This is a genomic window from Noviherbaspirillum cavernae (assembly GCF_003590875.1).
In the GTDB taxonomy this organism is placed as follows: Bacteria; Pseudomonadota; Gammaproteobacteria; order Burkholderiales; family Burkholderiaceae_D; genus Noviherbaspirillum; species Noviherbaspirillum cavernae.
In genome coordinates, this window is record NZ_QYUN01000002.1 from 1 (window position 1) to 230,686 (window position 230,686).

Sequence of the window (230,686 nt, forward strand, 5' to 3'; positions counted from 1 at the left end):
GAATGAATTGTTGCGATTTTGATGTAAAAAACGCTAAAAACATCGAAATTATTTTCATTAAATCATTGTATTCTTCGCAGGCTGGAAATTTTGCGAATGCAATATTGCTGTTTGACAAGCGGTTTTTCTGATTGTTTCGGCAACTTCTGCGAATTCGCCATGATTTTCAGTAAGCGGCGTTCATTGTCAAAAGCGATGCATCGTTAACACATTGCATCACCATGTGTTTCCTGACAATGAAGCCGTCAACGGCAAGGCAATGTTCCGCATCGCCTTGCCGAACAACAATCAATTTGTCTGGCTCTACCTTTGGGATAGTTAATGAAAAAATCAGTTCTCGCACTGGCCGTACTGGGTGCAATCTCGACCGGCGCATTCGCGCAAACGAACGTTAGCGTGTACGGTCTGCTGGATGTGGGCATCGTGCAGGAGCGCGGCGGCGCAGCCGGTTCCGTCACCAAGCTGACCAGCGGCGTTGGCGCCGGTTCGCGCCTCGGTTTCAAGGGCACGGAAGATCTGGGCGGCGGCTTGTCCGCGCTGTTCGTGCTGGAAAACGGTTACCAGGCTGACACTGGCGCCTTGGGCCAGGGCGGTCTGATGTTCGGTCGTCAAGCATTCGTGGGCCTGGGCAGCACCAACTTCGGTACCGTCACCCTGGGTCGTCAGTACACTCCGCAATACCTGACCGTTGCCTTCGTTGATCCGTTCGGCACCGGTTTCGCCGGCAATGCCAACAACATCCTGCCGCAAACCGGCAACGCCACCAGCCGCATGGACAACTCGGTCAAGTACGTGTCGCCGAACTTCAGCGGCTTCACCGGCGAAGTCGCCTACGGCTTCGGCGAAGTGGCAGGCTCCACTTCCACCGCGCGCCAATACGGCCTGGCTGTCGGCTACGCCAATGGTCCGCTGGCTGTTCGCCTCGGCTACCACAACCTCAACAATGGCACCGCCGCCGCTCCGGCTATCGGCACCGAGAACGCCAAGAACACGCTGTTGGGCGCAACGTACGACTTCAAGGTTGCCAAGGCTCACCTCGCTTACGGCGTTGACAAGGGTCTGAACAGCTCCAAGTACCGCAATGCGGTGAACCCGTTCACCGGCCTGGCACAGTCCGGCTCGACCGACAGCACCGACGTGCTGGTTGGCGTGACCGTTCCGTTCGGCGCACACAAGGTTCTGGCTTCCTACATTCACAAGAATGACAAGACTGCCAACAACATGGACGCGAATCAGTACGCACTGGGCTACATCTACTCCTTGTCCAAGCGCACCGAGCTGTACACCACGTACGCGAAGATCTCGAACAAGAACGGCGCAGGCTACACCGTTGGCGGCGCGATCGAGGCAGGTTCGGGCGACCAGGCATTCAACGCCGGCATCCGTCACGCATTCTGATCAGAGGCGTGTAACTGCTTTGCAGCAAGAAAAAAGGCACCTTCGGGTGCCTTTTTTCTGTGCTTCGCATGGCGCACCGCGCGGCAAATCAGGGACGGAAATGCTGATCGCTGCGACAACGCCCAAAATGAAAAGCGCGGTCAGGTTGCCCTGCCGCGCTCCGTTTTATTGTCTCCTCCATCCCCCATTATTCACGGGAGACGAGCATCGCCGGGTTCAAGCCGCCAGACGCTTTTCCAGCTGGGCCTTGGTCGATTCCAGCTCTTTCGGCAAGTGATATTTCAGCTTGTCGAACAGTTCCGCATGCAGCTTCAGTTCCGCTTCCCATGAAGCCTTGTCGATCGAGGTGATCCTGTCGAATTGCTGCTGCGTGAATTCGATGCCGTCCCACTTGAGGTCTTCGTAGCGCGGGGTGACGCCGAAGATGTTTTCCGTGCCGCCGGCATTGTTCTCGATGCGGTCCAGCATCCACTTCAGCACGCGCATGTTGTCGCCGAAGCCGGGCCAGACGAACTTGCCGTTCTCGTCGGTGCGGAACCAGTTCACGCAGTAGATCTTCGGCATCTCAGCTGGCGAGGCGGCAACCTTCTTGCCGATGTCGAGCCAGTGCTGGAAGTAGTCGCTCATGTTGTAGCCCATGAACGGCAGCATCGCGAACGGGTCGCGGCGCACCACGCCTTGCTGGCCGGCTGCTGCGGCGGTCGTTTCCGAACCCATGGTCGCTGCCATGTACACGCCTTCCACCCAGTTGCGCGCTTCGGTGACGAGCGGCACGGTGGTCGAGCGGCGGCCGCCGAAGATGAAGGCCGAGATCGGCACGCCGGCCGGATCGTCCCATGCCGGGTCGATGACCGGATTCTGCGTCGCGGCGACGGTGAAGCGGGCGTTCGGATGCGCTGCCTTGCGGCCGGTTTCCTTGGCGATTTCCGGCGTCCAGTCCTTGCCTTGCCAGTCGATCAGGTGCGCCGGCGCTTCCTTGGTCAGGCCTTCCCACCACACGTCGCCGTCGTCGGTCAGCGCGACGTTGGTGAAGATGGTGTTCGCGCCCAGCGAAGCCATGCAGTTGGAGTTGGTCACGGTGTTGGTACCCGGCGCCACGCCGAAGTAGCCGGCTTCCGGGTTGATCGCGTACAGGCGGCCATCGGCACCCGGCTTGATCCAGGCGATGTCGTCGCCGATGGTGGTGACTTTCCAGCCGTTGAATGCCTTCGGCGGAATCAGCATCGCGAAGTTGGTCTTGCCGCAGGCGGACGGGAAAGCGGCGGCGACGTAATGCTTCTTGCCCTCGGGCGATTCGACGCCGAGGATCAGCATGTGTTCGGCCAGCCAGCCCTGGTCGCGGCCCATGGTGGACGCGATGCGCAGCGCGAAGCATTTCTTGCCGAGCAAGGCGTTGCCGCCGTAGCCGGAACCGAAGGACCAGATTTCGCGGGTTCCGGGTAATGCACGATGTACTTGGTCGAGTTGCACGGCCACGCGACATCCTTCTGGCCCGCAGCCAGCGGTGCGCCGACGGTGTGCACGCAGGGCACGAATTCGCCGTCGGTGCCGAGCACGTCATACACGGCCTTGCCCATGCGGGTCATGATGCGCATGTTGACCGCGACGTAAGGCGAGTCGGACAGTTCGACGCCGATGTGGGCGATCGGCGAACCGAGCGGGCCCATCGAGAACGGCACCACGTACATGGTGCGGCCCTTCATGCAGCCGTCGAACAGGCCGTTCAGGGTGACGCGCATTTCTGCCGGGGCGATCCAGTTGTTGGTCGGGCCGGCATCTTCCTGCTTCGCGGAGCAGATGAAGGTGCGGTCTTCGACGCGTGCCACGTCGGACGGATCGGAGCATGCGAGGTAGCTGTTCGGGCGCTTGGCGTCGTTCAGCCGCTTCATGGTGCCGGCGGCGACCATTTCCGCGCACAAGCGGTCATATTCTTCCTGCGAGCCGTCGCACCAGTAGATGCTGTCGGGCTTGGTCAGGGTGGCGATTTCCGCGACCCAATTGATGAGTTTTTGTTGCTTGACGTACGATGGGGCGTTAACGGCGGTAATGCCACCCATGACTGGTTGATTCACGATAAAACCTCCAATGCCTAAATAAAAACCGGGTGTAGCGGCACGGCAGGATCGTCGTTTGGGATTTCCAAGGCTGGTTCGGATCGGGCGATAACGCACGATCTGCAGCGGAACGGCGGTCTGTCGGATAATGAGGCACGCAAGATTGGTGCCTCGGCCATCAGCACTTGGCCCCCGCAGGGATGGCGCGGAAGCCGGCTGGTAAAAAGCTACGGAACCCGTAATTTTACACCTGAGCACCACTTTCACCTAATGTTGCCTAGTTTTTAGGCAGCCTTGGTTATGTAAGGAACAATACTCCCATGAAGATTGCCATTCTTGACGACTATCAAGACAGCGTGCGCCAGTTGGATTGCTTCAGCTTGCTCGAGGGACATGAGGTGAAGGTGTTTACCAGCAGCACGCGCGGCATCGGTCAACTTGCGATTCGGTTGGGCGGCTTCGATGCGCTGGTGCTGATCCGCGAGCGAACCGCCATTTCGCGGCAATTGCTGGATAAATTGCCGAACTTGAAGCTGATTTCGCAAACCGGCAAGGTGAGCGGTCACATCGACGTGGATGCTGCAACCGCGCGCGGCGTGGCAATTGCGGAAGGCGTCGGCGACCCGACCGCGCCCGCCGAATTGACTTGGGCGCTGATCATGGCGGCGTCGCGCCGGATACCGCAATATGCCGCCAACCTGCGCGAAAGTCTGTGGCAAGCCTCGTCCATGGCGCCGGAACGCAATCTGCTGGGCAGCGTCTTGAAAGGCAGAACACTTGGCATCTGGGGCTACGGCAAGATCGGCCGCCTGGTGGCCGGCTACGGCAAGGCGTTCGGAATGGATGTGCTGATCTGGGGGCGCGATGCCAGTCGCGCGCAGGCAGTCCACGACGGTTACCGGGCGGCACACTCAAAAGACGACTTTTTCGCCGAATCCGATGTCATTTCCATGCATCTTCGTCTGAACGATGAAGCGCGCGGCATCGTGGGCGTACCCGATCTGGTGCGGATGAAGCCGACCGCGCTGTTCGTCAACACCAGCCGCGCCGAACTGGTGGCCGACGGCGCGCTGCTGACAGCCTTGCGCCAAGGCCGTCCCGGCCAGGCGGCGCTTGACGTGTTCGAGACCGAGCCCTTGCCGGTGGATTCGCCTTTGCTGCGCATGGAGAATGTGCTGGCGACGCCGCATCTGGGTTACGTGGAAAGGAACAGTTATGAATTGTATTTTCGCGCCGCCTTCCAGAATATCGTCGATTTTGCGAACGGCACGCCGAAAAACATCTTGAATTTGGCAGCTCTGCGCCTGTAACCCCGAATCGACGCATAAAACCTGAAACTCACAAGAGATATCCCATATTTTGTGGATTGACATTATTGCAATGCAGTCTATACAGTGCGCGGCGCGCCGGCACTAGGATTGTCGAATGATCATGTCCGATGAAGCCTGTTTCCCATGGACGCTTTTCCTTCAGGACTGTGCCCGGAATGCCGGCGGCTTTATCCACATACAAAATGAATACTCAAGGGAGTCTCATGCAACAACAAAAACAGCATCTGGTGCGTCATGCCTTGATCGTGGCTGCAATCACGGCTCTGACCGCCTGTGGCGGAGGCGGTGGTTCGGCCGACAGCGGTACTCCGGCCACGAAAGCGCCGGTTGTCACGCTCGTGAGGGGCACTGCCGCATCCGGTGCGCCATTTGCAGGTGCCACAGTGACGCTAACCGATGTCAATGGCACGCAAAAGACGACGACCGCCGGTGCTGATGGCGGCTACTCAATCGATGTCAAGGGCATGACGGCCCCCTTCGTCGTGACCGCAACCGGGACGACGGGCGGAATTACTGCAACTTATGTCGCGGTGCTGGCCGACACCGTCAGCGATGGCGAAACAAAGACGGTCAACGTCACGCCGTTGACAACAGCGATTGCCGCATTGCTTTCGGATGCCAACAATCCGCTGGACATGACGGATCTCGCAAAGCTGAAGGCGAAAGCGACGCCCGCCGAAGTCAAGAAGGTGGTGGACGCGCTCAAGAGCGTGCTGGCGAACGTCGTCACGGCAAGCGGTGCCGATGCCGCTACCTTCGATCCCGTCAAGAGCGCATTCAAGGCGGATAGAACCGGCCTTGACGCCGTGCTGGATACGATCAAGGTCGCGATCACAAGCGATGGCGTGGTGCTGGTGAATGCATTTGCGCCGATTGCCGAAAACCAGGCGGATCCGACTGCGGCACCGGCTCCATCGGTTGTTTTGACCAGAGGCAATGTCGCCACTCCGCCCGGCGCCCTCGTGGCGCCCACGATTGCGCCGTCGACGGTGGTGATCAACAGGTTGCAGGAGCAGCTGAATGCATGCTTTGCGTTGGCGGCGGACAATCGCGTTACCAAAACCGGCCCCATCGTGACGGATCTGAAGGGGGCGTGCGAGGTTGTCGACGGCTTTGACCGGGCTCTTTACAAATACAACGGCTATACCTTGTTCCAATGGTATGGAGGGCTGCTGTCGGATCCGGCAATGGATGGTGCCATATTCGGCGCTCCGGAAATCCTCACGCTGGTGAAAACTGCGGCAGGTGCAGAGCAAGCCATCATCCGTCTGCCATACAAGCGTGCTGACGGCAGCACCGGCCATGTGATGGACATGGCGCAGAAGATCAGTCCGGCAACGGCAACAGACAGCGGCTGGAGAATCATCGGCAATCAGCTCGATTACGATGTCGCCGTGGAAGCGCGTTTCAGCCGCGGCAACAATCCTGCCAACAATGGCAAGATCGCCTATCAGAGCGGATTGCGGCTGCAATTCAATGCCATAGGGCTGGCGTTCGATGTCCACCAGGTCAAGGTCACGGGACCGGGCCTGCCGGCAGCCGGTGTGGTGCTGGCCAGATCCTCATCGTGCGGTACCGCCAACTACTTTGCGGTGGCCAACAAGACCGGCGACCTCAGTGTCACAGCCACGTCAAATGTGTCCACATCATTTGCACTCAGCGGGGCATTTGCCGATGGCTCGTCATATACGTGGTCGTCCTCGAGTCCCAACTTCGCTTCGGCACCGGTGACGGATTTCTCCGCATTCAAACCGTTCGGACGTTACAAGTTCGAGGTGTATCGTTCGGCGAGCGACAAGAAAGCCGAGTTTTATACGCGCAGCATTGCCGCGCCGATCGCCGCAAGTTATGGACCCTCCCTGCATTGGCCGGAGCTGGGTGACAGCGCCAAGGCATATCTTGATCCTGCCAATGCAAAGGCTGCGGTATTGGTGTCGGCCACCATCGACTGGAGCCGTGGCGCATTGGCACCGCATGTGGACAATGTGCTGATGACGGGCAGGTCGTCAGCCGCACTGATCAATGTGACGACAAGCGCCTTCAAGCAATCCGCCACGTCGGCAACGATCAATGCAAACATCGTCGGCACGTCCACCGGCGCGTCATGCGCAAGTGCATTCGTGCCAGCGTTGAGCACAGCAGGAAATTATCGCGAAATAGCCTTGCGCGGCCTCAACGCTTCCGGCATACGCCAGTACGCCAGTTGGTCGAGGACGAACAACTAAGTCGAACGATTGACTGGTTACATGAAAAAGCCCCGCGGTTCCGACCGTGGGGCTTTTTCTTTCGCCGGATCGCTTTTCAATATGTCTTGTACGGCAAAAACTTCCCTGACAACACCACATTCACCCGATCCCCTTTCGGGTCCGGCGAGCGCGTGATATCCATCGAAAAATCGATCGCGCTCATGATGCCATCGCCGAATTCCTCGTGGATCAGTTCCTTGATCGTCGTGCCGTAGACGCTGACGATTTCGTACCAGCGGTAGATCAGCGGATCGGTCGGCACGGCGCCGGGCAGCGAGCCCTTGTACGGCACGATCTGCAGCCAGGCGGCTTCCTCGTCCGTGAGGTCGAACAGGCCTTGCGCCACTTCCGCCTGCGCCTTGCTGAAGGTCATCTGGCCGAGGCAGGCCGCGGTCGTCCATTCCTTGCTGTGGCCCAGCTTGTCGGCAATGGCGCTCCATTTCAGGCCTTTTCTCACCTTGGCGTCGAGGATTTTCGCGGTGACGGTTGGGCGGTCCATGTATTTTCTCCTTGTCGTGTGCGTGGATGAGTGCATGCGGTGAAGTCGCAACGTTTTGTGCTTGAGCAAGAGACATGCCGCCGCACATTGGCGCATCAGGCGGTCTTCGTTCGACCGGATCGCACCAATTGCAAACGCATGTGCACATGGATGGTGGCGTCGTGCGGCGCGGGCGTTGGTTTCGCACAAGCGTTGTGCGCGGTCGAAGCGGGCCGGCATGCGCATTTGCCGCGCCTGCCCGGTTAGCAAGCCTGCCAACCTTTGGTTACACTGAGTGACTATTCTTCGGGAGTCGTCATGCAAGTCCGGCTGTGGTCTCTGACCCTGGGCAATTTTGCGATCGGCACCGGCGCGATGATCGTGCCCGGCATGCTCAATGAACTCAGCGCCGATCTTGCAGTCACGCCGGCGCAGATCGGCATGCTGATTTCCGCGTTCGCGGCGACCGTGTGCCTCGGCGGACCGTTCCTGGCGAGCTGGACCAGTGCCATCGAGCGCCGCAGGCTGCTGGCCGGAGCGCTCGTTTTGTATGCGCTCATGCATCTGCTGGCCGCGTTCGCCCCCGGCTACGGCAGCCTGCTCGCGGTGCGCATGGTGACCGCCGTGGGCGCTGCCTTGTTCACCGCGCAGGCGGCGGCCACGGTCGGCCTGATGGTGCCGCCCGAGGCGCGTGGCAAGGCGATCGGGATGGTCTTCCTCGGCTGGTCGATTGCGGCAGTGGTCGGCACGCCGATCGGCGCGTATCTCGGCGCGCACATCGGCTGGCGTCCGACGCTGGGGCTGGTCGGACTGGTGTCGGCGCTGTTCGCGGCGGCGGTGTGGAGGCAGATTCCGGCCGGACTGTTCGTCGCGCCGATCGATCGCGCGGCCTGGAAAGCCGTGTTCGCCGATACGCCCCTGCTGCTGGCGGTGTCGGTCACCGCGCTCCAGGCGATCGGCCTGTTCATCGTCTTTTCCTACATGGCGCTGGTGCTGAAGGACTTCATCGGCGCCACGCCGACCGCCATCAGCCTGCTGTTCCTGTGCTTCGGCATCACCGGCGTCATCGGCAATGTCATCGCGGCGCGCGTGATGGATCGCGTCGGCCCGGTGCGGGTCGGCATGGTCGCGATGGGCTGCATGCTGGCGGCGCTCGCGGCGTGGCCGCTGGCCAGGGGCTCGCTGCCGATGACGATCGTGCTGACCCTGATCTGGGGCCTGGGATGCTTCGCGATCAATGGTTCGCAGCAGGTGCGGCTGATCATGATGGCACCGCAACTCGCGGCGGCCTCGGTCGCGCTGAATTCGTCCGCCATCTACATGGGGCAGGCGCTGGGCGCACTCCTCGGCGGCGTGATCGTGACGTCGCTGGGCACGGTTGCATTGTCGTATTTCGGTACCGTGCCGATGGCGCTGGCGATGGCCGTGTCTCTGTACGCGGCGAACATGTCGGAGCGGCGCGCGACGCTGGCGGCATCATGCGAGTCCTGAGCGTCGATGTCGCGTCGTCGGCGTCTTGTTGATCGTGCAATCGGGCGCATTGCAGCGCGACCGGCATTCCCAGGCTCAGCGCGCGATGTCGGAAGGGGTGCCAGCGGGAATTGTTCTGAAACTTGATTGGACCAGTGCATGTCCGCCGGTCCACAGGCGGGCCCAGCCCGGCGGCCAAGGCAGCGGCGGTCCCGCGTAGGCCGGCACGCCGCGCCGCACGGCGATCACCGGCAGGCTGTCGGGCACCGGGCCGTCGCGATAGTCCCAGCCGAGGGTAAAGGCGTAATTCGGCAACAGCGCTTCGCATACGGCGTCAAACCATGCGGTGTGATCCTCGTCACGGCGCAACGCCTGCGCCAGGCCGTGCGGGTCGAATTGCGCCAGCGCCTTCACCAGTTCCGGCGCGGTCGCGCCCGGCGCGTCCCCCCACCCCATGATCGGATTGAAGTTGTAATCTGCGCCCGAGCCGTACCAGCCTTCGCGCCATGCCCGATCCAGCCAGTTGCGCTGGCCGGTAAACAGGTGCCAGCGCCAGTGCAAGCCGGACGGCTTCGGCCAGCTGTACAGATAGAGGCGCTGGTAGCCGGCGCGGTGCAGCTCGCGCACCATCGCCATCAGTCGTGCATGCGGCATGCGGTCGGGCGGATCGCGGCGGAAGCGGATCGGCTCGCCATCGGCATGCTGTAATTCGTCGTGGGAAAGATTCAGGTCGAGCGTGCGCACCTCGTCGCCAAAGCGCGCCGACACCCAGCCGGTCAGAAGATTGACGGACGTGACGACGCCATAACCGCGATGGCGATGCAGAATGACGGTGCCGGGTGCGACGGGTTTCATGTGTCAAGAATACGCGTAATCAAATCAACGAAGTTGTGCGGCCGTGCATGCGCGATACGGAATATCCGTCATGCGATTGTGCCGCCTGCTTTCGGCGCATGAACTTGCGCATTCGCATTGCAAGTCCGGATGATGCAACGCAGGAAATTTTTCCGGACAGACATGAGACTGGCAGGAATGGGATGAGTTCAAGCGTAGCGGGATTTTTCTGCCGCTTGGCAAGAAGATGAAAGCGTTGCCGGAAGGCCGACTTCTGTCGCGGAAGCCTCCACCCATTCCCGTCCAACCCCACCTGCCAAGCGGCTCCGAAGCTTTTCCCATCCGGGAGGCCGGTCCTGTCGTCAGCGTCATTCAATCACAAGTCCGTGGCATGCACCAACGGCATTGCGGCCCTGCTGCGCAGCATCAACCTCTCCGCATTCAGACGCAAAAAACGCATGCGACACAACAACATGCTGATGCGCGGAATATTTTTGTGGACGTGAACCGGATGGCAGTGTGAAACTGCTTCGTACCGTTCAAGTTTGTCATCATGTTTGTCGCTAACAACGATGTCATCCGGTTTTAATTTGCCATAAGGAAAAGCCCATGTTGCTGCCGTTACGCCGCCGCTCCCTGCCCCTCATGCTGTTGGCATCGATTCTGGTTTCCGCGTGCGGAGGCGGTGGTGGAGACAGCGCCGCGCCCGCTTCGCGAGCAGTGACGACAATCGCGATCCAGGAACCTGGTGCGCCGACAGTCACTGGCAATACCGCGCTCGACGGCATCAACTGGTTCAATTTCCGGCGGCAGCAATTGGGACTGTCGACACTGACACGCAGCAATACGCTCGATGCAAGCGCGCAAGGCCATTCCAACTATCAGGCGATCAACGGCGTCATCAGTCACGTTCAAACGATGGGCATGCCCGGCTTCACCGGAGCCAGCCTGGCCAATCGGCTTGCCGCGGCCGGTTACAACTTCACGCAGGGCAGCCATGCCTATGGTGAAGTGATTTCCAGCACCTCCTCGACTTCCGGCGTATATGCCGCCGAAGGCTTGATCACCGCGATCTACCATCGCTTCGTGATCCTGGAGCCGATGTTCAAGGAGATTGGCGCAGGCACGGCAGTCTCGGCAGGCGGCTACACGTATTTCACGACCAACTTTGGCGCGAACGGCTTGGAAACCGGGCTGGGCAAAGGAAACATTGTCACGTATCCGTTCAAAGACCAGCTGCGCGTACCGAGGAATTTCTTCAGCGACGACGAGCTGCCCGATCCGGTGCCCGGCAAGAATGAAGTCGGCTTCCCGATCAGTATCCACGCCGACATCCTCGCGACCGTGACGGTGCAGAGCTTCACCGTGCAGCCGCGCGGCGGAGCGAGCCTGCCGGTGCAGCTGCTGGCCCGCGCAAACGATGCGAAGACCCCGACTTCGGTAGCCGCGATCGTTCCGCTTGATCCGCTCACAGCTGGGACCACCTACGACGTGCAGTTCGCCGGCACGGTCAATGGCGTCAATGTGACGCGTTCCTGGTCATTCACCACGCAGTGACGCCTTGAGTTTGATGCGAAATCGACAAATTTACATGTGACTTTTGCATTTAAAAGATGCAAAACTGCGGTTTCTGCATATAAAAGAACGATTTTCCAGTCCTGATTTTTCCTTGTGGAAAACGACGAATTGGCTATGCTTAGGGGGCCGGTCATCATTGCCGGCCCGCCACATTGGAAGCAAGCCATGACCATCAACAAGAACAAACTGCACGCCGCCCTTTGCATGCTCGCCTCTGCCGCAGTCAGCATCGCAATGATCTATTGGGTACTCAACGCACTCCTCTGACCGCCCGACTCGGTGCTGTCGTGCGGCCCGGATATTTACCCACATTTGCTGTGGTCAATTCTGTGGACAACCCGGAATAACATGGCTTATGTGCATGATTCAAAAGGGAAAATTGTTCCTGATTAAAATCAATGCAGCAAGACGTTCGCACACTGCCAATGCGGCGTAATATGCATTTGGCATCCGCCGTACCGCGGTGGCGGAAGGATGCGAAATGAACGCAAAAACCCGTTTCATCCAGGCCGGCCTTGCGCTGCTCGTCGCCATGCCGGTACCGCATGCAGCGGCACAATCCGACATCTCCAGCTTCGCCTTCGTGCAGGAGGACGGCTCCTTGCGCATCAGCGGTTATCGCATCATGCTCTACGGCATCTACATCCCGCCCACCGAGCGTACCTGTTATACCTTTGTCAGGCCGATCCCCTGCGGAACGCGCGCATCACTGGCGCTCGACTTCAAGATATCCGGCTACTTCGTCCACTGTGTCAAGCGGGCCGAATACCCCGACGGCAGCCTCGTCGCCAGCTGCAGGGCCGGCAACGAAGACTTGAGCGAATGGATGCTGCAGCATGGCTGGGCGCTTGCGCTGCCCGATGCGCCATTTCAATACGGAGCGATGGAAAGCGTTGCGCGTGCAAGAGGCATCGGCGTCTGGGGTGTGCCGATCGATGCGATCGGGCCGCGGCGTTAACGCACCTTGTGCGCCTTCGTTCGAATGGCGAAAAAAGGAAACCCGCTCGTGGCGGGTTTGTAAAATAGCCTGATGTTGGCTGGGGATATCGATCTGCGCGAACTTTGCTTTGCGGTACCGGCGATGGGGCCGCAAACGGTCTGTCTCGCGAGTGGAATTTTCAGACAGGCAGAAACTTCTTCAACCGATCGATCGGCTAGGTGATCTCCGTGGATTCTACCAGTGCCGCATTGAATGTAAATATTTTGCAACACGAAATGACGGGATTTTTCCGGTTTCGGCCAAAAAAAAGCCCGCAGACCTTGCGGTTGCGGGCTAAATCCAATTCAAGAAGAGTTGGAGGAGACAGGAGAGACTATATCGCGCCGCAGCAAATCAGTCTGCTTTATTGTGGTGATAACAGATATGTACATGCGTTATAACTGTGACCATCAATAAAAAGAGCCCGCCAACATGCGCTGGCGGGCTCCCGGTCTCCTTCATCCTGAGGTGGATTTTTTTTAGTGCGAGCGCATATTACACCGCAATGAAATGAATTTCGCTGTCAGACAAATAACTTTTCTGCGCATTATTTGCCGATGCAGAAGCGGCTGAAAATCACGCCCAGCAAGTCGTCGGACGTGAATTCGCCCGTGATGCTGTTCAGGGCTTCCTGTGTCAGCCGCAATTCCTCCGCCAGCAGGTCCAGTGCCTGATCGTTGATCTGGCTCTCTTTCGATGCATGTTCGGCCGCGACTTCGAGGTGCGTACGTGCCGCCTTCAGTGCCAGCAAGTGCCGCTCGCGTGCCAGAAAACGCGATTCGCCCGTTTGCTGCCAGCCGGCTACCCGCAGCAGTTCAGTGCGCAGCAAATCCATGCCGATCCGGTCGGTGGCCGACAGATACACATGGGTCGCATCCGGCATGCGGTCGATCGCCGGCTTGTGTCCTGACAAGTCGATCTTGTTCCAGACCCGCATGACGGGCACGTTTGCCGGCAGGCGCTCGACGATTTCCTCGTCGGCGCGGGTCGGGCCGCGCGTGGCGTCGAGCAGGTGCAGGATCACGTCGGCCTTGCGTACCTCGCCCCAGGTGCGCTCGATGCCGATGCGCTCGACCTCGTCGCCGCCGTCGCGGATGCCGGCGGTGTCGATGATATTGAGCGGCACGCCTTCCATCTGGATCGTTTCGCTCACCTTGTCGCGCGTGGTGCCGGCGATCGGCGTGACGATGGCGACGTCAGCACCGGCCAGCGCATTGAGCAGGGACGACTTGCCGACGTTCGGCTGCCCGGCGAGCACGATGTTGAGCCCGTCGCGCAGCAGTGCGCCCTGCGCCGCCTCATTGAAAACCGCGTCGAGATTCTGGCGGATGCGTTCCAGTTGGCCGCGCGCATCGGATTTTTCGAGGAAGTCGATTTCCTCTTCCGGGAAATCCAGCGTCGCTTCCACCAGCATGCGCAGATGCACGACCTTGCCGACGAGTTCGTGGATGGTGTTTGAAAACACGCCGGACAAGGATTGCGACGCGGATTTCGCCGCCGCTTCGGTCGATGCCTCGATCAGGTCGGCCACCGCCTCGGCTTGCGCCAGATCGAGCTTGTCGTTGAGGAAGGCGCGGTGCGTGAATTCGCCCGGCTGCGCCACGCGCAGTGCGATCTCCTGTCCGGCCTCGATGCAGCGTGCCAGCAGCATTTGCATCACGACCGGTCCGCCATGCCCTTGCAGTTCCAGCACGTCTTCGCCGGTATAGGAGTGCGGCGCCTTGAAGTAGATGGCAATGCCTTGATCGATCACGCTGCCGTCGGCATTCTTGAAGGGAAGGTAGGTGGCGTGGCGTGCCTGCAAATGTGTGGTACCGCAGACTGCCTGCATGACGGAAGAAATGTCTTTGCCGGAAATGCGGACAACGCCGATGCCGCCGCGTCCGGGCGCGGTCGCAATGGCGGCGATGGGGGAGGAGTCGTAGTTCATGAAAACAATTTTAGCTTTGGTTGCACTTTTTTGATGCAATAAAAAAGCCCGTGAAACAGCATCACGGGCTTCTTTTGCAGACAGTTGATCAAGAGCATCCTGATCAACTGACTGTCACGGTCATTTTGACGATTGAGCGCCTTCGATCTTGCGCGTGATTACCCACTGCTGAGCAATCGACAGGATGTTGTTCACCACCCAGTACAGCACGAGGCCGGCCGGGAAGAAGAAAAACATCACCGAGAACACGATCGGCATGAACATCATCACCTTGGCCTGAATCGGATCGGGCGGTGTCGGATTCAGCTTGGTCTGGATGAACATCGTCACGGCCATCACGATCGGCAGGATGTAGAACGGGTCGGGCGATGCCAGATCCTGGATCCAGCCGAGCCACGGTGCATTGCGCATCTCGACGCTGGCCAGCAGCACCCAGTACAACGCGATGAATACCGGGATCTGCACCACGATCGGCAGGCAGCCGCCGAGCGGATTGATCTTCTCTGTCTTGTACAGCTCCATCATCGCCTGATTCATCTTGGCAGGATCGGACTTGAAGCGCTCGCGGATCGATTGCATCTTCGGCGTGACGGTTTTCATCTTCGCCATGCTGCGGTAGCTGGCTGCCGACAGCGGGAAGAAGGCGAGCTTGATCAGGATCGTCAGCACGATGATGGTCCAGCCCCAGTTGCCAAGCACCTTGTGGATCTGATCCATCAGCCAGAAAATCGGCTTGGCGACGATGGTGAGCCAGCCGTAATCCTTGACCAGGTCAAAGCCGGGGGCGACCTTTTCGAGGATTGCCGATTCCTGCGGGCCGGAATACAGGCGGGATTCCATGACGCTGGTCGCACCCGGCGCAATGGCACCCAAGGGCAGAATGTTGCCGACGGCATACAGGTTGGTATCGACCTTCTTCGTGTAGATTTCGCGCACCACTTTTTCCGGTGGCACGAAAGCCGACACGAAATAGTGCTGCACCAGCGCGATCCAGCCGTTGTCGGCCTTGGTGGCGTGGGTGGCCTTGCCTTTTTCGATGTCTTCGAAGGTCAGCTTCTGGAACTTGTCGGCGTCGGTATATATCACCGGGCCGGTAAAGGTGCTGTAGAAATACGATTCACCGGCCGGCTTGTTGCCGTCACGAACCAGTTGCAGATACAGCGATGGATTGATCGGCGCGCCGCTGCTGTTGACGACTTCATGCTTGACGCCGATGGTGTAATCGCCGCGTTTGAAGGTGTAGGTCTTGACCAGCTTGACGCCGCCCTGCTCGGATTCGAGCACCAGCTGCAGCTCGTTTGCGCCATCGAGCGCGCGCGGGCCCGGTTTGGCGACGAAGGCCGATTTGTGATTCGGGAAGGCGCCGCCGATCAGGCCGGTCTGGCCGAGATAGGTGCGCTCTGGGCTGGAGTCGAACAGCACCATGTTCTTCGTCGGCTCGACCGAATCCTTGTGCTTCAGCAGTTCCAGCCGCTTCAGTTCGCCGCCCACGGTGTCGATATCCGCCTTGACGATGTCGGTGGTGATGGTGATTCGTTCGCTTGGCGCAACCGTCGTGCCGCCGGGGACTGTTGAGGGAGCAGTGCTTCCTGCGGTCGATGCCTGCGGCAGATCCGATTTCGCGCCGCCCGGCGTGGTGCCGGCGGCCGGCTTGGCCGGCTGCGTTGCGGTCGGGAAGAACATCGACTGCTTGCCGTTATAGCGCATCCAGTTGTCCCACAAGAGCAGCAACGATAGTGAGAACACAACCCACAGGACGGTACGTCGGATATCCATATGTATATTTTCAAGAAAGAATAGTCGGGAATTCAGGTGTGGCGCCGCTCGGCGGCGCGACCAATGCGGGATGCCTTGTCAGGTACCGGATCGAGCCCGCCCGGATGCCACGGATGGCACTTGCACAGCCGCCTCGTCGCCAGCGCGCCGCCTTTCAGCGCGCCGTGGTCGCGGATGGCTTGCGTTGCGTAGTCGGAGCAGCTCGGGTAAAAGCGGCAATTCTGACCGAGAAAAGGACTGATGCCCAGCTGATACCCGCGCAACAGCAGCAACAGCAGCGTTTTCATCCCTTGTCCTCCGCCTTCGAGCGCGATAGTAGCAGCTGTGCGAGTTCCGTGCGCAACTCCGCCTTCAGTCGCGCCGACGTTGCCGGCCCGGTCTTCGAGTTCACCGGCCTGGACAGGCGCACGATGCAGTCGAGTGCAGGCAGTGCTGCCTGCCGGAACAGCTCGCGCGTGATGCGCTTGATCGTGTTGCGGGTAACGGCGCGCGGCGCGAAGCGCTTGGCTGCAACGATGCCAAGGCGGGCGTGATTCAGTTGGTTGCTGCGGGTGTAAAGCACAAAGTGTGCAGTCCGGAATGCGGGCCGCAAACGAAAAACGGATGAAAATTCATCCGTTTTAACGATACGCCGATCGCGTGAGTAATCTCCGGTCACGCCAGCAGCTTGAGCAGTGCAAGGTCCGGCTTATACAGCCAGACGCTTGCGACCCTTGGCGCGGCGTGCATTCAGCACGGCACGGCCGCTGCGGGTTGCCATGCGAACGCGAAAGCCATGAGTGCGCTTGCGGCGAACGACGGAAGGTTGGTAGGTACGTTTCATTGTTGGTCTCGCTAGTCAGCAATAGGGAATTGGATGATCACGTCAGCCATCGGGTTTCATGCCCTCGGCACAAAACACAGCAAGCGACAGGCAGTGAACCCGCAATTAAACATCACTTTCTGCTTGTGTGTCAATCACTTAGCACGTCCGTGGCCGATTCGGCAAGGGCTTTCGTGATTCGGAAACAGCTCCGCGCCTGTGGATAACTTTGCCCATCAAAGGTAGAATAGCCGGATCATGTGGCGCGTCCCTGCCGTCCCGTTGTGTTTCAAAACTTGCCGCTTTGCATGTCATTTTCCATGCGACGGCGTGCCGGACGGTGTCTTGAACGCCGAGGCGAAGCCGACGCAAGGGCATGACGATCCATTTCGCCCACATCCTTTTCACTAGATAATTCATGGAAAATTTTTGGCAGACTTGCTCCGCGATGCTGGAGCAGGAGCTTACGCCGCAACAATTTAGCGCATGGATTAAACCGCTGGCACCGCTCGATTTCGAAGATGGAAGGCTGCGCATTGCCGCGCCCAATCGTTTCAAGCTGGACTGGGTGAAGACCCAGTTTGCCAGCCGCATCACCACGCTGGCGACCGAATACTGGGAAGCGCCGATCGAGGTGCAATTCGTGCTCGACCCGCGCTTGAATGGCGCGAAGCGGCCGGTCACGGTTTCGATGGCCGTGGCCGACGGCAATGGTTCAGGCGGTCAACCGGATGTGCTCGAGCGGATCGAGACGCCGGTTGCGGACAATTCGCGCCGCGAGCAAAGCCGCATCAATACTGCGCTGACCTTCGAAAGTTTTGTTACCGGCAAGGCCAACCAGCTGGCGCGCGCTGCCGCCATCCAGGTCGCCACCAACCCCGGTGTTTCCTACAATCCGCTATTCCTGTATGGCGGTGTGGGGCTGGGAAAAACGCACTTGATCCATGCCATTGGCAACCAGGTGCTGGCGGATAATCCCAACGTGCGGATCCGTTACATCCACGCTGAACAATATGTTCGCGACGTAGTGACCGCTTACCAGCGCAAGGGTTTTGACGACTTCAAGCGCTACTACCATTCGCTGGATCTGCTGCTGATTGATGATATTCAGTTCTTTGCCGGCAAGAGCCGCACGCAGGAAGAATTCTTCTATGCGTTCGAAGCTTTGATTGCCGCCAAGAAACAAATCATCATCACGAGCGACACTTACCCGAAGGAAATCACGGGCATGGACGACCGCCTGATTTCCCGTTTCGACTCCGGCTTGACCGTTGCCGTCGAGCCGCCGGAACTGGAAATGCGGGTGGCCATTCTGCTGAAAAAGGCCGCCCAGGAGGGTGCGGTTCTATCGGACGACGTCGCATTTTTCGTCGCCAAGCATCTGCGCTCGAACGTGCGCGAACTGGAAGGCGCCTTGCGCAAGATCCTTGCCTATTCCCGGTTTCATGGCAAGGACATCACGATTGATGTTGTCAAGGATGCATTGAAAGATTTGCTTTCGGTACAAAATAGACAGATATCGGTGGAAAATATCCAGAAGACGGTCGCGGATTTTTTCAACATCAAGGTGGCGGACATGTACTCGAAAAAGCGTCCGGCCAATATTGCGCGTCCGCGTCAGATCGCGATGTATCTTGCCAAGGAATTGACGCAAAAGAGCTTGCCGGAAATCGGCGACCTGTTCGGCGGGCGCGACCACACGACCGTGCTGCATGCGGTGCGCAAGATCGCGGCCGACCGCAGCAAGAACCCGGAAGTGAACCATGAGTTGCATGTCCTCGAACAGACCTTGAAAGGGTGATGCCCGTGCCTGCCAGTCTGTGGATAACTTCCTGGCAGGAATACGCGAAAAGAGGCAATTGCAGGATGTAATTTGTTTTTTTGAGACAAGGGCTTTCTGTCAAAATAGAAGCCGATTTTGGCATTTGCATAACACGCAGCAATCAGGTTTTTTGGCTTCACCAGAGCATCCGTTTCAACTATCACTACAAGGATAAAAGCATGCAATTGGTTAAAACCCAACGAGACACGCTTCTCCGGCCACTGCAGATCGTGAGCGGTATTGTCGAGCGTCGGCACACCTTGCCGATTCTGGCCAATATCCTCATTCGCAAGGAAGGCGAAAAAGTGTCGTTCCTGTCGACCGACATCGAAGTGCAGATCACGACCAACGCCGAAGTCGGCAGCGGCGGCGAAGTGGCGGCGACCACGGTGGCCGCGCGCAAGCTGCTCGATATCCTGCGCGCACTGCCCGATACCGGCGACGTTTCGCTGTCGCTGGTCAACAAGCGGATGACGGTCCAGTCCGGCAAATCGCGTTTTGCCTTGCAGACGCTGGCCGCGGAAGAATTCCCGACCGTCGCGCAGGCCGAGCATTTCAACGCCAGGGTCACGCTGCCGCAAAAGACGCTGAAGCACCTGTTCAACATGGTGCATTTCGCGATGGCGCAGCAGGATATCCGTTACTACCTGAACGGTCTGCTGCTGGTGGTCGATGGCAAGAACGTGATCGCGGTGGCGACCGACGGTCATCGCCTCGCATTCTGTCAGGTGGAAACCGATCAGGATTTCCCGCGCCAGGAAGTGATCATTCCGCGCAAGACGATTCTGGAATTGCAGCGCCTGCTGGAGGAAAACGATCAGCCGGTGCAACTCGAGATCGCCAACAATCAGGTCAAGCTGAGCTTCGCCGATATCGAACTGATTTCGAAGCTGGTCGAAGGCAAGTTCCCCGACTACACACGCGTGATTCCGAAGGGTTACAAGAACGGTTTCACGATTGACCGCCTGCAGTTGCTGCATTCGCTGCAGCGCGCAGCGATCATGACTAGCGACAAGTTCAAGGGTGTGCGTTGGATCATCAGCCCCGGCAGCCTGAAGATCAGCTCCACCAATGCCGATCAGGAAGAAGCAGTCGAGGAACTCGAAGTCGATTATGGCGGCGACAGCGTCGATATCGGCTTCAACGTCACCTACCTGCTCGACGTGTTGAACAACCTCAAGGGCGACAACATCAACATCGCGCTGGGCGACGCCAATTCGTCGGCGTTGATCACGGTGCCCGACAACGCCGACTTCAAGTACGTCGTGATGCCGATGCGCATTTGACGCGTTTTACTGAGGCAGCAACACAAATTGACAAGGGGGCGGCGGGAATAGACGCGCGCCCCTTTGCCACATTTTAGAAATATTGATTCTTTAGCAGTACCGTTCTTTCAGAAGGCAGCCATGTCCGCGATCCCTCAAGAAAACACCACTTCCGCACAGCAAAGCCAGTACGGCGCATCCTCGATCCAGATCCTCGAAGGGCTGGAAGCGGTGCGCAAGCGGCCCGGCATGTACATCGGTGACACCTCGGACGGGACGGGCCTGCATCACCTTGTATTCGAAGTGCTGGACAACTCGATCGACGAGGCGCTGGCCGGCTATTGCAGCGAGATCCATGTCACGATTCATGCGGACAATTCGATCTCGATCACCGACAACGGCCGCGGCATCCCGACCGGCATCAAATGGGACGACAAGCACGAGCCCAAGCGCAGCGCGGCCGAAATCGTGATGACCGAGCTGCATGCCGGCGGCAAGTTCGACCAGAACTCGTACAAGGTTTCCGGCGGCCTGCACGGCGTCGGCGTGTCCTGCGTCAATGCGCTCTCGAAGCTGCTGAAGCTCACCATTCGTCGCGATGGCAAGGTGCACGCGATGGAATTCGCCAAGGGCGTGGTGCAGAACCGCGAACTCGAAACGCAGGATGGCGTTGCTGTCTCGCCGATCAAGGTCAGCGGCGAGACCGACAAGCGCGGCACCGAAGTGCATTTCTGGGCCGACGAGGAAATCTTCACGCATGTCGAATTCCACTACGACATCCTCGCCAAGCGTATCCGCGAACTGTCCTTCTTGAACAACGGCGTGCACATCAAGCTCACCGACCAGCGCACTGGGAAGGAAGAGGATTTCGCGTTCGAAGGCGGCACCCGCGGCTTCGTCGAGTACATCAACAAGGCCAAGAGCGTGCTGCACCCGACCATCTTCCAGGCCACCGGCGAAAAGATGTCCGAGCACGGGACCAATATCAGCGTCGACGTCTCGATGCAGTGGAATGACGCCTTCAACGAGCAGGTGCTGTGCTTCACCAACAACATCCCGCAGCGCGACGGCGGCGCGCACCTGACCGGCCTGCGCGCGGCGATGACGCGTGTCATTAACAAGTACATCGAGGAAAACGATTTCGCGAAAAAGGCCAAGGTCGAAATTTCCGGCGATGACATGCGCGAAGGCCTGACCTGCGTGCTGTCGGTGAAGGTGCCCGAGCCGAAGTTCAGCTCGCAGACCAAGGACAAGCTGGTGTCCTCCGAAGTGCGCGGCCCGGTCGAAGACATTGTCGCCAAGACGCTGACCGACTATCTGATGGAAAAGCCGAACGACGCCAAGATCATCTGCGGCAAGATCGTCGAAGCCGCCCGCGCCCGCGAAGCCGCGCGCAAGGCACGCGAACTGACGCGCCGCAAAGGCATCATGGACGGCCTCGGTCTGTCCGCCAAGCTGGCCGACTGCCAGGAAAAAGATCCGGCGCTGTGCGAACTCTACATCGTCGAGGGTGACTCCGCGGGCGGCTCCGCCAAGCAGGGCCGCGACCGCAAGTTCCAGGCAATCCTGCCGCTGCGCGGCAAGGTCCTGAACGTCGAAAAGGCGCGCTTCGAAAAGATGCTGTCCAGCGAACAGATCACCACCCTGATCGCCACGCTCGGCACCTCCATCGGCCCGGACGAATTCAACGTCGAAAAACTGCGCTATCACCGCATCATCATCATGACCGATGCGGACGTCGACGGCGCCCACATCCGCACGCTGCTGCTGACGCTGCTGTATCGCCAGATGCCGCAACTGGTCGAGCGCGGCCACGTCTACATCGCGCAGCCGCCGCTGTACAAGGTCAAGCACGGCAGGGATGAGCGCTACCTGAAGGATAATGTCGAAGAGGCGCAATACATGATGCAGGTTGCGCTGCACGACGCCGCACTGGTCCCGGCAGAGGGCGCAGCACCGATCACCGACGATGCGCTGGCTGAGTTGGTGCGTCAGTACAACACCGCCAACGCCATCATCATGCGCCTGGCACGTGCGATGGACGAAGCCGCACTGTCGGCCATCATGACCGGCGTCACGCTCAACCTCGACACGGTCGCCGACGCCGAGACATCCGCTGCCGCCCTGACCAGGGCGATCAACGAGCCAGGCGTCGAAATCATCGTCAAGTCCGACGAACTGTCCGACAAGCACATGCTGCGCGTCCAGCGCCACCATTTCGGCAACCTGAAGGTCAGCGTGATGGATGCCGACTTCGTCGCCAGCCCCGACTACCAGATTCTTGCCAACGCCGCCGCCACCTTCAAGGGCCTGATCGGAGCAGGTGCGCTGGTGCGTCGCGGTCAGGGGGAGAAAGCCAAGGAAATCGCCATCCGCGACTTCCACGAAGCGATGAACTGGTTGCGCGACGAAGCCGAACGCGGCGTCTCCAAGCAGCGCTACAAAGGTCTGGGCGAAATGAACCCCGCACAGTTGTGGGAAACCACGATGGACCCGACCGTGCGGCGTTTGCTGAGAGTGCAGATCGAAGACGCGATCGCAGCGGACCAGATCTTCAGCACGCTGATGGGCGACGATGTGGAGCCGCGCCGGGCGTTCATTGAATTGAATGCGCTGCAGGCGGGGAATATTGACGTGTGATTCATGTCCTACAGTGGTTGTGACAAATATGAGCTCCTATGGGAGCTCATATTTTTTGGGCCGAATCTTGCTCTTGTGCAAAAATCAATATGTATAGGGAATCCGGTTTTCTATGCGTACACGTATAAATATGTATAGGAAAGAGTCGTTTCCTATACATATACATCCCGGAGTTCGGAGGGGCAATGACCAAAATATTTCCGCTTGACCAATTAAGCACCGAGCGTTTTGAAACCCCGGCCATTCTCAAAAAGCTTGCAACCGCCAGTCGAAAACTGGCTGAACTGAAAGGTGTGGCCGCCTCGATTCCCAACCAAGGCATTCTTATTACAGAGAAGTCAGTAATTTAGGTGACAGCATTGCGATCGCGTTCCCTTCCCTTCAAGGGGAGGGTTAGGGGTGACGCAGGGATTTCGAGGAGCATGCTCCTCGCCTGCGGAACAGCAGAGGCTTGCAAGCCTCTGTGCGCCCTGCAAGGGGGGATGGGTTAAATCCGCAGCGTAAAACCCATCCCCATCTCCGCCTTCCCCTTCCCCTTGAAGGGGAAGGAGTTGAAGCAATGCAGCCGTCGTCCAGATTCCCGACTGCTGAGTAATACCCTCGGCCTCCAAGAAGCGAAGGATAGGGCAGCACAAAAAACCAGCGCGTCATGTGCACGCTCTTGGGAATCGCTGGGCAAGGCCACTATCGCACCGATCCAAAAATCAGAAAATTGTTTCAATGACACAGACATCAAATAATCTCGCATCCGAATCCTGGGCCATCGCCGACTTGCTGCGCGGCGACTTCAGGCAAAGTCAATACGGCCGCATCATCTTGCCGTTCTGCCTGTTGCGCCGACTCGAATGCGTACTTGCACCCACCAAGGAAAAAGTGCTCGTCGAGTACGAAAAAATCCAGGGCATGAACCTGCCGGAAGAGGCGCAAGAAAAAATGCTGTTGCGCCCAACTGGCGATCTGAAGTTTTTCAACACCTCGAAAATGGATCTCGCCAAGCTGGGCGAAGTCGGCATCAAGGCCAATCTCGAAAGCTACATCCAAAGCTTCTCCAAAGACGCTCGCGAGATTTTCGAATATTTCAACTTCGCCGAATTCATCGGTCAGCTCAACGACGCCAACCTGCTCTACAAGGTCGTGCAAAAGGTTCGCACCATCGACCTCAGCCCCAAGGCCGTCTCCAACCACGACATGGGCCTGGTCTTTGAAGAACTGATACGGCGCTTTGCCGAAAGCTCGAATGACACGGCCGGTGAACATTTCACCCCGCGTGACATCGTGCGCCTGACTACGGCACTCGTGTTCATGGAAGACGACGAGGCGCTCACCAGGCCCGGCATCGTCCGCACCATCTACGACCCGACCGCAGGTACCGGCGGCTTCCTCTCATCCGGCATGGAATATGTGCACGAGCTGAACCCGCGGGCGAAGATGGTCGCCTTCGGCCAGGAGCTCAACCCCGAAAGCTACGCCATCTGCAAGGCAGACATGCTGATCAAGGGGCAGGAAGTCGGCAATATCAAGCTCGGCAACACGCTGTCCAACGATCAGCTTCATGGCATCAAGTTCAGCTACATGCTCTCCAATCCACCCTTCGGCGTGGACTGGAAAAAGATCGAGCAGGACATCGTCGCCGAGCACATGCAAAAGGGCTACGACGGCCGCTTCGGCCCCGGCCTGCCGCGTGTGTCCGACGGCTCGCTGTTATTCCTCCTGCATCTCATCAGCAAGATGCACGACGCTTCCGCTGGAGGTGCACGCATCGGCATCATCCTGAACGGCTCACCCCTGTTCACCGGCGGTGCCGGCTCCGGCGAATCCGAAATCCGCCGCTACATCCTCGAAGCCGACCTGCTCGAAGCCATCGTCGCGCTGCCGACCGACATGTTCTACAACACCGGCATCGCCACCTATGTCTGGATCCTCTCCAACAAGAAAGCCGCCGAGCGCAAAGGCAAGGTACAACTCATCAACGGCAGCAACCTGTGCGGCAAGATGCGCAAGTCCCTGGGCAGCAAGCGCAACGTCATGGACGACGACGACATCGCCACCATCACCCGTTGCTTCGGCAACTACGAGGTCGTGGATGCACGTGCACTCGACAAACCGGCAGAACAGAAAGGCAATCGCGGCAGGCAATCCGTCACCTCGAAAACCGAAGCCCCGAAAACCTTCGCCAGCAAAATCTTCCAGACCCACGAATTCGGCTACCGCCGTATCACCATCGAGCGCCCGCTGCGCATGTCCTGGCAGTTCAGCGACGAACGCCTCGCTGCCTTGCGCTTCGAGCCCGGCGCAGTGAACGCCGCGATGCAATGGGCCTATGCGTGGTTCGGCGTCGAAGACAGCGCCAACAGTGGTCATACATGGAGCGATGACCTCGCCTGCCCGTATTACGGCGACCTGCACGCGCATGAAGACACGATCCGCCGCTACGTCAAAATCCACTTCCCCGACCTGAAGGAAAAGCAGATCAAGGACTTGCTCGACCGCGACACCTGGCTCGCGCAAAAGCGGCTCTTGCTCAAGGCCCGGCAGTTGCAACAGGCCATAGGCAGCGCGCAGCACGACGACATGAATACTTTCGACGACGTGCTCGCCGACGCCTGCAAGGCGCAAGAGATAACGCTCGATGCGAAAGAGAAAAAGCAGCTCACCGACGCCGTGAGCTGGAAAAATCCCGAGGCCGAAAAAGTCATCAAGAAAATTCACAAGGGCAAGGCCGATCCCCTCTACGGCTTGTTCGCCGTCGGTAGGAAGGTGATCGAATACAAGGCCGACAGCGACCTGCGCGACTTTGAAAACGTCGCGCTCGACCCGTCAAAGACGGTCAATGAAGTGAATGAAGCCTACTTCATCAAGGAGGTCCTGCCGCATGTGCCCGATGCGTGGATCGACGGCAGCAAGAAGGATGAGAAGGATCAGCAGATCGGTATCGTCGGATATGAGATTCCGTTCAACCGGCATTTTTATCAGTACCAGCCGCCGAGGGAGTTGGCCGAGATCGATGCGGATCTGGATGCGGTGAGTGCGGAGATCATGAAGCTGCTGCAAGAGGTGCATTCATGATGAATCGAAAATATCGACCTTATGAAGAATACAAAGATTTGGGCGTTGAATGGTTGAACCGTATTCCGAAACATTGGAATTTGAAGAAGCTGAAATTTCAGGCTTCGGTTTTCCCAAGTAACGTCGACAAGAAATCAAAAGAAGGAGAAATTCCGGTAAGGCTTTGTAACTACACGGACGTCTACTACAGCGAACGGATTACGAGCTCAATTGAGTTCATGAGCGCTACTGCGACACCGGAGCAAATAGAAAAATTTTCGCTGAAGGCTGGGGATACTTTAATTACCAAAGACTCCGAAGATCCAAACGATATTGCGATTCCCTCATATGTGCCAGAAGATATCGAGGGGGTTATTTGTGGCTACCATTTAGCAATCGTCAGGCCCCATATTGAAGGAAATGGACGCTATATTAAACGCGTCTTTGAAAGTGATTATGCAAAAGCATATTTCTCTACAAGAGCAAATGGATTGACCCGTTACGGGTTAGGAACCTACGCATTATCGAACGTTTTTTATCCCAGCCCTCCGGTGGACGAGGCGCAGTCAATCACCAACTTCCTCGACCACGAAACCGCCAAGATCGATACCCTGATCGAGAAACAGCAACAACTCATCAAACTGCTAAAAGAAAAACGTCAGGCAGTGATTAGTCATACCGTGACCAAAGGTTTGAATCGCGATGTGCCAATGCGCAACTCAGGCGTTGAGTGGCTTGGCGAAATGCCGGAGCATTGGAAGGTTTCACGAATCAAAAATGCGGCGTCGAAAATTGTAGATGGACCTCACTTTTCGCCATCATATGTTGACGACGGTTACATGTTCATATCGGCGAGAAATATTAAAGTTGATGGATGGTCATTGTCAGACGCCAAATTTATTTGCGAGAGAGATTTCTTAGAATTTAATAAGAGAATTCGACCTGAGAAGGGGGACGTGTTACTTACAAAAGGCGGAACAACTGGAATAGCCCGCGCTGTCGATCTTGATTTTCCTTTTCAGGTTTGGGTGCATGTAGCTGTTCTCAAAACGATTCGAACAAAAGTTACTCCCTTTTTCGTGGCTTATGCTTTAAATGGGACAGCATGCTATGAGCAATCACAGTTATCTACGTATGGCGCCACGAACAACGACTTAGGCTTGAGCCGAATTGCAAATATTGTTTTCGCGATGCCGCCACTCGAAGAACAAAAAGAGATTCATGAATATCTAGACGATGAGTGCAAGAAATTTGACGCCTTAATTGCAAAATGCCTTGAAAGCATTAATCTGATGCAAGAACGCCGCACTGCCCTCATCTCCGCCGCCGTCACCGGCAAGATCGACGTCCGCGACTGGCAAGCGCCCTCCCACACCACCCACAAGAAGATCGCCGCATGACGACCTTATCCAGCCACGGCAAAGTCAACGAACTCGTCTTTCAAAACGACATGATCCGGCAGCTGGTCGCCAATGGCTGGTTGCTCGGCTCTCCTGAAAAATACAACCGCGCGCTGGCCTTGTATGAAGAGGATGTGCTGGGCTTCGTGAAAGACACGCAGGATGAGCAATGGCAAAAGTTCTGCGCGCTGTATCCGAACCAGCCTGAACAGAAATTTCTTGAGCGCGTCGCGACGCAATTGAACAAGGCTGATCCGAATGCGGCGGACAAGGAGTTGCGTACTTTCGGCACGCTGGGCGTCTTGCGTCACGAATTGCGCGACCGTGGCACGCGCTTTTCCCTGTGCCAGTTCAAGCCTGAGCATGATTTGAACCCGGACACGCTGGCGCGCTACAAGCAGAACCGACTGCGCGTGGTGCCGGAGCTGGTGTACAGCCCTTGGGTGAAGGGGGGTGATGAGGCGGTGCGCGCGAAGGCGTGGCGCATCGATCTGGTCTTGTTCGTCAATGGCTTGCCGGTGGCGACGCTGGAGCTGAAGTCGGAATTCAAGCAGGCGGTGCATAACGCAATCAAGCAGTACAAAACCACGCGGCTGCCGATCGATCCGGTGACGAAGAAGCCGGAGCCTTTGTTGACCTTCAAACGCGGGGCGCTGGTGCATTTCGCGGTCAGCCAGTACGAGGTCCATATGGCGACGCGGCTGGAGGGAGAGGAGACGTTTTTCCTGCCGTTCAACAAGGGGACGAAGGATGGCGGCGCCGGCAACGATGTGCCGGAAGACGTGACGAAGTACGCGACGGAGTATCTGTGGAACGAGGTGCTGCTGCCCGATAACCTGCTCAACATTCTTGCGCGTTTCGTGCACTTGCAGATCGAGGAGAAGGAGGATTGGGAGGGGCGCAAATACAAGAAGGAAAGCTTGATCTTTCCGCGCTATCACCAGTGGGACGTGGTCAACAGGCTGCTCGATGCGGCACGCAGCGAAGGGCCGGGCCAGAAATATCTGATCCAGCATAGCGCCGGCTCGGGCAAGTCGAATTCGATCGCGTGGGTCGCGCATCAGTTGTCCTCGCTGTACGACGCCAATGGCAACAAGCAATTTCATTCCGTCATCGTGGTCACCGACAGAACGGTGCTGGATGCGCAGTTGCAGGACACGATTTTCCAGTTCGAGCATGCCGATGGCGTGGTCGGGCGGATCAACCGGCAGGAAGGCGACGGCTCGAAGGCGGAGAAGCTGGCGGCGGCGCTGGAGCAGTCGCAGCCGATCATCATCGTCACGATCCAGACCTTTCCGCATGTGCTGAAGGCGATCGAGAACAGCGTCAGCCTGAAAGAGCGCAACTACGCGGTGATCGCCGACGAGGCGCATTCCTCGCAGACCGGAACGACGGCGCGCCAGCTGAAGGAAGTGCTGATGGTCGAAGGCGTTGAGAACTCGGATGAAGACGAAGTGACGACCGAGGATATTCTCGATGCGACCGTCGCCTCGCGCCGTGGATCGAAGAACGTGAGTTATCTGGCCTTCACCGCCACGCCGAAGGCCAGGACGCTGGAGCTGTTCGGCCGTTTGCCGAATCCTGCCGAGCCGTCGTCCAAGACCAACAAGCCTGCCGCCTATCATGTGTACAGCATGCGTCAGGCGATTGAGGAAGGTTTCATCCTCGATGTGTTGAAGAACTACACCAACTACAAGGTTGCCTACAACCTGGCGATGAAGATTCAGGCGGGCGATCAGGAGGTGGAGAGCAAGAGAGCCCATGTCAAGCTCAACCAGTGGGTGCGCCTGCACGACTACAACATCAGCCAGAAGGTGCAGGTGATCGTCGAGCATTTCAAGAACAATGTCATGGGGCTGCTCGGCGGACAGGCCAAGGCGATGGTGGTCACCAGCTCGCGCAAGGAGGCGGTGCGCTACAAGCTCGGCTTCGACAAGTACATCGCGCAAGCCGGTTACCAGAAAATCCACGCGATGGTGGCGTTCTCGGGCGAGGTGGAATTCATTGACAAAGACCCGAATGTCGATGCGCTGCTCGGGCAGAAATTCACCGAGTCGAACATGAACCCGAACCTCAAGGGCCGCGACATGCGCAAGGCCTTTGATACGGACGACTATCGGGTCATGATCGTCGCCAACAAGTTCCAGACCGGCTTCGATCAGCCCAAGCTGTGCGCGATGTATGTGGACAAGAAGCTGGCCGGCGTCGAGTGCGTGCAAACGCTGTCACGCCTGAACCGGACGTATCCCGGCAAGCGGGAAACCGGGACGTATGTGCTCGACTTCTTCAATGAGCCGCAGGACATTCTGGATGCCTTTCAGCCGTATTACCAGACGGCGGAACTGGCGGATGTATCCGATCCCGATCTGGTGTTCGATCTGTTCGGCAAGCTGCGCGCCTCCGGCATCTTCACCTGGCCGGAGGTCGAGCAATTCTGCAATGCGTTTTTCGTGAAGAGCAAAAGCAATGCGGCGCTTGCCAACATTTGCAAGCCCGCGGTCGAGCGTTGGCAGAAGCGGTACAAGTCGGCGGTCGAGGCTTACAAACAAGCCAAGGAAATCGTCGAACGCGCCAAGAAGTCGAAGGATGCCGTGCTGATTGTCAACGCTGAAAACAGCTTCAAGGAGTGCAAGCGGGAAAGAGATGGACTCGAAATCTTCAAGAAGGATCTCGGTACTTTCGTGCGCTTTTATGAATTCATGTCGCAGATTGTCGATTACGACGACAAGAACCTGGAGAAGCTGAGTCTGTATGCGCGCAACCTGCGTCCGATGTTGCGCGAGACAGTGGCCGATGACGATGAGATTGATTTGAATGCCGTCGAGTTAAGTCGTTACCGGCTTTCCAAAATCCGCCAGCAGGATTTGACGCTGCGGCAGGACACCGATGAATACAAGCTGGAGCCGACCGACGCTGCCGGTACGGCGAAGGCGAAAGACAAGAAGGTCGAATTCTTGTCGCAGATCGTGCATCGTCTGAATGAGTTATTCATTACCGATCAGTTGAGCGATAACGACATGGTCAATTACGCGTATACGATTCGCGATAAGGTCAAAGAGAACTCAACCGTCATGCAGCAACTGGAAAACAACCCTGCCGAGCAAGCGATGTTGGGAGGTTTTTCCAAGGCGGTGGATGATGCCATCCTCGACAGCAGCGACGCGCATCGCAATCAGATGATGCAATTGCTATCCGATCCAAAAAAGGTGGCAGGGTTTGCGAAGATCGTGTTTGATTTACTCATGTCCGCGCATTGAGCGCAGTTGAATCCATCAATCCACAAAACACCATGGCTGAAGTCACTAGAAAACGTACCGGCGAATTGCTCCGCAAACTCTTTGCGATCTTGTTGGATTCTCCAGAGGGATTGCAAGCGGGATTGGCGTTAAAGAAACTTGCCGATTCCGTCACGCTATCGCCGTATGAGGCCGGGATTTATGAATCCACGGGAGATCGTCGTTTCGAGAAAATCGTGCGCTTCGCGACCGTGGACTGCGTCAAGGCGGGATGGATGCTCAAGCATAAGGGAACGTGGACCGTTACACCGGCCGGCATCGATGCCTACGACGGTATCGCCGACCCGGAGGCGTTCTACAGGACGGCGGTCAAACTCTACGGCGAATGGAAAGCCAGCCAAAAAGGACAGCAGCCGATGGCGGCGTTGACTCAGCAGGAGCTGATCGAAGAGGATGCCGACGAAAAGGCGAGCAGCATCACGTTTGAGCAAGCCGAGGAACAGTCGTGGTCGGAAATCGAACAGTATCTGCTCGCCATGAATCCTTACGATTTCCAGGACTTGGTCGCCGACTTGTTGCGGGCGATGGGATATCACGTGTCATGGGTTTCTCCGCCGGGAAAAGATGGGGGCGTGGATATTCTTGCCTATAACGACCCTCTCGGAACCAAGCCGCCTCGCATCAAGGTGCAGATCAAACGCGTCGGCCAGCGCGTGGCGATCGATACCCTGCGCGCATTCTCGTCCTTGATCGGTAACGACGACGTTGGCTTGTTCGTTTCGACAGGCGGTTTTACCAAAGACGCCAATGAGTTCGCTCGCATGCAGGAAACGCGAAAGATTACCTTGATCGATCTGGAAAAGCTGGTCGAGTTTTGGGTGCAGTACTACGACAAACTGGATGACAGCGCACGGCGGCGTTTGCCGTTGACCCCGATCTATTTTTTGACGCCAGCGGCGTAAGACTTGCGAACAAATGCCTGAAGTTCGAATTTGACATGCATTCCACCGAACTTCCTTCACTGCGCCCTCTGCTCGGCGGGGTTGTAGCAGGCTTCGATTCCGGCACGAGCCTCCGAACATACTGCGTTCGATGTGGCGGACGCTGCTCCTTGTCTTTCATCCCGATGCAAAATCGACTTGATCTCTCGGGGGCCAGAGATACCTGCCGGGCCAGTTAGGATGACAACAGTACGTTCGCCAAACTCTATCGAAATCGCGCATCGCTGACAAAGGAATTGTGCACGCGCTCATGCCCGAAAGTGGACGTCGGACCATGGCCCGGCACAAATGCGACATCATCGCCCAATGGCCACAACCTTTCCCGGATCGAGTGGATCAACGTGGCAAAGTCCCCACGCGGGAAGTCGGTGCGTCCGATCGATCCCTGGAACAGGACATCGCCGACAAAAGCCAGGCGCACACCGACATGAAAAAACACCACGTGTCCGGGCGTGTGGCCCGGGCAGTGAAGCACTTGCAATGTCTGCTTGCCGAAACTCACCGTATCGCCGTCTTCCAGCCAGCGGTCCGGCTCGAATGCGTCAGCTGGCGGAAAGCCGGTGCGCCGTGTCGCCTCCGGTAATTGATCGATCCAGAACTTGTCTTCGCGCTGCGGCCCTTCGATCGGCACGCCGAATTCCTTGCGCACTTCGTCGGCCGCCGCACAGTGATCGAGATGGCCATGCGTGAGGAAGACTTTTTCCAGCGATACGCCCAACTGCTCCAGCGCCGCGCGCAGTCGCGGCACGTCGCCGCCGGGATCGACCAGCGCCGCCCGTCCGGTTTCCTCGCAGACGAGGATGCTGCAGTTCTGCTGATATGGCGTGACGGGGAGAATGGCGCATTTCATGGGGTGACCGCAGTGGAATCGTGAAGCCGGCATCATACCAAGGCGTGTGCGAGTGTTCAGGGCGCCGCAGTCCTGGCTGAAAGCCCGTGGCGAAACGCCGGCGGCGTGCCGTGCGCCAGATATTGGAACGTGTCGATTTGCAGGAAAACCCTGCATGGAGAGTGTCACGCACCCGGGCACAACATCGTGGCGGCCTCATTGAGCATGAGGCAGACGACGGCGGCATTCCTGTGAATGTGTCGGCAAGCCGTTCGTAATCGCGCGCCTGACGGCGCAAGCGCGCGGCCCGGGCAACTGCGCTCGACCACCCGCGTCGGGGCCGCATCCCGATTCCGTGGCATTTCGTCCGACGTCGCTGAAGCGATATTTGACAGTTATCGCGCCAAGGCAATATCGTTCCCGAGAGTTGTTATCAAAACAATAAAATACCCGTCGCAGAACAATCCTTCCTTTTCATCCCCCAATATCAACGTCAACATGAAAACGACTCGACCCCGCGCATTACGTCCTTTGCTCGCCGCATTGCTGTTGAGTGGCGTCCTCCAGCCATGCATGCCGGCGTACTCCACCGAGTCGGCGACTGTCAGCCCCGACCTGATCGCTCCGCCATTGCTGCTGGCACAAACCTATTCCGACAAACACGATCTCGCGCATTACCTGGTCAGCGAAAAGCTGGACGGCGTTCGCGCTTACTGGGATGGAAGGAATCTGCGGTTCCGCAGCGGCAGGTTGATCCATGCGCCCGCCTGGTTCACCGCACAGTTTCCCGCACATGCGCTGGACGGGGAACTATGGATGGGACGTCAGCGCTTCGAGCGGCTGTCCGCCGCAGTACGCAGGCAGGAGCCGATGGATGCAGAGTGGCAGGCCATCAGCTATCAGCTCTATGAACTGCCCGATGGCGAAGGCAGTTTCAGCGAGCGCATCGCCGCCCTGCAAGCGAGTGTCGCGCAGGTCGGCGTGCCATGGTTGCGCGTCCTGGCGCAGACGCGGGTGAGCGACCAGGCGGCGTTGAAAATGAAACTGGCGAAAGTCGTACGCGAAGGCGGCGAAGGCTTGATGCTGCATCGGGCCGACGCGCCATGGCAGACCGGGCGTTCAGACGTTTTGCTGAAACTGAAGCCGCATCAGGACGCGGAAGCGGTGATCGTGGCGCATGAGGCGGGGAAGGGGAAATATCAAGGCATGCTCGGCGCCCTCATCGTGATGACCCCGGACGGCCGGCGCTTTCGTCTGGGTAGCGGGTTGAGCGACACATTGCGCCGCTCGCCGCCCGCAATCGGCAGTACCGTCACCTACCGCTATCGTGACTTCACCTCGACAGGCTTGCCGAGATTCGCCAGTTTCTTGCGAGTACGGGAAAGCGAGTAAACGAAACAAGCCGAATAAACGAAACAAGCGTTGTTGCGCAGGGCAATCCGCATTCAGCATTCACGGCAACATCGCGGCCAATTGACAATCAAGCGGCAAACCACGGCTACCGGATGACACTTCCCGCATCCGTAACGCATTGAGCAATATCAAACGCGTGGCGATGGCGGAACCTATGCTGGATATGCGGCTGCTGTACGTGGAAGCTTCTGCTTGTCATTTCGCCTCAGCATTTGTGAAATGACGGAATCTTTCGGCAGCGAGGATCACAGGGCAGTCTGCGTTTCGCAGCAATCACGATCGTGTGTACTTGTTGCTGACAGCGCAATTGCAATCAGTAAAGAAGGAGAGCGAACATGTCACTACGCATCAACGATATGGCCCCCGATTTCAACGCCGAGACGACCGAGGGACCCATCAGTTTTCACCAGTGGATCGGCAATGGCTGGGCGATCCTGTTCTCCCACCCCAAGGACTTCACGCCGGTCTGCACGACGGAACTGGGCTACATGGCCAGGATCGCGCCCGAATTCGCGAAGCGGAATTGCAAGCTGATCGGCTTGAGCGTCGACCCCGTCGAGAGCCATGCGAAATGGGCCAAGGACATCGAGGAAACGCAGGGCCATGCGCCCAACTATCCGATCATCGGCGACCGCGATCTTGCGGTGTCCAAGCTGTACAACATGCTCCCCGCGGACGAACCGGGGACTTCCGAAGGCCGCACACCCGCCACCAACGCGACGGTGCGGTCCGTGTTCGTCGTCGGTCCCGACAAGAAGATCAAGCTGATGCTCACCTATCCGATGAGCACCGGCCGCAATTTCGATGAAATCCTGCGCGTGCTCGATTCGATGCAACTGACGATGGAAAACAAGGTGGCGACACCGGTGAACTGGAAACCCGGCGAGGACGTGATCATCCTCGCGTCGGTCAGCGACGACGAGGCGAAGACTTTGTTCCCCGAGGGCTGGACCACGGTCAAGCCGTATCTACGTACGGTCAAGCAGCCGGCGAAGGCCGGGCAGGCATCGCGTGGCTGAACGCATGCATGTCTGAGCTGACGCCGCCTCGGGCGGAGCGATGTTGGCAGGGCGGGTTCATCCCTGGATGGCGCTGGCCGCCTTGCTGTTGCGCTTGCCTTTGGGGGCTGGTTCACGGGCGGCGGGAACAGTTCGTGCATATTGGGATGGCAAGAGTCTGCGCTTTCGTAGAGGCAGGTTGATTCATGCCCTTGCATGGTTTACTGCACCATTGCCCGCGCATGCACTGGATGGGGAATTGTGGATGGGCCGCCGGAGTTTCGAACGCTTGTCCGCCGCGTACGCAGGCAGGAACCGCTGGATGCGGAGTGGAAGAACATCAGCTATCAAGTCTATGAACGGCCCGGTGGCGAGGGCAGTTTCAGCGAGCGCATCGCTGTTCTGCAGACGAGCCTCGCGCAGGCTGGCGTTCCGTGGCTGCAAGTGCTGGCGCAGACGCGCGTGGCCGACAAGGCGGCGTTGCGGGTGATGCTGGCGCAAGTGGTGCGCGAGGGAGGCGAAGGCCTGATGCTGCACCGGGCGGATGCGGTTTGGCAGACAGGGAGGTCGGACGTGTTGCTGAAGCTGAAGCCGCAGCAGGATGCGGAAGCGGTGATGGTGGCGCACGAGGCGGGGAAGGGGAAGTGCCGCGGCATGCTGGGTGCGATCGTGGTGATGATGCCGGATGGCCGACGCTTTCGCCTCGGTAGTGGCTTGAACGATGCCGTGCGTCTTGCGTCGCCAGCCATTGGCAGCACCGTCACCTACCGTTATCGCGACCTGTAGTGGTCAAGTATTTTCAGACACCCCGATAGGTAAAATTGCGGCCATTTTCTGTTCATAAGCGGCGGGTGGCAGATAACCCAAGGTTGAATGCAAACGGGTGCAGTTGTAAAAGCTGACGATGTAATCGGCGATGTCGCGTTGGGCCTCGCCATGATTGGCATAATCGCGCTGCCATACCCGTTCCATTTTCAAGTTCAGGAAGAAGCGCTCCATCACGGCATTGTCCCAACAATTGCCCTTGCGGCTCATGCTGCAGACGATGCCGTGCTGCTCAAGCAGCGCCTGGTACCCCAGACTTGCATACTGGCTTCCCCGGTCTGAATGCAGCAGCAATCCGCGCGGCGGCTGGCGTTGTTGCAGTGCCATGCATAACGCCGACGCGACCAGTTCGGCCGGCATGGTCGGTGCCATCGCCCAGCCCACCACTTTGCGCGAGAACAGATCCATCACGGCGGCCAGATACAGCCAGCCTTGCCGGGTGCGCACATAGGTAATGTCCGACACCCAGGCGCGATTCGGCGCGGCCACGTCGAATTGGCGATCCAGCACATTGTCCGCCACCGGCAACGCGTGCCTGCTGTCGGTGGTGTGGATGAACTTGCGCTTCCACACAGGGCGTACTGCGGCCTCCCGCATCAAGCGCCGCACGCGGTAGCGGCCAATGATCACGCCTTGCGCTTGCAACGCGCGACACAGGCGACGGCTGCCGTAAGACTTGCCGCTGGCAACAAAGGCCGCCTTGAGCTGAACGCTGGCGACGACGTCGGCCTTGCGCTCGCCACGCCGCCGATGTTGATAGTAACCGGCACGGCTGACCGCCAATACCCGGCATGCCTGCTGGACAGGAACGGCCTTCTGTTGCAACTGATGAATCAGGCGATAAGTCATTTCAGTTCGCGCGCAAAGAAGGCCGAGGCTTTTTTTAATAGGTCGTTATCCGCGCGTAATTGACGGTTCTCGGCTTCCAACTGGCGGATGCGTTGCTGCTCCGCCGTCAGCGGCTTGCCGATACCCGGCTGGCCTTCCAACTCGGCTTCATGCTGCTTGATCCAGCGTCGTACGACTGAGTCCACCAGGTCCATGCTCTGGCAAACATGGACAATGCTCAAACCCTGGTCTTTTACCATCCGCACCACTTCCAGCTTGAAGTTCGCGTCGAAGTCCCGGCGCTCCCTGCGTTTCTTGTTCATATAACTCCCTCGATAGGTGAATGATCCACCTATCGAGGTGTCTGTGTAAATTAGACCACTACAACCTGACCGCGACCGGCTTGCCGAGATTCGCCAGCTTCCTGCGGGTGCGGGAAAGCGAGTAAATGGAACAAGCGTTGCCGCGCATCGGCAATCGCTCGCAAGCACAAACATTCGCGCTCCATATCGCTGCTGACTGTGCCGGCAGCCGGATGCACGAAGAGTTGCGCCCGTATAGGGAGACAAGAGCGGTTTTGTGAGCGCGTTCCCAATGGGCGTGCCCGGCTCGTTCATCAGGTCCGGCATGATGGCGGCGATCCTCGACGCGTCTGGAGAGCGCATGCGAAAATGCCCGTTGTTGATCGGCTCAGGCTTTCAAGAGCGCATCGCTTTCCCGCAGCGCAACCCATCCTCGCAATGACCGCACAAGACCTCATCAAGAAATTTCATACTGCCGCCCCTGATGAAAAAATCCTAGTCACGCTGTTGGCCTTGCACGGCGAGGCGCTGGGCAAGACGCGCTTGCTCGAATGTTTGCGCAGGCTCGGTGTCCGGGACGGCAGCGGCAAGATTCATGCGGCCGGCTCGCTGGCCGAAACGATGGCGCAGTTGCGACGCAAGGGTTTTATCAGTGACGAACACGGCAGCGGTTTCGTCTGCGCTGCGGAATTGAACATGCCGGCGCTGCGGGAAGCGCTCGATGAGGATTCATTCGAACGGCTGTGCGCGGCCGTCGAGGCATGCTGCCCTCTTGGCATGTCATACAGCGGCTTCCCCTATTTGCGGTCTTATCGCCAGGGTCTGGCACGCTTGCGCATGGCGCTGCTGCGCGGGCAGCCGCCGGAGGAGGTGCATCCCTGGCTGGCTGCATGCATGCAGTTTCGCGATTACGGACAAGTGCATCCGTTCGTCGAGCTGTGCGGCAGGCCGTTCGAGCCGGACCTGTTCGCGCGTCTGCATCCGCTGCTGCAGGAAAATGTCATGGCGCATCTGCTGTCGCATGCGCTGGCCGAGCCGGAAACCGCGCCGCCGCTGCGGGACTGGGCGCGGCAATATCTGGCGCGCGGCGGGCACGATGCCAGCCTGCTGCGATTCGCGCTGGCGGAGCACTGGCTGGTGTGCGGCCGGCTGGAGGAGGCATGGGCGCTGGTCAAGGATGACGACACCGCCGGAGCGCAATTCGTGCGTGCTGCGATCCTGCTGCTGCGCGGCGATCATGGCAGCGCGGTGCCGGCCTTCGAGGCGGCGCTGAAAACACTGCGCAAGGAGCAGGGCAAGCGCAATATCGTCATGGACGGCCCGTGCGGCTATCTGTATGCGCTGGCGATGATGCGCTCGGGGGAACCGAAATACAGGAAGCAAGCCGAAACCTGTCTCGAGCTGGCGCTGCGCACCGGCTATCGGCCCGACATGCAGGTGTACCTGAAGCTGAGCCTGCTGCACCAGGTGCAGGGCGGCACGAGCAAGGCGGAAGCGGCGCTGGAGCTGGAACGCTCGACCGGGCCGCAGATGCTGCCGCAATTGTTCCAGGCCTTGCTGTGCTATTGGCTGGGGCTGCCGGAGGCCGGAAACAGACAGGCCGCATTGGCCGAATTGCTCCAGCGCGCCGAGGCCGCGGGCTTTCATTTCATCGCGGCACAGGCCGGCGAATTGCTGGCGCGGCTGGGCGAGGCGCGCCATGGCGGGCAGGCTGCCGCGCTGCGCCGCCAATACGGACTTGACGACCTGTGCGACTGGTTCGAGCGGCAGGAGGCGTGGCAACGGCAGTTGTCGGCGCTGATCGGCTTGCATCAAACCGCAGCCGTGCCGAAATCGGACGCGCAGGCGCGGCTGGTGTGGCTGGTTGCGTATGAGCCGCGTCATCAGATGGCGAGGGTCGAGCCGCGCGAGCAGAAGCGTGATGCGAAAGGCAACTGGAGCAAGGGTCGGGCGGTGGCGCTGGCGCGCCTGCGCGAGGGGAGCGATCAATTGGGCTACCTCACGCCGCAGGATGCGCGCGTGACAGCCGCCATTGGCCTTAATTCTTCCTACAACTACTACGGTGGTTCGCGCTACGAACTCGATGACATGAAGGCGCTGGCGGCGCTGGCCGGCCATCCGCTGGTGTTCTGGCGCGATGCACCCGAGGTGCGCGTCGAAGTGCTGCGTGGCGAGCCGGAGCTGCTCATCAAGGAAAGCGCCGGCAAGGTTCGTCTCAGCCTGCAGCCGGCGATCGATCCGGAAGGCCGCGACGTACTGATCAGCAAGGAAACGCCGACGCGCCTGCGCATCCTCAAGATCGGCGACGAGCACCGGCGTATCGCGGCCATTCTGGGCGGCGGCCTGAGCGTGCCGGCGCAGGCGAAGGAGCGGGTGCTGCAGGCAGTCAGTGCGGTGTCCTCGCTGATCACGGTGCAGTCCGATATCGGCGGCGGCGCGACCGATGTCGAGCAGGTCGATGCGGACGGCCGTCTGCATGTGCATCTGCTGCCCTGGGAAGCGGGCTTGAAGATGCAAATCCTGGTCAAGCCCTTCGCCGATGGCGGCCCCTGCTATGCGCCCGGCCAGGGCACCGAAAGCGTGATCGCCGAAGTGAACGGCAAGCGCCTGCAGGCGCGCCGCGATCTGGCCGCCGAACGCAAGGCGGCAAAGGCGTTGAAGACCGCCTGCGCGGCACTGGAGACGGCCGAGGAATCGCACGGCGAATGGCGGCTGGCCGAGCCGCAACCCAGCCTGGAACTGCTGCTGCAGTTGCAGGCATGCGCCGACGGTGTAGTGATCGCCTGGCCCGAAGGCGAAAAATTCCGCGTCGGCGCGCAGCTTGATTCACGCCAGATGCGGCTGGCAGTCAAGAGCGAGCGCGACTGGTTTGCCGTCAGCGGGCAATTGCAGGTCGACGACGATACCGTGCTCGACCTGCGCCAGTTGCTGGAACTGGTCAGCCAGAGTCCGGGGCGCTTCGTCGCGCTCGACGGCAACCGCTTTCTCGCACTCACCGAAGAATTCCACCGCCGCCTGTCGGAGCTGGCGGCTTTCGGCGAGATGCACAGGCAAGGCGTGCGCGTGCATCCACTGGCCGCGTTCGCGCTGGAAGAACTGGCCGATGACGCCGGCAGTGTCAAGGCCGACAAGGAATGGAAGCGGCATCTGGCGCGCCTGGCCGAACTCGACACGCTGGAGCCGCAAGTGCCCGGCACGCTGCAAGCCGAGCTGCGCGATTACCAGCTCATGGGCTTCCGCTGGCTGGCGCGTCTGGCGCACTGGGGTGTGGGCGCCTGCCTGGCCGACGACATGGGGCTGGGCAAGACCGTGCAGGCACTGGCGCTGATCCTGTCGCGCGCACCGCAGGGGCCGACGCTGGTGGTCGCGCCGACCTCGGTGTGCATGAACTGGCAGAGCGAAGCCGCGCGCTTTGCGCCGACGCTCAACGTCATCCTGTTCGGCAGCGGCGACCGCAACCGCACCCTGGCCGAATTGCAGCCGCTCGATCTCGTCATCGTCAGCTACGGCCTGTTGCAGCAGGAGGCCGAACTGTTTGCCGGCGTGCACTGGCGCACCATCGTGCTCGACGAAGCGCAGGCGATCAAGAATGCGCTGACCAAGCGCAGCCAGGCCGTGATGGCACTCTCGGCCGACTTCCGCATGGCCGCCACCGGCACGCCGCTGGAAAACCATCTGGGCGAATTGTGGAACCTGTTCCGTTTCATCAATCCCGGCCTGCTCGGCTCGCAGGAGCAGTTCAACCAGCGTTTCGCCACACCCATCGAACGCGAGCAGGACGCTGTCGCACGCGCCCGACTGCGCCGCCTGATCCAGCCCTTCATCCTGCGCCGCACCAAGACCCAGGTGCTGGCCGAACTGCCCTCGCGTACCGAGATCGTGCGCGAAGTCGATCTCTCGAAAGACGAAGCCGTGCTGTACGAGGCGCTGCGCCGCAGCGCACTGGAGAAACTGGCCGCAGACGACGCGCCGGCCGGACAGAAGTCGCTGCAAATCCTCGCCGAAATCATGAAGCTGCGCCGCGCCTGCTGCAACCCGCAACTGGTCGCGCCGGAACTCGGCATCGCCAGCAGCAAGCTGGCCGCCTTCGGTGAATTGCTCGACGAACTGCTGGAGAACCGCCACAAGGCGCTGGTGTTCAGTCAGTTTGTCGATCACCTCAGCCTGATCCGTGCCGAACTCGACCAACGCGGGCTGCGCTACCAGTATCTCGATGGCGCCACGACCATGCGGGAGCGAAAGAAGCGCGTCGACGCCTTCCAGTCCGGCGACGGCGACGTGTTCCTGATCAGCCTGAAAGCCGGCGGCACCGGCTTGAACCTCACCGCCGCCGACTACGTGATCCACATGGACCCATGGTGGAACCCGGCGGTCGAAGACCAGGCCTCCGACCGCGCCCACCGCATGGGCCAGCAGCGGCCGGTCACAATCTACCGACTGGTCGCGCGGCACACCATCGAGGAGCGCATCGTCGATCTGCACAGGCACAAGCGCGATCTGGCCGACAGTCTGCTGGAAGGCAGCGATGTGGCAGGCAAGATGTCGGCGCAGGAGATGCTGGGCATGCTGCAGCATGGATTGGGGTAGTGCAAATGGCAATGTCGCTGCCTTGTCCGTTGCGATGGTCAACCGCAACAAAGCATCGCCGCGTTCAGGCAAGCACAGCACGGCAAGCCTTGCGATCGCCGGCGACATCCTGAGCAACCCGAGCCTGTCGGACCATGATTGGATGCGGGATGGCAGAACGAAGGTCCGCATTCGCAGGCAGATTGCGCGTTTTCAGAGACAATACGGGTTGTCTCGGGGCGCTGTTTTTGATGACGGCGCCTTGTTCAAAAAAACAGGATGGACAGGATCAGACATGATTTTGGTAACGGGTGGTGCCGGATTCATCGGCTCGAACTTCATTCTTGACTGGTTTTCGCAAAGTGATGAACCGGTCATCAACTTTGACAAGCTGACCTATGCCGGCAATCTGAACAATCTTTCGGCGCTGGGGCAGGACTTGCGCCATGTGTTTGTGCAGGGGGATATTTGCGACACGGCGCATGTGGCATCGCTTCTCGCCACGCATGCGCCGCGCGCGATTGTTCATTTCGCGGCGGAGAGTCATGTCGATCGCTCCATCCATGGCCCCGCCGATTTCATTGCAACCAATGTCAACGGCACCTTCAGTCTGCTGGAGGCGGCGCGTGCCTACTGGTCGGGCCTGCGCGATGCCGACCGTGCGGCATTTCGTTTTCTGCATGTGTCGACCGATGAAGTGTATGGCTCGCTTGGACCGGATGACGCGCCATTCCGCGAAACCACGCCCTATGCGCCGAACAGTCCGTATTCCGCATCCAAGGCGGCATCGGACCATTTGGTGCGCGCCTATCACCACACCTATGGATTGCCCGTACTGACGACCAATTGTTCCAACAATTATGGCCCGTATCACTTTCCCGAAAAGCTGATTCCGTTGATCATTGCCAATGCCCTGGACGGCAAGCCCCTGCCGATTTACGGCGATGGCCAGAACATGCGCGACTGGCTGTATGTCAGTGATCATTGCGCGGCGATCCGTCGCGTGCTCGTCGATGGCCGCCCTGGCGAAACCTATAATATCGGCGGCTGGAATGAAAAGACCAACCTCGACGTCGTTCAAACCCTGTGCGACATCTTGAATGCGCTCGCGCCCAGGGCCGACGCCGCAAACTATCGCAACCAGATCACCTTCGTGCAAGACCGCCCCGGCCATGATCGGCGCTATGCAATCGATGCGCGCAAGATCGAGCAGGAACTGGGATGGAGGCCTGCGGAAACGTTCGAAAGCGGAATACGAAAAACGGTCCGATGGTATCTGGACAATCAGGACTGGGTGCGCGACGTGCAGTCGGGCGCATACTTGAAATGGGTTGAAAAGAATTATGGCAACCGTCAACACAACGAAAGAAAAGCATGACAGCCGCACGTAAAGGCATCATTCTGGCCGGCGGCTCCGGCACCCGGCTCTATCCCGTCACGATGTCCATATCTAAGCAATTGCTCCCGGTATATGACAAGCCGATGATCTACTACCCGCTCACCACGCTGATGCTGGCGGGGATACGCGAGATCCTCATCATTTCCACACCGCAGGATACGCCGCGCTTTGCGGAGTTGCTTGGGGATGGCAGCCAGTGGGGACTCGATCTCCGCTATGCGGTTCAGCCATCACCGGACGGCTTGGCGCAGGCATTCCTTATCGGCCGTGAATTCATCAATGGCATGCCGTCAGCCTTGATTCTCGGGGATAACATTTTTTATGGCGGCAACTTCGAACAGACTCTGGTGCGCGCATCCGCAAACGACAAGGGTGCGACCGTGTTTGCCTATCATGTTCAGGACCCCCAGCGTTTTGGCGTGATCGAGTTTGACAAGACGCGTCAAGTACTGTCGCTGGAAGAAAAGCCTGCCATTCCAAAATCCAATTACGCTGTCACCGGTCTGTATTTCTACGACTCCAATGCATGTGACATTGCCGCACAAGTCAAGCCATCCACACGCGGCGAACTTGAAATTACAGACATCAATCGCGACTATCTGCGTCGCGAGGAATTGCATGTCGAGTTGATGGGCCGGGGAATGGCATGGCTTGATACCGGCACGCATGAATCATTGCTCGAGGCGGGATCGTTTATCGCGACGATTGAAAAGCGCCAAGGACTCAAGATTGCCTGCCCGGAGGAAATTGCGTATCGAAAAGGCTATATCGATGCGGTCCAGGTTGAAAAACTTGCGCAACCATTGAAGAAAAACGAGTATGGACAATACCTGTTGAGAGTGGTGTCCGAACACGTGTTCCGGTCATGAAGATTATTGAAACGGCATTGCCCGAAGTGCTGCTGATCGAACCCGAGATTCATGTCGATGGGCGTGGCCAGTGTTGGGAGAGTTTCAACGAACGGCGTTTTTTTTCAGCCACCGGATTGCGCCCGGGGTTTGTGGAAGACAACCACACCCGTTCCACGAGAGGCGCCCTCCATGGCCTGCATTACCAGATACGTCAACCGCAAGCGAAGCTGGTCAGGGTGGTGTTCGGTGAAGTCTTCGACGTCGCGGTCGATCTGCGCAAATCCTCGCCCAATTTCGGACGCTGGACCGGCGCGGTTCTTTCCGCCGAAAATCGCTTGCAGATGTGGATTCCTGAAGGATTCGCGCACGGCTTCCTGGTCAAGAGCGGGACGGCGGAATTCCTGTACAAGGTGACCGATTTCCATGCGCCGCAACATGAGCGTGCGATACGCTGGGACGATCCGGCCATTGCCGTCGACTGGCCGCTCGACGCCGCTCCCATTCTTTCGGCGAAAGATCGGATTGCAAAGACTCTGGCCGATGCGGAGGTTTTCGCATGAAGATTTTTTTGCTCGGCAAAACGGGACGGCTTTGCTCAAGCAATTCTGGAAAATTCCAATCTGGTAAGCGAAACGACCCTACTTCCCATTGCATCGAGCGACTATCCTGCAGCGGCCAGACGTCCCGTCAATTCGGATTGAACAGTGAGCGTTTCATGCGCACCTTCTGCGATTTGCCCGGATGGGAGGATTCCCTGCTGCGCCTGAACATGCGCAGCATCGCCCTGCAATGAATTTTGCTATTGGCGGGCCCCGTTGAATCTGTGCATTCCATGCATCGTGGTTCACGTGTCTGTCATGAAAAATGCGAGGCCACGCGCTATTCGATGGCACAATTCGGTTTTGCCGCGATATCGGCGTGCAGTGAATGAAAAAATGTCATGAATAACGTGAGTGCCACGATTGCATCCACCAATGTAATTGAACAGCAGCGACAATCCGGCTTGCGATGGATTGCCCTCGCGGTTCCGGTCGTGGCGTCGTTTGCCGCGCTGGTCTGGATCCTGGCGCGGATGCGCCACGGGTTCGACTTCACCGACGAGAGCTTTTATCTCATCTGGATATCCAGTCCGTGGTCGTTCGATATCTCCGCAACGCAGTTCGGGTTTGTCTATCATCCTTTGTATCGCCTGGTTGGCGGCGACATTGCGCTGCTCCGGCAAGCGAATGCCTTGATCACCTGTGCGCTTGCGTGGGGCTTGCTCGTCGTTTTCTTCCGCACAGCGGCAAGACAGCTCTCCCTTGCGGAAGGGATGGCAATATCCGCGGCACTTTCCCTGAGCAGTCTGCTGTCTCTCGTCACTTGGCTGCCCACCCCCAGCTATAACAGTCTCGCGCTTCAAGCGCTGCTCGTTGCGGCGATCGGTATTCTGCTGACGGGTCGGGAATCCGTTCGCGCCAGTGTGATCGGGTATGTGCTGATTGGTGTCGCTGGCTGGCTGACCTTCATGGCCAAACCGACATCCGCAGCCATGTTGGGTGTCGTTGTGCCGTGTTACCTGCTGTTGGCGCGCAAGCTCAACTTCCGGCGCTTGCTGATATCCGTGGCGACTGCGGTTGTTCTGTGGTGCAGTTCCGCAGCCCTCATCGATGGGTCGCTGCATGGATTCATCGCCCGCTTAACCAATGCCATCGAACTGTACAAAATGGTCGGTGCGGGGCACACCGCTTCGCAGATTTTCCGGCTGGGGGAATTCGCTCTCACCGAAAACGAAAAAGTTCTTCTGAAAACCGGCATTGTCATTGTCTTCCTGCCTTCCTTCCTGCTGTTGCTGCGCAACGAAAAAGCCCGGCTGATCGGCGCGGCAATGGCATTGATGTCGTTCCTCGCCAGTATCGGAATGGTCTTTGGCATGTTTGAAGATATGGCAGACATCATCCCGCCCTCCTCGTTCCAAGGGTTGCTCATAGCTTCAGTCCCTTTTGGCGTGGTCTTGATCTCGCTGGTGAAATTGCCGAAGGAGTCATTTGTTAAAATGACACAAGGCAACTTTTCCCTCGGACTATGCTTTCTGCTGCTTCCCTACGTGTACGCGTTCGGGAGCAACAACAATTACTGGTACGCGAGTGCAGGAGCGGGATTGTTCTGGATATTGGCGGGGGTGGTGCGGCTGGCGCCGGCACTTCCTCGGCAGGCGGCCGCGCGAATCCTGCTTTCGATCGCGGCTGGCGCGCAATTGATCACGCTGCTGCTCGTGAATGCAGGCATGGAGCATCCGTATCGCCAGCCGCAAGCGCTGCGCCTGAGTCAGGAACTGGTACGGATGGGAGTGCAGGAATCGCCATTGTTGCTGTCGCCAATCGCCGCGCAATATGTCCGCCAACTCAAGCACACTGCGCAAGAGTCGGGGTTCGTGCGTGGAGAACCGGTCATTGATTTGACCGGCCACGCGCCGGGCGCAGTATTTGCGCTTGGCGGCCGGGCTATCGGGCAACCGTGGCTGGTCGGTGGGTACAAGGGAAGTGAAGGATTTGTCAAGGCTTCCCTTGATCGGGCCTCATGTGACGATATTGCCAAGGCATGGATTCTGATAGAGCCCGCAGGAAGTCGTGCATTGTCGCCCTTGCTGATGGAGCGATACGGGATTCATGTTGCGCAGAATTACAGGGCGGTCGGAAGTTTTGTTTCGCCCGAGCCTGTTCCTGCCGTACTTGCCAGACCGGACCTCAAGCAGTACCTGTTGAAACCGGTGCATTCACCTGAGCGTGCCAGAATCGCATGCGAACAAATGCGAGTCCGGCCATCGTAAGCACAAGCCGGGCGGCACATTGAACACGGAACAGATAATTTCATGAACAACACCGGCAACCTGCGGCAGATTGCCCTGAAGGCGCGCAAGAGGCTTCTGGATATGCATTACCGCGCCAAGGCGGGGCATCTGGGCGGCAACCTTTCGTGCCTTGACGCCTTGATCACCCTTCACCATGCAGTGATGCAGCCCGACGATCGTTTCGTGCTCTCAAAAGGACATGCGGCCGGTGCGCTGTATGTAACACTTTGGAGCCAAGGCAAGTTGCGTGATGAGGCACTGGATAGTTTTTGTCTGGACAACACGACGCTGCCCGGGCATCCATCCGGTCCCGGCATACCCGGCCTGATGTTTTCGACAGGGAGTCTCGGGCACGGCCCCTCGCTGTCCGCCGGGCTCGCAATGGCTGCGCGCCACAAGGGCGATGGGCGGCGGATTTATTGTCTGTGCTCGGATGGTGAATGGCAGGAAGGAGCATGCTGGGAAGCCTTGATCTTTGCCGCACACCAACGCCTCGATAACCTGACTATCCTCATTGATCAGAATGGCTTGCAAGGTTTCGGGACAACCTTGGAGGTGATCTCATGCAACGATCTCGCGCCGCGCCTGGCCGCATTCGGAGCGACGGTGAAGATGGCAGACGGTCATGATCACTCCTCCATTCTCGAGGCAGTTTCCGCAGGTGAAAAAGACAAGCCCCTGATCGTGATTCTGGACACAGTCAAAGGCCGCGGCCTGCATTACGAAAACCGGCTTGAGTCGCATTATCTGCCTCTGAGCGAGGATGCTTATACCGAGGCGTGCGCCAAAATAAACGCAGAATTATTATCATGAGAAATGCTTTTGCCTCTGCGGTCATCGAACGATGTGCTGATCCAGACCATTTTTTCCTTACGGGTGATCTGGGCTTCATGGCCCTTGAAAACGTCAGGGCCGCGCTCGGGCCGCGCTTTGTCAATGCCGGAGTTGCCGAACAAAACATGATCGGTGTCGCTGCGGGCTTGGCGCGCGAGGGCTTCAAGGTATTTGCCTATAGCATCGCGCCTTTTTGCTACGCGCGGCCATTCGAGCAGATACGCAATGACATATGCTTGGGGCGATTGCCGGTTTGTCTGGTCGGTAACGGCGGAGGCTATGCCTATGGTTATATGGGGCCGACCCATCATGCACTGGAGGATTGCGCCGCCATGACCGCGCTCGGTGTTCGCGTGCTGGCACCGGCCTTCGATGACGATATCCCCGCCATGCTGGCCTCGTTCGAAGGTCCGACCTATCTGCGTCTCGGCTATGACTGCCGTCCGCAAGGCGCCGCCCTTGATGCATATGCGCCATGGCGGCTCGTCCTGCCGGGGCAAAACGGCATTCTCGCCGCCTTGGGGCCCTTGGCCGGCGTGGCTTGGCGTGCGCTCGGCCAGCTAGATCCTTCTGTGCGGCCTGCTGTATGGGCCGTGACGGAGCTGCCGCTTCCCTCCATTCCGGACGAGGTGCTGTCGGCGATTGACGAAGACTTGCCCGTCATCGTCATCGAAGAGCATCTTGCCGCGGGCGGGCTCGGCATGCAGTTGGCGCATGCGCTCGCGCTGCGGGGAAAATCGATGCGCCGATTTGTGCATCATCATGCCATTGGATATCCCAGAGAACGCTTTGGGTCGCAGGCGTTCCACCGCTCGTTGAGCGGTTTGGATGAGCAAGCCATTCTTGCTCTGATCAACGACAAGGTGATTGGCTGATTATGCTTGCCGCAAAAATACGCGCCCTGTCCGGCCCCATTCTGGTGATCGGAGCCAGCGGATTTGTAGGAGCCAATCTGCTTCGCGCCTTGATACGCGAACGTGATGATGTGGTAGGAACGATATTCTCCGGGGATTCCTGGCGGCTGCAGGATATCCCGGCGGCGAATCTCGCCTTCCTCAACCTTCAGGACCGGAGCAGCGTGCGCAGCGTGCTGAACAGGCTTGCTCCGAAAACGATTTTTGATTGCTCGTCGTTTGGTGCGTATTCCTTTGAACAGGACTTCGAGCGCATTCATTCGACCAATTACCTGAGTTTCATCCACTTGCTGGAGTTTGTATCGGGGCTAGACTTGCACGCGTATGTGCATGCAGGAAGCTCATCCGAATATGGCATGAATGCCTCAGCCCCCGGCGAGGATGCGCCGCTTGTTCCGAATAGCCACTACGCGGTCAGCAAGGCGGCCGCGAGCCATGCGATTTCCTATTACGGGAAAGTACGCGGCCTGCCGGTGGTGAATCTCCGTCTGTATTCGGTCTACGGGCCTTACGAGGACACCTCGCGGCTGGTGCCGGTGGTTTGCGAACATGCGATTCGCGGACAGCTTCCGCCATTTGTGCGGCCCGAGGTTTCACGCGATTTTGTTTATTCCGACGATGTCGTTGAAGCCTTTATCGATGCGGCGTCGAGAATGCGGCCGGAAATCGCCGGCGAGTCGTTCAATATCGGCAGCGGCGTCCAGACGACACTGCAGTCATTTGCGGAATTGGCGCAACGCATATTTCATGTTGATGCACCGCTTCAATTCGACCCTGGCGTCGGGCGTCCCTGGGATGTCGACGCGTGGTACGCGCAACCGGAAAAAGCGGCTCGCCTGCTGGGCTGGCAAGCCCGCACCTCGCTGGAAGAGGGGTTGATCAAGTCCCGCGATTGGTGGGGGGATTATCTGCGGCACGCAGATTTTGCGAGTCTGACCAAGAAGGGGCAGGCGCGCAAGGACAAGAATTCGATCTCCGCCATCGTCGCCTGTTACAAGGATGCGGAGGCGATTCCCATCATGCACGAGAGATTGGTGGCGGTGTTCACCAGACTCGGTGTGGACTATGAAATCATTTTTGTGAACGACAACTCGCCTGACAATTCCGCGGAAGTCATACGAGACATCTCCGCCACGAATCCGCATGTCATCGGCATTTCCCACTCCCGCAATTTCGGCTCGCAGGCAGCGTTCCGCAGCGGCATGGAGTTGTCGAGCAAGGAGGCGTGTGTCCTGCTGGATGGGGATTTGCAGGACCCGCCGGAATTGATCGAGGAATTTTTCCAGCAATGGCGCTCGGGTGCGGATGTGGTGTACGGACGGCGCGTCAAGCGCGAAATGCCGGTATGGCTCGAGGCATGCTACCGCGCGTTTTATCGCATATTTGCGGCAATGAGCGAAGTGTCCATCCCGAGAGATGCAGGCGATTTTTCCCTGCTGGACCGCTCGGTGGTGCATTGGATACTGCAATGCCAGGAGCGCGACGCGTTTCTCCGCGGGCTGCGTGCCTATGTCGGCTTCAATCAGGTCGGTGTTGATTACGTTCGCCCGGAGCGCATGTTCGGTGTCAGCACGAACAACTGGTTGAAAAACATTGGCTGGGCGAAGAAAGCCATATTCTCCTTCTCGCGCATGCCCCTGCACTTGCTGACCGCGTTTGGCGGACTGGCCTTTGCCGGAACTTCGCTATTGGCGATCATGAGCATCGTTATTCGTTTTGCATCGCCTGAATCCGTGCCGAAGGGCATCACTTTTCTCTCGCTGCTGGTCATGTTCTTCGGTTCCATCACCGTTCTCGGCCTGGGGTTGCTCGGCGAATACATTGGAAAGATTCTGGAGGAAACCAAGGCAAGACCTGCTTTCATCAGAAAGAACATCATTTTGCATGGTCAGGTGAAATCCGCCGAAATTCAATCGAAGGGCAGCGGAGGCGCGCTTGTTTAATCAGCATCATCTCGAAAGAGCGTGTCCGGCCTGCGGTGCGACCGCGAGTTCGAAATTTGCGGACGAACGGCTGGATCCCGGCAAGATGAACGACTTCACGTATGCATCGCGCAAGCAACCGGAATTCATGTGTCTGCGACTTGTGCGATGCGCACAGTGCGATCTGGTATATGCGCCATCGCCACCGGACACCTCTTTTCTCACCAGCGCTTATGCTGATGCCGCCTACGATTCGGCAGAGGAGGCGAAATGCGCGGCGGCAAGCTATGCAAAGGCATTGGAGCCATATGTGGAACATTTGCGCAGCCGCACTGCCGCCGTCGATGTCGGGGCCGGGAACGGCGCGTTGCTTGGCTGGCTGCGCCAGCTCGGTTTTGCGCAAGTGGTGGGCATCGAGCCATCCAGAGCTGCAATCGATGCGGCGTCGGACGATGTGCGCGGACTGTTGCGCGAAGGCATGTTTTCCCCAGAAATGTTGAAGGATGTCACACCTTCGCTGATTTGCTCTTTCATGACGCTGGAGCATCTGGCCGACCCGGGCGTATTCGTGAAAACCGCGTTCGAGCTGCTGGAGCCGGGCGGCATGATTGCCGTTGTCGTCCACAATTGGCAAGGCGTGTTGAACCGGAGTCTGGGGCTGCGTTCCCCCATCATCGATGTCGAGCATCTGCAGCTATACAATCCGAAGTCGGTGATCGCCCTATTGAAGGGAGCCGGTTTCGAGGCGGTTGATGTATGCCCCATCAGCAACTCATACCCGATGCGCTATTGGCTGCGCTTGACGCCGTTGCCGGGCACGATGAAAGCCGCGATGGGACGTCTTCTTGAAAGATCCGCTCTCGCCGATTTGAAAATCCCCCTAAGGGTTGGAAACATTCTGGCCGTAGGAACAAAACCATCCATGGAGTCTGCATGAATGCACCGTTAAAGACCGTCAAGAGCAATGTCAGCCGTTTTGACGAAGATGTGCGCCGTACCGGGTCTTATGCGTATACGGCGGAGAAGCTGTCTTCGCGTTACGCGAATGATCGCATTAGTGAAAGCATTGCCGCTGTTTACCCCTTCGCATCCAAACGTGTCCTTGATCTCGGTTGCGGCGACGGCACCTATACGATGGAATTCCCGGCATTGGGCGTGCGCGAAATACTGGGGATTGATCCGGCCAAAGTCGCGGTCGAGTCGGCGAACAGGAAGGCAGCTGAAGCGGGTCTCGACAGCCAGGTCCGATTCAAGGTCGGCAATATTTACGAGCCCGAGACGCTGTTGGAAGATGGCCGGTTCGATTGCGTCGTGCTGCGCGGTGTGCTCCATCATTTGCCCGATCCTGCCAAGGCGATACAGTGCGCCGCATCGTTGGCCGACACGATCATCATCCTGGAGCCGAATGGCTGCAATCCTGTGCTGAAACTGCTCGAGCGCTTCTCACGTTACCACGTGGAGCACGAAGAGCAATCCTTTTTGCCGGGAACAATCAGCTCATGGCTGGGCGCTGCCAAATTCCGTGTCCAGACCATGCATCATCTGAACCTGGTGCCAATGTTCTGCCCGGATTGGATGGCGCGACTGTGCAAAAGCGTCGAACCCGTGGTGGAAAAAGTACCTCTCCTGCGCCAAATCGCTTGCGGTCAATGCATCATCCTCGCGACGAAAGCGTGATGCGTGGTGATGTGAATCCTGGTGACAAGAGAGGGGCGCAGATTTCGGTCGCGTTCGCCTGGGTCATGGTTGCAGGTATGGTGGTGTCAACCACCTTGGCGCAAATCCTCTTCAAGAGCGCGGCCAATCATTCGCTGCACCTGACAGGTCAGATCGGCAAGTGGATGCTGAATCCGTGGGTCTGGATGGCGCTGCTGGCAAATGCGTTTTCCCTTGTCTTCTGGATGCTGGCGCTGAAGCGATTGCCGCTCTCCGTGGCCTATCCCTGGACGGCGCTGGTGTACTTGCTGACACCCATCGCGAGCGCCCTAGTTTTCCGCGATTCGCTCAGTGTCGGGTACGTCGGTGGCATGTTATGCATTCTCGCCGGGATATTCTTCACCACTTATTCCGTAAAACGAGCCGCATGACATTTCTGGAATTCTCCCTTTGCGTGATCGCCGTGCTTGGCAGCAGTGCGTCGCAATTGTGCCTGAAGGCCGCCTCGCACAGACTTCCCGCGCCACGCGCTTTATGGACGCTCGGAACAGGAGCAGCATTGATGCTGTTTTCCATCTTCGTGGCGATGCTGGTGCTCCGAACCCTGCAACTGTCGCAGCTGGTCCCGTTCGCGGCCGGTGCATACGTGCTCGTGCCCGCAGGAGGAAGGATATTCTTCGGCGAGGACATCCCTCATTACTTCTGGATCGGCGTTGGTCTGATCATGACGGGAATCATCCTGACCTTGTTCTGACTCTGGCAATCGGGATTGCAAATTTAAAAATAACATTGCATTGAAAGCGCAGCAAATCCAACATTCTCGAGGGGGTTTCTTTCAAAACCAAATAAATCCCTCTCAAATTCATGGTGACCAATAGCAAGCAATGTAAAATAAATGCCTTTCTTTCGCGCATTTTCATTACAAAAATGAATGAACTTCAAGCTGGCCATCTCACACGGCTTATATCCAAGCTCAATCAAAAAAACGCGGTCATCGGCATTGTCGGCTTGGGGTATGTCGGCCTGCCGTTGATGCTGCGGTATGTCGATGTCGGATTCCGGGTGCTTGGAATTGACATCGATTCGGATAAGGTCAGCCGCCTGAATGCCGGTCAAAGTTACATCGAGCATATTTCGGCTGACTCTATTGCGGCTGCCAAGTCGAAAGGTTTTGAAGCTACCACCGATTTTGCGCGCGCCGCCGAGGCCGACGCGCTGATTATCTGCGTCCCCACGCCTTTGAATGCCTATCGCGAGCCGGATCTGAGCTTTGTGCTCAACACAACCGATGCGTTGGTGCCGCATATGCGTGCCGGACAAATCATGTCGCTGGAAAGCACCACATATCCAGGCACCACCGATGAGGAACTCAAGCCGCGCCTGGAGTCCCGCGGATTCAGGGTTGGCGAGGATGTGTTTCTCGTGTTCTCGCCGGAGCGCGAGGATCCGGGCAATCCGAACTTCGAAACGCGCACCATTCCGAAAGTGTGCGGCGGCACCACCTCAGCCTGCCAGGAGGCGGGCATTGCGCTCTACAGCCCGGCAATCGACAAGGTCGTTCCGGTAAGTTCGACGCGCGCAGCCGAATTGACCAAGCTGCTCGAGAACATTCACCGCGCCGTCAATATCGGCCTGGTCAATGAGATGAAGATTATTGCCGACAGAATGGATATCGATATTCATGAAGTCATTCGCGCAGCGGCCACCAAACCATTCGGCTTCACGCCGTATTATCCCGGTCCGGGATTGGGCGGCCACTGCATTCCCATTGACCCGTTCTACCTCACATGGAAAGCGCGCGAGTACGGCTTGCATACACGCTTCATCGAACTGGCCGGCGAGATCAATAGCGACATGCCGCATTGGGTCATCAGCAAGGTTGCCGATGCGTTGAACGAGCGTGCGCGTTCCATCAAGGGCAGCAAGGTCCTGGTGCTGGGCATTGCCTATAAAAAGGACGTTGATGACATGCGCGAGTCGCCATCGGTCGAATTGATGGAAATTCTTCGTGACAAGGGTGCCGAGATCGCCTATTCCGATCCGCACGTTCCCGTATTCCCGAAGATGCGCGAGCATCATTTTGATCTCAAGAGCGTACCGCTCACTGCTGAATCGCTTGCGTCGTATGACGTTGTGCTCTTGGCGACAAACCACAAGGCATTCGATTACGAGTTGATTCAGCGGCACGCGAAGTTGATCGTTGATACGCGCGGCGTATATCTCAATCACCTGCCAAACGTCGTCAAAGCTTAAATACGGAAAGATTCATTCATGCGTCAATATCCTCCTCCTGTGACAGACCGCAAAATACGATTCGCCTTGGTTGGCTGCGGACGTATTGCGAAGAACCATTTCGCCGCGATTCGGCAGCACGATAGCCGTTCGGAACTGGTCGGTATATGCGACATCGATCCGAAAGCGTTGGCCGAAGCCGCAGCCAGCACTGGCGCTACTCCATACAATAGTCTGAGCGAAATGCTCGAAAAGTGTGAGGCCGATGCGTTCATCCTGACGACGCCTTCCGGATTGCACCCGGAACAGGCCATACAGATTGCTGAACGAGGTCGTCATGTCATCACGGAAAAGCCGATGGCAACGCGCTGGGAAGACGGCAAGCGCATGGTCGCCGCATGCGACGCGGCTGGCGTGCGCTTGTTCGTGGTGAAACAGAATCGCCGGAATGCAACACTTCAACTGTTGAAGAGAGCCGTAGAGAAGAAGCGTTTCGGCCGCATCTACATGGTCAACCTGAATGTCTTCTGGACGCGTCCGCAGGAGTACTACGACAGCGCCAAGTGGCGCGGTACGTGGGAATACGACGGCGGTGCGTTCATGAATCAGGCCAGCCATTACGTGGATCTGGTTGACTGGCTGATCGGCCCGGTCGAAAGCCTGCAGGCATATACGGCTACGCTCGAGCGCGACATTGAAGTGGAAGATACCGGCGTAATCAGCCTGCGTTGGCGTAATGGCGCACTCGGTTCGATGAACGTGACCATGCTTGCGTATCCGAAGAACCTGGAAGGCAGCATCACGATCCTCGGCGAAAAGGGGACCGTTCGCATCGGCGGCGTGGCGGTGAATGATGTGCAGCATTGGGAATTTGCCGAGCCGGATCCGGACGACGAAAAGATCAAGGATGCCAGCTATCAAACGACTTCCGTTTACGGCTTTGGCCACCCGCTGTATTACGACAACGTCATCAAGGTGCTGCGCGGTGAAGCGGAGCCGGAAACGGATGGGCGCGAGGGCTTGAAGTCTCTCGAAGTGCTTATTGCGACATATTTGTCGGCGCGTGACGGCAAGCGTGTCGCCCTGCCTTTGGATTATTGATATGAGCGCTGTGATTCACTCCACCGCAATTGTCGATGACGGTGCGCAAATCGGAGACGATACCCGCGTATGGCATTGGGCGCATGTATGTGGCGGCGCACGTATTGGCAAAGGCTGCTCGCTCGGGCAGAACGTTTTCGTCGGCAACGACGTGGTCATTGGCGACAACGTCAAGATTCAGAACAACGTCTCGGTGTATGACGCCGTGCGTCTCGAAGACGACGTGTTTTGCGGTCCGAGCATGGTGTTTACCAACGTTTACAACCCGCGTTCGGCCATCACTCGCAAGAACGAGTATCGCCAGACAGTGGTGCGGCGGGGCGCGACTCTCGGCGCAAATTGCACAATCGTCTGCGGTGTCACGATTGGAGAACATGCATTTGTCGGCGCCGGCGCCGTTGTGAACCGTGATGTACCTGCCTACGCCCTGATGATGGGGGTGCCCGCGCGCCGGCAAGGCTGGATGTGCAAGTGTGGTGTTCAGATCAAGGACAAGGGCGACGTGCGTTGCAATTGCGGCGCAAGCTACCGAATCAACGAATCAACCTGTGTGCCTTTATGACAAACAAGATCAATTTCATCGACCTCAAGGCACAGTATGCCGCGTTGAAACAATCCATCGACACGCGCATCCAGCGCGTACTCGACCACGGCCAGTACATCATGGGGCCGGAAGTGCGCGAGTTGGAAGAGAAACTGGAGGCGTACACCGGTGCGAAGCATTGCATCACCGTTGCCTCCGGTACCGAGGCGCTGCTCATTTCACTGATGGCACTGGGTATCAAACCTGGCGATGAGGTCATCACGACGCCGTTCACCTTCGTTGCGACGGCAGAAGTCATTGTGCTTCTTGGCGCAACGCCGGTATTTGTCGATATACAGCCGGATACGTGCAACATCGATCCTGCCTTGATAGAGGCGGCGATTACGCCCCGGACCAAGGCCATCATGCCGGTCTCGCTGTACGGCCAGGTCGCCGACATGGACGAAATCAACGCCATTGCCGCACGCCACGGCAACATTCCTGTTATTGAAGATGCGGCCCAGAGCTTCGGTGCCGCGTACAAAGGGCGGCGCAGCTGCAACGTGTCGACCATTGGTTGCACAAGCTTCTTCCCGAGCAAGCCACTCGGGTGCTATGGCGACGGAGGTGCCATTTTTACGAATGATGATGTGTTGGCGCGGGCAATGCGTGAAATCCGTGTGCATGGCCAGGAGCGGCGTTATTTCCACACTCGTATTGGTGTCGGCGGCCGGATGGATACCTTGCAATGTGCGGTGGTGCTGGCAAAGCTGGAGCGCTTTGACTGGGAAATCGAACGTCGCGTTGAATTGGGAAAAGTTTACGCAGACCTGATCAAGGATGCACAAATACCGGTTGAACTCTTGTCGACAAGGGAGGACAGGAGTTGCGTATGGGCGCAGTACACGGTCTTTACCGAACAGCGGGATGCATTTCAAGAGCATCTGCAATCCTGCGGGATTCCGACGGCGGTTCACTACCCGGTCACGCTCAACCGGCAGCCAGCCTATCAGCAGGTGTGCGTCCCCGGTTCCACGCCATTGAGCGAAGCCGCGGCGAAAAAGGTGATCAGCCTGCCGATGAGTCCGGATCTCTCCGCAGATGACCAGCGGAGAATCGTTTTGGTCATGGCCGAATTCAAGTTTTAAGGGTCTGTTACATGTATCGCGGTAAAAAAATAAGCGTTGTCGTCCCGGCGTACAACGAAGAAACGCAGATCGGACGCGTCATCGAAACGATGCCTGATTTGGTAGACATGATTGTCATCGTCAACGATTGCAGCAAAGACCGGACGTCGGAGGTCATCCGCAATCATCCAGGCTATCTGGCCGGCAGGGTCACGTTGCTGGAGCATGCGGTCAATCAGGGCGTTGGCGGGGCGATTGCAACGGGCTACAAGTGGTCCAGGGACAATGCCTACGACGTTGCTGTTGTCATGGCAGGCGACGGCCAGATGGACCCGGACGATCTTCCGGCGATACTGGATCCCGTTGTCGATGATGAAGCTGACTACACCAAGGGAAACCGTCTGGTGACCGGCGAGGCCTTCAAGAAAATCCCCAAGATTCGCTTCTTCGGGAATTCAGCCCTGTCTCTTTTCACCAAGATTGTGTCCGGCTATTGGCATGTCGCGGATTCGCAAACCGGCTATACCGCCATCAACGCCGAAGCACTACAGGCAATCGACTGGGATGCCATGTACAAGCGTTATGGACAGCCCAACGACTTGCTCGTGAAGCTGAACGTGGCGGGTATGAGGGTGGTCGATGTGCCTATCGAGCCAGTCTACAACGTCGGAGAAAAATCGGGCATCAAGGTGCGCAAGGTGGTTTTCACCATCGGCTCCCTGCTGGTGCGGCTTTTTTTCTGGCGACTCAAAGAAAAGTACATCATCCGGAATTTTCACCCGCTCGTCTTCTTCTACGCCTTCGGATTCTTTGGCGTGGGGCTCAGCGCGCTGCTGTTCATACGCTTGATCGCCTTGTGGATTGCTCAAGGAGCGGTTCCAGAGATCACGTTCCTCAGCTGGCTGTTCTCGTTTTCGCTGGGCTTTAATTCCCTGTTTTTTGCGATGTGGTTCGATTACGAGGAAAACAAGCACCTTAACCCACCATTGCGAAGTCGCGACGTAAAACGCATCCTGAACAAGCCGCATAGTCAATGATCGGGGCGATGATCTCGCGGGCGGTACAAAGTCTGCGGCACCAAAAATTATCGCAAGACATTGCCTACAGTCTGGGAAGTTTCTTTGTCCTGGCGGTGAGTGGAATCGTGATAAATATCGCGATTACCGCATTGCGGGACGCCGCTGCGCTGGGAGTGTTCAACCTCAGCTATGCGGTTTATATCGTTGCATCGCAATTTGCGGTGTTTGGATTGCACTACTCTGTATTGCGTTACTCCGCATATCACGAAGCGTCAGAGCAAGAGCGCGGAACGCTTCTTTGTACCGCGAGTCTGGCCGCGCTCTTGCTTGGAGTGCTTGCTGCGCTGATTGTCCACTCGGCCGAGCCGTTGTTTGCACGCGCGTTTGGCAGCGAAGTGACTGCGCGTGCAGTCAGCAATGCGGCTTGGGGGCTTGCACTCTTTCCGTTGAATAAAGTGCTGCTCGCGTACCTGAATGGCCTTCGACGTATGAAGGCCTATTCCGTCCTGCAAGGAGTGCGCTATTTCGTCGTCATGCTGCTGGTCGCAATCATTGCAGCCTCCGCACGCCCGATAGAAGATGCTGCATTCTGTTTTCTGATTGCTGAAGTCATAACCGCAGTCTTGGCAATCGGCTATCTGATTTCCAGAAGGTTGATTCGACGTCCTCGAGTTACCGTTGAATGGATGCGCAGACATTTCAGTTTCGGTGCAAGAGGCCTGATGGCCGGCATGTTCTCCGAAATCAATTCCCGAATCGATGTTTTGATGATCGGTTTCTTCCTGACGGATCGGGCGGTCGGCATTTACAGTTTTGCCGCCATGCTGGTTGATGGCCTCTATCAGGTACTTGCGATAGTCCGCATCAATTTCAACCCGATGCTCGTCAGTGCCATACGCGACAAGCAATGGGATCAGGCGAGGCATTTACGTGTCCTGGCGCAAAAAATTGTCTTGCCAGTCGCGTTATTCCTGGCTCTGGGCCTTGTTTTGGCGTACTACGCAGTCACCGCCTGGGTGATGCCGGAAAAGGGCATGCTCGAAGGCTTGCCATCATTGGTGATTTTGCTTGCGGGATTGGTATTAGTCTCGCACCTGGTCCCTTTCGACAACTTGATGATGGTGTCGGGCCATCCGGGCTACCAGACTACGCAACAGTTGTGCACCGTCGGTGCGAACATATTGATTGCTGCGATTCTGTTGCCGGTGCTGGGTATCGAGGGGGCTGCGATCGGGACGGCTGTGAGTTACGTGACGGGAATCGCCACGCTCGTATTCTTTGCAAACCGGGTTATCGGTTGGCAGCTGCTGCGAAACGTATTCAGATATTAGAACTTGTGACAATCAGCAAGTTGCTCGAGGAGTAGGACATATGTGCGGAATTTTTGGTGTGCTGGCGGGAAAAGGTGCCGCGATTGGCGGCGACGCGCTTCAGGCAATTCTTGGGCAGCTATATGAGCTGTCCGAAAGCCGTGGCAAGGAGTCGGCGGGAATACATGCGTACCTGCCCCAGCGCAGACATGCATGGACCCTCAAGGGAGATGTTCCCGCGACGGACCTGATAAAGACTTCTCAATATCAGACTGTTATTCGTGCTGTCCTGTCCGAGGCGTTCCCGGCCGGGCAGCAGCATGTTGAGACTCCGGTGGCAATGCTGGCGCATTCACGTCTGGTGACGAATGGTGCGGCTGAAAGATACGAGAACAATCAGCCTGTTCGATCCGGCGGCGTGACTATGATTCACAACGGCATTGTGGTGAACGTGGACGATCTCTGGCGGGGCAATCCGCATTTACTTCAGAGTGCTGAAGTTGATACCGAAGTGATCGCGGCGATCGTCAACGATGCGTTGTCGCAGGGGGGGGATGCAGTTCAGGCAACTTGCATCGCATATCGCAAGTTAAAGGGGGCTGCATCCATCGCGTGGGTGCATGACGCATTTTCGCAGGTGGTGCTTGCTACAAATACTGGTGATCTTTACTTTTTTCACGATGAGTCCCGGAGCCTAATTGTCTTTGCCTCCGAGCGTTACATTCTCGAGCAAGCGATGCAGAGATGCGTCGTTTCAAGTGAGCCATACACAATCGCATGGCTTGGGGCGGGAAATGGAATGGTATTCGACCTGACAGGTGGGAAAGTACAGCGATTTGATCTGGGTGGCACGCATGTGCCACGAACGTCAATTTGCGAGCAATCTGAACTCGCAACTCATCATCAAGACAGTGCCGTCACAGGCAACGCTGCAGTAGTGGTGGCCGTGTCGGATGCAGATGAGTCATTGCTGCGCTATGACGAAGCCGCGATTCGGTCGATTCGCCGTTGCACTTGTTGCGTGTTACCCGAAACATTCCCTTTCATTGAGTTCGACCAAAAAGGCGTATGTAATTATTGCCGTAGCTATAAAACCAAATATAAAGGGGTTGATCCAACCGCAGTCAAGCGGCAGTTCATTGAATCGATCCAAAAATATAAGGCGAAAGGTGGTACACCGGATGTGCTTGTGCCATTCAGTGGTGGGCGGGATAGTTGCTACGGGCTGCATTTGATACAGCGTGAGTTCGGCCTCAATCCGATAACGTTCACATACGACTGGGGCATGGTTACGGATCTGGCCCGTCGAAATATTGCGCGAATTTGCGGTCAGCTTGGAGTGCAGAACATTCTCGTGTCGGCAGACATAAAAACAAAACGCGAAAATATCCGCAAAAATGTTTCGGCATGGTTAAGGCAGCCTGATTTGGGCATGGTGCCACTCTTCATGGCCGGAGACAAACAGTTCTTCAAGATCGTTAATCAGCTCAAACGCCAGACCGGTATTCGTCTGAATCTATGGTCTGGCAACCCGCTTGAAAATACGGATTTTAAATCGGGTTTTTGTGGGGTTAAGCCTGATTTTGGAAAGGACCGCCTTGATTTCCTTTCTCTGGATCGAAAAATTCGCCTTGCTGGCTATTATGGGATCCGATTCCTGGCGAATCCTAGTTACATCAATTCATCGTTGCTGGACACTGCGAACGCATTTTCCTCATATTACCTAGAACCACGAGAGGATCTGTTCTTGCTGTTTAATCATCTGGTCTGGGACGAGAATGAGGTCAATGAAACGCTTATTAATACTTACAATTTCGAATTGGCCGCGGACACTCCAAGTACGTGGCGAATTGGAGATGGCACCGCCCCTTTTTATAATTATATTTATATGACTGCGCGGGGATTCACTGAATTTGATACTTTCCGGAGCAATCAAATTCGGGAGGGCATGATGAAGCGGGATGAGGCGCTCGAATTCGTTCTGAAGGAAAACTATCCACGAGTCGAATCGCTGCGTTGGTACCTCAGCACAATTGGCCTCGACTTCAACGCCACCATCAAGGCGATTAACGCGTTGGATACCTTGGGGCTGCACTCATGAGGGATTTCACCCTTGCGGCGTATATGCGTGTGATACGAGCATTGCAAGATAAGGGGTTGCCGATTTTTGGTATCCAGCGATGGCTCACAGCGAATCCTTCCAACGGAGCCCTCATTCGCCATGACGTTGATAGGAGGCCGCTAAACGCGCTTCGCATGGCAGAAGCGGAGGCCCGGGCCGGGATACAAACGACCTACTACTTTCGCGTAGTAGGCAGCGCATTTGATACCAAAATCATGCGTGAAGTATCCCAATTGGGGCATGAAGTTGGCTATCACTATGAAGATTTGGCGCTTGTGCGGGGGAACATGCAGGCGGCGCTGGCTTCATTCAAGAAGCATCTGGCTATGCTACGGGAAATAGTTCCAATCCAAACTGCCGCAATGCATGGAAGCCCGCTTTCTCGTCATAACAATCTCGAGATTTGGGGAAGTGCTGCTATTGAAGAGTATCAGCTGATCGGTGAAGCATTTTTGTCTGTGAACTACCAGAACGTTTATTACTTTACAGACACTGGCAGAAGTTGGGGGGCAACCTCAACCAATCTACGCGATCGTCCTGTAGGCATACTAACTCCAGAGTTTGCAATACATGATTCCCGTGAATTGTGTGCATTTATCATGGGAAATCCGATCGAGAAGCTGGCAATTTCCGCTCATCCAGAACGTTGGGATAGCTCCCTTGCAGGATGGGCGGGGCAGGCATTGAAGGATGGTGCTGTCAATGCAGTGAAAAGGGTCATCGCCAATGCACGAAGGTAGTATTTACCACACCACGGAGTGGTTTGATTTTGTAGAAAGGGCCTTGGGATGGCGAATCCACTTCGCAGTGGATCTGCACGAAGGCAATCCCCGGTACCTTCCATTTGTTACCAAGCTGCAGCTGGGAAGGAGAAAGCACATTTGTTTGCCATTGTCGCACCATGTTGGTTTCATGGATGCGATCTCTCATGTCCCGAAGCCGGAAATCGTGCCACTGAAGTCGTTGAGCAATATTGAAATTCACGATGCTGTAGAAATTTCGGAAGTCGAGAAATACTGCGATTACCGTAGCTCTGTTCTCGATATGCGGCCGTTTCCTGATGAAACTGCCCTATTTTCAAGACTCAACAAAAATAGCATTCAGCGAAAGATTATCAAGGCGCAAAAGGAGGGAGTGGTAGTTGTCGACGAGAGCAGGAATCCTGGTGCATTCAAGATTTTCAGAGATATGCAGACGGATACCCGCATCCGACAGCATTCGCTAATGTACCCTCCAAAATTCTTCGAGATTCTCTATGAGACTTTCAAAGCCACGGGATGGGTCAAGCTATATCTTTCATACAAAGATGGCATTCCACTGGCGGGCATCATTTTTTTTCATTTTGGGAATGTGGCTACCTATGCCTACGGAGCATCGCACAACATAAGGGAAATTTCATCCTTGGGTGCCAATCAAGTCGCTATGTGGACCGCCATTGTCGAGGCACACAGAGCGGGTCTGCATTATGTTGATTTTGGAGTTTCTCCGAAGGGAAATGAGGATTTGCTTGCTTACAAGGCAAAATGGGGGGCGAATGAAACCGACATGTTTTATTCCCGGAAAGGTCAAGGCCTAAGAATTTCGCGAGAGGGACGACTCAAAAAACACATGTTGACTTTAGTGTGCTCTTTACCGAGACCCCTCTATGTTTGGGTTTCTTCAAAGATAATGAAAATGTTGTTATGAGTATATATAGGAGAGTCTTGGTTGCGGCCATTAGAGCGATGGCTGCTCGCTGCTTTATTCCGAAATTGCGCCATTTTCTCTATCGAAGGTCGGGGTTGCCCATCGGCGATAGGACGTTTGTCAATATGGGTCTTACTGTGGTGGATGATTATAAAAATTTGGTGACAATTGGAAGTCGCGTCGCAGTGGCGCCAAACGTCACTCTTATAGCCTCTTCTGATCCGAACAATTCGTGGCTGGCGAGAATCGAGCGCCTGTCAAAATGTCAGGCCATAAAGTTAGAGGATGATTGCTGGATTGGTGCTGGCGCCATAATCATGCCGGGCGTTGTCGTTGGTGAGAAGGCTATCGTAGCGGCTGGAGCGGTCGTTACAAAAAGTATCGGTCCCGGTGAGATTCATGCCGGCGTTCCGGCAAGGAGAATCGGCGATATCAAGGATTACATCGCATGATTATTGAGTCAGTAGCGCCGTTACTTCAATTTATTGCATTTGTACTTGCATCAACATTTACTGGAGCAGTCCTATCCCGTTGCATTCCTTGGTCAAATTCCTCCCTAAACGCAGGTGTTCATCGTGCAGTCGGATTCGCGCTTGGGCCATTTGTACTGGGATTGGGAGCCGTCGCTGTCCTTCAATTTCTTCCCGGTTTTTCCCATGCCTTTCATCTTTGCGCCTTGGTCGTTTGGACGCTTGGAATTGGCGTATTCGCATATTTTTTTCGTCTTCCCGCGGACCACTCAGCTGCAACGCGAGCCCCGATAACTTTCGGGGAAAGAATCCTAGGCACTTTACTGGCATGTTGGGTCTTGGCATTGTTGGTGAACACTCTATTTTTGCCACTGAATCAGAACGATGCTTTGGAGTACGCGACCGTTGGTCGGTTGCTATTTGAAACGAAAAGTCTTGCCAGTTATCCGGCGATCCATCCAGAGCAAATAGCATCTGGTTTCTATGCCCCTTGGACACATCCACCACTCTACGTGGCGTTGATCTATGTTGCTGAAGCTATCCAAGGGCATGCGAACGAGCCAGGCTTGATGCGCCTTATTGCACCATGGTTCGCGATAGCCTCTACATGGCTTATTTTCGCGTCAGGGAACGTCATTAATCGATTGTGCGGATTTTTGGCGGCATTGATTTTTATTTCTACCCCGCTATTTTTTTTAGGCGCTGACTCTGCTGCAATTGATGCTTTGCCCGTGCTCGGCTTTGCATTGTTGATGGTAGTTATTGTGGGCGTTGATGCCCCGCCGCGAATCAGTGGCGCGATTGCCGGGTTGGCACTCGGCTTGGCTCTATGGACGCACGCACAGGCAGTATTGTTTGTTCCGCTTGGCGTCGCCGCGATTAGCCTTCGTTACGGGTATACAAATTTGCGCTCCATTCTCGTCGCGTCCACGACGATGTTAATTGTCGGATTGATGATCGGCGGCGCACCATATATCCACAATTTCTTGTTGTTCGGCTCCCCTATTAGCGACAACCCGGCCGTTTTCACCATGCCAAAACTGGAGTGGACAGAGTACTTTGCCTTTTCTCGCGGTCTGGACAACTGGATGGCCGTCATTCAATACGGCATTTTCAAGGGGTGGTTCGCGCTCGAAGCCTATGGTTGGTCATTTTGGCTCATGTCGCTTGGATTGATTGCAGTCGCTCGCTGTGTTGATATTCGCATGGTTCGTCAGGCCATCCAAGGAGGGACAGATGGTCTTGAGAAGCCGTTGGCCCAACTGTGCCTTTGTGCTGGCGTGGTTCTTGTTTATCTATTCGGGCTCGTCATTTCGGTCGCTCTTGGCGTGGATCTCATGATCAAGAACGAGCGTTATATGCTCGTCATCTTGCCGCTGGTATCGATCTTGGGTGGCTTTGGCTGCTACCGTTTATTTAGGAAAGCGGCTCTCATAATTGTCAACACCGAGCAGCTAGCTTGGAAACGGGATTTGTTATTTGTTGGGGCCATTCTCATTAGTTGGGCGTGTGTTCTCCAACTTGGCTTGCTGGGTTGGCATTATCGCTGGCGCTATATTCCTGATTCAAATGAAATAGTTCAAACCGGCTCCGTCACCACGATGACGCATGATCGCGAGACCGGCTCGACGAGATTTCAGCAGATTCTTGATAGTTTCTTAAATATTCGCGTGATGCACTGGGTCGCGTTGGAAGTCCCCCGCGAGGCCGTGATCTTGTCCTTGCGGCCTGCCGATATGTATTACTCGCATCGCCGGATGGTGAGCTATCTTGATCCGCGCATGCTTGCCGTTTATCGGGAAGATGATCCCGTCAAAGCTGCATCCCTGCTTCGAGGTTTGGGAATTCAATATATCCACGTGCCAGATTATGGCCTTCCAGTCCTGTATAACACAGTGCTTGATCAAATTGTCGCCGATCCCAAGCTGACAAGACTTGCTTATTCTGCCGGTGGCACACAGCTTTACAAGTTGGAGGACAGTGGGCAGCGCTTTGTGGAGCTGCGAAATTTCACAACAGATGAAAATGTTTGGACACAGTGGCCGCAAACTCAGTGGGGAGGCTACCGAGTGTTTGGCGCTATAGGGGTTGTGCCGGTGGAGGTCGCCAGCCACGAAGTGTCTGTTACGAACTGGCGTATTCCATTTTTTCATCGAGACTTTTCGACCATGATGGCCACCGGGTTCGGAACCCCGTTCGCCCATGCGAAGAATGGCACGCTGCTTCCTGTTGTTGGGGGGGGGGAGTACAGGATTGGGCTTGATTTGCAGGGTAGGGGTTATATCCGAATATGGGTGGCTCAGTTTGGATCCAGAGGAAACCTGCTGCGGGACTTTGACCGGCAAAGCGCGGATAGATTAGGCGAAGTCGTGTTGGGGGCTGATAACCAGCTAAAGAAATTTCGTCGTCGACTGTTGGTGCTGCCGGAAGCCAAATATATAAGGATTGGGGTTGAGCGTCTTGGTCATTCAGAGCTAACGATCAAGAATTCAGAACTAAGCATACTCAAGCCTGCCGGGGCCGATCACTCGAATTACTCGTTATTTGAGAGAGGCGTGTCCGCCAGTGACCGCTAGGGGCGAGCACGCGCTGTATATTCAGCAATTGATACAAAAAGATGAATGCTGTAGCGGCGCGACAAAATATGCTACGTAGAATGCAAACTGTCCTTCGCCGCCCATTTTTTGTCCTTATCGGGGGAGCTGGTCTAGCTCAATTAATAACCTTCTTGAGCGCGCCACTTCTGACGCGATTATATGCTCCAGAAGCATTTGGCTTGCTATCGTTGTTCGGAACCTCGCTCGCCGTACTGGGCTCCATTGCCGGGTGGCGTTATGAACAGGCCGTGATCGGCGAGGCCGTCGACAAGTTTGCGGATGACCTTGTCGTACTGGCAGGCTTGCTTGCGCTGTCATTGGCGCTGCTGTTGCCATTCATCCGGCCGGTGATCCTGCCTTGGCTTCATGCGCCTTCCTACATATCCGAAGCGGTCACATGGCTCGCGCCCGCCTTGGTCGCCTATGTGATGGGCCAGGCCTTGACGAACTGGCTGGTCCGAAAAGGCGGATTTCGCATTACGTCCGCGAGCAAGATCATTCAGGCATCGACTGTTCTGGCGGTATCCCTCTGCGCGACAGGGTCGATTCAAGGATTGACTGTTGCCAGCATGGGCGGTTACGCGGCCGCATGCGTGGTGTTGTTGATCGGGGCGCACCGCATGGGATGGTTGCGCGACACGGTTCGGCCCAAAGACCTGCTTCATGTTATCCGACGTCATGTCAAATTTCCGCTTGCGGGAGCTTTGCCTGCATTGTTCGACAGCCTGTCCATGCTGCTGCCGGTGTACTGGGTCGCCATCTATTTCAGCGCAAACGACACGGGTCAGTTCGGCCTCAGCCGTCAGGTGCTGGCAGCGCCGTTGGGAATGATCTCTGTCGTGGTTTCCCAGTTGCTGATGAAGCGGTTCGCCGATGCAAAATTCGCCAATGCCAGCATGCTTCCCTACCTGAAAAAGACATGTCTGGTAATGTTCGGGCCCATATTGGTACTGGGACTGATTGTTTCCTTTGCAGCATCGGATATATTTGCGTGGCTGTTCGGGAATGGGTGGCGCAACGCCGGCGCAATCTCGCAGTGGATGGTCTGGGCCTATATTGCACCGATGCTGGTATCGCCATTGAGCGGCATTATGCTGGTGTTACGAAGGGTCGGCTCCAATGGCGCATGGCAGATTCTGCACTGCGCCGGGCTGTTATCCATCATGTCGCTGATGACGTTCTCGAGCATTGAGCAATTTATCCGCATGCTTGTGTTTTTTGAAATATTCTCTTACGCCATTTATGCTGCATTGATTGCATATGCTTTACACGATTACGAAAAAGCCAGGCGAGTCAACGTCAACTAGGAGCGCATCTTCTCGCGCGGATGGAGTCTATTGCGCAATCTATGGCGGGGTAATGCTATGGCTTCTGCTTGGCTTGTTGAGGGCGCCCACAATGAAGAGCATTGCCGGATATCTACTCTATGTGGCGGTCTTTTCCCTGTCGGCATACCTGTTGTGGCGGATGGCGCCGCTGGGTGGGCGGCGTGTGGCGCTGCGGTCCAGTCGATCATTGGACGCGATCAAGTATGTCCTTGTCGCCTGCGCGATCGCTTTTCCCTTCTTTCACTGGTTTCAGCTTGGCGGGATGCCGCTATGGCAGGCATTTCAAGCGCAGGACCATATAGAGGCGGTGCTGGTCCGTCAGCGCATCTTCTCGGGCGCTGAGGCAATCTGGCGATATGGTGCCAGTCTGAACATCCTTGCCATGCTGCCGCTGCTTGTCCTGCTAGGCCTGGTGAAGAAAAGCCGCTGGTTCTGGCCCATGGCTTTATATGCGCTTGTCTATGCGGCATCCCTCATGCAGAAGAGCCATGTGATCGTGGTGCTGCTTCCGGCGACGATCTATGCAATCGGTATCAGGAATTTCCGACTAGCAGCCAAGCTATGCCTTGTCTCGGGCGCTGCGGTCGTCACGCTGATACTCGGAGCGAATCCGCACCTGCGCGCGACGCTGGACGGAATCATGCCAGTGGCTGTTGCCGCTACGGTGCCCGCCGCTGCGGATACGCATCGTCCGGGTGAAAAATGGGTCGCCTATGGCAGCCGTTTGCAGTCCGGCGTTCCCGGGCGGTTTTCTTCAAACAGCGCGTTTTACCTGGATGGCACAAACACCATTTTCCTCCGCCCGTCAGACGACCGCTGGACGTTCGGGCGCGAAGATTTTCAACTGGAGTTCTGGGTTTTTCCCTTGAGTCATCCGGCTCCCGGCAACTCCGCCACACTCTTCTGGAACGGCCCGGTACACGATGACTACAGCGGCGCGACGCGCATTTTCCATGGCACGCATCCAACTGGCGTGCCGTATGTCGCCTTCGCCACCTACGACCGCTCGGGAACGTTTTCCACATCGTTCGGCGCGAAACCTGAAGTGCAATTGAAAGTAAACCAATGGAACCATGTCGCCTTTGCCAGAAAAGGCCGTACCTTGTACATCGGCGTCAATGGCGTGATGGACTGGAGCACGGACCGGATCGCGGACTTGACGTTGCAGCAGAAAGCGAGACGGATCGTGCAGTTCGGTGGCCAGTTCGGCAAGGAGTACCGGGTACTGTCGGATCCGCTTTTCAAGGGCTATCTTGATGAGATCGTACTTGCCAAAGGAGTGGTCAAGTACACGGACAATTACGCTGTGCCCGACCATCCGGCTTCCGCCAAATCTGTCGCGTTTGATGATGTTACCGGGTTCGAAGCTGTTTCCAGGATGTTGAATCGAGAGCCTGCCTTGTTGAAAAATCTGATCCCATCTTGGGCTAACAGTCTCTTGCATAGGGTATTGTTTGTTCCGGGCGAGGTGGTCGGACAATGGTTTGCGGTGATTCCCGATGAGATTCCCTTCGCGCAGGGATGCGGCTACCGCCCGCTGGCGGCGTTGCTCGGTTGTCCGCATGTCAATTTTTCGGAAGCGGTGTATACGCTCTATAACCCGTATCTTGTGGAGCAGGGAGTCGAGGGCACCATGAATGCCGCGAGTTTCATGGAGGATTACGCAAATTTCGGCATGCCGGGCCTTGTACTTGGCGGGATGCTGCTTGCAGTCCTGCTCTACGGCCTGGGAGTGCTGTTTGCCGGACGTCGCCGCGTTGGCGTTGCGCTCAACATCGTGCCGCTTATGTACCTGTCCTCCGGCGCATTGCTAACTCTTTTGTTGTCCGGTGGCTGGTTGGCTACACTCTGTCTGTATGCGGTTTTTTACGACGACTTTGATAATCGGTTGGAAGGCGATGTATGTGTGGCGTAGCAGGATATATTGATAAAAAAGAGAATGTCGTCCAGCAGTCGTTGATCAGTGCGATGACGGAGGTGATCTCTCATCGAGGACCGGACGCCTTTGGACACTATCTGGGCCGGAACTTTGCGCTGGGGCATCGTCGTCTGGCGATCGTCGATTTGAGCGAAGACGGACGGCAGCCGATGCAATATCCGGCGACTGGCTGCGTCATTACTTACAACGGCGAAATTTACAACTATCTGGAATTGCGCGCCGAACTGGAGTCGGCCGGATATCAATTTCATACGAAGACCGATACTGAGGTTATTCTCGCCGCCTATGCAGCATGGGGCGAGGCATGCGTGCAGCGCTTCAACGGCATGTGGTCTTTTGCCATCTACGATCCGCATAAAGAGATTCTTTTCTGCTCGCGGGATCGCTTTGGCGTCAAGCCGTTCTACTATCTCGACGATGCCGGCCGGTTCGCCTTCGGCTCGGAGATCAGGCAGTTGCTGCCACTCGCCGGAGCGCAGGCAAACGAGCAGGTCGTACTCGATTTTTTGCTCACCAGCTTCGCGGACCATGCCGACGAAACCTTTTTCAAAGGGATACACAAGCTGCCTGCCGGGCACAATCTTATCTATGACCTGAACAGTCATGTGTTCCGCATTGAACGGTTCTATCGCATCACGCAGCAGCCGCAATGGACCTCGAAGGGCGTCGAGCAGGCTGCCGGCGACTATGTCGGCCTGCTCGATGATGCCGTCAAGGTGCGCCTGCGCGCGGACGTGCCGGTCGGCACTTGTCTGAGCGGAGGACTCGACAGTTCGAGCGTGGCGACGCTGGCCGCAAAGAGGTATGCACCGCTGGCCGGGAAGCCCTTTATCGGCATCACCGCGATCGGTGAATCGCCCCGGACGGACGAGTCAGCTTTTGCTCAGGAGGTGGCAAAGGAGGGGGGCATGAAGTGGGTCCCCTTGCGTCCCACATACGATGACTTCGTGCGCACCCTGCCGGATGTCGTGGCGGCACAGGAAGAGCCGTATGCGGGTCCTTCGGTCAATATGCAATGGTTCGTGATGCGCACCGCGCGGGAGCAAGGCATCACGGTGCTGCTTGATGGTCAGGGCGGCGACGAGACCTTGCTTGGGTACGAAAAATATTACGCGGCCCACATCGCCACTGTCTGGCGGGAAAAGGGCGTCTTCAGTGCCGTGCGAGCGGTCCTGGATGCACGACGCAACAACGCGAAGATGGGCTTTCTGAACACGGCAAAGTATCTGATCGCAGGCCTTTCCGCGCCCGCCCGTTATCGCTTCTATCGATACCAGCATCGCTACCTCAAAGCGCTGCCGCCGCTGCCAAGCCAATTGTCGGCCTATTCGCGCGCATGCCTTGATGAATTCGCATTGCAGGAGCTGGAGATCTCGAAAACCAATCTGCCGATCCTGCTGCGCTATGAAGACAAGAACTCCATGGCGCACAGCATCGAGACGCGTCTGCCGTTTCTCGACTATCGCGCGCTGGAAGCAGCGCTGTCGATTCCGGCAGGGTTCAAGATCAAGGACGGATGGACCAAGTGGGTGCTGCGAAAAGGCATGGCGGACAAGATGCCGGCGTCGATTGTATGGCGCAAGAACAAGCTGGGGTTCGAAGCGCCCGAAGATCTCTGGCTTGGAAAGCACCGTTCGCAAATGAAAAGCACGGTTCTCGCATCACCGCTTTTGAACAAGCTGTGTGACATCGCCACCCTGGGGGCAATGTACGAGAAGCTCGATCTGCGCACGCAATGGAGGCTCTACAGCACGGCGTTGTGGGAAGAGAAATTCGGTGTCCGCTCATGACACGGGTTTGTCACATGACATCCGTGCACCCGTGGGACGATGTGCGGATTTTTCACAAGGAGTGCCGTTCGCTGGCCAGGGCCGGCTTCGATGTGCATCTCGTGGCTTGCGCACCCAGGACGATTTGCGTAGACGGCGTGAACGTGCATGCCGTTCCCAAGGCGCAGGGCGGCAGGCTGCATCGCATGCTCGCGACCGCCTGGCGCGTCTATCAGACGGCCAGGGCGCTGAATGCGGATGTGTACCATTTCCACGATCCAGAATTGATCCCGTACGGCTTGCTGCTGAAATGGCAGGGCAGGAAAGTTGTGTACGACGTGCATGAGGATGTGCCGCGCGACATACTGTCCAAGCACTGGATCACTCCGCGCCTGCGGCGTCGCCTTTCGCAGGCGTTCGAATGGGTGGAAGACTTTGCGGCGAAGCGCTTCGCCTCGGTCGTTGCCGCCACTCCCTTCATTGCGCAGAGATTTGCGCGAGTCAATCCGTCCAGTGTCGACGTGAACAATTATCCGGCCGAGTTTGCCGAGCTGGCCCGACAGGGGTGCGCCGACAAAGCCGGTAGCCGGAACCTTTGCTACATCGGCGGTATCGGCACCATTCGCGGCGCATTTGAAATGGTCAGGGCGCTTGAATTCGTCGATGCCAGGCTCATCATGGCGGGGCCTTTTCAGAGCACGGCGATCGAGGAAGAATTGCGGTCGCTGCCGGGCTGGAAGAAAGTCGACTATCGGGGAGTGGTTGATCGGGAAGGAGTGGCGCGCATCCTGGCAGAGTCGCGCATCGGCCTGGTGTTGCTGCACCCGGTCATCAACTATCTGGATTCGTTGCCGGTAAAGATGTTCGAGTACATGGCGGCCGGGCTGCCCGTCGTGGCGTCCGATTTTCCTTACTGGAGGAGCCTGCTTGCCGATGCCGGTGCCGGTGTATGCGTCGATCCGCTTGATCCGCGCGCCATTGCGCGCTGTATTGAGACTCTTCTGGAACGCCCGGACGAGGCGGTGCGCATGGGTGATGCGGGTCGCCGTGCCGTGTCGGATCGGTACAGATGGGACCATGAATCGGACAAGCTGATTGCCCTGTACGGACATCTCGCGGCGCGTTGAGCGGCGTGATGCACTGACCTCCCTGACGCCGCCCTCATGAAGTTTCTTCGTTTTCAATACAGGATGCATTTCCCATGCATCCGTCCGCATACGGATCAGCAATGAAATTCTTGATCGTTGCCCAGGATGCCGGCTCCAGCCAGCACGGCATGGTCTACCGGCCTTTCTATCTCGCCCGTCATCTGATGAAGCTGGGGCATGAGGTGACCATTGTGGCGGCCACCTATTCGCATTTGCGGCAGGCGAACCCCGAGCATGCCGGTGAAACCGTGGTGGATGGCGTGCCGTACCGCTGGCTGCCGGGACTGCAGTATTCCAACAATGCCGTCCGGGCGGTCAACATGCTCTGGTTCGCGTTTCAGCTGCGGCAGCAGGCGCGCGCCCTGGCTGCGCAGTACGAACCGGATGTGGTGATTCTTTCCTCGCCTTATCCGTTTCACATCTACGGGTGCAAGCGCATCGCGCAGTACGCGAATGCGAAACTGATTTTCGAGGTGCGCGACCTGTGGCCCTTGACCCTCGTCGAAGTCGGCGGAGTATCGCCTCGCCACCCCTTCATTCGCTGGATGGGGCGCGCCGAATCCGACGCGTACCGAATGGCGGACCGTGTCGTCTCGCTGTTGCCTGCGGCGGATGTCTACATGCGCGAGCATGGCATGGCTGCGGAAAAGTTCGCTTACATTCCGAACGGAATCGATCCTGACGAATGGTCGCAGAGTCGCGCGCCTGTTCCCGCCGAACTCGACGACGCGATCCGCGTCGCGAGGAGCGAAGGAAGGTTCATCATCGGCTATCTCGGCGCGCATGGCGTCGCCAATGCATTGCCCATGCTGATCGAGGCGCTGGGTCAGGCCCGGGACCTGCCGATTGCGCTCATCATGGTCGGACAAGGCCCGTGCAAGGAAAGCTTGCGCATGCAAGCGGCAAGACTCGGCTTGTCCAATGTCCATTTCTTCAATCCGGTGTCCAAACGTGCCGTTCCTGCCGTGCTGGCGAAACTGGATGCCGGATACCTGGGCTGGAATCCGCACCCCTTGTACCGCTTCGGGATCAGTGCCAACAAGCTGATGGACTACCTCATGGCCGGTGTCCCTATATTGCATGCGAACGCCTCGGCGAACGATCCGGTTGCCGAGTGCGGTGCGGGCATTTCGACGCGGCCGGACGATCCGGCCGCGCTGGCGCAAGCCATGCGACGGCTGTTGGCGCTCTCCGACAGCGAACGCAGGGAAATGGGGCAGCGCGGCAGGGAATTCGCCTTGCGCGAACATAGTTATCCGGTGCTGGCAAAACGCTACCTGGCGCTGCTGGAGCCCGTCGAAGAAAACGGCGCGGTTGAGCGCGCCATCGCCCATGATTGATGCTGTCCGGCGTATCCTGCCGTCTTCCGCCATCTCTTTGAGGATCTGAAAGCCGTGTTGCTTGCCTTGTTACTGTGTACCGGTTTCGTGCTGTCGGCCGGATTGACGGCGGCCTTGCGGCGCTACGCGCTGGCCCGGCATCTGATCGACGTGCCGAACGCGCGCAGCTCGCACACGCGACCTACGCCAAGAGGCGGCGGGGTGGCGATTGTGTTGACCTTCCTGCTGGCCCTTCCGCTACTCGCATGGATGGGGGCGCTGTCCGTGCCGGAAATGCTGGCGCTTGGCGGCGCGGGGTTGCTCGTCGCAGCGGTCGGGTTTCTTGACGATCACGGGCACATCGATGCGCGTTGGCGCTTGCTGGCGCATTTCGCGGCGGCGGCGTGGGGGCTCGCATGGATCGGGGGCTTGCCGGTTCTGTCCGTGTTCGGCACGGCATTGGATTGGGGCATGTTCTCTCAGTTGCTGGCAGCGGTGTACCTCGTGTGGCTGCTCAATTTGTACAATTTCATGGATGGCATCGACGGCCTTGCCGGAGTGGAGGCGGTGTCGGTTTGCCTGGGCGGCGCCTTGCTGTATTGGCTCGCCGCGCCGGCAGGAGCGACTTGCGCGTTGCCGTTGATGCTGCTCGCGGCGGTGGCGGGATTTCTGTGCTGGAACTTTCCGCCTGCAAAAATATTCATGGGCGATGCAGGCAGCGGTTTCCTCGGCATCACGCTGGGACTGTTGTCCATTCAAGCCGCCCGCACCGTGCCTGAATTCTTCTGGGCGTGGATCATCTTGCTGGGCGTCTTCGTCGTCGATGCCACGGTCACGTTATTGCGCCGTGTCGTGCGTGGCCAGAAATTCTATGAAGCTCACCGCAGCCATGCCTACCAGTACGTATCGCGACGCTTCGGGGCGCATCGCAGCGTGACGCTTGCCGTGGGCGCCATCAATCTGTTCTGGCTGTTGCCCATCGCCCTCGCGGTCGGGCTCGGTTATCTCGATGGCATTGCAGGAGTGACGCTTGCTTATGCCCCTTTGGTGTGGCTGGCGATTCACTTCAAGGCTGGGGCGGCGGAGCTTCAGGAGGTCTGATCTCCGCGCCGGAACTGCATCAAAAATGCTCGCAAGACATCCGCCTTGCTGCGCTTTTTCCTTGTTTCGCCTCGATTTCGTCACTTTTCCTTCGCAACGAATTTGCGAATCAGAGCTCTAGCGCACCTGCTCGATCCGTTTTTTGATGTCTTCCGGTATCTGCTTCAGCGACGCCGCAAAGTTCGATGCCAGATGCGCGGGTCTGGTCGTGCCGATGATGGCGCAACTGACGTGCGGATTGGCCAACACATATTGAAGCGCGAGGTCGTGACAGCTTGCGCCCTCGACGTCGGCGAGGAAGTTGTACTTGCGCCCCTCCAGGAATTTTCCGCGATGATTCTTCAGCGCCCGCAGGAAGTACCAGATATCGGCAAGCTTGCGGATCTTGAATATCTCGTTTGAGTACATCGTTTGCGCAAGAGGTGATTTCACCATGACGCCCATGCCCGCCCGCGCGCAACGATCAATCAGATCCTGCTCGGGATTGCGCTTGATGACGTTGTATTCGATCATCACAAAATCGAAGACCCCGCTCGCCAGAGCGACCTCCGCGCCGGGAATGTTGGTGGAAACACCCAGCAGCCGCGTGTCGCCTTTTTGTTTCGCATCCAGCAGGAACCGGATGATCTCGTCGTCCAGCTTGCGGGGCATGTCGTGCAACTGCAGCATGTCGACGTGGTCGACGCGCAGTTTCTTCAGGCTCTCTTGCAAGCTTCTTGTCAGCGCCGGCGTGCTGTAATCCTTGATGTGGCGGCCATTCACATAATGCGTGCCGCATTTCGTGCCGATGAAAACATTGGACGCTCTTCCTGCCAGCATCTTCCCCAGCCGCGTTTCGGCGTTTGCGCCGCTGTAGTTCGGGCCGGTGTCAAAGAAGTTGACGCCGCTGTCGAGCGCAATGTCCACCAGGTTCTTCGCGATGCGCTCGTCGAACATCTCCATGCCCCAGAATCCGCCTGCGCCAAACCCCAGCTCGGATATCTGGACATCGCTGGATCCGATTCGTCTTCTCTTCAACGTAACGTGCTCGTTCACTAAAATTCGCCTCTCGGTGATTGTTCTATTGTTCGTATTCCGCCTGAAGGTCGTTGGCGGATGCCGTCTGCGGACTCAATGCAGCATCGAGGAGCGGACGGGGAATGGTGTGTGCGCCGCTTCGGGAGAGGTTGCTGACTCTGCATCCATTTCCCTCGCCGCGATTGTCTGGGGCGAATATTCCCTGACAATTGCGCGCATGGCGGCCTTGATCGTATCGTTGTCGTTGGTGCGGCATGCGTCCATCAGGTTCTCTATCAAGCCCTCCAGCACTTCGGGACGGAGGGAGTACTCTGTCGTACACATGATGCGAGGGTGTTCGCTGCGCGCGGCTTCGCTTCCGATCAGCAATTCCTCATACAGTTTTTCACCGGGCCTCAATCCGACGTAGCGAAGTTCGATGTCGCCATTCGGCATTTCATCGCTCTTCTCCTTCAGTCCCATCATGTCGATCATGGTGCGCGCCAGCTCGACGATCTTGATCGGCTCACCCATGTCAAGCACGAACACATCGCCGCCTTTTGCCATTGCGCCCGCCTGTATGACCAGTTGCGCCGCTTCCGGAATCAGCATGAAATACCGCACCACGTCAGGATGGGTAATCGTGATGGGGCCGCCGTCTTCGATCTGCTTTTGGAAAAGCGGTACAACCGAACCGGACGAACCGAGGACATTGCCGAAGCGAACCATGCAGAAACGGGTCTTTGATGCGGGCTTGGCGGCGGCCTGAAAGATCAATTCGGCAATGCGCTTGCTGGCGCCCATGATATTGGTCGGGCGCACTGCCTTGTCGGTGGAGATGAGAACGCAGGTGCTCACCTGGAATTTTTCCGCGGCCGCCACCACAACTTGGGCGCCGATCACATTGTTGCGGATTCCTTCGGCCATGTTGGCCTCGACCAGAGGCACATGCTTGTAGGCTGCGGCATGGTAGACGGTGTCGATTTTCCCTTCGCGCATGACGCGCTCCACCAGCTGTGCGTCGCACACCGATCCCAGATGCGAATGGATCGACATGGCCGGGAAGCGGGCCTGCAGTTCCTGCCTCACCGCGTACAGCGCATACTCCGAGTGATCAAACAGATGCAGATGCAAGGGGTGTTGCGCCATGATCTGGCGACACAATTCGCTGCCGATCGAGCCGCCGGCTCCGGTCACCAATACATTCCGCTCCTGCACGCAGCGGGCGAACAAGTCGATCCGGGGTGGCACGGGCGCGCGACCGAGCAAATCCTCGATCTTGATTTCACGGATCGAGCGAGTGGAAATCTTTTCATCGGCCAGTTCGATCACGCTATGCATCGTCTTGATCTCAAGCCCGGCTTCATGCACGGCATGCATGACCTCGCGGCGGCGCTCGGGTGTTGCGGCGGGGATCGCCAGCACGACCAGGTTGATGCCCAGCTGCTGGCCGATCTCGGCGAGGCGGCTGCTGTGGAATACCTTCAGGCCTGCGACATTCTGGTTTCGCAGCGAGAGCTTGTCGTCAAAAAAGCAGATCGCGCGATACTTGTCGCCCACCCGCATTGCCTGCGCAAGCTGGGCGCCCGCTTCACCGGCACCGTAAATCGCAACCAGGTTCTTTTGCTGCCGTCGTCCGCCTGCATTGTTCCGCAGGAAGCTGCGTATCGTCAGGCGGGACACCACCACGTACGAGAACGCGATGAACCAGTAGATCATGAGCGCGCTGCGCGGCAGTCTCTGGTCATTGAGAAAAAACGAGATGGTGTATGCGCCGACCACCGCCAGGCCAAGTCCGATGCCGGTGGTCCTCAACAGGCTTTGATCGATAAACCGGATGACCGCACGATATAGGCCGGACATGGCGAAGACCAGAATCGTGATTAACGCGACAAACACATATGCCGCATTTCCGTATCGCGTGGTGGAATCAAAGTCGCCAAGGCGAAGCATCATGGCGATCAGGAAACACAGCGGGAGCGCAACAAGATCGGCGGTCAGCATTATTGCGATCTTGGACCAGCGATTCATTGAGACCAGCTTGTTGCTGATCCAGATTGCAAAGGATGGGTTTATTGAGGACATGCCAGGATTCTTGTTATGAGGGTTCCATGCTCGCCTCATGCAATTCTTCCAAGGGTGCCTGCATGGGCAACCGTCGAACAGAGGGAGGCGAGGCCTCCGAATTGACGAAGAAATATCCGGCGAGTATAGCGTAGATCATGAGGCAGGAAACAGCCATGAGCGCAAGGGCAGGCATGCCATTGCGGGCTGTGCTTCTCTGTTGCAATCATGATGAAATTTCCGAGCTTGCCATCAAGCATGGTGATTTGCTTTTGCTTGTTTATACGGTGTGCTTCTGGTGCTGTCTGGCGATCTTGAGCACCGCATTCCGAATGGCTCCCAGCACGGTGGCTGCATTGAACGGTTTGACAATGAATCCATGCGCCCCGAGTTGCACGGCATTCTGCACAATGACCGGATCCATCTTGCCGGATACGAGAAATACCAGCGCTTTGGGCAATGCGTTGCGAATCGTCTCCAGCATGTTCAATCCGATCTGCCTTTCCTCGCCGATGTCGATGCAAACGAGCTGCGGCCGCAGCTTGATCATGCTGGCGACGCCGGCGGAGCTGGTATTGGCGTCACCGATGACGTCGTGGCCGCCGTTCGTCAGGACGCTCACCAACAGATTGCGCGAGATTGCGTTGGCGTCGATAACGACTATTTTTAACATCGAATGCGATCCTTGAATCGTGTTTCCAACCGTCAGGTTTCATGCCGGGTGGTTGCCTGTTGAGCAAGAGCAATCAGAAGAGCAAACAGGCTTGTTAATGCGAAAGAATCATGCCTTGCCCTCTTGCTTTTCGGCGGCAATCTTACCAAACTGAATATGGCAATTGCATGAGTCCCTGCTGCTGCACGGCCAACCGGGAATTGCGTCATCGCCGGCAATCAAAAGAGCGGGAGCAAGCGGTACGGCACGCAGGATATTTGCGAAAAGTTCTTGTCTTGATGTGGAGAGGAGGGGCACATGTACCGCAAAATTCTCGTGGCCTACAACGGCACACCGGAGAGCCGTCTCGCGTTGAACGAATGCATCCGGCTTGCGCCCGGTTCTTCCGCCGACATTCATTTGCTGGCCGTGATCATTCCGCCGCCCATCATGCTGGCTGGGGACTTCGTTGCGGCGGCGATTCCGAGTCCGGAAGAGGAGCGCGCGGAGCGGCAGGCGATGGAGCAGGTGCTGGCATCGGGTCGCGCGCTGCTGGCCGAGGCCGGCTTGAGCGTTGTGACGCATCTGGAAATCGGCGAACCGGCCGACGTCATCGCCGATATCGTGAACAAGCTCGGGACCGAATTGGTGATCGTCGGGCATTCGCGCCACAAGCCGTTCGCGCTGCGCTGGTGGCGCGGTTCGATGGATGCGATCCTGGTCGAGAAGATCCGTTGCAGCGTGCTGGTGGCGGCGGATCCCAATCGTTCCTGAGCTTGACTCGTGCATGGATGCCGCGAGAGGGCGCATCTGCGCTTATAGAAAGCGGTCAAGCAGCTTGCGGCTGCCTTTGTCCATCGCCTGCAGGTCGCGGATCAGGTATTGCACACCGTGGCTGTCGGCGATGATCAGCGTGGAATGCGCGACTCGCCGGATATCCTCCTCACCCTTGAGCACGAACGTCGTCGGGCCGCGATCGGTTTCGATTTCCCACGTGCTTGGCACGGCGAAGGTCGAGACATGGCGCAGACGGCGGATTTCCGGCAGGAATTCGCGGCTGGCGAGTTCTTCTTCCAGCAGGGTGCGAATGTCGGCGGACAGGTCGCCCATCCGCTCGATCCACGCGAGTTCATGGCCATCCACATCGACCAGCGAGATGCCCTGATCCGGCGAGGCGATCGGAAACGCCCGCACCGGGACCACGCCTTCATGCACCTGCGTATCGTCGGGCGAGGAAAACACCAGTCTGCCGAAGGCGTTGCGTGTCAACTGGAAGGGCTTCATGCGATGCTTTCTCTCATGTCCATCTGTTCGGCGGCGTCCTTCTCCGCCTGCCGCTGCTGCGCCTGATACAGGCGGTAGTAGGCGCCTTCGCGCGCCAGCAATTCCTCATGCGGGCCGACTTCGACGATCTGCCCCTTGTCCAGCACGACCAGGCGGTCGGCCATGCGCAGCGTGGACAGGCGGTGCGCGATGGCGATCGTGGTGCGGCCGCGCACGAGGTTGTCGAGCGCCTTCTGGATTTCCTTCTCGGTGGTGGTGTCGACCGACGACGTCGCCTCGTCGAGGATCAGGATGTGCGGATCGATCAGCAGCGCGCGCGCGATCGAGATGCGCTGGCGTTCGCCGCCGGAGAGCGTCTGGCCGCGTTCACCGACCAGCGAATCGTAGCCGTGCGGCAGGCGCAGGATGAATTCGTGCGCATGCGCGGCGCGGGCGGCGGCGATGATTTCCTCGCGCGTTGCGCCCGGCTTGCCGTAGGCGATGTTCTCGGCGATCGTGCCGAAGAACAGGAAGGGCTCCTGCAGCACGAGGCCGATATTGCGCCGGTATTCCGCCACCGGCAGCGAGCGGATATCGACGCCGTCGACCAGGATCGCGCCTTCGGACACGTCGTAGAAGCGGCAGATCAGGTTGACCAGCGTGCTCTTGCCGGAGCCGCTGTGACCGACCAGACCGATCATCTCGCCGGGGCGGATGTCGAGATCGACGCCGCGCAGCACGGCGCGATTGCCGTAGCGGAAGCCGATGTCCTTGATGTGGATGCGTCCCTGCACCTTGGGCAGGTGCGTCGGGTTGGTCGATTCCGGCACGCTGGAGACGTGGTCGAGGATGTCGAAGATGCGCTTGGCGCCGGCCGCCGCTTTCTGCGTGACGGAGACGATGCGGCTCATCGAATCCAGCCGTGTGTAGAAGCGCCCGATGTAGGCGAGGAAGGCGGTCAGCACGCCGACCGTGATGAGTCCTTGCGAAACCTGCCAGATGCCGAGCGCCCACACGACCAGCAAGCCGAGCTCGGTGAGGAAGGTGACGGTCGGCGAGAACAGCGACCAGACCTTGTTGACGCGGTCGTTGATCACCAGGTTGTGCCTGTTGGCTTCGCGGAAGCGCGCCGCTTCGCGCTTCTCCTGCGCGAAGGCCTTGACCACGCGGATGCCGGGGATGGTGTCGGCCAGCACGTTGGTCACTTCCGACCAGACGCGGTCGATCTTTTCGAAACCATGGCGCAGGCGGTCGCGCACCACGTGGATCATCCACGCGATGAAGGGCAGCGGCAGCAGCGTCACCAGCGCCAGCCACGGATTGATGGAGACCAGGATGATCGCGGTCATGGTGATCATCAAGACGTCGGTGGCGAAGTCGAGCAGGTGCAGCGACAGGAACACGCAGATGCGGTCGGTCTCGGAGCCGACACGCGTCATCAGGTCGCCGGTGCGCCGGCCGCCGAAGTATTCCAGCGACAGTCGCAGCAGGTGCTCGTAGGTGGTGGTGCGCAGATCCGCGCCGATGCGTTCGCTGACCAGCGCGAGGATATAGGTACGGGCCCAGCCGAGGATCCATGCCACCAGCGCCGAACCGAACAGGCCGCCGAGATACAGCGTGACGAGGCTGACATCGATCTGCTTGCCGTTCTGGTACGGGATCAGCACATTGTCCATCAGCGGCATGGTCAGGTAGGGCGGCACCAGGGTCGCCGCCGTGGAGGCGAGCGTCAGGAGGAAGCCGGCCAGCAGCTGGCCCTTGTACGGTTTGGCGAAGCGCCACAGACGGAACAGCGTCCAGGTGGAGGGCGGCGTGTGGATTTCGCGCGCGCAGATCGGGCATTCTTCCTGCCCCTCCGGCAGTGGTGCCTTGCAGCTCGGGCAGATCGCTTCATCGGGAATCTGCACCGCACGGCCCGACACCAGCGCGTCGCGCTGCTGCTCGAAATGGTCGATCAGGCGCAGGGCTTCCGGGTTGTGGCCGAGCGTGTAGCGCCATGCGGCCAGGCGGGCCTTGTCGTCATGCAATTCCAGCGTGCCCACGCCCGCATGGTCGTGATGCGTCAGCGCGAGATGCTGCGTGTACGGCCATTGCTGCCACTCGTCATCATTTGCCATTTTGGCAAGCATTCTGCGGTCGGTAACGATCACGATGCCGTGCGTGAAGCGCAGGCTCGCATCGAGATCCAGCTCGAGCGCCGCGACCACGCTTTCGCCGGCTTGCAGGCGCGCCTGCAAATCATGCTGCCAGGCCGAGGGGGCGGCAAGCCCGCCTGGCGGCACTGGTGAAGGGACAGTTTTCATTGGAGAGGGGAATCCGGGATGGCAAACCGTCAACGGACGTGTTTGCAAAATATAAACAATGCGTTGCTTTCGCGCGAATCAATGGGCGCCAAGTATACAGAGGCGTGCGAACCTTGTTTCCAGGTGTTACATTTCTGCACGAAAATTTTCCTGAATCAGTAAACTAACGGACGTTCAGAACCGTTATTCATTGGCCATATCAAAGAATTTATACAACAACCGGGCCTTCATCCTCTGTCTTGCAAATTAAATGACGAACAAAACCATTGAGATCATCAATGTGCTGACTCCGCGCGGCCCGAACATCTGGACTTATCGTCCGGTGATCGAGGCGTGGGTCGATATCGGCGATCTCGAAGATGCACCTTCGAACACCATACCCGGATTTTACGAACGCCTGACAGCGATGCTGCCGGGCCTTGTCGAGCATCATTGCGGCGTCGGCGAGCGCGGCGGCTTCCTGCAGCGCCTGCGCGAAGGCACGTGGGCGGCGCACATCATGGAACACGTGATGATCGAATTGCAAAACCTTGCCGGCGTGCAGACCGGCTTCGGCAAGGCGCGTTCGACTTCCAGGCGCGGCGTGTACAAGCTGGTGGTGCGCGCCAGATACGAGGAACTCAGCCGTGCCGCGCTCACCACCTCGCGCGACCTCGTGATGGCCGCGATCGACAAGCGCGCATTCGACGTTGACGCCGCCGTGCGGCAATTGCGCGAAATCGCCGAATCGGTTGCGCTCGGTCCGAGCACCGCCTGCATCATCGACGCCGCGACCGAACGGCGCATTCCATCGCTGCGGCTCAACGACGGCAACCTCGTGCAGCTCGGTTACGGCGCGCGCCAGCGCCGCATCTGGACGGCCGAGACCGACCAGACCAGCGCCATCGCGGAGAGCATTTCCAGCGACAAGGACCTGACCAAGAGCCTGTTGCAGTCGTGCGGCGTGCCGGTGCCGGAAGGCCGTCTGGTCGACAGCGCGGCGGACGCCTGGGACGCGGCCGAAGACATCGGCATCCCTGTCGTCGTCAAGCCGTCCGACGGCAACCACGGCCGCGGCGTCTCCACCGACCTCAAGACGCGCGCCGAGATCGAAGCCGCCTACGCGCTGGCGGACGCGGAGGGCAGCGAGGTCATCGTCGAGCGCTTCATTGCCGGCAACGAGCATCGACTGCTTGTTGTGGGCGGCAAGATGGTGGCCGCCGCACGCGGGGAATCTGCCTACATCACCGGCGATGGTAAATCGACCATCGCCGAACTCATCAATATCCAGCTCAACAGCGATCCGCGTCGCGGCGCAGGCGAGGAGTTTCCGCTGAATCTGCTGCTGATCGACGAAGCCGATGACCCTGGCGTGATCCTGCTCGAGCTCTCGCGCCAGGGTTACACGACCGAATCGGTGCCGCCGGAAGGCAAGCGCGTGCTGGTGCAGCGTCATGGCAACGTCGCCTTCGACGTCACCGATCTGGTTCATCCGAGCGTGGCCGCGGCGGCGTCGCTGGCGGCGCGCATCGTCGGCCTCGACATCGCCGGCGTCGATCTGGTCGCCGAGGACATCTCGAAACCGCTGGATGCGCAGGGCGGCGCGATCGTCGAAGTCAATGCCGGTCCGGGTCTGTTGATGCATCTGAAGCCGGCGGACGGTCCGGCGCGCCCGGTCGGACGCGCGATCGTCGATCATCTGTTCGCGGGGCAGGACAGCGGCCGCATCCCGATCGTCGGCGTCACCGGCAGCCACGGCATGACCATGGTGACGCGCCTGGTGGCGCAGTTGCTGCACCTGCACGGCGCCTACGTTGGTCTGGCCAACGGCGACGGCCTGTATTTGCGGCAGCGCCAGGTGGTTGCCGCCGACAGCGCGAACTGGGCATCGGCGCATCGCGTGCTGATGAACCGCGCGGTGCAGGCTGCCGTGTTCGAGAACGGCTATCGCGCGATCCTGACGGAAGGGCTCGCCTACGATCGCTGCCAGGTCGGCGTGGTGACCGGCATCGACCCGCAGGGCAGCCTGCCCGATCTGTACATCGATGATGCGGAACAGATGGAAAAGGTGGCGCGCACCCAGGTCGATATCGTGCTGCCCGAGGGCACGGCGGTATTGAATGCCGCCGATGCGCGCGTGGCATCGCTGGCGCCGCTGTGCGACGGCGAGGTCATTTTCTACAGCGTGTCGCCGGACGCGGCCGCGCTGGCGCAGCACCGGGTCGAAGGCGGGCGCGCGGTATTCGTGCGCGAGGGCCACATCGTGCTGGCGACCGGCGCGCAGGAAGTGCCGCTTGCCGCACTCGATGTGCCTGGCGCGATCGCGGATGCGGACAGGCGTGCCCGCATCACCGAGAACATCCTCGCGGCGGTAGGCGCCGGCTGGGCGCTGGGTATCGCCACCGACCTGATTCAGGCCGGCATCGAGACCTTCGAGCATGCCGACGTCAACGCCGCATGAGCCTGCATTGATGGATGATTGATGGATGATTGATGACGGCCTGCCGGACGCCGGCGGGCCAATGCAACAAGCGCTGCCGCACAAACGATCGTAGAACGACATGGCAGTGCAACCAAGGAACAGTTTGATGGAAATCTCGCGTATCCGCGCCTTGCGCGGTCCCAATCTCTGGAGTCGGCATACGTCGATCGAAGCTGTGGTGTCGTGCTCGGAAGCGGCGCGCGACATGGCATTGATACCCGATTTCGAGGTGCGGCTGCGTGCGCGTTTCCCGGAAATCGAATTCCTGGATACGGCCACGGACAACCACCCGTTTTCGCTGGCGCACGTGCTCGGCGCGGCCGCGCTGTGCCTGCAGGCGCGGGCCGGATGCCCGGTCACGTTCAACCGCGTGGTCGAGACGGTCGAACGCCGCACCTATCAGGTCGTGGTCGAATACACCGAGGAAGCGGTCGGCCGGCTGGCCTTCGAACTGGCCGAGCAGCTGTGCCGCAGCGCACTCGACGACACGCCGTTCGAGCTCGCGCAGGCGCTGGCACGCCTGCAGGAACTCGACGAGGACATCCGGCTCGGCCCCAGCACCGGCGCGATCGTGCAGGCGGCGGTGGTGCGCGGCATTCCCTACCGCCGGCTGACCGAAGGCAGCATGGTGCAGTTCGGCTGGGGCAGCCGCCAGCGCCGCATCCAGGCCGCCGAGACCAGCCACACCAGCGCGATTGCCGAATCGATCGCGCAGGACAAGGAACTGACCAAGACGCTGCTGCACGCGGCCGGCGTGCCGGTGCCGCAGGGCCGCTCGGTGTCCGACGCGGAAGACGCATGGAAGGCCGCCTGTGAAATCGGCGGGCCGGTCGTGGTCAAGCCGCGCGACGGCAACCAGGGCAAGGGCGTCGCCGTCAACATCAGGAGCCGCGAGGAAGTGCTGGCTGCCTTTGCCGTCGCCTATGCGATCAGCGAGGATGTGATTGTCGAGCGCTACCTCAGCGGCCATGATTTCCGCCTGCTGGTGGTGGGCGACCAGCTCGTCGCTGCCGCGCGCCGCGCGCCGCCGCAAGTCATCGGCGACGGCGTGCACAGCATCGGCCAGCTGATCGAGCAGGTCAACCGCGATCCGCGCCGCGGCGACGGACACGCCACTTCGCTGACCAAGATCCGGCTGGACGACATCGCGCGCGCGGTGCTGGCGAAACAGGGCTATGCACTGGACAGCGTTCCGCCCAAGGGCGCGCTGGTCGTGCTGCGGAACAACGCCAACCTCAGCACCGGCGGCACCGCCACCGACGTCACCGAAGACGTGCACCCGGAGCTGGCGGCGCGCGCCGTGGAGGCGGCGCAGATGGTCGGGCTCGACATCTGCGGCGTCGATGTGGTCTGCGAAACCGTCATCAAGCCGCTGGAGGAGCAGGGCGGCGGCATCGTCGAGGTGAACGCCGCGCCGGGCCTGCGCATGCACTTGCAGCCCTCGTTCGGCAAGGGGCGTCCGGTGGGCGAGGCGATCGTCTCGACCATGTTCGCCGACGGCGACGACGGCCGCATCCCGGTGGTGGCCGTGGCCGGCACCAACGGCAAGACCACTACCGTGCGCCTCATCGCGCACCTCCTGTCGAAGGACGATCATTGCGTGGGCATGACCGGCACCGACGGCGTGTACATCGGCGGCCAGCGCATCGATACCGGCGACTGCAGCGGCCCGCGCAGCGCGCGCAACGTGCTGATGCATCCTGACGTCGATGCCGCGGTGTTCGAAACCGCGCGCGGCGGCGTGCTGCGCGAAGGTCTCGGATTCGACCGCTGCAATGTTGCCGTCGTCACCAACATCGGCATGGGCGACCATCTCGGCCTGAACTTCATCAGCACCGTCGAGGACCTTGCGGTGGTCAAGCGCGTGATCGTGCAGAACGTCGCGCCGGACGGCATGGCGGTGCTCAACGCCACCGACCCGATGGTCGCGAACATGGCGGCCGCATGTCCGGGCGCGGTCACCTTCTTCGCGCGCGACAGCCATCACCCGGTGATCGCGACCCATCGCGCGCAGGGCCGCCGCGTCGTGTACGTGGAGGACGATGCGATCGTCGCGGCGCAGGGCCGGGACACCTACCGCATCGAGCTCGCGGACATTCCCCTCACGCGCAAGGGCGCGATCGGCTTCCAGGTCGACAACGCGATGGCTGCGATCGGGGCGGCGTGGGCGCTGGGCATCGACTGGCAGACCATCCGTGCCGGCGTGAACAGCTTCGTCAGCGATGCGCAGAGCGCGCCCGGCAGGTTCAACCTGTTCTCCTATCGCGGCGCGACGCTGATCGCCGATTACGGCCACAACCCCGACGCCATCGATGCGCTGGTGAAGGCGATCGACAGCATGCCGGCCAGACGCCGCTCGGTCGTGATCAGCGGCGCGGGTGACCGGCGCGACGTCGACATCCGCCGCCAGACCGAAATCCTCGGCGATGCGTTCGACGAAGTGGTGCTGTACGAAGACCAGTGCCAGCGCGGGCGTGCCGACGGTGAGGTGGTCACGCTGCTGCGCCAGGGGCTGGCGAACGCCAGGCGCGCCTCCTCGATCAAGGAAATCCGGGGCGAGTTCAAGGCGATCGACACCGCGCTTGCAGGGCTGAAGGAAGGCGACCTGTGCCTGATCCTGATCGACCAGGTGGAAGAGGCGCTGGCGTATATCGGCAAGCTGGCGGTGCCGCAGGCAGCCTGAGCCGCGTGACCGCCTGATTTTCCTGCCGTTTCCTGTTTTCCGAGGGGCAGCGTCGCATCGGCGCTGCCCCTCGGCGTTTCATTGCAGCAGCCGGAACCCGCGCACCGGCAGCATCTGCAATTGCGAGTCGAGGGCCCTCCCGGTATCGAGATCGATCCACGCCTGCGGCGCGACACCATCGATCCGCACCTTCTTGATGACGTGGCCCTCGCCGCCGTCGACCAGCAGCTTGCCGTAAGCCAGCTCATACGATTCGCCTTCAATCGGCTCGAACGGCCGGTCGACGATCCACGCGGCGGCGTGGTGCATCTCCCGTTCCGGATGCATGTCCGGATTCTCGATCCCCAGTTCGGCGAGGATGCCGTGCAGCGTTGCCATGATCTGCCTGCCCTTTCCGTCATTCCGCGCGCCTTGCTCCAAGGCCGCGTTGCCTCTCAAGCTTGGAGCGCCGCCCGGCACCGCCGGTTCACCCGCATGCTGCAAAGGCACATGGCGCCGCGTTGACAAGGCCATGGGCGCTCACTATATTGGTATGGTTTGGATTTAACTTAAACCAATTAAACCCAATTGTGGCAGGCGGCGATGAGCCGGTGCCCGCGCCGATTTCCTCACGCTGAAAAGATGACCATGAAAACATTGACGCTTCAACGCTGCATCGTTCTGGCCGGCATCATGCTCGGCGGGCTGCCCGTCGCCGTACACGCCGACGACGCATGGCCGTCGCGCACCATCGCCATGGTTGTGCCCTTTCCGCCCGGTGGCGTGGCCGACACGGTGGCGCGTCCGGTGGCGCAGGCGATGTCGCGCGAGCTGAGGCAGACCGTGATCGTGGAGAACAAGGCGGGCGCGGGCGGCGCAATCGGCATGGCGCAAGTCGCCAAGGCCGCGCCGGACGGCTATACCGTGCTGATGTCGCTTTCGTCGCTGACGACCATTCCGGAAGCGGACAAGATACTGGGCCGCCAGTCGATGTTCCAGCTGTCGCAGCTGAAGCCGATCGCGCGCTTCACCGCCGACCCCACCGTGCTCGTCGTGCGCGCCGACAGTCCGTGGCAAACGGTGAAGGACTTCGTCGCTGCCGCGCGCAGCAAGCCCGGCGCATACAGTTACAGTTCGTCCGGCAACTACGGCACCATGCACGTGCCGATGGAGATGCTCAAGGCCAGCGCCAACATCCGCGTGCTGCACGTCCCCTACACCGGCGCGGGCCCGGCCGTGATGGGGCTGTTGAGCGGACAGGTCGATGCGATCTCGACCGGCCCGGCCAGCGTGGTGCAGCACATCAAGGCCGGCAAGCTGCGCGCGCTGGCGCATTGGGGCAATGCGCCGCTGGCATCGCTGCCGAACGTGCCGAGCCTGAAGGAGGCCGGCTATCCGGTCGAGTACGCGCAATGGTCCGGCCTGTTCGTGCCGGCCGCCACGCCCGAGCCGATCGTCGCCAGGCTGCGCGAAGTCGCGCGCAAGGTGGCGGACGACCCTGCGGTGCGCAACACGATCGGCACCGCCGGCAGCCCGATCCTGTATATGGATACGCCGGAATTCCAGGCCTACGTTGCCGACGACGCGAAGAAGATGAAGGACGTGGTGCAGAAGATCGGGAAGGTGGAATAGGCGGCCGCCAGTCGATGCGGGGTGCCGGCCGGGAGCGGCGGTTTGCGCCGCTCGCCGAACCATCTGGATGTCAACAGGCCCTAATACCCGAACAGATTGCGCCGCACATTCAGCAAGTGCGCCTGCATCGCCTGCCTCGCCGTCTCCGCATCGCGGCTCTTCAGCGCAGCGAGCAGCGCGCGGTGCTCGACCTGATAGGCGCTCCTGCGCTCGGGCGTGACGCTCTTTTTCTTCAGCACGCCCCACTCGCCGCATTCGCGCACCTTGTTGATCAGGTCGAACACGCTGATCACGAAGTTGTTGTGCGTCGCATTCGCAAGGCGCTGGTGAAACGCGCCATCCCAGTATTCGAACTGTTCCAGCGTCGCGGCCTGCTCCCCCTGCCGGCAGCATTCCTCCATGTCGGCGAAGTCGGCCGCGGTGCCGTTGCGCACGACCAGATCGATCAGCACGGGTTCGAACATCAGCCGCGCCTCCATCAGTTCTGCCGGGCTGACGTTGAGCGTCGCGCCGGGGTGCTGCGCCGGCAGCCTGTCCATGAAGTCGTGCGTGACGAAGGTGCCGCTGCCGACCGCCTGCTCGATCACGCCCATCTCCTTCAACTGGCTCAACGCGCGCCGCACGGTCGACCTGCCGATGCCGTGGGATTCGCTCAACTGGCGCTCCGCCGGCAGCCGCTCGCCCGCGCCCCACTGGCCGCTGCGCAGGTTGGCAAGCAGCGTTTCCTTCAGCATGAAAACCGGGTCGGATGAGGTGGGCATGGGGACGTGGCGCGCGCGGAAAAAGACAGGCGTAGTGTAATTGATTGGTGGGAATTGGTTCAATGATTGCATGAGCGCGGCCCAATTCGAGGCAGGCCGTGCGGCGTTGACAGGCGAAAATGCACATGCTATTTTCGGTCCGTATTGGTATATTTATTGACCAATTTGAACCAATTGCCTTGTCAGGAGAAACGGATGCGCTTTGGCACCTTGAACATCGATGGTCACGCGACAGTCGTCGCGATTTCCGAAGATGGATTGCAATACCGTGAAGCACAGGAATTGCTGCCCGGCTTCGCCGGTGACATGAGCGACTTCATCGCCCGCATGCCCGTCCCGCCGACGGAGGCGGCGCAAGCCGGCGCATGGCAAGCCATCGCCGGCAAGCAGTTGCTGGCCCCCATTCCTGTCCCGCGCCGAAACATCTTCTGCGTCGGCAAGAACTATCACGAACACGCGAAGGAATTCAGCCAGTCGGGCTTCGATACTTCCGCGACAAAGGGCGAAGTCGCGCCGTCCGCCCCGGTCGTTTTCACCAAGGCACCGTCCACCGTCATCGCTGACAGGCAGCCGGTGCAATCCTTTCCCGATATCACGACGCAACTCGACTACGAAGCTGAACTGGCGGTGGTGATCGGCAAGCCGGGGCGCGGCATCAGCAAGGCCGACGCGCTCAGGCACGTGTGGGGCTACACCATCGTCAACGATGTCACCGCCCGCGACCTGCAGCAAAGGCATCGGCAATGGTTTCTCGGCAAGTCGATGGATACCTTCTGCCCGATGGGGCCGTGGATCGTCACCGCCGACGGCATCGATTCCGCCACGCTCGGCGTGCGCTGCTGGATCAACGACGAATTGCGGCAGGATGCCAACACGCGCGACCTGATTTTCGACATTCCGACCATCATCGAAACCATTTCCGCCGGCATCAGCTTGCAGCCGGGTGACGTCATCGCCACCGGCACCCCGGCCGGGGTCGGCCTCGGTTTCAATCCGCCGAAATTCCTCAAGTCCGGTGACGTGATGACAATCAGCATCGACCGGATCGGCACGCTCACCAACCGCGTGGAATAAGACGGCACTTCATCTTGCCGGTGAGTGCGCGGCTCACCGGTGTTTCCTTTCGACCGGCAACGCTCCCGACCCGATGCCAGGCGTAACGGACGACACCACGTGCGTTCCATCTTGTGCGTCCCCTCTTTAACTTCTATTTTTACGAAGTATTTATTCCAGTTTCTTCGCTTTTTCAATTTACGGCGATGGCGTATGCTGTCGCAACCGTGAGAGGGCTGTTGCATAACCCCTTTCGCACGGATAACGAATCCAGGAGAAAACATGAAGAAATTTTTGGTTGCGATGATGATGACCGTGAGCGCGCTGTCGCTCGTGGTGACCGAGGCCCAGGCCAAGCGCGTGGGCGGCGGCGGGTCGTTCGGCAAGCAATCGCAAAACGTCAGCCGTCAGGGCGCTGCCCCGATGCAGCAGAATCGCGCCGCGCCGGCGCAGCAATCGGCCGCGCCCGCAGCGGCACCGGCCGCCGCGAAACCGGCCAGCCCGTGGAAGAGCATGCTGGGCGGCGTGCTCGGCGGCGCGTTGCTGGGCCTCGGCCTCGGCGCATTGCTGTCCCACTTCGGTCTGGGCGGCGCAATGGCCAGCATGATCAGCACGATCCTGATGGTTGCGCTGTTCGCGATCGCGGCGATGTTCATCTACCGCATGGTGATGCGCCGCAAGGCGGGCAATGGCGCAGTCGGTGCAGGCCAGGGTGGCTTCCAGCCGGCCTATGCCGGTGCCGCCGCATCGCCGATGGCGCGTTCGACGCCGGAAATCGGTTCGCGCATCGAGCCGCTGCAACCTGCACAACCCGCCGCCCTGCAGGCAGCATCGTCCGGCAGCAGCGCGCTGGGCTATGAAGCCGCGAATGCACCGTGGGGTATCCCGGCCGACTTCGACACCGCAGGTTTCCTGCGCCATGCGAAGACCTACTTCATCCGCCTGCAGGCAGCGTGGGACAAGGCCGACATCAACGATTTGCGCGAGTTCACCTCGCCGGAAATGTATGCCGAGCTGAAGCTGCAGTTGCAGGAACGCGGTGCCTCCGCCAACCACACCGACGTCGTCTCGCTCGAGGCGGAACTGATGGGCGTGGAAACCGTCGGCGGCGACTACCTCGCCAGCGTCAGGTTCAACGGCATGATCCGCGAATCGGAGAATGCGCCGGCAGAACCGTTCGCCGAGGCGTGGAACCTGACCAAGCCGGTGGCCGGCCAGGGTGGCTGGGTACTGGCAGGTATTCAGCAACTGTCCTGAACTGATGCGGCCGGCATGGCCGCATCGCCCTCGCGCGCATGACGCGAGGTGCGATTGAAGAATCCAGAGTAGCAACCAGGCGATCTCCCAATCGATCGTCTTTCCAACCGCTCGCGGCGACGCGAGCGGTTTTTTTTATTGGCGTGGCGGCGATGCGAGGTATCGCATTCGGCATCGCATTTTCCGGCATCCATGCAGCCGTGCATTTTCGTCAAGTGTCCGTGCTACGATCCGAGGCCCGGTCGGCGGTTTGCGGCCGCCGACTCACTCGATCACGAACACCCATATCCACGCACGGGGACATCGATGCCAACCGCCATCGCATCCGTACTACGAAAGTCGAGCAGCTTTGCGGTCCTGCTCATGTTCTGCGCCTCGGCGTCATGTCAGGACGCTGCCGATCCGTCGCAGACGCTCGACCGGATTTTCAAGTCGTACGCACGGGATACCGCTCCCTACTTTCCATTTTCTGCGAGCGACAACGGCGACCACCGATACGATGGCGTGTTTGCCAACGATCTCGGCGATGAATATCGGACCGGTCTCAAGCGCCTGTGCAGCGATTACCTCAGGGAGCTTGGCACCATCGACAAGGCGGCACTGCCGCGCCAGGCGCAGTTAAGCCACACGATGTTCGAACGGCGGCTCGTCAATTGCATCGACAGCTTCGCCGGCAACTGGCATTGGATGCCGATCAACCAGGCATCCGGCTGGCACGCGAACTTTCCGGTGATGGGCGCGGGCAATGGCAGTCACCCGTTCAAGACGGTTCGCAACTACGAGGATTTTCTCAAGCGCATCGATGGCTTCGTCGTGTGGATCGACACCGCGATCGCGAACATGCGGATCGGCATGGCGCAGGAGGTGATCCAGCCGCGCGACCTGATGCTGAAGGTGTTGCCGCAGCTTGAGGCGCACATCGTGGATATGCCGGCGAAAAGCATGTTTTACACGCCGCTGACGAAATTTCCCTCCGATTTCGATGAAGAGACGAGGAGGGCGCTGACCGCCAGGTACATCGCTGCGATCGAAACGAAAATCGTGCCGGCCTACCGCAGGCTGCACGCCTTCATGCGCGACGAATACATTCCGGCTTGCCGCACGACTTCCGGCCTCGTTGATCTGCCGGGCGGCAGCGACATGTATCGTCGCGCCGTCAGGATCGCCACCACGACAGACATGACGCCGGAGCAGATCCATGCGCTGGGGCTGGCTGAAGTCGATCGCGTCCACGCGGAAATCGTGAAACTGAAGGCGGAGATCGATGCCGCGCATGATGTGCCGCTGACGCGGCATGGCGATGCGGACAGCCTGCTCGACGCGTACCGCGAATTCAGGTCAACGGTGGAAAAGGAATTGCCGAAGTTGTTCGGCCGTCTTCCGAAAACGGATTTCGAGATTCGCGCGATCGAGGCATTTCGCGAAAAATCGATGTCCTCGAGTTACCTCTTCCCGCCGATCAACGGTTCGCGACCGGGTGTGTTTTACCTCAACACGGCATCGATGAAAGCGGCAGGCGCGCATGGCACGGTGCAGCGCAGCCTGTTTCTGCACGAAGCGGTTCCCGGCCATCACCTGCAGGTGGCTTTGCAGCGAGAGAGCACGGAGTTGCCGCTGTTCCGGCGTACCGCCTGGTACGCTGCGTTCGGCGAGGGATGGGCCTTGTATGCGGAGAGCCTGGGCGATGACATGGGTCTGTATCGGAACCGGCGCGACAGGCTCGCCATGCGACGCGATGAACTGTATCGCGCCGCGCGGCTGGTGGTCGATGTCGGCCTGCACGAAAAAGGCTGGACCCGGCAGCAGGCGATCGACTACATGCGCGAGCGAGGCGGGATGGCTGCGGCAGCGGCCGAGCGCGAGGTCGAACGCTACATGGCGTGGCCGGGCCAGGCATTGAGCTACAAGATCGGGCAGTTGAAGATACTGGCGATCCGGCAGAAGGTCGAAGCCGCGCTCGGCGGCAGTTTCGACTTGCGCGCCTTCCATGATGAACTGCTGCGCGACGGCGCGATGCCGCTTGATATTCTCGACGCGAAAATGGAGCGCTGGCTGGCCGCGCAACAGGCCAGATAGGCTCCGTGCATTACACGCGTATCGCGCTGCGCGGTTGCGATGTGCCTACCGCGCCAGTCCGAACATCATCGCCGCAAACGATTCCAGCACGAACAGCGGCGTGATGCGCCACAGGCGTCGCGGCTGCGACAGGGGGATGATGCCGCGCAGGATGACGCCGTAATCGAGCGACTCCTCGTGCGGGAAGTAATTCTTCTGGATCGAGACGATCTGCCGGAAGCCTTTCCTGAAGTAGTAACGCAATTGCGGATCGAGCGGTTCCTTGCCGTGGAATTTTCGTTTCGCATGGGCGTACTGCCACACCGAGAGCTCGGGGCTCAGCGTGCGTGCCTTTCTGAAACCGGGAATGGGCGAACCGAGATAAATGTCTTTCCAGCCCGCCTTCAGTGCGCGCGGGTAGAAGAAGCGGAATATTTCCGCCACGGCATTCGCGTCGTTGCTGCTCAGGCTGATGCCGAACAGCGAGCGATGGCGCGTCGCATCGGAGAACGGCGCTGCCATGTTCGCGCTGTCTTGCCACTGCGTCGGCGCGGTGAACACGGCGGGATCGATCGGGCGCAGAAACAGCGACGCCAGCGCCGCTCCGCTGTGTGGACAGAACGCGCCGATGCACAGCGTCGGGTACGTGCGTATGCGCTGCAGAAGGGATCCGCGGTCGGCTGCCTGATGCGGCTCCCATTTCGACTGTTCCAGCGCCAGCAGGGCGGGCACGTCTTCCGGTGTCAGATGGCGTGTCAGCAGCTTGCGCATCGTCATGCCCTCCGCAGCTTGCCGGCGGTGTCGGGCGCACCGGTGACTTCATCGATCAGGCCGGTCAGATAACCTTGCGTGACGACCGCGTTGCGGCGGTACTCGTCGTTCTCTATCAGCGCCTCATGCAATTGCGCGAGACGGAAGAACGGCACGGATGGAAAGAGGTGATGTTCCGCATGAAAGTTCACACCGTTCTGGCAGATCAGGATGCGTTCCAGCCATCCGGCGCGCACGGTCCGCGAGCCCGCGAAGCCGGCGGCTGGCATGCCGAAATGCTCGCCGACATCGCGGATGTAGAGAATCGCCATCAGAAAGGTGGCCAGCGGCACGATCCAGTACAGCAGCAGTGTCCACCACAGGCCGAACCAGCTCGCCAGGCCTGCAAGCGCGAGCGCGAACACCAACCGCGCGATGCGCGTGGCGCGCGGCAGATCGAGCGCCATGCCGGCATCGAGCGTGTATCCCTTCAGATCGTCCAGCGTATGGACGCCGACGCAATGCTTGAGCATCTCGAGGAAGAACCGGGTTCTCGATTTCGGGAATCGGTAGCGCTCCTTGCGCAGCGACGACATCCAGTTCGGGTCCTGTTCGGTCGACACATGGCGATGATGCGGCATGTGGTTGCGGCGAAAGCCGTGGATCGTGATGAAGAAGGGGAAGGCGGTCAACACATCGCCGATCAAGTCGTTCAGCCATGCCAGCCTGCGGCTGAACTGGTAGTGCGAGAACTCGTGCATCAGGGCCAGCAAGGCATGCTGGCGCGTGGCGATCAGCAGCATGCAGGCGAGCGTGATTGCGATATTCGAAAAATGGCAGGCTGCGGCGATCAGCAGCACGATGCATGTCCATTCGAAGAGCGTCTGCAGCAGCAGGCGCGCGGGCACGGGTTCGGCCAATTGCTTCAACAGATCGCGTTCCAGGGAGATGCGCGCATGCGCATGCCGCGTCGGTGATGGGTTGGGATGCATACGGAAATTCCTTCGTCCGGACAAGAAAGCGGTTTTGAAAATTATTGTTTTTGCAATGGACGCGGATGCTACACAGCATTTGTTTCATTACGATGAAATGTGCGGCCTGGCGCGCGAGCCCGCCCGGGCCGATGTCATCAAGCTGAAACAATTCATTGGTAGCCTTGCGCCACGAGTTGCGGCAGCAATCATCATCAACAGGGAGCATGGCAATGGAGCGCTTGCATCATTGCGGCTTTTGACGTGCATGCCGTTATGGGGATGAACGGAATCCAATCATTCGAAGGCGGCAGCAATGGCAATCAAGAGCGTCGTTGGTTCGGCAGTCGGTAGCATCAATTCGACGACAGAAGACGCGGCAACGCAGAAAAAAGCCGGAGAAGAACAAGCCGGAGAAGAACAAGCCGGCGAAGTACAAACCGGCGAAGTACAAACCGGATATACCACCGCATCGGACGGAAGCCGGATTCCACCTCCTCCGAACAACTCGCTGCGCGATAAACTGGTGCAGCTGATCAAGCCCTCGAAGGTGATCAATCCGCCCGCCATTCGGTTCGAGGGCGACTGGCGAACTGCGGCACAGGAGATTTGCACGCACTGGATTGACAGCCAGGCGGCACATGCGCCGGACAAGGTTTCCATCCTCGCTCTGTCCCGGATGAAGGCGCTGGAATACGAGCGCAAGCATCTCGCGGAGATTCGGCCGGAGGACCGGCTCTTGCCGGGCGTCGAGAAAAAGGATTACCACAGGGAGGTCGTCCGCGCCTTTCTCGATGCGGTGGGCGAGCAGAAACCCGATGACGTGCTGAACAGCTTCAAGCTGGCCGGCACCGGCGGGCTGCACAGGCATCAGGCGACCGTCCTGACCACCGTCGGCAATGCGGTGGGCGCGGCGACGATATTGACTCCCGACCCCATTGCCAAATCCATCCTTGCGGGTATCCGGGCGGCATTGGGTCTCGCGACTTCGCATCAGATAATCGCGTCCGGCGAACGCCGCATGCGCAACGCGCAAACCGAGGAACTGATGCCGCTCGGCCGGGCCGATGCCGCGCCCAGCGCGAAGACCGCGCCCGATTTGCTGCAGGCATCCGGCGCTGTGCTGACCGAGTTATGGGACGCGAAGAAGACCCTGACGAAAATCGAAACCGCCCGCAACGCCTTGCAGGCCGCTACTGCCGCGCGTGCCGCCCATCCCGCCGATCCGGCCCTCGCGGCGGCTGTCGGGGAAGCCAGAGGCAGGCTCGATATCGCGTTTGCCAGGGCCTGTTATCAAATCGATGTGAAATCAGCCTACAAGGCGGCTTCCGAGAGCGCTAAGGTCGAATACATCGGCAACAAGCGCTATTTCATCAGCAGCTTCGCGTCCACCGGCCTGACCACGGGAGCCGGATTGTTTGCGATCCTGACACCGATTGTGGGCGCTGCGGCGACCGGCGGCGTCAGTGCGGCTGCGGCTGCGATTGCGGCCGCAATCTACGTGGGCTACCACCTCAGCAGCGGCGCGAGCAAGGACGGCGAAGAAAAGGCGAAGCGTGCGATCGTGGCGCTGGCAAAGTCCGCCGATGTGTTCAGCGAGGACAGCGTGAAATATCACAAGGACCGTGCTGACGCGTACAGGACGTATCTGCAGGAAAAGAAGGCAATCCCTCTCGGACTTCTGCCGCAGCAAAGAGCGCATCGCAAGGCGGAGGCAAAGGAGAGGCTGCAGGCGCGTCTGCGGGCCATCGCGGAAGCCGATGCCGGTGGCGGTGGCGCCGTACCGACCGCTCGGCAGAACTGGGAAGACTACCGCAACCATCATCGGGAAGCGGAATTGAGCGAAACCGATGCCGATCGACATGCACTTGCTGCACGGTTCGAGAATGCACACAAGGCGGATTTTGCGTCCAAAACCATTGCGGATGCCTGGAAGGATCCGATGCGCATGCGGATGGAGACGGGGCGTCGTCTGCTGGCGGGAAAGGTCGCGCAGGCGCACAAGCGCCTCATCCGGCTGCACCGGAAGTCCCTGAAATCGTTCGGCGGCTTGTCCGTGAACCTCGCGAAAACAGAAGAGGCGAAAGCGACCATCACGGCGGAGCTGCGGCAAGGCCTGCTGGACCTGTTGAATCTGGAGCTGGCGGCACGCCGCACGAAGCAGCTTGCGGACGGAGGCGATGCCGGTGGGGCGGATCTGCGCACGCGTGCACAGGACGCCATCGCCGCGATCCAGGACGAGGATTTTCAACAGTTGTTTTGCGGCGATGCCAAGGCCCAGGTCGAGGCCGGCAAGAAGGCCAAAAAACTGACTGCGGGAGAGCTGGAACGCTACTACTGGCCCAATCTCGGCAATGCGGTGTTCCCCATCGCATTGAATACTGCGCTGATGGGGGCCGACACGGGAATCCATGCGCAAAAGGCTCAGGGCACTTATCACGGCCCGCAGTTTGCCGACTACAAGTTTGCGATGGTACAAAACACCGGTGCGCCGGTGGGTGCGCACCAGAATGCCGGCTCTCGCGCCAAGTACCAAGGGGTCGACATGAAGGCGCTGCTCGACATCACGACGAGTGAAGGCCCGGCCGTCGCGTTGCGTGTCCGGCTGGCCGAGCATGACCCGAACCATTTCACGATGGATGCCGTTGACATGGATGCCGTGATGGCCCGTCTGCTGCAAATGGATGCCGTGCCGGATTCGATCGTGCTGACCGCTCCCGCCCCGGCAGTCGGCACGTCGGCCAGCGCAAACAAGGTCGATCTCAAGATCGATCTCGACAAGACGGCGGCATTTCATCGCGTGCGTTACAAGAATGCTCCGGTGCAAACAAGGGTCCGGTTCAATGCGGAGCGGCTGGCAACAGGTGCGAGGCAAATGCTGATGACGCTTGGCGGATTGCCGATGCAGCAGGTCGCGCGGAGTCGCTTGAAGACGACGCGTGACACGCTCAACCGGATGCAGACGCTGCATCCCGAATTGCGCGGTGAACTGCGCGATGAACCACGTCCTCACGGCGAACCGGAGATTGCACATCCGCCGGCGACGACAGCAGCCACTCTCGCGGCAACCATCACTGTCGATTCAAACCTCGCATCGGCTCCCGAGCCCCGCCCGGAGATTGTGTTCCATGAAGAATCGTGGACATTGAGCGATGCAAGCGAAGAACCGCTCTTTGCCGGCATGTTTACGCAGGCCGAACTGACGGACATGTGGGCCGCCATTCTGGGCGATGATCTTGTGCTTGCTCCATTTTCGGTGACGCATCGAACGGCGGCGTCTGAAACATGATCAGGAGCCGTACATCGGCATTCTTTGCCGAACGGCAATTCGAAAGATGGATGCGCAAGGGCAATCCTTGCCATGCCGAGGATTGATTTTCGGCACCTGCGCCCCCATCATGATGAGGTCTCAGGTCAACCATCATCAAACCTCCGCCATGCCCGATCAAAAACAATTCAACGTCCCCGGCATCGCGTCCTATCTCCTCGCCGCCGCGGCACTGATCATCGTCCTGCATTTCGGACTGCTGGCGGCGCTGTTCTCGGGCTTGCTGGTGTATGCGCTGGTGCACATGCTCACTCCTGTAATGGGCGGCAACATCAGCGATCATCGCGCCCGGATGATCGCGGTCGCGATCATCGGCTCGCTGGTCATCGCGCTGCTGTCAGTCTCGGTATGGGGCGCGGTGGTTTTCTTTCAGAGCGATGCCGGCAGTCTGCAGGGGTTGATGCGCAAGCTGGCCGATATCATCGAGGAGTCGCGCGACCAGATGCCGCCATGGATGATGGAGCATGTGCCGGAGCGGGCCGATGCGATCGGGGAAATGATTACCGCGTGGCTACGCGCGCATGCGGTGCATGCGCAGGCCATCGGCCAGATGGCGGGGCGCACGATCGCCCACCTGCTGGTGGGGATGGTGATCGGCGCGATGGCGGCGCTGCACGATGCGGCCAATGCGCCCAACTACCGGCCGCTGGCGGCGGCCCTGCATGCGCGTCTGGTCAATCTGCACGATGCGTTCCGCCGCATCGTGTTCGCGCAGGTGCGCATCGCCGGCATCAATGCGATTTTCACCGGCATCTACCTGGTGGTCGTGCTGCCCCTTGCGGGCGTGCATCTGCCGCTGACCAAGAGCATGATCGCGGTCACCTTCTTCGCCGGCCTGCTGCCGGTCATCGGCAACCTGATCTCGAACAGCGTGATCGTGATCGTCGGCCTGTCCCACTCGCTCGGGATCGCGATGGCGTCGCTCGTGTTCCTGATCGTGATCCACAAGCTCGAGTATTTCCTGAACGCGAAAATCATCGGCACCCGCATCAACGCGCATGCGTGGGAATTGCTGGCGGCGATGCTGGCGATGGAAGCGGTCTTCGGCCTGCCGGGCATCATTGCCGCGCCGGTGTTCTATGCGTATGCGAAACAGGAGTTGAGCGACCGCGGGCTGGTGTAGCGGGTCGGGCGGCATCCCGGGGTGATGGTCATTCCATTGCCGGGAGGCGTGATGGTGATTCCGGGAGTGGCGGAGATTCCTCGCAGGCGTTCGGAATGACAGGGTAAACCGAATCGATGACAGGACAGGGTGCCGGCGCATGCGCCGGTTTCTCACCCGCCGGCCAGCGACTGCACCGCCACCCGCGCTGCCGCCAGATCCCATGCCGCATGGCCCACCGTTTTCAGCACCGGCGCGACGCCGCTCTGAGGCATGCCGTGCGCGACGACGCTCGACAGGTCGCGCACCTTGTCCCACGCGATCTTCGCCTGAATCAGGTCGCCCGCTTCATGCTGCGCGCCGGCGATGTGATCGACCACGATCTGCCGCGCATGCAGCAGTTCGGGCGGAAACTCCACCATGTCGGGCTTGAACGCGCCGACGCCGACGGCGAGCGTGGTCGCCGGCAGCTGCGCCGGAATCACCGGCGACTTCGCGGTCGTCAGCGCGACCACCACATCGGCGCTCGCGCATTCGCGCGCCAGGTCGGCGCTTGCAACCGGCCGCACCTTCAGTGCCGGATGGCGCTTCGACAACGCATCGCAAAACGGCTGTGCCTTCGCGGCGTCGCGGCTGGCAATGCGGAGGTCGGTGATGCCGAAGAATTCCGCCAGCGCATCCGCGTGCGCGGCGGCCTGCACGCCGGTGCCGATCAGGATCGCCGATGCGGGCGCGGCCGGCGCGAGTTGTTGAATGCCGAGCAGCGTCACTGCCGCCGTGCGTCTGGCGGTGACGGTGGGGCCGTCGAGCAGCGCGCGCCGCCGTCCGGTCGCGGTGTCGAACACGACCACTTCGCCCTGGATGACGGGCAGGCTGTGTTGCGCATTGTTGTTGTGCACCGTGATGAGCTTGGTCACGCCGATATCCGCGCCGAGCGCGGGCATGCACAGCAGCACGCTGGCGGCGTCGATCGTGACCACCATGCGATCCGGCGCATGGATCTCGCCGCTGGCCAATTGCCGCGCCGCTTCGGCGACCGCCGGCACGAGTTTGGCGTAGGGCAGGGCTTGCGCGGTCTGGGTCGGATTCAGGATTTGCATGGGGTGCTCGCAGAGTGGTCAGTTGCCTGGGTGAGGGGGAGAATCGTGCACGCGCTCTTTCAAGAAACGGGATGGCAGCGGGGCTGGTGTCCTGGCGTCAAACCCATCCCCATCCCGCCCTTCCCCTTGAAGGAGAGTGCGTTGCGCGCTTGGCGTGTCCATTTTATGTGCAATCGGAAAATTGCGGTTCTCCATCATGGAGCCTGCGATGTGCCCGCAAGATGACATCGCCTTGAATGCTCGCGCACCAAGGCGAACTCGCGACAGAATCGAGGCCGACCTGCGATCCACTCTACCCGGCCTTCTTGACCCAGGCGCTGCACCAGCCCTTGGCTGCCACGCCCTTGCCGCCGAAGATCGTGCATGGCGCGATCGTGCCGGCTTCCTGCGCGGTCTGGTAGAACTGGCAGTTGCTGCAGGTCTGGGTGTTGTCGTGCTTCGGGAATTTCTTCTTGTCGACCGTGGTGGTCTCGTCCGTGTAGGCGAGGCTGACGGCCTGGGCGTCTTTCGGATCGATCTTCTGCAATGCGCCGAAGGCATGCAATGGAATGCCCGCGGCGGAGGCGGCGGTAACGGCCGAGATGGTCAGCAATATGACGCGACGCTTGTGCATGTGGTGCTCCTTTGTGCGAATGCGCGCCCTGTCAGGCGATTGTTATTGCGTGCCTCCCTTTTTGGAACCGGCGGCGCCGCCTTTCTGCGTGCCTGACGCCGACCCCGGGGCGGGCTGCGCGGCGTAATACGCCGCCAGCGCCGCGATGTCGCTGTCGGACAGGCGCTTGGCGATGATGTTCATCTGCTGGCTGGGGTCGGTGCTGCGCGTGCCGTTTTTCCAGGCGGTCAGCGAGGCGACGAGGTAGCCATGGTGCTGGCCCGCGAGATACGGATAGCCGGGCGGCTCGCCCGTGCCGCCGGGGCCGTGGCAGTTGACGCAGCCTTGCACGCCGATCTTGTCGTCGCCCACCGTGGCCAGCTGCTGCCCGCGCTTCGGCACTGGCGCCGGCGCGGGCGTGGATGGCGGCTGCAAGCCCGCGTAATACGCCGCGACCGCGTTGATCTGCTGCTCGTCGAGCGCCTTGGCGATCGGCGCCATCACGGCATTGTCGCGGCGGCCGTCGGCATAGCTCTTGATCTGTCGCGCGAGATAGGTCTGCGACTGCCCCGCGATGCGCGGGAAGTTGGCGGCCGCGTTGCCTTCGCCCTGCGCGCCGTGGCAGCTTGCGCAGGCCGCCACGCCGTTCGGCGCGCCGCTGTTGGCGATCTGCATGCCGGCATTGCCACCGGCGGGTGCGGCCGGGGGCGGCGTCTGCGCCCAGAGCGCCGGTGCGCACAGAACGGCGATGGCGGGAATAAGAGCGTCTAACAAAATGAAGCGAAGCGATTCTGAGTAGACGCGTCGCCGCAGACAGTACGACTGTACGGCAAGGCGGCGCAACGCCCTCAGAATCATTTTGTTAGACGCTCTAAGGGTTCTCATACGCTGCCTCATGTGCGCACCAGCGGGCCGGGGGATTTCAGATACTGCTTCACGATCGCGTCCGTCGCCCAGTACGCGAGCGCACCGAGGGTGCCGGTCGGGTTGTAGGAAGCATTCTGCGGAAAGTTCGAAGCGCCGATCACGAACACGTTGTGCACGTCCCAGCATTGCAGGTAGCGGTTCACGACGCTGGTGTTCGGGTCGGTACCCATCACGGTGCCGCCGGTGTTGTGCGTGGTCTGGTATTGCGTGACGGTATAGGGGCCCTTGCGGCCCGCGCCCGCGACCTGCTGGCCGCCCATGGCCTTGCCGATTTCCAGCGCCTTTTGCGTGATGAAGGCCGACATCTTCAGATCGTTTTCCGGGAAGTCGAAGGTCATGCGCAAGAGCGGCTTGCCCCATGCATCCTTGTAGGTCGGATCGAGATCGAGATAGTTGCTCTTCGTCGCCACCGAGCTGCCGTGGACGTTCAGCACCGAGGTATGGTTGTAGTGCCGCACCACGGCCTTCTTCCATTCGGCACCCCATGCGGGCGTGCCGGGCGGGGTCGGATGGAATTCGATCGGCCTGCCGTGCGACATCACCTCGCCGACATACGCGCCGCCGACGAAACCGTGCGGTCCGTGATCGAAGTTGTCGCTGACGAAGTCGGCGATCACCGTGCCGTTCGCGCCGGAGCGCATGAAGGGATTGATGTTGATCTTGCTGTCGAAGAAGATCTGCACTGAACTCATGGTCTGGTAGGCGTAATTGCGGCCGACCACGCCTTGCCCGGTCTGCGGATCGTAGGGCTTGCCGATGCCGGACAGCAGCAGCAGGCGCACATTGTTGAGCGCGAATGCGCCGACGATGACCAGCCGCGCCGGCTGCACGAATTCGTGCCCGCTCCCGTCTGCGTAGGTCACGCCGGTGGCCTGCTTGCGGCTGCTGTCGAGATTGATGCGCAATACCTGCGCCTGCGAGCGCAGCGTGAAGTTCTTGTCGCGCAACAGGACCGGCAGCAGCACGGTCTGCGGCGACGACTTGGCGTAATGCTCGCAGCCATAGCGTTCGCAGAAGCCGCAGAACATGCAGGTGTTCAGCGTCAGACCTTCCGGATTCGTGTACGGCTGGCTCAGGTTGGCCGAGGGCTGCGGGTAAGGGTGATAGCCGAGGCCGGCCGCCGCCTTGCGGAACAGTGCCGAGCCGTAAGGCTCCTTCATCGGCGGCGTCGGATACTCGCGCGCGCGCGGATCCTCGAAGGGATTGCCGCCGTCGATCTTCTGACCTTTCAGGTTGCCGGCCTTGCCGCTGATGCCGAGCAGGTACTCGAAGCGGTCGAAATACGGTTCCAGTTCCGCCGCCGTCACGCCCCAATCCTGGATTGTCACTTCGTCGGCAAGGAAGTTCTTGCCGTAGCGTTCGACCGTGTGCGAACGCATCTTGAAATCCGATTCCTGGAAGCGGTAGGTTTGACCGTTCCAGTGCACTGCTGCGCCGCCCAGTCCCGTACCTGGAAGAAAGCTTTCCCAGCGCCGGATCGGCAATGCGACCTGCCGACTGTTGTTGCGAAAGGTGACGGCTTCGCGCGTATTGTCCTGCATCATCGCCTTGCGCACCGAGTAGCGCAGTTCGTCATGAATCTGCGGTCCCTGAAAATCCGGCACCGTGAAGCGCGGCTCGCCGCGTTCCAGTCCCACCACCCGCAAGCCCGCACGCGTCAGTTCGCGACCCAGCATGGCACCGACCAGGCCCACGCCCACCAGCACCGCATCCACTTCCGGCAGTCGGGTTGCCATGGCTACTTCCCTCCTTTCGGCGCGCCCGGCTTTTGCGCGGGCGGCATGCTGCGATGCATATGGATCACGCCGCGATTGTCCTGCCCCATGCTCATCGGCGCGCGCGTGAACGCGATGCCGTGCTGATCCACCAGCTCATAGTAGGACGCATAGGCGCCGGGGAAGCCGATCATTTTCCACGCCGCCATATCCTTGTTGCCGCCATAGACGGGATCGCTGAAAAACCCTTCGACCGTCAGCGCCAGCAAGGATTCAAAGAAAACCCGGGACGGCACGCCGTTCAAATCCAGCGTTCCTGTCTGCAAGGATTTCAGATAGGCGTCCTGTTCTTCGGCGGCAAGCCTGGCAAGCGCCGGGACGCCGCGCTTGCCGAGGTCGGTGCGGATGCCGCGCAATGCATTGCGGAACAGTTCTGCTGGCGTGAAAGGCAATTGATAGCCCTGCGTCACTTCGCCCTCGCGCCACGGACCGTTGCGGTACAGGCGCTCGCCCGCGCCCCATGCGCCGCCGAGTTGCTTGTCGATATAGTTCGGCACACCCGCCGCCAGCGCGCCGGGACCGTTCTCGTCGGCAGGGATCAGACGCTCGACGGCCGTCTCGATGAAATTCGCTTCATCCGGTTTGAAAAAAATATACGGTGGCGGGCGCGTTGCCTGTGCCTGCGCTGCGCCGGTCTTGAGGGCATGCGCTTCCGCCGCAGTCGCGGCCAGGGCCGCGCCGGCGGCCTTGAAAAACGAACGTCGTGAAATCTTGTCCATGCTGAACTCCGGTGAAGGCCGGCATCGGTGAATGACAAGAGAAGCAAGTTGCATTCCGCGTTGGCCGTACTGTGCATCCGGCATGTTCCAGGCGGCGGAAAGGGAGGCGTTTCTGCTTACATCATGCTCCAGCGCAAGGGATTGCCGTCGCGGTCGGTGATCCTGGTCAGCTCGGTATAGATGCGCGCGATGTCCTTGCCGGCATGGTGCGTCGGCGCATTGCGGGCCATGCGCGGGTTGCGGCCATCAAGCTGGTCTGTGTGGCATGGAGTTGCGTTTTTGCACGATACGTCGGGAATGTGACAGCCGTATTTCTTTGCAACAGGTGTTGCATGCCCACTGCCGAGCGGATTAGCCGCGGGGCGGCAAATATTTTTGCATCGCCACAGAGACAGCCTGAAACTTTTTGCATGCCGGCACATCGCAGGTTTACCGGAACACGAATGATGCAAACATCTTCCCTCGACCTCACCGGAGAAACCGAATGGCGAATCTCAGCAGAAGCATAGGCAAAAAGCCGAAGAAACACGCCGCACCACTTCCTTCATCGCCCGGGCGTGACTCACGTTCAGTGACGCCGAAGGATGTGACTGCGGATGAGGCGACCGCGCAAGATGTGATGGAACGTAATCTGAGTTCGGCAGATGCCGATCAGCGCATGGAAGACTTGCTGGACGATTCGGTCGAGGCAACTTTCCCCGCCAGCGATCCGATCGCGATCACCTTGCCGCACCGGAAACGGCCGGCGAAGGGACCGCTGAAGCCGCAGAAGTATTAGTTGATCATGCAGATGATCATGCGCGCTGCCTGAGAACCTGCGCCGGCCGTCGCGCCGGCTGCGCGAGTGCGAACCGGGCGCAGGGAGAAAGGATCATGCCTGACGTTCGCGGATAACGCCGCGCAACAAGGCATCCGCGTCGCGGATCATCTTTTCGGTGGTGTCCCAGCCGACGCAACCGTCGGTCACCGAGCAGCCGTACTTCAGCTGCGACAGGTCGTCGGGAATGGCCTGCTTGCCGGCCACGAGGTTCGACTCGATCATCACGCCCACCAGCGACTTGTTGCCGAGCCGGACCTGGTTCACCACATCGGCCATCACCAGCGGCTGCAATTCCGGATTCTTGAAACTGTTTGCGTGCGAGCAATCGACCACGATATTGGCCGGCAGCTTCGCCTTCGCCAGCGCCTGTTCCGCCATCGCCACCGACACCGTGTCGTAGTTCGGGCGGCCGTCGCCACCGCGCAGCACCACATGGCCATAGGGATTGCCGCTGGTGCGCACGATCGCGACGCGGCCCTGGCCGTTGATGCCGAGGAAGGAATGTGGATGCGAGGCCGACAGGATCGCATTGACCGCGATGCCGATATCGCCGTCGGTGCCGTTCTTGAAGCCCACCGGTGTCGATAGGCCCGACGACATTTCGCGATGCGTCTGCGACTCGGTGGTGCGCGCGCCGATCGCGGTCCACGCGATCAGGTCGCCGAGGTATTGCGGCGAAATCGGATCGAGCGCCTCGGTCGCCGTCGGCAAGCCGAGTTCGCTCACGTCGAGCAGGAACTTGCGCGCATTCTCCATGCCGCGATCGACGTGGAAGGAGTCATCCATGTCGGGGTCGTTGATGTAGCCCTTCCAGCCGGTCGTGGTGCGCGGCTTCTCGAAATAGACGCGCATCACCAACAGCAGCGTGTCCTGCACTTCATCCTGCAGCGCCTTCAGCCGGCGCGCATAGTCGAGCCCCGCGACCGGATCGTGGATCGAGCAGGGCCCGACCACTGCGAACAGGCGCGGATCCTTGCGATCCAGAATGTTGCGCAGCGCCTCGCGCCCGCGCATGACAGCAGCGCCCGCCTGGTCCGACAAGGGCAGGCGCGCATGCAGCTCCTCCGGCGTCGGCATGGAGTCGAAGGAGGTTACGTTGACGTTTTCGATGTTGAAGGTGGTCATGGTCGGTTGTGTCGGAAGAATCGGAAGAGTCGGGGAGGAAAGCTGCCTGCGCGAAGGCGGACAAAGCCGACAGTGTAGCGTTTACGCCGTTACGGCCATGCCCCGCCCCTGCAAAACGCAGCGCAGGAGCGGTTCGACGACGCATTCATCGGCATGCGATCAGATTGTTTTTTGATCGCACATGCCCTCATCGCTTTGCCATGACGCAAGTGCTGATGCCCCCGTTCTCACCGAAGCTCACGGATACCGGCAGGAAGTATTCGATCACTTGCGCATTCGTCTTTGCATGCATCGAGATGCGCGCGGTCGTGAAACACCCGCCGCCCGCCAGCGCCATCGGCAGCATGAGCTGATCCGCAAGATATTCGCCGACGGCCGCATGCGAGGCGATGTAGTGCCGTGCCTGCTGCAGCGCATGGCGCGCGACCGCTTCCGCGCGCACCGACTTTTCGCCGAATCCGCTGAACACCTCGATCACATGCTCGTAGTCGAGCGTGATCAGCAAGGCATTGCCCGGCCCCTGCTCTCCAGGAAGCGTGCGTACCAGCAACTGCGACGCATCCCAGCCCATGCCGGTGCCGACGCATTCGAGTTCGCGCCTGGCGACGCCGGGCGGCACGCCGGCGATGAAGCACTCGGCATATGCCGCCTTGCGCTCGCCGCGCGACATCAGTTCGAGCGGACGCAATTGCGCGCATGGCTGCACGTGCGCCACGACCTCGCCGCCGCCGGCCGGATAGAAGCCGAAGCGCTCCAGCCGGATGTCGAGCGTCGCGCCCATCTTCGTCAGTGCGCGGCAATAGGCGCGTTGCAGAAACTGGGCGGGCGGGGCCAGCGGATTGTGCGTGCCGCCGCTGACATGCACCGTCGCCGGCGTATCCGCGAACAGCAGGGCCGGCAACAGCGTTTGCAGCACCAGCGTGCAGCTCCCCGCGGTGCCGATCGCGAATCGGTACGCGCCGCCCCTGATGGCCTTCGGCGCGAAGCTCAATGCCCGCGAGCCGACCGCTGCACCGGCAACTTCGGCATCGCAGACCTGCGCCGCAGCCTGCACGGCAACCAGATGCTGCCGCATCAAGCCGGGTTTGGCGCGGTTGGCGCGAATGTTGCGGATGCAAAACGGCTGGCCGGTGATCATCGACAGCGTCAAGGCCGTGCGCAGGATCTGGCCGCCGCCTTCTCCCATCGATCCATCCAGTTCAATCATCATCTTCTTCTTGTTCTTTCCTGTTGCAATCAAATCGCCGGCCGCGCATGGCAGGCTAGCCCATGCATGGCCGGTGGCAGGTATTTCACGGGTGGCGGATGCGCAGCATCAGCCTCGCAGCATCAGCCTTTCACGCACACCACCTGCTTCAGGGTATGCACGACTTCTACCAGATCGCGTTGCGCCTCCATCACTGCATCGATGTCCTTGTATGCCATCGGGATCTCGTCGATCACATCGGCATCCTTGCGGCATTCCACGCCTGCGGTCGCCCTGACCTGGTCATCGACCGTGAAGCGGCGTTTCGCCTCGGTGCGGCTCATCGCGCGCCCGGCGCCGTGGCTGCAGCTGTGGAAGCTTTCCGGGTTGCCCTTGCCGCGCACGATGTAGCTGCTGGTCCCCATCGAACCCGGAATGATGCCGAGCTCGCCGGCGCGCGCCGACACCGCGCCCTTGCGCGTCACCAGCACATCCTTGCCGAAGTGGCGTTCCTTCTGCACGTAGTTGTGATGGCAATTCACCGCTTCCACATGCGTCTCGAACGGTTTCGTGATCACCGTGCGCACCGAGGCGATCAGGTTCTGCATCATCACTTCACGGTTCATGCGCGCAAACCTTTGCGCCCAGCCCACCGCCTCGACGTAGTCGTCGTAATGCCTTGTGCCTTCCGGCAGGTAGGCGAGGTCCTGGTCCGGCAGGTTGATGAAGTGCGTGCGCATGTCCTGCTTCGCCAGCTCGATGAAATGCGTGCCGATCGCATTGCCGACGCCGCGCGAACCCGAGTGCAGCATGAACCACACGAAGCCCTGTTCATCCAGGCAGATTTCGATGAAGTGGTTGCCGGACCCGAGCGTTCCCAGATGCTTGTAGTTGTTGGTGTTCCTCAGCTTCGGCGTCTTGTTGCAAATGGCATCGAATTCATCCTTCAATTGCGTCCAGGCAGCATTGACCGGCTGCGGCGGCCTATCCCAGGAACCCTTGTCGCGCCCCTTGAAGCCGCGCGTCTTGGGCGACATGCCATGCGGCACCGCTTTTTCGATCGCGCTGCGCAGCGGTCCCAGGTTGTCCGGCAGGTCCTTGGCCGTCAAGGTGGTTTTCGCTGCCATCATGCCGCAACCGATGTCCACGCCGACCGCCGCCGGAATGATCGCGCCGAGCGTCGGGATCACGCTGCCAATCGTCGAACCCTTGCCCAGATGCACATCCGGCATGGCCGCAACATGCTTGTAGATGAACGGCATCCGCGCGATATTGGCCAGCTGGCGCTTCGCTTCCTCTTCCACCGGCACACCCCTGGTCCACATCTTGACCGGACGGCCGCCTTCGATAGTCAGCACATCGTATGTTTCGTGTTTCATGATCTTCTCTTCTTCAATGTACCGGGGCGATGACAAGTGGCGATGAAATCCTTGCTGAGCTATTGGCTTGCGCCAACCCGGATTCGAACCGGGGACGGCCGAAGCGGACTTCGGTGCTCTACCATGTAATTCCATCTGCATTCATCAAAAAAATCGGCGACAAGAGTGGTGAAACGGTGTGCGGTTTCCCGCACGGCGCTCTTCCGCTTGAGCTACGGCGACGTTGATTTGCCACCGGCGGGATTCGAACCCGCAACCTCCTCATTACAAGTGATGTAGTTCCACCGGCATTCGCCAAAACTGTTCAAGCGGCGCGACAACATTGAAAGAAACACTGCTCTACCCGCTGAGCTACGGATGCCTTTGCACCCGCCCGGATTCGAACCGGGGACACATGTAGTTCTTTCCGCATTCGCGCGCACAACTCAATCCATCCCGACAAGGGTGGACAGGACATTCTGCCAGACCTGTTCGGCATGGCAGGCCGGCATCGAACCGGCTTTTTCCGATGTAGTCCTGCCCGCATTCGGGGTAACCATTACTTGAGCGACGGCGTGACAAGAACTTGATGTGACGAAACATTGGAAAGATGTAATCACACCAGCATTCGCACCGCGCTCAAAACCTGTTCTTCCTATCCGGATCACCCAACCCATGACCTCCTCCTATATTCCAATCGCCCCGATCTCGCCGACCCAGTGTGCAGGGCTCAATTGCCCAGCCGCGAAGGCCGCAACGATGTTGAATACGTCGTCCGAGAAACCGCCGATGTTCAACACATCCATGCGTTCAGCCGCCTGCGTCGTTCCGTAAGGCGCGATGTCGATGCACACCAGCTTTGCATCGGGATTGCGCTGCTTGAACGTCTCCCATTCGCGCATCGTTGCCGTCGCGCCATGGCGGGTCGCGTCCACCCATGACGCGTTGTCGGAGACGAACACGATCAGGTCGGCTTGCACCTTGTTCTTGTTCAACAGTGCCAGCGGTGCGCTGCAATTCGTGCCTCCGCCGCCGATCGCCGCCAGCTTCTGCGCATTGGTCATCACCGTATCGCGCGGATTCAGGTCAATGTTCACCACATCGTTCTCGAACGGCAGAACCGAGGTTCCCGCGTTCTTGCGCAGCATGGCGGCGGCCACTAGTGCGGCGACATCGATGCAACGCACGGCCGTCGATGCCGAAGCGCGGTAGCCGGTCACCGGCGAACTCATCGATCCCGACACGTCCGGACACACGACGACCTTGCCCGCGATCTGCGGCACGTTGGCCAGCGCGATTTCCAGCGCATCCTGCAATGCCTCGCGAATCGCCGGAGGCACTTCCTGCGTCGCCGAGCAGTACGCCGCCATCAGCTGGTACGGGAATACCCTGGCCTTCGCGATCGCCTCGGCATCGCGCAGCTTTGCGGCAATCGCTTCGGTCATGCCGGGCAGCTGGAATACGCCGCGCCGCGCAAACGTGTTCAGGTTCATGCGCACCATCTGCCATCCGCCTTGCAAGGCGATCTGCGCCCATGCGGCGTCGGACAATTCCAGTGCGGTCAGCATCTGGAACGGCACGTCCGGCAGCGGCTGCGCGCGATCCCGCTTGTACGCTTCAAACGCTTTCACATTCGGCGGCAGGGCATCGGCGTTGTGCGGCTTGCCGATCAGCCAGGCGAAGAAGGCTTCACGCCAGGCCTCGGTCGGCTTGGGGTGCACCATCTTCACGACATCCGCCAGCGATGGCGTGTTACCGACCGCGGCCGACAGCAATGCCTTTTCCGAGGCAGTGTTCAGCCATGCCTGCACCAGTTTCTTCGGACGCGTGCCGAGTGATTTGCGACCGACCGCGCCGGAGCGGATGATCTGCACGAAGTTGCGCAGCATCTTGCCGTTGTCGATCACGCGATCGAACACGGGCGTCAATTCGGCGGCACCTTTTGCGGCCAGCACGGCAGTCAGCAGCGCCGGCATGTCCTTCATGTAGCCGCGTTCGCGGCAGTAGATCGCGGTCTGCGCGATGAAGCGCGTATCGACCTCCTTGCTCAATTCCAGCACGGTGTCCAGTTGCGCTTCGGCGCTCGCGTAGAAGGTCGCGTTCAGGCAGCCGGTCGCTGCGTATTGCGCCAGCAGCTGTTGCGGCGGCAGTCGGTATGCCGGCGCCTGCTCGAAGTTGATCGCGTTCGCGTTCGGCAACAGTTTGCCCTTCTGGCTCCGGAACAAGTTGGCGTTTGCCATTTTCATTTCCCTCTTCTCGTTGGTTGTACCCTTCCTATTGCAACGGGTGTGCCAGATGATGTACAGAGGCGAAAATTGAATGACAAGTATTTGATTTACAAGGGAATATTTTTCATTCGAGATGTGAGGCGCGAAAAGACGAGCGTCCCCTGATTTCGTGATAAATTATCTAAAAAGATAAATATTTATACGAAATGAAAAGCAAACGCATCGTGGTCATCGGTTTCGTCGGCACGCAACTCGACGGCGGCAAGGGCGGCGGGCGCTGGGAGAAGTGGCGGCCGACGGTCGCGCTGACCCAGCATGAAGACCTCGTGATCGACCGTCTCGAGCTGCTCTACAGCGGCCGTCACGGCGATTTGGCGGAACTCGTCGGACGCGATATCGCCTCGGTGTCGCCGGAAACGCAGGTCACGCCGCATCAATTGCAGATTGCCGATCCGTGGGATTTCGAGGACGTGTACGGCAACCTGTTCGACTTCGCCAGGCACTATCCCTTCGATCCGGATAACGAGGAATACTGGATCCACATCACGACCGGAACGCACGTGGTCCAGATCTGCATGTTCCTGATGACGGAGGCGCGCTACTTTCCCGGCCGCCTGCTGCAAACCTCGCCGCCGCGCCGGCAGACGATCGGCGATGCCGGCAGCTACGCGCTGATCGATCTCGACCTGTCGAAGTACGACCAGATCGCGCAGCGCTTTTCGCGCGAGCAGCAGGAAGGCGTCGCCTTTCTCAAGTCGGGCATCGCGACACGCAATGCGCGCTTCAACGAGATGATCGACGAGATCGAGCGCGTGGCGATCAAGTCGAAGGCGCCGATGCTGTTGATGGGGCCGACCGGCGCGGGCAAGTCCTTCCTTGCCCGCCGGACATACGAGCTCAAGAAGGCGCGGCATCAGCTCGACGGCAGATTCGTGGAAATCAATTGCGCCACCCTGCATGGCGACGGTGCCGCCTCGACCTTGTTCGGCCATATCAAGGGTGCATTCACCGGCGCGGCATCCGACCGTCCCGGCCTGCTGCGTACCGCGCACAAGGGCGTGCTGTTCCTGGATGAGATCGGCGAACTCGGCCTCGACGAACAGGCAATGCTGCTCAAAGCCATCGAGGAAAAGCGCTTCCTGCCGGTCGGCGGCGACCATGAAGTACAGAGCGACTTCCAGCTCATTGCTGGCACCAACCGCGACCTGTCGCGGGAAGTCGTGGCGGGCCGCTTCCGCGAAGACCTGTACGCGCGGATCAACCTGTGGACCTACGAACTGCCCGGCCTGATCGACCGCCCCGAGGACATCGAGCCGAACATCGATTATCTGCTTGCGCAGTTCGGAGCCGAGCATGGCCAGATGGTGCGCTTCAACAAGGAAGCCCGCGCGCGCTACATGCAATTCGCCATGTCGCCGGCGGCGCGCTGGGTCGGCAACTTCCGTGATCTGTCCGCCTCGATGCTGAGGATGGCAACGCTGGCAGAAGCGGGCCGGATTACCGACGCGATCGTGCAGGATGAAACGACGCGCCTGCAGCGGCTGTGGCGGCCCTACGCGGGCGGAAACATCGACCAGGGCGATGTGGATCTGGATGCCGTGCTGGGGCGGGAACGGGTGGCGCAGCTCGACCTGTTCGATGCCATGCAATTGAAGGCGGTGATCGGCGTGTGCCGCCAATCGAAGTCGCTGTCGGACGCCGGCCGCAAGCTGTTTTCCGTATCGCGCAGCGTCAAGGAAAAGCCGAACGATGCGGACCGCCTCAAGAAGTTTCTGGCGCGCTTCGAACTGACATGGGATGGCTTGCAGCAAACCGGCTGATTCAATAGCGAGGCTTGCCAATTACACTTCAACAATTTCTTGAATCCTCACGATGATTCCATCAAACGTACGCGAAGACATCCTGCGCAGTGCCCAGGATAGCGATCCATGAAGCGCGCATTGTTTCTTTGTACGCATAACCGGCTGCGGAGTCCGACCGCCGAACACGTTTTCGCAACGTGGCCTGAGGTCGAAACCGATTCGGCGGGATTGGGCGCGGACGCAGCGGTTCCGCTGTCGCCGGAACAGATTGCATGGGCCAACATCATTTTCGTCATGGAAAAGACGCATCGGACAAGACTGTCGACGAAGTTCAGGCGCTACCTGAATGGGAAGCGCGTAATCTGTCTCGATATCCCGGATGAGTATGACTACATGCAGCTAGATCTCATGGCGCTGCTGGAGTCCAGGGCCGGCCGCTTCCTGAAATGACGTCAGGCCCGTTGGTTCAGGATTTGCGGACGACGACGCGGCAGTCTTGATCGGCTTGCCTTGCCGGATTGAAAAAAGGAAATCGAACAAGCGGCCAAGGGCGCGGTCCAATGGTCATGATGATGCAAGGCATCGACATGATTGCGCGCTTCATGCCACTCATCCGGATGTTCGCCGGCATGGTTTTCATGCTTCAGGCAGTTGCATGCGCGCATGCGCACTCCGAGAAAAAGAATGCGCCGGAAAGCAGGGGCGAGCAGGTGCAGAAGGAAAAGCCGGCAACGGACAAGCCTGTCGCTCCGAGACGCGCGGTTCCACAGAATATCGAACGCTCTGCAATGCCGCCTGCGCCGCCGATCAGGATTCCCTCTCCACCCCCGCCGCCGTCCGTGCAGCAGCCGGTCACTCCCGCGCCGCCATCGCCGGTGACGACCTGTGATGCCGGCGGCTGCTGGAGTCCCGGCGGCACGCGTTATCAGGGCGGTGCCGGTGGCACCTATCTGGACAACAGCGGCAGGCTTTGCCAGCGCAATGGCGTGTGGATGCAGTGCTTCTGATTGTTGCGGATACATCCCGTGCGTGCGCCCGTACAGGCGCACGAGGCCGAGCAGGCCGTTGAGGTTCGGCGTCGGCACACCCGTCAGGATGCCGCTGCGCGTCATGCCGCGCGGCGGTGCGGCAAGGCAGGGGTGTTTGTCCTGATCGTCGAACGAATGGAACGCGATGCCGCTGTATGGTTTCAAAGGGGAGCGGCATGCATGATGCTCATGCGTCGCAGCGGCGCAGGTCCACGCGTATTCCTCAGGAGAAAAACATGCATTCGACATTTCACGCATCCGACAGCGGGCAAGCCATCGTGCAGAATGCCACCACGGTCGGGGTGGAACAACTGGTCGTCACGCTGCATCCCGGCAACGACTCTTGTGTCGAAGTGCAGATCAAGGAAGAGGTCTCCGGCGACATCGTTGCCAGCGCCATCTCGATCAATCAGTCCGGCCTGCAGCAGCTTGTGCGCTGGCTGCGCGAGCAGGGCGCGGTCGATTGACGCGGCTGGCGCCAGGATGCACCGATGTGCCGCGGATAATGCCGCTACAATCCCGTGCGGCGCGCCTGCATCGGGCGCGGCGACATTCACGGGAGTCCTTTCATGCAGTGGCTTTTTCTCTCCATCGCGATCGTGTCCGAAGTCATCGCCACCTCGGCCTTGAAGGCATCCGAAGGCTTCAGCCGGCTCCTGCCCTCGCTGGTGGTCGTTACCGGTTATGCGATCGCATTCTATTTCCTCTCGCTGACGCTGCGCACCGTGCCGGTCGGCGTGGCGTACGCAATCTGGTCCGGCGCGGGCGTGGCGCTGATCACGCTGATCGCCTGGATCTTTCTCGGACAGTCGCTCGATGCGCCGGCGCTGATCGGATTGGCGCTGATCGTCGCGGGTGTCGTCGTGCTCAACGTGTTTTCCAAATCGGTCGCGCACTGAACGCGAAGCCGGCGCGAAATTACCCACATTTGCTGTGGTCAATTCTGTGGATAAGGGTGGATAACATTGCCTATCTCCATGATCCGCAAGGATATTTTCTGCTTGATGAAAATCAAGGCAAATCCCGCATTGCGTTCTCCGCTTCGTGAAATGCAGGCGTGCGCAGGAAGGCGTTTGCGCTGTGACAGGGGCGGCGGCTTGTTGAATTGATCAGCCGCAACAAACGCCATCGCCGGCGGCGCTATACCTGTCATGACCACATGGACAGGAGTGCGCGATGAGCATGGAAATACGGCTTCCCGACTTCAATGCACTGATGGCATTGCATCAGCAGGATCCCGCCGCGTTCGAGGAGTTCCGCCGGCATTTGCTGCGCGATGCGCTCGACGGCGCGCCGCCGGTGCATCACGCCGCGCTCGAGCAATTGCTGGCCCGCATCGAAGCCGCGCGCGACAATGCGGCGACGCCGATGGAGGCGGTGCTGGCCGCCTCGCGCATGATGCAGGACTCGATGGGCGAGCTGCTCACGACATGGGAGCAGGCGCGTCATGCGGTGGCGGGCCTGCAGGCCGCGACGATTCTGCAGCGTCTGCGGCAATAGCAATACCGATACCGTTAATCCGGCCGTCGCGCGTAATCCCACGCTATCCCGCGCGGCGCATCCGCCAGCCGGGACTCTCCCTGCAGCCAGCGCCGCGTGACGGATCATCGGATGTCCCATGCCAGAGCAAATCACCAGGTACCCCGACGTCACGCTGCAGGTGCTGAAGGGCGCGGGCGCGCAATGCGGCGTCGGCGCGCCGCAGAAAATCCTCACGCAATGTCCGAAGGAGCGCTTCTGCTCGCTGCCGTCGGGCGAGCTGTGCATTTACGGCATCGAGCAGATTCCGCAAATGACGCAGATACGATCGCATGAACTCGCGCAAGTGCTTGCGCCTGCGCCGTCCGGCGCGATGAGCGACGGCCTCGCGCTCGCTGCCGCCTTTCTCGCGGGAGGCGCAACCGGCTGGCTGTGGCACAAGTTGCGCAGCGCCCGCCACCAACATCCCAGGAGATGAGAATGACGCCGGAATCGATTCAGGCCATGCTCGCGCCGCTGTTCCCCGGTCTGATGGGCGTGCAATTGACTGAAGTCGCGCCGGAACGCGTGGCCGCCACGCTGACGGTGCGCCCCGATCTGTGTACCGTCGGCGCGATCCTCCATGGCGGCGCGATCATGGCGTTCGCCGACACGCTCGGCGCGGTCGGCACCTTCCTCAACCTAGTGTCCTGAGTTGGAAATTCGCTGCATAAAAGATGACGAGAATCACACCGATACTGCGTCAAAAATGCTCGCAAGGCCTCGGCCTTGCTGTGCTTTTTTCCTTGTCTCGTCGCGATTTCATCACTTTTATTTGCAACGAATTTCCAACTCAGGACACTCGCGCCCGGCAAGCGCACCACGACCGTCGAATCGAGCACGAAGTTCATCGCCGCCGCGCCGTCCGGGGCCACCGTCACCGGCGTCTGCACGGCCTTCCATCGCGGCAGGACCACCATGGTGTGGCAGACCGAAATCAGGACCGCGGACGACAGGCTGTGCGCGGTGGTGACGCAGACGCAGCTGGTACTGGGGTGATCCTCACGGCTGCCCGGGGCTGCCGGGTTGCGCCGCCGATCCGCGCTCGGCAATGTCCTGCATCGCCGTCACGTCGGTGCGCAGCCGCGGCAGGCAATCGGGATATGCGCGCTGAATGAAATCGACCAGGCTTTCCCGCATCCGGCAGCGCAGGTCCCACGCCTTGCTGGAATCCGGCGCGCTGACCAGCACGCGCAACTGCATGGCGCGCTCGCTGGTATCGACCACCTGCACCTGGCACAGGCGGCCATCCCATTCGGGTGCCGTGCGGCACACGCGCAGGGCTTCGTCGCGCAGCGGGTCGAGCGGCAGGCGGTAGTCGACCCAGATGAAGGCCGAGCCCAGCAGGCTGGACGAGCTCCGGGTCCAGTTCTGGAACGGATTCTCGATGAACCACTGCAAGGGCACGATCAGCCGCCGCTGATCCCAGATGCGGATCACGACGTAGGTGCCGGTGATTTCCTCGATCCAGCCCCATTCGTTTTGCACGATCACCACGTCTTCGAGCCGGATCGGTTGCGTCAGCGCGAGTTGCATGCCGGCCAGCAAGTTGCCGAGGATGGGCTTGGCCGCGAAGCCGACCACCAGCCCCGCGAACCCCGCCGATGCCAGCAGGCTGGTGCCGAACTGGCGCAGGAAGGGCAGCGTCATCATGGCCGAACCGACGCCGATCACCACGATCAGCACCATCAACGAGCGGCCCAGTACCCTGGTCTGCGTCTGCACGCGGCGCGCCTGCAGGTTGTCCGGCGAATCGGCCGGATACATTTCGATGATGGTGTGCTCGATCGCCTGTACGCATTGCAGCGCGAGCCAGGTCAGCGCGGCGATCAGGCAGAGGCTGTTGATGTGGCGCACGAGATCGATCAGCGGCAATTCACTCGACGCGCTGCGCAAAATGACCTGTGTTGCCATGAAGAACACCATCGCCGCGCCGGCGCGGTTGCCGTACCGAACCAGCCGGCGCGACAGCTTGAATGGTGCGGCCAGCCGTTCGAGGATGCGGGTGCCGATCGCATGGATGACGATGGTCGCCAGCAGCGCCAGCAGGATCAGCGCGATGGTGGCGACCCACGGCACGCGGCCGATGATCACGATCCACGGCATGGCCGCGTAGAGCAGCGTCTGCGACCAGTCGATCGTGAAATCGTTCATCCCTTGTCAGCCCCGGTGAGCGCGGCGTGCGGCAGGAGGTTTGCACAGACGCGTGCCGATCACCTTATCGGTTTTGCGGGCGCGGCATATTGATGCGTTTCCGAAAAGATGCGAGTTTTTCCGGGGAGGACGCGGTGGCGTGCGGCAAGAATGTTTTCGGCGCGCCAACGGCGCGCGCCTGCCGCATCTTGCTCATGCGTCGGACATCAAGGCAGTCACCGCCGTGCGGATTTCCGTGCAGTGAAGAGGGCGGGCTGCGTTGCGTTTCCCGCAAGCCTGCACAAGGCCTCGGCCATCGCCGCCCGCCGTTGCGACTTTGTCCACCATGGTAGAAATGCGGTAGTCCCTCCTTCACCGCCAAAGCCGCGGCCCGCCTTTATATAATGCGAATCTCTTCCGGAGCGCGAACGCGATGCCGCGCGCTGCCGCTTCCGGCACATCAATCGCAGCGCCTGCGCGCCTGCATCGACGGAGACACCGCATCATGGATCAGCAATACAAGGACGGACTGGCCGTGCGCAAGCAGGTCATGGGCGAGGAGTTTGTCGACAAGGCATTTGCCAACGCGAACGAATTCACCCTGCCGCTGCAGGATTTCATCACGCGCAACGCGTGGGGCACGGTGTGGTGCCGCGACGGACTGGAGCTGAAGACGCGCAGCCTGATCACGCTGGCCATGCTGACCGCGCTCGGCCGCTCGCAGGAATTGAAGGGCCATCTGCGCGGCGCGGTGAACAACGGCGCGAGCCGGGAGGAAATCCGCGAAGTGCTGCTGCACGCCGCCGTTTATTGCGGCGCGCCGCTGGCGGTCGATGCGTTTCGCGTCGCGCAGGAAGTATTTGCGGAACCGGCAGCAGATAAATAGTTCCAACCCTGCTGCACCAATCGCATCAACAGGAATTCGCACATGTTTGAACAACCGATCGTCATGATCGACTTCGAGACCACGGGTCTAAGCCCTGCCAGCGGCGACCGCATCACCGAGGTGGCGGCGCTGCGCATCGCGGACGGCAGGATCGTCGAGCGCTTCGTGTCGCTGGTCAATTGCGGCGTCAGGATTCCGTCCTTCATCACGCAGCTGACCGGCATCACGCAGGACATGGTCGACCGCGCGCCGCCGGCTTCCGCCGTGGTGCCGGAACTGCTGCAGTTCATCGGCACCGATGCGCTGTCCGCCCACAATGCCAGCTTCGACGAGAAGTTCCTGTGGGCCGAGAGTCTGCACATGGGGCTGTATCCGCGCCACGCGCGCACGATCTGTTCGCTGAAGCTGGCGCGCCGGCTGTTTCCGGGATTGCCCGGCTACAAGCTCGCGATGCTGGCGTCCGCTCTCGGCATCCGCTTCCAGGGTTCGGCGCACCGCGCCGAGGCGGACGCGGAAGTCAGCGCGCATCTGTTGCTGCATGTCGGCGCGCATTTGCAAAAGACCTGCGGCGTGGCGCGCATTGCGCCGGAGTTGCTGGAGAAGATCAACCGCATCAGCGCCGCCAGGGTGCCGGACTTTCTGGCCCGGGAATTCGCCGGCGCATGAAGCCTGCGGGCCGCAGTGCGCGCAAGGCTTACTGCGGCAGCGGATACAGCTGATAGATCGCGCCGGCGAAATCGTCGGAAATAAGGATGCGGCCCCTGGCGTCGGCGATCACGTCCACCGGGCGGCCCCAGAAGCGGCGCTCCTGCGGGTCGGTCACGAAGCCGCTGACCAGGTCCATTTCCGCGCCGGCGCTGCCTGCGCTGTCGAACGGGAAATACGTCACCTTGTAGCCGGCGACGAGGCTGGTGCAGTTCCAGCAGCCGTGCTGTGCGACCGCAGCGCCGTTGCGGTACGCCGCCGGCACGCTGCTGTTCTGCAGGAAACTGAAGCCGAGCGGCGCGGCATGCGCGCGAATGCCCCTGGACGGCCTGTCCGCCGTTGCGCAGTTCATGTGCATGCCGTTGTAGTTGAACTGCACGTCGCTGATCATGTCGAGGTTGGCCATCGCGGCGTTCGGCGCGGGATTGCAGAAGGGCCAGCCGTAGTTGCCGCCGTCGCGCACCAGCGTGAACTTGTCCGGCGGATTGTCGTCGACATACTTCGGCATCACGCGGCCCAGGTCGCTCTCGCCGTCGCCGTCGAAATCGCTCTCGAAAGGGTAGGCGATGTCATCGCGGCTGTTGACCGTCACCCACAGCGTGTTGGTGCCCGGAATGAAATCGAGGCCTTCCGCATTGCGCAGGCCGCGCGCGAACAGGCGCGGGGCCGTGCCGTCCGCGTTGTATTGATAGATCGCGCCGCGCACCGGATCGCTGGTCGTGTCTTCGGGGCAGGCGTTGCAGCTTGAGGCGATGGAGACATAGAGCTTGTTGTCCGCGCCGAGCGCAAGGTTCTTCAGCTCATGGCCGTAATTGCCGCCCAGTTCGGGCGTGGAGGAATCGGGCAGATTGTCGACCACCGTTTCGCGCACGCTGCTGCGGGTGTCGCCCGCGATGTAGACGGAACGCGTGACACGGTTCGACTCGGCAATGTAGAGATAGGTCGTGTCGCCGATCTGGCGCAGCGCCATGTCATGCGGCCGGCGCAGGTCGGTGGCGAAATCGAATTTTTCCGGCACGTCGTTTGCGCGTTCGCGCAGCAGCACGACCTTGCCTTCATCGGGCACCGACACCAGCACATCGCCGTTCGGCGCGAGCGCCATGAAGCGCGCATTGGCAACGCGCGCCCACAGCCGGATGCCGAAGCCGGGCGGCACCAGCAAGGATCGCTCGCTGTCGAAGGGCGCCTCGGCCAGCGCCGACGGCACTTCCAGCGTGCGCTTCACCGATGCGGCCGCAGCCGCCGCCGCTGGTGCGACCGGTGCCGCCGGTGCGGAAGCGGTCGTGCCGGACGAAGCCGGCGCGGGGTCTCCGCCGCCGCCCCCGCCGCTGCATGCCGCCAGCAGCAGCGACACGCTCAATGTCAAGGTGCCATTCCGATTCTGTCGATTCTGTTTCATGATGCCGCCAGACACACGGGAATGGATGCTTGTCGGCAGCAAGCCGCGCTGCACCTTCGTCCCGGACTGAAATCAGATGCGGCTGGCGATGATCAGTTCCGTGTTTTCCTAGATGTCCGGTCGGCAACGCGGGCGGAAGTGGATTACAGCTTGGCGCAGGGATCGGGCCGGGCATGCGGTGTGATGGCGATCATGTCGTCGTACATGCCCGCCGGTTCCGCCTTGAGCTCTTCCACATAACCGATGCTGCGCACGCCGCCGCGCTGTTGCGGCGGCAGCCATTGCGGCACGCCGACGTCGCGCCGCACGTGACCGTTTCCGGCCAGCAGGATGACGCCGCGTGCGGCATGCTGCTCGACCGCCTTCGCCATCCAGACGTCGCGCGCGGCCTGCGCACGCACCAGGCCGTCGGCCATCGAGGCCGGCAGCTTGTTGCAATGGCCATCCATCACGGCTTGCTTCTGTTTCTGGAACATGTCGGCGGGCAACTGGCGATCGAGGGCGAAGCGGGAAATGGTGTCGCGGTCCAGCGCAGCGGCAAAGCCCTCGCGCATCACCTTGCCGGCGTCGGCGCGCGACAGGTTGGCCGCGACCAGCGGCAGGCGATATTGGAGCGCCAGTTCGATCACCGGCGTGTAGAGCGGCCAGTCCCAGCGCGCATTGGCCGGCGCGGCGGCGGCGATGACGCATGCCGCATCGGTGCAGCGCGCCATGGCGCGATCGAGATCGGCCTGCCGTTCGCGGTCGAACTGTTCCATCGCGATCGCCGGACGCCAGCCGGCTTCGACTTTCGCCCGCATGAATTCAAGGCGGCGGCGATGGCCGTCGGGGTTGTCGTGCACTTCGCCCAGCAAAAAGATCGCCGGGCTCGATGATTCGGACAGCGCCGGCGACAAGGGAGAGGATGTGGTGCAGGCGCTCGTCAGCGCGAGCGAGGCGAGGAGCGAGGCAAAAAGCGGACCGCGTGGGAAATGTTTCATGAATCAGGCTTTCAATCGTTCGGAAGAAGGGAATCGGGGCAGGGGAATCAGGACAGCGTGAATCGCACCGGGAATTCGACCCAGTCCGCCAGCTGCCGTTCACCCTGGCGCGCAGGGATGAAGCGCCATTGCCGCACGGCGCTCATGGCCGCTTCGTCGAACAGGCGCAGGCCGCTGCTTTTTGCCAGCTTGATTTCGCCGGGACGGCCATCGACCTCGACCCACACCCGTATCCATACGGTGCCGGTCCGGCCCTGCTCGCGCAGCAATGGCGGATACTGCGGCGGCGGATTGTAGGCGTAATCGGGACGACCGCTTTGCACCGGCGCGGGCGGCGCTTCGGCGCGCGGCGCGGCCGCTTCGCTCGTGCCTGCCACAGCAGCGCTCCGCTCGTTCGACGGTGCAGCGGCCGGTGCGGTTGCCGCGGGTGCGGCTGCGGCTGCGACTGCGGCCGTTGCCGGTTCGGCGATGGCGGCAGGCGCTTCCGGTGACGGCATCGGTTTCGCCGCTGGTTTCGTTGCCGCTTTCGCTGTCGCCACCGTCGCTGGTGCATGCGGCTTGCGGGCGGCGGCGCGGCGCGGCGGCGCGACAGGAGCCGGAGGAGCCGGCGCGACCTCCGGCGCGGCAGGAGCCTGTGCCGGTTCGTTCGTGCGCGACGACACAGGCGCGGGCGGCACGATGAGCATCACCTGCATCACCTGCGAGGTCGGCTGCTGATCGGGTTCGGATGGATTCGACAGCCATGCCAGCAGTGGCGCATGCAGCATGGAGCACAGCATCGCTGCGCTTATCCAGTCGGACGCCTTCGCCTTCATGCATGCAACGCGCTGCGGGCAGACGCGCGCGGGGTGCGGCGGCCGGGCGTCACGATCAGCTCGCCGTGTTCATTGGTCGCGCTGTTTAGGCATATGCCATACAGCGCCTCGAGTGCCGGCAGCGCGAGCGCGTTGGCGCGCAGATCGCCGGTCAGCGCGCCGTCCTTGATCAGCAGCAGTCGGTCGAATCCGAGCAGGGCGTGGTTGATGTCATGCAGGATCGCGATCACGGCATGACCGCGCTGCGTCGCGTAGTCATCCATGCTCTCCAGCAGCTCGAACTGCAGGCCGGGATCGAGCGCGGCCAGCGGTTCGTCCACCAGCACCAGCCCGCCTTCGGCATCCCACAGCTGGGCGAACACGCGCGCCAGCTGCACGCGCGCCTGCTCGCCGCCGGACAGCGTGTCGAAGCGCCGCGCCAGCAGATGGCCGGCGTGCGCCATCTGCGCCGCCTGCGCGACGATCTCGGCGCCATGGCGGTCATGCGTGCGCGCCACGCGCCCGAGTCCGATCACCAGTTCGGACAGCAGGCCGAAGGCCACGTTGTTCGACTGCGGCAGCACGGCGCGGCGGCGGCTCAGTTGCGCCAGCGGCCACTGCTGCAGCGGCTTGCCGTCGAGCACCATGCGGCCCCGGGCGCAATCGAGTTCGCGCGTCATCAGCTTCAGCAGCGTCGATTTGCCGGCGCCGCTCGGCCCCAGGATCGCGATCCGTTCGCCGGGCGCGACGCGGATGTCGAAGGGGCCGAAGGATTTGTCGCCCAGCCTTGCGGTCGCGGCTTCGAGCTGCAGCAGATCGCCGGCATCGTGGAGTGTCATGGACATGGGATCACCCGATACGGCTGCGCGCACTGCGCAGCAAAAACAGGAAGAAGGGCGCGCCGAGCAGGGCGGTGAAAATCCCGACCGGGATCTCCGCCGGGATCGCGATGGTGCGCGCCACCGTGTCGGCGACCAGCAGCAGCAGGCCGCCGACCAGACCGGCCAGCGGCAATACCTGCCGCTGATCCGCGCCCAGCCACGTGCGCACCATGTGCGGCGCGATCAGGCCGACGAATCCGATCAGTCCGCTCCACGCCACCGCAAAGCCGGTCAGGAGCGCGACCAGCAGGACCACCTGTCCGCGCAGGCGCCCGACGTTGATGCCGACGTGCTGCGCCGCCGCCTCGCCGAGCGCGAGCGCATTCATCGCCATCAGCATGCGCCGCACCTGCCACAGCGCGGCGGCGAGAATGGAGCCCAGCACCGCCACCTGCAGCCAGCCCGCGCCGGCCAGCGAGCCGAGCGTCCAGAACGACAGGCTGCGCAATTGCTCGTCGCTCGCCAGATAGGTGCACAGACCGACCACCGCCATGGAGAGCGAATTGAGCGCGACGCCGGTCAGCAGCAGGCCCGCGATCGAACCCGGCGTGATCCAGCGCGCCACGCGGTCGAGCGCCATGCAGACCAGGAATGCGCCGCCCAGCGCCGCGATCGGCAGCAGCCACATGCGCAGCGCCGGCGGCAGGGGCAGGGCCATCCCGGAAAACACCACGATGGTGAGCGCCGCGGCGCAGGTCGCGCCGCTGGAGACGCCGAGCAGGCCGGGGTCGGCCAGCGGGTTGCGGAACAGACCCTGCGTCAGCGCGCCCGATATGCCCAGCGCCGCGCCCACCAGGATCGCGAACAGCGCGCGCGGCAGGCGGATGTTCCACAATACGTAGCCGCCGCCCGAGAGCTCGCCGGAATGGAACCCGGCCAGCCAGTCCTGCGCCGACACCGGCACCGCGCCGCACAGCACCGACACCACAGCGGCAATGAGCAGCAGCGCCAGCAGCAGCGGCGCGGGGCGCAGTCCGGGGATGCCGTGCCGGCGCGCGAGGGAGGCGGACATCGGGTTCATGCCGTCATCGCCCTGGTCAATGCGGCATCGAGTGCCGTGACGGCGGCAGGCAGGCGCGGCCCGAAGCCGAGCAGGTACATCGCATCGAGTCCGATCACGCGCTTGTTGCGTCCGGCAGGCGTCTGCGCAATGCCGGGCAGCGCCAGCACGCTGGCCGTTCCACCCTGCGCCTTCAATCCCTGGTCCGTCAGCAGCACCACGTCAGGCTGGGCGCCGATCACCGCCTCCGGCGTCAGCGGCTTGTAGCCGGTGATGCCGCCGATGGCGTTCACCGCGCCGGCATAGCGCAGCACCGCGTCCGCGCTCGTGTCCTGTCCGGCCACCATGATCTGGCCGGGCGCATGCGCCAGCACGAACAGGACCTTCACCGGCTTGCCGCGCCGCGCGTCGATCTGCTTGCGCACGCGCGCCCATTCCTGCCGCAGGTCCGCCGCGTACTGCTCGGCCTGCGCCTTGCGGCCGGTCAGTTCGCCGACGCGCAGCACGCGCTCGATCAGACCTTCGAAACGGTGATTGGCGGGCAGCACCGTGACCGGCACGCCGGCGGCGGTGATCTGCCGGAGCACGGCTGGCGGGCCGGCATCCTCGGTGGCGATCACCTGGGTCGGCGCAAGGGCGAGCACGCCCTCGGCCGACAGCGCGCGCGAATAACCGACGTTGGGCAGTTTCGAGGCGGACTCGGGATAGATCGAGGTCGTATCGACCCCGACCAGGTCGCCCTGGGCCTGCAAGGCATAGATGATCTCGGTCAGCGCGCCGCCGACCGACACGATGCGGTTCTGCCCGTTGCGGCCGGCGGCGATGCCGCTCGACCAGCCGCCGAGCGAGCCGGCCAGCGCCAGCATCGACAGCTGGCACAGACGCGTGCGGCGCTGCGCATTGAAACTCAGGCGGCGCATGATTCCGACTCCTCCTGCAGGCGGTCGATCAGGGCGCGCCATTCGCACAGCTCCGGCTTGCCCGGCTTGCGCTCGCCGAAGAACATGGCGATCGTTTCGCCATGCGCATCGAACAGTTCCAGCGAGGTGACGACGCCGTCAACGGTCGGCTTCTTGACCACCCATGCGCCGGCGATGTGGTCTTCGCGCAGATGCAGGTTGAAGCCCGGGTCCAGCACGTTCAGCCACGGACCCATGGTCGCGATCTTCTTCACCGGACCGGAGTGGATCTGGATCATGCCGGGATTGCCGACGAAGACCATGATCGATACCCCCTCGCGCGAGGCGGCGTCGAGCAGGCGCGTGGCGCTGCCGGCGTCGATCTTCTGCACGAACTCGGGCGCGGCCAGCCGCAATGCCTGGGTGCGCGTGAGGGCGAAGCGGCGCAGCAGGCCGAAGAATTCATGCGTGTCGCGCAGCGAGGCCCAGCCTTCGCGGAACGCGGCGACGTCGATTTCGCTGTCCGGCTTTTCCGCTGCCGCGGCAGGCGCGGTGCCGACGGTGATGCCGGCCTGCTGATCATCGCTGCGAAAGCGCGCCGTCAGCACCTCGTAAGCAGTGAGGTCGCTCTGCGGACGCAGGAAGATCTTGTGGATCGCGGTGCCGGCGACGTCGAAGAACTGCAGGCTGCGCTGCGTGCCGTCATTCGTGGTTTCGCTGACCGCAAAGCCGTGCGCCCATTGCTGGTAGAACACGCGCAGGTCGATCTCGCCGCCCAGCACGAGGCCGACATGGCCGTTGTGGCTGGCCTTGCGATACACGCCGGTTTTCTCGTGCACGCAGGAGGGATTGCGCGTCAGGGCCATCACCTCGCCGAGCGGTTCGAGCGACTCGATGATGTCGGACCAGGCAGACGTCAGGCGCGCGGCGCGCAGGGTGGTTTCGCTGCCGTCCGCGCCGGCGTGGGCGGCGATCAGCTCGCCTTCCGAGATTCCCAGCTTGTCGGCGATGTCGCGGTGACGGGCCTTTTCCTTGCGCATCTGGGTGAATGAGGCACGGATCGATTGAATGTTGTCGGACATGGTGTGCTCCTGGTTGAAGGTTCGAAGGTACTTGACGCACTCAACTCCCATCCCGACCTTCCCCGGCAGGGGCGGGGCGGGATGGGGGCCGCATGCATCGATCTGCGCTGCTGTAGGTGATGTGCGGATCGCTCCTTAGAAGTCGTAACGGATCGAGGCTTGCAGGTTGCGGCCGGGTGCGGTGTAGGCGTCCACGACGTTGCTGTTGGCAGCCAGTCCGCGTACGTCGGACCAGCGCCAGTAGGTTTCGTCGAACAGGTTGTTCAGGTTGGCGACGACCGTCAGGTTGGCCATCGGCTTCCACGTGACGCCGACGTCGACCGTGGTCCAGGACGGCGACGTGAATTGCGCGGTCGGCGCGCCGGTGGGTCCGGGCACCGTGCCGACGTTGCTTGCCGACTTGGCGGCGCTGTGCGTCAGGTTGACGCGCGCGCCCCAGGTGCCGGCGTCGTAGCGCACGCCCAGCACGGCCTTGAGCGGCGATATGGTGTCCAGCGGCGTCTTCACGCCGTTGGTCTCGCTGTCGCCCTTGGCGTAGGCGATGCCGGCGGTGCCGACCCAGCGCGAATTGAACTGCCACTCGGCGCGCGCCTCTGCGCCGCGGATGCGCGCATTGGCGAGGTTGACGTACTGGAAGACCGTCGGGTTGGCCGGGGTGCCCGCGCCGCCTACCGCCTGCTGGCTGATGAAGTCGTCATAGCTGTTGTCGAAGATCGCCACCGAGGTGCGCAGCGCGTTGAACTTGCTGCGCACGCCGAGCTCGATGCTGTCGGCGCGTTCGGCCTTCAGGTTCGGATTGCCGATGCTGGTGTAGCCGGACGCCAGGTTGGTGAAGCCGTTGTTGACCTGATCCGGTGTCGGTGCGCGAAAGCCCTTGGCCCATTGCGCATACGGCGCGAACTGCGGCGCGGCACGCCACACCACGCCTAGGCGCGGCGTCACGGCATTGTCGGTCAGGGTGGTGGTCGCGCCGCCGGTGAAGCCGTCGGTGCTCGGCTTCAGCTTGTAGTAGTCGAAGCGCAGGCCGGGGATCACGCTGACCGCGCCCGCCTCGATCTCGTCCTGCACGAATGCGCCGGCCAGCGTGTAGTCGGTGTCGGGGAAGGGCTTGGTCGGGAAGGTTTCGCCGAACGGCGGCACGGTGCCGTCGCGCACGCCTTCCACCTTCGACTTGTTCCAGTCGAAGCCGTAGGAGATGCGTTGATTGATGGAGCTGGTGGCGCCGACGAGATTGCTTTCGAACAGCGATGACAGGCCGACCAGGCCCTGCTTGTAGGTGTTGTCGCGCGTGCGGTCGGCGGCGGTGAGGCGGTCCTCGATCGACAGCTGCTCGACCTTGGCGTCCTGCCAGTACAGGCGCGTTTCCGCGCGTTGCATCCACGGCGCATTCAGGTCCGTGTAGCGGTGTTCGAGCGAGACGCGGTCGCGCGTGATGCGGTCGTGCGTGTCGAGATCGATCGCGCTGGTCGACGTGAGCGGCGGCACCGCGCGCGCGGAATACACCTCGGTGTCCTGCTTGCGGTTCTGCGATTCCAGCGTCAGGCCGAACTGGTTCGTGGCGTTCAGGGTATAGAGCGCCTTCGCCAGCACGTAGCGGCTGTTGTAGTCGGCCGGATTGGGCTCGGTGCGGCTGGAGTTCGGCGCATCGTTCGTTCCCTTGTTGTCGACCTCGTGGCCCTTGCGGTAGGTCGCCTGCAGCATGCCCTGCCATGCGTCCGATCTGCCGGCCACGCCCACCGTGTTGTTCCACGAGCGGTCCACGCTGGCGTAGCCGGTGCGCACGAAACCGCCGACGGAACGGCCGGCCTTGAGCAGGTCGGCGGGGTCGAGCGTGCGGAAACTGACCGCGCCTGCCAGACCGTCGCTGCCGAACTGGGTCGAGGCCGGGCCGCGCAGGATTTCGGCGGTGCGGATGCCGTCCACGTCGAGGTAGTCGGCGCGGCCGGTCGCGAACGACGCAAACGAAAAGCCGTTCGGCACGCGCACGCCGTCCACCAGCATCAGAACCTGGTTGCCTTCCAGCCCGCGGATGTTGATGCCCTCGCTGCCGGCGCGGCCGGTGGCGGCACCGGCAGCGGTGAAGCGGGCCGGCGCGGTGCGCACCTCGACGCCGAGTTCGTCGCTGAACAGGCTCTTGAGATCGCGCGCACCTTCCTGTTCGGCGTCTTCCGACGTCGTGACGGTCACGGTATTGGGCACATTGTCGACGCGCCGTTCGGTACGGGTCGCGCTGACGGTCACTTCGCCCAGGCGGGCGGGTGCGGATTCAGGGGAGGAGGTTGGCTCGCCGGCGGCGATGGCCGGGGCCGAAGCCCATGCCATACCGACAGCCAGCGCGAGCGTGGATTTGCGCAGCACGGTGTTTCCTTGTGAAGTTGGACACTGGCTGGCAACGAGCTGGCGAATGTTTGTTGATGGTTTTAGCGACTCATTTCGTCAGGATGAGTTTTCCCTGTGAAGTCTCCCGCAATCGATAGACCATGCCGTTGTGCGCGATTTCCACCTCCCGCGCGCCGCCCAGCAGGGCTGCGCTGGAGAAGCGGCGGGTTCCATCCGCGGTTTTGACCGGGGCGGGGACTTCGCCGGTGCGGGAAATGACAGGTTCGGATTTGGGGTCGAGGTTCATGTTTCGAAATGTAAACGATAATGATTCGCATTTCAAGTGCATTGTATAGCACTTTTACCCGTCCTCATGATTTGAATTGCAAACGAAGGAGATAACAGGTTTTTCGGGATCTTTTTCGGAATGGCAGCGAACGTCGCGTATTTCCATTCATTTTCTCGGCAACGACGCTCACAGCCAGTACGAAAACAGACGCGCGCCCCATTCGCGCAGCCGGTCCAGCCATCCCCGCTGCTTCCATTGCAGCGCCGTGATTTCGGTCGACTCCCGCAGGTCGCGCTCGAACAGGGCTTCCATCCTTTCCGCGAAATCCGCGCTGAGGACCACGGCATTCAACTCGTCGTTGTGCAGGAAGCTGCGCATGTCCAGATTGGTGGAGCCGATGGTGGACCACACGCCGTCGATCACCGCGGTCTTCGCGTGCAGCAACGCGGTATTGCGCTCGTATACCCGGATGCCGGCTTCCAGCAGTTCGTCGTAATACGAACGGCTCGCATACAGGATCAGCGCGTGATCGGTAAAGCTCGGAAAGATGAGCTTCACCTCGACGCCGCGTCTGGCCGCATCCTTCATCGCATCGACGATCTGGCGGTCGGGAACGAAGTAGGCGGTGGTCAGATACACGCTCTTGTCCGCGTTGGCGAAGGCGGACACGTAGGTCTTGTAGATCGTGTAGTCGGCCTTTTCTGCGACGCTGCCGAGCGCGCGCACCAGCGCCTTGCCCTCGGCTTTCAGCGGTGGAAAATACTGCGCGCCGGACAGTGCGTGGCCGCTCTTGCGCTGCCAGGTTTCCAGAAACATCTTCTGGAATTCCGCCACCGCCGGCCCCTCGATCCGCATGTGCGTGTCGCGCCATGCCGCGTCGCCGGCGTCCGGGGGCGCAGATGGCACGGTCGGCGGCGGCCGGCGCGAGAGCAGCGCGCTTTTGCCGTAGACGCCGCTGATGTTGACGCCGCCGGTAAAGGCGACGCGCCCGTCGACCACCAGCAGCTTGCGATGGTCGCGCTGATTGATGTCCCACTTGCCTTTTGCCTTCGATGGATCGACGGGATTGAATTCGAGCACCGCGATGCCGCCCGCGCGCAAGCGATCGAAGAATTCGCGCGGCGTGCCGAGCGTGCCCACGCCATCGTGGATCAGGTTGACCTGCACCCCGGCGGCGCGCTTCTTGATCAGCAAATCAGAGAGGGCGCGGCCGACTTCATCGTCCTCGATGATGTAGGTTTCGAGATTGATGTGATCGCGTGCGCGGCCTATCGCATCGCGCATCGCCCGTATCGTGAGCGGCCCGTCGTCGAGCAGGGTCACCTTGTTGCCCGCGACCAGCGGCGTACCGCTGATCGCTTCCTCGGCGGCGACGTGCCGGTCGAGAATGTCGGTGGCACCGGCCTGCGCTGCCATGTCCTGGAGCAGTGACTGCTTCCTTGCATCGGACAGTTCGCCGCGCGTCGTGATGATGCGCAGCTGTTGCGGTTGCGCAAGCGACGCATTGCGCAAGTAGCTGACGTCCGGCAACGCGGCGCAACCTGCCATCAGGCTGAAGAGAAACAACAATGCGCTTGCGTTGCGCTTCGTGCACAACAACCGGAGCGGGTATCGCATCACGTCCTCCCTGGGCCATCAGGAATCGATATTCAATGACTTGGAGTATGTTTTGCATGGAATCATTCCCGTCGGGTCGGATCGCCGCGTACGTTGTGATGCCGGGAAAGTGCGATGGCCGAAAGAATGCCGCATTTGCAGGCGGCATCGCGCGACAAGGAGGGGGCGGACCGGCCGCTGGCACGGGCCGGTCCGCAATGGAACTGCCAGGGGACGATCAGACGATCGGACCGATGGTGACGCGGCTATGCAAACTGGAGATGGCATAACCCTTGGCGTCTATCTGCTGCATCGCGTCTTCCATCGAGAAGCCATGCACAGGCTCGTTGTTTTCATCGAGGTCGATGTTTTGATCGGCGGTCTCCCAATCAATGTTGGTTGCCTCGTTGGGAATCGGCCTTCCTTCCGGAACGGCCAGATAAGAAAATTGACCCTGGGTATCGGGGCGTTTGTAAACATCAACTTTCATCGTTTCATCCTTCCATGAAAACACGTGTCTGCCGTGTCTTCGATTGACAGCAGGACACGGCAAAAGGTTGCGCAAAAGAGAACGCGTTTCATCAAAAAGCGTACACCGGCCCGGAACCGCGCTTGCGGGCATGCCCGAGGCCGGAATGCATTCCGCAGCAAACCGTACTGGTTCACCTCCTTTCCGTAATTCTCCTGTGGACAGTGCGCCGCATTGACGGTTCCTTGCCGTTTCGTCTTGCCCGCATTTCTTTCCTGCGTTTCTTTCTCGCATTTCATGCCTGCATCGTCGCCGCCGCATGACGGATTCCGCGCCGCTTTCCTCTACCGCGCCTGTGCTTTTGCCGCTTCAGCAAGGAATGCGCGCAGAAGCTTGCCGCGCGAACAAAATTCTTGAAATAAACCCTTCCCTATTGCAAAAACGAATATTGACTCACGGAACTCTCTATCTAGAATGAATCACGTTGCGCTCAATCAATCGACTGCGGGAAACCTTTTCCGCAACGACACCGCGCCGCACAGTGCGACATGACATTGCAGGAAATTGCGCACATGAAAGAAGCGTTGCCGACAAGCATCGCGCCCTGATTCGTTTGCATTTCGGAAGTGTTTGAAAAACATGTTGAACAAGTTATTCGCGCACAAGAACAATGCCGCCGGGCGCGGCGCGGCGGGTCGCATGCGCACTGCATTGGCCGCGCTGGCGCTCGGTGCCGGCCTCTTCGTCAATCCGTTTGCGGCGCATGCGGTTACGCTCGATGCACGTCTGCATGAGCGGGTCGTGATGATTCCGGTGGCCTCGTGGGCGGGCGGCATCGAACTCGAGACAACGATCTTCAAGCCGCCCGGCGACGGCCCCTTCCCGGTCGTCATCATGAATCACGGCAAGGCGCTCGGCAGTCCGCGGGCGCAGGCGCGCGACCGCTTCATCGTCGTCAGTCGCGAGTTCGTCAAGCGCGGTTATGCAGTGGTGGTGCCGATGCGCAAGGGCTTTTCGAAATCAAGCGGCGACTATTCCGACTACGGTTGCGACATGACGAGCAACGGCCAGGCGCAGGCCGATGACCTCGACAGCACGGTCGAATACCTGCGCCAGCAGAGCTGGGCCGACACCGGCCGCATGCTGGTCGCGGGCCAGTCGTATGGCGGCCTGACCGCGCTCGCATTCGGCATGCGCAACGCGCCGGGCGTGAAGGGACTGATCAACTTCGCCGGCGGTCTGAAGGTGCATGGCGGCGACTGCAGCTGGCAGAACTCGCTGGTGAAGGCCTTCGCCACCTACGGTGCCAAAACCGCGCTGCCGAGCCTCTGGTTCTACGGCGCGAACGACCAGCACTTCGGCCCCGAACTGGCAAATCGTCTGCACGACGCCTATGTGCAGGCCGGCGGTCAGGCGCGGCTGGTAGCCTACGGCCCGTTCAAGAAGGATGCGCACGGCATGGTGGGCAGCCGCGATGGCGTGAAGATCTGGTGGCCGGAAACAGAACGATTCCTGAAGGAGCTCGGCATGCCGACCGGCGAAGTCTATGCGCTGGCGGACGAGCCGGCGATGCCGAAGACGGACTATGCCGCGCTCGACAACGTGGATGCGATCCCCTACCTGAAGGACAAGGGGCGCGAGCAATATCGTGTCTTCCTCGGCAAGCTCAGTCCGCGCGCCTTCGCGCTGTCACCCAGCGGCGCGTGGAGCTGGGCGGAGGATGGCGACGATCCGGTCGAGCATGCGCTCGCCGAATGCCAGAAAGGCAGCAGTCAGCCGTGCCGCATCTACGCGGTGGACAACAACGTGGTGTGGACCGGCGATGCGCTGCCGGTCACTGCCGAGAACGCGCCGGCCAGAGGCGCGCAGACCGGACCCTGATGCGTGCGCAGCGGCGGCGCATCGGAAGCCGCCGCCTCAAACCGCAGCCGCCTCCCTGCGCAGCATGCCTTCCAGTTCCTCCGGTTCCAGCGCCCTGGCGAACAGGAAGCCCTGCCCGAAGTCGCATCCCGCCGCCGCCAGCAGCACCCGCTGTTCCTCGGTCTCGATGCCTTCCGCGATGACCTTCAGCCCCAGCTTGTGCGCCATCATGATCATGGTTTCGGCGATGGTACGGCTGCCCTGGTCGTGCGGCATGTCCTGCACGAAGGACTGGTCGATCTTCAGGTAGTCGATGTCGAACTTCTTCAGGTAGGACATCGATGAATAGCCGGTGCCGAAATCGTCGAGCGCGACCTGGATGCCGGCGTCGCGGTAGTCGAGCAGCTTGTCGGTGACGCTGGCCGAGGCGTTGAGCAGCACGCCTTCCGTGATCTCGATGGAAATGCTGTTGCGCGAGATGCCCAGTTCCGCCAGATAGCCGGCCCAGTTCGATTCGTCGTCCTCGGCCAGGAACTGCACCGGCGACTTGTTGACGCTGATCTGGAACGGCTCGCCACGCTGCAGGCTCCAGCGCTGCGACCACGCCGCCGACTGCATGAAGACCCAGCTGCCGATTTCGTGGATGAGGCCGGTTTCCTCTGCCAGCGGGATGAACTGCGACGGATGGCACAGGCCCTGCTCGGGGTGATGCCAGCGCAGCAAGGCCTCGGCCTTGACGATGCGGTTGGTCGACAGATCGATGATCGGCTGGAACAGCACCTTGAACTGGCCGCGCGGCAGCGCCTCGCGCAGGTCGGCAATGAGGCGCAGGCGCGAGGCCGCCGCCTTCTGCATCGAGGGCGTGAAGAAGCTGAACTGGTTGCGGCCCGCGTTCTTCGCCACGTACATCGCCTGGTCGGCATTGCGCAGCAAATCCTCCGGCTCGCAGGAGTCGAGCGGGCACAGCGTGATGCCGATGCTGCCGGAAATGTAGAGCAGTTCGCCGCCCAGACGGAACGGCTTGGCCAGCGCATCGATAATCTTCTGCGCGATCTGCTGCACGTCGGCGGCGTCGCGGAAGCCCGGCAGGATCACGGTGAACTCGTCGCCGCCCAGCCTCGCCACTGTGTCGGAGGCGCGCACGTTCCTGCTGATGCGCTGCGCCGCCTGCGTCAGCAGGACATCGCCGACGTCATGCCCGAGCAGATCGTTGACTTCCTTGAAGCGGTCGAGGTCGATGAAGAACAGCGCGATCGGCAGGCCCGTGCGCTGCGACAGCTTTACTTCATGCTCAAGTCTTTCGCGGAACAGGCTGCGATTCGGCAATCCCGTCAGCGCGTCGAAATTCGCCTGGCGCCAGATCTGCTGCTCGGAGTGCTTCTGTTCCGAGATGTCGGTGATCGCGCCGCAGATGCGCAATGCCCGACCCCGCGCATCGCGGCTGACCACCTTGCCGCGCGCATGCACCCATTTGCAGACACCCTCCCTCATGGAGACGCGGTATTCGGCCGAGAAGCTGTTGTCGCTGCGCAGGACCGCTTCGAAGCCTTCCTTCACGCGCTGCCGGTCGTCGGGATGGATGCATTCCATGTACTTTTCGTGGCTCAGGATTCTTTCACCTTCGGCATAGCCGAGAATCTCCCGCAGCCGGTCCGACACCGCGACGTCGTTGGTTTGCAGGTCCCAGTCCCACAAGCCGTCGTCGGAACCTTCAAGGATGAACTTCCAGCGCTCGTCGCTCTCGCGCAGCTTGTCCTCGATGCGCTTGTGCGCCGTGATGTCGTGTCCTTCCACGACGATGCCGGACACTCTGCCGTCCGCTCCGGTGATCGGCTGGAACACGATATCCACATAAATCTCTCTCGGCACGCCGTCCGGATGGTTGCGAAGCAACGCGAGCATGTCCCTGCCGACAAACGGCTCGCCGGTCCGGTACACCTGGTCTATCAATTCGAAATAGCCCTGTCCTTCCAGCTCGGGCATTGCCGCGCGTATCGGCTTGCCGATCAGGTCGCGCTGGCCGACGTGGCGGTAGAAGGCCTGATTGACGAGTTCGAACACATGCTCGGGGCCGTGCATGAAGGCGACAAAGCCGGGTGCCTGATCGAACAGGTGGCGCAGGCGGCTGCGCTCGACATCGAGCGCGCGGTTCACTTCCAGCACGGTTTGAGCGTGCGTGAACAGATCCTCTTTTGCCTGCGGGGTGGCATTGATGGCGGCGATGCCGCTTGCTGTCTGAGCCTGCGCCTTCGGCGCGTGCAATTCCGTCACGTCGGTCGTGCTGTGGCAGATGCCTTCGATATTTCCCTGTGCATCGAAGATCGGCGTATTGACGGCGGTCCAGAAGCGTTCCTCGTACACCGTGCCCTGCGGCGTGCTGCGCGAGATCGCATAGCGTTGCAGGGCCATCGTGTCGGGCTGGCGCGTTTCCATCACATGTTGAATCGATTTCAGCAGCCGTTGCGCGCCGCTCGGTTCCGGTTCCCCGGGCTCGGGCGGAAAGGCTGTGAACAGGCCGACGCCAAGCAGCTCGTCGCGCGCGCGGCCCGTGGTCGCGAGGAAGGCTTCATTGACGTCCGCGATGATCAAATCCGTGGTCATCACGACCGCCGGAACGGGCGCCGAATTGAAGACATGATGGAAATCGAATGAAGCAGTCATGGAGCGGGGCTTGTCAATTACACAATCGGCTTGCTGCATGGGCAACAATAAACATTTGGAGATTTCCCGTATTGCGAAAGTTCCGGTTTGAAGCATTCGTCGCCGCATGAGCGCTGCCTTCAGGAAACTCGCCAATGCGAGCAACGGACATCGCGTCCCGATATATGATTGTGGCCCTTTGAAATTCGAGAGAGCGCAATGGAGGTAGTGGACGTTACGGCAACAGCGTGCGGCGTGGATTTCGGCACGTCGAATTCCACCGTCGGCTGGCAGCGGAACGGCAGGTCCGCACTGCTGCAACTGGAAGACAACAGGCATACCCTGCCGTCGGTCATCTTCTTCAACGCAGAAGACGACGCCGTCAGCGTGGGCCGCGCGGCGCTGGCGGAATATCTCGCCGGTTGCGAAGGACGGCTGATGCGTTCCTTGAAGAGCCTGCTCGGCACCAGCCTGATCGACGGCCAGACCGAAGTGCAGGGGCGCGCCCTGCGCTTTCGCGATCTGCTGACGCAGTTCATCGGCGAGCTGAAGCGCCGCGCCGAACACGCCGCCGGTCGGCCGTTTTCGCAGGCGGTGTTCGGGCGGCCGGTGTTCTTCATCGACGACAACGCCGAGGCCGACAGGCTGGCGGAAAACACGCTGGCCGAGATCGCGCGCTCGGTCGGCTTCCGCGACATCGCGTTCCAGTACGAACCGATCGCCGCCGCGTTCGACTACGAATCGCAGATCACGCGCGAGGAACTGGTGCTGATCGCCGATATCGGCGGCGGCACCTCGGATTTCTCTCTGGTGCGCCTGTCGCCGCAACGCGCCGGCCGCGCCGAGCGCCGCGACGACATCCTCGCCAACGGCGGCATCCACATCGGCGGCACCGATTTCGACAAGTACCTGAGCCTGTCCGGCATCATGCCGCTGCTCGGCCTCGGATCGCGCCTGACCAACAACAACGAGGTGCCGTCCAGCCATTACTTCAACCTCGCGACATGGCACACGATCAACCTCGCCTACACGCAAAAGGCGTGGCGCGAGCTGCAGGATATCCATCGCGACGTGCGGGAACGCGACAGCTTCGCGCGCCTGCTGAAGCTGGTCGAGCAGCGCGACGGACACTGGCTGGCGATCAAGTCGGAAGAAGCCAAGATCGCGCTGTCGCAGCACGATGCCCTCACGCTGCCGCTCGAGCGGATCGGCCAGGAAGTGCGGCTGCAGCGCAGCGGCTTCGATGGCGCTATCGCCCATCTGGTCGGCGCGGTGGAGGACACGGTGCACCGCCTGCTGCACGACGCCGGTGTCGCCGCCGACGCGGTCGATACCGTATTCTTCACCGGCGGCTCGAGCGGCGTGCAGCTGCTGCGGCAGGGGATCGCCGGCTTGCTGCCAGACGCGCGTCGCGTCGAAGGCGACCTGTTCGGCAGCATCGGCATGGGCCTCGGGCTCGACGCGGCGCGCAAGTTCGGCTGAATCGGCAGCGGCGCATTCGCCGCGCCGCCGTCTGCGATAATGAGCGACGACCAAACCCGGATACCCGACCATGAATCCTGTCCGCTGCGGCTGGGCCAATCCCGCCAACCCGCGCTACCTCGCCTACCACGATGAGGAATGGGGCGTGCCCTGCCGCGACGAAACGCGGCTGTTCGAAATGCTCAACCTCGAAGGCGCGCAGGCCGGCCTCAGCTGGGAAACCGTGCTGAACAAGCGCGACAACTACCGCACCGCATTCGACAACTGGGACGCCGAGAAGATCGCGCGCTACGACGAGGCGAAGGTCGCGCAATTGCTCGCCAACCCAGGCATCATCCGCAACCGCCTCAAGGTCGCCGCCGCCATCGCCAATGCACAGGCCTATCTGAAGCTGCGCGACGACACCGGCGGCCTCGCGCCCTTCCTGTGGGCCTACGTCGACGGCAAGCCGCTGCAGAACGCGCGCGCCGGCCTGCAGGAAGTCCCGGCCAAAACCCCGCTGTCCGACCGCATCTCGAAAGACCTCTCCAAACGCGGCTTCAAGTTCGTCGGCTCCACCATCATCTACGCCTACATGCAGGCCACCGGCATGGTCAATGACCATTGCGTGGATTGCTTCCGGCACCGGATGCTGGCGGGTCGTTAGCGCGGCACTCGTTCCGGGTATCGCGCAGCGTATGCCGTGCGCACGGCGCCTTACTCATGCAAGACGATCGCGGCACGCTGCACGCAGGGGCACAGCGCATGGCTGAATAAGGTCATCTTCATTTCATGCTCCGCCTGTTCGGCTGGCAGGGCTCTACGTAGAGCCCTGCAGCACGTTTTACTTCACCAATCCTTCCGCCTTCAGTGCAGCCTGCACCGACGGCCGCGCCTCGATCCGCTTGCGGAAGGCGACAAGCGCGGGCCACTTGGCGAGGTCGATGCCGACGAAGCCGGACCAGCCGGTGGTGACGAACAGGTAGGCATCCGCAATCGAGAAGCCGCTGTCCATCAGATAGTCGTGCGTGGCCAGGTGCCGCTCGATGTGGTCGAAGCGCGTTGCCAGCAATTCCTTGTACGCGGCTTTCGTTTCCGCCGGCGTGTTCGGCTTGAACAGCGGCGAGTAACCCTTGTGGATTTCCGAGGTGATGAAGTTGAGCCAGGATTGCAGCCGGTAGCGCTCGAAGGTGCCGGCGGCGGGCGCCAGCTTCGCCGACGGTCTGCGGTCGGCAAGGTATTGCATGATGGCCGGCCCTTCGGTCAGCACGACGCCGGGCTCGATCTCGAGCGCGGGAACGTAGCCGTGCGGATTGATCTTCCGGTAGTCCTGGCCGGTTTCGGTGCGCTTGGTGTCTGCATCCACCTTTTCGAGCGTGAAGTCGAGATCGGCCTCGCGCAGGACGATGTGCGGGGCGAGCGAGCAGACGCCGGGCGAGTAGTACAGTTTCATGTCGGTTCCTTTCATTGTGGTGGTCGAAAAACGCTGGGTGTGGTGATAATGTAGATCGGCACAAATTCAATGAAAATAGGCATTCATGAAATCATCGTATGCAAAAACGCAATCGACACTGGCGCTCGGCGATCTGGAACTGCTGCTCGCGCTGGTGCGGGGACGCACGCTCGGCGGAGCGGCAGAGCGCCTGAAGCTCGACGCCTCCACCGTGTTCCGCTCCATCAAGCGCATCGAGAAGGATGTGGGCGAAGTGCTGTTCGACCGCGGCAGGCAGGGCTACATGCCGACCGATCTGGCGCTGGAACTTGCGGGCTACGCGGAACGGATCGAGGCGCAGCTGCAGGATGCGCGCGAAGCGGCATTCAAGAGCAGCGGCGAACCGTCCGGCAAGCTGCGCATCACCACCACCGACACGATCCTGCACGGCTTGCTGCTGCCGGTGATGAGCCGCTTTGCCGTCATGCATCCGCGCATCGAGCTGGAACTGATCACCTCCAATGCGCTGGCGAACCTCAGCCAGCGCGACGCCGACGTCGCCATCCGCGCCACCCGCAAGCCGCCGGAGCATCTGGTCGGCACGCGGCTGGGCACGATGCAGGCGGCAGTGTTCGCCAGCCGCAGCTACGTCGAGCGCAGTGCGGCCCCGCTCAGACTCGATGAGGCGGACTGGATCGCGCTGGACGAGACGCTGGCCGATCATCCCTCGGTGAAATGGCGGCGGCAGCGGTTTCCGAAACTGGTGACCAGATACCGCTGCAACAGCGTGCTGTCGGTGGCCGGCTCGGTGGTATGGGGATTGGGCGTCGGCGTCGTGCCGCTGTTCTTGATGCAGCATCAGCGCGATGTGCAGATCGTCGAAGGGCCGGTGCCGGAACTGGAAACCGAGCTGTGGGCACTGGCGCATCCGGATATCCGGCATCTGCAGCGGGTGAAGCTCCTGTTCGATTTTCTGAAAGAGAATGTGACGCTTTAGAGCGTCTAACAAAATGATTCTGAGGGTGTTGCGCCGCCTTGCCGTACAGTCGTACTGTCTGTGGCGACGCGCCTACTCAGAACCGCTTCGCTTCATTTTTTTAGACGCTCTTAGGGACGCATGCAATGAAACTCGACAAGGATGGATTTTCGCGCGTCATCGCCGCCACGCCACTGGTGTCGATCGACCTCATCGTGCGCAACGCGCGCGGCGAAGTGCTGCTCGGATACCGGCGCAACCGGCCGGCGCAGAATTGCTGGTTCGTGCCGGGCGGCAGGATACGCAAGAACGAAGCGTCGCAGGATGCGCTGCGGCGTATCGCGCAGGCCGAACTCGGTGTCGCGCTCGATGACGGACGCTTGCTCGGCGTGTTCGACCACTTCTACGAAGACAACTATTTCGGCATGGCGGAACTGAGCACGCATTACGTGGTGATTGCCATGGAGTGCGAATTGCCCGCCGGCAGTTCGCTGCGCGCGGACGAGCAGCACGACGAATTGCGGTGGTGGCCGGTCGATGCCTTGCTGGCCAGCACGGAGGTTCACGAAAACAGCAAGCGGTATTTCCGGGACACGCGCGACAACGGCTTCCGATGCGCAGCGCGCCCGCGGTAGTCGGGCGGGAAGCGGTGATCGTTGCCAGGGCGCGCCGAGGCGCTTGCCACATGAATGTGACGCGCTTTGCCGCAACCGGGATGCGCATTTCACATTGGCCCGCCCGCGATCAGCGAACCGGCCAATCCGAACATGACCACACCGATCACAAAGTCGAGCATGCGCCATGTGACGGGCCGCGCGAACAGGGGAGCCAGCAGCCGCGCGCCGAATCCCAGCGCGACAAACCAGACCGTGGCCGCGCTGATCGCCCCGAGCGCGAACCATAGCCTGCCGTTGCCGGGTTGCTGTCCGCCGATCGAGCCCAGCAGGATGACGGTATCCAGATAGACATGCGGATTCAGCAGCGTCAGCATCAGCACCGTCGTCAATGCCCGGCGAGTGCTGCATGCCGGAGCATCCGCTCCAGTGACGAGAACATCACTCGACAATGCCGCGCGCCATGCGCGCAGTCCGTACCAGAGCAGAAAAGCCGCACCACCCCAGCGCGCGCTCGCCAGCAAAGCCGCATTGCCGCCGATGACCGCGCCCATGCCGGCAACGCCCGCCGAGATCAGCGCGATCTCGCACACGATGCAGACAAGAACCGTCAGGCCGACATGCTGCCGCCGCAGTCCCATGCGCAGCACATGCGCGTTTTGCGAGCCGATGGCAATGATCAGGCCGCCGCCCAGGCCGAATCCCTTCAGATAGAACGCAAGAGGCATGATGCATCCGGTGGTGATTATCGAAGCACCATGATGCTTTGCTTCGGGCAATGAATGAAGCAGAATTAAATGAATTCATCGAACATTAGAATTTTTAATTCACAGAGACACGGTGAAACTTGACTCGAAACAGTGCGAAGCGGTGCTGGCAGTCATCGATGGCGGCAGCTTTGAACAGGCGGCGGTCCGCCTGAATCTCACGCCTTCGGCGGTATCGCAGCGGGTGCGCGCACTGGAAGACGCGCTCGGCATGCCGCTGGTGGTGCGCGGACGGCCATGCAGGGCGACACAGGCCGGCCAGCGCCTGATGCAGTACCTGCGGCGCGCGCAACTGCTGGAGGACGATCTGCAGGCGGACTTCGCCGCCGGACATGCGGGGCCCGTCAGCATCGCCGTCGCGGTCAACGCCGACAGTCTGGGCAGCTGGTTCCTGCCTGCCCTGGCGCAGTTCCTGATCCGCGAACAGGTCCTGCTCGACGTGACGGTGGATGATCAGGACCATACCTACACGCTGCTCGAGACGGGGCTCGCGCTCGGATGCATCTCGACCGAACGGCAGGCCATGCGCGGCTGCGTGGCGGAGCCGCTGGGAAACATGCGTTACCGCTGCATGGCATCCCCCGATTTTCGCAAACGGTGGTTCCCGCGTGGCATGAGCCGGGAGGCGGCACGCCGGGCGCCGGTGATGGCATTCAACCGCAAGGACAGGCTGCAGGCGGATTTCCTGCTGCGGCACTTCGGCCTGCCGGCAAACGCATACAGCTGTCACTATGTGCCGGCATCCGAGCCGTACATGCAGGCGATCTGCCTCGGACTGGGCTGGGGGATGCTGCCCGAGCTGCAGATGAAGGAATCGAGGTCGAGCGGCGCGCTGGTGGATCTGTCCCCGCGCCGTCCGATGGACGTGGGACTGTACTGGCATCGGTGGAAGGTGCAGTCGCCGCGACTTGAAAGAATGTCCGAAACGCTGATCGAGGCGGCGCGTCAGGTGTTGACGTAATGCGCGCAGAAGCGCGTCGCTGAAGGGAAATGCCGGCTCAAGCGCCCGGCACCCGCGGAATGCGGGCTGCGGAGTGCGGTGAAACGAGGCGCTATTTGGCAGCCGCCGTCAACGCATCCTCCGTCGGCGCCACTTGCCACTGCTTTTCGCCGGCCAGCTTCTGCCAGACTTCGCAGTGCAGGATGGCGCACTGACGGTACATCTGCCGCAGCTTGTGTTCCGCCGCATCCCGATCCGTCTCGATGATCGCAATGGTGTCGATTTTCTGGCCGCTGCGCGTTCGAATCGAGAAGTGAAATTTCAGCATGTCTCCCTCCACGGATTGTCCAGGGTCTGTTTACATGCAATTCGGGAGATGCGTTCTTTCCAGAAGGCGTGTTGCGGGTGGCGTGTGGCGCCGCAAAGGCTGGAGCCTTTGCCAGCCATGCAACGCCCGCAGCGCGCCTTCTGGAAAGAACCCGGAGGGAACGGGCCGTATGCGCCGCATGCCGGCGTTGCGGCTCCTTGCCGTGGCACCGCCACGACGCGTCGCCGCGCCTTGGCCTGCAACGCATACGGCCCGTTCGCACTCCCGAATTGCATGTAAACAGACCCTAGGCATCCTGTTGTCGTTGTCGGAGCGATGAGGAGAGCGCGGGGGGAACGCGACGCCGGACGGCTATTCGCGGATTTCCACCGGCGTGCCGGCCGGCACCAGCTCGAACAGCTCGATGATCTCCGCATTGCGCATGCGCACGCAGCCGTGGGAGCAGGGCGTGCCCATCGGCTCGCTGTCGGGGCAACCGTGGATGTAGATGTAGCGCCGCATGGTATCGACCTCGCCCAGCCGGTTGAAGCCCGGCTCGCAGCCGGACAGCCACAGGATGCGCGTCAGTATCCAGTCGCGCCCCGGCTGCTGCTGCGCCAGTTCGGTGGAATACAGTTCGCCGGTCGGCCGACGGCCGCGGAACACGGTATTGGCCGGCATCCCGCCGCCGATTTTTGCGCGCACGACGTGACGGCCGCGCGGCGTGCAGTTGCTGCCCTGCTGCTCGCCCAGCCCGTTGCTGGCGGTCGAGACGGCATAGCGCCTGGCGACGACGCCGTGGTCGTCGATCAGTTCAAGCGTCTGTTCCCTGGCGCGGATCAGGATGCGGGGCATGGGTGGCGTGTATGGTGGGTGTCGGCCGCTTACGATAGCAGCTTCCGTGTTTGCGGCACAAGAGTCGAAATGGCAAGCTCCGCCGCGGCGATGGAACGCGCGTACACTTTGCGGATCGCGGGCCGCCGTTCCGGTCCACCTTCAACCCGATCTTCCTCCGGAGGAAAGCCGTGCTCATTCATGACCCCGCTTTCGACATCGCCACCATCGACGCCCTGGAAGTCATGTTCGGCGCGCCCGGCGAGGCATCGCTGCTCAAGGAACGCGACCATATCGATGCCAGCTACCGCGCGCTGATCGAGGCGTCGCCCTTTCTCGCGCTGGCCACCTGCGGGCCGCACGGCATGGATTGCTCGCCGCGCGGCGACCCGCGCGGGCTGGTGCGCGTGCGCGATGAAAAGACGATCATCCTGCCCGACCGGCGCGGCAACAACCGCCTCGACAGCCTGCGCAATGTCGTGCACAACCCGCAGCTGGCGCTGTTGTTCCTGATCCCGGGGCTGGGCGAAACGGTGCGCGTCAACGGCCGCGCCGTCATCAGCGCCGATCCGGCCTTGCTGGCGGAATATGAAATGGATGGCAAGCTGCCGAAAGTCGCGCTGGTGATCACGGTCGATGCCGTGTACTTCCAGTGCAGCCGCGCGGTGCTGCGCGCCGAGCTGTGGAATCCGGCAAGGCACGCCGATCCATCCACGCTGCCCACGCCCGGCAGAATCCTGGCGGAGGCGAGCGCATCCCGCATCGACGCCGCGCGCTACGACCGCGAACTCGCGGGGCGGATCAAGGACTCGCTGTATTGAAGCGGCGTCCGGGCCTGGCACTGCCCGTTGCCGCAAGGTACGCATCGCCGACGGGCGCAAGTCCGTCCAAGCGCAACGCGCCGCATGGCATTACCATGTCGCTCGAACGAGTTCAAACAAGGTTTGCGTGATGTCCCACCCCACCCGCACAAGCAGTTTCGCCGCCGGCGCGCGCGACACGCTGCCGATGATGATCGGCGCCGCGCCCTTCGGCATCATCTTCGGCACGCTGGTCGCGTCCGGTCCGCTGGCCGCATGGCAGGGGCAGTTGATGTCGATGAGCGTGTTCGCCGGCTCCAGCCAGTTCATCGCGATCGGTCTGGTGGCCGCGCATGCCGGCATGCTGGTGATCTGGTTCACCACCTTCATCGTCAACCTGCGCCACATGCTGTACGCCGCCACGCTGCTGCCGCATGTCGCGCACCTGAACGCGCGCTGGCGGCTTGCGCTCGGTTTCCTGCTGACGGATGAAACCTTCGCGGTGATGAACGGCTATTACCGCCGCCATCCCGATGCGCCGCTCGGCCACTGGTATTTCCTCGGTTCGGGCCTTTCGATGTACATCAACTGGCAATTGTGGACGCTGGTGGGCCTGCTGTTCGGTGCGGTCTTTCCGCAGCTGCAGACGCTCGGCCTCGATTTCGCGATGGTCGCGACCTTCATTGCCATCGTGGTGCCGCAGTTGAACAACATGCCGAGGTTTGCCGCCGCGCTGGCGGCCGGCATCTGTGCCTGGGTGTTCCGCGATTTGCCGTACAAGCTCGGCCTGCTGTCCGCCGTGCTGGCCGGCGTGACGGTCGGCATCTCGCTGCTGCACTGGCGCGCCAAGGGCGACGTCGAACGGGAGGGCGCGGCATGAGCTACACGTGGATGATCATCGGCATGGCGCTGGTAACCGCGTTCATCAAGGCGGCCATCTTCATGCTCGGCGACCGCATCGTGTTCCCGCCGCTGCTGAAGGAGGCGCTGAGCTTCGTGCCGGTCACCGTGCTGACCGCGATCATCGTGCCGATGGTGCTGGCGCCGCATGGCGGCGGGATGGAGCTGACCTGGCGCAATCCGCAACTGGTGGCATCAATCGCGGCGGTGGCGGCATGCGCGGTGACCAGACGACAGCTGCTGATCATCGTGGTCGGCCTGGGCGTGTTCTTCGGCTGGCAGTTGGGGGTGCTGGGGTAGAACGCTTCGGGTTGGAGGCTTTTTGCGCAGCCTCAATGTTTGACATGAGGAGCGGCCGCAAGTGGGCGAAGCCCGCTTGTGGACGCCCCCCTCGATGGAAGGATCAGGTCTCGGGTTCGTTGCAAACCACTTCGATGTTGTGCCCGTCCGGACCAATGACGAAAGCTGCATAGTAGTTCGCGTGGTAGTGCGGGCGCAGACCAGGCGCACCATTGTCTTTGCCACCCGCCGCCAGAGCCGCGCGATAGAAAGCTTCGACCTGCTGGCGATTCTCGGCCGTGAACGCCAAGTGAAGATGCGCCGGCTTCTCCTCGGTTTGGAACATGCACAATGAAACCTTACCATCTGGTGGGCTCAGCTCGACACCGTACGTCGGCACCCCCTCCGAGACAACAGCTACGCCGAGCGGTTCGAGTGCCTTGAGGAAGAACGCTTTGCTCGCTGCATAGTCGCTGACGCCGAATTTGACGTGGTCAAACATGAGTTCTCCTGAAGTGTGTGGGCCTGTGCGAGGCATAACGTTGGAGATGACCGGCGGCCAGTAGGCCGGCCAAGCCAGCCGATAGGACGTCCGTGTCGATTGACCTGTTAGCCGTCATCGCTGTGATGCGTCCAGGCTGCGTGGCAACGAGAACTGCCCTGACTTTCCGTGCAGGGTTGGCGGATACGACGCCGCTCGCCACGATCCGGACCTTGCCCTTCCCAATGGGCGTGAGAGTGACTCGAAGGGAGGCGACGCCGTCACCAAATGGGAGCTTGGGTTCTATTGAAGCCACAACTACTGGCGCAGAATCCGTCGCCTTCGGATCACGCAGCCACTCCACGATGATTCGAGACGTCACGTGCTCAAAGCCGGAATTCACAACGATCACTCGATAGCGTCCGGAGTCATTGCCGTTCTCCCAATAGCCTCCGGAAGCTACGCTTTCCACCTCGGGTGTTAGGTAGCTCTGAGCAAATGCGCCAAGAGGCAAGAACAGCAGGAGCAGGATGGCTCTGAACATGACGGCTAACGTGCAAGCTCAGCGGGCGGCGAAGCCGTCTGCTGGAGCGAAGGGTTATGGCTCATTTGTGCCCCCGAACGGCAAGAACCTCGTGATACCTAGAGTTTGACATTCCGCTCGCAGCCTCGCGCGCGAAGCGATGGTCCTCGCCTTCAGTGAATGAGAGAGTCGGCCTCTGGCCACTAGGTCCAAACTGAATGCTGACCGGTAGCCCGACGGTTTCTCCGTAGGCGGCAACTTCATTGGAAAGCAGTCCCGAAGCTGGCGGTTCTGCCGATCCGTCTGCTTCGTAGATTTCTAGGTATCGGTTGAAAACGGGCCAATCGACTTCTGCCCATACACCCCAGCCGTAGTAGCCTGGCTGGTCAATGAAGCTGATTGGCAACAAGCAGCGAATGAAGTACCTCTCGCCCATTTGGCAGAGGTCGCTAGTCCACTTGGAATGCTGATCGCGCTCAGACTCAGGAATCGCCCAGACGACATCCGGCAACGTGAACGCTGTGTCAGTAGACAGGCCGCCGTGGGACTGCCCGCAAACGGAACAAACGAAAGATTCGGCTGAGTTAATCATGAGTCATAACTAGATTTATACAGCACGATTCGTCCTTATAACGCGGCGCCTGCTGTATAACGTGACGCCGAAGGAATGGCAGAAAGCCGCGCCGTTTCTGGCTTTCACGGCATCGAACGCAATTTTGAACAGTATTGAACAAACCATAAAAAGCGGCAAGCCGTACTTGCCTGCTCCGCCTTCCTTCTCCGCCAACAACGCATTCAAATTCGCCAGCCTGTTCAGCGGCGCCAGCGGTCGCAGACATGTAATGCCCACGCGGATGATCTCGGGTGACGAAATGATGGGGTGCTGGGGTGGAGGCGCTTCGGAAGCGTCATTGCTGCTGAGCAGGGAGCGGCGGCTTGCCGACGCGAGTCGGCTCGAGCGGCTGGTTAGCCATCGTTTTCACTTTGGGATCTTCGCAAATGCATTTCCAAGCGCCTCTGTGACGTATTCAGACAAAACCGCCTCGGACGCCGCGCGCATCTCCGCACCCACGGCGGTTTGCCTTTCAGCCACTTTTTCCGCGTACTTTGATGCGCGCCCATCTGCGGCCAGTGAGGTCAGCTCCTCCACTGAGAAGTTCTTAGCGTATGCATTCGCAAGGTTCTTATTCCAGCGTGCTTGAAATCGAGGAAGAGACGCCTGCAACTCCTTTGAGAGGCTGGCCTTCGCACCGTCAGCCCCGAGCTTTGACACGAGCATGGCGAATGTTTGAGTCCGCGTTGCCGTCGCGAAAGACATGTTCGACAAGTTGTCGCCGAGACGTTGTCGCGAAACAAACTCGAGCGCGGCCTCTTGTGCCGAAGGTGCTGCGAGTGCGGAGGCCGCCAAGACGGTGAGTGAGAGAAGCGCGGCAAGGTAGCGTTGGTTATTCATGGGTTCTGGGTTTTTAAATGTAAACGAGTTCGCGGCCAATGGTGCTCGTCTGCGTAGCCTCTTCCCTCGCCAGAAACGCCTTCAAATTTGCCAGCTTGTTCTGCGTATCGGTCTCGACAAACCGGACCGCGACGGACTTTCGCCGAAGTGACGTTGAACACGCGCCGCTCCCGCCGTGCTTCAAACGCGCCAAGCCTCAGCGCTTCTTCGGCGCCAGCATGGTGCCGCGGCACGTCGCCGCGCCGCACAGGCACTGGTAGCTGCGCTTGAGCTTCGCCGTGTGGCGTTCGTCGAGCACCAGCCCGTAGTCGTAGTTGAGTTCCTCGCCGCGCTTGATGTCGCGCAGGGCGTAGATGAAGATGCGCTTGTTCTCTTCGCGCGCCTCGCAGTTTGGCGCGCAGGCATGGTTGATCCAGCGCGCATCGTTGCCCTGGCTGCCGCCGTCGATCACGCGGCCGCTCTCGAGGCTGAAGAAGAAGGTGTGGGTGGAATCCGGATTGCTGGCGTTGTGGCGGCGATCCGCCTCCTTCCAGCTGACGCGCTCGCCTTCGTACTCGATGATCTGCGTTCCCGCCGCGATCTTGCGGGCCGCGAACACGCCCCTGCCGTGGATTCTGGAATCCCTGACGCTGTAGAGCGGCTTGCCGGATGGTGCATGGGGCGTCGCGTTGGGCGCGGCGTTGGGCGTTGCATCGGGTGCGGTTTCGGCTGTGGCGGGCGGGGTGCGGTCGGAAGGTGTCATGGTGTGCGGGCGGATAAGAACGCGCGGTTGCGGGCGGGTTGAGGATGCAAGCCCGCTATTATCCTCAACTCTCCCCGCGAAAGCCATCACCGGCTGTGCGCGGCGCATCGCTACAATGACGGTTCCCGTCACGACCCCTTCATCATGCCCGGCGCTCCTCTGATTCCCGCTGAACTTTCCTTCGTCGACGGCGTGCCGTACTCCGCCGCGTTCGGCGATGTCTATCACTCCGCCGATGGCGGGCTGGCGCAGGCGCGTCACGTCTTTCTGGGCGGGAACCGGCTTCCGGCGCGCTGGCGCGAACGCGCCCGCTTCGTCATTCTGGAAACCGGCTTCGGGCTGGGACTGAATTTTCTCGCGACCTGGGCCGCCTGGCGCGATGATGCGCACGCTGCGCAACGCGCGCCGCAACTGCACTACGTGGCGATCGAAAAGCATCCGTTTGTCGTCGATGACCTGTGGCAATTGCATGCGCTGTGGCCGGAGCTGGCCGAGCTGTCGGCGGCGTTGCGTGCGGCATGGCCGCCGCTGGTGCCGGGCTTTCACCGGCTGCTGCTGGACGAGGGGCGGGTCGTGCTGACGCTGGTGTTCGGCGACATCGCCGATTGCCTGCCGCAGATCGATGCCGGCGTCGATGCGTTCTATCTCGACGGCTTTGCGCCGAGCAAAAATCCCGACATGTGGTCGCCTGACATATTGATGTGGCTCAAGCGGCTGGCCGCGCCGGAGGCGACGCTGGCGACTTACACGATATCGGCGGCGGTGCGGCGAGCGCTGACGCAGGCAGGCTTTATCTGGGAGCGTGCGCCGGGCTTCGGGCGCAAGCCGGAGATGCTGGTTGCGCACTTCGCGCCGCGCTGGCCGATTCCGCCGCGCCGCGCCGCCGGCGCACGCAAGGCCATCGTCATCGGTGCGGGACTGGCGGGCAGCGCCGTCTGCGAACGGCTGGCCGCACGCGGCTGGCGGGTGACGCTGATCGAGCGCCATGCGCACGCCGCGCAGGAAGCCTCCGGCAATCTGGCCGGCATCGCGATGCCGCTGCTGTCGAAGGACGACAACCTGACCTCGCGCCTGACGCGCGCGGCCTATCTGTTTACCTTGCATCTGTGGCGGCGCATGGGCGGCATCGGCCGCGCGTTTTCCGGCGAGGCTTGCGGCGTGCTGCAACTGGCCGCCGATGCCGGCGATGCGCAGGCGCAACGCGACACGGCGGAGCGCTGGCGCTATCCCGCCGCCTACGTGCAATGGCTGGATGCCGACAGCGCGGCATCACTGCTCGATGGCGAACGCTCGCTCGGCGGCTGGCTGTTTCCGCAAGGTGGCTGGGTCCGTCCGGCAAGTGTCTGTCACGCATTGCTTGCCGCCTGTCATGACCGGCTGACAACGCATTTCGGCACCAGCGTGGCCCGGATCGAACGCGTCGACGGCATCTGGCAGGTATACGACAACCATGGCGCAATGATTGATCAAGCGCCGACCCTCGTTCTCGCCAATGGAACTAATGCAACTTTTCTGCCTCAGACGAAAACGCTTCCGCTGTCCGCGATTCGAGGACAGGTAACGCATCTGGCCGCCGCGACGCTGCCCGTGTTGCCGGTGGTAGTGTGCGGTGAAGGCTATCTGACACGGCCGGTGGAAGGGGCGGACGGCGTGTGCTGCATTGGTGCTTCATACGATTTCGATGACGACCCGCAACTGCGGCGCGACAGCCACGAGGGGAATCTTGCGCGGCTGGCACAGATTCTTCCGCACGCAGCACAAGGCGTGCGCGATGCCGCCCTCGCGGGCCGGGTCGGCTTCCGCTGCGTCACGCCGGATCGTTTGCCGCTGGTCGGTGCCTTGCCGGATGCGGCCTTGGTGATCGGCGGCAGCCGGTTGCGGGATGTGCCGCGCCTGCCGGATGTGTACGGCGTGCTCGGCTATGGTTCGCGCGGCTTGATCTGGGCCTCGTTCGCCGCCGAGTTGCTGGCCTCGCAACTGGAAGGCGAGCCCTTGCCGATCGAACAGGAACTGGCTGCCGGGCTCGATCCCGCGCGATTCGCATTGAAGACGCATCGCCGCAAGGGTGACGCTGCCTGAACGCGTTTCGTTGCCGGGAGGCAGGCGCAGGCAGACTTTCAATGCGGTAGTGCCAGTAGTGGTTTTTCCGGGGAGAAGTGATGCCAAAAGTCGTCAAGTATGTTGCGATCGGAGTCGCCGCATTGATTGCCTTGCTGGTGATCGGGGCCGGCATCATTGCCGCGACCTTCGACCCCAACGACTACAAGCCGCAACTCATCAAGCTGGTGCAGGAAAAGAAGCAGCGGACGCTGACCATTCCCGGCGACATCACCCTGAGTTTCTTTCCGAGGATAGGTGCGGATCTCGGCAAGGTCAGTATTTCCGAACGCAACAACAGCAGTGAGTTCGCCGCGGTCGAGAGCGCCAAACTGTCGCTGGCGCTGATCCCGCTGCTGAAGAAAGAATATGTGGTCGATCGGGTGCGCGTCGATGGTTTGCGCGCCAACATTCGCAAGTTCAAGGACGGCACGACCAATTTCGACGACTTGCTGGCGAAGGATGGCAAGGACGAGCCCGGGGAGGCGCTCAAGTTCGATATCGACAGCATCGAGGTCAACAATGCCTACCTCGTCTACGATGATCAGCAGCAATCGCGCCGCATCGAACTTGCCAAGGTGAACCTGGAGACCGGCAAGATCGCCAACGGCGTGCCGAGCAAGCTGCACCTGAATGCGCTGGTGCGCGCCAACAATCCGGAAGTCAATGCCAGCGTCGCTGTGAAGAGCGGCTTCACGATGGATCTCGAACAGAAGCATTACGTGCTGAAAGGGCTCGATACCGAGATCAAGGGTAATCTGCTCGGCTTCACCGACACGCGGATCAAGCTTGCGGGCGATGCCGACATGAAGCCGGACAGCAAGCAGTTCGCGCTCGACAGCATCAAGCTCGCCGCCGCCGGCAAGCGCGCGGCACAGCTTCTCGACGCCCGACTCGACATTCCGAAACTCGTGATGACCGATGCGCAAGTGACGGGCGGCAAGATCAGCGGCGACGCGAAACTGGTCGAGGGCGCGCGCACCGTCACCGCGACCTTTGCCGCGCCCTCGTTCGAGGGCTCGCCGCAGGCGTTCAAGGTGGCGTCGATGGTGCTCGATGCCGTGATCAAGGACGCCAGACTGGATGCGAAGGCGAAACTTTCCGGCACCCTGACCGGCGATATCGGCAAGATGCTGTTCACCTCGCCGCAGCTCGCGCTCACCCTCGCGGGCAGGCAGGGCGACACCGCGCTCAACGGCACGCTGACCACACCGCTGTCGGCCGACATGGACAAGAAGATCATCGATCTCTCCAACATCGCCGCCAGCTTCACGCTGCCCAACCCGGCCGGCGGCACGCTCGCGCTCAAGGCCGGTGGCAACGCCAGCGCCAACCTCGGCAAGGAAACGGTGACGGCCAACCTGAAAGGCAGCCTCGACGAAAGCGCATTCGACGCCAAACTCGGCCTCGCGAAATTCTCGCCGGCGGCCTACACCTTCGACATCGGCATCGACCGCATCGACCTCGACCGCTACAAGGGCAAGCCGGCTGCCGGCACGCCTGCCGCGAAATTGGCAGGACCGGAAAAGCCGATGGACCTGTCCGCGCTGAAGGACTTGAACGCGAGCGGCAGCGTGCGGGTCGGCATGCTGAAGGCGGCCAACGTCCGCGCCGCCAACGTGCGCGCCACCCTGCATGCCGGCGGCGGCAAGCTCGACGTCAATCCGCTCGCCGCCAATCTGTACGGCGGCAGCGTCGGCGGGCAGCTGTCGGCCACGACAGCCAGCCCGACGCGCTTCGCGGCGCGGGCGAACATGAGCGGCGTCAACATCGGCCCCATGCTGAAGGACGCGCTGCAAAAGGATTCGATCATCGAAGGCCGCGGCAACGTGATGCTCGACGTGGCCACCAGCGGCGGCCTCGTCGCGCAGATCAAGAAAGGACTGAACGGCACGGCGCGGCTCGAACTGCACGATGGCGCGGTGAAAGGCATCAACATCGCGCAGGCGATCCGCAGCGCGAAGGCGAAAATCGGCACGATCCGCGGCGATGCGCCGGCGCAGAGCGGCACCGGCTCGGCGGAGGAACGAACCGATTTCAGCGAAATGACGGGCAGCTTCCGCATCGCCAACGGCGTCGCGCACAACGAGGACCTCAACCTCAAGTCGCCGCTGGTTCGCGTCGGCGGCGCAGGCGACATCAACATCGGCGAAGACCGGCTCGACTATCTGGTCAAGGCGACGGTGGTCTCGACCCTGAAAGGTCAGGGCGGCCCCGAGCTGCAGGCGCTCAAGGGCGTGACCATCCCCGTCAAGCTGGCGGGGCCGTACACGGCGATCGACTGGCACATCGATTTCGCCGGCATGGCGGGCGAGCTGGCGAAGCAGAAGCTCGACGAGAAGAAGGGCGAGTTGAAGGAAAAGGCGCAGAAGCAGCTGGGGGACAAGTTCAAGGGCTTGTTCGGGAAGTAGAGCGCGCAAGAAAACGCCAGCGTCATCGCAGCCGCGTACATCGCACACATCGGGCACAGGGCGCGCTTCAATGCCGATTCGGTACGGCGGCATGGAACGACACTCCGATTTCCGCACAATGATGATGCGTCAGAAATACTGCGGGCGATAAATTGGCGAATCGCAACTGCACGCTGACAAGTGCGAACGCTGACCGCATGCGCGGTCTGATCGAATGTCTCAAATGCAAGAACATCACTGTCGCGCGATTGCGACATGCATGATGCGATGTGATTGGAAAGATATGAAAGCGCAAGGCTTTCATGCTTGAAGCGGCAAGTTCGCATGCACTTTTCTTGTGCGAACTCTTCATGCGATGCATCACTGTGCGACGCCTGTGTTTCCTCGCATTTCGGGAGTGGAATATGCACCGGAATGCACCGTCAAGATCGCATGAACATGCGGAAAAATTCTTGCGGCGGAAACCAAAAAAATACCACAAAAAAATCCGTTTGCATGCGCGATTTTGAAGGCGATTTTTGATCGTTCGATCGCGCGCAAAAATAATCTTCCTTAGCCACAAATCGTCTATCGCCTCGCGGAAACTTGGCGTAGTATGAAATTGCGGAGTGGAAATTTATCGCTCGATCCGACGGTGTCAATGGCTGCTTGTTTTCTAGCAAAGGGGGCTTCATGAAAATCTTTGACAACTACGCAGCGCGGTATGAGCGGACCAGGGAGGAAGAGTATTCCCTGCAGGAGTATCTCGAGCTGTGCAAGCGCGACCGGCTTGCATACGCCAGCGCCGCCGAGCGCATGCTGGAGGCGATCGGCGAACCCGAGTTGCTCGACACGCGTCACGATTCTCGTCTGTCGCGCATCTTCGCCAACAAGGTCATCAAGATCTATCCGGCCTTCCGCGAGTTCTACGGCACGGAGGAAGTGATCGAGCAGGTCGTGTCCTACTTCCGTCACGCCGCGCAGGGACTCGAGGAGCGCAAGCAGGTGCTCTACCTGCTGGGTCCGGTCGGCGGCGGCAAGTCCTCGATCGCGGAAAAGCTGAAGCAGCTGATGGAGCAGGTTCCGTTCTACAGCATCAAGGGTTCGCCGGTGAACGAATCGCCGCTCGGTCTCTTCAGCGAAGAGGAGGACGGCGCGATCCTCGAAGAGGATTACGGCATTCCGCGCCGCTATCTCAAAACCATCCCGAGTCCGTGGGCCGTCAAGCGCCTGCATGAATTCAACGGCGACATCAATCAGTTCCGCGTGGTCAAGCGCTATCCTTCGGTGCTGAAGCAGATCGGCGTGTCGAAGACCGAGCCGGGCGACGAGAACAACCAGGACATTTCCTCGCTGGTCGGCAAGGTCGATATCCGCAAGCTGGAAAGTTATTCGCAGGACGATCCCGATGCGTATAGCTACTCGGGCGGCCTGTGCCTCGCGAACCAAGGCTTGATGGAATTCGTCGAGATGTTCAAGGCGCCGATCAAGGTGCTGCATCCTCTGCTGACGGCGACGCAGGAAGGCAACTACAAGGGCACCGAAGGTTTCGGCGCGATCCCGTTCGACGGCGTGGTGCTCGCGCACTCCAACGAGTCGGAGTGGAAAACCTTCCGCAACAACAAGAACAACGAAGCCTTCCTCGACCGCATCTACATCGTCAAGGTGCCGTACTGCTTGCGCGTGTCGGAGGAAATCAAGATCTATGAAAAACTGGTGCGTACCTCGTCATTGTCGCAGGCGCCGTGCGCGCCCGGCACGCTGAAGATGATGGCGCAGTTCGCGGTGCTGTCGCGCGTGAAGGAGCCGGAGAATTCCAACATCTTTTCCAAGATGCAGGTGTACGACGGCGAGAACCTGAAGGACACCGACCCGAAGGCGAAATCGCGCCAGGAGTATGTCGATTACGCCGGCGTGGATGAGGGCATGAACGGTCTCTCGACCCGCTTCGCGTACAAGATCCTGTCCAGGGTCTTCAACTTCGACAACACCGAAGTCGCGGCCAATCCGGTGCACCTGCTGTACGTGCTGGAGCAGCAGATCGAGCGCGAGCAGTTCCCGCCCGAGACCGAGCAGAAGTATCTCTCGTACATCAAGGAGTATCTCGCGCAGCGTTACGTCGAGTTCATCGGCAAGGAAATCCAGACGGCCTACCTCGAAAGCTATTCCGAGTACGGCCAGAACATCTTCGACCGCTACGTGACATTCGCCGACTACTGGATACAGGATCAGGAGTTCCGTGATCCGGACACCGGCGAGAGTTTCGACCGCGATTCGCTGAACAACGAGCTGGAGAAGATCGAGAAGCCGGCGGGCATTTCGAATCCGAAGGACTTCCGCAACGAGATCGTCAACTTCGTGCTGCGCGCGCGGGCCCAGAACAACGGCAAGAATCCGGTCTGGACCAGCTATGAAAAACTGCGCACGGTGATCGAGAAGAAGATGTTCTCGAATACGGAAGAACTGCTGCCGGTGATTTCCTTCAATGCGAAGGCCAGTGCGGACGATTCGCACAAGCACCAAGAGTTCGTGGCGCGCATGGTGGAGAAGGGGTATACGGCGAAGCAGGTGCGGCTGCTGTGCGAGTGGTATCTGCGGGTACGGAAGTCGTCGTAGGCTGATTTGCTCCTCCCCCTTCAAGGGGGAGGTTGGGTGGGGGATGGGTTTTCGAGGCAATCGAGACTCGCCAAACCCATCCCCTCCCCAGCCCTCCCCTTGAAGGGGAGGGGGTGCCAAGCAGTTTTTGGATTCAACGTGAAACATCGCGTTTCACCCTGGCAGGAGGCACTGTGGCTCACCTCATAGACCGGCGTCTGCAGGGGAAGAACAAGTCCGCGGGCAACCGCGAGCGCTTCCTCCGCCGCCACAAGGGACAAATCAAGGAAGCCGTTGCACGTGCCATCAAGGGCCGTTCGATCACCGACATGGAGAAGGGCGAGAAGGTCTCGATTCCGGTCAAGGACATCAACGAGCCGAACTTCGGCCACGCGCGCGGCGGCATCTGGGAAACGGTCAGCCCCGGCAACGAGGAATACCAGGCGGGCGACCAGCTGCAGCGGCCCAAGGGCGGCGGCAGCGGACAGGGCAAGGGCAAGGCCGGCAACAGCGAGGAAACCAGCGAGGACGATTTCGTGTTCGAGCTGTCGCAGGAAGAATTCATGCAGTACTTCTTCGAGGACCTGGAGCTGCCCAACCTCGTCAAGACGCAGCTGCAGGCCGTTACCGAGTTCAAGCAGCAGCGCGCCGGCTACACGATCTCCGGCACGCCGTCCAACATCCACGTGCTGCGCTCGCTGCGCGGCGCGCTCGGACGCCGCATCGCGGTCGGCGGCAATGCGCGCGGCCGGCTGCAGGAAGCCGAGGACGAGCTGGAGCAATTGCAGCGCACCGCCTTCGAGGACGACCATCGCATGCTGGCGCTGAAGAATGAAATCGCCGCGCTGCGCAGCCGACTGGCCGCGATTCCCTTCCTCGATCCGATCGACCTGCGTTACAGCAACCGCATCAAGGTGCCGAAGCCGACCAGCCAGGCGGTGATGTTCTGCGTGATGGACGTGTCCGGTTCGATGGATCAGCAGAAGAAGGATGCCGCCAAGCGCTTCTTCATCCTGCTCTACCTGTTCCTGCAGCGCGCCTACGAAAAGATCGAGGTGGTGTTCATCCGCCATCACACGCAGGCGGCGGAAGTCGACGAGAACGAATTCTTCAATTCGCGCGAATCGGGCGGCACGGTGGTGTCGTCGGCGCTGAATCTGCTGGCGAAGGTCATGCACGAGCGCTATGCCAGCAGCGACTGGAACGTCTACGTCGCCCAGGCCTCCGACGGCGACAACTGGGACACCGATTCCGCCACCTGCCGCGAGCTGCTGGTCAACACCATCATGCCGGCAGTGCAGTACTACGCCTATGTCGAGATCACGGAGGGCGAGCCGCAGAACCTGTGGGAGGAATACACGAAGATACCGGACGAGCATCCGCACTTCGCGATGCAGAAGATCGCATCGCCGGCGGATATCTATCCCGTGTTCCGTGAACTGTTCAGGAAGCAAGAGACATGACCGCGACCGCCATCGAAAAAGCCGCAGGGAAGTCTGCGCATGCAAAAACCGACGCGCCGTTCCGTCTGCCGGAGCAATCGGAGTGGACCTTCGAACTGATCGAGCAGATCCACGAGGAAATCCGCCGCGTGGCCGCCAGCTTCAAGCTCGACACCTATCCGAACCAGCTCGAGATCATCACCGCCGAGCAGATGATGGATGCCTATGCCTCGGTGGGCATGCCGGTGTCCTACAACCACTGGTCCTTCGGCAAGCAGTTCCTGGCCACCGAGAAAAGCTACAAGCGCGGACACATGGGGCTGGCGTACGAGATCGTGATCAATTCCAATCCCTGCATCGCCTATCTGATGGAGGAAAACAGCCTGACCATGCAGGCGCTGGTGATCGCGCATGCATCCTATGGTCACAATTCCTTCTTCAAGGGTAACTACCTGTTCCGCACCTGGACCGATGCCGACGCGATCATCGACTACATGCTGTTCGCGAAGAATTACCTCGCCGAATGCGAACGGCGCCACGGCATCGATGCGGTGGAGGAATTGCTCGATTCCTGTCATGCCTTGCAAAACTACGGCGTCGATCGGTACAAGCGTCCGGCCAGGTTGTCGATCGCGGAAGAGAAGGAGCGCCAGGCGGAACGCGAACGCTATCTGCAATCGCAGGTCAACGACTTGTGGCGCACGCTGCCGCGCCGCGAGGAAGTGGTGGCGGCAGAACACGACAAGCGCTTTCCGGAAGAACCGCAGGAAAACCTGCTGTATTTCATCGAAAAGCACGCGCCGCTGCTGGAACCATGGCAGCGCGAAGTGGTGCGCATCGTGCGCAAGATTTCGCAATACTTCTATCCACAGCGTCAGACGCAGGTGATGAACGAGGGCTGGGCGACGTTCTGGCACTACACCATCCTCAACCAGTTGTATGACGAAGGCGTGGTCGGCAACGGCTTCATGATCGAGTTCCTGCAAAGTCATACCAATGTCGTCACCCAGCCGCCGGTCACGAGCAAGTATTACAGCGGCATCAATCCGTATGCGCTCGGCTTTGCGATGATGCGCGACATTCGCCGCATCTGCGAAGCGCCGACCGCGGAAGACCGGCACTGGTTTCCGGACATCGCCGGCAGCGACTGGCTGACGACGCTGGACTTTGCGATGCGCAACTTCAAGGATGAAAGTTTCATCGCGCAATATTTGTCGCCCAAGTTGATCCGCGATTTCCATTTCTTCGCGGTGCTGGACGACGACAGAAATGAAAAACTTTCCGTCTCCGCCATTCACGACGACAACGGTTATCGCTATCTGCGGGAGCAGCTTGCGGGCCAGTACAACCTCGGCAACCGTGAACCCAACATCCAGGTGTGGTCGGTCAACACGCGCGGCGACCGCTCGCTGACGCTGCATCACAATCAGTATCAGCGACGCCCCCTGAACAAGCAGACCGACGAAGTGTTGAAGCATGTTGCGCGGCTGTGGGGCTTCGACGTGGTGCTGGAAACGGTTGATCCGCAGGGCACGGTGTTGAACACGCAGGAATGCAAAAGCGACAAGAAGCCCCGGGTCAATTGATGATGTTCAACAGCCGCAGCGACCGGCCATTCCGGCCATTCCGGTTGCTGCGGCAAAGCCGGCAGGGATAGGGCTTGCCACACAGCGTACGGAAATTCATCGCGGGCAAATGTTCATGACGAGCTATCCTTCATGAAGACCGCGCCGCCCGCAACTTCTCCTCTGTAATTCTTTCACGCTCGCGGCACGCCGCTCCATCATTTTTTCTCCATGCCGCTCCCGATCGGGGAACCAAAGCGGCATTGCGCGTTTCTCTCTCTCATCGCAGTCTCCGGCATGCATGTTGCACTTGTGTGTCACCGGATGAAGCAAGAAGATGGCGCTCGCCATCGCAGTCGCAAAGGAGAACCCTCATGTTGAATCGTGAATATTTCCCGCACGTGTTCGGCGCCGCCACGCTGGTCCTTGTCTTCGGCGCGGCCTCCGTGCATCCGCAGCCCGCGCCGCCGAATGCGGCAGGAGCCACCAAGTCGCAGGGCTCGACCGTGCAAGGCACATTCGGCGCACAGCCGTGGACGGATACCAGCGGCACCTCGGCGAGCGGTGCGTCCGCCGCCGGAACCGGCGCAAGTGGTACTGATGCGGCTGCCGGCAAACTGGGCAAGGCCGACCGCGAGCTGATGCGCGCGATGGCGCATGTCAACCTCGCGGAAATCGAGGCCGGAAAAATGGCGCAGAGCAAATCGAAGAATCAGCAGATTCTTCGTTACTCGCAGCAAATGATCGACGATCACACCAAGGCTCAGGGCGAATTGCAGAGCCTGGCCGACGCCAAGGGCATGAATCTGCCGAGTGCGCCTGACAAGAAGCGGCAGGACATGCTGAAGAAACTGGGCGCGCTGTCGGGTGCGGCATTCGACAGCGCCTACATGGCGCAGGGCGGCGTGAATTCTCACAAGGAAAGTCATGAGATGCTGCAGGCCGCGCAAACCCGCGCCACCGATCCCGAACTGAAGGCGCTGGCCGGGAAGGCGTTGCCGACCGTGGATCAGCACCTGAAGATGGCGCAGGATGTGAAAAGCGGCAAGGGCGGTGGCGCTACGGTTTCTGGCGCATCCGGCAGCTCGGGCGTGCAATGATCGGATGCATGGGCATGGCATCAATGCATGACGTCGCGTTGGCAAGGAGCAATCCATGGATAACGATGAAATCGCTGCCGTACTGAACGACCTGATCGAAACCTGCAAGGATGGCGAGGCCGGTTTCCGGACCTGCGCCGACGACGTGAACGCGCAGCAGCTCAAGATCTTCCTGCAAAACCGCGCGCAAAGCTGTGCGTCGGCCGCCGAGGATTTGCAGCAACTGGTGCGTACCTTCGGCCGCGTTCCGGAAACGCGGGGTGGGCTGGGCGGCGTATTGCATCGCCGCTGGATCGATGTCAAATCGCTGCTCACGAGCCACGACGCGGCACCGGTGCTGGAAGAGTGCGAACGCGGTGAAGATGTGGCCGAGCAGAATTACCGCAATGCGCTGGAAAAGAAGCTGCCGCCCGACGTGCGCGCCATCGTCGAGCGTCAGTATCAGGGCGTGCTGCGCAATCGCGAGCAGGTCAGAAAACTGCACGAGCAGTATCGGACCGCTTGAGTTTGTGCGACCACTTCGGGGAATGGCTTGCGAGTAAAATAGCGCCTTGCCCGTTGCCGCATATCCTTGCGGCAACGGGCTTCCGCTCCACAGCGCCCTTGCCTTGCCGGCAAGCACGCCATTCAAGCCTCACCCGGAACCATGCTGCGACTGACCCAAGTACACCTCCCGCTCGACCACGCCGACTCTGCGATCACGGATGCCATCCTCGCACGATTGCAGATCGGACAAGACCGGCTGATCGATTACACCATTTTTCGCCGCGGCTACGATGCGCGCAAGCGCAGCGCGATCACGCTGGTGTACACGCTCGATGTGAACGTGAAGGACGAGGCGGCGCTGTTGCTGAAATTCAAGGGCGTGCCGGATATTGTCGTCGCGCCGGACACCACGTACCAATTCGTCACGCAGGCGCCGGCCGCGCTTGTCGATGCGGCGCGCCGACCGGTCGTGATCGGCACCGGGCCGTGCGGCATTTTTGCCGGATTGATTCTGGCGCAGATGGGCTTTCGCCCCATCATTCTCGAACGCGGCAAGGCCGTGCGCGAACGCACCAAGGATACCTGGGACCTGTGGCGCAAGCGCGAACTGCATCCGGAATCGAACGTGCAGTTCGGTGAAGGCGGCGCCGGCACTTTTTCCGACGGCAAGCTGCACAGCCAGATCAAGGACCCGAAGCATTACGGCCGCAAGGTGCTGACCGAATTCGTGAAGGCCTATGCGCCGCCGGAAATCCTCTACGTCAGCAAGCCGCACATCGGTACCTTTCGCCTCGTCAAGATGCTGCAGGAAATGCGCGCGACGATCGAATCGCTGGGCGGCGAATTCCGCTTCCAGAGCAAGGTGGTCGATCTCGACATCGACAAGGAGCAAGTTCGCGGCGTGGTACTGGCCGGCGGCGAAACCATCGCGACCGATCACGTGGTGCTCGCGGTCGGCCACAGCGCGCGCGACACGTTTCAAATGCTGTACGAGCGCGGCGTCTACCTCGAAGCCAAGCCCTTCTCGATCGGCTTTCGCGCCGAGCATCCGCAGTCGCTGATCGACCGCGCGCGCTTCGGCAACTTCGCCGGCCATCCTCTGCTCGGTGCGGCCGATTACAAGCTGGTGCATCACGCGAAGAACGGCCGCTCGGTGTACAGCTTCTGCATGTGCCCCGGCGGCACCGTGGTGGCCGCGACCTCGGAGCCGGGGCGCGTGGTCACCAACGGCATGAGCCAGTATTCGCGCAACGAGCGCAACGCCAACAGCGGCATCGTGGTCGGCATCACGCCCGACGACTATCCGGGCCATCCGCTGGCCGGCATCGCCTTCCAGCGCGAGCTGGAGTCGCGCGCCTACGTACTGGGCGGCAGCAACTACGATGCGCCGGGCCAGCTCGTCGGCGACTTCATCGCGGGCACGGCCTCCACCGAATTCGGTTCCGTGCAGCCCTCGTACAAGCCGGGTGTGCGCCTGGGCGATCTCGGCCCCAGCCTGCCCGAATATGCGATCGAGGCGATCCGCGAAGCGCTGCCGGCATTCGACCGCCAGATCAAGGGCTATGCGATGCGCGACGCGGTGCTGACCGGCGTCGAGACGCGCACCTCGTCGCCGGTGCGCATCAAGCGCCAAGACAACTTCCAGAGCATGAACACGAAAGGCCTGTTCCCCGCGGGAGAGGGCGCGGGCTACGCCGGCGGCATCCTGTCCGCCGCGGTCGACGGCATCAAGGTCGCCGAAGCGGTCGCCTTGAGCATGACCGGCAGCACCGACGCGCACGGCGGCGCGCATGCCGGACCGCAAACCTATTGATTCGAGGAAGGCATCCTGCGCATGGATGAGCGGGATGCATGGAGGGTGGCGCGGATCAAGACGATGACCAATCTCGATGAGGCTCGCCGCAACATTTTCCGGTCGCCGGTCGTCATTGTAGCGATCACCAGGACGGACAGGTCAGGACGGTCCGATGGATCAAATGTGGTCCAGGCAATCCGTCACACCTGCTGTCAATACCCGGCTGTGGTCACGACTGATTCCTGGGTTCATATTGCGCCCATAGCGTCGCTCCACCTTTCGGGTCTTCGATCAAGCTGCCGTCTGTCGGATCGCACAAGTAGCCTTTTTGCCAAGGCGGGCACACCTGCTCTCCCCCAAACCAGAAATGTACGTGCTGCTGAACCTGGGAATCATCTCGATTCCTGTATATCCACCGCAATTCGGCACCAGTCAAGGCACGATTCTTCACCTCCCTCGCATCGCCCTGACTCGATCGATCCCCGTTTTTTCCGCGGTGGTTTTTGAGAACAACGGATTGCATGTCCAGCCCGTCGAGAACGAAATGAACATGCTTGTGCGCCACCTTTGTAGCCCAATGCAAACCGCCTTTCACTTTGCGACGAACGGCTTCATTGGTGTCCGCGCCGTCTACTGCTGACTTGTACTTTTCATGATTCGTCAGGGCTTTTATGAAATTGGCCTCATCAGAAGGGACCCAGGCCTTTCTTTTTTCGACCGACAGGACACGATAGTCGTCTATTCGTTCTGAACGAGGTCCCTCTCCTTTCTCTGGCTTGAATGGGCCCTGATCGATGTACCACTTCCGACCTACCCCAAACTCGCCTTTCTCGATTCCATAAACCAGATCACCGGGTTGGAATTTCCGCTCTTGCCATCCGCCGTTGTCGGCCATGACCGGGGCGGCGCCAGCAACGAGATGATGATGTGCGGTACTTGAGGCTTCTGGCTCGCTTGCTGCACTCTCGCCATGCGATCCCCACGTCAGGATGTTGAATCGCGTAGCGTCCGTTTTCTTGTTGAGAAGACGCCTGGATAAGGTGTGATTGCTTGCGGTACGCTCGCGCTCTTCGCGCTCTTGCTTCAGTTGCTTGCCGATCCGTGGCCGTTGCGCCTGCCTTTTATGTGATTCAAAGCTTCGCATGCTGGAAAGTGACTTGTGATGACTTGATCTCGTTTCGGATTGTGAACCGTCCTGCTGTTCCGCCAGCGTGTTCTGCGCGTCTGTCTCAGATGTTGAAGGCAATGCGGGAAGAGGCTTGCCTTGAAACAATGCCATATCGATTTGACCAACTCCTGCCGCCATTGCTTCAGGCTGTTCTGCAGGTATTGGTGGCAGATCTTTTTCAAGACCCTTGTCAGGATCCTTGTTGCGGTTTCTCTTGTGCCGGGAGAAAAGCCATGCGGCAGAGCCCTGTGAATTTGCCCGCCTTTCAGGCGCGGCATTCGGCAGAGCCGCCGTATCGTGAGCGGCAGTGCGTTCGGGAGTTCTTCGATGAGTCTGCGAAATTTGAAGGTTGAACCCAATCCCTAGAAGCGATATGCGCATTTGTATTTACCAAAGGTTGCGAAAAAGGATCACTACACCCTGTGTAGGTGGCCAAATAAAGCAAAGGGTTCCATTCAAACAATTCCCAGCAACACATTGCGCAAGGCGACCGCATCGTTGTGCGCTTCGTCATGGGCGGCATAGATGAGCGTAATCCGGCTCTGCCTCGCCATGTTCCGCAATCGGTCGAGCTGCTCGCCGTGTTGCCGCAATTCCTCCGCATAGCGGCTGCAGAACTCCTGCCAGCGCGCCGGATCGTGACCGAACCACTTGCGCAGTTCGGTGCTGGGTGCCAGTTCCTTGAACCATTGATCGAGCGCCGCCGCCTCCTTCGATATGCCGCGCGGCCACAGCCGGTCCACCAGCACGCGGATGCCGTCGTCCGCCTCGACCGGGGCATAAGCGCGCTTCAACTTGATGTTGCCAACCGGAATTCGCGTGTGCATCGTCGCCACCTCGTCATGTGCCTGTCGTCGAATGGGACTCGCGATCCCTTGCTTTTGTTCGGCATGGTCGGGCCGCCGGCACGCTATGATCGATTGCGTCACCGCCGCGGGCGGTGCATATTGCCGAGCGACACCCGCAGGCGGGCCGTAGAGGAGGCATCGACATCATGGGCAATTCCGACGACACCAATCCTGTTGCCGACCAACCGCGCAAGCCGCTTCCCCAGGGATATCGGCAGGGGCTCATCACGGCGATCACGGTCCTGCTCGGTTTTTCACTGGGCTTCTTCCGCTTCTGGGGCTTCGAGGCACCGGGCATGTGGACGTGGCGCTCCATCATTCCGGCCACGGCGCTGATGGTGGCCGTGATGCTGCAAACCATCGCCTTGTATCGCGCCTTGCGTCTCGAGGATGACGAGGAACGCGAATATCGCAAGACCGTCGCATGGTTCATCGCCTCCGCCGTGGCGCTGGTGGCCGGATTGATATTGGCGGCGCTGGAAATCGCCTGAATCGAAGCGGAGCGTCAACTGCTATGATCGTTCTCCATTCGAACAAGGAGATGCTCCACCGAGCGTGTTTTCAATGCCGCACCATCTGCTTCTGTCCGTCGTGATCATGCTTTACCTGGCCGCCAGTGCTGCCGCATTCATTGCCTATGCACTGGACAAGTCGGCGGCGAGAAACGGCCGCCGGCGAATACGGGAAAACACGCTGCACCTGTTTGCCATCCTGGGCGGCTGGCCGGGCGCGCTGATCGCGCAGCGGCTCTTGCGTCACAAGTCGCGCAAACCGTCTTTTCAAACTGCCTTCCGGGCGACCGTCATGCTCAATTGCGGTGCGCTCGGCGGGTTCCTGTACGCAGCCGGCACCCTGTGAAGGCGCGCCGCATTCACCGTCGAAAGGAAGCGCATGGTCAAGGTGTATGGCGATATTCAATCCGGGAATTGCTACAAGATCAAATTGCTGATGTCCCTGCTCGGCATCGCGCATGAATGGATTCACGTCGACATCCTGAACAAGGAAACGAAGGCGGACACCTTCCTCGCGATGAATCCGAACGCGAAGATTCCCGTTCTTGAAATAGAGCGCGGCACCCATCTCTGGGAGTCGAACGCGATCCTGAACTATCTCGCCGAAGGCACGGTCTTCCTGCCGGATGACAGATTGCAGCGGGCGCGCGTGCTGCAGTGGCAGTTCTTCGAGCAATACAGCCACGAACCCTATGTGGCCGTCGCGCGCTTCATCGCGAAGTATCTTGGTTTGCCGGAGGCGCGGCGGGCGGAATTCCTGTCGAAGCAGGAAGGCGGCCACAAGGCGCTGCGCGTGATGGAAACGCAGTTGCGGCAGACGCCGTATCTGACCGGCGATCAATACACCATCGCCGATGTCTCGCTGTATGCCTACACGCATGTGGCCGACGAAGGCGGCTTCGACCTTTCGCTGTATCCGGCCATCTCGCGCTGGCTCGCGCGCATCGCGGACCAGCCGCGGCATGTGACGATCGCACAACTGACGGCGTGAGGACGCGATGGAAACCGAAAGCACCATCAGGGAATTCTGGTTCGGCTCGCAGGCCGACGACAGCGCGGTGGCCAGCGAGCGTGCCGCGCTCTGGTGGTCGAAGAATCCGGATGTGGACGCGGCGATCCGCCAGCGCTTCGCAGCACTGGCGGCAAGGGCGGCCAGCCGCGAGCTGGACGCATGGAACGCGACGCCACACGGCACTCTGGCGCTGATCCTGCTGACCGACCAGTTCCCGCGCAACATACATCGCGACACGCCGCAGGCGTTCGCCTCCGATCCGCTCGCGCGCGCATGGTGCAGCCTCGGTCTGGGGCGCGGCGATGACCTGCAACTGCGCCCGATCGAGCGCGTGTTCTTCTATCTGCCGCTCGAACATTCCGAATCGCTCGACGATCAGGAGCGTTCGGTCGCGCTGTTCGAGCGACTGGCGGCGAACGTCGCGGCGGAACAGCGCCCGGCGTTTGACGGCTTCCTCGACTATGCGCGGCGGCATCGGGACATCATTGCGCGCTTCGGCCGCTTCCCGCACCGCAACCGCATCCTCGGACGGACGACATCGATGGCAGAGACCGCCTTCCTGACGGAAAAGGGCTCGTCGTTCTAGTGTCCTGAGTTGGAAATTCGTTGCAAATAAAAGTGATGAAATCGCGACGAGACAAGGAAAAAAGCGCAGCAAGGCCGAGGCCTTGCGAGCATTTTTGACGCGGTATCGGTGCGATTCTCGTCATCTTTTATGCAGCGAATTTCGAACTCAGGACACTAATGTCCGTTTCGGGACGACACGCAGGGTGCGCATGCCGGCCGTTCACCGCTGCCATGCCTGCCGTGCCCGCTCCCGCAACATGCCCGTAAACACCTCCGCCGACACCGGCACGCTGTAATAGTAGCCCTGCGCCGAGCGGCAGCCCTGCGCCAGCAGGAAGCGGATCTGCTCCGGTGTCTCGACGCCTTCGGCCAGCACCTTGAGCCGCAGGCTGTGCGCCATCGCGATGATGGCGGTGACGAGCGTGGTGTCGTTGCGGTCCTGGCCGATGCCGCTGACGAAGGAGCGGTCGATCTTGAGCGCGTCCACCGGGAAGCGCTGCAGGTAGGCGAGGCTGGAATAGCCGGTGCCGAAATCGTCCACCGACAGCTTGATCCCCATGTCGGAGAGATGCTGCAATGTCGAGACATTGTCGTCGCTGCGTTGCATGAGGACGCCCTCGGTGATCTCGAGATCGAGCGAGGACGGCGCGAGTCCCGCCTCGTCGAGAATGTCGCTGATCCTGCCGTGGAAGTTCGGCTGATAGAACTGGCGCGGCGACAGGTTGACCGCGATCGCCATGTCCGTGTGCCCGAGCGTGTGCCATTGCTTCAACTGCCGGCACGCCTGGCGCAGCACCCAGTCGCCGATCTGCAGGATCAATCCCGTTTCCTCTGCAATGGTGATGAACTCGTTGCAGCCGACCGCATGCTTGCCGGCCTTGGTCCAGCGCAGCAGGGCTTCCGCCGAAATGATTTGTCCGCTTTCGAGATCGACCTGCGGCTGGTAGTGCACTTCGAATTCGTCGCGCACCAGCGCCCGCCGCAACGAGTTCGTCAGTGCGAGTCGGCGCTGCGCCGCCTTGTTCAGCGCCGGCGTGAAGAACTGGTAGTTGCCGCGCCCCTTTTCCTTGGCGTGATACATCGCGGTGTCGGCGGTGCGCATCAGGGTATCGACATCGGTGCCGTCGTCGGGATACAGGCTGATGCCGATGCTGCCTCCGAGGTGCAGCTCGTGCTCGTCGCACAGGAAGGGCAGGTCCAGCGCATGCAGGACCTTCTGCGCCACCAGTGCGGCGTCGCCGCTACCGTTCGAGAGCGGCAGGCTCAGCACGAACTCATCGCCGCCCAGACGCGCCACCGTATCGTCTTCGCGCACGCATTCGCGCAGACGCATCGCCACCATCTGCAGCAGGCGGTCGCCGATCTGGTGGCCGAGCGAGTCGTTGATGTTCTTGAAGTAGTCGAGGTCGATGAACAGCACCGCCACCTTCGTGTGCGTGCGATGCGCATGCACCACCCCCTGCTGCAGGCGGTCGCGGAACAGCACGCGGTTGGGGAGGCTGGTCAGCGCATCATGGTCCGCCATGTAGCGGATGCGGTGCTCCGCCTCCTTGCGTTCGCTCAGGTCCAGCACGAATGCCGCTCGCTGGCTGTCGTCCGTGTCGCCGAAGAACGTCGAGCCGACCAGCACCGGCACGCGGCTGCCGTCCTTGCGGATGTATTCCTTCTCGTAGGTGACGCTGCCGGCATGCCGCGATTCCCTGATGCTCCGCTCCGAGATGGCGTGGAATTCCGGTGGCGTGAGCTCGCGCCACCGGATCAGGCCGGCTTTCAGGTCCTCGCGCGTGTAGCCGATGATCTTCAGGAATGCCTCGTTGGCATCGAGTGCGCAACCCGTCGCATCGTCGAACACGATGCCGATGATGCTGGCGTCGAACAGTCGGCGCAAGCGCCTCTCGTAGTCGCGCGAGGCCTGTTCGGCGCGCTTCTGTTCCGACATGTCGAGCACGAAGGCGATGCCGGAATCCTTCGCGGCATCGATGCATGCGCCGCCGATCATGATGGGGCAGCGCGTGCCGTCGATGCGGATGTATTCCTTCTCGTACGGCGAGAACGCGCCGGTGCGCTTGAGCTGCTTCATGGCCCGCCAGTCTACCGACTTGTACTCGGGCGGCGTGATGGTGCCCCATTGCACTTTTCCGTTGCGTAAATCCTCCTGCGAGTAACCCGACATTTGCAGAAACTTTTCATTCGCCTCGGTGATATTGCCCTCCGCTCCCCAGCACAGAATGCCGATGATGTTCGATTCGAACAGGCGGCGCAGACGCGCTTCTTCCTGCCGCAGATTCTTTTCCGTCTGCTTGCGCTCGCCGATCTCGTGGTTGAGGCGTGCATGAGCATCATCCAGTTCGGTCGAATGCTGCGCCGCGTCTGCCTCGATGGCGTTCCGCGCAGTCCGCAGCGCGAGATGCGGGGCGATTCTTGCCAGCACTTCCCGCGCCTTGGCCGGCCTGGTGATGCAGTCCGCCGCGCCTGCGTCGAAAGCCGCAGTGCGGCCGTGCTCATCCTGCGCCGACATCATGAAGATGACCGGCACATCGCTTGCCTCCGGCATGTCTTTCAAGCGGCGGCAGGTCTCAAGGCCGTCGATGCCGGGCATCGCCATAGTGATCAGGATGAGGTCGGGCCGGATGCTGCGCGTATGCGCCAGTGCCTGGTCGCCGCCTTGCGTGACGACAACTTGACATCCCGTTTTCCTCAACACATCGGTCAGCGTGCCGAGCGTTTCGGATGTATCGTCTATCAGCAAGATGATTCGCTCATTGCGCGTTTGCGCGACGCTCGAATTCATGTAGTGGTCTCCTGCTGCCGTTTGCACGACGGCGGCCTTGCGCCAGAATGCCGTCGCCAATCGTCATGTGAGTCAGGCCCTGTTGCCTGTCATGCCGCAAGGCCGGAGAGAAAATGAAATTTAGACTATCCGGTTCCCGTTCCGGTTCGAGGGAACTTGCACAGGCTCAAGTGAACTGCGAATACCTTCTGTGCAAACTCAAGCCGCTTGCGTCACAGCTTCCATGCCGATCGCCGCCGTCAGCATGCTGATCGAACCGGCCTCGATGCCATCGACCAGGATCGATACCGTTTCGTTGCCCTGTCTTGTGCCGGCCACATAGAGCAGGGGAAGGAAGTGTTCCGCCGTCGGCACCGACAGCGTCGCGTCGTTGCCCCATTGCTCGTATTCGGCCAGTACTTCCATTTCTCCCTTCTGCAGATGTTCGCGCACACGCTCGTTGAAGCGCTGCGCCCAGTCGTATGCCGGATGATTGCCGCGCATCATCAGGCGCAGGTTGTGCACGACATCGCCGCTGCCGATGATCAGCACGCCTTCGTCGCGCAGCGGCGCAAGCCTGCGGCCCAGTGCGAGATGCCACGCCGCCGGCTGCGTGCCGTCGATGCTCAACTGCACCACCGGCACGTCGGCATCGGGAAACGCCTTGACCAATACCGACCAGGTACCGTGGTCCAGTCCCCATGAATGGTCGAGCTGCACATCGACCGGCATCAGCAATTCGCGCACGCGCGCAGCCAATGCCGGATCGCCCGGCGCGGGATAGCGCATGTCGAACAGCGCCTGCGGAAAACCGCCGAAGTCATGGATCGTCTGCGGCGCGGCCATTGCCGTGATGCCGGTGCCGCGCGTGTACCAGTGCGCCGATATGGCGAGAATTGCCTTGGGCTTCGGCAACGAGGTGCCGACCTGCTGCCAGGCGCGTGTGTAGCGATTGTCCTCCAGCACATTCATCGGGCTGCCGTGGCCGAAGAACACGGCAGGCATGCGTGGCCGGGATGTCTGATTCATCTGTTTCTCCTGCTTGAAATGATATCGGCGCACAGCACCGATCGCTTTCGATTATCGTCGATCCGGCGGGTCAGGGTGCGTGGCTGGAACAGGTTTGCCTTGCGGCATGGGCGTTTGCAAAATTTCAGCGCGGCATCTGCGAGTGCGCAAAAGATGCCGCATCGGCAGATGCTAGTGTCCTGAGTTGGAAATTCGTTGCAAATAAAAGTGATGAAATCGCGACGAGACAAGGAAAAAAGCACAGCAAGGCCGAGGCCTTGCGAGCATTTTTGACGCGGTATCGGTGCGATTCTCGTCATCTTTTATGTAGCGAATTTCCAACTCGGGACACCAGGTTGCGGAAGCTGTTTCGCACATGGCGCTCACACGCTCACGCGCTCATGCAGCCACGCATGAAACGTGTTCCATTGATTCCGACCGGATTGCCGCAATGACGACGCGCACCCTCATCCTCGACGATGCTCTTTATCAATACGTGCTCGACGTGTCCTTGCGCGAGCATCCGGTGCTGGCGGCATTGCGCGCGGCAACCGGCAGTCATCCGATGGCGCGCATGCAGATCGCGCCGGAGCAGGGGCAGTTGATGGCGCTGTTGATCCGGCTGCTCGGCGCGCGCCGCACCATCGAGATCGGCGTCTTCACCGGCTACAGTGCGCTGGCGGTGGCGCTCGCGCTGCCGCCGGACGGGCACATCGTTGCCTGCGACATCAGCGACGAATACACCGCAGTCGCGTGCGATTACTGGCAGCGGGCCGGCATCGCGCACAAGATCGATCTGCATCTCGCGCCGGCCATCGATACGCTCGATGCCTTGCTCGGCGACGGGCAGGGCGGCTGTTTCGATTTTGCCTTCATCGACGCCGACAAATCCGCCTACGACGATTACTACGAACGCTGCCTGCAATTGCTGCGCCCCGGCGGCCTGATCATGATCGACAACGTGCTGTGGGGAGGCAATGTGGTGCGTCCGGCGGACAACGAGGACACCGCCGCGATTCAGGCATTGAACGTCAAGCTGCACGGCGACGCGCGCATCGATCTGTCGCTGCTGCCGATCGCGGATGGCGTCACGCTGGCGCGGAAAAGGTAGGGCGGTGGCGGCTGCGATGCAGCCTGGAGGGGGGCGGCGTCGCGGCCGCTTGTGAACACGGCGAGCGCGCGACGCCGAAGCATGCAATCAGGAGAAAGCGAACGTCACTCCTTGATCAGGCCTTCTGCAACCATGGCTGCACGCACTGCCGGGCGCGCCGCGACACGTTCACGATAGGTCTTGAACACCGGCCAGCGCGACAGATCGACATCGACCCGAGCGGCCCAGTTCAGCACGGTGAACAGATAGGCATCGGCCACGGTGAAGTCGCTGCCGGTCAGATAATCCTTGCCCTGCAATTGCGCGGCAATGATTTCCAGACGCAGCGCCAATGTGTCGCGCGCCATCTTCTTCGTCTCGTCCGGCGTGCCCGGCTTGAACAGCGGGCTGAAACCCTTGTGCAATTCGGTCGAGATGTAGTTGAGCCACTCGATCAGGCGATAACGCTCCATCGTGCCGGCGGCCGGCACGAGCTTCTTCTCGGGCACCTGGTCCGCCAGGTATTGCACGATCGCCGGTCCCTCGGTCAGCACGTCGCCGGAGTCGAGCACCAGCGCCGGCACGTAGCCCTTCGGATTGATGGCGCGGAAATCGGCACCGCCGGCGGTCTTCTTGTCCGCGAGAGTGACTTTCTCCATGTCGAATGGAAAACCTGCTTCACGCAACACGATGTGGGGGGAGAGCGAGCATGCGCCGGGCGCAATAAACAGTTTCATTGAAGACCTTTCCCAAAAATAAGTACAACGGCAATCAGTTGACGAAATGCAAAAACGCTTGTTGCAACGCAGTGCGATGCATTCGCCCGGGCGATATTAGCAAAGCATCGGAAATCGTGCTGTGCAGCATTTGATAGCCGTCAAGGCATGCTTGTTTCCTTGCCGGAATGGTTATATATAGTTGACTCACACCATTAAAAAAACAGGCGGAGACATGAACACCACTCATTTCCTACATTGGCCGGAAGGGCTGCCCACCACCGTGACGTTTCCGGAAACAAGCATCTACGAGAATCTGGAAATTTCCACGCGCCGCTACCCGCAGAAACCGGCGATCATCTTCTACGATTCGATCCTGAGCTATGCGCAGGTGCACGGGGAAGTGCTGGCGCTTGCGGGGTATTTGCAGCAGGTGTGCGGCGTGCAGCGCGGCGATCGCGTATTGCTGGACATGCAGAACAGTCCGCAATTCATCATCGCCTACTACGCGATCATGCGCGCCGATGCGATGGTGGTGCCGGTCAACCCGATGCTGATGACCGACGAGCTGGCGCATTACGTCGAGGACAGCGGTGCAAAGGTCGCGCTCGCGTCGCAGGAAATCTTCCCGCGCCTCGCGCCGCTGGTCGGCAAGTCCTGCCTGTCCCATGCAGTGGTCGCGACTTATTCCGATTACCTGACCGCACCGACCGATCTGACGGTGCCCGATTTCGTGCGCGCGCCGCGCAACGTGCCCGACCTGCCGGGCGTGATCGCGTGGACCGACGCCCTGGCCGAACGCCATGCGTCGCGCCGACATGAAGCCGGCGCGGACGATCTCGCCTGCATGCCCTACACCTCCGGCACCACTGGCAAGCCGAAGGGCTGCGTTCACACCCATCGCTCGGTCATGGTGAACGCCGCCGGCAGCGCGATCTGGTCCGGTCATGTCATCCCCGACAACGTCACGCTCGCCGTGCTGCCCTTCTTCCACGTCACCGGCATGCAATCGGTGATGAACGCGGCGATCTACTGCGGCGGCGCCATCGTCGTGCTGCCGCGCTGGGATCGCGACGCCGCGGGTCAGCTGATCACGCGCTACAAGGTCACGACCTGGACCGTGATCCCGACCATGATGATCGACTTCCTCTCGAACCCGCGCCTGTCCGAATACGACATCTCGGGCTTGAAGCGCATCTCCGGCGGCGGCGCCGCGATGCCGGCCGCGATCGCGCAAAAGCTGCTCGATCTCACCGACCAGAAGTACATGGAAGGCTACGGCCTGTCCGAGACCATGGCCGCCTCGCACATCAACCCGCCGCAGCGCATGAAGCAGCAATGCCTCGGCATCCCCGAATTCAACGTCGACTCGCGCATCGTCGATCCGACCACGCTGAAGGAATTGCCGCAAGGCGAAACCGGCGAAATCTGGATCCACGGCCCGCAGGTCTTCCAGGGCTACTGGAACGACCCGAAGAAGACCGAGGAATCCTTCGCCGAACTCGACGGCAAGCGCTTCTTCCGCTCCGGCGACCTCGGCTACATGGACGAGGAAGGCTTCTTCTTCTTCACCGACCGCCTGAAACGCATGATCAACGCCAGCGGCTTCAAGGTCTGGCCGGCGGAAGTGGAAGCGACGATGTACCAGCATCCGGCGGTGCAGGAATGCTGCATCATCGCCGCACGCGACGCGTATCGCGGCGAAACGGTCAAGGCCGTGATCGTGAAGCGGGCCGGCGCGGACGTCACCGAAGACGGTGTCATCCAGTGGGCGCATGAAAAGATGGCCGCCTACAAGGTGCCGCGCATCGTCGAGTTTGTCGAAGTCTTGCCGAAGTCGGCGACGGGGAAGGTGATGTGGCGGATGCTGCAGGAGAAGGAGCTGGGGAACAAGGGCGCTTGAAAAAAGCGCTCGCCGTCGTTGCGGATGGAGCGCGCGGGCAATCGAGCCCGCGCTCATCGATCCGACGTTCAAAAAACAGACCGATTATCTCGAGACGCCGCATCCCCCTCCGTTCCGTTTGCAGCAGTCCTGGAAGGCCTGCCCCGTGTACTTGAGGCAGTTTTCGGCGGCGAATGCCGGAGACAGGGCAGCCAGTGCCCACAGCGATGCGCATAACACGATAAATTTCTTCTTCATTTCGCGCTTCCTCCCTTGAATACCCGTCGGCTCCATCAGAGGCAGGTGACGGGTTGCCTGCCCGATTGCATTATATCCACGCGTCAACCATGCGCCATATCCGCGGGGTAATGGCGATGCGGTTGATTTCCTGCCATTTGCGCCGCCTCAGCGGACACACATGCGCGGTCATGCGGCCGCACAAACTGAAAACTCTCTCCGCCAAATCCAGACCGCTATGACAGCATGCATGACATGCAGCCAGGGCCGGATGGGTTCCCGTCAATGGTCATCTGATCCGTCAGCTCCCCGCATAACCATTCTTCCTTGCATTGACACTCGTCAAGCCTCTCATTTTTGTCAATTCGACATGATTCCAGTTGACACTACTCAATGCCGGCCGGCATCTCAGCTGATAAGTTGGTATTTAGTCAACACGGAGGCAGCTATGGACAACGGCGATCTGGAATTGATGCGATTCATGGGAACGCTAAACCAAGTCGCCGATTGGGAGAGCGATAGTCTTGCGGAACAGAAAAAACGAAGGGAAATCCAGCAGAAAAATGTGAAATTCAAGCAACAGCTACAGGCCGCCAAACAGGAAAAGCAAAGAAAAATGAAGATCCTGATCGTGCTGTTTGCTGCCACTGCGGCTTGCGCCTGGATGTTTTTCGCCACGCAGATTTTCAGATGACTTGATGCAGGATATTGCGGGGGAAATCCATCGAAGAGGCGCGTGATCTCGGCGGGGGACTGTCGACAGATCCGGACGCCTCCCGTCGCATTTTCGCCCTGCGCTCTACACCCTGCGAGCCATGACGCCATTGATCAGCGCGGTAGCGGTAGGGCGGAAAAGCGCAGCGCCTTCCGCCGCATTCCACACTCTGGCACACTACCCTCCATGCCAGACTACCGCCGCAATCGCGTCCCCGGAGGGACGTATTTTTTCACCGTCAATCTGCTCGAACGCCACAGCCACTTGCTGCTCGAGCATATCGACCTCTTCCGCGACGCCGTGCGGAAAGTGCGTGCCCGCCATCCCTTCCACATCGACGCATGGGTTGTACTGCCTGATCATACCCATTGCATCTGGACGCTGCCGCCGGGCGACACCGATTATTCCTCACGCTGGAAAGCCATCAAGATCGCCTTTGCAAAATCGCTCCCGAAGACCGAACGTTTGTCCGCAGTGCGTGCGCGCAAAGGCGAACGCGGCATTTGGCAACGACGATTTTGGGAGCATACGATCCGCGATGAGCGCGACTACGCGAATCACGTCGATTATGTGCATATCAATCCGCTCAAGCACGGCATGGTGCAACAGGTGAGCAACTGGCCGTACTCGTCATTTCATCGATATGTTGCTGCGGGCATGTATCCGCATGACTGGGCAGGAGAGATGGTGGAGTTGCAGGCAGGGGAGCGAACAAGCGTGTAGCGTGTAGGGCGGAAAAGCGCAGCGCCTTCCGCCATGAGCTTCACTTCGATACACGTGTCACGCGTGGGGTAGCCGCCGAAATCGCGTTTACTGGAGGCAGGGGGATGGTTGGGTGCGAATGGCGGAAGGCGCTGCGCTTTTCCACCCTACGAGCTACTGGAGAAAGCATATGAAAAATAAGGTTCAATTTCTCGCTTTGGTTTGCCTATTTGCATTCAATGTAATAGTCATTTTTGGCTGTGATTTCGAGTCGACTGGTGAAAATGCTGAACAAACTCGACGTTCATTTGTATTGCAGAACGCGTTGCTAAACGTGCAAAAGAATGGCGACATTTTGTTTCCCAAGAAAATAGCATGGCTTCCGACATATTCGAATTCGTGCAGATACGCCAATCCACGAATTGCCTTTGAAGACTGCTTACAGTTCTTAATCGAAGGAGAGAATATGGATTCGGCCAGAAGAAATGCCATCCATGTGGCCGAAACAATTCAAACAGTTATTTCCACGCAAGCCGATTTCCAACTCACAGGGATTTACGTAGTACTTATTCCCGTACTTCGACATGAAGGCTATTTAGGACACATCACGCCGGCTTCAATGAAACATTTCGAAACCGGCGATCCGCTAGTTATCAAAATGGGAGAATAAAAATGTATGCAACTGTCAATATTCGATATGGGAATATTTCAATCCCAGGAGTTAACAACTCGTAGCTCGTAGCTCAGGACGGAAAAGCGCAGCGCCTTCCGCCGCATGCCATGCTTTGACGGACTACCTCATGCGACGGGTTCCTTCATCTTCTGGAGTAGTTCCGCATCATCGGCCTGAGCGTCGAGAATCGGGTACATAGGAAGGCAGATTGGGCGCATCCGCATTCCGTGGCGGATAGTTCGGCTTGCTTTCGGCACGTACAATGACGCTCGTACCATTTCCTTCCGCGCAGTTCCATGACCATCCTCCTCTCCACCCTCAACGCTCGCTACACCCACGCCTCGCTCGGCCTGCGCTATCTGCTTGCCAACATGGGCGACCTGCAGGACGAAACGCGCCTGCATGAATTCGTGATCGGGGCGAAAACTGCCGACGTGGTGGAGAAGTTGCTCGCGCACCAGCCGCGCATCGTCGGCTTCGGCGTCTACATCTGGAACGTGGAGGAAACCACCAGGGTGGTGGCGATGCTGAAGCGCGTCGCACCGGAGGTCGTGATCGTGCTGGGCGGGCCGGAGGTGTCGTATGAACCGCAGGAGCAGCGCGTCGTGCAGCTCGCCGATTACCTCGTGACCGGCTGGGGCGATGTCACGTTTCCGCAGTTGTGCCGGCAGATCCTGCGCGGGCCGAAGCCCTTGATGAAGATTCATGCCGGCGTGCAGCCGCCGCTGTCCGATATCGCGTTGCCGTACCGGTTCTACACCGACGAGGACATCGCGCATCGCACGCTGTATGTCGAGGCCTCGCGCGGATGTCCGTTCAAGTGCGAGTTCTGCCTGTCCTCGCTCGACAAGACGGCGTGGCCCTTCGATCTGGATGCGTTTCTCGGCGAGCTGGAGTCTTTGCATGCGCGCGGTGCGCGGCTGTTCAAGTTCGTCGATCGCACCTTCAACCTGAATATCAAGTCGAGTCTGAGGATCATGCAGTTCTTCCTCGACAAGCTGGAAGACGCGCCGGACGATCCGGTGTTCGCGCATTTCGAGGTGGTGCCGGATCACTTGCCCGATGCATTGAAGGAGGCGATTGCACAATTCCCGCCGGGGACGCTGCAATTCGAGATCGGCATCCAGAGCTTCAATCCCGAGGTGCAGGCGCTGGTCAGCCGCAGGCAGAACAACGAGAAGGCGACCGACAATATCCGCTGGCTGTGCGCACACTCGAACGCGCATCTGCACGTCGATCTGATCGCAGGGCTGCCGGGCGAGGATATCGAGAGCTTCGCGCGCGGCTTCGACAAGCTGGTGACCTTGCAGCCGCATGAAATCCAGTTCGGCATTCTGAAGCGACTGCGCGGCACGCCGATCATTCGCCATACCGATGCGTACCGGATGGCGTTCGATCCCTATCCGCCGTATTCGATACTCGCCACCGACCGCATCGACTTCGCGACGATGCAGCGGCTGGTGCGCTTTGCGCGTTACTGGGACCTGGTCGCGAATTCGGGGCGATTCGCGCACACCTTGCCGCTGATTCTGGGCGATGCGCCGTTTGCCAATTTCATGGCGTTGTCGGACTGGCTGTATGCGCATACCGATGCGACGCATCGCATTGCGCTGGAGAAGCTGGCGGCGCTGGTCGCACGCTGGTTGCGCGAGAGAGGAAATGACGAGGCGGTGATTGCCGCGTCGCTGGCAAGCGACTATGCGGGACAGGCGAGCATGTCGTCGTCGAAGACGGCGGCGCGTGCCGGCGACAAGGCGGCGCTCACATCGCCAGCGGCCTTGCCGCAGCGGCAGGCGCGGCACCTGGCGGCCTGAGTTTGGCCTGGGTTTTCCGGGCACAATGAATGAATAACCTCAAAGGAGTTTCCAAATGCAAAAAGTTGCCTTGATCACCGCCGCCTCGCGCGGCATGGGTGCCGCGTGCGCGGCCGAACTGGCTGCTCGCGGGTATCAGCTCGTGCTGATGTCGCGCTCGGAAGAGGTTCATTCCACTGCGAAAGCATTGGGCGGCATTGCGCTGCAGGGATCAAGCGACAACGCAGCGGACTTGCAGAAGCTGGTGTCGCTGGCGATGGAGAAGCACGGCCGCATCGATGCGGTCGTCAACAACACCGGCCATCCGAAGAAGGGGCCGCTGCTGGAATTGAGCGATGCCGACTGGCATGCCGGCCTTGACCTGCTGCTGCTGAACGTGGTGCGCATGACGCGCCTGGTGACGCCGATCATGCAGGCGCAGGGCGGCGGCGCGATCGTCAACATCTCGACCTTCGCTGCCTTCGAGCCGTCGGCGCGCTTTCCGATCTCGGCGAGCTTGCGTGCGGCGCTGGCCGGCTTCACGAAAATCTATGCGGACGAGGTCGCGAAGTCGAACATCCGCATCAACAACGTGCTGCCGGGGTATGTGGATTCGATCGTGCAGGATGCGGCTACGCTGGCGCAGATCCCGATGGGACGGCAGGGGACAAAGGAGGAGATTGCGAAAACCGTCGCCTTCCTGTTGTCCGACGATGCGGGCTATATCACCGGGCAGAATCTGCGCGTGGATGGCGGGATCACGCGATCGGTTTGATCCGGCGATCACCCTCCCGCTATTTCAGCGCCGGGGCAGGGTGGAGCTGCAGTGCAGCCGATGCGATTGCGCCAAGGTGGCTTCGGCGCAACTGCATCGTAGTCACATTGTTCTGAATCACGCGCGTCCGCCGCTCAATGCGTCACCACTTCCGGATGTGGTGATCCTGCCTGCCTTTTCAATGACGTGAGCCCTGACTGCCAGGAACAAGGGAAACGCAAACGCCAGCGCAACAAATATCGTCAGGATCACATACACGAACGGCCACCGGATTCCCAGCCGCTTTGCCTCGGAAAACATCCAGACGAAAAATGCGAAGGCCACGACGGTGATGTCGACAGCCACAGAGCTGGAGACATGGTTGGCAAATGCATGCGCGACAAATTCCGGAAGCAGCAAGCTGCCGCCCGCCATGACATGCCGGATATTGAAATACCAGGTCAATACCAATCCTGCGACGGCGAATGTCAGATAGAGCCAGGTCGTTTTTGAAAATTTCATGGATTTCCTCATTGGATCAAGAGGAGTCATTTTCAAAAACAAATGAAAAAATGGCAATCAAAATGGCCATTCATGAGCCGCCGCAGCCAGCGCGAATGGGGAACTGCTGGCGTTATTTGATCAGTTCGGCGGAGTTCACGCGTGCTGCTGCCGCCACGCTTCCACCAGTTGCTGCGATGCCTGATCGAGCGTGTCGAGCGGTACGACCTTGGCACCGTTGAATATCATCATTGCATACAGGGTCGCCAATGCATTCACTTCCGGCGACAGCGCGCGCTCCTCGCCGGTCGAGGGACGCAGTGCGCGCCAGTAGTTGATGGCTTGTTCCAGCTCGGCGAGTGTCATGTCCATGAACATATTCTAGTGTCCTGAGTTAGAAATTCGCCACATAAAAGATGACGAGAATCACACCGATACGGCGTCAAAAATGCTCGCAAGGCCTCGGCCTTGCTGTGCTTTTTTCCTTGTCTCGTCGCGATTTCATCACTTTTATTTGCAACGAATTTCCAACTCCGGACACCAGGTGGACACGCGGTCGCCCCAGGAAGTTCACGCGCTCACGACCGCGAGCGCACCGCATCAGCCACCAGCTTGATGCCCGGCATGATCTTCGCCGCCAGTTCCGGCTTATCGAGCGCGTAGTCGAGGTTCATGCGGGCGATCTCGACATGTTCCTCGCCCAGCGCCTGCGCGCGCGAGCCTTGGCTGCGCTCGATCGCCTGCAGCAGGGCGTGGTGCGTGCGGTGCGCCTGCTTCATCCACTGGTGGCCTTCTTCCATCGACGACTGCATGGGCAGCATGGCGCTGGCGGCGGCGAAAGGCTGGCCGTTCAGCATGTCCATCACGCGCTTGATCATCACGTTGCCGCAGCCATCGACGATGAGCTGGTGGAAGCGGTCGTTCATCTCGACATACGCGGCGTAGTCGTCGAGGTCCATGTTGTCCTTGTTGACGACCTTGTCGCCATCCTCCAGAACGTCATGCAATTCGCGCAGCAACTGGCGCGGCGCACCGTTTTCGGCCAGCAGGCGCGCGGCAAAACCTTCGAGCAGGCCGCGCACGCGGATCGCGTCGGCCACTTCTTGCGAGGTGAAGCGCCGCATCTGGTAGCCGCCGCTGGGCGATTGCTCGATCAATCCTTCGTGCTCGAGGCTGGCGAGCGCGAGGCGCACCGGCGTGCGCGAGGCTTGCAGGCGCTCCGAGACAGGGATTTCCGCCAGGCGCTCGCCCGGCGCGAATTCGCCCTTGAGGATCATGTCGCGCAACTGCACGAGGACGCGGGATTGTTGGGATTCCATGGCTGTGGACATGTTTGGTATCGGTTGAGAAGTGTTGAAACAAGTTTAACGCATTCGATTGAATGCAGAAAAATCGGGGGCGGGAAGCATATTGCATGCAATTGCGTCGTGAATGAAGTATGCACTGCCTTGGCGCGATTTGCACCACAAACGTTCATGGACTTGAGCTTTGTCGAGGAAGTCATTATAAGTAGCTGATTTAAATGATTTTTTACTGATATTTATCGTGTAATCCAAAAAGCGCCGCCACAAAAATTCCTGATTTGTCTTGCGCGCCTCAAAAAAATGCATACAATTGCATGCAATAAGCCGACAACTGACAAATGGAGTAGATACATGATTAGCGCTGAACAGAACGACCTCATGACGCGGGTGGGCCCGCAAGCTCCGGCCGGCAAGCTGCTGCGCCGCTACTGGCAGCCGGTCGCGCTGACGGATGAGCTGGAAGGCAAGCGTCCGGTCCGGGCGGTCAAGCTGATGGGGCAGGATTTCGTGCTGTTCCGCGACGAGCATGGCAAGCTGGGCATGCTGGACCGCGATTGTCCGCACCGCGGCGCCGACCTCGCGTTCGGCCGTATTGAAGGCGGCGGTCTGCGCTGCCCGTTCCACGGCTGGCTGTTCGACGTCAAGGGCACCTGTCTGGAAACACCGGCCGAGCCGGAAGGCAGCAAGCTGTGCACGCGCATCAAGCAAAGCGCCTATCCGGTGATCGAGAAGAGCGGCATCATCTTCGCCTACATCGGCGAAGGCGAGCCGCCGGCCTTCCCCGACTTCGACTGTTTCGTCGCGCCCGGCACGCATACCTTCGCCTTCAAGGGCCTGTTCGAGTGCAACTGGCTGCAGGCGCTGGAAGTCGGCATCGATCCGGCCCACGCTTCCTATCTGCACCGCTTCTTCGAGGATGAGGACACGTCCGAAAGCTACGGCAAGCAGTTCCGCGGCGCATCCGCCGACTCCGACATGCCGATCACGAAAGTGCTGCGCGAGTACGACCGTCCCGAGATCAGCATCGAGCACACCGATTATGGAATGCGCCTGATGGCGCTGCGCAAGCTGCCGCAGGACCAGCAGCACGTGCGCATCACCAACGTCGTGTTCCCGCAAGCCTTCGTGATCCCGATGAGCTCGGAAATGACCATCTCGCAGTGGCACGTGCCGGTCGATGATCACAATTGCTACTGGTACGCGATCTTCACCAGCTTCACCGGCCCGGTGAACAAGCAGCAGATGCGCGACCAGCGTCTGGAACTGTATGAATTGCCCGACTACACCTCGCGCAAGAACAAGCGCAACAACTATGGCTACAACGTCGACGAGCAGCTCACCGAGACCTACACCGGCATGGGCAACGACATCAACGTGCACGACCAGTGGGCGATCGAATCGCAAGGGTCGATCCAGAACCGCACGCGCGAACACCTGGGCGTGACCGACAAGGGCATCGTCGCCTTCCGCCGCATGCTGGTGAAGGCGATCGAAAGCACGCAAGAAGGCGGCGACGCACCGATGCTGATCAATGCGGAACAAGCGAGTGCGTTCAGCGGCCCGCCATCCATCGATGGTATCGACAAGACTGCCGGCGAGCCGAATGCCTACTGGCAGAGTGCCGATCTGGATCGTCGTCAGAAGTCCGATTGGGCATCTGCGCGTCTTGACTCTTCCAAGTCCGGAAAATAATCATGGCGAGCTTCGTCGATAGATTCGATCTCTGGACGGTCGAGCAGCGCGAGCAGGCGCGCGAGCTGGTGCGCCGCATCGAGGCGGGCGAGGTCGAGACAGTGCGCTTCGCCTTCCCCGACCAGCACGGCATCCTGCGCGGCAAGACGCTGGTCGCGAGCGAGGCGAAGTCCGCGCTGTGGGAGGGCGTCAACATGACCTCCACGCTGCTGGTGAAGGACACCTCGCACAAGACCGTGTTTCCGATATTCAACACCGGCTTCCAGCTGGAGGGCATGCAGGGCGGCGCGGATTTCACCATCGTCGCCGATCCGGGCAGCTTCCGGATCCTGCCGTGGGCCAACAAGACCGGCTGGGTGCTGTGCGATGCCTACATGGCCGACGGCAAGCCATCGCCGCTGGCGACGCGGCAGATTCTGCAGCGCGCCGTGAAGCAGCTCGATGAATACGGCCTCGACTTCGTGGCGGGACTCGAAGTGGAGTTCCACGTCTTCAAGCTCGACGATCCGCGCATGGCGCTGGGCGATTCCGGCCAGCCGGGCGAGCCGCCGCGCGTGTCGCTGCTGTCGCACGGTCATCAGTACCTGACCGAATTGCGCTACGACCGCGCCGATCACTTGATGGAATTGCTGCGCACGCAATTGCAGGCGCTCGGCCTGCCGCTGCGCTCGCTGGAAATCGAATTCGGCCCGAGCCAGTTCGAGCTGACCTTCGGCCCGACCGTGGGCGTGCTGCCGGCCGATCTGATGGTGCTCTTGCGCAGCGCGGTCAAGCAGATCTGCCAGCGCAACGGCTATCACGCCACCTTCATGTGCCGTCCGCGCATTCCGAACGTGATGTCCTCCGGCTGGCACCTGCATCAATCGATGCGCCGCAAGAGCGATGGCGTGAATGCCTTCATGCCCGATGAGGAAGGGCAGGTCCTGAGTCCGCTCGGCATGCATTACCTCGCCGGCCTGAAGGCGCACGCATGCGGTGCGGCGGTACTCGCCAGTCCGACCATCAATGGCTATCGCCGCTATCGTCCGTTCTCGCTTGCGCCGGACCGTGCGATCTGGGCGCGCGACAATCGCGCCGCCATGCTGCGCGTGCTGGGCGGGCCGGGGCAATCGGCATCGCGCATCGAAAACCGCGTCGGCGAACCGACTGCCAATCCGTATCTCTATCTGGCGTCGCAACTGTTCGCGGGACTGGACGGCATGAAGAACAAGCTCGATCCGGGGCCGTCGGCGGACGCGCCCTACGAGACGCCGGCCGAGCAGTTGCCGCGCAGCCTCGGCGATGCCCTGCAAGCTCTGCGCGCCGATGCCTGCCTCACCGCGCAGCTCGGCAAGCCGTTCGTCGATTACCTTTGCCACATCAAGGAAGCGGAGATTGCGCGCTTCAATCTCGAGGTGAGCGAATGGGAGCAGCGCGAATACTTCGATATGTTTTAAGGATTGAGAAATGCCTGTGATTACCTTCATCCAGAAGGATGGAAGCAGCCGCGCCGTTGAAGCAAAGAACGGCGCCAGCGTGATGGAAACCGCGATCCACGCCAATGTGCGCGGGATCGATGCCGAGTGTGGCGGCAGCTGTTCGTGCGCGACCTGTCACGTCTATGTGGACGACGCCTTCCTGCACTTGCTGCCGGAAGCGGACGAGATGGAAAACGAACTGCTCGACGGCGTCGCATCGGAGCGCCGGCCCGGCAGCCGCCTGAGCTGCCAGCTCACCGTGTCGGCCCAGCTCGATGGCCTGACGCTGCGCATTCCGGAAATGCAAGCTTGATGAGCAACGACGCCCCCCTGATCATCGCCGGCGCGTCCTACGCCGGCCTGCAACTCGCCGCCACCGCGCGCGAACTGGGTTATGCCGGTCGCATCATCATGGTGGGCGACGAACGCCATCTTCCCTATCAGCGTCCGCCGCTATCCAAGGGGCTGCTGACCGGCAAGACGACAGCGGACAAGCTGCCGCTGCGCAGCGAGGAGTTCTACCGCGAGAACGGCATCGAGACGCTGCTCAATCAGCGCGTCACGCGCATCGAACCCGACCAGCGGCGCGTGCATCTGGCGGATGGCGGCACGCTCGATTATGCGTGGCTTGCACTGATGACGGGCGCGCGCTGCCGGCCGTTGCCGGTGCCCGGTGCGGAGCTGAACGGCGTGCACATGCTGCGCACGCTGGGCGACGGCTTGCGCATCGCCGAATACGCGAAGCAGGTGAAGACCGCGTGCGTGATCGGCGGCGGCTTCATCGGTCTGGAGGTGGCGTCGGCATTGCAGACCTGCGGCGTGCAGGTGACTGTGATCGAGGCGCAACCGCGCCTGTTGGCGCGCAACTTCCCGCTGCTGATGTCCGACTATGTGCTGCGCGCCCATCGCGCGCGCGGCGTGCAGGTGGAGCTGGGACGCGGCGTGCGCACACTGCATGGCGACAATGGCCGCGTTGCCGCTGTCGAGCTGACGGACGGTACGCGCATCGCATGCGAACTGGTGGTGGCCGGCATCGGTGTCGTGCCGAATGACGAACTCGCGCGCGAAGCGGGCATCGCCACCGACAACGGCATCCTCGTCGATGCCTGCGGACGGACCAGCGTGGAGCGCATCCTGGCGGCCGGCGACGTTGCCAACATGCAGTTGCCGTCGTGGGGGCCGGATGACTCTGCCGGGCGCTATCGTCTGGAGTCGATCCAGGCCGCCAACGACGGCGCGAAGGCGTGCGCCTCGGTGATCGCCGGCCAACCCAAACCGTGCACGACGGTGCCGTGGTTCTGGAGCGACCAGTTCGAGCTGAAATTCCAGATGGCCGGCTTGCCGCAAGCGAGCGACGAGATCGTCGTGCGCGGCGATATCAGCAGCAACAAGTTCAGCCTGTTCTATCTGCGCGGCGGCCATGTTGCAGCCGTGCATACCGTAAACCGCCCGGCGGAACACATGTTGAGCCGGCGTCTGATCGCCGCCAATGCGGCGCTTGCTCCGCGGCAGGCCGCCGATGAAGGCTTCGACCTGAAATCGATTCTCAACATTTCGAGCACCAGCAGCGGTGCGGAAAGTGTTGCATGATGTGCGTTGTGAATTGCTTGTGTTTTTTCAACCCCTCTCCGGAGACTTTCCCATGCTGAAAAGAAGAACCGTCCTGGCATCCATCGCCGCCGCCGCCCTTGGCAGCGTCGGCACACTGGGTGTCGCGCACGCTGCGGACGACACGATCAAGATCGGCCTGATCGCCACCTACACGGGGCCTTATGCCGACTATGGCCGCCAGTTCGACGCGGGCATTGCGCTGTACCTGAAGGAAAACGGCGGCAAGATCGCCGGCAAGAAGGTGGAAATCATCAAGAAGGACACCGCAGGTCCTTCGCCCGACCACTCCAAGCGCTATGCGCAGGAACTGATCGTGCGCGACAAGGTGAACTTCATCACCGGCCTCGACTTCAGCCCGAACGCCTACGCCATCGCGCCGATCGCCACGATGGCAAAGATGCCGGTGATCGTGATGAACGCGTCCTCCTCCGGCATCACCGCCGCCTCGCCGTATATCGCACGCCTGTCGTTCACGGTGCAGCAGGTCTCCGCGCCGATGGCGCAGTGGCTGCTGAAGAAAGGCACCAAGGAAGTCTACACAGTGGTCGCCGATTACGGCCCCGGCGTGGATTCGGAAACCGCATTCAAGAAAGCCTTCACCGAAGGCGGCGGCAAGGTCGTCGGCAGCGTGCGCACGCCGGTCAACAACCCCGACTTCTCGGCCTTCGTGCAGCGCATCAAGGATGCCAAGCCGCAGGCGGCGTTCTTCTTCTTCCCCTCGGGCGTGATGCCGCCGGCCTTCCTCAAGGTATGGAAAGAGCGCGGCATGGAAGAAGCCGGCATCAAGCTCTATGCCACCGGCGAAGCGACCGATGACAGCTACCTCGAAGCCACCGGCGACGTCGCGCTGGGCCTGATCACCAGCCACCACTATTCGTATGCGCATGCGTCCGAGAAGAACAAGAAGTTCGTGAAGGCATTCAACGCCGAATTCGGCAACAAGATGCGCCCGAGCTACTTCGCGATCACCGCGTATGACGGCATGGCCGCCATCGCCGCCGCGCTTGCGAAGACCAAGGGCGACATGTCGGGCGATGCCGTGATGGAAGCCCTGAAAGGCCTGAAGCTGGAAAGCCCGCGCGGCCCGATCGAGATCGACGCCGCCACCCGCGACATCGTGCAGACCGTCTACATCCGCAAGGCCGAGCGCGTCAAGGGCGAACTGGTCAACGTCGAGACGGACCGCTTCGAGCGCGTGAAGGATCCGGCCAAGGAAGGCAGCTGATAGCAGCAAACTGATGATGGCGTGACTGCGTCTACTGGCGCGGTCACGCCATCGCGCATTCCAGCGGCAACAAAAACCCCGATAAACATCATTGGCGCACCGGACCGACAATTCGTTCCGGGCCGACGCCGGCCGCATGTCGTTCCAATTCATCGAGGAGAGAAACTCATGGCAAGTCGTTTCACACGCAACATCCGCCGCCTGCTGGTCACCGGCATGGCCGTTGCGATGCCCCTGGCCTACGCTGATGACACGATCAAGATTGGCGTCATTGCCGAAATGTCCGGCCCCTTCGCCGAGTTCGGCAAACAGATGGAAGCCGGCATCAAGATTTACCAGAAACAGTTCGGCGAATCGGTCGCCGGCAAGCGCGTGGAAGTGATCTACCGCGACGTTGGCGGCCCCAATCCTGACGTCGCCAAGCGCCTCGCGCAGGAACTGCTGGTGCGCGACAAGGTGCAGGTGCTGGCCGGCTTCGGCTTCACGCCCAACGCCTTGTCGGTGGCACCGATCGCCACCCAGGCCAAGGTGCCGATGGTGGTGATGAATGCCGCCGCCGCCGAGCTGACCGCGAAGTCGCCGTACATGGTGCGCACCTCGTTCACCTACCCCGACGTGGTGCCGCCGATTGCGCAATGGGCCGTCAAGCAGGGCTCGAAGAAGGCCTACGTGATCGTGGCCGACTATGCGCCAGGCCATGATGCCGAAGCTGCCTTCCTCGGCGCCTACAAGAAAGCCGGCGGCGAGATCGTCGGTAACGTGCGCGTGCCGATGGTGACCGTCGATTTTTCGCCCTACATCCAGCGCATCAAGGACGCCAAGCCCGATGTCGTGTTCGCCTTCGTCAACGCCGGCAGCGTCGCGCCCGCCTTCATCAAGGAATTTCGCGAGAAGGGCCTGCCCGAAGCCGGCATCAAGCTGATCGGCACCGGCGACATCGTCGATGAAGCGATCATCGACGTGATCGGCGACCGCGCGCTCGACATCGTCACGGTTTATCCCTACTCCATGCACCACAAGTCCGAGCTCAACGCGAAGTATGTGCGCGACTTCAAGACGCTGCGCGGCGCGAATGCGCGGCCGACCATCATGAGCGTGTCCGCCTACGACGGCATGGCCGCGATCTATGCGGCGCTGAAGAAGACCGGTGGCAAGGCCGACGGCAGCAGTCTGATCGAAGCCCTGAAGGGACTGCAGATCGAAAGCCCGCGCGGCATGATCGGCATCAGCGCACAGACGCGCGACATCGTGCAGGACGAGTACATCCGCCGCGTCGGCAAGGTGCAGGGCGTGCTTGCCAACGAGGAAATCGAAACCTGGAAGGCGGCGCACTGATGGCAACGCGCTCACCGTCCGGCGGCGTGCTGGCAATGGACATCGCGCAGCTGGCCGATGCCTACCGGCATGGCCGCCTGTCGCCGGTGGAAGTGATGCAGACTTTGCTCGACGAGATAGCGCGCGATGCACATGACGCGCAGGGCATCAACGCCTTCTGCCATCTCGATCCAGAGGCCGCGCTGGCTGTGGCACGCGCATCGGAACAGCGCTATCTCAAGGGCCTGCCCTGCGGCCCGCTGGATGGCGTGCCGGTGTCGATCAAGGACCTGGTCAACGTGGCCGGCTGGCCCACACGGCGCGGCTCGCTGTCTTCGGCCTGCGATCCGCCTGCCGCGCAGGACTCGCCTTCGACCGCGCTGCTGCGCGCGGCCGGAGCGGTGATCTTCGGCAAGACCACCACCACCGAGTTCGGCTGGACCATCGTCTCCGACAATCCGCACAGCGGCATCACGCGCAATCCGCACGACGTCACGCGCTCGGCGGGCGGTTCCAGCAGCGGTGCCGCCGCACAAGTCGCGATGGGATGGGGACCGCTGGCGCTGGGCAGCGATGCCGGCGGTTCGGTACGCATACCCGCATCATATTGCGGTGTGGTCGGCTTCAAGCCCACGTTCGGCGCGATTCCGCTCGCACCGCAAAGTGCCTTCGCCGAGTTCGCGCATCTGGGGCCGCTGACACGCAATGTGGCGGATTGCATCGCCGCGATGTCGGTGCTGTCGCAGCCCGACGCGCGCGATCCGTCGTCGCTGTACCCGCGTGCCGCTTCAATCGAGGCGCGACCGCTGCGCATCGGCTGGACGATGCGGCTGGATTCTGCGATGCCGCTCGACGCCGAGATCGCCGCCGTCTTCCAACGCTTGCTGTCACGGCTCGAAAGCAGCGGCTATCAACTGGAAGAAATCTTGCTGGATGCCGAAGGCGCCGCCTCGTCCATGTGGCAAATCTGGTGCTCGCGAGTGCATGAATCCTTCGACTCCTGGTCTGCGGACAAGCGCGCGCAACTTGATCCTCGCCTGCAACAGGTTTATGAAGCCGGGGCGGCGCAGGATGTTGCGCTACTCGGGCGCAGCCGCGCCCGCCTGCGCGAACTCGGCACGCGCGTTGCGCAAACTTTCAGCCAGATCGATGTGCTGCTCACACCCGCCACGCCAACAGTCGCGCCACCATTGGGAAGACTCGTGCCGGACGGTTCGGAAGCCGCCTCCGACTGGTTCGCCGCAAACGGCTATGCCTATCCCTTCAATCTCACGCAGCAACCGGCCTTGAGTCTGCCGCTCGGATTCAACTCGCAAGGGCTGCCCTTCGGCCTGCAAATCGCCGGCCGCAAGTACCAAGACAACCAGGTGCTGGCATTCGGCCGCGAACTGGAAAGCCTGATCGGAACGAGTCAATGAAACCCATCGCCGTATTCCAGCACACCGAAGTCGGCGCACCCGGCTCCGTCATCTCCATCCTCGAATCGCTCGGCAAGCGTTGCCGGGTAATCCGCATCGTCGACGGCGAGCCCGTGCCGGAGAACGCGGATGAATTCGGCGGCATGGTCTTCATGGGCGGCTACATGGGCGTGCACGACCCGCTGCCGTGGATCCCGCAGGAGCTTGCATTGATCCGCCAGGCCGATGCGCTCGACATCCCGGTCGCCGGCCACTGCCTCGGCAGTCAGCTGCTCGCACTCGCATTGGGCGGCTGCGTGCGCGCCAACCACCGCCGCGAAATCGGCTGGCAGCAGATCGTGACCGAAGACGGCGCACTCGCGGAAGAGTGGTGGGGCCAACCGTCCGGCACCGCGCTGCTCACCTTCCAGTGGCACGGCGACACCTTCGAGCCGCCCGCCGGCGCAGTCCGCATCGCCACCAGTCCGTACTGTGCCAACCAGGCCTTTGTCGTGCGCGGCCTGCACCTCGGGATGCAATCGCATTTCGAAATGACGCCGGAACTGGTGACGTTATCGCTGCAACGGAACGGCGCGCAACTGGAACGCGAATACGCGCAAGGCAATCCGGCGGTGACGTCGATGCAGGAAACACAGCGCGAGGTGCCGGCGCGCACGGCGCAGATGCGTACGGCGCTTGAACGGCTTTACAAGCGATGGGTTAAGGGCTGCAAGTGAGACGGGAGCCGGCGCATCGACGCCTTCGGTGACAGGGGAATGATTGCGTGCCGGCCGGCGCGCACATCATGCGCCTTGACACTGCATCGCTTCGACTTCGTGGAAGTTGATGGTCGGCATCAGGCTGCGCGCATTGTTGTGTCCGCCAAGCCGGCGCTTCATTTCCTGATTGATCGTGCGGTAATGCTCTGCTGACGATTCCCAACTCATGCCGCCGGTCAAGCCGATGGTTTCCATGGTTGGGCTCGATATGGCATTCAGCGACTGCGCAGAAACTGCGTCAAACGCTGCACGCCCTCATCGAGCCGCTCCAGCGAGCTGGCGAAGCACCAGCGAACATAACCTTCCCCTTCCGGCCCGAAGGCGCTGCCGGGCGCGAGGCCGAGTTTGGCTTCCACGACCAGCTGCTTGCACAGCGCAAGCGTGTCTTCGGCACCAGCGACGCGGAAGAAGCAGTACATCGCGCCTTTCGGTTTGGGTGAGGTGACGCCGGGCAGGGCGTTCAATCGTTCGTACAGGAAATCGCGCGCGGCTTGATAGCGTTCCACCGTGTGCGCGATGATTTCATTGCCGCGTTCGACGGCGACGATGCCGGCGCGTTGCACGAAACCGGGCGCGCACGAGGTGTTGTATTCGATCAGCTTGCCGAGGTCGCTCATCAGCGGCTGCGGCGCGACGATCCAGCCGAGCCGCCAGCCTGTCATCAGCCACGACTTGGAAAAGCTGTTGGTGGAGACGATGCGGTCGTCCGGCGTGGCCAGGTCGAGGAAGGACGGCGCGCAGGATGCCGTGCCGGGCTGCACGTCGTACACGAGGCGTTCGTACACATCGTCGGCCAGTATCCAGATGCCGTGCCTGCGGCAATGCGCGAGGATGATCTCCTGCTGTTCGCGCGTGATGACCCAGCCGGTGGGGTTGTTGGGCGAGTTGAGGAACACCGCCCTGGTGTCCGGCGTGAGCGCGTCGAGCAACTGCTGCACATCCAGTTCCCATGTCTGGCCGAATTGCAGCGGCACCTGCACGACTTGCGCGCCCAGTATCTTCGGAATCTCCAGCAGGTTCGGCCACAGCGGCGTGACGGCAACCACACGGTCGCCCGGATTGACGATCAGTTGCGCCACCAGCATCAGCGCGGAGACGCCGGACGAGGTCACGCCGACGCGGTTGACATCGACCGGACGATGCAATGCCGACACATACTGCGCAATCGCTTCGCGCAATGGCGAGATGCCGAGATTGGGCGTGTAGAACGTGTCGCCGCCATCGAGTGCTTCCTTCGCCGCATTGCGGATGAATTCCGGCGTGACTTCGTCCGGCTCGCCGAACCAGAAGGGCAGAACATCGGGCAGCCCGATGCCTGCATTGGCGACTTCGCGGATGCGCGATGCGCCGAGACTTTGCACGAGCGGACGGGCGGTCGGATTCAGAAGCATAGGACGATGCGGTTGGCGAGATCGACGATGAAGGAGGGGCGCAGGTAGCCGACAAACGCGAGCGCCAGTACCGCAACGAGCGCGGTACCCAGCAGCAGGCGAGTGATCAGTGGATGCATGATGTCTTGAGTGTTATGCCATCGCGGGCTGCGGCTGGCGCGCGATGGCCTTTTCATTGATCGGCAGGTTGACCAGCGCCGCGAAGATGCCGAGCGCGATCGTGATCATCCACACGGTGTTGTAGTTGCCCTGCTTTGTGAACAGGTAGCCGCCGAGCCACACGCCGAGGAAGCTGCCGACCTGGTGCGAAAAGAAGACGAAGCCCGACAGCATCGACAGATACTTGACGCCGAAGATGCCGGCGATCACGCCGTTGGTGAGCGGCACGGTGGACAGCCACAGCAGACCGATCGCGCAGGCGAACACGTAGACCGACCAAGAGGTGAGCGGTGCGAGCAGGAACAGCGAGATGACGATGGCGCGCGTGAAGTAGATGCCGGAGAGCAGATATCGCTTTGGAAATTTGCCGCCGAGCTTGCCGGCGTAGTAGGAACCGAAGATGTTGAACAGGCCGATCAGCGCCAGCGCCATCACTGCCACGTTCGGATCCATGATGCCCTTGTCCTTCAGATAGGCCGGCATGTGCACACCGATGAACACGACCTGGAAGCCGCACACGAAATAGCCGGCGACCAGCAGCAGGAAGGGGCGGTAGGCGAATGCCTCCCTGGTCGCTTCCCACACGCTTTGCTGCGGGCCGCTTGCCTTCGCTGCGGGTTGCTCGCGCAAGCCGAATGCCATCGGAATCATCACTACCACGGCCAGCGCGGCGAGCACGTAAAACGCATTCTGCCAGCCTGTGTGCGAAATCAGTTGCTGCTCGACCGGCATCATCACGAACTGGCCGAGCGAGCTGGCAGCGGAGGAAATGCCGAACGCCCATGAGCGCTTCGCTTCCGGTGCGGTGCGCCCGATGATGCCGCTGACTGCGCCAAACGCGGTGCAGGCGAGAGCTGCGCCAATCAGTATGCCGGACCCGACGACGAAGAGCGTGGGCTCGCTCACCAGTGCCATCCACAGCAATCCCGCCGCATACAGCAGTGCGCCGATGATCACGACGCGTGCCGTGCCGAAGCGGTCGGCGGCCATGCCGGCGAATGGTCCGAACGCGCCCCACATCAGATTCTGCAAGGCCATCGCGAGCGAGTAGGTTTCGCGTGTCCAGCCGTGCGCCTGCGACATCGGCTGCAGCCAGAAGCCGAAGCCGTGACGCACGCCCATGGCAATGGTGAGGACAAGACCGGCCGCGATCAGCACGGTTTTCAATTCGGGAGCGCGGGTAGCGGTGAGCATGACGGTAGCAACTTATTGTTAGAGGTAAGGGAAAACGAAAATCGAGTGTAGCGTAAAGCGAAAGAGCATGTGGCCCGCCGGTTTGGCCGGGCCAGTGACACTGATTCATTGTCATTTCCACCAAAGAAAACTATCTGCCGCCTCGTGGTTGCGGCACTTTGAAGTGCTCCAAATTGCATTTCCTATATGCTTTGGAAAATCTGTTTATCGAGAAATACAAAAAGGAGGCGTCATGCCAAATGCGGCAAAAATCCTGATCGGCCTCGTGCTGCTGATCCATGTATATATCGTGTTGCTCGAAACGGTCTTGTTTCGAACACGCGGACGCAAGGTATTTGGATTGAAAGCTGAACAGGTCGAGACGATGGCGCCGGCCATGTCGAATCAGGGCTGCTACAACGGCTTTCTGGTGGCGGCGCTCGCGCTCGGGCTGTTCCACCCGACGCCGGCCATTGCCAAGGCATTCACGCTGTTCGGCCTGATTTGCGTGGCGGTGGCGGGAATCTGGGGCGCGATCACCGTGCAGGCCAGAATACTGTTCGTGCAAACGGTGCCGGCAGTGCTGGCTCTGGTTGCGGTGTATCTGGCGTAGCAGGGAAGCGCCAGGCAGCCGCTACCGCGCCAGAAATGCCCGCACCAATTCAATCTGCGCCGGCACGTTCAAGGCCGGCGCATGGCCGCAGCCCGGGATCACGGCCAGCTGCGCCTTCGGCCCGCGCCGCGTCATTTCCTCCGTCGTCTCCTGCAGCAACAGATCGGAGTCCACGCCGCGCAGCACCAGCGTCGGCATGTCGAGCGCGTCGTACTCATCCCACAGGTCGTAATCGTTCGGATGCACGATGAACTGGCGCACCATCGCCGGATCGTAGTGCGGCGTGACCTTGCCGTTCGGCATGCGTCGCATCGAAGTCTCGGCCATGCGCCGCCATTGCGTATCGCTTTGCCAACCGTAGGGTTTGTACACGGTGCGCAGGAAGGCTTCGAGTTCGGTCACGGTGTCGAATTGCGGCGGGTTGCCGGCGTAGCTCTTGATGCGCTCGATCGCGACCGAAGCCAGCGACGGACCGTTGTCGTTGAGCACCAGATGGCTGATCCTTCCCTTGAGCGTGGTCGCGCCGGCCACGGTGCCGATCGCGCCACCCATCGAGGTGCCGACCCAGCGCATGCGCGTGATGCCGAGTTGATCGACCAGCGTCTGCGCGAGGCGCGCATAGAACGCGAGGCAGTATTCGCTGTCGGGATCGGGGCTCCATTGCGACAGGCCGCGTCCGATGGTGTCGGGGCAGATGATGCGGTAGCTGTCGGCCAGCGCGGCGGCGAGGTCGTCGAAATCGCGGCCGGTGCGCGCCAGCCCGTGCCACATGATCAGCGGCGGCGCATCCTTGTCGCCCCATTCGACGAAATGGATTTCGCGCTCGCAGCAGCGCAGGTAGTGCGAAGCGGGTGTCATCCTTGCCTCCATGTACGCAGCTTGCCGACGATGCCGGTCGGGAAGAAATAGACCGACAGCACGAACAGGATGCCGAGCCACAGCAGCCAGCGGTCCGGCGACAGGAATGCGGCGAGCAGCGGCACCGATTGCACCGCATTCGCGCCGAGCGCCATCAGGTCCTGCAGATAGCTTTGCGCGAGCAGGAAGATGGTCGCGCCGCAGATCGCGCCGTACATCGTGCCCATGCCGCCGATCACGACGATCAACAGGATGTCGACCATGATCTCGAACGACAACGAAGTGTCGGGTCCGTTGTAGCGCAGCCAGATCGCCAGCAGGCAGCCGGCCAGCGTCGCGAACACCGCTGCCAGCACGTTGGACAGCGTGCGGAACACGACGGTGCGATAGCCGATCGCTTCGGCGCGGAAATCGTTTTCGCGAATCGCCTGCAACACCCGGCCGAAGGGCGAGTTGACGATGCGCAGCATGGCGAGGAACAGCAGCGCGGCGCAGGCGAACACGAGGTAGTAGGTGATGAACCTGCCGTCGAGCGAGGCGCCGAGGAAGGGCGTGTCGCTCAGCTGGAACGAGGGCGCGAGCAGTTCCGGCAGCTTGAAGCTCAAGCCGTCTTCGCCGCCGGTGATCTCGGACAGTTGCGAGGCCAGCGTCTGGAATGCGGATGCGACCGCGAGCGTGATCATGGCGTAGAAGATCGCCCGCACGCGCAGCGAGAACAGGCCGATCACCAGCGACAGCACTAGCGACAATGCCACCGCGCCCAGCGCGCCGGTCAGCAGACTGCTCCAGCCCGGTCCCATGCGCGTACTGGCGATGGCGACGCCGTACGCGCCGATGCCGAAGAACATCGTGTGCGCGAACGACACGATGCCGGTATAGCCGAGCAGCAAATCGTAGCTGGCGACCAGCACGATGAAGATCAGGATCTTCGCCGCGACGTTGAGGGCTTTCGCGCCGGAAAACAGAAAGGGCGCAAAGGCGAGTCCGAGCACGATCACGGCGAGGATGAACGCGAGCACGCGGCTCTTCGGCAGGTCGTGGGAGAGGAGACGGGCGATCATCGATTGGTCACCGGATAGAGACCCTGCGGCCGCCACAACAGGATGGCGACCATCAGGAGGATGTTGGAAAAGAGCGCGATCTTGGGCGCAAGGAAGCCGGTGTAGTTCGCCAGCAAGCCGACCAGCAGCGCGCCGAGGAAGCAGCCGCCGGTGGAGCCGAGGCCGCCGATGATGATGATGATGAAGATCAGCACATTGACCTGCGCCCCCATCTGCGGGATGACGTTCTGCTGATACAGTCCCCACATCACGCCGCCCAGCCCCGCCAGCGCGGAGCCGGCGATGAAGACGCCGATGAACAGGCGCCTGATGCGGTAGCCGAGGCTCTCCACCATCTCGCGATCCTGCACGCCGGCACGGATCAGCAGGCCGAGCTTGGTGCGGTTCAGGACCAGCACCAGCGCGGCGAACACGGCGAGGCCGACCACGACTGCCGCGAGCCGGTATTTCTCGATGCCGGCGTCGCCCAGCCAGATCGAACCGCGCAAGGCCGTCGGCAGCGGCAGCGGGATTTGCTGCGGCCCCCACAGCACCTTGATCAATTCTTCGCCGATCACCATGCCGCCCATCGTGATCAGGATTTGTTTCAGATGCTGACCGTACACGACGCGCACCAGCACGCGTTCGAAGGCAAAGCCGAGCACGCCCGCAGCGAGCATCGCGGCGACCATGGCGATGCCGATCGCGGAGAGATTCTGCGCGAGGCTGTCGGCGGCAGTCCAGTCCGGCATCGCGCCCAGCACCGACACCGCGATGAAGGCGCCGAGCGCGATGAACACGCCGTGGCCGAAATTGAGCACGTCCATCAGGCCGAAGATCAATGTCAGTCCCGATGCGATGATGAACACGATCATGCCCATCGCCAGCCCGGCGGCGGTGAGCGTGACCCATGTGCCGGTGGAGCCGACGAAGGGCAGGGCGGCCAGTGCGAGCGCCGGCACCAGCAGGAGCGGCAGCCAGTCGATCTTCGGCAGCGCAAGCCTGGGCGCGGGTTGTGGCAGTGTGGTGGTCTGTTCCATCATTGGTCTCTCATTGGTGCGCGGTCAGGGACAGTCCGAGCAGACGTGTCTGCAGCGCCTCATCCTCGGCCAGTTCCGCCATCGATCCGCGATGGACTACCTTGCCGTCATCCATCACGGCAACCGTGTCGCCGAGTTGCCTGGCGAAGTTGAAGTTCTGTTCGACCAGCAGGATCGTGGTGTCGGTCTGTTTCAGTTCGCGGAAGGCCGCGATCATGTTCGCGATGATGGCCGGCGCAAGACCCTTGCTCGGCTCATCGATCAGCAGCAGCTTGCGCGGCTCGACGATGGCGCGCGACACGGCCAGCATCTGCTTCTGGCCGCCCGACAGCTTGCCGGCGGGATGCAGCCAGAACTTCTTGATCGCGGGGAACAGCGAGAAGATCCATTCGAGTCGCGTGGTATCGATATCCTCGATGCGGCGCGCGGAGCGTGCGGCGAGCAGCATGTTTTCCTTCACCGACAGGTCAGCGAAGATGCCCATGTTCTCCGGCACGTAGGCGATGCCGAGCGCGGCGACATCCGGCGTGCTTTTGCCGGTGAGGTCCTGGCCGTCGAAGCTGACGCGGCCCTGCGATGCCTGCCACAGACCCATGATGGTGCGCAGCGTGGTGGTCTTGCCCGCGCCGTTGCGGCCGAGCAGCATGGTGAGCTGGCCGCGCGGCACGTCGAGATCGACGCCGTGCAGGATGTGATAGGCGCCGATGTGCGTGTGCACGTCTTCCAGCGAGAGTAAGGGCGACAGTGGTGCATTCATGCGGCATCCTCCAGCGGAGCGAGGCCGAGATACGCCTGCTGCACGACGGGCGATGCGATCACCGTTTCGGGTTCGCCATCGGCCATCAATGTGCCGTTGTGCAAAACGATGATGCGATCGGCGAGTTCGCGCACCACATCCATCTTGTGCTCGACCAGCAGGATGGTCTTGTCGCGCCGCTGCTTGAGCGCGCGGATCAGGTCGAGGATTACCGGCACTTCATCGACGCTCATGCCGGCAGTCGGTTCGTCGAACATGTAGACCTCCGGGTCGAGCGCCATCAGTAGCGCCACTTCCAGCTTGCGCTGGTCGCCGTGCGGCAGCGCCGCCGCCTGCACATTGCTCTTGCCCGCGAGCGCGACGCTTTCCAGCAGTTCGACGCTGCGTTCGATCAAGGCGCGGTGATGGCTCCACACGTTCCACATGTCGAGTCCGACACGCTGCCGCGATTGCAATGCGAGGCGCACGTTTTCCATCACCGTCAGGTTCGGGAACAGGCTGGTCAGCTGGAAGGCGCGGCCCAGACCGGCATGCGTGCGCGCCGATGCGGGCAGCGCGGACAGGTCGCGGCCGTTCAGCAGCACCTGGCCTTCGCTTACCTTGAGTTGGCCGGAAATCAGGTTGAAATACGTGGTCTTGCCCGCGCCGTTCGGACCGACGATCGCGGTCAGCGTGCCGGGATGGAAGGCGCACGACACTGCATTGACGGCGACATGACCGCCGAAGCGGATCGTCAGGTCGCGGGTTTCAAGTGATGCGGCGCGAGTGGCATGGGGCGGCGCATCGGATTGTTGCAAGGGCATTGCCAATCTCCGCGATGGTGTAGAGCGTCTAACAAAATGATTCTGAGGGTGTTGCGCCGTCTTGCCGTACAGGTCGTACTGTCTGCGGCGACGCGTCTACTCAGAACCGCTTCGCTTCATTTTGTTAGACGCTCTTAGGTGGTGTTCAGGTAAATGCATCTGACAAAATCACCGTTGCTGCCATTGCGAGCGCAGCAAGGAATGACATCTTGCAGAAACGCCAGGCGGGATGGCCGGGACCGTGAGCCGACTCCCGTCATTCAGGCGTACGCTGGAATGACGGGAGTGGACGGATTCCCTGTCCAGAATCCGCGATCAGCGTTTGTTGCGGACCGGGATGTTCATCTCGTCCATCTTGATCTCGCGCACCAGTTCCGGCACGCCCCACGGGAACGCCGGATCGACCTTGATCTTGAAGTGGTACATCGATTGCAGCGCCTGATGGTCTTCCTTGCGGAAGGTCATCTTGCCCTTCGGCGTCTCGAAGCTCATGCCTTCCATCGTCGAGATCAGCTTTTCGGTATTGGTGTCGCCGCCCGTTTTCTTGAGTGCCTCGACGAGCGCGATGCCGGCCGACATGCCGCCTGCGGTGAAGAAGTCAGGCGGCGATTTGTAGCGTTTGTAATGCTCGGTCACCAGCCAGTTGTTGGCCGGATTCTTCGGAATGCCGAAGTAGTAGTAGGCCGCGCCTTCCATGCCGGGGAAGTTCTTGAAGGCCGTCATCGCCGGCAGGATGTTGCCGCCGGTCGCGATCTCGATGCCGTGGCGTTTCGGATCGAGGTCGGCGATCTTGAACGGATTGCCCGCGCCGGCCCAGATGATGAAGATGACCTTGCGGCCCGGCTTGTTCTTCAATGCGTCGAACAGGCGTTGCGCGCCGGCGGTGAAGTCGGTGGTGTTGGTCGGCAGGTATTCCTCGTGCACGACCTTCGCCTTCTTCAGCGCGTCCTTGAATGCCTTCACGCCGTCGCGGCCGAACGCGTAATCCTGCGCCAGCGTCGCGATCGTCACGCCGTCCTTGTCGAGCGCGACCGCGTTCGAGATCGCATCCTGCGACGAATTGCGGCCGGTGCGGAAGATGTAGCGGTTCCACTTTTCACCGGTGATCGCGTCGGCCACGGCCGGTTCGACCAGCAGGATCTTCTTGTACTCTTCCGCGATCGGCAGCATCGCCAGCGCGACGCCGGAACCGGTCGGACCGACCGCGATGTCGGCCTTGTCGTCGGCATACGCGGAGGCGAGCTGCGACTTCGCGACGTCGGGCTTGCCTTGCGTGTCCTTCTCGATCACGACCAGCTTGTTGCCGTTGACCTGCATCGTGCCGTTGGTCGCGTAATCGAGGCCCATCAGCAATCCGGCCTGGGTCTGCTTCGCATACGCTTCGAGCGCGCCGGTCTTGTCGTACACGTGCGCGATCTTGATGTCTTTGGCGTGGGCGCCAGCGGCGCAGCACAGGGCGGCGATCGCCGCCATCAGGTGGTGTCTCATCTCGTCTCTCCTCGGTTGGATGGTTTTATTCTGAAACCCGTGCCCCTGTTCGACGCGTTGCGCAGAACGACATGGAGCGAGGCTCCATCCAGATTAACCGAACTGATGCGATTGAGAAAGTAGTAAAAATACTACTGAACGCCAGCACGAAAAGTTTCCATTCATGCATGATTTTTTGAGCCCCGAATCACATCCGAAAACGGCTCGACGGACTGAGGGTTGGCGCAGTCAACACCAATGTGAGACCGCAAGCAGATGCGATCATCAATTGCACTGTGGGGGAGAATGTGCGGCGGCTGTTTCGCCGTGACAAGCGATGAGGTACACGTATCGCTGTCCCGATGGCGTGCCGTTGCGAGCGGGTGACGTTCAGGCCTTTTCGGCGGCGGCCACGATTGCCATTTCCAGCAATTCCAGACGATCTTGCCCCCAAAACGGTTCGCCTTCGAAGATGTAGAAGGGCGCGCCAAAGACATTGCGTTGCAAGGCTTCGGCCGTCAGCGCCTGTTCCTTGTCGTGCAGGACCGGATCGGCAGCAGCTGCCAGCAAGCCTTTTCCGTTCAAACCGTTCTTCTCCGCCAAATGGATCAGCGTGGCTTCGTCTTCGATATTCAGTGCGTCGGCCCATACCGCCTTCAATGCGGAATGCACGAAACCGTGTATCGATTGTTCATCGACAGCAGGGTCGCTCAATGCTGCCAGCAACATGCGGTGACCGAGCGTCGGCTGCGCGGGGTAGTAGCGCGGCTCGTTGTTCAACGGGATCTTGCGCATTCTGCTCCAGCGGGCCATTTCCGCCAGCCGATACGCCTGCCGCGCGGGCGAGCGTTCCTTTGGCGGTTTTCCTCCGGTGGCCGCAAAGACTTGATACAAATCCATGGGTTTGTAAACCACGTCGATATTGCGACGGGCGATCAACTCTTGAAACGGAAGGCTGCCGATATAAGACCACAGGGATATGAAGCTGAAATAGAACTCGACACGTGGACGGGGTTGTCCGTTTTGCGTCTGGACGGGGGCAATCACAATACTTCTCCCAGGTAAGCGGCATGGATAAGGGGATGCTGGCGCAAGCTGGACGACTCACCGCTCAGGCGTATGCTGCCCTGATCGAGCACCAGGCCATGGCGCGCCAACGACAACGCCACTTCCACATCCTGTTCCACGACAAGCAAGGTCGTGCCGCGTGCATTGATGCGGTGCATGGCGGCAATCAGTTCATCGACCACGCGCGGTGCCAGTCCGAGCGATAGTTCGTCGATCAGCAAGAGGCGCGGATTGGCCATCAAGCCACGACCGATCGCGCACATCTGCTGCTCGCCGCCGGAAAGCGTGGCTGCATCTTGATGGCGGCGTTCCGCCAGCCGAGGAAACAGCGAGTACACCTCGTCAATGGAACGCCGTATGGCGGCTTTGCCGTCGCGGCGCAAATAGGCACCGACCAGCAGGTTGTCCACGACGCTCAAGCCGGCGAACAGCCGCCGGCCTTCCGGAACATGAATCAAGCCTGCCGCGACGATGTGCTCGGGCGCGACTCCGCACAATTCCTCGCCATTGAATTGCACCTTGCCGACAGAGGGCTTGATTACCCCGGACAAGGTACGCAACAGTGTCGATTTGCCTGCTCCGTTGGAGCCGATGAGTGCGACCAGGTCGCCAACGTCAATGTCGAACGAGATGTCATTCAAAACCGCGATGTCGCCGTAGCCTGCGCCAAGGCCCTGCACGCTCAGTAACCTGGTTGCGCCGCTCATGCCCCCTCCGTTGTCGTGCTGCCAGCATGGTTTGCTTTCATGGCATAGCGTTCGCCGAAATAGGCGGAGATCACGGCAGCATCGCGCACGACTTCGCCTGGAGTCGTGTCGGCGATCAGCTTGCCCTGATGCAGAACAATGATGCGCTGGCAAACTTGCAGCACGAGCCGCATCAAATGTTCGGTCAGCAGGATCGTGACGCCGCGTGCCGCGATGGCGCGGATCAACGCGATGGCGCCATCCAGCTCATTTGGGTTAAGCCCGGCGTTGACTTCATCCAGCAGCAGCAGTTTTGGCTTCAACGCCAGCCCGCGCGCGAGTTCGAGGCGTTTGCGTCCGGCCAGCGAAAGTGTGCCGGCCGATTGCGCAGCCACCGCTTCCAGGCCGCAAAATTGCAAATGTTCGCGCGCCGCCTCGCGAGCGCTGGCGAAGGACGACGCGCCGCCGCCGAACAGTGCTGCGGCCGCCACGTTATCCAGTACCGACATGTGTGGAAACGGTTGCACAATCTGATAGGTCCGAGCGATGCCGGCGCGTGCGATGCGATGCGGCGGAAGACGCAGCAGATCTTTGCCTTCAAGGCGAATGCTGCCAGTCGTGGGACGCAGCACGCCGGTCATCAAATTGATCAGTGTTGTCTTGCCCGCGCCATTGGGGCCGATCAGACCGATCAGTTGTCCGGCCTTGATGTCGAGATTCAGCCCATCGATGGCGGTTACGCCGCCGAAATTGCGTGAGACGTTTTTCAGCTCCAGCAGGGAAGTGCTCATTGCAGCCCCCCTTTCCTGCGATGCACGACTCCGTGCCAGATGCTGATCACGCCGCCGGGCAGCCAGATCACCAGCAACACAATCAAGACGCCCAGCATGCCGCTGTGGAAGTTCAGAAGATTGCGCCATACCACTTCCTCGACGGCGACGAAACTGAGCGCACCGAGAAGTGGTCCGGCTAAAGTGCCTGCGCCGCCGAGCAGCGCCATGATAATGGGCTTGACCGACAGTCCGATGTCGAACACATCGGTTGGATCGATATAGTTCACCCATGAGGCATAAATCGCCCCAGCGATACCAGGAAAGACGCTCGACAAGGTGAATGCAATCACCTTGAATTTGCGAGCATTGATGCCCAGTGTGGCCGCAGCGGCTTCGTTTTGCGCGATGCAGTTCAACGCAAAGCCGATACGGCTGCGCACGACCAATATATTGGTGGCAAATGCAGCGAAGGCGCAGACAGTCATTGCGCCGAAATACATCTGCGCCTGATCCAGCACCGAGCCTTGCAACAGCGGCAGATTCAATCCCATGCCGCCGCCCGTCACGTTCGGCGCATTCAAGATGATTTCGCGCAACACTTCCGCGATGACGACTGTGGCGATGGCAAAGTAATGCCCCCGCAGATGCAGCAGAATCAGCCCAAGCACAGCGGCGAACAAACCTGTTCCTGCGCCAGCCGCGACTGCGGCGGACCCCAGCGACACTCCGGATATTTGCAGGATGCCGCCGATGTAGGCGCCCAGGCCAAAGAAAGCGGCGGTGGAAAAGGCGGGATAACCAGCAAGTCCACCGATCAAATTCCACGAATAGGCCAAGGCGACATACATCGCGAGCGTGGTCGCCAGGCGCAGGGAATAGGTGCTGCCATCACCGGTAATCAGACCGGAAGCGACCAGAACTGCGGCAACGATCGCAAGCGGAAGCGAGGCGGTGCGGGTGTATTGGAAAAAGCGTTTCATTCGAATCCTCGCTTGCCGAACATGCCGTTCGGCTTGAAGTACAACAGCGCAAGCAGGACGCAGAACGACACGGTGACCATGTATTGCGGACCAAACCAGGCAGATGCCAGACTTTCGATGAGTCCAAGTGCCAATCCTCCAGCGATGGCACCCGGCAAATTTCCCAAGCCTCCAAAGACGCAGATTGCAAACGATTTGCTGAGATAACCACCTGCCATCAGTGGCGAGATGGGAAAGATCGCTGCCAGCAGCGCGCCCGATATGCCTGCCAATGCCGCCGCGATGGCGAAGCTCAGGGCGTAGACATCATGGACACGAATTCCCATCAACGGTGCAGTGGCGATATCCGCCCGTACTGCGATGATGGCCCGCCCAAGGCGGGTCGATCGCAACAATATCCAGATCACGACAACGCACGCCAGCGAGATTGCCGTGGCGATCAATCGGTCGACGGGAATCAGCACCGATCCGATCTCGATAATCGGTAACGGCGGATCGAACGAGATTTTTCGGTAGTCGGCTTGAAACAGCGAAATCATGCTGTCGTTGAGAATCAGGTCCAGACCGAAGGTCAGCGATAACGTGATGAGCACGGGCTTGCCGATCACGCGATTGATCGACACTCTTTGTATGACATAGCCAAACACGAAAGTCGCAAGCCCGACAGGGACCGCTATCACGAAAGGATTCAGGCCGTACTGTGCATGGGCGAAGTACGCCAGATAAGCGCCCAACACGATGAGCGAGCCATGCAGGATGTTGATGATGTTAAGCACGCCCCAGACCAGTGAAAAGCCGGCGGCGATGCAGCTATAAAGCCCCCCGAGCAGGAGGCCGTTTGTGATGATTTGCCAGTACATGCTGCTCAACGCGTACCGAGTTGGAAATCGGCAGTCTTCACCTCAGAGGGATACACCACGGCGACCTTGCGATTCTGGATCTGGAATACCGGCGGCGTGTAAGAGTTGGCAATTCCCGTTGCGTCGAAACTGAGCGGGCCGAAGAAGGTGGCAAAGTTGCCTTGCCTTAATGCAGCGCGTACTTTTTCATGATCGATGCTGCCGGCGCGCTCGATGGCGAGTTGAAGCAACACGCCAACGCCGGCGCCGGATGCTTGCGTGAAATCCGGATCGGCTTTGTATTTGTCGCGGAACAGTTTGACGAAGCGTTCCGTCGAACCGAAGAGATCATTGGATTTGTAACGCAACACGGAATGGAACCAGCTTGCGGTAGTCACGTTTTCTGCGAGGTCGCCCGATGCCGCTGCCCATTCCTGATAGGCCGGACCATTGATCATCGTGAGCGCCGGCGTCGTTACCTTCTGATCGGCGAGCTGCTTGCGTACGAGAATCAGGTCGTTGATATAGCCGGTCACGATGACCCAATCAGGCTTGCTGTTGCGAAGTTGGCTGATGGCTGCTGCGTGATCCAGCGTGCCGATTGGGTAGCGTTCGAAATAGACGACTTCGAAGCCGCGTTTCCTGGCTGACTTTTCGAATTCATTGGCCAGCGACAGCGGATATAAATCGTTGCGCGCCAGGATGGCAACGCGGCGAATTTGCGGACCTTTCGCGCGCACCAAGGTGGCGATCGGTTCGCTGAGCGTGCTGTTGTCGGTGTAAATGCCGAACAGATTCTTGTAGCCCTGATTGAATACCTCATTCGAGGATGCCGACGATGCAATCATCGGTGTACCGTATTTTTCGGCAACCGAGCTGACTGCCTTCGTCGCTCCGGAGCCGAATGGCGAGAAGAGAAAATTGACCTTGTCTTCGACGATCATTTTCTCTGCCAATTGCACGGCACGCGGCGTGTTGGATTGGTAGTCGCCGAATACGAGTTCAACCTTGCGGCGCTGATTGCCGACCTTGATGCCGCCGTGGGCATTCACTTGTTCCAGCCACAAGTCGTAGCCCTGTCGCAGCTTGGTTCCTTCCGGCGACAAAGCGCCTGTTACCGGAAGCGGCGCGCCGATGCGAATCACATCGTCCGCAGCAGAAGCCGCACCTTGATGGCCCGTTAGTGTGGCGGTAATAAGGAAAGCGCCAGAGGCTTTCAGCAGAGTACGGCGCGAAAGAGATAGAAGAGGGAGAGGTGCGATGGTTTTCATTGCATTCATGGGAGAGATGAAGAATCTCGCATTGTTTCAAAGCCATGTCGCAAGGGAAACGAAGCTTTTTAACTTAACTTATCCACTTTTTGAATGCCGTTGTCTTTAGAGCGCCTAACAAAATGATTCTGAGGGTGTTGCGCCGCCTTGCCGTACAAGTCGTACTGTCTGCGGCGACGCGCCTACTCAGAACCGCTTCGCTTCATTTTGTTAGACGCTCTAAGTGAAAATCTTGCATCGTGTTTGTACCAATCAACTGGATATTCGGGGAAGAATTCTCATGTCCGAAAATGGCTAGACGGGCTTGGGGCTGGCGCGTATAAAGAAAGCATGGAAGATCTCTCACATCTCGCGTACGACGGCGCATCGCCTTTAAGCAGAGAAAGCTGCTACCGCGCGCTCGCCGCCAAGGACACGCGCTTTGACGGCGTGTTCTTCACCGGCGTGAAGACGACGGGCATTTACTGCCGTCCGGTCTGCACGGTCAAGACGCCGCGCGAATCCTCATGCACCTTCTTCGCGTCGGCGGCTGCGGCGGAGGCGGCGGGCTTTCGCCCCTGCCTGCGTTGCCGGCCCGAACTCGCACCGTATGCATTGCAGCAGAACCTCGCGCACGCGGTCTGGCAGCGCATTGCGGCCGGTGCGTTGAACGATGGCGATATCGAGCGCCTTGCCGGTGAAGTCGGCTTGTCGTCGCGCCAGTTGCGCCGCGTATTGCTGCAGCATTTCGGCGTCACGCCGGTCGAGCTGGCGCAGACGCAGCGCCTGCTGTTTGCGAAGAAGCTGCTGCAAGAAACGCGCATGCCGATGGCCGACGTCGCGTATGCGGCGGGATTCGGCAGCGTGCGGCGTTTCAATTCGCTGTTTGCCGAACGCTACGGCATCGCGCCGGGCGACATCCGCCGCGCCACGCCGCAGGACGATGCGGTTGCGCAGGATGCATTGACCTTGCGGCTCGCATATCGGCCGCCGTTCAACTGGGCGCACATCCTGCGCTATCTGGCCGGGCGCGCGATAGGCGGCGTGGAAGCGGTGCAGCAGGAGCGGGGCGTATACCTGCGCAGCGTGCGCATCGGCGAGGTGACGGGATGGATGCAGGTGACGCATCTTCAGGCAAGGCACTTTCTGGAATTGCAGGTCGCGCCTTCGCTCGCACCGGTGCTGATGCCATTGCTGGCGCAGGTGCGCGCGCAGTTCGATCTCGACGCGAATCCCGCCGTGATCGAGGCGCATCTGCAAGGCGATCCGTTGCTGGGCACGCACATCCGAACCACGCCCGGCTTGCGCGTACCCGGTGCGTTCGATGCGTTCGAACTGGCGGTGCGCGCAGTGCTGGGCCAACAGGTCAGCGTGGCCGGCGCCACCACTCTGTCGGGGCGGCTGGTCGCGCGCTTCGGCGAGCCGGGCGACACGCCTTTTGCGAATGTCACGCACCACTTTCCGCGGGCCGGGAAATTGGCCGCAACCGACATTGCGGCAATCGCGCAGATCGGACTGCCGCAATCGCGGGCGCAAACGATCCGGCATCTGGCGCAATTTGCCGCAGCAGGCGGCTTGAACATGCGACCCGGCATGACGCTGGAAGAAGCAGTGGCGCATCTGAAAACGGTGCGCGGCATCGGCGACTGGACCGCGCACTACATCGCGCTGCGCGCATTGCGCTTTTCCGACGCCTTTCCTGTCGGTGATCTCGGATTGCAGAAAGCCGCCGCCGAAGACGAACCTTCCGGCCGGCTCACCGAAAAACAGCTTGCCGCGCGCGCGGCAGCGTGGACCCCGTGGCGCGGCTATGCGGCGCTCATTCTATGGACGACATGAACCATGATCTCTTACAGCGAATACTCCAGCCCGCTCGGCACCCTGTTGCTTGCAGCGAGCGAACAAGGATTGTGCGGTGTGTATTTCGAGGAGCACAAACACTTCAAGGGCCCGCAAGGATGGGAACGAAGTCATGACCATCCGCACTTGCAGGCGGCGATGGTGCAGCTCAACGAATATTTCGAGGGGCGGCGTACTGCCTTTGATTTGCGTCTGGATTTGCGCGGTACCGAATTCCAGCAAGCCGTTTGGCGTGAACTGCTGTCACTTCCTTTCGGGCATATCTCGAGCTACCAATCGATTGCACAATGCATCGGCAGGCCGAAAGCGATCCGTGCCGCAGGCACCGCGATTGGGCGCAACCCGGTCTCCATCATCGTCCCCTGTCATCGCGTGCTGGGCACATCGGGGGCCTTGGCAGGATATGCGGGAGGATTGGAGCGCAAGCGTCATCTACTCGCATTCGAACGCGAACGCAGTGAAGACGTAACCGGGACGCAGAAACGACAGAAGATGCACGATCCGGTCGCACCGGACCATGCATCTCTAGTTGTCTAGCGGGAGATGGAAAACCGCAGTGTGCCGCGCAGCATACTGTTCGGGTGATCAGCGTGAAGTACCGGTGCCACCAGTGCCGGAAGTGCCGGCTCCTCCCGATGTGCCTGCGCCTGAAGTGCCAGCGCCGCCTGTCCCGCTCATGCCGCCGCTGTCCGAACCCCCAGACGGGCCGCCATAAGTTGATGCGCCGCCGCTCGGGGTGGTGGTGGGAGATTTGCTTGAGGGACTGGAAGCGGAGGTGCCAGGCGCAGTCGACGCACCTGAAGTGCCGGAGGTCGTTCCGGTGCGAGTTGTTCCGCATGCGGCAAGCACTAATGCACACGCCAGGGGAATGGTCCATTTCATCATCATGAGATTCTCCAAAAAACAAGGGGCGATGTGGCATGACAAGTTGTCATGCCAATATTGCACGTCTGCTTTTAGTAGAAGCCATGGGTCATTGGAAGTTCCATTCGGTCGTCAGGCAATCATCCGTTGCATGAGTGAATTCGTGCAGCGGATAAATGCCATCGCATGCTTGCATTGCCGGCGTGTTTCACAGTACGCACCGCTGCATTACACGAACCACATGCACGGATATGCTGCGTCTGTAATACATCCTTCAACGAGACGCTATTTCTTCTTGCTCACTTCATTGCCGATCAGGCCGCCAGCCGCTGCGCCGCCCACCGTGCCTAGCGTGCTGCCGCCGGTGATGGCATGTCCTGCCACGCCGCCCACCACAGCGCCGGTCCCGATGCCCACCTGCTGCCGGCTCGGCGTACCGCAGCCCGCCAATGCCGAAGCCAGCGCGACCGCACCGATGATCGATATCATGCTCCGCGTAATCATAGGGCCTCCGAATCAATCAATGGCATCGTTGTTGCGTGACTGACTCCAATGCGATGCCTTCAATCATGTAAATTGGACTCTGCGATCACCGTTTTGTTCAGCAGCAGGTTTTCTGAATGAAACAAAATGCGCATATGTATGCGGACAATTTCGACCATGAGCATGGGGGAAACACAATGATCCACGGAAGCTGTCTATGCGGCGGCGTGCAATACGACTATGCAGGGGAATTCGGCACCATCACGGTTTGTCATTGCAGCGATTGCCGCAAGGCGCAGGGCACAAGCACGGTCGTTGCCGCGCCGGTGAACGCCGCGCAATTCCGCTGGCGGAAAGGCTCGGAGCTGATTGCCGAATACGAATCATCGCCCGGCAAGAAACGCGCATTTTGCCGCCGTTGCGGCGCGCCGCTGTACTCGCGCCGCGATGATGCGCCCGAGGTGCTGCGGCTGCGCATGGGGACCATCGACAATGCGGTGGATGCGACGCCGGTCGCCCATATCTTCACGGCGAACGTGCCGGCGTGGGCAGCCATGGACGACGAATTGCCGCGTTACGACGGGCAAGAGCCCGGGCGCGGCTGATGTCAGGAACGAGTGAGGTAGAGAATGTGGCACACGCGGACGCATGCCATGTCGCGGCGGACGATCAGCGCACCAGGCGCAGGATGAAGGGATAGCGGTACGCCTTGCCCTTCGATGCCGCGATTGCAGCGACCAGGCTGAGGACGAAGTTGGCGATGAAAACGAGCGGTATCAGCAGCAGGCCGATCAGGATCACCTTGAGCAGGATGGACGCGACAAACGCGATCGCGAGCGTGATCTGGAAGTTCAGCGCCTCTTTCGCTTCCTGCGCGGCGAACCCGCCGTCATCCTTCCTGACCAGCCACAGCACCAGCGCACCGACAAAGCCGGTGAAGATGCCGAGCAGGTGCGCCAGCATGGCGAGATTGCATTCATCCTTGGTCGGGTCGGTCTCGATGATCTCATTCATGGAATATTCCTCTCAATCGACTGCGTGCAAAAAAGCCGCTGCACACTCGCTTGTTGAGCATGGCAGCGGCCTTCGGCGTGGAAAGACGCGCGTCGTCGCGGCGATCAGGCCGCGACTTTGCGCGCCGTCGTTTTTTTCGCGACAGCCTTCTTTGCGGCGGTCTTGGTTGCGGGCTTTGCCGCCGTCTTCTTCGCCGCCGTCTTCGCAGGCGCGGCCGTGCCTTCGTCGGCGTCCTTGGCGGCTGCCTTGCCCTTGGCCGGCGCCTTCGCCTTGCGCTCCTCGAACTCGAAGCCTATCTTGCCGTCCTTGCCCTTGGCGAGATAGGCCTTGAACGGCCGGCGCGTGCGCTGCGAAACGAAGCCGGGCAGCAGGTCGGTCTTGCCGTCGTTGAGCAGCTTCGCCATCTGCTCCGGCAGGATTTCCTGCTGCAGGATGATCCGGCCGCTGCGGAAGTCGCAGGCCTTGGGCTTGGCGACAGTCTTCTCGCACACGTAGGCCAGGCCCATTTCATACACGCCGCTGCCGCATTTCGGGCAGGCGCCGAGCGGCGTCTGGCCGGTGAAATCGACGCCTTCGCCATCCTCGCCCTCATCCTGGTTCTGGCCGAAGTCGAATTCCAGCTTGAAGTTGTTGTTGTCTTCGTCGCGCGCGATCTTCAGGATCGCGGCGAACGGGCGGCCCATCTTCGAGCGGAATCCCTGCAGCGGCCCGATCTCGCGCTTCTGCAGCAGTTCTTCCACCTCCGCCACCTCGAACTGGCGGCTGCCCGGCGTCTTCGACATCGAGAACTCGCAGTTCGTGCAGGCGAAGCGGCGGTAGTTTTCCTTCACCACGCCGCCGCAGTTCGGGCACGGCGTCTTCAGCGTCGCGTAGTCGCCGGGAATCGTGTCGTTGTTGTATTCCTTGGCGCGCTTGACGATGACTTGCGTCATCTGCGCGATCTCGCGCATGAATTCTTCGCGGCTGATCTTGCCGCGTTCCATCTGCGCCAGCTTGTATTCCCATTCGCCGGTCAGTTCCGGCGCGGTCAATTCATCCACGCCGAGTCCGCGCAACAGCGTCATCAGCTGGAACGCCTTCGCGGTCGGGATCAGTTCGCGCCCTTCGCGCAGCAGGTATTTCTCGTTCAACAGACCTTCGATGATCGCCGCGCGCGTGGCCGGCGTGCCGAGTCCCTTGCCGGCCATCGCCTCGCGCAAGTCCTCGTCATCGACCAGTTTGCCCGCGCCTTCCATCGCCGACAGCAGCGTCGCTTCCGAATAGCGTGCGGGCGGTTTGGTGACGAGGCCGTTGGCGGAGATCTTCTCGGTCCTGACCTTTTCGTCTTTCGCCACCGGCACCAGCGTGCCCGCGTTCTCCTCGTCCTTGTCGCTGGCGGCTTCCTTGCCGTAGATCGCCAGCCAGCCGGGATTGATCATCACCTTGCCCTCGGTCTTGAACTGATGACCGGACACTTCGGTGTAGCGCGTGGTGACCTGGAATTCCGCCACGGGGAAGAACACCGCCATGAAGCGGCGCGTCACGAGGTCGTACAGCTTCTGCTCGGGCTCGGTCAGATGCTTCGGCGCCTGCGTGGTCGGAATGATCGCGAAGTGATCGCTGATCTTGGCGTTGTCGAAGATGCGCTTGTTCGGCTTGACCCAGTTGTTCTTCAGGATCTGCGACGCGAACTGGTGATAGTTGTTGCTCTCGGCAACTACGTCGAGCGTCTGCCTGACGGTGTCGAGATAGTCTTCCGGCAAGTGGCGCGAATCGGTACGCGGATAGGTCAGCACCTTGTGCTTTTCATACAGCGCCTGGGCGAGACCGAGCGTGTTCTTCGCCGAGAAACCGAAGCGCGCATTCGCCTCGCGCTGCAGGCTGGTCAGGTCGAACAGCGCCGGCGCGATTTGCGTGGCGGGTTTCGATTCCTCCGTGACCGTGCCCTGCTTGCCGCGACAGGCAGCGACGATGGATTCGGCAGCGGCCTTGCTCCACAGGCGTTCGGCCTTCTTCTCCGGGTCGGTTTCGTCCTTCTTGAATTTGGTGTCGAGCCAGCGGCCTTCATAGATGCCGGCGGCGCAGATGAATTCGGCGCGCACTTCCCAGAAGTCGCGCGACACGAAGTTCTTGATCTTCTCCTCGCGCTCGACCACGATCGACAGCGTCGGTGTCTGCACGCGGCCGACGGTGGTGAGGTAGAAGCCGCCTTCCTTCGAATTGAACGCGGTCATGGCACGCGTGCCGTTGATGCCGATCAGCCAGTCGGCTTCGCTGCGGCAGCGCGCGGCGTCGGCCAGCGGCAGCATTTCCCCGTCGTCGCGCAAGTGCCTGAAGCCGTCGCGGATCGCGCCCGGCGTCATCGATTGCAGCCACAGCCGCTTGATCGGCTGCTTCGCCTTCGCGTACTGCGCGATCAGGCGGAAGATCAGTTCACCCTCGCGGCCCGCGTCACAGGCGTTGATCAGGGAGGTGACATCCTTGCGCTTGATGAGCTTGTTGAGTACCTTGAGGCGCGACTCGGTCTTGGCGATCGGGTTCAGCGCGAAATGCGGCGGGATCATCGGCAAATGCGTGAAAGTCCACTTGCCGCGCTTGACGTCGTACTCCTCCGGCACCGCGATTTCGACCAGATGGCCGACGGCGGAAGACAGCACGTATTCGTCGGATTCAAAGTACTCATCGTGCTTGGTGAAGCCGCCCAGCGTCTTCGCGATATCGTTCGCGACGGAGGGCTTCTCGGCGATGATGAGGGTCTTGGTCATAAATTGGGTCTCGAAATTGGCGCGGAAAGTGCGCGAAACAAGGCAAAGCCAAATGCAGCAAAGCCAGGGGCGGCATGCGATGCAGAGATTGCCATACAGGAACGGCTACTAATATAGCAAGCATCCGCAAATCATTTCAGAGACATCGGTCTTGATATTTATGAAATGAGCCGATCAAGCGGCCAATGATAAGCGGGTTGCGCGGAAAATCGCAAGCGAGGGAGTTTGTCAATTGCCGTTGAACAAAATCTGATCGGAAGGCAATCGTGCCGGTACGAAAGTGCAATCCGTGCGCCGGCGCGGCGATGTCATTAATGCAAAAGACGAGGTTCGGCGTCTTCGTCGTCCGAAAACAGTTCGTCGAAAATGAGGCCATCCGGCTCCTTGCCTTGGCTCCACAGCACCATCAACACAATGACCTTGAGCTTGTCGAGCGAGATTTGCGGTTCGCTGACGGCCAGCGCGCGCTCGATGATGATTTCGCGCTGAACGGGGTTGATCACTTTCGCCGACTCCAGGAACTGGATGAAGCCGACCGCTTCGGTTCCGAGCACGTCCATTTCTTGCTGCGCATAAATGCGGAAGCCGAATGAAAAGGCAGTCTGCTGCGGATAATTATCGGAAAGTTCGTTGGTTGCTTCGGCCAGATCGGTCAGCCAGCCGAGCGCTTTCGAAATCTCATCTTCCTCGAAGCCGATGGCCGACAGCTTCTTTACCAGCGCCTCCGAATCGGGGCAGGCGTCCGGTCGGTAGTAGGTTTCGTAGAGATAAACAAGGACGTCAAACATGGTTCTACTCTAGCGTTAAGGTCGTTGTGACACAAGTCCCAAATATCGGGTTGCAGATAAATGACACTGAAATGACACTGTCACGACTTGAATTTCCACTGCTTTTTCATGATGACACAGAAAGGCGCGTCAGGCAGTGCGAGCCAGCGAGTAGCGTGCCTTGCAGGATAACGTAAAAGGAAGAATGGCTGAAGCGCCGCCGCCGTTTTGATGAGGATGCAACAAGCGCATTACACGAGGCGTCGATACATTCCGCCCGGAAGGTTTTCGACCGAGCCTTCCAGCTCCAGCGTGAGCAGTTGCGCATTGATCGATGCAGCGTCGAGTGCGCAACGCGCGGCAAGCGTGTCGATATCCACCGGGTCGAATCCCATGGCGCGTAGGAGCGGATCGTCGAGAGCGATAGCGGTGCCGGCTTCGTTCATGGCAGCGGCGTGCGCCGGCGTTTCGTACTCGCCAAGCTCTTCGAGAATGTCTTGCGCCGATTCCACCAGCTTCGCGCCTTGCTTGATGAGTTGATGGCAGCCTTTGGAGAGCGGCGAGTGGATCGAGCCGGGAATTGCAAACACGTCGCGGCCCTGTTCGCCTGCCATGCGCGCCGTGATCAGCGAGCCGGATTGCGCCGCGGCCTCGATCACCAGTACGCCGCGCGCGAGGCCGGAGATGATGCGATTGCGGCGCGGGAAATTGGCGGCGATGGCAGGCATCCCGAGCGGATATTCGCTGATGATGCAGCCTTCGGCGGCGATCCGGTGCGCCAGCCCGCGATTGCGTGCCGGGTAGACGATGTCCGCGCCGGTGCCGATCACGGCGACTGTCGAGCCCATGCCGCGCAGGCTGCCCTCATGTGCCGCGGTATCGATGCCGAGCGCCATGCCGGAGATGATCGTCAGGCCCGCGTGGCTCAACACTTCCGAAAATTTTTCCGCGTTGACAATGCCTTGCGCGGTCGCGTTGCGGCTGCCGACCACGGCCAGTGACGGACTGGACAGCAATTCGACGCGGCCCTTGGCGTACAGAATCGAAGGCGGATCGGCGATGTCGAGCAGTGCTTGCGGATAGCCTGCATCGGCCAGCGTCAACACGAAATTGCCCGGCTGTTCCGCCCACGCGATCGTCTTGTCGATTTGCGCCCGCATCTCGGCGGACTCTGGCGCGGTGAGCGCGGCGGTGACGCGCTCGGAAACGACCTGCCTCAGCGCCGCGAAGCCGGCGGCAAAGACCTTCTCCGGCAGGCCGAACGCGCTCAGCAGCTTGCGCGCGGTTTCAGGGCCGACGCCTGGCGTTTGCTCCAGTCGAATCCAGTGTGCGAGCTCTTCGGCTCGCTTCGCATGTGTCATCGTTGTGCGGAGCGTCGTTTATTCGGGCGACTTGGCGACGTCGCCGACCTTCACCGTATCGGTGACCTGCATGATCAGGCCGTACGAGATGTTATTGAATACGCGGAAGATGAACAGGTTCCCGTACTGCTGGTCCGGCAGCTTGACCCGATTCGCGCTTCTGGACCAATAACTGCTGCCTTGCGTCGGGTCAGTGATGATCGGACCGTAACGATAGAGCTCCAGCACCGTGCCGACGTCGATGCCCTGGTTGCGGCCGCGATTGATCGTGACGATCTGGTTCTGCCCGGCGTGCGTGACGCCGCCGTAGATCGATACGATGCTGGCATCGACCGGCTGCTCGGGCGGATGCGGTACATAGTTGATGATCGGCGTCGGCGGCATCGGCAACAAGCGGTCGTTGGCGCCCATTTCCTGCTTGATGCTGACGACGGTGAAGACGTGCGCTTCGTCGTTCGTGCGCGCGGCGCGCTGCAGCTTGACGGAGCCCAGATAGGCCGATTCGTAGCCGATGATTTTCTGCGTGATCGGGTCTTTCAGCGGGCTGCCGGGACGGAACACCTGGAACGCGGTGCCGGCCTGCAGATCGCCGCGCACGTAGATCCGGTCGTCCTTGCCGACATTGACCCGGCCTTCTTCTGCCGCGATGATGCGCGGCGCGTTCTGCAGCTCGTGTTCCTCGACGATCAGCGGCTGCGACAGGAAGGGTTCGATGATCTGGGATGGAATGGAGCGGATTGCCTGTTGCCCGAGGCCTTCCGTGCGCACCTGCGGCGAGAGTCGGACGGTCGGCATGCCGCCCTTGTCGCCCACCGGTTTGCCCAGTCGCAGGCGGCCTGCGGCGCGGTCGAAATACACGATCTGGCCGGGATAGATCCAGTGCGGATTGCGGATTTCCTCGCGGTTCATGCCCCACACCTGCGGCCAGCACCACGGATGCTGCAGGAATTTTCCGGAAATGTCCCACAGCGTATCGCCGCGCACCACCTTGTGCTGATCCGGGGCGTTCGGCAGGAAGGCACAGCGCGCTGATCGGGCCGGGTCGGCGTCGCTTGCTGCGTGGACGTGCGAAGCGGCGGCAAAAGCGAGGACGAGGGCGACTGTGCTAAACTTTTTCATGGTTTGTCCAGTGAGTGTGGCGTCGGAATCAGGCACGGGATTGAGCTGCATGAGCAGCCGCATCAAGTTGTTTGTTGTGCAATAAGTTGCACTGCGGAAACTTGCCAAATTGAATCAAATTCTGCACATAAATCCTTGAACTAGCAAGAAAAACCGCGCTCTTAATGAGGCGCATTGTTGCGCAAAAGCCGTATGTCTTTATTACCCATTCTTCGCTATCCAGACCCGCGTTTGCACAAGATTGCAAAGCCGGTAACCGTGTTCGACGAGCGCTTGAAAAAGCTTGCCGCCGACATGGCCGAAACCATGTACGACGCGCCAGGCGTCGGTCTTGCCGCGACCCAGGTCGATGTGCACGAACAGCTGGTCGTGATCGATACTTCCGAAACCCACGACGATTTGCGCGTGTTCATCAACCCGGAAATCACCTGGGCCAGCAACGAACGCCAGGTCTATGACGAAGGCTGCCTGTCGGTGCCCGGCATCTACGACGGCGTCGAGCGCCCGGCGCGCGTCAAGGTGCGCGCGCTGGACCTGGCAGGCAAGCCGTTCGAGCTGGAAGCCGACGGCTTGCTCGCAGTATGCATCCAGCACGAGATGGATCACCTGAAGGGCAAGGTGTTCGTCGAGTACCTGTCGCCCTTGAAGCGCAATCGCATCAAGACGAAACTGCTGAAGGAAGAGCGCGAACTGAACCGGGACCGGAGGCCCGTCGCGGCCACCAGGTAGGTCGCCATCCGCCGCCGCGGCAGTCTGCCGGACGCTGCGCGGCGATGCTTGTACGCTTCCCGGTTCCGCGCGCCGCTGGACAGCGTATACAATCCAGGCCCATGAAAATCATCTTCGCCGGCACTCCGGAATTCGCCGCAACGGCGCTTCAATCCCTGCATGATGCAGGCTTCGACATTCCCCTCGTACTGACGCAGCCCGATCGTCCCGCCGGACGCGGCATGCAGCTGCAGGCTTCCCCGGTCAAGCAGTATGCCTTGGCGCACGGCATGCCGGTTGCGCAGCCGGTCTCGTTGCGGCGCGACGGCAAATATCCCGAGATCGCGCGCGAAGCGCACGATCTGCTGCAAGCAACCGAACACGACGTGATGGTGGTGGCCGCCTACGGTTTGATCCTGCCGCGCAGCGTGCTCGGCATTCCGAAGCACGGCTGCATCAACATCCACGCCTCGCTGCTGCCGCGCTGGCGCGGTGCGGCACCGATCCATCGCGCGATCGAAGCGGGCGATGCGGAAACCGGCGTGACCATCATGCAGATGGAGGAGGGGCTCGACACCGGGCCGATGCTGCTGATCGACCGTCTGCCGATCGCCGCCGACGAGACGACCGGCACGCTGCACGACAAGCTGGCGCACATGGGCGGCAGCTTGATTGTCGAGGCGCTGAAGAAGCTCGAACGCGGCGAGCTGGGCGCGACGCCGCAGCCGGAAGCTGGTGCGAACTACGCGGCGAAGATCACGAAAGAGGAAGCGCTGCTGGATTTTTCGCAACCGGCGGCAAGCCTGGCGCGCAAGATTCGCGCCTTCAATCCCTTTCCCGGCGCGTCGGCCTCGTTCGGCGGTGCCTCCGTCAAGCTGTGGCGCGCCGAAGTACTGTCCGCAACGAACGGTGCGACATCCGGCCAGGTGCTGGAAGCCGGTCCGCAGTCCGGCGTCGTCGTCGCCTGCGGCGACGGTGCGTTGCGCTTGACGGAACTGCAGAAGCCGGGCGGCAAGCGCCTGCCGGCGGCGGAATTCCTGAAGGGCTTCAAGATGGAAGGCGGGCGCTTCGATTGATGCGGCGTGAATGACTGCCCTTCAAAAACTATTCGGGCATTTTCTTGTCATTCCGAGCGGGGCGAGGAATCCCGACGCAGCATGATTTGGCGTCGTTCCCTCGACTCGCTCGGAGGCGTTATCGGACACTCTCCGCTCAAACGTGCAGCAATCTGCCGCCGCCGAACGACCAGTTTTCCCACGACGTTTCCTTGAAGCAGATCATCACGTTTTCCGGATCAAGCCCCGGTGCCTGCGATACTGCGCCGATGATGTCGGCGAGAATTTTCTTCTTCACCTTCACGCTGCGCCCGACTGACAGCAGGATTTCGATCAACACGAAATCGTCGGTTCGATTGCTCGTCAGGTCCGGATAGGCGGGATCAAAGCGGAAATCGTCCGCATCCAGTTCTAGCACGCGCTGAAAACGGTCTGTCGCCGGCACGCCGGATGCGACCAGCGCGTTGTGGGCGGCCTCCAGTACCTGTGTCTTGAACTCGCGGGACTTGCCTTTGCGAAGGGTTACGGTCACCAGCGGCATTGCTTCTCCTTTTTGGTTGTGAAAAAAATGGAATCAACCCGCCTTGTCCAGCGGCAGCGGACTGGCGGGCTTGATCTCTTCCAGGCAGACCATCGAGCGTACACCGGATACGCCCGGCACCTGCATCAGGCGATCGGTCAGGAAGTTTGACAGCGATTTCAGATCGGCCGACGCGACTTTCAGAAGGTAATCGAAATCGCCGGAAATCGTGTAGCACTCGAGAATTTCCGGGAACTGGCGGATCGCTTTTTCCAGCGCGCGCACCTGCTTGAATTGCTCGCGGTCGATGTTCAGATTGACGAAGGCGACCACGCCCAGGCCGATGGTCGCCGGATCGACCTGTGCCATGTAGCCGCGAATGATGCCTTCGCTTTCCATGCGCCGCACGCGGCGGTAGCACTGCGGCGCGGACAGGTTGGCCTTGTCCGACAGTTCGACGTTGGAGGCGCGGCCGTTCGCCTGCAGCGTTTGCAGAATGATGCGGTCGTAGCGATCGAGTTTTTCCATGATCTGCGCCCCGGAAATGCGGAATCGATGAACGATTCTTTCATATTTCATGCATTTCATGCTCGATAACGCAAAAAAGTTTCTCGCATTCTTCACTATCATTGAATCACCCCGAGCAACACAGCAAGCGAGGAATGCCATGCATGAATTCATCGAACTGGAAAGCCGCTACAGCGCGCACAACTACCACCCGCTGCCTGTGGTGCTGACGCGCGGCAAGGGCGTGTGGCTGTGGGACGTCGATGGCAAACGCTATCTCGATATGATGTCGGCCTATTCTGCGGTCAGCTTCGGCCACAGCCATCCGGTGCTGGTCGCGGCGCTGACGCGGCAGGCGGAGCAGCTCGCCGTCACTTCGCGCGCATTCCACACCGACCGCCTGGGACCGTTCCTGCAAACGCTGTGCGAAATGACGGGCATGGATCGTGCGCTGCCGATGAACACCGGCGCCGAAGCGGTTGAAACGGCGCTGAAGGCGGCACGCAAGTGGGGCTACAAGGTCAAGGGCATTGCCGACAATCGTGCGGAAATCATTGTCTGCCACGGCAACTTCGCGGGCCGCACCACTACCATCGTCGGCTTCTCGTCGGAGCCGCAATACCGTGACGGCTTCGGCCCGTTCGCGCCGGGATTCGTCGCGGTGCCGTTCGGCGATGCTGCTGCGCTGGAAGCCGCGATCACGCCGCGCACGGCGGCATTTCTCGTCGAGCCGGTGCAGGGCGAGGGCGGCATCATCGTGCCGCCGGCCGGCTATCTCGCCGCCTGCCGCGAGATTTGCACGCGTCACAACGTGCTGCTGATCTGCGATGAAGTGCAGACCGGTCTCGGCCGCACCGGCCGCCTGCTCGCCTGTGAACATGAGGCGGTAAAGCCCGACGGTCTCGTGCTCGGCAAGGCGCTGGGCGGCGGCCTGCTGCCGGTGTCGGCATTCCTCGCGCGCGAGGAAGTGATGCGCGTCTTCAAGCCGGGCGATCATGGCAGCACTTTCGGCGGCAACCCGCTGGCGGCGGCGGTCGGCTTGGCGGCGCTGCGCTTGCTGCAGGAAGAGCGCCTGTCAGAACACGCGCATGAAACGGGAGCGCGCTTGATTGCGGGATTGCGCGCCATCCGCCATCCGGCGATACGCGAAGTGCGCGGCAAGGGTTTGTTGATCGGCATGGAGCTTGATCCGGCATGGATGTCGGCGCGCGCTTTTTGCGAGGCATTGATGCGCAAAGGCATCCTGTCGAAGGAAACCCACGACACTGTTGTGCGCTTCGCGCCGCCGCTCATCATCTCGGAAGCGGAACTGGACGAGGCACTGGTCGTCATACGTGCCACCTTCGAGGAGTTGCTGCCCGCAGCCGAAGCAAGGCGGCGTACTGGTGAAAGCTTTTTTGTCTGATGGCATTGTTATCAAGGAGTTACGCATGGCCGACCGTTTCCTGATGTGCGCGCCCCACCATTTCGAAGTGGCCTACGTCATCAACCCATGGATGGAGGGCAACATCGCGCGCTGCCGCAGCGACGCAGCGACGACCCAGTGGAACGCACTGGCCGCGATGATCGGCGAGGTTGCACACGTCGAAACCATCGCGCCTGCAGCCGGCGTGCCGGATCTGGTGTTCACCGCAAACGCCGGACTGGTGCTGGGCGACCGATTCGTGCTGTCCCGTTTTCGTCATCCCGAGCGGCAGAAGGAAGAACCGCATTTCGCCAGGTGGTTCGACGAGCATGGCTTCAAGGTGCTGACCCTGCCACCCGAGATGTCATTCGAAGGCGCGGGCGATGCGCTGCTCGACCGTCAGCGGCCGCTTCTGTGGATGGGCCACGGGCATCGCACGCATGCAAGCTGCGAGCCGCTGCTGGAGCAATTCCTCGATATCGAGGTTGAACCGCTGCAGCTCGTCAATGATCGCTTCTATCACCTGGATACGTGCTTTTGCCCGCTCGAAGGCGGCTACCTGATGTATTACCCGGCGGCCTTCGACGCTGCATCGCAAGCGCGCATTGCGGCCCATGTGCCGGTGGCGCGGCGCATTGCGGTGGCGGATGAGGATGCGTTTGATTTCGCTTGCAATGCCGTCAACAGCGGCCGCAACGTGTTTCTCAATCGCGCTTCCGACGCGCTAGTCGGGGAGTTGCAATTGCGCGGTTTCGTCGTGCGACAGACCGGCTTGAGCGAATTCATGAAGGCAGGCGGCTCGGCGAAATGCCTGACCTTGAAACTGAACGAGGAACGCTGGCCCTTGCGGCAGGTGGCTTGAGCAGCGAGGAGCGGAAGCGCCCAAAGGGCGCGTTCCGTGTATGGATGACGAGAGCAGCCGTTATTTGGTGCGGCGCGTACGCAGACCCAACATGCCCAAGCCGAGTGCCGTCAGCAACATGGTGGCCGGTTCTGGTACTTGCGAGTTGACGTTGGAGAACACGAAAGTTTCGTCGTTGTAGTTCAGGTCGCCGCCCTGGGGAATATCTTCAAAGGCCACAAAAGTGCCGACAGGAATGTAAGCATCGCCGCCGAAGTTGGTGGAATACACGTGATTGACACCATCGTAATTCAGCGACTTGTCCGAATACCACGGGCCGACATTGCCCGGCGCAAGGTTGATCATCTTGAACACCAGGGTGTCGCCGGCATTGGCGTGACCGAGGACGAGTGATTGTCCGTACACGGAGGTGTAGTTGTTCAAGCCTTGAATACCGGTTGCCACGCCATTGATCAACAAGGTTAATTCGTTGCTGTATTGGGCGGTGGAGCCGAAGAAATAGGCGGTCACGTCGCCGGTGCTTGCCGCGGTAAAGGTGTACTGCGCGGCGTTTTGAACGCCGGGATTCGGATACGGGATCGGACCGGCTTGTGCGACGCCTGCAAAACCGATGGCTGCTGCCATCAGCGTGGCCAAACCTATGCTTCTGAGTTTCATGTTGCGTTTCTCCTGCGAGATGATAGACGTTGAAAATTGGAAATATTTTTTGTGCTGCTGATGCCATTCAGACAAAAATAAAATGGACAGAGGCGTATTGAGCAATTCATATGCCAAAAAGAAATATTTTTTATAATCAAACACTTATCTTCAAGATCAAGAGGCAGATCACTACTGATTGTTAATTATTTCGACAGACTGATAGTTTGCGTGCGCTCCCCTTCATTCCTGCCGGCTAGCGCTACTTTTCGACGTTGGCGGGCGCCCCGCTGGCGTATGCAAACCCTTGATTCAACGTATAATTTCGCGTGCGCCGATTTGATTTGTACAAGTCAAAACCAGCTTGCGGGCGCTTACACAAATACAGCTAAAGCGGACATGGACTGACCCGGCCCCGCTTGCTATACGCACAGGCCGGGTTTTTTATTTCTCGAGATCAAAAATGAAACGCGACGCCATTTCCTCTACCGAATCCATCCTGCGCGACCTGCTCGCCCAACGCATCCTGATCCTGGACGGTGCGATGGGGACGATGATCCAGCAATACAAGCTGACGGAAGAGGATTATCGCGGCGCGCGCTTCGTCGATTTTGCGCCAACCACAACCTTGGGCAAGGAATTGTTCGTCAAGGGCAACAATGAATTGCTGACGCTGACGCAGCCGCAGATCATCAGCGAAATCCACGGGCAATATCTTGCCGCCGGTGCCGACCTGATCGAGACCAATACTTTCGGCGCCACCAGCGTTGCGCAGGACGATTACCACATGGCGCACCTGGCGTACGAGATGAACGTGCAATCCGCCAGGCTGGCGCGCGCCGCATGCGACAAGTACTCGACGCCGGACAAGCCGCGTTTCGTCGCTGGCGCCTTGGGGCCGACGCCGAAGACCGCCTCGATCTCGCCCGATGTGAACGATCCCGCCGCGCGCAACGTCACCTTCGACCAGCTGGTCACGGCCTACCTGGAGCAGACGCGCGCCCTGGTCGAGGGCGGCGCCGACGTGCTGCTGGTCGAGACGATCTTCGATACCTTGAACTGCAAGGCCGCGCTGTTCGCCATCGACACCTTCTTCGAGGAAACCGGCACGCGTTTGCCGATCATGATTTCCGGCACCGTGACCGATGCATCCGGCCGCATCCTGTCGGGCCAGACCGTGCCGGCGTTCTGGCATTCGGTGCGGCACGCCAAGCCGCTCACGGTCGGCTTGAATTGCGCACTCGGCGCGGCCCTGATGCGCCCCTATGCGGAAGAGCTGTCGAAGATCGCCGATACCTTCGTCTGCATCTATCCGAACGCCGGTCTGCCCAACCCGATGTCGGACACCGGCTTCGATGAAACGCCGGATGTCACGTCCTCGCTACTGAAGGATTTTGCCGAGAGCGGCTTCGTCAACATCGCCGGCGGCTGCTGCGGCACGACGCCGGATCACATCAAGGCGATTGCTGACACCGTGAAGAGCATCGCGCCGCGCCGGATTCCCGAATCGACGCCGACGATGAAGCTGTCGGGCCTGGAGCCTTTCATCATCGACGACAGCTCGCTGTTCGTGAACGTCGGCGAGCGCACCAACGTCACCGGCTCGAAGGCGTTCGCGCGCATGATCCTGAACGAGCAATACGACGAGGCGCTGTCGGTCGCACGGCAGCAGGTCGAGAACGGCGCGCAGATCATCGACATCAACATGGACGAAGCGATGCTGGATTCGGTGGCGGCGATGACGCGCTTCCTGAACCTGATCGCGTCCGAGCCGGACATCGCGCGCGTGCCGATCATGGTCGACTCGTCGAAGTGGTCGGTGATTGAAGCGGGCTTGAAATGCGTGCAAGGCAAGGCGGTCGTCAACTCGATTTCGATGAAGGAAGGCGAGGAAGAATTCCTGCGTCAGGCGACGCTGTGCCACCGCTACGGCGCGGCAGTGATCGTGATGGCCTTCGATGAAACCGGGCAGGCCGATACCTTCGCCCGCAAGATCGAAATCTGCGAGCGCGCCTACAAGTTGCTGACGGAGAAAGTCGGCTTCCCGCCGGAAGACATCATCTTCGACCCGAACATCTTCGCGGTCGCGACCGGCATCGAGGAACACAACAACTACGCGGTGGATTTCATCAACGCCACGCGCTGGATACACGAAAACCTGCCGCACGCGAAGATCAGCGGTGGCGTGTCGAACGTCAGTTTCTCCTTCCGCGGCAACGATCCGGCACGCGAGGCGATCCACACTGTCTTCTTGTACCACGCGATCAAGGCCGGCATGACCATGGGCATCGTCAACGCCGGCATGGTCGGCGTGTATGACGATCTCGATCCCGAGCTGCGCGAGCGCGTCGAAGATGTCGTTCTCAATCGGCGCGATGATGCGACCGAGCGCATGATCGAATTTGCCGGCACGCTGAAAGCCGGTGGCAAGAAGGAAGAACAGAGCCTCGAATGGCGCAATGCTCCGGTCGAGAAGCGCCTCGCGCATGCGCTGGTGCACGGCATCACGCAGTGGATCGTGGAGGACACCGAAGAAGCGCGTGTGCAAGTGCTCAACAGCGGCGGTCGTCCGATCCATGTGATCGAAGGGCCGCTGATGGACGGCATGAATGTCGTCGGCGACCTGTTTGGACAGGGCAAGATGTTCTTGCCGCAGGTGGTCAAGTCGGCGCGTGTGATGAAGCAGGCTGTTGCGCATCTGATTCCCTACATCGAGGAAGAAAAGCTGCGCGAAGAGCAGCGCACCGGCATCGCCAGCAAGGCGAAAGGCAAGATCGTGATCGCCACGGTCAAGGGCGACGTGCATGACATCGGCAAGAACATCGTGTCGGTCGTCCTTCAGTGCAACAACTTCGAAGTGATCAACATGGGCGTGATGGTGCCATGTTCGGAAATCCTCGCGAAAGCGAAGGCGGAGAACGCCGACATCATCGGCTTGTCCGGCCTGATCACGCCTTCGCTGGAAGAAATGGCCTACGTCGCGAAGGAGATGCAGCGCGACGAGCACTTCCGCATGCTGAAGATTCCGCTCATGATTGGTGGCGCGACCACCAGCCGCGCGCATACCGCCGTCAAGATCGCGCCGAACTACGAAGGGCCGGTGATCTACGTGCCGGACGCTTCGCGCTCGGTGTCGGTGGCGCAATCCCTGCTGACGCCGGAACAACGCGCGCAGTACGTCGAAGAAATCGCGACCGACTACGAACGCATCCGCGAGCAGCATGCGAACAAGAAGGTGGCGCCGACCATCCCGCTGGCGCAAGCGCGTGCGAACAAGATGAAGCTCGATTTCACCGGTGCGATGGCGCCCGTGAAGCCGAAGTTCATCGGCCGCCGCGTCTTCAAGAACTACGATCTCGCCACCTTGGCGGAGTACATCGACTGGGGTCCGTTCTTCCAGACCTGGGACTTGGCCGGGCCGTTTCCCGCGATCCTGAAGGACGAGGTCGTCGGCGAGCAGGCAAGCAAGGTCTACGAAGAAGGTCGCGCTCTGCTGAAGAAACTGATCGATGGCCGCTGGCTGACGGCCAACGGCGTGGTCGCGCTGCTGCCGGCCAACAGTGTCAACGATGACGATATCGAGATCTACACCGACGAGACACGCAGCGAAGTGGCGTTCACCTATTACGGCGTGCGCCAGCAAACGGCCAAGCCGGTGATCGATGGCGTGGCGCGGCCGAACCAGTGTCTGGCGGACTTCATCGCGCCGAAGTCATCCGGCGTCGTCGATTACATCGGCCTGTTCGCCGTCACCGCCGGCATCGGCATCGAGAAGCATGAAAAACGCTTCGAAGATGCGCACGACGATTACAGCAGCATCATGCTGAAGTCCTTGGCGGATCGCCTGGCCGAAGCCTTCGCCGAGCATTTGCACGAGCGCGTGCGCAAGGATCTGTGGGGCTTTGCACCGGATGAAGCATTGAGCAACGACGAGCTGATCAAAGAAGCTTACAGCGGCATCCGTCCGGCGTCCGGCTACCCCGCGTGCCCGGAACACACGGTCAAGGTCGACGCGTTCAAACTGATGCAATGCGAAGAGATCGGCATGCAGGTGACGGAATCCTTCGCCATGTTCCCCGGGGCGTCGGTGTCCGGCTTCTACCTCGCACACCCGGAATCGAAGTACTTCGTGGTCGGCAAGATCGGTGAGGATCAGGTTACCGACATGGCTGAGCGGCGTGGCGTGAGCAAGGAAGATGTGGAGCGCTGGCTGGCGCCTAATCTGTCGTGAGAGAACGTGCGCATCGCAGCGGGATGCGCACGGTTCATCTGAATACTGCTTGAATCATCAGAGCGCCGTCGGCGCTCCTTCCACGAATACCTTCAATTCGCCCGGCGCAAACTGCGTCCAGGTTTCATTGTCAGTCAAAGGCTGCGTGACGATGACGGCGACCCGGTCGTTGGGCGTTGTGACTTCCGAAAAGTCCACCATCATGTCTTCATCGGAAAGCTTCGCCTGCGCAAACGGGTACTGCCGCACGATGTAGTGCAGGTTGGTCGAGCAGTGTGCGAACAGTGCGGTGCCGTCCGACAGCATCATGTTGAAGGTGCCGTGTTTCGCAATCTCGCCGGTCAATTCGCGCAGCGTTGCCGCCAGTGCGGGCAACTCGGGCGGTGTGTCGCCGAAGCGGCGGCGCAGTTCCTGCAGGATGTAGCAGAACGCCAGTTCGCTGTCGGTGTTGCCGACGCAGCGGAACGCGCCGTTCAAGACGGGCGCGAATTCCTTCAGGTCGCCGTTGTGCGCAAACACCCAGTAGCGGCCCCACAGTTCGCGCACGAAGGGATGGCAGTTTTCCAGAACGACCCGTCCCTGCGTCGCCTTGCGGATATGGGCGATGACGTTCTTGGACTTGATCGGGCAGCGCTTGATCAGGTCGGCGATCGGCGATTCGATGGCGGACTGGTAATCGACGAAATGGCGCACGCCGGCACCTTCGAAAAACGCGATGCCCCATCCATCGTTATGTGTATCGGTGCGGCCGCCCCTGGTGGCAAAGCCGGTGAAGCTGAAGACGATGTCGGTCGGGACGTTGCAGTTCATCCCAAGTAGCTGGCACATGGCGGATTCCACGCGTAGGAAAAAACGGATTGTGTCGATACGGTATCACGTACGTGACTTCGCCTGGGTGATTGCAAGGCTTGAGCCGGCGGGGTGTTCGAGCCACGGATCCCTTTCCGGATGCGGGAACTTGCCGATCATGAAGTCGACGAAGCTGCGCACCTTGGCTGACAGCAGGCGGCGGCTGGGATAGACCATGGTCACGGATAGCTGTCCGAGATGATGGTGCGGCAACAGGCGCACCAGGCGGCCGCTGCTCAGGTCGTCGTCAAGCGAGAACGAAGGCCGGATCATGATGCCCATCCCGGCCAGCGCGGATTGACGCAGCAACTCGCCGTTGTTGGAAACCAGTCGACTGTTGATCGGAATGTTGATGACGCTGTTGTCCGGCCTCGCCAGCGGCCAGGAATGGCGCAACTGTTCGAATGAAAAATTCAGGCATGCATGCCTGGAGATATCCTCCGGTTTTCCCGGCGTGCCATGTCGCTTCACATAGTCGGGCGACGCGCACAATATCGTTTCGGCTTGCGCCAGCTGACGCGCCACCATGCTGGCGTCGAACTTCTGGATGCCGATGAAGATGCCGACGTCGAAACCATCCTCCACCAGGTCCGCGGTCCGATGCGACAGCGTCACCTCCGGCAGTACCTCGGGATACAGCCGGGAGTATTCCGGCAACAGCTTCGCCAGGTGTAGCTGGCCAAAGCCGAGGTGGGAATAGATGCGCAGCGTGCCGGTCGGCTTTTTCGAATGGGACGATGCGATCGCTTCGGCGTCATCCACTTCCTGCAGGATTTGCACCACGCGTTCCAGATAGGAGTGGCCGGTTTCGGTCAGCGACAGCTTGCGCGTCGTGCGGTTCAGGAGCCGTGTGCTGAGATGGCTTTCCAGGTCGGCGACGTGGCGGGTAACCACCGCATTCGACATGTCCAGTGCCTGTGCCGCGCGCGCGAAGCTGCCTTGCTCGACGACTTTGGCGAATACCCGCATTGATTGGAGGCGATCCATCGTGTTGATTTATTGTTTCTAAAAATGAAATAGAATATTGTTATTATCCGTCTTTTTTGCTGAATCCGCAATGTATAGACTGTGCTTCATCGATGAGCACAAGGAAGTGACTCACCGAGGCAGGACCCGACGGGCAGTAAACGTTGCCTGAACCGCCGAGCCCGGAATCATTCACTTAATTTGCAGGAGTAGAAAAATGAATACGAAACAAATCGTCGCTGCTGTTGCCGTGTTGTTCGCCGCCGGTTCAGCCTTGGCTGCCAATGATGCCTATGTCGACCATAGCGACTTCACCTCGACCAGGAGCCGCGCCGAAGTCCGCGCCGAACTCGACCAGGCTTACCGGCAGGGCCAGGTTGCCGCACTGCAGAACACCGAACTTGTCGCGCAACCGAAGCTGGCATCCGGCAAGAGCCGTGCGGATGTGCGCGCGGAACTCGACCGGGCGTACAAGAGCGACGAGCTGGCAAGGACCGGCGGGTATGTCGAGTATCCGCAGGTTGCCTCGATCAGAACGCGTGAAGATGTGCGTCAGGAAGCGCTCCAGGCCGCCAGGAACAGTCGCAATGCCGAAGTCCATGCAGGCGGCAACTGATCGGTCCCGACTTGCATGACAAAAAACGCCGCTTTCAAAGCGGCGTTTTTCATGTCGGCGCGCCATGACGTCGTGCATGCATCGCATGCCGCAATGGCATGCGCGTTCGCGCGCAGATGCATGCGAGCGATGAGAGCGTTCCGGTATTTGCCCGAGCCGACGCATTCGGGTGCGTTCATCTGTCGCTTTTGTTCCAACACATTACAAATGCGGACGGCGTAGTAACGCTGCCATAAAGAAAATATTGCGGCAAAAAGCTGACAGCAGGAAAAAATTCAGCCGTAATCCGACCGCGCACGCACGCGGCTCCCATGACAGACCCTCAAGCAATGCCGCAGTGCAGCGCGGATGATGATGAATTGTCGTCCTGCAACGTTCGTTTTTGATACGTCCGATGACAGCACGTACGCCGCTACCAATTCTTCAGGGAGCGCCGGCATGCCTGCATGAATTCGTCATGCACGCCCTCTTGCATGCAGGGCAGCCATGCATCGCTATTCGCACACCGCTGGACAAGAAATCGCGTAGCGCACCCTTCCCAATGCGCGCCTCGCAGGAGAATCAATGGGTTACGGCGATGGCATGGCTTTTGCCATGAACGGTCATGCCATGCCGCTGCATACGATGCGCAGCTTGCCGCTGGCGATGGCAACGGCGCTTCGATCCATTCCGCAGCATGCGTCGGAAGTCTGTGCACTTCCAACAATGTCTCTCTCCGGTTCCCGTCACTGCATGCTTTTGCATGTCAGTGGCGGGTTTTTTGTATCGGGATGCGGCATTGATGTGCCGCCCGGTACGGTGTGTCGGCGAACAACGCATACAACGCATGACATTGCATGACATTGCATGCGCATGTTGCAGATGCATTGCGACGAGATCGATACATCGGCGGACAAGATACATCAGCAGATTCGATCGGTCCCGGAAAAACATCAAGCAAATCAATGCATTGCCGCGATGGCGCATGTCTTGCTATGACTCATTCCATTCCACAAGCCGGATGCCGCACGGGAAGAGGAAGTCATGCCAGCAGCACTTCCTTCATGCAGTGGACGGCCAGGCCGGTTTGCTGCGCGGTGCGGCCGACAATGCCGGTGCAATGATCACGGAGGACAACAACATGCAGCAAACCAAAAGCCAGCTTGTGAAGCCGTCGCTGTCCGCTCCCGGCCGCCACATGACTTACCAGTCAAGGCCGCATGATGTGCAGAATCTCTATGTGAGCCTGAAACAGTGGCGCATCCTGCATGCGGTGGTCGATTGCGGCGGCTTTGCGGAAGCGGCGAAATACCTGCATCTGAGCCAGTCCGCCGTCAGCTATACCGTGGCCAAGCTGCAGGAGCAGCTGGGCATCTCGGTGTTGCAGATCGAAGGCCGCAAGGCGCAGCTGACGGCAGCCGGGCGGGCGCTCCTGGACCGTTCGCGCCATGTGCTGAAGGAGGCGGTCGAACTGGAGATGTTTGCCAGGAATCTCGGGCAGGGCTGGGGATCGGAGGTGCGGCTGGTGGTCGATCATCATTTCCCGAACCAGTTGTTGATGCGCGCGCTGCGCGAATTCGCCGAGATCGGACATGACACGCATGTGCGCCTGAGCGAAGTCGCGATGCCGCGCGCCGAGGAAGTGTTGCGCGACCTTGCGGTCGATCTGGCGATCGGTGCGCGCGTTCCACTCGGCTTCCTCGGCGAACCGCTGATCGAAATAGAACATGTGGCGGTGGCGCATCCGGATCATCCGCTGCTTCAGCTCGGCCGTGACGTCACGACATCCGATCTCGCGCGGCAGGTGCAGATCGGCATCGGGAATTCACTCGAACCGGACAGGGAGGGCGGCGACGGCATCCACTACATGCAGCGCTGGAATGTGAACAGTCTCGATACCGCGGTGGAGGCCGTGTGCCAGCGCCTCGGCTATGCCTGGCTGCCTGCGCACCGCATCGGCAATTTGCTGGATCAGGGCACACTGGCTGCGCTGCCGATGCGCGAAGGGAGTACCTACAAGACGATGCTGTACCTGATACACGGGCGGCCGTGGCCCGCCTTTCACGCGGCGAGCCGGCTTGCGGAGTTGCTGCGCTACCTGGCCGCCGGAGAGCTGGTTGCGCATGAGTTGCCGGATGCAAATCCGTGACAATAATCCGTGACAATCCATGACGGCTGCGAAATCAACTCATGCGATGGTATCGACCACGCCGCCATCCACCCTGAGTGCGGCACCGGTAGTGGCGGATGCCTGCATGGAGCAGACGTAGACCACCATGTTCGCGACTTCCTCCGGCGTTGCCATGCGGCCGATGATCGAGCTGGGCCGGTGTTCGCGCACGAAGGCGGTTCCCGCTGCTGCCATCGATTGCCCCGACTTGTTCGCCGTGTCCTTCAGCATGGCCTCGACGCCTTCCGACAAGGTGGGGCCGGGCAGCACGGCATTCACCGTCACGCCCGTGCCGGCGACTCGCTTGGCAAGGCCGCGCGAAATCGACAGAGCCGCCGTCTTGGTAAAGCCGTAATGGATCATGTCGGAGGGAATGTTCAGCGCCGATTCGGATGACAGGAACACGACGCGTCCCCAGTTTTTTCGCATCATGCCGGGCAGATAGGAGCGCGACAAACGCACGCCCGACATGACGTTCACGTCGAAAAAACGGGTCCATTCCTCGTCCGGTGTTTCAAAGAAATCCTGCGGTCCGTAGATGCCGATGTTGTTGACCAGGATGTCTGCATGCGGCTCGGCTTTCGCCAGTGCGGCACAAGCTTCGGCCGTTCCCAGGTCGGCCGCCACGCCGCGCAGCGTCGCGTCCGGCACGGCGTTCTTCAATGCGGCGATCGCCTTGTCGACAGCGGCCGGGCTGCGCCCATTGAGGACAACGATGGCGCCTGACGCTGCCAGTCCCTTCGCAATGGCGAAGCCGATTCCGCATGCACCGTTCGTCGGAATAATTCAGGTCATACAAGCCGACAGGCATGATGCAACGTCGTTCAATCGTGTCCGAACAACACATCGAGGTCGATCGCATCGGCCACCGCCTTGTTGCCCGCATCGCCCAGGTGCAAGTGATCGCCGGAATCGAATGCGGGCAGGAGTCGTGCCGGATGCTTCGGGTCCCGTGTGACGACATCGAAATCGACCACCGCATCGAATTCGCCGCTGCTGCGTATCCATTGGTTGATGGTCTGCCGCAGGCGCTCCTTGTCTGTGGTGTGATAGCGCGTGATGGGAGAACCTTCAAGCGCGCCCTCAAAGGGTGTCAATGTTGCGCCGATGATGCGCACATTGTGCGCACGGGCGCGTGCGATCAATTGCCTGTAGCCGGCAATGATCTCGTTCGCCGATGGCATGGGATCGTGTGGCGCAAAGACAGTTCCGGGCCAGCTGATGTCATTGATTCCCATCAATACGATGACCGTCTTTGCATGCGGCTGACTCAGCACATCGCGTTCGAAGCGGGCCAGCGCATTGACGCCCATCCCGTCTTTCAGCAGGCGCGCGCCTGAAATGCCGGCATTGAGCACCGCGACCTGTTTGCCTGCCAGCCGCTTCGCAAGATAGTCGGGCCAGCGGCGATTCGCATCCACGCTTGAATTGTTCCCGTCCGTAATGGAGTCGCCGAATGCGATGACTGCGCGGGTATCGGATGGCGCATCGACCAGGATGCCGCTCAGGAACAGGCGCGCCACCACCTTGTCCGCTGTGTCGAAGCCTTGCGCGCCTACGCGATTCCCCGCTGCGATCCAGGCGGTCTGCAAACCATCCCAGTGAAAAGTCGACAGCGGCGTTGCCTCGGGCAGATACAGGCTCACCGCGACATTGTCGAGCGGCGCCACGCTGAGGTCTACGGGATCGCTGATGACTGGCGCG

203 protein-coding genes and 2 pseudogenes (1 of these 205 cut by a window edge) are annotated in these 230,686 nt (G+C 60.6%); 117 read left to right on the forward strand and 88 right to left on the reverse strand.

Annotation, left to right across the window (positions count from 1 at the left end):
• Window positions 1-321: 321 nt before the first annotated feature.
• Window positions 322-1,398, forward strand: coding sequence for a porin (locus D3870_RS00055; protein WP_119735634.1), 1,077 nt, complete (start codon window positions 322-324; stop codon window positions 1,396-1,398).
• A gap of 216 nt (window positions 1,399-1,614) precedes the next feature.
• On the opposite strand, the pseudogene D3870_RS00060 reads toward D3870_RS00055, so the two are convergent.
• Window positions 1,615-3,470, reverse strand: a pseudogene (locus D3870_RS00060) (phosphoenolpyruvate carboxykinase (GTP)).
• Window positions 3,471-3,772: 302 nt separating this feature from the next.
• Between D3870_RS00060 and D3870_RS00065 the strand changes: the two are divergent.
• Both D3870_RS00065 and D3870_RS00070 read left to right on the forward strand, forming a co-directional pair.
• Window positions 3,773-4,762, forward strand: coding sequence for a D-2-hydroxyacid dehydrogenase family protein (locus D3870_RS00065; RefSeq protein ID WP_119735636.1), 990 nt, complete (start codon window positions 3,773-3,775; stop codon window positions 4,760-4,762).
• A gap of 224 nt (window positions 4,763-4,986) precedes the next feature.
• Complete coding sequence (locus D3870_RS00070) at window positions 4,987-7,008, forward strand: carboxypeptidase-like regulatory domain-containing protein (RefSeq protein ID WP_119735638.1); 2,022 nt, start codon at window positions 4,987-4,989, stop codon at window positions 7,006-7,008.
• A 76-nt stretch (window positions 7,009-7,084) separates the two neighbouring features.
• Here D3870_RS00070 and cynS read toward each other — a convergent pair whose 3' ends face one another.
• Window positions 7,085-7,528 (reverse strand): cyanase, encoded by a 444-nt coding sequence (gene cynS, locus D3870_RS00075; RefSeq protein WP_119735640.1) that lies wholly within the window; start codon window positions 7,526-7,528, stop codon window positions 7,085-7,087.
• A gap of 297 nt (window positions 7,529-7,825) precedes the next feature.
• Between cynS and D3870_RS00085 the strand changes: the two genes are divergently transcribed.
• A complete protein-coding gene (locus D3870_RS00085; RefSeq protein ID WP_119735643.1) occupies window positions 7,826-8,998 on the forward strand; it encodes an MFS transporter in 1,173 nt (390 codons plus the stop codon).
• 75 nt (window positions 8,999-9,073) lie between these two features.
• Here the strand turns inward: D3870_RS00085 and D3870_RS00090 are convergent, their stop codons facing one another.
• Window positions 9,074-9,832, reverse strand: coding sequence for an L-asparaginase (locus D3870_RS00090; protein ID WP_119735645.1), 759 nt, complete (start codon window positions 9,830-9,832; stop codon window positions 9,074-9,076).
• 588 nt (window positions 9,833-10,420) lie between these two features.
• On the opposite strand from D3870_RS00090, the gene D3870_RS00095 reads away from it, so the two are divergent.
• Both D3870_RS00095 and D3870_RS00100 read left to right on the forward strand, forming a co-directional pair.
• Window positions 10,421-11,368: a CAP domain-containing protein gene (locus D3870_RS00095; protein ID WP_119735647.1), complete on the forward strand. Its 948-nt coding sequence runs from the start codon at window positions 10,421-10,423 to the stop codon at window positions 11,366-11,368.
• 502 nt (window positions 11,369-11,870) lie between these two features.
• Window positions 11,871-12,347, forward strand: a complete 477-nt coding sequence (locus D3870_RS00100) for a thermonuclease family protein (protein WP_119741445.1) — start codon at window positions 11,871-11,873, stop codon at window positions 12,345-12,347.
• A 568-nt stretch (window positions 12,348-12,915) separates the two neighbouring features.
• Here the strand turns inward: D3870_RS00100 and mnmE are convergent.
• From mnmE to rpmH, 5 genes are all read right to left on the reverse strand, one after another.
• Entirely contained in the window at window positions 12,916-14,298 is a 1,383-nt protein-coding gene (gene mnmE / locus D3870_RS00105) for a tRNA uridine-5-carboxymethylaminomethyl(34) synthesis GTPase MnmE (RefSeq protein ID WP_119735648.1), read from the reverse strand.
• Between the two features lie 120 nt (window positions 14,299-14,418).
• Window positions 14,419-16,074 (reverse strand): membrane protein insertase YidC, encoded by a 1,656-nt coding sequence (gene yidC / locus D3870_RS00110; RefSeq protein WP_119735650.1) that lies wholly within the window; start codon window positions 16,072-16,074, stop codon window positions 14,419-14,421.
• 32 nt (window positions 16,075-16,106) lie between these two features.
• Window positions 16,107-16,361, reverse strand: coding sequence for a membrane protein insertion efficiency factor YidD (yidD, locus tag D3870_RS00115; RefSeq protein WP_119735652.1), 255 nt, complete (start codon window positions 16,359-16,361; stop codon window positions 16,107-16,109).
• Window positions 16,358-16,732, reverse strand: a complete 375-nt coding sequence (rnpA, locus tag D3870_RS00120) for a ribonuclease P protein component (protein ID WP_119735654.1) — start codon at window positions 16,730-16,732, stop codon at window positions 16,358-16,360. Before rnpA ends, yidD begins: the two co-directional genes overlap by 4 nt.
• A gap of 30 nt (window positions 16,733-16,762) precedes the next feature.
• Window positions 16,763-16,897, reverse strand: a complete 135-nt coding sequence (rpmH, locus tag D3870_RS00125) for a 50S ribosomal protein L34 (RefSeq protein WP_019142399.1) — start codon at window positions 16,895-16,897, stop codon at window positions 16,763-16,765.
• Window positions 16,898-17,294: 397 nt separating this feature from the next.
• Here rpmH and dnaA point away from each other — a divergent pair, with 397 nt between their 5' ends.
• The 8 genes from dnaA (at window position 17,295) to D3870_RS00170 (ending at window position 31,246) form a co-directional block, all read left to right on the forward strand.
• On the forward strand, window positions 17,295-18,677 hold the full coding sequence (gene dnaA / locus D3870_RS00130) for a chromosomal replication initiator protein DnaA (protein ID WP_119735655.1): 1,383 nt from the start codon (window positions 17,295-17,297) through the stop codon (window positions 18,675-18,677).
• Between the two features lie 200 nt (window positions 18,678-18,877).
• Complete coding sequence (gene dnaN, locus D3870_RS00135; RefSeq protein ID WP_119735657.1) at window positions 18,878-19,984, forward strand: DNA polymerase III subunit beta; 1,107 nt, start codon at window positions 18,878-18,880, stop codon at window positions 19,982-19,984.
• A gap of 120 nt (window positions 19,985-20,104) precedes the next feature.
• Window positions 20,105-22,603, forward strand: coding sequence for a DNA topoisomerase (ATP-hydrolyzing) subunit B (gene gyrB, locus D3870_RS00140; protein WP_119735659.1), 2,499 nt, complete (start codon window positions 20,105-20,107; stop codon window positions 22,601-22,603).
• Between the two features lie 185 nt (window positions 22,604-22,788).
• Window positions 22,789-22,953 carry a Fic/DOC family N-terminal domain-containing protein gene (locus D3870_RS00145; RefSeq protein WP_242489796.1) on the forward strand — a complete coding sequence of 55 codons (165 nt, stop codon included), beginning with the start codon at window positions 22,789-22,791 and terminating at the stop codon, window positions 22,951-22,953.
• A gap of 370 nt (window positions 22,954-23,323) precedes the next feature.
• Window positions 23,324-25,669, forward strand: a complete 2,346-nt coding sequence (locus D3870_RS00155; protein WP_119735663.1) for a type I restriction-modification system subunit M — start codon at window positions 23,324-23,326, stop codon at window positions 25,667-25,669.
• On the forward strand, window positions 25,666-27,048 hold the full coding sequence (locus tag D3870_RS00160) for a restriction endonuclease subunit S (RefSeq protein ID WP_119735665.1): 1,383 nt from the start codon (window positions 25,666-25,668) through the stop codon (window positions 27,046-27,048). The genes D3870_RS00155 and D3870_RS00160 overlap by 4 nt, the downstream gene beginning before the upstream one ends.
• Window positions 27,045-30,305 carry a type I restriction endonuclease subunit R gene (locus tag D3870_RS00165; protein ID WP_119735667.1) on the forward strand — a complete coding sequence of 1,087 codons (3,261 nt, stop codon included), beginning with the start codon at window positions 27,045-27,047 and terminating at the stop codon, window positions 30,303-30,305. The genes D3870_RS00160 and D3870_RS00165 overlap by 4 nt, the downstream gene beginning before the upstream one ends.
• On the forward strand, window positions 30,302-31,246 hold the full coding sequence (locus tag D3870_RS00170; protein WP_242489797.1) for a restriction endonuclease: 945 nt from the start codon (window positions 30,302-30,304) through the stop codon (window positions 31,244-31,246). Before D3870_RS00165 ends, D3870_RS00170 begins: the two co-directional genes overlap by 4 nt.
• A 244-nt stretch (window positions 31,247-31,490) precedes the next feature.
• On the opposite strand, the gene D3870_RS00175 is transcribed toward D3870_RS00170, so the two are convergent.
• Window positions 31,491-32,135, reverse strand: a complete 645-nt coding sequence (locus tag D3870_RS00175) for an MBL fold metallo-hydrolase (protein ID WP_119735668.1) — start codon at window positions 32,133-32,135, stop codon at window positions 31,491-31,493.
• Window positions 32,136-32,612: 477 nt separating this feature from the next.
• Between D3870_RS00175 and D3870_RS00180 the strand changes: the two genes are divergently transcribed.
• From D3870_RS00180 to D3870_RS00190, 3 genes are all read left to right on the forward strand, one after another.
• Entirely contained in the window at window positions 32,613-33,506 is an 894-nt protein-coding gene (locus tag D3870_RS00180) for a DNA ligase (RefSeq protein WP_119735670.1), read from the forward strand.
• Between the two features lie 356 nt (window positions 33,507-33,862).
• Window positions 33,863-34,546 (forward strand): peroxiredoxin, encoded by a 684-nt coding sequence (locus tag D3870_RS00185; RefSeq protein WP_119735672.1) that lies wholly within the window; start codon window positions 33,863-33,865, stop codon window positions 34,544-34,546.
• Between the two features lie 240 nt (window positions 34,547-34,786).
• On the forward strand, window positions 34,787-35,311 hold the full coding sequence (locus D3870_RS00190) for an ATP-dependent DNA ligase (protein ID WP_199710475.1): 525 nt from the start codon (window positions 34,787-34,789) through the stop codon (window positions 35,309-35,311).
• A 3-nt stretch (window positions 35,312-35,314) separates the two neighbouring features.
• On the opposite strand, the gene D3870_RS00195 is transcribed toward D3870_RS00190, so the two are convergent.
• A protein-coding gene (locus D3870_RS00195) for an IS3 family transposase (RefSeq protein ID WP_242489871.1) occupies window positions 35,315-36,501 on the reverse strand; the annotation gives its coding sequence in 2 pieces (ribosomal slippage) (window positions 35,315-36,225 and window positions 36,225-36,501; 1,188 coding nt in all).
• A gap of 417 nt (window positions 36,502-36,918) precedes the next feature.
• Here D3870_RS00195 and D3870_RS00200 point away from each other — a divergent pair.
• The 30 genes from D3870_RS00200 to D3870_RS00350 all read left to right on the forward strand — a co-directional run bounded on the left by D3870_RS00200 (window position 36,919) and on the right by D3870_RS00350 (window position 74,243).
• A complete protein-coding gene (locus tag D3870_RS00200) occupies window positions 36,919-41,067 on the forward strand; it encodes a DEAD/DEAH box helicase (protein ID WP_119735673.1) in 4,149 nt (1,382 codons plus the stop codon).
• 274 nt (window positions 41,068-41,341) lie between these two features.
• A complete protein-coding gene (gene rfbB / locus D3870_RS00205) occupies window positions 41,342-42,424 on the forward strand; it encodes a dTDP-glucose 4,6-dehydratase (RefSeq protein WP_119741451.1) in 1,083 nt (360 codons plus the stop codon).
• On the forward strand, window positions 42,421-43,314 hold the full coding sequence (gene rfbA / locus D3870_RS00210; RefSeq protein ID WP_119735675.1) for a glucose-1-phosphate thymidylyltransferase RfbA: 894 nt from the start codon (window positions 42,421-42,423) through the stop codon (window positions 43,312-43,314). Before rfbB ends, rfbA begins: the two co-directional genes overlap by 4 nt.
• On the forward strand, window positions 43,311-43,856 hold the full coding sequence (gene rfbC, locus D3870_RS00215; RefSeq protein ID WP_119735677.1) for a dTDP-4-dehydrorhamnose 3,5-epimerase: 546 nt from the start codon (window positions 43,311-43,313) through the stop codon (window positions 43,854-43,856). Before rfbA ends, rfbC begins: the two co-directional genes overlap by 4 nt.
• Window positions 43,853-44,089: a hypothetical protein gene (locus D3870_RS22600; protein WP_242489798.1), complete on the forward strand. Its 237-nt coding sequence runs from the start codon at window positions 43,853-43,855 to the stop codon at window positions 44,087-44,089. Before rfbC ends, D3870_RS22600 begins: the two co-directional genes overlap by 4 nt.
• A 147-nt stretch (window positions 44,090-44,236) precedes the next feature.
• Window positions 44,237-46,105 carry a hypothetical protein gene (locus D3870_RS00225; protein WP_119735679.1) on the forward strand — a complete coding sequence of 623 codons (1,869 nt, stop codon included), beginning with the start codon at window positions 44,237-44,239 and terminating at the stop codon, window positions 46,103-46,105.
• Between the two features lie 42 nt (window positions 46,106-46,147).
• Window positions 46,148-46,939: a transketolase gene (locus D3870_RS00230; protein ID WP_119735681.1), complete on the forward strand. Its 792-nt coding sequence runs from the start codon at window positions 46,148-46,150 to the stop codon at window positions 46,937-46,939.
• On the forward strand, window positions 46,906-47,835 hold the full coding sequence (locus D3870_RS00235; protein WP_242489799.1) for a transketolase family protein: 930 nt from the start codon (window positions 46,906-46,908) through the stop codon (window positions 47,833-47,835). Before D3870_RS00230 ends, D3870_RS00235 begins: the two co-directional genes overlap by 34 nt.
• A 2-nt stretch (window positions 47,836-47,837) precedes the next feature.
• Window positions 47,838-49,817, forward strand: coding sequence for an NAD-dependent epimerase/dehydratase family protein (locus D3870_RS00240; protein WP_119735685.1), 1,980 nt, complete (start codon window positions 47,838-47,840; stop codon window positions 49,815-49,817).
• Complete coding sequence (locus tag D3870_RS00245) at window positions 49,810-50,733, forward strand: class I SAM-dependent methyltransferase (RefSeq protein WP_242489800.1); 924 nt, start codon at window positions 49,810-49,812, stop codon at window positions 50,731-50,733. Before D3870_RS00240 ends, D3870_RS00245 begins: the two co-directional genes overlap by 8 nt.
• Window positions 50,730-51,473 (forward strand): class I SAM-dependent methyltransferase, encoded by a 744-nt coding sequence (locus D3870_RS00250; protein ID WP_119735687.1) that lies wholly within the window; start codon window positions 50,730-50,732, stop codon window positions 51,471-51,473. Before D3870_RS00245 ends, D3870_RS00250 begins: the two co-directional genes overlap by 4 nt.
• Window positions 51,473-51,883: a DMT family transporter gene (locus tag D3870_RS00255; RefSeq protein ID WP_119735689.1), complete on the forward strand. Its 411-nt coding sequence runs from the start codon at window positions 51,473-51,475 to the stop codon at window positions 51,881-51,883. Before D3870_RS00250 ends, D3870_RS00255 begins: the two co-directional genes overlap by 1 nt.
• Before the next feature lie 23 nt (window positions 51,884-51,906).
• The gene (locus D3870_RS00260; protein ID WP_147375666.1) at window positions 51,907-52,206 is read left to right on the forward strand and encodes a DMT family transporter; all 300 of its coding nucleotides are present in this window, start codon (window positions 51,907-51,909) and stop codon (window positions 52,204-52,206) included.
• 173 nt (window positions 52,207-52,379) lie between these two features.
• Window positions 52,380-53,705: a nucleotide sugar dehydrogenase gene (locus D3870_RS00265; RefSeq protein WP_119735693.1), complete on the forward strand. Its 1,326-nt coding sequence runs from the start codon at window positions 52,380-52,382 to the stop codon at window positions 53,703-53,705.
• Window positions 53,706-53,723: 18 nt separating this feature from the next.
• A complete protein-coding gene (locus D3870_RS00270; protein ID WP_119735695.1) occupies window positions 53,724-54,785 on the forward strand; it encodes a Gfo/Idh/MocA family protein in 1,062 nt (353 codons plus the stop codon).
• Between the two features lies 1 nt (window position 54,786).
• Window positions 54,787-55,347 (forward strand): acyltransferase, encoded by a 561-nt coding sequence (locus tag D3870_RS00275; RefSeq protein WP_119735697.1) that lies wholly within the window; start codon window positions 54,787-54,789, stop codon window positions 55,345-55,347.
• Window positions 55,348-55,355: 8 nt separating this feature from the next.
• On the forward strand, window positions 55,356-56,456 hold the full coding sequence (locus D3870_RS00280; RefSeq protein ID WP_199710711.1) for a DegT/DnrJ/EryC1/StrS family aminotransferase: 1,101 nt from the start codon (window positions 55,356-55,358) through the stop codon (window positions 56,454-56,456).
• 11 nt (window positions 56,457-56,467) lie between these two features.
• A complete protein-coding gene (locus D3870_RS00285; RefSeq protein WP_119735701.1) occupies window positions 56,468-57,472 on the forward strand; it encodes a glycosyltransferase family 2 protein in 1,005 nt (334 codons plus the stop codon).
• Window positions 57,469-58,785, forward strand: coding sequence for an oligosaccharide flippase family protein (locus tag D3870_RS00290; RefSeq protein ID WP_119735703.1), 1,317 nt, complete (start codon window positions 57,469-57,471; stop codon window positions 58,783-58,785). The genes D3870_RS00285 and D3870_RS00290 overlap by 4 nt, the downstream gene beginning before the upstream one ends.
• A gap of 40 nt (window positions 58,786-58,825) precedes the next feature.
• The gene (locus D3870_RS00295) at window positions 58,826-60,865 is read left to right on the forward strand and encodes a hypothetical protein (protein ID WP_119735704.1); all 2,040 of its coding nucleotides are present in this window, start codon (window positions 58,826-58,828) and stop codon (window positions 60,863-60,865) included.
• Window positions 60,862-61,626 (forward strand): polysaccharide deacetylase family protein, encoded by a 765-nt coding sequence (locus D3870_RS00300; protein WP_119735706.1) that lies wholly within the window; start codon window positions 60,862-60,864, stop codon window positions 61,624-61,626. The genes D3870_RS00295 and D3870_RS00300 overlap by 4 nt, the downstream gene beginning before the upstream one ends.
• Complete coding sequence (locus D3870_RS00305; RefSeq protein WP_119735707.1) at window positions 61,613-62,572, forward strand: GNAT family N-acetyltransferase; 960 nt, start codon at window positions 61,613-61,615, stop codon at window positions 62,570-62,572. The genes D3870_RS00300 and D3870_RS00305 overlap by 14 nt, the downstream gene beginning before the upstream one ends.
• Before the next feature lie 17 nt (window positions 62,573-62,589).
• Window positions 62,590-63,024, forward strand: coding sequence for a DapH/DapD/GlmU-related protein (locus D3870_RS22995; protein ID WP_277986321.1), 435 nt, complete (start codon window positions 62,590-62,592; stop codon window positions 63,022-63,024).
• A 368-nt stretch (window positions 63,025-63,392) separates the two neighbouring features.
• Window positions 63,393-65,618 (forward strand): hypothetical protein, encoded by a 2,226-nt coding sequence (locus D3870_RS00320; protein ID WP_147375667.1) that lies wholly within the window; start codon window positions 63,393-63,395, stop codon window positions 65,616-65,618.
• 80 nt (window positions 65,619-65,698) lie between these two features.
• Window positions 65,699-66,946 (forward strand): lipopolysaccharide biosynthesis protein, encoded by a 1,248-nt coding sequence (locus D3870_RS00325; protein WP_147375668.1) that lies wholly within the window; start codon window positions 65,699-65,701, stop codon window positions 66,944-66,946.
• A gap of 91 nt (window positions 66,947-67,037) precedes the next feature.
• Window positions 67,038-68,882 (forward strand): LamG domain-containing protein, encoded by a 1,845-nt coding sequence (locus D3870_RS00330; RefSeq protein ID WP_158590351.1) that lies wholly within the window; start codon window positions 67,038-67,040, stop codon window positions 68,880-68,882.
• Complete coding sequence (asnB, locus tag D3870_RS00335; RefSeq protein WP_119735717.1) at window positions 68,870-70,696, forward strand: asparagine synthase (glutamine-hydrolyzing); 1,827 nt, start codon at window positions 68,870-68,872, stop codon at window positions 70,694-70,696. The genes D3870_RS00330 and asnB overlap by 13 nt, the downstream gene beginning before the upstream one ends.
• A 14-nt stretch (window positions 70,697-70,710) precedes the next feature.
• Entirely contained in the window at window positions 70,711-71,802 is a 1,092-nt protein-coding gene (locus D3870_RS00340; protein ID WP_242489801.1) for a glycosyltransferase family 4 protein, read from the forward strand.
• Between the two features lie 101 nt (window positions 71,803-71,903).
• Entirely contained in the window at window positions 71,904-73,163 is a 1,260-nt protein-coding gene (locus D3870_RS00345; RefSeq protein ID WP_119735721.1) for a glycosyltransferase family 4 protein, read from the forward strand.
• Between the two features lie 57 nt (window positions 73,164-73,220).
• The gene (locus tag D3870_RS00350; protein ID WP_119741459.1) at window positions 73,221-74,243 is read left to right on the forward strand and encodes an MraY family glycosyltransferase; all 1,023 of its coding nucleotides are present in this window, start codon (window positions 73,221-73,223) and stop codon (window positions 74,241-74,243) included.
• A 117-nt stretch (window positions 74,244-74,360) separates the two neighbouring features.
• Here the strand turns inward: D3870_RS00350 and D3870_RS00355 are convergent, their stop codons facing one another.
• From D3870_RS00355 to D3870_RS00365, 3 genes are all read right to left on the reverse strand, one after another.
• Entirely contained in the window at window positions 74,361-75,260 is a 900-nt protein-coding gene (locus tag D3870_RS00355) for an aldo/keto reductase (protein WP_147375669.1), read from the reverse strand.
• A gap of 93 nt (window positions 75,261-75,353) precedes the next feature.
• Window positions 75,354-77,270, reverse strand: a complete 1,917-nt coding sequence (locus D3870_RS00360; RefSeq protein ID WP_242489802.1) for a polysaccharide biosynthesis protein — start codon at window positions 77,268-77,270, stop codon at window positions 75,354-75,356.
• Between the two features lie 313 nt (window positions 77,271-77,583).
• Entirely contained in the window at window positions 77,584-77,976 is a 393-nt protein-coding gene (locus D3870_RS00365; RefSeq protein ID WP_119735725.1) for an ANTAR domain-containing response regulator, read from the reverse strand.
• A 297-nt stretch (window positions 77,977-78,273) separates the two neighbouring features.
• On the opposite strand from D3870_RS00365, the gene D3870_RS00370 reads away from it, so the two are divergent.
• On the forward strand, window positions 78,274-78,729 hold the full coding sequence (locus D3870_RS00370) for a universal stress protein (RefSeq protein WP_119735727.1): 456 nt from the start codon (window positions 78,274-78,276) through the stop codon (window positions 78,727-78,729).
• A 42-nt stretch (window positions 78,730-78,771) separates the two neighbouring features.
• On the opposite strand, the gene D3870_RS00375 is transcribed toward D3870_RS00370, so the two are convergent.
• Together D3870_RS00375 and D3870_RS00380 are read right to left on the reverse strand one after the other, a co-directional pair.
• The gene (locus tag D3870_RS00375) at window positions 78,772-79,239 is read right to left on the reverse strand and encodes a cyanophycin metabolism-associated DUF1854 family protein (RefSeq protein ID WP_119735729.1); all 468 of its coding nucleotides are present in this window, start codon (window positions 79,237-79,239) and stop codon (window positions 78,772-78,774) included.
• Window positions 79,236-81,521: a cyanophycin metabolism-associated ABC transporter gene (locus D3870_RS00380; RefSeq protein WP_119735731.1), complete on the reverse strand. Its 2,286-nt coding sequence runs from the start codon at window positions 81,519-81,521 to the stop codon at window positions 79,236-79,238. The genes D3870_RS00375 and D3870_RS00380 overlap by 4 nt, the downstream gene beginning before the upstream one ends.
• A 250-nt stretch (window positions 81,522-81,771) precedes the next feature.
• Here D3870_RS00380 and D3870_RS00385 point away from each other — a divergent pair, with 250 nt between their 5' ends.
• The gene (locus D3870_RS00385) at window positions 81,772-83,961 is read left to right on the forward strand and encodes a cyanophycin synthetase (protein ID WP_119735733.1); all 2,190 of its coding nucleotides are present in this window, start codon (window positions 81,772-81,774) and stop codon (window positions 83,959-83,961) included.
• Window positions 83,962-84,088: 127 nt separating this feature from the next.
• Window positions 84,089-86,665 (forward strand): cyanophycin synthetase, encoded by a 2,577-nt coding sequence (cphA, locus tag D3870_RS00390; RefSeq protein WP_119735734.1) that lies wholly within the window; start codon window positions 84,089-84,091, stop codon window positions 86,663-86,665.
• 78 nt (window positions 86,666-86,743) lie between these two features.
• Here the strand turns inward: cphA and D3870_RS00395 are convergent, their stop codons facing one another.
• On the reverse strand, window positions 86,744-87,043 hold the full coding sequence (locus D3870_RS00395) for a hypothetical protein (protein ID WP_147375670.1): 300 nt from the start codon (window positions 87,041-87,043) through the stop codon (window positions 86,744-86,746).
• Window positions 87,044-87,292: 249 nt separating this feature from the next.
• Between D3870_RS00395 and D3870_RS00400 the strand changes: the two genes are divergently transcribed.
• Complete coding sequence (locus tag D3870_RS00400) at window positions 87,293-88,276, forward strand: tripartite tricarboxylate transporter substrate binding protein (RefSeq protein ID WP_340638424.1); 984 nt, start codon at window positions 87,293-87,295, stop codon at window positions 88,274-88,276.
• An 80-nt stretch (window positions 88,277-88,356) separates the two neighbouring features.
• On the opposite strand, the gene D3870_RS00405 is transcribed toward D3870_RS00400, so the two are convergent.
• Entirely contained in the window at window positions 88,357-89,037 is a 681-nt protein-coding gene (locus D3870_RS00405) for a FadR/GntR family transcriptional regulator (RefSeq protein ID WP_242489803.1), read from the reverse strand.
• Between the two features lie 195 nt (window positions 89,038-89,232).
• Here D3870_RS00405 and D3870_RS00410 point away from each other — a divergent pair, with 195 nt between their 5' ends.
• From D3870_RS00410 to D3870_RS00420, 3 genes are all read left to right on the forward strand, one after another.
• Window positions 89,233-90,111 carry a fumarylacetoacetate hydrolase family protein gene (locus tag D3870_RS00410; protein ID WP_119735737.1) on the forward strand — a complete coding sequence of 293 codons (879 nt, stop codon included), beginning with the start codon at window positions 89,233-89,235 and terminating at the stop codon, window positions 90,109-90,111.
• Between the two features lie 261 nt (window positions 90,112-90,372).
• Window positions 90,373-91,347, forward strand: a complete 975-nt coding sequence (locus D3870_RS00415) for a Tim44 domain-containing protein (protein ID WP_119735739.1) — start codon at window positions 90,373-90,375, stop codon at window positions 91,345-91,347.
• A gap of 306 nt (window positions 91,348-91,653) precedes the next feature.
• Window positions 91,654-93,423, forward strand: a complete 1,770-nt coding sequence (locus D3870_RS00420; RefSeq protein ID WP_158590352.1) for a DUF885 domain-containing protein — start codon at window positions 91,654-91,656, stop codon at window positions 93,421-93,423.
• Between the two features lie 45 nt (window positions 93,424-93,468).
• On the opposite strand, the gene D3870_RS00425 is transcribed toward D3870_RS00420, so the two are convergent.
• Window positions 93,469-94,179: a hypothetical protein gene (locus tag D3870_RS00425; RefSeq protein WP_119735743.1), complete on the reverse strand. Its 711-nt coding sequence runs from the start codon at window positions 94,177-94,179 to the stop codon at window positions 93,469-93,471.
• Window positions 94,176-95,144, reverse strand: a complete 969-nt coding sequence (locus D3870_RS00430) for a fatty acid desaturase family protein (protein ID WP_119735745.1) — start codon at window positions 95,142-95,144, stop codon at window positions 94,176-94,178. Before D3870_RS00430 ends, D3870_RS00425 begins: the two co-directional genes overlap by 4 nt.
• A gap of 34 nt (window positions 95,145-95,178) precedes the next feature.
• On the opposite strand from D3870_RS00430, the gene D3870_RS00435 reads away from it, so the two are divergent.
• The 3 genes from D3870_RS00435 to D3870_RS00445 all read left to right on the forward strand — a co-directional run bounded on the left by D3870_RS00435 (window position 95,179) and on the right by D3870_RS00445 (window position 99,574).
• Window positions 95,179-95,409 carry a hypothetical protein gene (locus D3870_RS00435; RefSeq protein ID WP_119735747.1) on the forward strand — a complete coding sequence of 77 codons (231 nt, stop codon included), beginning with the start codon at window positions 95,179-95,181 and terminating at the stop codon, window positions 95,407-95,409.
• A 30-nt stretch (window positions 95,410-95,439) separates the two neighbouring features.
• The gene (locus D3870_RS00440) at window positions 95,440-98,412 is read left to right on the forward strand and encodes a hypothetical protein (RefSeq protein WP_119735749.1); all 2,973 of its coding nucleotides are present in this window, start codon (window positions 95,440-95,442) and stop codon (window positions 98,410-98,412) included.
• Window positions 98,413-98,560: 148 nt separating this feature from the next.
• A complete protein-coding gene (locus D3870_RS00445) occupies window positions 98,561-99,574 on the forward strand; it encodes an AI-2E family transporter (RefSeq protein ID WP_119741467.1) in 1,014 nt (337 codons plus the stop codon).
• Between the two features lie 152 nt (window positions 99,575-99,726).
• On the opposite strand, the gene D3870_RS00450 is transcribed toward D3870_RS00445, so the two are convergent.
• The 5 genes from D3870_RS00450 to D3870_RS00470 all read right to left on the reverse strand — a co-directional run bounded on the left by D3870_RS00450 (window position 99,727) and on the right by D3870_RS00470 (window position 104,666).
• Entirely contained in the window at window positions 99,727-100,653 is a 927-nt protein-coding gene (locus D3870_RS00450) for a delta(1)-pyrroline-2-carboxylate reductase family protein (RefSeq protein ID WP_119735751.1), read from the reverse strand.
• A 292-nt stretch (window positions 100,654-100,945) separates the two neighbouring features.
• The gene (locus D3870_RS00455; RefSeq protein ID WP_119735753.1) at window positions 100,946-101,266 is read right to left on the reverse strand and encodes a high-potential iron-sulfur protein; all 321 of its coding nucleotides are present in this window, start codon (window positions 101,264-101,266) and stop codon (window positions 100,946-100,948) included.
• Between the two features lie 42 nt (window positions 101,267-101,308).
• Complete coding sequence (locus D3870_RS00460; protein ID WP_242489804.1) at window positions 101,309-102,019, reverse strand: c-type cytochrome; 711 nt, start codon at window positions 102,017-102,019, stop codon at window positions 101,309-101,311.
• A gap of 119 nt (window positions 102,020-102,138) precedes the next feature.
• Window positions 102,139-103,908 carry a GMC family oxidoreductase gene (locus D3870_RS00465; protein WP_119735757.1) on the reverse strand — a complete coding sequence of 590 codons (1,770 nt, stop codon included), beginning with the start codon at window positions 103,906-103,908 and terminating at the stop codon, window positions 102,139-102,141.
• Window positions 103,909-103,910: 2 nt separating this feature from the next.
• Window positions 103,911-104,666 carry a gluconate 2-dehydrogenase subunit 3 family protein gene (locus tag D3870_RS00470; RefSeq protein WP_119735759.1) on the reverse strand — a complete coding sequence of 252 codons (756 nt, stop codon included), beginning with the start codon at window positions 104,664-104,666 and terminating at the stop codon, window positions 103,911-103,913.
• 484 nt (window positions 104,667-105,150) lie between these two features.
• Here D3870_RS00470 and D3870_RS00475 point away from each other — a divergent pair, with 484 nt between their 5' ends.
• The gene (locus tag D3870_RS00475; protein WP_147375671.1) at window positions 105,151-105,444 is read left to right on the forward strand and encodes a hypothetical protein; all 294 of its coding nucleotides are present in this window, start codon (window positions 105,151-105,153) and stop codon (window positions 105,442-105,444) included.
• A gap of 93 nt (window positions 105,445-105,537) precedes the next feature.
• Here the strand turns inward: D3870_RS00475 and D3870_RS00480 are convergent, their stop codons facing one another.
• The 5 genes from D3870_RS00480 to D3870_RS00495 all read right to left on the reverse strand — a co-directional run bounded on the left by D3870_RS00480 (window position 105,538) and on the right by D3870_RS00495 (window position 111,395).
• Window positions 105,538-106,611: a 3-deoxy-7-phosphoheptulonate synthase gene (locus tag D3870_RS00480; protein ID WP_119735763.1), complete on the reverse strand. Its 1,074-nt coding sequence runs from the start codon at window positions 106,609-106,611 to the stop codon at window positions 105,538-105,540.
• Window positions 106,612-106,798: 187 nt separating this feature from the next.
• A complete protein-coding gene (gene rtcA, locus D3870_RS00485) occupies window positions 106,799-107,818 on the reverse strand; it encodes an RNA 3'-terminal phosphate cyclase (RefSeq protein WP_119741469.1) in 1,020 nt (339 codons plus the stop codon).
• A gap of 122 nt (window positions 107,819-107,940) precedes the next feature.
• Window positions 107,941-109,176 (reverse strand): RtcB family protein, encoded by a 1,236-nt coding sequence (locus tag D3870_RS00490; RefSeq protein ID WP_119735764.1) that lies wholly within the window; start codon window positions 109,174-109,176, stop codon window positions 107,941-107,943.
• A gap of 425 nt (window positions 109,177-109,601) precedes the next feature.
• Window positions 109,602-109,832 (reverse strand): hypothetical protein, encoded by a 231-nt coding sequence (locus D3870_RS21890; protein WP_147375672.1) that lies wholly within the window; start codon window positions 109,830-109,832, stop codon window positions 109,602-109,604.
• A 9-nt stretch (window positions 109,833-109,841) separates the two neighbouring features.
• On the reverse strand, window positions 109,842-111,395 hold the full coding sequence (locus tag D3870_RS00495; protein WP_119735766.1) for a vWA domain-containing protein: 1,554 nt from the start codon (window positions 111,393-111,395) through the stop codon (window positions 109,842-109,844).
• Between the two features lie 194 nt (window positions 111,396-111,589).
• Between D3870_RS00495 and rtcR the strand changes: the two genes are divergently transcribed.
• The 5 genes from rtcR to D3870_RS00520 all read left to right on the forward strand — a co-directional run bounded on the left by rtcR (window position 111,590) and on the right by D3870_RS00520 (window position 115,112).
• Window positions 111,590-113,203 (forward strand): RNA repair transcriptional activator RtcR, encoded by a 1,614-nt coding sequence (gene rtcR, locus D3870_RS00500; RefSeq protein WP_119735768.1) that lies wholly within the window; start codon window positions 111,590-111,592, stop codon window positions 113,201-113,203.
• Window positions 113,204-113,311: 108 nt separating this feature from the next.
• Window positions 113,312-113,635, forward strand: a complete 324-nt coding sequence (locus tag D3870_RS00505) for a low molecular weight protein tyrosine phosphatase family protein (protein WP_119735770.1) — start codon at window positions 113,312-113,314, stop codon at window positions 113,633-113,635.
• A 110-nt stretch (window positions 113,636-113,745) separates the two neighbouring features.
• Window positions 113,746-114,192, forward strand: coding sequence for a hypothetical protein (locus D3870_RS22240; RefSeq protein WP_158590353.1), 447 nt, complete (start codon window positions 113,746-113,748; stop codon window positions 114,190-114,192).
• Between the two features lie 257 nt (window positions 114,193-114,449).
• On the forward strand, window positions 114,450-114,680 hold the full coding sequence (locus D3870_RS00515; protein WP_147375673.1) for a hypothetical protein: 231 nt from the start codon (window positions 114,450-114,452) through the stop codon (window positions 114,678-114,680).
• Window positions 114,681-114,782: 102 nt separating this feature from the next.
• On the forward strand, window positions 114,783-115,112 hold the full coding sequence (locus D3870_RS00520; RefSeq protein ID WP_119735776.1) for a DMT family transporter: 330 nt from the start codon (window positions 114,783-114,785) through the stop codon (window positions 115,110-115,112).
• 38 nt (window positions 115,113-115,150) lie between these two features.
• On the opposite strand, the gene D3870_RS00525 is transcribed toward D3870_RS00520, so the two are convergent.
• Window positions 115,151-115,366, reverse strand: a complete 216-nt coding sequence (locus D3870_RS00525; protein WP_147375674.1) for a hypothetical protein — start codon at window positions 115,364-115,366, stop codon at window positions 115,151-115,153.
• A gap of 23 nt (window positions 115,367-115,389) precedes the next feature.
• Between D3870_RS00525 and D3870_RS00530 the strand changes: the two genes are divergently transcribed.
• From D3870_RS00530 to D3870_RS00545, 4 genes are all read left to right on the forward strand, one after another.
• Window positions 115,390-115,713 carry a DUF3135 domain-containing protein gene (locus D3870_RS00530; protein ID WP_119735779.1) on the forward strand — a complete coding sequence of 108 codons (324 nt, stop codon included), beginning with the start codon at window positions 115,390-115,392 and terminating at the stop codon, window positions 115,711-115,713.
• A 118-nt stretch (window positions 115,714-115,831) separates the two neighbouring features.
• Window positions 115,832-116,170, forward strand: a complete 339-nt coding sequence (locus D3870_RS00535; RefSeq protein WP_119735781.1) for a hypothetical protein — start codon at window positions 115,832-115,834, stop codon at window positions 116,168-116,170.
• Between the two features lie 2 nt (window positions 116,171-116,172).
• Window positions 116,173-116,385, forward strand: coding sequence for a PaaI family thioesterase (locus D3870_RS00540; protein ID WP_242489805.1), 213 nt, complete (start codon window positions 116,173-116,175; stop codon window positions 116,383-116,385).
• 75 nt (window positions 116,386-116,460) lie between these two features.
• Window positions 116,461-116,730, forward strand: a complete 270-nt coding sequence (locus D3870_RS00545; protein WP_119735783.1) for a PaaI family thioesterase — start codon at window positions 116,461-116,463, stop codon at window positions 116,728-116,730.
• A gap of 3 nt (window positions 116,731-116,733) precedes the next feature.
• On the opposite strand, the gene D3870_RS00550 is transcribed toward D3870_RS00545, so the two are convergent.
• Window positions 116,734-117,885: a mechanosensitive ion channel family protein gene (locus D3870_RS00550; protein ID WP_119735785.1), complete on the reverse strand. Its 1,152-nt coding sequence runs from the start codon at window positions 117,883-117,885 to the stop codon at window positions 116,734-116,736.
• Between the two features lie 484 nt (window positions 117,886-118,369).
• Here D3870_RS00550 and pcaC point away from each other — a divergent pair, with 484 nt between their 5' ends.
• Together pcaC and D3870_RS00560 are read left to right on the forward strand one after the other, a co-directional pair.
• Window positions 118,370-118,750, forward strand: a complete 381-nt coding sequence (pcaC, locus tag D3870_RS00555) for a 4-carboxymuconolactone decarboxylase (RefSeq protein ID WP_119741471.1) — start codon at window positions 118,370-118,372, stop codon at window positions 118,748-118,750.
• Between the two features lie 42 nt (window positions 118,751-118,792).
• Window positions 118,793-119,416, forward strand: coding sequence for a 3'-5' exonuclease (locus D3870_RS00560; RefSeq protein WP_119735787.1), 624 nt, complete (start codon window positions 118,793-118,795; stop codon window positions 119,414-119,416).
• A gap of 28 nt (window positions 119,417-119,444) precedes the next feature.
• Here the strand turns inward: D3870_RS00560 and D3870_RS00565 are convergent, their stop codons facing one another.
• The 11 genes from D3870_RS00565 to D3870_RS00615 all read right to left on the reverse strand — a co-directional run bounded on the left by D3870_RS00565 (window position 119,445) and on the right by D3870_RS00615 (window position 131,184).
• The gene (locus D3870_RS00565) at window positions 119,445-120,854 is read right to left on the reverse strand and encodes a PQQ-dependent sugar dehydrogenase (RefSeq protein WP_119741473.1); all 1,410 of its coding nucleotides are present in this window, start codon (window positions 120,852-120,854) and stop codon (window positions 119,445-119,447) included.
• A 143-nt stretch (window positions 120,855-120,997) separates the two neighbouring features.
• The gene (locus D3870_RS00570; protein WP_119735789.1) at window positions 120,998-121,834 is read right to left on the reverse strand and encodes a ChaN family lipoprotein; all 837 of its coding nucleotides are present in this window, start codon (window positions 121,832-121,834) and stop codon (window positions 120,998-121,000) included.
• Between the two features lie 47 nt (window positions 121,835-121,881).
• Window positions 121,882-122,649, reverse strand: a complete 768-nt coding sequence (locus D3870_RS00575) for an energy transducer TonB (RefSeq protein ID WP_119735791.1) — start codon at window positions 122,647-122,649, stop codon at window positions 121,882-121,884.
• A complete protein-coding gene (locus tag D3870_RS00580; RefSeq protein WP_119741475.1) occupies window positions 122,646-123,473 on the reverse strand; it encodes an ATP-binding cassette domain-containing protein in 828 nt (275 codons plus the stop codon). The genes D3870_RS00575 and D3870_RS00580 overlap by 4 nt, the downstream gene beginning before the upstream one ends.
• Before the next feature lie 4 nt (window positions 123,474-123,477).
• Window positions 123,478-124,530 (reverse strand): FecCD family ABC transporter permease, encoded by a 1,053-nt coding sequence (locus tag D3870_RS00585; RefSeq protein WP_242489806.1) that lies wholly within the window; start codon window positions 124,528-124,530, stop codon window positions 123,478-123,480.
• Window positions 124,527-125,429, reverse strand: a complete 903-nt coding sequence (locus D3870_RS00590) for a heme/hemin ABC transporter substrate-binding protein (protein WP_119735793.1) — start codon at window positions 125,427-125,429, stop codon at window positions 124,527-124,529. The genes D3870_RS00585 and D3870_RS00590 overlap by 4 nt, the downstream gene beginning before the upstream one ends.
• A complete protein-coding gene (locus D3870_RS00595) occupies window positions 125,417-126,490 on the reverse strand; it encodes a hemin-degrading factor (RefSeq protein WP_119735795.1) in 1,074 nt (357 codons plus the stop codon). The genes D3870_RS00590 and D3870_RS00595 overlap by 13 nt, the downstream gene beginning before the upstream one ends.
• Window positions 126,491-126,625: 135 nt before the next feature.
• Window positions 126,626-128,848 carry a TonB-dependent hemoglobin/transferrin/lactoferrin family receptor gene (locus tag D3870_RS00600; RefSeq protein WP_119735797.1) on the reverse strand — a complete coding sequence of 741 codons (2,223 nt, stop codon included), beginning with the start codon at window positions 128,846-128,848 and terminating at the stop codon, window positions 126,626-126,628.
• 70 nt (window positions 128,849-128,918) lie between these two features.
• Complete coding sequence (gene hemP, locus D3870_RS00605; RefSeq protein WP_119735798.1) at window positions 128,919-129,116, reverse strand: hemin uptake protein HemP; 198 nt, start codon at window positions 129,114-129,116, stop codon at window positions 128,919-128,921.
• 168 nt (window positions 129,117-129,284) lie between these two features.
• Entirely contained in the window at window positions 129,285-130,715 is a 1,431-nt protein-coding gene (locus D3870_RS00610) for a phospholipase D-like domain-containing protein (protein WP_119735800.1), read from the reverse strand.
• A 217-nt stretch (window positions 130,716-130,932) separates the two neighbouring features.
• Window positions 130,933-131,184, reverse strand: coding sequence for a DUF6139 family protein (locus D3870_RS00615; RefSeq protein WP_119741479.1), 252 nt, complete (start codon window positions 131,182-131,184; stop codon window positions 130,933-130,935).
• 618 nt (window positions 131,185-131,802) lie between these two features.
• Between D3870_RS00615 and D3870_RS00620 the strand changes: the two genes are divergently transcribed.
• A complete protein-coding gene (locus tag D3870_RS00620) occupies window positions 131,803-133,044 on the forward strand; it encodes a dienelactone hydrolase family protein (protein WP_242489807.1) in 1,242 nt (413 codons plus the stop codon).
• 36 nt (window positions 133,045-133,080) lie between these two features.
• Here the strand turns inward: D3870_RS00620 and D3870_RS00625 are convergent, their stop codons facing one another.
• Complete coding sequence (locus tag D3870_RS00625) at window positions 133,081-135,684, reverse strand: sensor domain-containing protein (RefSeq protein ID WP_158590354.1); 2,604 nt, start codon at window positions 135,682-135,684, stop codon at window positions 133,081-133,083.
• 198 nt (window positions 135,685-135,882) lie between these two features.
• Here D3870_RS00625 and D3870_RS21895 point away from each other — a divergent pair, with 198 nt between their 5' ends.
• Together D3870_RS21895 and D3870_RS00630 are read left to right on the forward strand one after the other, a co-directional pair.
• A complete protein-coding gene (locus D3870_RS21895; RefSeq protein ID WP_147375676.1) occupies window positions 135,883-137,145 on the forward strand; it encodes an Hsp70 family protein in 1,263 nt (420 codons plus the stop codon).
• 70 nt (window positions 137,146-137,215) lie between these two features.
• Entirely contained in the window at window positions 137,216-137,791 is a 576-nt protein-coding gene (locus tag D3870_RS00630; protein ID WP_119735804.1) for a DNA-3-methyladenine glycosylase I, read from the forward strand.
• A gap of 177 nt (window positions 137,792-137,968) precedes the next feature.
• Here the strand turns inward: D3870_RS00630 and gstA (D3870_RS00640) are convergent, their stop codons facing one another.
• The gene (gene gstA, locus D3870_RS00640) at window positions 137,969-138,577 is read right to left on the reverse strand and encodes a glutathione transferase GstA (protein ID WP_119735806.1); all 609 of its coding nucleotides are present in this window, start codon (window positions 138,575-138,577) and stop codon (window positions 137,969-137,971) included.
• Window positions 138,578-138,662: 85 nt separating this feature from the next.
• Here gstA (D3870_RS00640) and D3870_RS00645 point away from each other — a divergent pair, with 85 nt between their 5' ends.
• Both D3870_RS00645 and D3870_RS00650 read left to right on the forward strand, forming a co-directional pair.
• Complete coding sequence (locus D3870_RS00645) at window positions 138,663-139,553, forward strand: LysR family transcriptional regulator (protein WP_119735808.1); 891 nt, start codon at window positions 138,663-138,665, stop codon at window positions 139,551-139,553.
• A 125-nt stretch (window positions 139,554-139,678) separates the two neighbouring features.
• On the forward strand, window positions 139,679-140,167 hold the full coding sequence (locus tag D3870_RS00650) for a GDP-mannose mannosyl hydrolase (RefSeq protein ID WP_119735810.1): 489 nt from the start codon (window positions 139,679-139,681) through the stop codon (window positions 140,165-140,167).
• A gap of 89 nt (window positions 140,168-140,256) precedes the next feature.
• Here the strand turns inward: D3870_RS00650 and D3870_RS00655 are convergent, their stop codons facing one another.
• Window positions 140,257-140,874, reverse strand: a complete 618-nt coding sequence (locus tag D3870_RS00655) for a LysE/ArgO family amino acid transporter (protein WP_119741483.1) — start codon at window positions 140,872-140,874, stop codon at window positions 140,257-140,259.
• A gap of 112 nt (window positions 140,875-140,986) precedes the next feature.
• Between D3870_RS00655 and D3870_RS00660 the strand changes: the two genes are divergently transcribed.
• A complete protein-coding gene (locus D3870_RS00660) occupies window positions 140,987-141,874 on the forward strand; it encodes an HTH-type transcriptional regulator ArgP (RefSeq protein WP_119735812.1) in 888 nt (295 codons plus the stop codon).
• A 91-nt stretch (window positions 141,875-141,965) separates the two neighbouring features.
• Here D3870_RS00660 and D3870_RS00665 read toward each other — a convergent pair whose 3' ends face one another.
• Complete coding sequence (locus tag D3870_RS00665) at window positions 141,966-142,181, reverse strand: hypothetical protein (RefSeq protein WP_119735814.1); 216 nt, start codon at window positions 142,179-142,181, stop codon at window positions 141,966-141,968.
• Window positions 142,182-142,532: 351 nt separating this feature from the next.
• Window positions 142,533-143,015, reverse strand: coding sequence for a L,D-transpeptidase (locus D3870_RS00670; RefSeq protein WP_119735816.1), 483 nt, complete (start codon window positions 143,013-143,015; stop codon window positions 142,533-142,535).
• A gap of 224 nt (window positions 143,016-143,239) precedes the next feature.
• On the opposite strand from D3870_RS00670, the gene D3870_RS00675 reads away from it, so the two are divergent.
• The 3 genes from D3870_RS00675 to D3870_RS00685 all read left to right on the forward strand — a co-directional run bounded on the left by D3870_RS00675 (window position 143,240) and on the right by D3870_RS00685 (window position 144,994).
• The gene (locus tag D3870_RS00675) at window positions 143,240-143,815 is read left to right on the forward strand and encodes a pyridoxamine 5'-phosphate oxidase family protein (RefSeq protein ID WP_119741485.1); all 576 of its coding nucleotides are present in this window, start codon (window positions 143,240-143,242) and stop codon (window positions 143,813-143,815) included.
• 130 nt (window positions 143,816-143,945) lie between these two features.
• Window positions 143,946-144,674 (forward strand): AzlC family ABC transporter permease, encoded by a 729-nt coding sequence (locus tag D3870_RS00680; protein WP_119735818.1) that lies wholly within the window; start codon window positions 143,946-143,948, stop codon window positions 144,672-144,674.
• Window positions 144,671-144,994, forward strand: coding sequence for an AzlD domain-containing protein (locus D3870_RS00685; protein ID WP_119735820.1), 324 nt, complete (start codon window positions 144,671-144,673; stop codon window positions 144,992-144,994). The genes D3870_RS00680 and D3870_RS00685 overlap by 4 nt, the downstream gene beginning before the upstream one ends.
• A 103-nt stretch (window positions 144,995-145,097) precedes the next feature.
• On the opposite strand, the gene D3870_RS00690 is transcribed toward D3870_RS00685, so the two are convergent.
• The 4 genes from D3870_RS00690 to D3870_RS00720 all read right to left on the reverse strand — a co-directional run bounded on the left by D3870_RS00690 (window position 145,098) and on the right by D3870_RS00720 (window position 148,172).
• A complete protein-coding gene (locus tag D3870_RS00690) occupies window positions 145,098-145,475 on the reverse strand; it encodes a VOC family protein (RefSeq protein ID WP_119735821.1) in 378 nt (125 codons plus the stop codon).
• A 584-nt stretch (window positions 145,476-146,059) separates the two neighbouring features.
• Window positions 146,060-146,569: a DUF2199 domain-containing protein gene (locus tag D3870_RS23195; RefSeq protein ID WP_119735825.1), complete on the reverse strand. Its 510-nt coding sequence runs from the start codon at window positions 146,567-146,569 to the stop codon at window positions 146,060-146,062.
• Window positions 146,570-146,956: 387 nt separating this feature from the next.
• Window positions 146,957-147,430 carry a hypothetical protein gene (locus D3870_RS00710; RefSeq protein ID WP_119735829.1) on the reverse strand — a complete coding sequence of 158 codons (474 nt, stop codon included), beginning with the start codon at window positions 147,428-147,430 and terminating at the stop codon, window positions 146,957-146,959.
• A 196-nt stretch (window positions 147,431-147,626) separates the two neighbouring features.
• Window positions 147,627-148,172: an SET domain-containing protein gene (locus tag D3870_RS00720; RefSeq protein WP_119735833.1), complete on the reverse strand. Its 546-nt coding sequence runs from the start codon at window positions 148,170-148,172 to the stop codon at window positions 147,627-147,629.
• A 144-nt stretch (window positions 148,173-148,316) separates the two neighbouring features.
• Here D3870_RS00720 and mnmC point away from each other — a divergent pair, with 144 nt between their 5' ends.
• The 8 genes from mnmC (at window position 148,317) to D3870_RS00770 (ending at window position 161,660) form a co-directional block, all read left to right on the forward strand.
• The gene (mnmC, locus tag D3870_RS00725) at window positions 148,317-150,251 is read left to right on the forward strand and encodes a bifunctional tRNA (5-methylaminomethyl-2-thiouridine)(34)-methyltransferase MnmC2/FAD-dependent 5-carboxymethylaminomethyl-2-thiouridine(34) oxidoreductase MnmC1 (RefSeq protein WP_119735834.1); all 1,935 of its coding nucleotides are present in this window, start codon (window positions 148,317-148,319) and stop codon (window positions 150,249-150,251) included.
• A gap of 80 nt (window positions 150,252-150,331) precedes the next feature.
• Window positions 150,332-152,680 carry an AsmA family protein gene (locus D3870_RS00730; protein WP_147375677.1) on the forward strand — a complete coding sequence of 783 codons (2,349 nt, stop codon included), beginning with the start codon at window positions 150,332-150,334 and terminating at the stop codon, window positions 152,678-152,680.
• Window positions 152,681-153,352: 672 nt separating this feature from the next.
• A complete protein-coding gene (locus D3870_RS00745) occupies window positions 153,353-155,275 on the forward strand; it encodes a PrkA family serine protein kinase (RefSeq protein WP_119735841.1) in 1,923 nt (640 codons plus the stop codon).
• A 173-nt stretch (window positions 155,276-155,448) separates the two neighbouring features.
• Window positions 155,449-156,717, forward strand: coding sequence for a YeaH/YhbH family protein (locus tag D3870_RS00750; protein WP_119735842.1), 1,269 nt, complete (start codon window positions 155,449-155,451; stop codon window positions 156,715-156,717).
• Window positions 156,714-158,282, forward strand: a complete 1,569-nt coding sequence (locus D3870_RS00755; RefSeq protein ID WP_119735844.1) for a SpoVR family protein — start codon at window positions 156,714-156,716, stop codon at window positions 158,280-158,282. The genes D3870_RS00750 and D3870_RS00755 overlap by 4 nt, the downstream gene beginning before the upstream one ends.
• 353 nt (window positions 158,283-158,635) lie before the next feature.
• Window positions 158,636-159,361: a DUF4142 domain-containing protein gene (locus tag D3870_RS22610; RefSeq protein WP_242489808.1), complete on the forward strand. Its 726-nt coding sequence runs from the start codon at window positions 158,636-158,638 to the stop codon at window positions 159,359-159,361.
• Between the two features lie 55 nt (window positions 159,362-159,416).
• Entirely contained in the window at window positions 159,417-159,866 is a 450-nt protein-coding gene (locus D3870_RS00765; RefSeq protein WP_119735846.1) for a ferritin-like domain-containing protein, read from the forward strand.
• A gap of 141 nt (window positions 159,867-160,007) precedes the next feature.
• On the forward strand, window positions 160,008-161,660 hold the full coding sequence (locus D3870_RS00770) for an NAD(P)/FAD-dependent oxidoreductase (RefSeq protein WP_119735848.1): 1,653 nt from the start codon (window positions 160,008-160,010) through the stop codon (window positions 161,658-161,660).
• Between the two features lie 211 nt (window positions 161,661-161,871).
• Here the strand turns inward: D3870_RS00770 and D3870_RS00775 are convergent, their stop codons facing one another.
• Both D3870_RS00775 and D3870_RS00780 read right to left on the reverse strand, forming a co-directional pair.
• Entirely contained in the window at window positions 161,872-163,191 is a 1,320-nt protein-coding gene (locus D3870_RS00775) for a hypothetical protein (protein ID WP_147375678.1), read from the reverse strand.
• A gap of 74 nt (window positions 163,192-163,265) precedes the next feature.
• Window positions 163,266-163,637, reverse strand: a complete 372-nt coding sequence (locus D3870_RS00780) for a DUF488 domain-containing protein (protein ID WP_119735851.1) — start codon at window positions 163,635-163,637, stop codon at window positions 163,266-163,268.
• A gap of 167 nt (window positions 163,638-163,804) precedes the next feature.
• Between D3870_RS00780 and D3870_RS00785 the strand changes: the two genes are divergently transcribed.
• The 4 genes from D3870_RS00785 to D3870_RS00800 all read left to right on the forward strand — a co-directional run bounded on the left by D3870_RS00785 (window position 163,805) and on the right by D3870_RS00800 (window position 165,768).
• Window positions 163,805-164,149 carry a hypothetical protein gene (locus D3870_RS00785; RefSeq protein ID WP_119735853.1) on the forward strand — a complete coding sequence of 115 codons (345 nt, stop codon included), beginning with the start codon at window positions 163,805-163,807 and terminating at the stop codon, window positions 164,147-164,149.
• 73 nt (window positions 164,150-164,222) lie between these two features.
• Window positions 164,223-164,516 carry a DUF1294 domain-containing protein gene (locus tag D3870_RS00790; protein WP_119735855.1) on the forward strand — a complete coding sequence of 98 codons (294 nt, stop codon included), beginning with the start codon at window positions 164,223-164,225 and terminating at the stop codon, window positions 164,514-164,516.
• 33 nt (window positions 164,517-164,549) lie between these two features.
• Entirely contained in the window at window positions 164,550-165,161 is a 612-nt protein-coding gene (locus D3870_RS00795; RefSeq protein ID WP_119735857.1) for a glutathione S-transferase family protein, read from the forward strand.
• Between the two features lie 7 nt (window positions 165,162-165,168).
• Window positions 165,169-165,768, forward strand: coding sequence for a DUF924 family protein (locus D3870_RS00800; protein WP_119735859.1), 600 nt, complete (start codon window positions 165,169-165,171; stop codon window positions 165,766-165,768).
• A gap of 201 nt (window positions 165,769-165,969) precedes the next feature.
• Here D3870_RS00800 and D3870_RS00805 read toward each other — a convergent pair whose 3' ends face one another.
• Both D3870_RS00805 and ygiD read right to left on the reverse strand, forming a co-directional pair.
• Complete coding sequence (locus D3870_RS00805; protein WP_147375679.1) at window positions 165,970-168,540, reverse strand: EAL domain-containing protein; 2,571 nt, start codon at window positions 168,538-168,540, stop codon at window positions 165,970-165,972.
• Window positions 168,541-168,738: 198 nt separating this feature from the next.
• Window positions 168,739-169,548, reverse strand: a complete 810-nt coding sequence (gene ygiD / locus D3870_RS00810) for a 4,5-DOPA-extradiol-dioxygenase (RefSeq protein ID WP_119735863.1) — start codon at window positions 169,546-169,548, stop codon at window positions 168,739-168,741.
• Between the two features lie 430 nt (window positions 169,549-169,978).
• Here ygiD and D3870_RS00815 point away from each other — a divergent pair, with 430 nt between their 5' ends.
• Window positions 169,979-170,638 carry a class I SAM-dependent methyltransferase gene (locus D3870_RS00815; RefSeq protein ID WP_119735865.1) on the forward strand — a complete coding sequence of 220 codons (660 nt, stop codon included), beginning with the start codon at window positions 169,979-169,981 and terminating at the stop codon, window positions 170,636-170,638.
• A gap of 104 nt (window positions 170,639-170,742) precedes the next feature.
• Here the strand turns inward: D3870_RS00815 and gstA (D3870_RS00820) are convergent, their stop codons facing one another.
• Window positions 170,743-171,354, reverse strand: coding sequence for a glutathione transferase GstA (gstA, locus tag D3870_RS00820; protein WP_119735867.1), 612 nt, complete (start codon window positions 171,352-171,354; stop codon window positions 170,743-170,745).
• A gap of 214 nt (window positions 171,355-171,568) precedes the next feature.
• Between gstA (D3870_RS00820) and D3870_RS00825 the strand changes: the two genes are divergently transcribed.
• The 6 genes from D3870_RS00825 (at window position 171,569) to D3870_RS00855 (ending at window position 178,110) form a co-directional block, all read left to right on the forward strand.
• Window positions 171,569-173,236 carry a long-chain fatty acid--CoA ligase gene (locus D3870_RS00825; protein ID WP_119735869.1) on the forward strand — a complete coding sequence of 556 codons (1,668 nt, stop codon included), beginning with the start codon at window positions 171,569-171,571 and terminating at the stop codon, window positions 173,234-173,236.
• Between the two features lie 664 nt (window positions 173,237-173,900).
• Window positions 173,901-174,146, forward strand: coding sequence for a hypothetical protein (locus D3870_RS00835; protein WP_147375680.1), 246 nt, complete (start codon window positions 173,901-173,903; stop codon window positions 174,144-174,146).
• Between the two features lie 207 nt (window positions 174,147-174,353).
• Window positions 174,354-174,890, forward strand: a complete 537-nt coding sequence (locus D3870_RS00840; RefSeq protein ID WP_119735875.1) for an REP-associated tyrosine transposase — start codon at window positions 174,354-174,356, stop codon at window positions 174,888-174,890.
• A 169-nt stretch (window positions 174,891-175,059) separates the two neighbouring features.
• Window positions 175,060-175,539 carry a hypothetical protein gene (locus D3870_RS00845; protein ID WP_119735876.1) on the forward strand — a complete coding sequence of 160 codons (480 nt, stop codon included), beginning with the start codon at window positions 175,060-175,062 and terminating at the stop codon, window positions 175,537-175,539.
• A gap of 299 nt (window positions 175,540-175,838) precedes the next feature.
• Complete coding sequence (locus D3870_RS00850) at window positions 175,839-177,356, forward strand: B12-binding domain-containing radical SAM protein (RefSeq protein ID WP_119735878.1); 1,518 nt, start codon at window positions 175,839-175,841, stop codon at window positions 177,354-177,356.
• 55 nt (window positions 177,357-177,411) lie between these two features.
• Window positions 177,412-178,110, forward strand: coding sequence for an SDR family oxidoreductase (locus D3870_RS00855; protein ID WP_119735880.1), 699 nt, complete (start codon window positions 177,412-177,414; stop codon window positions 178,108-178,110).
• 117 nt (window positions 178,111-178,227) lie between these two features.
• On the opposite strand, the gene D3870_RS00860 is transcribed toward D3870_RS00855, so the two are convergent.
• The 3 genes from D3870_RS00860 to D3870_RS00870 form a co-directional block, all read right to left on the reverse strand.
• Window positions 178,228-178,611: a DUF2834 domain-containing protein gene (locus D3870_RS00860; protein WP_158590355.1), complete on the reverse strand. Its 384-nt coding sequence runs from the start codon at window positions 178,609-178,611 to the stop codon at window positions 178,228-178,230.
• A 135-nt stretch (window positions 178,612-178,746) separates the two neighbouring features.
• Complete coding sequence (locus tag D3870_RS00865) at window positions 178,747-178,962, reverse strand: DUF3717 domain-containing protein (protein WP_119741489.1); 216 nt, start codon at window positions 178,960-178,962, stop codon at window positions 178,747-178,749.
• 206 nt (window positions 178,963-179,168) lie between these two features.
• Window positions 179,169-179,909 carry a GntR family transcriptional regulator gene (locus tag D3870_RS00870; RefSeq protein ID WP_119735884.1) on the reverse strand — a complete coding sequence of 247 codons (741 nt, stop codon included), beginning with the start codon at window positions 179,907-179,909 and terminating at the stop codon, window positions 179,169-179,171.
• 336 nt (window positions 179,910-180,245) lie between these two features.
• Here D3870_RS00870 and D3870_RS00875 point away from each other — a divergent pair, with 336 nt between their 5' ends.
• The 8 genes from D3870_RS00875 to D3870_RS00910 all read left to right on the forward strand — a co-directional run bounded on the left by D3870_RS00875 (window position 180,246) and on the right by D3870_RS00910 (window position 189,327).
• Window positions 180,246-181,586, forward strand: coding sequence for an aromatic ring-hydroxylating dioxygenase subunit alpha (locus D3870_RS00875; protein ID WP_119735886.1), 1,341 nt, complete (start codon window positions 180,246-180,248; stop codon window positions 181,584-181,586).
• Window positions 181,587-181,588: 2 nt separating this feature from the next.
• A complete protein-coding gene (locus D3870_RS00880; protein WP_119735888.1) occupies window positions 181,589-183,022 on the forward strand; it encodes a glutamine synthetase family protein in 1,434 nt (477 codons plus the stop codon).
• 10 nt (window positions 183,023-183,032) lie between these two features.
• Window positions 183,033-183,356: a 2Fe-2S iron-sulfur cluster-binding protein gene (locus D3870_RS00885; protein ID WP_119735890.1), complete on the forward strand. Its 324-nt coding sequence runs from the start codon at window positions 183,033-183,035 to the stop codon at window positions 183,354-183,356.
• Window positions 183,356-184,633 carry an NAD(P)/FAD-dependent oxidoreductase gene (locus D3870_RS00890; RefSeq protein ID WP_119735892.1) on the forward strand — a complete coding sequence of 426 codons (1,278 nt, stop codon included), beginning with the start codon at window positions 183,356-183,358 and terminating at the stop codon, window positions 184,631-184,633. The genes D3870_RS00885 and D3870_RS00890 overlap by 1 nt, the downstream gene beginning before the upstream one ends.
• A 52-nt stretch (window positions 184,634-184,685) precedes the next feature.
• Window positions 184,686-185,879, forward strand: a complete 1,194-nt coding sequence (locus D3870_RS00895; RefSeq protein ID WP_119735894.1) for an ABC transporter substrate-binding protein — start codon at window positions 184,686-184,688, stop codon at window positions 185,877-185,879.
• A 168-nt stretch (window positions 185,880-186,047) separates the two neighbouring features.
• Window positions 186,048-187,214 carry an ABC transporter substrate-binding protein gene (locus D3870_RS00900; RefSeq protein WP_119735895.1) on the forward strand — a complete coding sequence of 389 codons (1,167 nt, stop codon included), beginning with the start codon at window positions 186,048-186,050 and terminating at the stop codon, window positions 187,212-187,214.
• Window positions 187,214-188,611: an amidase family protein gene (locus D3870_RS00905; RefSeq protein WP_119735897.1), complete on the forward strand. Its 1,398-nt coding sequence runs from the start codon at window positions 187,214-187,216 to the stop codon at window positions 188,609-188,611. The genes D3870_RS00900 and D3870_RS00905 overlap by 1 nt, the downstream gene beginning before the upstream one ends.
• Window positions 188,608-189,327, forward strand: coding sequence for a type 1 glutamine amidotransferase (locus D3870_RS00910; protein ID WP_119735899.1), 720 nt, complete (start codon window positions 188,608-188,610; stop codon window positions 189,325-189,327). Before D3870_RS00905 ends, D3870_RS00910 begins: the two co-directional genes overlap by 4 nt.
• 72 nt (window positions 189,328-189,399) lie before the next feature.
• On the opposite strand, the pseudogene D3870_RS00915 reads toward D3870_RS00910, so the two are convergent.
• From D3870_RS00915 to D3870_RS00925, 4 genes and pseudogenes are all read right to left on the reverse strand, one after another.
• Window positions 189,400-189,564, reverse strand: a pseudogene (locus tag D3870_RS00915) (aspartate racemase); the annotation flags it as partial.
• 20 nt (window positions 189,565-189,584) lie between these two features.
• Entirely contained in the window at window positions 189,585-190,760 is a 1,176-nt protein-coding gene (locus tag D3870_RS00920; RefSeq protein ID WP_119735901.1) for a pyridoxal phosphate-dependent aminotransferase, read from the reverse strand.
• A complete protein-coding gene (locus D3870_RS23000; protein WP_277986322.1) occupies window positions 190,751-190,879 on the reverse strand; it encodes a hypothetical protein in 129 nt (42 codons plus the stop codon). The genes D3870_RS00920 and D3870_RS23000 overlap by 10 nt, the downstream gene beginning before the upstream one ends.
• Before the next feature lie 13 nt (window positions 190,880-190,892).
• The gene (locus D3870_RS00925; protein WP_119735903.1) at window positions 190,893-192,113 is read right to left on the reverse strand and encodes an MFS transporter; all 1,221 of its coding nucleotides are present in this window, start codon (window positions 192,111-192,113) and stop codon (window positions 190,893-190,895) included.
• A gap of 232 nt (window positions 192,114-192,345) precedes the next feature.
• Between D3870_RS00925 and D3870_RS00930 the strand changes: the two genes are divergently transcribed.
• Window positions 192,346-192,705 (forward strand): DUF1304 domain-containing protein, encoded by a 360-nt coding sequence (locus D3870_RS00930; RefSeq protein ID WP_119735905.1) that lies wholly within the window; start codon window positions 192,346-192,348, stop codon window positions 192,703-192,705.
• 21 nt (window positions 192,706-192,726) lie between these two features.
• On the opposite strand, the gene D3870_RS00935 is transcribed toward D3870_RS00930, so the two are convergent.
• The 12 genes from D3870_RS00935 to D3870_RS00990 form a co-directional block, all read right to left on the reverse strand.
• Entirely contained in the window at window positions 192,727-193,575 is an 849-nt protein-coding gene (locus D3870_RS00935) for an alpha/beta fold hydrolase (RefSeq protein ID WP_119735907.1), read from the reverse strand.
• The gene (locus tag D3870_RS00940) at window positions 193,560-194,624 is read right to left on the reverse strand and encodes a branched-chain amino acid ABC transporter permease (protein ID WP_119735908.1); all 1,065 of its coding nucleotides are present in this window, start codon (window positions 194,622-194,624) and stop codon (window positions 193,560-193,562) included. The genes D3870_RS00935 and D3870_RS00940 overlap by 16 nt, the downstream gene beginning before the upstream one ends.
• Window positions 194,621-195,643: a branched-chain amino acid ABC transporter permease gene (locus D3870_RS00945; protein ID WP_119741491.1), complete on the reverse strand. Its 1,023-nt coding sequence runs from the start codon at window positions 195,641-195,643 to the stop codon at window positions 194,621-194,623. Before D3870_RS00945 ends, D3870_RS00940 begins: the two co-directional genes overlap by 4 nt.
• Window positions 195,644-195,653: 10 nt before the next feature.
• Entirely contained in the window at window positions 195,654-196,400 is a 747-nt protein-coding gene (locus D3870_RS00950) for an ABC transporter ATP-binding protein (protein WP_119735910.1), read from the reverse strand.
• A complete protein-coding gene (locus D3870_RS00955) occupies window positions 196,397-197,203 on the reverse strand; it encodes an ABC transporter ATP-binding protein (protein ID WP_119735912.1) in 807 nt (268 codons plus the stop codon). The genes D3870_RS00950 and D3870_RS00955 overlap by 4 nt, the downstream gene beginning before the upstream one ends.
• A gap of 315 nt (window positions 197,204-197,518) precedes the next feature.
• Window positions 197,519-198,676 (reverse strand): substrate-binding domain-containing protein, encoded by a 1,158-nt coding sequence (locus tag D3870_RS00960; protein WP_119735914.1) that lies wholly within the window; start codon window positions 198,674-198,676, stop codon window positions 197,519-197,521.
• 384 nt (window positions 198,677-199,060) lie between these two features.
• The gene (locus D3870_RS00965) at window positions 199,061-199,717 is read right to left on the reverse strand and encodes a 2-hydroxychromene-2-carboxylate isomerase (RefSeq protein WP_199710479.1); all 657 of its coding nucleotides are present in this window, start codon (window positions 199,715-199,717) and stop codon (window positions 199,061-199,063) included.
• Window positions 199,714-200,445 carry an ABC transporter ATP-binding protein gene (locus tag D3870_RS00970; protein ID WP_119735916.1) on the reverse strand — a complete coding sequence of 244 codons (732 nt, stop codon included), beginning with the start codon at window positions 200,443-200,445 and terminating at the stop codon, window positions 199,714-199,716. The genes D3870_RS00965 and D3870_RS00970 overlap by 4 nt, the downstream gene beginning before the upstream one ends.
• Complete coding sequence (locus D3870_RS00975) at window positions 200,442-201,215, reverse strand: ABC transporter ATP-binding protein (protein WP_119735918.1); 774 nt, start codon at window positions 201,213-201,215, stop codon at window positions 200,442-200,444. Before D3870_RS00975 ends, D3870_RS00970 begins: the two co-directional genes overlap by 4 nt.
• Complete coding sequence (locus D3870_RS00980; protein WP_119735920.1) at window positions 201,212-202,177, reverse strand: branched-chain amino acid ABC transporter permease; 966 nt, start codon at window positions 202,175-202,177, stop codon at window positions 201,212-201,214. The genes D3870_RS00975 and D3870_RS00980 overlap by 4 nt, the downstream gene beginning before the upstream one ends.
• On the reverse strand, window positions 202,174-203,037 hold the full coding sequence (locus D3870_RS00985; protein ID WP_119735922.1) for a branched-chain amino acid ABC transporter permease: 864 nt from the start codon (window positions 203,035-203,037) through the stop codon (window positions 202,174-202,176). The genes D3870_RS00980 and D3870_RS00985 overlap by 4 nt, the downstream gene beginning before the upstream one ends.
• A 5-nt stretch (window positions 203,038-203,042) precedes the next feature.
• Window positions 203,043-204,287, reverse strand: coding sequence for an amino acid ABC transporter substrate-binding protein (locus D3870_RS00990; protein WP_119741495.1), 1,245 nt, complete (start codon window positions 204,285-204,287; stop codon window positions 203,043-203,045).
• Window positions 204,288-204,617: 330 nt separating this feature from the next.
• On the opposite strand from D3870_RS00990, the gene D3870_RS00995 reads away from it, so the two are divergent.
• Both D3870_RS00995 and D3870_RS01000 read left to right on the forward strand, forming a co-directional pair.
• Window positions 204,618-206,105: a DNA-3-methyladenine glycosylase 2 gene (locus D3870_RS00995; protein WP_119735924.1), complete on the forward strand. Its 1,488-nt coding sequence runs from the start codon at window positions 204,618-204,620 to the stop codon at window positions 206,103-206,105.
• A gap of 3 nt (window positions 206,106-206,108) precedes the next feature.
• Entirely contained in the window at window positions 206,109-206,663 is a 555-nt protein-coding gene (locus D3870_RS01000) for a methylated-DNA--[protein]-cysteine S-methyltransferase (protein WP_119735926.1), read from the forward strand.
• 612 nt (window positions 206,664-207,275) lie between these two features.
• On the opposite strand, the gene D3870_RS01010 is transcribed toward D3870_RS01000, so the two are convergent.
• Window positions 207,276-207,494, reverse strand: coding sequence for a glycine zipper 2TM domain-containing protein (locus tag D3870_RS01010; protein ID WP_119735928.1), 219 nt, complete (start codon window positions 207,492-207,494; stop codon window positions 207,276-207,278).
• Between the two features lie 176 nt (window positions 207,495-207,670).
• On the opposite strand from D3870_RS01010, the gene D3870_RS01015 reads away from it, so the two are divergent.
• Window positions 207,671-208,078: a GFA family protein gene (locus D3870_RS01015; protein WP_119735929.1), complete on the forward strand. Its 408-nt coding sequence runs from the start codon at window positions 207,671-207,673 to the stop codon at window positions 208,076-208,078.
• A 64-nt stretch (window positions 208,079-208,142) separates the two neighbouring features.
• Here D3870_RS01015 and D3870_RS01020 read toward each other — a convergent pair whose 3' ends face one another.
• The 5 genes from D3870_RS01020 to D3870_RS01040 all read right to left on the reverse strand — a co-directional run bounded on the left by D3870_RS01020 (window position 208,143) and on the right by D3870_RS01040 (window position 214,478).
• Window positions 208,143-208,487 (reverse strand): DUF4870 domain-containing protein, encoded by a 345-nt coding sequence (locus tag D3870_RS01020; RefSeq protein ID WP_119735931.1) that lies wholly within the window; start codon window positions 208,485-208,487, stop codon window positions 208,143-208,145.
• 104 nt (window positions 208,488-208,591) lie between these two features.
• A complete protein-coding gene (locus D3870_RS01025; protein ID WP_119735933.1) occupies window positions 208,592-211,231 on the reverse strand; it encodes a DNA topoisomerase III in 2,640 nt (879 codons plus the stop codon).
• Window positions 211,232-211,542: 311 nt separating this feature from the next.
• The gene (locus tag D3870_RS01030; RefSeq protein WP_119735935.1) at window positions 211,543-212,019 is read right to left on the reverse strand and encodes a Smg family protein; all 477 of its coding nucleotides are present in this window, start codon (window positions 212,017-212,019) and stop codon (window positions 211,543-211,545) included.
• A 230-nt stretch (window positions 212,020-212,249) separates the two neighbouring features.
• Window positions 212,250-213,359, reverse strand: coding sequence for a DNA-processing protein DprA (gene dprA / locus D3870_RS01035; RefSeq protein ID WP_119735937.1), 1,110 nt, complete (start codon window positions 213,357-213,359; stop codon window positions 212,250-212,252).
• Between the two features lie 18 nt (window positions 213,360-213,377).
• A complete protein-coding gene (locus D3870_RS01040; protein ID WP_119741496.1) occupies window positions 213,378-214,478 on the reverse strand; it encodes a LysM peptidoglycan-binding domain-containing protein in 1,101 nt (366 codons plus the stop codon).
• Window positions 214,479-214,670: 192 nt separating this feature from the next.
• Here D3870_RS01040 and def point away from each other — a divergent pair, with 192 nt between their 5' ends.
• Both def and fmt read left to right on the forward strand, forming a co-directional pair.
• Window positions 214,671-215,207: a peptide deformylase gene (def, locus tag D3870_RS01045; RefSeq protein ID WP_119735939.1), complete on the forward strand. Its 537-nt coding sequence runs from the start codon at window positions 214,671-214,673 to the stop codon at window positions 215,205-215,207.
• Between the two features lie 101 nt (window positions 215,208-215,308).
• Complete coding sequence (gene fmt / locus D3870_RS01050) at window positions 215,309-216,262, forward strand: methionyl-tRNA formyltransferase (RefSeq protein WP_119735941.1); 954 nt, start codon at window positions 215,309-215,311, stop codon at window positions 216,260-216,262.
• Window positions 216,263-216,398: 136 nt separating this feature from the next.
• On the opposite strand, the gene D3870_RS01055 is transcribed toward fmt, so the two are convergent.
• Together D3870_RS01055 and D3870_RS01060 are read right to left on the reverse strand one after the other, a co-directional pair.
• The gene (locus D3870_RS01055) at window positions 216,399-216,782 is read right to left on the reverse strand and encodes a tautomerase family protein (RefSeq protein ID WP_119735943.1); all 384 of its coding nucleotides are present in this window, start codon (window positions 216,780-216,782) and stop codon (window positions 216,399-216,401) included.
• A 33-nt stretch (window positions 216,783-216,815) separates the two neighbouring features.
• The gene (locus D3870_RS01060) at window positions 216,816-217,289 is read right to left on the reverse strand and encodes an Lrp/AsnC family transcriptional regulator (protein ID WP_119741498.1); all 474 of its coding nucleotides are present in this window, start codon (window positions 217,287-217,289) and stop codon (window positions 216,816-216,818) included.
• 139 nt (window positions 217,290-217,428) lie between these two features.
• Here D3870_RS01060 and rocD point away from each other — a divergent pair, with 139 nt between their 5' ends.
• Window positions 217,429-218,673, forward strand: coding sequence for an ornithine--oxo-acid transaminase (gene rocD, locus D3870_RS01065; RefSeq protein WP_119735945.1), 1,245 nt, complete (start codon window positions 217,429-217,431; stop codon window positions 218,671-218,673).
• Window positions 218,674-218,698: 25 nt separating this feature from the next.
• The gene (locus D3870_RS01070; RefSeq protein WP_119735947.1) at window positions 218,699-219,535 is read left to right on the forward strand and encodes a dimethylarginine dimethylaminohydrolase family protein; all 837 of its coding nucleotides are present in this window, start codon (window positions 218,699-218,701) and stop codon (window positions 219,533-219,535) included.
• Between the two features lie 60 nt (window positions 219,536-219,595).
• Here D3870_RS01070 and D3870_RS01075 read toward each other — a convergent pair whose 3' ends face one another.
• Window positions 219,596-220,336, reverse strand: coding sequence for a PEP-CTERM sorting domain-containing protein (locus tag D3870_RS01075; protein ID WP_199710481.1), 741 nt, complete (start codon window positions 220,334-220,336; stop codon window positions 219,596-219,598).
• A 298-nt stretch (window positions 220,337-220,634) separates the two neighbouring features.
• Here D3870_RS01075 and metH point away from each other — a divergent pair, with 298 nt between their 5' ends.
• Entirely contained in the window at window positions 220,635-224,402 is a 3,768-nt protein-coding gene (metH, locus tag D3870_RS01080) for a methionine synthase (RefSeq protein WP_119735949.1), read from the forward strand.
• Window positions 224,403-224,459: 57 nt separating this feature from the next.
• Here metH and D3870_RS01085 read toward each other — a convergent pair whose 3' ends face one another.
• Both D3870_RS01085 and D3870_RS01090 read right to left on the reverse strand, forming a co-directional pair.
• Entirely contained in the window at window positions 224,460-225,230 is a 771-nt protein-coding gene (locus D3870_RS01085; RefSeq protein ID WP_119735951.1) for a class II glutamine amidotransferase, read from the reverse strand.
• Between the two features lie 45 nt (window positions 225,231-225,275).
• Window positions 225,276-226,238, reverse strand: a complete 963-nt coding sequence (locus tag D3870_RS01090; protein ID WP_119735952.1) for a LysR family transcriptional regulator — start codon at window positions 226,236-226,238, stop codon at window positions 225,276-225,278.
• A 196-nt stretch (window positions 226,239-226,434) separates the two neighbouring features.
• Between D3870_RS01090 and D3870_RS01095 the strand changes: the two genes are divergently transcribed.
• From D3870_RS01095 to D3870_RS01105, 3 genes are all read left to right on the forward strand, one after another.
• Window positions 226,435-226,833 (forward strand): DUF4148 domain-containing protein, encoded by a 399-nt coding sequence (locus D3870_RS01095; protein ID WP_119735954.1) that lies wholly within the window; start codon window positions 226,435-226,437, stop codon window positions 226,831-226,833.
• A gap of 564 nt (window positions 226,834-227,397) precedes the next feature.
• Window positions 227,398-227,673, forward strand: coding sequence for a hypothetical protein (locus D3870_RS22245; RefSeq protein WP_158590356.1), 276 nt, complete (start codon window positions 227,398-227,400; stop codon window positions 227,671-227,673).
• A gap of 280 nt (window positions 227,674-227,953) precedes the next feature.
• Window positions 227,954-228,961, forward strand: a complete 1,008-nt coding sequence (locus D3870_RS01105) for a LysR family transcriptional regulator (protein ID WP_158590357.1) — start codon at window positions 227,954-227,956, stop codon at window positions 228,959-228,961.
• 39 nt (window positions 228,962-229,000) lie between these two features.
• Here the strand turns inward: D3870_RS01105 and D3870_RS01110 are convergent, their stop codons facing one another.
• Both D3870_RS01110 and D3870_RS01115 read right to left on the reverse strand, forming a co-directional pair.
• Window positions 229,001-229,768 (reverse strand): SDR family NAD(P)-dependent oxidoreductase, encoded by a 768-nt coding sequence (locus D3870_RS01110; protein ID WP_119735960.1) that lies wholly within the window; start codon window positions 229,766-229,768, stop codon window positions 229,001-229,003.
• 38 nt (window positions 229,769-229,806) lie between these two features.
• A protein-coding gene (locus D3870_RS01115; RefSeq protein WP_119735961.1) for an SGNH/GDSL hydrolase family protein crosses the window boundary here: on the reverse strand, window positions 229,807-230,686 show its 3' portion. It continues 374 nt past the right edge of the window; the window shows 880 of its 1,254 coding nt (coding positions 375-1,254); its start codon lies beyond the right edge, outside the window — the gene reads right to left on this strand; its stop codon occupies window positions 229,807-229,809.

Bases quoted from the DNA above. Each gene is read 5' to 3' on its own strand.
- dnaA (WP_119735655.1), top strand. From the start codon at position 17,295: ATGGAAAATTTTTGGCAGACTTGCTCCGCGATGCTGGAGCAGGAGCTT.
- D3870_RS00650 (WP_119735810.1), top strand. From the start codon at position 139,679: ATGAAACTCGACAAGGATGGATTTTCGCGCGTCATCGCCGCCACGCCA.
- D3870_RS00450 (WP_119735751.1), bottom strand. From the start codon at position 100,653: ATGCAAATCCTGAATCCGACCCAGACCGCGCAAGCCCTGCCCTACGCC.
- D3870_RS00400 (WP_340638424.1), top strand. From the start codon at position 87,293: ATGAAAACATTGACGCTTCAACGCTGCATCGTTCTGGCCGGCATCATG.
- D3870_RS00535 (WP_119735781.1), top strand. From the start codon at position 115,832: ATGCCAGAGCAAATCACCAGGTACCCCGACGTCACGCTGCAGGTGCTG.
- D3870_RS01000 (WP_119735926.1), top strand. From the start codon at position 206,109: ATGATCTCTTACAGCGAATACTCCAGCCCGCTCGGCACCCTGTTGCTT.
- D3870_RS00895 (WP_119735894.1), top strand. From the start codon at position 184,686: ATGCTGAAAAGAAGAACCGTCCTGGCATCCATCGCCGCCGCCGCCCTT.
- fmt (WP_119735941.1), top strand. From the start codon at position 215,309: ATGAAAATCATCTTCGCCGGCACTCCGGAATTCGCCGCAACGGCGCTT.
- D3870_RS00370 (WP_119735727.1), top strand. From the start codon at position 78,274: ATGTACCGCAAAATTCTCGTGGCCTACAACGGCACACCGGAGAGCCGT.
- D3870_RS00275 (WP_119735697.1), top strand. From the start codon at position 54,787: ATGAGCGCTGTGATTCACTCCACCGCAATTGTCGATGACGGTGCGCAA.
- D3870_RS21895 (WP_147375676.1), top strand. From the start codon at position 135,883: ATGGAGGTAGTGGACGTTACGGCAACAGCGTGCGGCGTGGATTTCGGC.
- D3870_RS00900 (WP_119735895.1), top strand. From the start codon at position 186,048: ATGGCAAGTCGTTTCACACGCAACATCCGCCGCCTGCTGGTCACCGGC.
- D3870_RS00225 (WP_119735679.1), top strand. From the start codon at position 44,237: ATGAATAACGTGAGTGCCACGATTGCATCCACCAATGTAATTGAACAG.
- D3870_RS00690 (WP_119735821.1), bottom strand. From the start codon at position 145,475: ATGTTTGACCACGTCAAATTCGGCGTCAGCGACTATGCAGCGAGCAAA.
- D3870_RS00070 (WP_119735638.1), top strand. From the start codon at position 4,987: ATGCAACAACAAAAACAGCATCTGGTGCGTCATGCCTTGATCGTGGCT.
- D3870_RS01025 (WP_119735933.1), bottom strand. From the start codon at position 211,231: ATGACCAAGACCCTCATCATCGCCGAGAAGCCCTCCGTCGCGAACGAT.
- D3870_RS00430 (WP_119735745.1), bottom strand. From the start codon at position 95,144: ATGCATCCCAACCCATCACCGACGCGGCATGCGCATGCGCGCATCTCC.
- D3870_RS00065 (WP_119735636.1), top strand. From the start codon at position 3,773: ATGAAGATTGCCATTCTTGACGACTATCAAGACAGCGTGCGCCAGTTG.
- D3870_RS00330 (WP_158590351.1), top strand. From the start codon at position 67,038: ATGAAGAGCATTGCCGGATATCTACTCTATGTGGCGGTCTTTTCCCTG.
- D3870_RS00630 (WP_119735804.1), top strand. From the start codon at position 137,216: ATGAATCCTGTCCGCTGCGGCTGGGCCAATCCCGCCAACCCGCGCTAC.
- D3870_RS00420 (WP_158590352.1), top strand. From the start codon at position 91,654: ATGCCAACCGCCATCGCATCCGTACTACGAAAGTCGAGCAGCTTTGCG.
- D3870_RS00440 (WP_119735749.1), top strand. From the start codon at position 95,440: ATGGCAATCAAGAGCGTCGTTGGTTCGGCAGTCGGTAGCATCAATTCG.
- D3870_RS00985 (WP_119735922.1), bottom strand. From the start codon at position 203,037: ATGTACTGGCAAATCATCACAAACGGCCTCCTGCTCGGGGGGCTTTAT.
- D3870_RS00285 (WP_119735701.1), top strand. From the start codon at position 56,468: ATGTATCGCGGTAAAAAAATAAGCGTTGTCGTCCCGGCGTACAACGAA.
- D3870_RS01010 (WP_119735928.1), bottom strand. From the start codon at position 207,494: ATGATTACGCGGAGCATGATATCGATCATCGGTGCGGTCGCGCTGGCT.
- D3870_RS00875 (WP_119735886.1), top strand. From the start codon at position 180,246: ATGATTAGCGCTGAACAGAACGACCTCATGACGCGGGTGGGCCCGCAA.
- pcaC (WP_119741471.1), top strand. From the start codon at position 118,370: ATGGATCAGCAATACAAGGACGGACTGGCCGTGCGCAAGCAGGTCATG.
- D3870_RS00745 (WP_119735841.1), top strand. From the start codon at position 153,353: ATGAAAATCTTTGACAACTACGCAGCGCGGTATGAGCGGACCAGGGAG.
- D3870_RS00100 (WP_119741445.1), top strand. From the start codon at position 11,871: ATGAACGCAAAAACCCGTTTCATCCAGGCCGGCCTTGCGCTGCTCGTC.
- mnmE (WP_119735648.1), bottom strand. From the start codon at position 14,298: ATGAACTACGACTCCTCCCCCATCGCCGCCATTGCGACCGCGCCCGGA.
- rtcR (WP_119735768.1), top strand. From the start codon at position 111,590: ATGAAAAGCAAACGCATCGTGGTCATCGGTTTCGTCGGCACGCAACTC.
- D3870_RS00850 (WP_119735878.1), top strand. From the start codon at position 175,839: ATGACCATCCTCCTCTCCACCCTCAACGCTCGCTACACCCACGCCTCG.
- D3870_RS00655 (WP_119741483.1), bottom strand. From the start codon at position 140,874: ATGCCTCTTGCGTTCTATCTGAAGGGATTCGGCCTGGGCGGCGGCCTG.
- D3870_RS00865 (WP_119741489.1), bottom strand. From the start codon at position 178,962: ATGGACATGACACTCGCCGAGCTGGAACAAGCCATCAACTACTGGCGC.
- D3870_RS00775 (WP_147375678.1), bottom strand. From the start codon at position 163,191: ATGCGCATATCGCTTCTAGGGATTGGGTTCAACCTTCAAATTTCGCAG.
- def (WP_119735939.1), top strand. From the start codon at position 214,671: ATGTCTTTATTACCCATTCTTCGCTATCCAGACCCGCGTTTGCACAAG.
- rocD (WP_119735945.1), top strand. From the start codon at position 217,429: ATGCATGAATTCATCGAACTGGAAAGCCGCTACAGCGCGCACAACTAC.
- D3870_RS00520 (WP_119735776.1), top strand. From the start codon at position 114,783: ATGCAGTGGCTTTTTCTCTCCATCGCGATCGTGTCCGAAGTCATCGCC.
- D3870_RS00155 (WP_119735663.1), top strand. From the start codon at position 23,324: ATGACACAGACATCAAATAATCTCGCATCCGAATCCTGGGCCATCGCC.
- D3870_RS00905 (WP_119735897.1), top strand. From the start codon at position 187,214: ATGGCAACGCGCTCACCGTCCGGCGGCGTGCTGGCAATGGACATCGCG.
- D3870_RS00685 (WP_119735820.1), top strand. From the start codon at position 144,671: ATGAGCTACACGTGGATGATCATCGGCATGGCGCTGGTAACCGCGTTC.
- D3870_RS00365 (WP_119735725.1), bottom strand. From the start codon at position 77,976: ATGTTAAAAATAGTCGTTATCGACGCCAACGCAATCTCGCGCAATCTG.
- D3870_RS21890 (WP_147375672.1), bottom strand. From the start codon at position 109,832: ATGGGTTGGGTGATCCGGATAGGAAGAACAGGTTTTGAGCGCGGTGCG.
- gstA (WP_119735867.1), bottom strand. From the start codon at position 171,354: ATGAAACTGTTTATTGCGCCCGGCGCATGCTCGCTCTCCCCCCACATC.
- rtcA (WP_119741469.1), bottom strand. From the start codon at position 107,818: ATGATTGAACTGGATGGATCGATGGGAGAAGGCGGCGGCCAGATCCTG.
- D3870_RS00055 (WP_119735634.1), top strand. From the start codon at position 322: ATGAAAAAATCAGTTCTCGCACTGGCCGTACTGGGTGCAATCTCGACC.
- D3870_RS00475 (WP_147375671.1), top strand. From the start codon at position 105,151: ATGGCGAATCTCAGCAGAAGCATAGGCAAAAAGCCGAAGAAACACGCC.
- D3870_RS00305 (WP_119735707.1), top strand. From the start codon at position 61,613: ATGCACGAAGGTAGTATTTACCACACCACGGAGTGGTTTGATTTTGTA.
- D3870_RS00525 (WP_147375674.1), bottom strand. From the start codon at position 115,366: ATGACAGGTATAGCGCCGCCGGCGATGGCGTTTGTTGCGGCTGATCAA.
- D3870_RS00840 (WP_119735875.1), top strand. From the start codon at position 174,354: ATGCCAGACTACCGCCGCAATCGCGTCCCCGGAGGGACGTATTTTTTC.
- D3870_RS00980 (WP_119735920.1), bottom strand. From the start codon at position 202,177: ATGAAACGCTTTTTCCAATACACCCGCACCGCCTCGCTTCCGCTTGCG.
- D3870_RS00405 (WP_242489803.1), bottom strand. From the start codon at position 89,037: ATGCCCACCTCATCCGACCCGGTTTTCATGCTGAAGGAAACGCTGCTT.
- D3870_RS00975 (WP_119735918.1), bottom strand. From the start codon at position 201,215: ATGAGCACTTCCCTGCTGGAGCTGAAAAACGTCTCACGCAATTTCGGC.
- D3870_RS00515 (WP_147375673.1), top strand. From the start codon at position 114,450: ATGCATTCGACATTTCACGCATCCGACAGCGGGCAAGCCATCGTGCAG.
- D3870_RS00990 (WP_119741495.1), bottom strand. From the start codon at position 204,287: ATGAAAACCATCGCACCTCTCCCTCTTCTATCTCTTTCGCGCCGTACT.
- D3870_RS00575 (WP_119735791.1), bottom strand. From the start codon at position 122,649: ATGAAGGCGAAGGCGTCCGACTGGATAAGCGCAGCGATGCTGTGCTCC.
- D3870_RS00730 (WP_147375677.1), top strand. From the start codon at position 150,332: ATGCCAAAAGTCGTCAAGTATGTTGCGATCGGAGTCGCCGCATTGATT.
- D3870_RS00770 (WP_119735848.1), top strand. From the start codon at position 160,008: ATGCTGCGACTGACCCAAGTACACCTCCCGCTCGACCACGCCGACTCT.
- D3870_RS23195 (WP_119735825.1), bottom strand. From the start codon at position 146,569: ATGATTAACTCAGCCGAATCTTTCGTTTGTTCCGTTTGCGGGCAGTCC.
- D3870_RS00580 (WP_119741475.1), bottom strand. From the start codon at position 123,473: ATGTCCATGACACTCCACGATGCCGGCGATCTGCTGCAGCTCGAAGCC.
- D3870_RS00410 (WP_119735737.1), top strand. From the start codon at position 89,233: ATGCGCTTTGGCACCTTGAACATCGATGGTCACGCGACAGTCGTCGCG.
- D3870_RS00870 (WP_119735884.1), bottom strand. From the start codon at position 179,909: ATGGAATCCCAACAATCCCGCGTCCTCGTGCAGTTGCGCGACATGATC.
- D3870_RS01090 (WP_119735952.1), bottom strand. From the start codon at position 226,238: ATGGATCGCCTCCAATCAATGCGGGTATTCGCCAAAGTCGTCGAGCAA.
- yidC (WP_119735650.1), bottom strand. From the start codon at position 16,074: ATGGATATCCGACGTACCGTCCTGTGGGTTGTGTTCTCACTATCGTTG.
- D3870_RS00585 (WP_242489806.1), bottom strand. From the start codon at position 124,530: ATGAACCCGATGTCCGCCTCCCTCGCGCGCCGGCACGGCATCCCCGGA.
- D3870_RS01015 (WP_119735929.1), top strand. From the start codon at position 207,671: ATGATCCACGGAAGCTGTCTATGCGGCGGCGTGCAATACGACTATGCA.
- D3870_RS00290 (WP_119735703.1), top strand. From the start codon at position 57,469: ATGATCGGGGCGATGATCTCGCGGGCGGTACAAAGTCTGCGGCACCAA.
- D3870_RS23000 (WP_277986322.1), bottom strand. From the start codon at position 190,879: ATGCATCCACTGATCACTCGCCTGCTGCTGGGTACCGCGCTCGTTGCG.
- D3870_RS00465 (WP_119735757.1), bottom strand. From the start codon at position 103,908: ATGGCAACCCGACTGCCGGAAGTGGATGCGGTGCTGGTGGGCGTGGGC.
- D3870_RS00940 (WP_119735908.1), bottom strand. From the start codon at position 194,624: ATGATCGCCCGTCTCCTCTCCCACGACCTGCCGAAGAGCCGCGTGCTC.
- D3870_RS01030 (WP_119735935.1), bottom strand. From the start codon at position 212,019: ATGTTTGACGTCCTTGTTTATCTCTACGAAACCTACTACCGACCGGAC.
- D3870_RS00835 (WP_147375680.1), top strand. From the start codon at position 173,901: ATGGACAACGGCGATCTGGAATTGATGCGATTCATGGGAACGCTAAAC.
- D3870_RS00860 (WP_158590355.1), bottom strand. From the start codon at position 178,611: ATGAAATTTTCAAAAACGACCTGGCTCTATCTGACATTCGCCGTCGCA.
- D3870_RS00415 (WP_119735739.1), top strand. From the start codon at position 90,373: ATGAAGAAATTTTTGGTTGCGATGATGATGACCGTGAGCGCGCTGTCG.
- D3870_RS00625 (WP_158590354.1), bottom strand. From the start codon at position 135,684: ATGACTGCTTCATTCGATTTCCATCATGTCTTCAATTCGGCGCCCGTT.
- metH (WP_119735949.1), top strand. From the start codon at position 220,635: ATGAAACGCGACGCCATTTCCTCTACCGAATCCATCCTGCGCGACCTG.
- D3870_RS00340 (WP_242489801.1), top strand. From the start codon at position 70,711: ATGACATCCGTGCACCCGTGGGACGATGTGCGGATTTTTCACAAGGAG.
- D3870_RS00945 (WP_119741491.1), bottom strand. From the start codon at position 195,643: ATGGAACAGACCACCACACTGCCACAACCCGCGCCCAGGCTTGCGCTG.
- D3870_RS00955 (WP_119735912.1), bottom strand. From the start codon at position 197,203: ATGCCCTTGCAACAATCCGATGCGCCGCCCCATGCCACTCGCGCCGCA.
- rfbB (WP_119741451.1), top strand. From the start codon at position 41,342: ATGATTTTGGTAACGGGTGGTGCCGGATTCATCGGCTCGAACTTCATT.
- D3870_RS01085 (WP_119735951.1), bottom strand. From the start codon at position 225,230: ATGTGCCAGCTACTTGGGATGAACTGCAACGTCCCGACCGACATCGTC.
- D3870_RS01070 (WP_119735947.1), top strand. From the start codon at position 218,699: ATGGCCGACCGTTTCCTGATGTGCGCGCCCCACCATTTCGAAGTGGCC.
- D3870_RS00765 (WP_119735846.1), top strand. From the start codon at position 159,417: ATGGATAACGATGAAATCGCTGCCGTACTGAACGACCTGATCGAAACC.
- D3870_RS00270 (WP_119735695.1), top strand. From the start codon at position 53,724: ATGCGTCAATATCCTCCTCCTGTGACAGACCGCAAAATACGATTCGCC.
- D3870_RS00910 (WP_119735899.1), top strand. From the start codon at position 188,608: ATGAAACCCATCGCCGTATTCCAGCACACCGAAGTCGGCGCACCCGGC.
- rfbA (WP_119735675.1), top strand. From the start codon at position 42,421: ATGACAGCCGCACGTAAAGGCATCATTCTGGCCGGCGGCTCCGGCACC.
- D3870_RS00240 (WP_119735685.1), top strand. From the start codon at position 47,838: ATGCTTGCCGCAAAAATACGCGCCCTGTCCGGCCCCATTCTGGTGATC.
- D3870_RS00930 (WP_119735905.1), top strand. From the start codon at position 192,346: ATGCCAAATGCGGCAAAAATCCTGATCGGCCTCGTGCTGCTGATCCAT.
- D3870_RS00825 (WP_119735869.1), top strand. From the start codon at position 171,569: ATGAACACCACTCATTTCCTACATTGGCCGGAAGGGCTGCCCACCACC.
- D3870_RS00200 (WP_119735673.1), top strand. From the start codon at position 36,919: ATGACCGCACAAGACCTCATCAAGAAATTTCATACTGCCGCCCCTGAT.
- D3870_RS00425 (WP_119735743.1), bottom strand. From the start codon at position 94,179: ATGACGATGCGCAAGCTGCTGACACGCCATCTGACACCGGAAGACGTG.
- D3870_RS00800 (WP_119735859.1), top strand. From the start codon at position 165,169: ATGGAAACCGAAAGCACCATCAGGGAATTCTGGTTCGGCTCGCAGGCC.
- D3870_RS00880 (WP_119735888.1), top strand. From the start codon at position 181,589: ATGGCGAGCTTCGTCGATAGATTCGATCTCTGGACGGTCGAGCAGCGC.
- D3870_RS00560 (WP_119735787.1), top strand. From the start codon at position 118,793: ATGTTTGAACAACCGATCGTCATGATCGACTTCGAGACCACGGGTCTA.
- D3870_RS00185 (WP_119735672.1), top strand. From the start codon at position 33,863: ATGTCACTACGCATCAACGATATGGCCCCCGATTTCAACGCCGAGACG.
- D3870_RS00385 (WP_119735733.1), top strand. From the start codon at position 81,772: ATGACGAACAAAACCATTGAGATCATCAATGTGCTGACTCCGCGCGGC.
- D3870_RS00250 (WP_119735687.1), top strand. From the start codon at position 50,730: ATGAATGCACCGTTAAAGACCGTCAAGAGCAATGTCAGCCGTTTTGAC.
- D3870_RS00815 (WP_119735865.1), top strand. From the start codon at position 169,979: ATGACGACGCGCACCCTCATCCTCGACGATGCTCTTTATCAATACGTG.
- D3870_RS00855 (WP_119735880.1), top strand. From the start codon at position 177,412: ATGCAAAAAGTTGCCTTGATCACCGCCGCCTCGCGCGGCATGGGTGCC.
- D3870_RS00090 (WP_119735645.1), bottom strand. From the start codon at position 9,832: ATGAAACCCGTCGCACCCGGCACCGTCATTCTGCATCGCCATCGCGGT.
- gyrB (WP_119735659.1), top strand. From the start codon at position 20,105: ATGTCCGCGATCCCTCAAGAAAACACCACTTCCGCACAGCAAAGCCAG.
- D3870_RS00795 (WP_119735857.1), top strand. From the start codon at position 164,550: ATGGTCAAGGTGTATGGCGATATTCAATCCGGGAATTGCTACAAGATC.
- D3870_RS00570 (WP_119735789.1), bottom strand. From the start codon at position 121,834: ATGAAACATTTCCCACGCGGTCCGCTTTTTGCCTCGCTCCTCGCCTCG.
- D3870_RS00970 (WP_119735916.1), bottom strand. From the start codon at position 200,445: ATGAGCGGCGCAACCAGGTTACTGAGCGTGCAGGGCCTTGGCGCAGGC.
- D3870_RS01040 (WP_119741496.1), bottom strand. From the start codon at position 214,478: ATGAAAAAGTTTAGCACAGTCGCCCTCGTCCTCGCTTTTGCCGCCGCT.
- D3870_RS00455 (WP_119735753.1), bottom strand. From the start codon at position 101,266: ATGCACAAGCGTCGCGTCATATTGCTGACCATCTCGGCCGTTACCGCC.
- dnaN (WP_119735657.1), top strand. From the start codon at position 18,878: ATGCAATTGGTTAAAACCCAACGAGACACGCTTCTCCGGCCACTGCAG.
- D3870_RS00710 (WP_119735829.1), bottom strand. From the start codon at position 147,430: ATGAATAACCAACGCTACCTTGCCGCGCTTCTCTCACTCACCGTCTTG.
- D3870_RS00395 (WP_147375670.1), bottom strand. From the start codon at position 87,043: ATGGCAACGCTGCACGGCATCCTCGCCGAACTGGGGATCGAGAATCCG.
- D3870_RS00325 (WP_147375668.1), top strand. From the start codon at position 65,699: ATGCAAACTGTCCTTCGCCGCCCATTTTTTGTCCTTATCGGGGGAGCT.
- asnB (WP_119735717.1), top strand. From the start codon at position 68,870: ATGTGTGGCGTAGCAGGATATATTGATAAAAAAGAGAATGTCGTCCAG.
- D3870_RS00165 (WP_119735667.1), top strand. From the start codon at position 27,045: ATGACGACCTTATCCAGCCACGGCAAAGTCAACGAACTCGTCTTTCAA.
- D3870_RS00470 (WP_119735759.1), bottom strand. From the start codon at position 104,666: ATGGACAAGATTTCACGACGTTCGTTTTTCAAGGCCGCCGGCGCGGCC.
- D3870_RS00550 (WP_119735785.1), bottom strand. From the start codon at position 117,885: ATGAACGATTTCACGATCGACTGGTCGCAGACGCTGCTCTACGCGGCC.
- D3870_RS00995 (WP_119735924.1), top strand. From the start codon at position 204,618: ATGGAAGATCTCTCACATCTCGCGTACGACGGCGCATCGCCTTTAAGC.
- D3870_RS00530 (WP_119735779.1), top strand. From the start codon at position 115,390: ATGAGCATGGAAATACGGCTTCCCGACTTCAATGCACTGATGGCATTG.
- D3870_RS00615 (WP_119741479.1), bottom strand. From the start codon at position 131,184: ATGAAAGTTGATGTTTACAAACGCCCCGATACCCAGGGTCAATTTTCT.
- mnmC (WP_119735834.1), top strand. From the start codon at position 148,317: ATGCCCGGCGCTCCTCTGATTCCCGCTGAACTTTCCTTCGTCGACGGC.
- D3870_RS01020 (WP_119735931.1), bottom strand. From the start codon at position 208,487: ATGAATGAGATCATCGAGACCGACCCGACCAAGGATGAATGCAATCTC.
- D3870_RS00610 (WP_119735800.1), bottom strand. From the start codon at position 130,715: ATGCGATACCCGCTCCGGTTGTTGTGCACGAAGCGCAACGCAAGCGCA.
- D3870_RS00720 (WP_119735833.1), bottom strand. From the start codon at position 148,172: ATGACACCTTCCGACCGCACCCCGCCCGCCACAGCCGAAACCGCACCC.
- D3870_RS00675 (WP_119741485.1), top strand. From the start codon at position 143,240: ATGTTCGGCGCGCCCGGCGAGGCATCGCTGCTCAAGGAACGCGACCAT.
- D3870_RS00780 (WP_119735851.1), bottom strand. From the start codon at position 163,637: ATGCACACGCGAATTCCGGTTGGCAACATCAAGTTGAAGCGCGCTTAT.
- hemP (WP_119735798.1), bottom strand. From the start codon at position 129,116: ATGAACCTCGACCCCAAATCCGAACCTGTCATTTCCCGCACCGGCGAA.
- D3870_RS00890 (WP_119735892.1), top strand. From the start codon at position 183,356: ATGAGCAACGACGCCCCCCTGATCATCGCCGGCGCGTCCTACGCCGGC.
- D3870_RS00665 (WP_119735814.1), bottom strand. From the start codon at position 142,181: ATGCTGAAATTTCACTTCTCGATTCGAACGCGCAGCGGCCAGAAAATC.
- D3870_RS01055 (WP_119735943.1), bottom strand. From the start codon at position 216,782: ATGCCGCTGGTGACCGTAACCCTTCGCAAAGGCAAGTCCCGCGAGTTC.
- dprA (WP_119735937.1), bottom strand. From the start codon at position 213,359: ATGACACATGCGAAGCGAGCCGAAGAGCTCGCACACTGGATTCGACTG.
- D3870_RS00345 (WP_119735721.1), top strand. From the start codon at position 71,904: ATGAAATTCTTGATCGTTGCCCAGGATGCCGGCTCCAGCCAGCACGGC.
- D3870_RS00375 (WP_119735729.1), bottom strand. From the start codon at position 79,239: ATGAAGCCCTTCCAGTTGACACGCAACGCCTTCGGCAGACTGGTGTTT.
- D3870_RS00960 (WP_119735914.1), bottom strand. From the start codon at position 198,676: ATGGCGGCGATCGCCGCCCTGTGCTGCGCCGCTGGCGCCCACGCCAAA.
- D3870_RS01060 (WP_119741498.1), bottom strand. From the start codon at position 217,289: ATGGAAAAACTCGATCGCTACGACCGCATCATTCTGCAAACGCTGCAG.
- D3870_RS00085 (WP_119735643.1), top strand. From the start codon at position 7,826: ATGCAAGTCCGGCTGTGGTCTCTGACCCTGGGCAATTTTGCGATCGGC.
- D3870_RS00095 (WP_119735647.1), top strand. From the start codon at position 10,421: ATGTTGCTGCCGTTACGCCGCCGCTCCCTGCCCCTCATGCTGTTGGCA.
- rfbC (WP_119735677.1), top strand. From the start codon at position 43,311: ATGAAGATTATTGAAACGGCATTGCCCGAAGTGCTGCTGATCGAACCC.
- D3870_RS00445 (WP_119741467.1), top strand. From the start codon at position 98,561: ATGCCCGATCAAAAACAATTCAACGTCCCCGGCATCGCGTCCTATCTC.
- D3870_RS00935 (WP_119735907.1), bottom strand. From the start codon at position 193,575: ATGGAGGCAAGGATGACACCCGCTTCGCACTACCTGCGCTGCTGCGAG.
- ygiD (WP_119735863.1), bottom strand. From the start codon at position 169,548: ATGAATCAGACATCCCGGCCACGCATGCCTGCCGTGTTCTTCGGCCAC.
- D3870_RS00300 (WP_119735706.1), top strand. From the start codon at position 60,862: ATGAGGGATTTCACCCTTGCGGCGTATATGCGTGTGATACGAGCATTG.
- yidD (WP_119735652.1), bottom strand. From the start codon at position 16,361: ATGAAAACGCTGCTGTTGCTGCTGTTGCGCGGGTATCAGCTGGGCATC.
- D3870_RS00160 (WP_119735665.1), top strand. From the start codon at position 25,666: ATGATGAATCGAAAATATCGACCTTATGAAGAATACAAAGATTTGGGC.
- D3870_RS00380 (WP_119735731.1), bottom strand. From the start codon at position 81,521: ATGAAAACTGTCCCTTCACCAGTGCCGCCAGGCGGGCTTGCCGCCCCC.
- D3870_RS00645 (WP_119735808.1), top strand. From the start codon at position 138,663: ATGAAATCATCGTATGCAAAAACGCAATCGACACTGGCGCTCGGCGAT.
- D3870_RS00495 (WP_119735766.1), bottom strand. From the start codon at position 111,395: ATGGCAAACGCCAACTTGTTCCGGAGCCAGAAGGGCAAACTGTTGCCG.
- D3870_RS22610 (WP_242489808.1), top strand. From the start codon at position 158,636: ATGTTGAATCGTGAATATTTCCCGCACGTGTTCGGCGCCGCCACGCTG.
- D3870_RS00505 (WP_119735770.1), top strand. From the start codon at position 113,312: ATGAAGCGCGCATTGTTTCTTTGTACGCATAACCGGCTGCGGAGTCCG.
- D3870_RS00670 (WP_119735816.1), bottom strand. From the start codon at position 143,015: ATGCCCCGCATCCTGATCCGCGCCAGGGAACAGACGCTTGAACTGATC.
- D3870_RS00295 (WP_119735704.1), top strand. From the start codon at position 58,826: ATGTGCGGAATTTTTGGTGTGCTGGCGGGAAAAGGTGCCGCGATTGGC.
- D3870_RS00620 (WP_242489807.1), top strand. From the start codon at position 131,803: ATGTTGAACAAGTTATTCGCGCACAAGAACAATGCCGCCGGGCGCGGC.
- D3870_RS22240 (WP_158590353.1), top strand. From the start codon at position 113,746: ATGGTCATGATGATGCAAGGCATCGACATGATTGCGCGCTTCATGCCA.
- D3870_RS00595 (WP_119735795.1), bottom strand. From the start codon at position 126,490: ATGTCCGACAACATTCAATCGATCCGTGCCTCATTCACCCAGATGCGC.
- D3870_RS22600 (WP_242489798.1), top strand. From the start codon at position 43,853: ATGAAGATTTTTTTGCTCGGCAAAACGGGACGGCTTTGCTCAAGCAAT.
- gstA (WP_119735806.1), bottom strand. From the start codon at position 138,577: ATGAAACTGTACTACTCGCCCGGCGTCTGCTCGCTCGCCCCGCACATC.
- D3870_RS00885 (WP_119735890.1), top strand. From the start codon at position 183,033: ATGCCTGTGATTACCTTCATCCAGAAGGATGGAAGCAGCCGCGCCGTT.
- D3870_RS00540 (WP_242489805.1), top strand. From the start codon at position 116,173: ATGACGCCGGAATCGATTCAGGCCATGCTCGCGCCGCTGTTCCCCGGT.
- D3870_RS00755 (WP_119735844.1), top strand. From the start codon at position 156,714: ATGACCGCGACCGCCATCGAAAAAGCCGCAGGGAAGTCTGCGCATGCA.
- D3870_RS01095 (WP_119735954.1), top strand. From the start codon at position 226,435: ATGAATACGAAACAAATCGTCGCTGCTGTTGCCGTGTTGTTCGCCGCC.
- rpmH (WP_019142399.1), bottom strand. From the start codon at position 16,897: ATGAAACGTACCTACCAACCTTCCGTCGTTCGCCGCAAGCGCACTCAT.
- D3870_RS22245 (WP_158590356.1), top strand. From the start codon at position 227,398: ATGGGTTACGGCGATGGCATGGCTTTTGCCATGAACGGTCATGCCATG.
- D3870_RS00565 (WP_119741473.1), bottom strand. From the start codon at position 120,854: ATGAAACAGAATCGACAGAATCGGAATGGCACCTTGACATTGAGCGTG.
- D3870_RS00480 (WP_119735763.1), bottom strand. From the start codon at position 106,611: ATGACCACCTTCAACATCGAAAACGTCAACGTAACCTCCTTCGACTCC.
- D3870_RS00925 (WP_119735903.1), bottom strand. From the start codon at position 192,113: ATGCTCACCGCTACCCGCGCTCCCGAATTGAAAACCGTGCTGATCGCG.
- D3870_RS00845 (WP_119735876.1), top strand. From the start codon at position 175,060: ATGAAAAATAAGGTTCAATTTCTCGCTTTGGTTTGCCTATTTGCATTC.
- D3870_RS00785 (WP_119735853.1), top strand. From the start codon at position 163,805: ATGGGCAATTCCGACGACACCAATCCTGTTGCCGACCAACCGCGCAAG.
- D3870_RS00590 (WP_119735793.1), bottom strand. From the start codon at position 125,429: ATGCGCCGCCTGAGTTTCAATGCGCAGCGCCGCACGCGTCTGTGCCAG.
- D3870_RS00255 (WP_119735689.1), top strand. From the start codon at position 51,473: ATGCGTGGTGATGTGAATCCTGGTGACAAGAGAGGGGCGCAGATTTCG.
- D3870_RS00490 (WP_119735764.1), bottom strand. From the start codon at position 109,176: ATGAAACACGAAACATACGATGTGCTGACTATCGAAGGCGGCCGTCCG.
- D3870_RS01105 (WP_158590357.1), top strand. From the start codon at position 227,954: ATGCAGCAAACCAAAAGCCAGCTTGTGAAGCCGTCGCTGTCCGCTCCC.
- D3870_RS00145 (WP_242489796.1), top strand. From the start codon at position 22,789: ATGACCAAAATATTTCCGCTTGACCAATTAAGCACCGAGCGTTTTGAA.
- D3870_RS00805 (WP_147375679.1), bottom strand. From the start codon at position 168,540: ATGAATTCGAGCGTCGCGCAAACGCGCAATGAGCGAATCATCTTGCTG.
- cynS (WP_119735640.1), bottom strand. From the start codon at position 7,528: ATGGACCGCCCAACCGTCACCGCGAAAATCCTCGACGCCAAGGTGAGA.
- D3870_RS00230 (WP_119735681.1), top strand. From the start codon at position 46,148: ATGAACAACACCGGCAACCTGCGGCAGATTGCCCTGAAGGCGCGCAAG.
- D3870_RS00265 (WP_119735693.1), top strand. From the start codon at position 52,380: ATGAATGAACTTCAAGCTGGCCATCTCACACGGCTTATATCCAAGCTC.
- D3870_RS00175 (WP_119735668.1), bottom strand. From the start codon at position 32,135: ATGAAATGCGCCATTCTCCCCGTCACGCCATATCAGCAGAACTGCAGC.
- cphA (WP_119735734.1), top strand. From the start codon at position 84,089: ATGGAAATCTCGCGTATCCGCGCCTTGCGCGGTCCCAATCTCTGGAGT.
- D3870_RS00950 (WP_119735910.1), bottom strand. From the start codon at position 196,400: ATGAATGCACCACTGTCGCCCTTACTCTCGCTGGAAGACGTGCACACG.
- D3870_RS00360 (WP_242489802.1), bottom strand. From the start codon at position 77,270: ATGAATCGCTGGTCCAAGATCGCAATAATGCTGACCGCCGATCTTGTT.
- D3870_RS00920 (WP_119735901.1), bottom strand. From the start codon at position 190,760: ATGCTTCTGAATCCGACCGCCCGTCCGCTCGTGCAAAGTCTCGGCGCA.
- D3870_RS00680 (WP_119735818.1), top strand. From the start codon at position 143,946: ATGTCCCACCCCACCCGCACAAGCAGTTTCGCCGCCGGCGCGCGCGAC.
- D3870_RS00790 (WP_119735855.1), top strand. From the start codon at position 164,223: ATGCCGCACCATCTGCTTCTGTCCGTCGTGATCATGCTTTACCTGGCC.
- D3870_RS00180 (WP_119735670.1), top strand. From the start codon at position 32,613: ATGAAAACGACTCGACCCCGCGCATTACGTCCTTTGCTCGCCGCATTG.